Here is a 227934-nt window from a genome sequence, read left to right as displayed (position 1 = left end):
TCCTGGTGCTGCTGCACCCCGCCCCGCCCACCGCCGGGGACCGGCCCGGACTCGCCACCGCCCCGGTCACCGTGCCCCGGCAGGCCGCCACCTTCGACCTCAGCGTGGAGTTCGTCCCCGACGGCGAGGCGCTCACCGGCGTCCTGGAGTACCGCGCCGACCTCTTCGACGCGCCCACCGCGGGCCGGATGGCCGAGCAGCTGCTGCGCCTGCTGGAGGGCGCCGCCGTCGAACCGGACCGCCCGCTCGCCACCCTGCCGCTGCTCTCCGCGCGGGAGACCGAGCAGGTCACCCGGGGCTGGAACGCCACCGAGCTGCCCGTCGAGGCCGTCGGCCTGCCGGAGCTGCTCCGGCGCCGGGCCGAACGGACCCCGCACGCCCTGGCCCTGGTCGCGGGGGAGGAGCGCCTCGACTACGCCGAACTGGACGCCCGCGCCGAACGGCTCGCCCGCCGGCTGGCCACCACCGGCGCCGGCCCCGAACGGCTGGTCGCGCTGCGACTGCCGCGCACCGCCGACCTGGTGGTGGCCGTCCTCGCGGTCTGGAAGGTCGGCGCCGGCTACCTGCCGCTCGACCCGGCGCTGCCCTGGGAGCGGGTCGTCTACGTGCTCGAGGACGCCGGGCCGGCCCTGTTCCTGGACGAGGACACCCTGCGCGACCTGTTGGGCAACGACGACCCGGTCGACGTCGTCCTTCCCACGCCGGACCTCGCGACCCCCGCGTACGTGCTCTACACCTCCGGCTCCACCGGCCGTCCCAAGGGCGTCAGCGTCCCGCACCGTGCCCTGGCCCACCTGCTCGCCGCCCACCGGGCCGGCTTCGTCGCCGACGCGGGCGGCGGCCCGCTGAACGTCGCCCTGACCGCGTCGTTCTCCTTCGACACCTCGCTGGAGGGCCTGCTGCTGCTCGCGGACGGCCACCCGCTGCACCTCGTCGACGAGACCACCCGGATGGACCCGGCCGCCCTGGTCGAGTACGTCGTCCGCCACCGGATCGACTTCCTCGACCTCACCCCCTCCTACCTGCGCCAACTGCTGCCCGCCGGGCTGCTCGACGACCCCCGCCACCGCCCCCGGGTGCTGATGCTCGGCGGCGAGGCGGTCGCCCCCCGGCTCTGGCGCGAGCTCGCCGCCCGCCCGGAGACGGCCGCCTACAACTACTACGGCCCCACCGAGTGCACCGTCGACGCCATCGCCTGCCGGATCGACGGCGGGGACCGGCCGCTGATCGGCCGCCCGCTGCCCAACGTCCGCGCCTACGTCCTGGACGGCCGGCTCCAGCCCGTGCCGCCCGGGGTCAGCGGCGAGCTCCACCTGGCCGGCGAGCAGGTCGCCCGCGGCTACGACGGCCGCCCCGGCCTGACCGCCGCCCGCTTCACCGCCGACCCGTACGGCCCGCCCGGCACCCGGATGTACCGCACCGGCGACCTGGCCCGCTGGACGGCCGACGGGCGCCTGGAGTACCTCGGCCGCGCCGACGACCAGGTCAAGGTGCGCGGTCACCGGATCGAACCCGGCGAGATCGAGGCGGCCCTGCTGGAGCTGCCCGAGGTCCGCGCCGCCGCCGTGGCCGCCGTCCCCGACGCCCACGGCCACCACCGGCTGGCCGCCTACCTGGTCTTCGCCGACGGCGCCGCCCGACCCTCCGCCGACCTGCGCGCCGCCCTGCGCCGGGTGCTGCCCGACCACCTGGTGCCGTCCTCCTTCACCGTGCTCGACGCCCTGCCGCTCGGCACCAGCGGCAAGCTCGACCGCCGCGCCCTGCCCGCCCCCGAAACCGACGTCCGGGAAGGGGAGTTCACCGCCCCGCGCACCCCCGAGGAGGAGACCCTCGCCGCCATCTGGGCCGAGGTGCTGGGCGTGCCCAGGGTCGGCGTCACCGACAACTTCTTCGAACTCGGCGGCGACTCGATCCTCAGCATCCAGGCCGTCTCCCGGGCCCGCGCGGCGGGCCTGCGGATCGGCTCCCAGGACGTCTTCCGCCACCAGACCGTCGCCGACCTGGCCGCCGCGGCCCGCACCGCCGAGCCGTCGGCCGCCCCCGCGCCGCGCCACCACCAGGACGGGCCCGCCCCGCTGACCCCCGTCCAGGAGTGGTTCTTCGCCGCCCACGGCCCGCTGCGGCACTTCACCATGTCGATGCTGCTCGACCTGCCGTACGGGCTGGACGAAGCCGCGCTGGACCGGGCGCTGGGCGCGCTGGTGGCCGCCCACCCGGCGCTGCGCACCCGCTTCACCCGCACCGGGGACGGCTGGTGCCAGGAGCCGGTCGCGGACGCCGGAGCGCTGCTGACCGCCCTTGACCCGGCCACCGACCCCGCCGACGACCGGGAGGCGGAGCGGGAGGCGGCCGCCGAGGCCGCCCGCGCCGAGCTGGACCCGGCCACCGGGGCGCTGCTGCGCGCCGTGCTGTTCCGGCCCGCCGACGGCGCCCGGCCCCAACTCCTCCTGACCGCCCACCACCTGGCCGTCGACAGCGTCTCCTGGCGGGTCCTGCTCGCCGACCTGGCACAGGCCTACCGGCAGGCCGCCGAGGGCCACACCCCCGACCCGGCGCCCGAGCCCACCGCCTTCACCGACTGGGCCCACCGGCTCGCCGAACTCGTCCGGACCGGCGGCCTGGACGCGGACCTGCCGTACTGGACCGCCGAGACCGCCGCCCCCGCCGGGCCGCTGCCCGTCGACCTGCCCGGCACCCCCACCGCCGGCTCGGTGCGCACCCTGCGCCACCGGCTCGACCGGGCGACCACCGAGGCGCTGCTGCGGAAGGTCCCCGAGGCCTACCGGACCCAGGTCAACGACGTGCTGCTCAGCGCGCTGGGCCGGGCCCTCGCCGACTGGACCGGCACCGGGCGGGTCGCCGTCGCCCTGGAGGGCCACGGCCGCGAGGACCTCTTCGACGGCCTCGACCTCTCCCGCACCGTCGGCTGGTTCACCACCCAGTACCCCGTCACCCTGGACCTGCCGGAAGGGACGGACTGGGCCGCCACCCTCAAGCGGGTCAAGGAGCGGCTGCGCGCCGTGCCCCGCCGGGGCCTGGGCTACGAGGCCCTCGCCCGGCTCGGCTCGGCCGCCGCGCTGAGGGACCGTCCGCTGCCGCAGGTCTGCTTCAACTACCACGGCCAGTGGACCGCCCCCGAGGGCGGCGACTTCGCCCCCGCCGGGCAGGCCCCCGGCCGCGACCTCGCCCCCGACGAGCCGCTGGACCACCTGCTCGACGTCTCCGCCGTCGTCGCCGACGGCGAGCTGGAACTCACCTGGCACTACAGCGACCGGGTGCACCGGGAGGAGACCGTCCGGGCCCTGGCCGAGGCCACCGCCGCCGCGCTCACCGGCATCGTCGAGCACTGCGCGAGCCCCGGCGCCGGCGGCCGCACCCCCTCCGACTTCCCGCTGGCCGGCCTCGACCAGGCCGCGCTGGACCGGCTGGTCGGCGACGGCCGGGACGTGACGGACCTTTTGCCGCTCACCCCGCTCCAGGAGGGCATGCTCTTCCACCGCCTGGTCGGCGGCGAGGACGACGTCTACCTGGACCAGGCCGCCCTGCTGCTGGAGGGCGTCGCCGACCCGCGCGCCCTCGCCCTGGCCTGGCAGCGGGTCGCCGACCGTACGCCCGCGCTGCGCACCTCCGTGGTCTGGGAGGGCGTGCCCGCCCCGCTCCAGGTGGTGCGCCGGGGCGTCCGGCTGCCGGTGACCCACCTGGACCTGCGGGCCGTCGACCCGGCCGAGCGCGCCGAACGGCTGGAGCGGCTGAAGGCCGAGGACCTCGCCCTCGGCCTGGACATCGCCACCGCCCCGCTCACCCGGCTCACCCTGGTCCGGCTGCCCGAGGCCCGGGTCCAGCTGCTGTGGACCTCCCACCACCTGGTCCTGGACGGCTGGAGCCTCGCCCAGGTGCTCACCGACGTGTTCGCCGAGTACGCGGCGCTCACCACCGGCGCCGCCCCCGCCCCGGCGGTGCGCCGGCCCTTCGCCGACTACGTGCACTGGCTGGCCGGGCAGGACGCCGGGGCCGCCCGGGCCCACTGGCGGTCCGTCCTGGACGGCTTCGCCACCGCCACCCCGCTGCCCGCCGACCGGGCGCGGCGCGAGGCCCACCGGGCCCGCTCGGCGGGCAGCCTCAGCGCCGCCCTGTCCGAGCAGGTCTCCGAGCAACTCGCCCGCACCGCACGGCAGTCCGGGCTGACCCTCGGCACCGTGGTGCAGGGCGCCTGGGCGCTGCTGCTGTCCCGCTACAGCGGCGAGCCGGACGTGCTGTTCGGCACCACCGTCTCCGGCCGGCCCGAGGAGCTGCCCGGCGTCGAGTCGATGATCGGCATGTTCATCAACACCCTGCCCACCCGGGTCCGGGTGGACGGCGAGCGCACCGCCGCCGACTGGCTGCGGGAGCTCCAGGCGGACCAGGCCGAGGCCCGCCGGCACTCGGCGGTCTCGCTCGCCGAACTCACCGGCTTCAGCGACGTCCCCGCCGGCAGCGCGCTGTTCGACAGCATCGTCGCCTTCGAGAACTACCCCTTCGACGACGCCCGCGCCGCCGGCACCGGGGTGCGCCTGGCCGAGGTCTCCTCCCGGGACGCCACCAGCTTCCCGCTGGTGCTGCGCGCCTACCAGGGCGGGCAGGTCGGCTTCGACCTCGCCTACGACCCGGAGCTGTTCGACGCCGCGACCGTGGACGCCCTCGCCGGGCGGCTGCGGCTGCTGCTCACCGAGCTGGCCGCCGGGCTGGACCGCCCGCTGCGCGCGCTGGCCTGGACCACCGAGGAGGAGCGCCGCCGGCTGCTGGTCGACTGGAACGGCACCGCGCAGGGCCGGCCCGCGCGCACCCTGGTCGACCTGTTCGAGGAGCGGGCCGCCCGCACCCCGCGGGCCGAGGCCGTCACCTGCGGCGGGGAACACCTCGACTACGCCGAGCTGGACGCCCGGGCCGACCGGCTCGCCCACCGGCTGGCCGGCTTCGGCGCCGCCCCCGAGCGGTACGTCGCCCTGGCGCTGCCCCGCACCGCCGAGCTGGTGGTGGCCGTCCTCGCCGTCCTCAAGACCGGCGCGGCCTACCTGCCGCTCGACCCTGGCCTGCCCGCCGAACGCCGCGCCGAACTGCTGCGCGACGCCGCCCCGGTGGCCCTGGTCACCCTGGAGCCCCCGGCCGATCCGACCGGCGTCGAGGTCCCCGTCCTCGCCCTGGCCGACCCCGCGGTGCGCGCCGACCTGGCCCGCCGCCCGGCCGGCCCGCTCGGCGCCGGCCACCGCCCGCTGCCCGACAGCCCCGCCTACGCCATCTTCACCTCCGGCTCCACCGGCCGCCCCAAGGGCGTCGTGGTGCCGCACGCCAACGTGGTCCGGCTGTTCGAGCAGACCCGCGAGCTGTTCGGCTTCGGCGCCGAGGACGTCTGGACGCTCTTCCACTCCTACACCTTCGACTTCTCGGTCTGGGAGCTGTGGGGCCCGCTGCTGCACGGCGGCCGGCTCGTCGTGGTGCCCGAGGACACCGCCCGCTCCCCGGAGGACTTCCTGCGGCTGCTCGCCGAGGAGCGGGTCACCGTCCTCAACCAGACCCCGTCCGCGTTCCACCAGCTGGCCCGCGCCGACGCCGAACTCCCGGACGTCTCCGCCCGGTTGGCGCTGCGCACGGTGGTTTTCGGCGGCGAGGCGCTGGACGTCACCCGGCTCGCCGACTGGTACCGGCGCCACCCCGAGGACGCGCCGCGCCTGGTCAACATGTACGGCATCACCGAGACCACCGTGCACGTCACCCACACCGCGCTCGACCCGGCGACCGCCACCGCCGGCGGCCCCGGCCCGATCGGCACCGGCATCGCCGACCTGCGGCTGTACGTGCTCGACGGCGACCTCGCCCCGGTGCCCCCGGGCGCCGTCGGCGAACTGTACGTGGCGGGCGAGGGGCTGGCCCGCGGCTACCTCAACCGGCCCGGCCTCACCGCCGGCCGCTTCCTCGCCGACCCCTTCGGCGCCCCCGGCACCCGGATGTACCGCACCGGCGACCGGGCCCGCTGGCAGGCCGACGGCACCCTGCGCTACCTGGGCCGCGCCGACCAGCAGGTCAAGATCCGCGGCTACCGGATCGAACCCGGCGAGATCGAGGCCGCCCTCCAGACCCACCCGGGCGTCGCCCTGGCCACCGTCGGCGTCCACGAGGACGCCACCGGCACCCGCCGGCTGGTCGCCCACCTCGTCGGGGAGGACCCGGCCCGGCCGCCCGGCGCCGCCGAACTGCGCGCCCACCTGGAACGCCTGCTCCCCGCCTACCTGGTGCCCGCCGCCTACGTCCCGCTGGCCGCCCTGCCGCTCACCCCCAACGGCAAGCTGGACCGGCGCGCCCTGCCGGTGCCCGGCCCGGACGGCTTCGCCGCCGGCCGCGGGCGCACCGCGCCCCGCACCCCCGCCGAGCGGCTGGTCGCCGAGGCCTGGGCGGAGGTCCTGGACACCGGCGCGGTCGGCGCCGAGGACGACTTCTTCGCCCTCGGCGGGGACTCCATCCTCGCCGTACGGGTCACCGCCCGGCTGCGAGCCGCCTTCGGCGCCGCCGACCTCTCGCCCCGGCTGCTGTTCACCCACCCCGTGCTCGCCGACCTGGCCGAGGCGCTCGGCGCCCCGCGCCCCGGCGCCGCACCGGCCGTCATCCCCGCCGCCGACCCGGCGGCCGAGGCGCCGCTCTCCTACGCCCAGCAGCGGCTCTGGTTCCTCGACCGCTTCGAGCCCGGCAGCACCGAGTACACCTCGCTGTCCGTGCTGCGGCTGCGCGGCGCCCTCGACCGGGCCGCCCTGGGCGCCGCCCTGGACGCCCTGGTCGAGCGGCACGAGGCGCTGCGCACCACGTACGCCGAACGGGACGGCCGGGCCCGGCAGGTGGTGCGCACGCCGCACCCCGTCGAGCTGCCCTGCGCGGACGTCCCGGCGGCGGAGCTGGACGCCCACCTGGAGCGGATCGCCACCGCCCCCTTCGACCTCGCCGAGGGCCCCGTGCTCCGCGCCCACCTGGCCCGGACGGCCGCCGAGGAGCACGTCCTCGCCCTGGCGGTGCACCACATCGCCACCGACGGCTGGTCGATGGGCGTGCTCGGCCGCGACCTCGGCGAGCTGTACGCCGCCGCCCTCGAACGGCGGAGCCCGCGGCTTCCCGCGCTGCCCGTCCGGTACACCGACTACGCGGCCTGGCAGCGCACCCGCACCGCCGCCGCCGAGGCCGACCTCGACCACTGGCGCCGGGCCCTGGACGGCCTGGCCCCGCTGGAACTGCCCACCGACCGGCCGCGCCCCGCGGTGCGCACCCGGGAGGGCGCGCTGACGACCTTCACGCTGCCCGCGGAGCTGACCGCCCGGCTGCGCGAGCGCGGCCGCGAGGCCGACGGCACCCTCTACACCGTCCTGCTGGCCGCCTGCCAGGTGCTGCTGGCCCGCTGGTCCGGGCAGCGCGACGTCGCCGTCGGCACCGTCACCTCCGGCCGCGAGCAGGGCGAACTCCACGACGTGGTCGGCATGTTCGTCAACACCCTGGTGCTGCGCGGCGACATCCGCCCCGAACTGACCTTCCACGAGCTGCTGACCGCCGCCCAGCACACCGTGCTCGACGCCCTGGCCCACCAGGAGGTGCCCTTCGAACGGCTGGTGGACGCCCTCCAGCCGGAGCGCGACACCAGCCGCACCCCGCTGTTCCAGGTGATGGTGGCGCTGCACAACCTCGGCGCCGAGACGCCCCCGCTGCCCGGCCTGACGGTCGAACCCGTCACCCCGCCGGTCCGCAGCGCCGCCTTCGACCTCTCCTTCGACTTCGCCGAGCACGACGGCGGCCTGACCGGCTACCTGGAGTACAGCACCGGGCTGTTCGACGCGCGGACCGCCGAGCAGCTGGCCGACCGGCTGACCACCCTGCTGGCGGCCGTCGCCGAGGCGCCCGGGACGGCCGTCGGCGAGCTGCCGCTGATGAGCGGGGACGAGCGGCGGCAGGTGCTGCGCCAGGGCCGGGGCGAGCCGCTGCCCGGGCCGGACACCACCTTCACCGCCCTGTTCGAGGAGCAGGCCGCCCGCACCCCGGACGCCACCGCGCTGGTCGCCCGGGACGCCACGCTGGACTACGCCGCCCTCAACGCCCGGGCCAACCGGCTCGCCCGCCACCTGACGGCCCTCGGCGCCGGCCCGGAGCAGGTGGTCGCCGTCCGGCTGCCGCGCACCTCCGACCTGGTGGTGGCGCTGTTCGCGGTGCTCAAGGCCGGGGCCGTCCTCCAGTTCGTCGACCCGGACCTGCCCGAGGAGCGGGCCGCCCTGCTGCTGGCGGACACCCGGCCGCGCACGGTGCTGACCGAGCGGGACCTGCGCGAGGTGCCCTGGGACGCCCTGCCCGGCCACGACCTGACCGACGCCGAGCGGACCGCCCCGCTGCGGCCCGGGAACGCCGCCTACCTGATCCACACCTCCGGCTCCACCGGCCGCCCCAAGGGCGTGGTCGTCGAGCACCGCCAGCTGGTCAACCTCTGCCGCGACCACCGGGAGGGGATGCTCGCCCCGCACACCGCCGACGGCGCCCGGCTGAAGGTCGCCCTCAGCGCCTCCCTCTCCTTCGACACCAGCTGGGAGGGCCCGCTGCTGCTGGTCTCCGGCCAGGAGCTCCACCTGATCGACGAGGATGTCCGGCTGGACCCGCAGGCCTTCTGCGCCAGGATCGTCGAGCAGCGGCTCGACGTCGTCAACGTCACCCCCTCCTACCTGCGCGAACTCACCGCCGCCGGACTGTTCGGCCCCGCCCCGCACCACCCCCGGCTGCTCCAGCTCGGCGGCGAGGCGATCCCCGCCGCCACCTGGCGGGAGCTGGCCGAGGTCCGGGCCCGACTCGGCGTCACCGTCTACAACCTGTACGGGCCCACCGAGTGCACCGTCGACGCCGCCTACGCCCGCTGCGCCGACCACCCCGGGCGCCCGGTGATCGGCCGGCCGGGCCGCGGCGTCACCGCCTACGTGCTGGACGGCGCGCTGCGCCCGGTGCCGCCCGGCATGCCGGGGGAGCTGTACCTGGCCGGACGGCAGGTCGCGCGCGGCTACCTCGGCCGGCCCGGGCTCACCGCCGGCCGCTTCCTCGCCGACCCGTACGGCGCCCCCGGCACCCGGATGTACCGCACCGGCGACCTCGCCCGCTGGGACGCCGCCGGGCAGCTGGAGTTCCTCGGCCGGGCCGACGACCAGGTCAAGATCCGCGGCTTCCGGATCGAGCCCGGCGAGGTCGAGGCCGCCCTGCTGACCCACCCCGACCTCGCGGACTGCGCCGTCGCCGCCCGCGAACAGGGCGGCCGCACCCTGCTGGTCGGCTACCCGGTGCCGGCCGGCGACCGGGTGCCGCCCGCCGAGGAGCTGCGCGCCTGGCTGCGGCGCACCCTGCCCGACCACCTGGTGCCCACCGCCTTCGTCCCGCTCGCCCGCGTCCCGCGCACCACCAGCGGCAAGACCGACCGGCGCGCCCTGCCCGCCCCGCCCGCCCAGCCGGACCGCACCACCCCGTACGTCGCCCCGCGCCCCGGCACCGAGGAGCGGCTCGCCGCGATCTGGGCCGAGGTGCTGGGCGTGCGGCGGGTCGGCGCCCGGGACAACTTCTTCGCGCTCGGCGGCGACTCCATCCTCAGCATCCAGATCGTCTCCCGGGCCCGCGCCGCCGGACTCGCCCTCACCACCAAGGACGTCTTCCGCTACCAGAACGTCGCCGAACTCGCCCTCTGCGCCGGGGAGTCGACCGTACGGACGGAAGCGGACGAGGCCGAGCCTGCCGAGGCCCCGCTCACCCCGATCCAGCACTGGTACCTCGACGGGCGCCGCCCCGGCGAGGCGCTGCGCTTCACCATGACCCAGCGGCTGGTGCTGGCCCCGGACACCGACCCGGCCGCGCTGCGGCAGGCCGTGCTCGCGCTGGTGGAGCACCACCCGGCGCTGCGCACCCGCTTCCGCCACGGCGAGGCCGGCTGGCACCAGGAGGTCCGGGAACAGGCACCGGACGGCGTCTTCACCCACCACCGGACCGTCCTGGAGACGGAGGTGCAGCGGGCCGCCGAGGAGGCCCAGCGCTCCCTCGACCCGCTCCAGGGCCGGATGCTGCGCGCCCTGTACTTCGACGGCGGCGCCGGCCGGCCCGGCCAGCTCGTGCTGACGATCCACCACCTGGCCGTGGACGGCGTCTCCTGGCGCATCCTGCTGGCCGACCTCGAAGCCGCCCACCAGGCCGCCCGCGGCGGCGCGCCCGTCCGGCTGCCGGAGCCGGGCACCTCCTACACCCGGTGGGCCGCCCGGCTGGAGCGGCACACCCGCTCCGGCGCCCTGGACGGCGACACCGCGTACTGGACCCGCACCGGCGAGGCCCCGGCCGGACTGCCCACCGGGCGCCCGGGCGCCAACACCCACGGCGCCGCCGCGACCGTCACCGTGACGCTGGACGAGGCGACCACCGGGGCGCTGCTGCGCCGCGTCCCCGAGGTCTACCGCACCCAGGTCAACGACGTCCTGCTCAGCGCCCTCGGCCGCACCCTGGCCCGCTGGTGCGGCCGGGACACGGTGCTGATCGGGGTGGAGGGCCACGGCCGCGAGGACCTCTTCCCCGACCAGGACCTCTCCCGGACGGTCGGCTGGTTCACCGCCGAGTTCCCGCTCGCCCTGCGCGTCGACCCCGAGGCCGGCTGGCACCACACCCTGCGCTCGGTCAAGGAGCAGCTGCGCGCCGTCCCGCTGCGCGGACTCAGCCACGGCGCGCTGCGCCACCTGCTCCCGTCCGGCCTCCCGGAAGGCGCGGCCGCGCCGCAGGTCGGCTTCAACTACCACGGCCAGTGGGACACCCGCACCGGCGCCGACGGGCTGCTGCGTGGCTCGCTGCCCCCGGCCGGGCGCGACACCGACCCCGACGAGCCCCGCCCCTACCTGCTCGACGTCATCGGGGCCGTCCAGGACGGCCGGCTCGAACTGGGCTGGACCTACCCGGCGGAGGTGTACGAGGAGGCCACCGTCCGCGCCCTCGCCGAGCAGACCCTCCAGGCGCTGCGCGAGCTGGCCGAGCACTGCGCGGGCCCCGGCGCCGGCGGCCGCACCCCGTCCGACTTCCCGCTGGCCGGCCTCGACCAGGAACGGCTGGACGGCCTGGTCGGCGACGGCCGCGAGGTCGCGGACGTGCTGCCGCTGACCCCGTTGCAGTCCGGCATGCTCTTCCACGGCCTGGTCGACGAGGACGGCGCCTACGTGGACCGGATCGCCGTCCGGCTGGCCGGCGTCGGCGACCCGGCGGCCTTCGCCGCCGCCTGGCAGCAGGTCGCCGACCGCACCCCGGCGCTGCGCACCGCCGTGCACTGGCGCGGCCTGCCGCACCCCGTCCAGCTGGTCGCGCGCCGCGCCGCGCTGCCCGTCCGCCACCTCGACTGGCGCGCCCTGACGCCCGAACGGCGCGCCGAGGAGACCGAGCGGCTGCTCGCCGAGGAGCGGGCCGCCGGCCTCGACCTGGGCACCGCGCCGCTCACCCGCCTCGTCCTGGCCGCGCTGCCCGACGAGGAGGTGCTGCTGCTCTGGTCCACCCACCACGTGATCCTGGACGGCTGGAGCACCGGCCAGCTGCTCACCGAGGTCTGCGAGGAGTACGCCGCGCTGACCGGCGGCCCGCAGGCGCCCCGCCCCGTACGCCGCCCGTTCGCGGACTTCCTGGCCTGGCTGCGCGAGCAGGACGGGCGGGCCGCCGAGGAGCACTGGGGCGCCGCGCTCGCCGGGTTCACCGAACGGACCGCGCTGCCCTACGACCGCCGCCCCGCCGGCGCCCACCGGGCCCGCTCCACCGCCGCCGTCCACCGCGTCCTGGACGAGGCGGCCTCCGCCCGGCTGCGGGAGAACGCCGCCGCCGCCGGACTGACCGTCAACACCCTGGTCGAGGGCGCCTGGGCGCTGCTGCTGGCCCGCTACGGCGGCACCGCGGACGTCGTCTTCGGCACCACCGTCTCCGGGCGCCCGGCCGAACTGCCCGGCGTCGAGACGATGATCGGGCTGTTCATCAACACCGTGCCCGCCCGGGTCCGCATTCCCTCGGGCGGCGTGCTGCCCTGGCTGCGCGACCTCCAGGACCGGCAGAGCGAGGGCCGCGGCCACGACCACTTGGCGCTGACCCGGATCCAGGGCCTGAGCGAACTGCCCGCCGGGGAGCCGCTGTTCGACAGCATGCTGGTGTTCGAGAACTACCCCGTCGACGAGTCCGCCGCGGACCGCACCGGCGTCCGGGTGGTCGAGGTGCGCGCCGACGACGCCACCACCTTCCCCTGGTGCCTGCGCGCCCACCTGAGCGGACAGCTCGCCTTCGACCTGGCGTACGACCCCGCGCTCTTCGACCAGCGCACCGCCCGGGACGCCGCCGACCGTCTCGCCCTGCTGCTGACCGCCCTCGCCGACGGCCTGGACGGCGACCTCGCCGCACTGGACCCGCTCACCCCGGCCGACCGCGACCTGCTCGCCTCCTGGCACGCCACCGCCCGCCCGCCGGAGCCGCGCAGCCCGCTGCGGGTCTTCGCCGAACAGGTCCGCCGCACCCCCGACGCCCCCGCCGTGCGCGAGGGCGGGCGCGAGCTGGACTACCGCGGGCTGGACGACTGGTCCGACCGGCTGGCCGCCCGGCTGCTCGCCGACGGCCTGGCCCCCGAGGACCGGGTCGCCCTGGCGATGGACCGCGGCACCGAACTCGTCGTCGCCCAGCTGGCCGTCCTCAAGGCCGGCGGCGCCTACCTGCCCGTCGACCGGCGCGCCCCCGAGGAGCGCCGCCGCACCCTGCTGGAGCGGGCCGGCGCGGCCGCGACCCTGACCGCCGGACAGGTCGCCGCCGCCCGCGACGGAGCGGCCGCCCCGGACCTGCCGCCCGCCGACCCCGACCGGCTGGCGTACGTGATGTACACCTCCGGCTCCACCGGCGAGCCCAAGGCCGTCGCCGTCCGCCACCGCGATGTGGCCTCGCTCGCCACCGACAGCCGCTTCACCGGCGGCCGCTGCGCCCGGGTGCTGCTGCACTCGCCGGTCGCCTTCGACGCCGCCACCTTCGAGGTCTGGGCGCCGCTGCTGAACGGCGGCTGCGTCCTTGTCGCCCCCGACGGGCCGGTGGACGCCGCGCTGCTGCGCCGCCTCGCCGGCCCCGACGGGCCCACTGCGCTCTGGCTCACCGCCGGGCTGTTCCGGCTGCTCGCCCAGGACGCGCCGGACTGCTTCGGCGGCCTGCGGACCCTGTGGACCGGCGGCGACGTGGTGCCCGCCGCCGCCGTGCGCCGCGTCCTGGCGGCCTGCCCCGGGCTGACCGTGGTGGACGGCTACGGGCCCACCGAGACCACCACCTTCGCCACCGCCCACGCCCTGTCGGACGCCGCCGCGGTGCCCGACACCGTCCCGATCGGCCGCCCGCTGGACGACCGCCGGGCGCACGTCCTGGACGCCCGGCTGCGGCCCGTCCCGCCGGGCTGCGCGGGCGAGCTCTACCTGGCCGGCGAGGGCCTGGCCCGCGGCTACCTGGGCCGCCCCGGCGCGACCGCCGCCCGCTTCCTCGCCGACCCCTCCGGCCCGCCCGGTGCCCGGATGTACCGCACCGGGGACCTCGCCCGGCGCCGCCCCGACGGCACCGTGGAGTTCCTCGGCCGCGCGGACGACCAGGTGAAGATCCGCGGCTTCCGGGTCGAGCCCGCCGAGGTGGAGGCGGCCCTGGCCGCCCACCCGCTGGTCGCCGATGTCGCCGTGGTCGTCCGCGAGGACCGGCCCGGCGCCCGCCGGCTGGTCGCCTACGCCGTCGGCACCGACGGCGCCCCCGACCCCGGCGAACTGCGGGACTTCGCCGCCCGCGCCCTGCCCGACTACCTCGTCCCGTCCGCCTTCGTCCCGCTCGACGCCCTCCCGCTCAGCCGCAACGGCAAGGTCGACCGCGCCGCCCTCCCCGCCCCCGAGGAGCGGCCCGGCGGGCGCCGCGAGCGGGTCGAACCGCGCACCGCGGCCGAACGCCGCACCACCGAGCTCTTCGCCGAGGTCCTCGGCATCCGCCCGCCCGGCACCGACGAGGGCTTCTTCGACCTCGGCGGCGACTCCATCCTCAGCATCCGGCTCGCCGCCCGCCTCACCGAGGCCTTCGGCACCGAGCTCGGCCCCCGCGCCGTCTTCGACCACCCCACCCCGGCCGGCCTGGCCCGGCTGCTCACCGAGGAGCCCGCCGCCCCGGCCCGCCCGCCCGTCGTCCCGGTGCCCCGCACGGGCGCCGCCCCGATGTCCCACGCCCAGCAGCGCCTCTGGTTCCTGGAGGAGTTCACGCCCGGCGTCTCCGAGAACGTCGCGCTCGCGCTGCGGCTGCGCGGCACCCTCGACACCGGCGCCCTCGGCGCGGCCCTGGACGCCCTGACGGCCCGGCACGAGTCGCTGCGCACCACCTTCGACAGCGTCGACGGCCACGGCGTCCAACTCGTCCACCCGCCGCACGCCGTGCCGCTGCCGCTGCACGACCTCTCCGGGCGGCCCGCCGACGAACGGCCGCGGGCCCTGCGCGACCTGCTCGCCGCCGACCGCGCCCGCCCCTTCGACCTGCGCCGCGGACCACTGCTGCGCGCCACCCTGGCCCGGCTGGCCGACCGCGAGCACGTGCTGGCGCTGACCCTGCACCACATGGTCACCGACGGCTGGTCCACCGGCGTGCTGCTCACCGACCTGGCCCACCTCTACCGCGCCGAACTCGGCTCCACCGAAGCCGAGTTGGCACCCCTGCCGGTGCAGTACGCCGACTACGCCCACTGGCAGCGCACCGCCGGGGCCCCCACCGGGGAGCAACTCGCCTACTGGAAGGGCCAACTGACCGGCGTGGTCCCGCCGCAGCTGCCCACCGACCGGCCCCGGCCCGCGGTGCGCACCGCCAACGCCGCCAACGCCGCCACCGTCCGACTGGAACTGCCCGCCGACACCGCCCGCCGGCTGGCCGAGGTCGGCCGGCGGCGCGGCGCCACCCTGTTCACCACCCTGGTCGCCGCCGCCCAGGCCTACCTGGCCCGGCTCTGCGGGGACACCGACATCACCGTCGGCACCATCACCTCCGGCCGGCACCGGCCCGAGGTCCAGCGGCTCGTCGGGTTCTTCGTCAACACCCTGGTGCTGCGCTCCCGGGTCGAGCCCGGACAGCCCTTCGACGCCCTCCTCGGCGAGGTGCGGCAGACCGTCCTCGACGCCTTCGCCCACCAGGACGTGCCCTTCGAGAAGGTGGTCGACGAAGTCCAGCCGGTGCGCGACACCAGCCGCAGCCCGCTGTTCCAGGTCCACGTGGTGCTCCAGAACGCGCCGTCCGCCGAACCCGACCTCCCGGGCCTCGACGTGACCGGCATCGAGCCCGACGCCGTACGGACGCCCTTCGAGCTGGTGCTGGAGTTCGTCGAGACCGCGAGCGGCGCCCTGCACGGCCTGTTCACCTACGACACCGACCTGTTCGACCCGGCCACCGTCGAGCGGATGGCCGGCCAGCTCGCCACCCTGCTCACCGCCGTCGCCGAGGACCCGTCCCGCGCCGTCGGCGCGCTGCCGCTGGCCGGCCCGGAGGAGTCGCCCGCCGAGCCGTACGGCGGCTTCCGGCCGGTGGCCGAGGCGACCCTGCCCGAGCTGTTCGAGCGCCGGGCCGCCGCCACCCCCGGGGCACCGGCCCTGCTCGACGGCGAACGGGAGCTGAGCTACGCCGACCTCGACCGGGCCGCCAACCGGCTGGCCCACCAGCTCATCCGGCGCGGCGTCGGCCCCGAGCGGCTGGTCGCCCTCGCCCTGCCCCGCTCGGCGGCCATGGTGGTCGCCCAACTCGCCGTCGCCAAGGCCGGCGGCGCCTTCCTCCCCGTCGACCCCGACTACCCGGCGCCCCGGCGGGAGTTCATGGTCCGCGACGCCGCCGCCCACCTGCTGCTCGACGACCCGGCCCAGGTCTGGGCCGCCGAGGGCCCGGACACCGCGCCCACCGACGCCGACCGCACCAGCGCCCTCACCCCCGCCCACCCCGCCTACGCCGTCTACACCTCCGGCTCCACCGGAACGCCCAAGGGCGTCCTGGTCACCCACCGCGGCCTCGCCGTCTTCGCGGCCGCCGCCGCCGAGCAGTACGCCGTCGGCCCCGGCGACCGGGTGCTCCAGTTCGCCTCGCCCAGCTTCGACGCCTCCGTCCTGGAACTGTGCATCTCGCTGCTCTCCGGCGCCGCCCTCGTCACCGGCGAGGAGGGGCCGCTGGTCGGCGAACGGCTCGCCGAGGCGCTGGCCGCCCGCCGGATCAGCCACACCCTGATCCCCCCGGCCGCCCTGGCCACCCTGGAACCCGAGACCGCCGCGGCCCTGACCGGGCTGCGCACCCTGGTCGTCGGCGCCGAGGCCTGCCCGGCCGACCTGGTCGACACCTGGGCCCCCGGCCGGCGGATGGTCAACTCCTACGGCCCCACCGAGGCCACCGTCGTCGCCACCTGGACCGGCCCGCTCGCCCCCGGCAGCGGCAGCCCCGCGATCGGCCGCCCCAGCGGCGCCACCCGCGCGTACGTCCTGGACACCGCCCTGCGGCCGGTGCCGCCCGGCGTCACCGGGGAGCTCTACCTGGCCGGCCCCGGCCTCGCCCGCGGCTACCTCGGCCGCCCCGGCCTCACCGCCCGGAGCTTCCTCCCCGACCCGTACGGCGCCCCCGGCGAGCGGATGTACCGCACCGGCGACCTCGCCCGCCGCGCCGCCGACGGCCAGCTCCGGTTCGCCGGCCGCGCCGACGAGCAGATCAAGCTGCGCGGCTTCCGGATCGAACCCGGCGAGATCGAGAGCGCCCTGCGCCGCAGCCCCCTGGTGCGCGACGCCGTCGTCACCGTCCGCGCCGACGGCCCGGGCGGCGGCCGGCTGGTCGGCTACGTCGTCCCCGCCGACGCCACCGCCGGCGCCCCCGCCCTCGACCTGCGGCTCCACCTCGCCGAGACGCTGCCGCCGCACCTCGTCCCCTCGGCCTTCGTCGCGCTGGAGCGGCTCCCGCTCACCCCCAACGGCAAGCTCGACCGGCGGGCCCTGCCCGACCCCGGTCCCGCCCAGGCCGCGGCCGGCCCCGGCCGGGCGCCGGAGACCGACCTCGAACGCCGGATCGCCCGGATCTGGGCCGACGTCCTCGGCCTCGACGAGGTCGGCGCCGACGACAACTTCTTCCTGCTCGGCGGCGACTCCATCCTCAGCATGCAGGTGGTCTCCCGGCTGCGCCGCGACGGCCTGCACCTGGCCACCCGCGACCTGTTCAGCCACCAGACCGTGGCCGAACTGGCCACCGTCGTGCGTACCGCCACCGAGCGCGCCGACGACGGCCCGGTGACCGGCGGCGTGCCGCTCACCCCCATCCAGGAGTGGTTCCTGACCACCCCGCGCGCCGCCCACCACCACTTCAACCAGTCCACCCTGCTCGAACTCGCCGCCGACTCCGACCCGGCGGCGCTGCGCACCGCGCTCGACGCCCTGCTGGAACACCACGACGCCCTGCGGATGCGCTTCACCCGCGACGAGGCCGGCTGGCACCAGTTCAACCCGCCGCCCGCCCCCGCCGAGGACCTCCTGGTCCACCACGACCTGACCGGGCAGGACGCCGGGGCCGCCGACGCGGCCATGGCCAAGGCCGCCGACGAGCTGCACGCCGGCTTCGACCTGGCCCGCGGCCCGCTGCTGCGCGCCGCCCTGTTCACCGGCCACCCGGAGCACCCGGCCCTGCTGCTCCTGGTCGCCCACCACCTGGTCGTCGACGCCGTCTCCTGGCGGGTGCTGCGCGACGACCTGGAGAGCGCCCACCGCCAGGCCGTCCAGGGCGGGCCGGTCACCCTGGGGGAGCGCGGCACCTCCTTCCGGTACTGGGCGCAGCGGCTCGCCGCCCATGTCGCCGAGGGCGGCCTGGACCACGAACTCCCGTACTGGGAGGAGGCGGTGAGCGCCCGGGCGGCCCTGCCCGGCAGCCCGTCCGGGACCGGCGGTCCGTCCGGTCCCGGCGGTGCCGAGACCGCGGCGGTCACCGTCGAACTCGACGAGGCCGACACCGAGGCGCTGCTGCGCGCCGCCCCCGCCGCCTACCGCACCCGGGTCAACGACGTGCTGCTGGCCGCCCTCGCCCTCGCCCTGGCCCGCTGGAGCGGGCAGCAGCGGATCGGCCTGGACCTGGAGGGGCACGGCCGCGAGGACCTGCTGGACGGCGTCGACCTGTCCCGTACGGTCGGCTGGTTCACCACCGTCCACCCCGTCACCTTCCACGTCCCCGACCCCGCCGAGCCCGGCCCGGACCGCGACTGGCGCGCCCTGGTGAAGTCCGTCCGCCGACAGCTGCGCGCGGTGCCCGGCAACGGCCTGGGCTTCGGCGCCCTGCGCACCTTCGGGACGCCCGGGGTCCGCGAGCGCCTCGCCGCCGGCGGCCACGGCCAGGTGGTCTTCAACTACCTCGGCCAGTGGGACGCCCGGCCCGAGGCCGCCGGCGACGGCCTGGTCCGCGCCGAACTCGGCTCCTTCGGCCAGGACCACGACCCCCGGGACGGCGGCTCCCACCCGCTGGAGGTGGTCGGCGCGGCCCAGCACGGACGCCTCGCCTTCACCTGGCACCACCGGCCCGCCGTCCACGACACCGGGGCCGTCCGCCGGGCCGCCGAGGACTTCGCCGCCGCCCTGCGGCAGATCGCCCGGCACGCCCGGGAAGGACGGTGACGACCCCGCCCACCCGCACCGACCCCGCCCACCCGTACCGACCCCGCCGAGACCGACCGACGATGACGAAGGAGCCCGACATGGACGAGAACACCCGCTACCAGGTGCTGCGCAACGACGAGGAGCAGTACTCCCTCTGGCCCGCCGACCTCGACGTCCCGGCCGGCTGGCAGCCCGTCGGCACCGAGGGCACCGAGGCCGAGTGCACCGCCTACGTCGACGAGGTGTGGACCGACATGCGCCCGAAGAGCCTGCGCGAGCGCATGGAGAACGCCCGAGCCTGACCGGCCGCGGGGACGGGGCCGCCGGCCGCGCCGACCGGCCCCGCCCCACGGCTGCCGCACCACCGAACCACCACGACCCAAGAGGAGAGCGGCATGACCCCTCAGCTGCGCACCGAGCACCTGGAGTTCATCCCCTACCGGCCCGAGGACGAGGACGCCTTCGTCTCCCTGCTCCGCAACGCGGACGTGTGCCGCTGGATGGGCCAGGACCTGGTGCCCGAGCCGGACATCCGCACGCTGTTCCGCGCGATCCTGACCGACGTCTACCCGCAGCACCTCTTCGACATCTGGGGCCTCTGGCTGGACGGCGCGTACGCCGGCCACGCCGAGGTCAAGCGCACCGGGAACGTCGACGGCCACGAGCTGGTCACCGCGCTGGCCCCGGAGTTCTGGGGCCGGGGCCTGGGCGCCGAGGTGGTCCGCGGCCTGATCCGCTACGCCGGCGACGAACTGGGGCTCAAGGAGGTCTACGGCATGGTCGGCGCGGAGAACACCCCGAGCCTGGCGATGTGCCGCCGGCTCGGCTTCCGCCACCTGCGCGACGTCGTCGGGGACGACGGCTCGGTGACCAAGCTGCTCGCCGTCTCCACCACCGACCCGGCCTGAGCCGCCCGGGCCCGCGGCGCGCTCGGCCGTACGGTGAGGGTGCCGGAGCCGCCGGCACCGTCGCCACCAGGAGGCCGCCGTATGCGGGACCGACCGACCGCGGGGCTCGACCTGCCGCCCGAGGACCGGGCGGGCGCGCCGCTGACGGGCTGGACCCGTCGGCACTGGATCGCCGTCGCGGACCACCTGCTGGCGTCCCTGCGGCCCTACCGCAGCCCGCTCGGGGCGCGGATCTCGCCACCGGGGCGCGGCAGCTGGTCGGGCGGCGACACCGACGGCCTGGAGGGCTTCGCGCGGACGGCGGTGCTGGCCGCCGTCCGGCTGGCGGCCGGCGACGAGCCGGCGCGCGGCCGCCTCGGAGAGCTGGCCGACCAGGTCACCGCCGGGCTGCTCGCCGGCACGGACCCCGGCGGGCCGGAGCGCTGGCCGCCCGTCACCGACTACTCCCAGCAGATCGTCGAGGCCGCGTCGCTCGCGGTGGCCCTGCACGAGTCCCGCCCGTGGATCTGGGAGCGGCTGACCCCCGGTCAGCGCGAGCAGGTGGTGGGCTGGCTCGGCGGGACGGTCGGCCGGGGCGTCCGGGAGAACAACCACGTGCTCTTCCAGGCGGTGGTCGGCGAGTTCCTCGCCTCCGTCGGCGCCGGGCACGACCGGTCCGAGATCGAGGACCGGCTGGACCGGATCGAGCCGTGGTACTCCGGCGACGGCTGGTACCTGGACGGGCCGGAGACCCGCCACGACTACCGCTCGGGCGGCCCGCGGGAGTTCGCCGTCGGCCCGGAAGCGGCCTACGACGCCGGCCGCCGCTTCGACCACTACAACGCCTGGGGGTTCCACCTCTACCCGCTGCTCTGGGCGCGGATCGCCGGGGAACGCGCCGGGGCCAGGGCGGCGCTGTACCGCGAACGGCTGCACCGCTTCCTCGCCCAGTACCGCTGGCTGTTCGGGCCGGACGGCGCGGTGCTCCACCAGGGTCGGTCGCTGAGCTACCGCTTCGCCTGCCTGGCCCCGTTCTGGCTCGGGGCGCTGGACGACGCGACCCCGCTCACCCCGGGGCAGACCCGCCGCCTGGCCTCCGGCGTGCTGCGGCACTTCACCGAGCGGGGCGCGCCCGACCCGCGCGGCCTGCTCCCGCTCGGCTGGTACGGGGAGCAGAGCGCGGCCGCCCAGGTCTACAGCTCGCCCGGCTCCCCGTACGCGGCGGCCATGGGGTTCCTGGGGCTGCTGCTCCCGGCCGGCCACCCGGTGTGGACGGCGCCCGAGGAGCCGCTCGCGGGGGAGCGCGCCGACCTGACGGCCGCGCTGCCCGTCCCCGGGTTCCTCGTCCACCGGACCGCCGCCGACGGGCTCGTCCGGGTGCTCAACCACGGCTCCTGCTACCTGACCGCCCCGCCGGCCGTCGAACGCGACGAGCCGCACTACGCCAGGCTCGCCTACTCGACCCGCACCGGGCCGGTGATCGGCCCGGAGGCGCCACGGATCGACAACCACCTGGCGCTGCTCCTGCCCGACGGCACCGCCACCCGCCGCGAGCGCATCCACCCGCTCGCCGTGACCGACCGGTACGCCGCCTCCTGGCACCGGCCGCTGCCCCCCGGCGGGCCCGTCCCCGGCGCGGCGCCGCCGCCCGTGGTGAGCGTCTCGGTGCCGGCCGGGCCCTGGGAGATCAGGGTGCACGGGCTGCGCCGGCCGCCCGGCTGGGGCCTGCGCGAGGGGGGTTACGCACTGGCGGCCGAGGCGGAGCCGGAGAAGGTCCTGCGGGAGCTTCCGGGCGCGGCCGTCCGGACGGCATCCGGCGCGAACGGGCCGGGGCTGGTCAGCGCGGTGCTCGGGCTGCACGGCTGGACGGCGGCGGAGGTGCACCGCCGCGAGCGGGCGAACGCCTTCGGCCACCGCTGCGCCGTTCCCCTCCTCGTGCTCCCGCCCGCTCCGGCACGGGTATGTGACGAGTCGTCAGGACAGATCGAGGTGGTGGTCGGCGCCGTGCTGCTGACCGGCGCGCCGGGGGCGCCCCCGGCACCGGAGGTGGCGGTCCGGGTGGCGGGCACCGAGGTCCGACTGACGTGGCCGGACGGGCGGGAACTGCTGGTCCGCCCGGTCCTGCCGTGGCAGGCCCCGGTCGACCGCGGTCCGGCGACCTGAGTTCAGCGCCGGCGAGGTCGCCTCCGAGGCCTGGGGGTCAGCGGTTCTTGAACTCCTCGATGGCGCTCCGGGTCGCCTGCCCCATCGCCTCGCTGCCGGCGTGCCCGGAGTCCTCGATGATGTGGAGCCGTGCCCCCGGCCACGCCTTCGCGAGCTTCCAGGCCGTCTGCACCGGGCAGCCCATGTCGTGCCGGCCGTGGACGAGCACGCCCGGGATGCCAGCCAACAGGTGGGCGTCGCGCAGCAGTTGGTCCTCCTCCAGCCAGGCGCCGTGGCTGAAGAAGTGGGCGCAGATCCGGACGAAGGCGATCCGTTCGTCCACCTCGCGGTCGCTGTACATGCCGGGAGAACCGTTGGGCTCGTTGGAGACGACCGCGTCCTCCCAGGCGAGCCAGTCGGCGGCGGCCTTCTCCCGGACGGCGCGGTCGGGGTTCTCCATCAGCCGCGCGTACGCCGCCAACAGGTCGCCGTCCCGCTCGTCTTCCGGGACGCCGTCGCGGAACCGGTCCCACGCCTCCGGGTGGAAGCGTCCGGCACCCCGGTAGAGCCAGTCGATCTCGGCCCGCCGGGCCGTCGTCACGGCCGGGATGACGATCTCGGTGACCCGCCCTGGATGCCGCTGCGCGTAGGCCAGGACGAGGGTCGACCCCCAGGAGGCGCCGTTCAGCAACCACCGCTCCACACCGAGGTGTTCGCGCAGCCGCTCCATGTCGTCGATCAGGTGCCGGGTCGTGTTCAGGCTCATGTCCGCCGCCGGGTCGCTGGCGTGCGGGGTGCTGCGGCCGCAGTTGCGCTGGTCGAAGCGGATCACCCGGTAGCGCTCCGGGTCCCAGGCCCGGGTCGGCCGTCGCGGCGCCCCCGCCCCCGGGCCGCCGTGGACGTTCAGGGCGGGCTTGCCGTCCGGGTTGCCGAGCTGCTCGTAGTAGAGGCGGTTGCCGTCTCCGGTATCCAGGAACCCGGTGTCGTACGGCTCGGTCGGAGGATAGAGGTCAACCATGACCGCCGATCGTACGCGGAGGCCGCAATGGGTGGAAGGCGCCGCTGGCGCTCCGCCCCGGGGCCGGTTCGCACTCGATTGGCTTCGGGTCAGGTCCGCTTGCGGCTCGCGATCTCGTCGGAGAGCCGCTGCACGTGGGCGGGGTCCACGTCCCGGGCGAGGGCGACGTAGTGGTCCATGACGGCCGGCCGGTAGCGCACGGGAAACGTCTGCCCCGGGGCGAGTCGGGTGATCTCGGTGATCGTGAGGTTCTCGTCCGCGATACCGCGGAACGAGATGCCGCCGATGGTCTCCACGTCGAGCATCAGGGCCACGCGTGGACTGCCGCCGCTGCTGATCTCCCGCCAGTCGACGAGAACGCCGAGCGCGAGCGCCCCCGTGCGCAGCTCCGCATTGCGCTTCCGTGCGTCCCTGCTCAGGACGGGGTTCGGGGCGATGCCCGGGAAGTCCGGCCCGACGCCGAGCGCTTCCCGACTCAGGTCGGGCCTGAGCCGCGCCGCCATGTCGTTGAGCTTCTTCTCCGAACCGAACATCCTGTCCCCTCCCTCACGCCGGTGCCGGAATCCCGGCCCGGCGCTTCGCGTTGGCCGCGATTGTACGTCGCGGCCGTTCCCGGCCTCCGGCGCATCACCCCGCCCCGACGGGGTCGCCTGATCGATGGTGACCCCGACGGTGCGTCCTGTGGCAAGACCGTGCGGATTCCCGTCGTCAGGCCGCCGCGGGACCGTCCGGGGGCATGGTGGTCCGGCAGCCGGCGAGGAGGCGGGAGACCATGGCCCGCGCATGCTCGCGGTCGTAACCCGGGCCCAGGATGCACAGGTTGCCGACCGCGCGCATCAGCGTGTACGCGGTGACGTCCGGGTCGAGTTCGCCCCGGGCCGCGGCGGCGTCGAGGAGCGAGGCGCAGGCCGGGACCAGCGTGTCGAGCATCAGGGAGTGCAGGCTCTGCAGGCCGGGGTCCTCGGACTGGAGCGCCGCCCCCAGTCCGTGCTTCGTGACCAGGAACTCCACGAACGCGTCCATCCACCGCTCCAGGGCCTCGCCCGGCCTCGGCGACCCCGCGAGGTCGGCGGCGAGTTGCGCGCACTCGTCCACCTGGTGCCGGTAGACCGCGACGACCAGCTCCGCCCGGGAGGGGAAGTGGCGGTACACGGTGCCCAGGCCCACGCCGGCCCGGCCGGCGATGTCGCGGATGGGCGCCTGGACGCCCTGTTCGACGAACACCTGCGCCGCGGCCGCGAGCAGGGACTGGCGGGTGCGCTGTGCGCCTGCCGCTCTGGAGCCGGCCGATGGGGACAAGGTCTCACCTCTGGTTCGCGGAACATTGTTCCGCTAATGTGAGCGGAACATCGTTCCGCCAAGTATGCGGCACGCGTCCTCCCGACAGAGAGTCCGCACATGCTCACTCCCGCGCAATCCCGGACGAAGACCGTCGCGGTCAAGCCCATCACCGTTCCCGCCGGCGAGCGGACGGTGCCCCTGCAGGTCAAGGTGACCGCACCGGCCGAGGGCCGCGGCCTCCCGGTCATCGTGTTCTCCCACGGCAACGCGTGGTCGATGGACGGCTACGAGCCGCTGGTCGACCGCTGGGCCGCCGCTGGCTTCGTCGTCGTGCAGCCGACCCACCTGGACTCGCGCCGCAATGCCATAGGGTTCGACGATCCGAGGTTCGGCACCATCTGGCGCGTGCGCGTCGACGACCTCCACGCCGTGCTGGACCACCTCGACGCCGTCCTGGCCGAGGCGGGCGACCTGATCGACCGCGCCGACCGAAGCCGTGTCGCCCTCGTCGGGCACTCCTGGGGCGCCCAGACCGTCGGCGCCCTGCTGGGCGCCCGGGTGTTCGACGCCGACGGCGTCCCGGGCGGGGACCTCTCCCACGGCGGAGCGACGGCGGGCGTGCTCATCGCGGCGACCGGCACGGGCGACTCGCTCACGCCGTTCGCCGTCGAGCACCTGCCCTTCATGCGGCCGGACTACTCCACCATGACCACGCCGGCGCTCGTCATCGCGGGCGACAGGGATCAATCGAGGATGTCCACGCGCGGACCGGACTGGTTCCTCGACGCCTTCGACCTCAGCCCCGCCCCCAAGCGGCTCCTCGTCGTCCCCGGCGGGGAGCACACCCTGGGCGGCATCGCCGGGGAGGCCGTGAGCGAGACCACCGACCCGGACGCCGACCGGGTCGCCCTCGTCGCCGACGCCGTCGCCGCGTACCTCCTCGACGCCCTCGGACTCGGCCCCGGTGCGTGGTCCCGCTTCCGCGCCGACACCGAAGCCGCCGGGAAGGCGTCCTTCCGGCACAAGGACTGACCCCGGCCCGCATTCGCCGCCCCGCGGGATTCCCCGGGTCGTGATCCCCGTGCGAGGCCGGCGCCAAGGCGTTCACCGGGCGTAGTCGACCTCGGGGAAGTCGGGGGACGGGCCGTCGAGCAGCCGCCCCTGGTCGCGGAGGTGGAGGTCGAAGAAGGCGCGCGGGTAGGCGCGTTGGAACGCCTGTGCCCGGTGCCCGGGAATCGTCCCGACATCCTCCTCCAGGTCGGACGCCGACCTGCCCAGGAGGGGGGCGAGCAGCGGCAGGATCAGCACGTCGTCGCCGAACGACTGGTGCGCGGCTCCCCGTACGGTCAGGTGCAGGCGCCAGCCGCGCAGGTGCGACCAGAACGCGCGCAGGGCGGGGTTGTTCTCCATGCCGCCCTTGCCGGGGGTGTCCACGACCAGGAACGGACGGTCGAGCCCGGCGTCCACCACCGGGCCCGCCGCACCCCCGTCCAGGCTCATGCCCGCCGTGATCCGCCCGTCGGTGAGCATCGTCGCGGCGGTGGTGGCGCCGCCCAGGGAGTGGCCGAGCATCCCGACGCGCCGCGGGTCGAGCGCCCCGCGCAGGCCGGCGGGCAGCGGGGTGCGGCAGACGCCGGGGTGGCCACCCGCGCGGAGGACGGCGAGCCGGTCCAGGACGAGGCGGATGTCGTCGGTACGGACCGCGAGGGCCTTGGCGTAGTCGCTGATCCCGCCCGTCGGGTTCGTCTCGACGCGTCCGCCGGGGAAGGCGACCGCCGCCGCGTCGTAGGTGTGGTCGACGGTGACCACCACGAAGCCGTGACTGGCGAGGTCCTCCACGACGCCGGTGCCGAACGACCGTGACGCGTCGGCGCCGGGGGAGTAGAGCACGACGGGCAGGGGGCCGGGTGGGCCGCCGACGGGAGCGCCCTCGTGGCCGTGGGTGGCTCCCAGCCGTACCCGGCCGGGAGGCAGGCCGAGGATGCTCAGGTACCGGTCGGCCGCCGCCGGAGGCATCCAGGGAACGGTGGGGCGGTCCGCGCGGCCGCGGGCGGGGTACCAGACGCTGATCATCAGCTCACGGCAGGGGCGGGAGGGCACCCAGGGGTCCGGCCGCGTGGTGTCGGCCAGGTGCAGCGCGACCGTGCCCAGCGGGTACGGTCCGTTCGGGGCGGGCAGTTGGAACCGCACGGGTTCCTCCTGCCCCGGTCGCGCGACGGCCGCCGGCGCGAGCGGACCCGGGATCAGGGCGGCGGCCAGTGCGGCGCCCGAGGACAGCAGTGTTCTCCGGTTCATGCGTTCCACTGTTCCGGCCGACGAGCCGGGCGGCTTCGCCCCCGGGGAGGAACCCGGTGTCAGCCCAGGAGGGTACGACGGGCATCGGTCGCGCGGATGACTCAGCCCGTGAGATGACGTCCTCCGGGCTGACGGGCCCTGGGCCCCGCTTGGATAGCGTGGCCGGCATGGGTGACGGTGAGTCACGGCCGCTGGTGGCCGGACGTCTGCGGGACGGACAGTGGCAGGGCGTGGACACGGTCGCGGCCGTGCTCCTCGCCCTGGCGTTCGGCGTGAGCGAGACGCTGAGCGGTGGCTGGGGCGCGGGGGTCGTGGCGGCGGTGGTCTGGCTGCCGGTCGCGGTGCGGCGCAGGTGGCCCGTCCGGGTTCTGTACACGGTCCTGGCCGGAGCGGTCCTCGCCGTGGTGTCCACCGGATGGGAGGCGTCCTGGGTCCCGGTCGGGACCGCCCTGTACACGGTGGCGGCGCGGGAACCGCGGCGCCGGTCCGCGACGGCGCTCGGCTGCTCGCTGGGCGCCGTCGCGGCGGCCATGGCCCTCGGACCGCGACCGGTCCCGGCCTCCGAGGTCGCGGGGGGCTTCGTCTTCGCGTCCCTGATGATGGCCCTGCCCTGGCTGGTGGGCACCGCGCTGAGGGAGCAGCGGTCGTACGCGGAACTCGCCGCCCGGCAGGCCGTGACGGACGAGCGCCTGCGGATCGCCCGCGAGCTCCACGACGTGGTGGCCCACCATCTGACCGTCATCACGGTCCGGGCCGAGGTGGCCCGCGCGGTGGCCGCCACCAACCCGGAGGAGACCGAGCGGACCCTCGCCCTGGTCGGGACGGCGGGCCGGACGGCGCTCACCGAGATGCGCCGCATGCTCGGCGTGCTGCGCTCACCCGGTGACGGAGCCGAGCTCGGGGCCGCCCCCGGTCTGGCGGACCTGCCCGCGCTCGCGGCCGGCGCGGGCCCGCGCGTGGAGCTGTCCGTCGACCCGGACCCACCGCTCCCCCCGGGGGTGGAACTGGCGGTCTACCGGATCGTCCAGGAGGCCCTCACCAACGTCGTCAGGCACGCGGGGTCGGCGGACTGCCGGGTGAGCCTGTCCCGGGTGGATCCCGAGGCGGTCGAGATCGAGGTCGTCAACGACGCGCCGGCCCGGCTGCCGTCTCAGCTCCCGTCCCGGTTCCCGTTCCGGCGTCTCGGCGGCGGGCACGGGCTCGTCGGGATGCGGGAGCGGGCGGCCATGTGCGGCGGGACCTTCTCCGCCGGCCCCCTGGCGACGGGCGGGTTCCGGGTGCACGCGCGGCTGCCCTGCGGATCGGAGGCGGCACGGTGAACCGGCCGGTCCGGGTCCTCATCGCCGACGACCAGGCGCTGTTGCGGACGGGCTTCCGCCTGCTCATCGAGAGCGTGCCGGACCTCGCCGTCGCGGGCGAGGCCGCCGACGGGGAGCAGGCCGTCGAACTCGCCCTGCGGCTGCGGCCCGACGTCGTGCTGATGGACATCCGGATGCCCGGCATGGACGGTCTGGAGGCCACCCGGCGCATCTGCGCGGACCCGGACGCCGTCGGCACCCGTGTGCTGGTCCTCACCACCTTCGACCTGGACGAGTACGTGTACGCGGCACTCCGCGGCGGAGCCAGCGGATTCCTCCTGAAGGACATCCTCCCCGCCGACCTGCTGGCGGCCCTGCGGGTGGTCGCCGCCGGCGACGCCCTGCTCGCGCCCGCCGTCACCCGCCGGCTGATCCACGAGTTCGCCGGACGCCACGAGCCGCGCCCGCGGCTCGCCCGGGAGCTGGCGGGCCTGACCCCACGGGAACGGGAAGTCCTCCGACTGGTGGCCCGGGGACTGCCCAACCGCGGGATCGCCGACCATCTGGGGCTGAGCATCGCGACCGTCAAGACCCACGTCCGGCGGCTGCTGGCCAAGCTCGACGCCCACGACCGGGCCCAGCTGGTCGTCATCGCCTATGAGACGGGCGTGGTCACCGCGGGTGGGAACCCCCCGTCCACGGGCTGACGCCTCACCGGCCGGGACGGTGGACCTGATCTTCATCAAGAGCTCCGCCCCCGTTCCCCGCAGCCGACCACGAGCACCGTCGACGTGAGGACCTTTTCGGCGGCCGGGCCCGGGGGCCTGTCGTCACACGAGTCCGGCGATGCGCACGAGGTCCGCCATGTAGAACGTGCCGGGGTCCTTGCCGAACGTCGGCTTCCACGGGTTCGCCGAGTTCCTGCTGTTGTGGCTGAGGTACGAACCCGGGTCGGCCTTGATCAGTGCGGCGATCACCTCGCCGACGACGGCGCTGCCCAGGGTGCCGAGTTTGAGGCTGCCCACGTCCGACTTCTCTTCGAGCGCGCCCTCGCCCAGGACGTAGTACCAGGGCGGTACGTGGTCGAAGTCCTGCAGCCCGAAGTCCTTCGGCGTGTAAGGATCGTGGCCCGAGCTGTACTTCGCGTACACCTCCTTGGCGAGGTCCTCCCCGGAGGGCAGCCCCTTGCTGCCGTCCTTGCGGACGAAGGAGTTCGCGCGGCGCAGGTTCCGGATGGCGATGGAGAGCAGCGGCGAGTAGAGCTGGCCCTGGTAGGGGTTTCCGTCCGGGAGCCCTTCCTTCTCCGTGGAGTCCTCCAGCCACGTCAGGGGGCTGTCGATGGGCGGCGGCATCTGGAGGAAGGCGTGGATGATCTTCCTGTCGAACCTCTTCGCGTACTGGGGTTGCTGCGTGGCCCCCGGGATCACGAAGAACTGGTGCCAGTCGATGACCTGTTCGGTGCGCAGCGGCGAGAACGGTCTGCGGAAGTTGAAGAGGTGGCCGGTCGTGGTGTTGTTGAGGCGGTACTCCTCGACCGGCAGCGAATGCAGCCGGTAGGCGGCGGCGGTGAATTCGAGGGGCAGCGCGACCGGCTTGTCCTGCGGGGGGTTGAAGAGGAGGAAGGGGGCTTCCTTGTTCTCGGCCGCCGCCTTGACCTTCGCGTACACCGAGTCCTTCACGATCCTGGGAAGCCAGTCGTTGAGGATCATCCACTGGTAGTGCCAGACGACCTGTTGCTTGGCCGTGTCGAAGAGGGCGACGTCCGGGACCGAGCCCTTCAGCATGTCGACCACGGCGTTGTGGAACAGCATGAAGGCGTGGTGGATCTGGATCGAGATGATGGTGTTGTCGTTGCGCGGGTCGGCGATGACCGGGACGCCCTGGGGGTTGCGGGGCACGTCGTAGTCGCGGTTCGGGTCGATCCAGAACTTTCCGACGTCGAGGTTGTCGTAGAACGCGAACGACTGGGTCTTGGGACCGAGTCCGTAGACGTGGGAGAGGTCGACCCTGGCGCTGCGGAAGTTCGTCGTGTCCCCGATGGTGTTGCTGTCGAAGGTCACGTCGGCCTGGAAGGTGATGTTGTGGTCGAGGAACTGGCCGAGGTAGGTGTAGCCCGCCGGGATGCCGGCCTCGGCCGGGGCCGTCGACGGCTTCGACGGCTTCGCCAGGTACTTGTCGTCGATCTTCTCGCCGAGCTCGGCGCACTGCCTCTTGTCGAACGGGAGCGGGGGGTTGAGGTCCATCTGACCGCCGGGCGCGCCGAGTTCCTCGATCAGATCGTCGCCCGGCACGTACCCGTGCAGCGCGGGGAACAGCCACGTGTAGGTGCCGGTCTCCACCACCGTGTCCCGGAACGCGACCGGGGTGTGCGGCTCCGCGGGGCGGGTGCCGTCGCCCAGGTCCAGGCGCAGCGGACAGCCGTGGCCGGTGAAGGTGGGGTCGGCGACCCGGAGGCCGTCCGGATTCAGCGCTGCTTGTCCGTCGTGGCCCAGGAGTTGGTCGAGGAGCCGGGCGCGGGCCTCCTCCCGTCGGGTGGCGACGTCGTTGGCGGGCGCGTCGGCCGTCGTGGTGTCCGTGGTCATCGGAGGACTCTTCCTTCCGTCGTCCGGGTGACGGCGCAGGGGGCGCTCTCACCCGGGGGCTTCACGGCCGACTCGGTCACGGCCGCTCCGCACGCATGCCCGCACTCCGCCGTGCGGGTAACCCCGGCCGCCGAACACCACCGCAAAGGCCCGGTGCCTTGACCCGGGCAGCCCGCCCGGGGTGGTGGGCGGTCACCTGTCGGCCCACGATCGGACCGGATACAGCACTTCGGTCCGGAGTTCCTCGGGGCGTGAGCCCGCGGGCCGGTCGCTCCGGGTAGTCGTACCGCACCGGGTTGCGATCGTGGACGGGATGGTGTGCGCTGGGAAGTGTGCGAACCGTCGGCCGGCCGGGCCGGACCCTCGCTCCGGACCCCGGCGGCGCCGAAAGCGGGACGAGGGCGAAGGAGGCGACGGACACCTCGAACGGGGGCAAGCCGGCCGTGACGGACTGACCGGCCGGCGGTCAGGATCCGCAGGGCGAGTCCGGAGATCAGATCATGGGAATAGAATTCACGGTCGTCGATGCCGTCCCATATGAGCACGGCCGCAGCACGGAGCCATTGATATGGCATGGTACTGCCACCTTCAGTCACCCCGTGAAGAATGCCGAAGCCGCTATCCAGGCGTTCTCCCTTGAATTCCTGAGGGGGCCCTACAATCCCGGTGAAGCCCCCTACGGCAAGGAGCACGTCGATTGCTCCGTGGGGAAACTGGCCGGTAATACCGCCGCGGTCCAGGTGACGTTCCTGCTGCGCCCGCGGGACGCCGGCCCCGACTACAACTTCCAGGCCTCGGCGCGGATCCTGGTCATCGCCGAGACGGGTGGGATGTAGCGGGAAACGGGAAGGGAAGACAGTGACCGGAGTGAGTGTGGCGCCGATCATCCAGGTCGAGCAGTGCCATTTCGACTTTCCGCGGTCCAGCGACGCATCCGTCAGGACCCTGACGCAGCAGTTCTCGTTCGAGCAGTGCGTCAACAGGGCGGTCGCCTTCGTGTCCGGCTACTCCGGGCACTACACCGATGATCCGAACCTGAACATCGGAAGGATCCATGTGAAGGCGGAGGCCAGCCTTGAGGACGCCCAGAAGGGTGAGATCCTGGTGACGTGTGAATGGGCATTCGATCCCCAGGCCAGCAGCTTCCCGTCGGCCGGGGAGGTCTGGGTGACCGTGCTGGGCTGGTGAGCGGTGTGGAGACCGGAGGCAGCGGCGGCCGGCTGGACGTGACGGCCGAGGACGTCCCGGCCGACCCGGGTTCCGTGGTCACCGCCGCGTTCCGGGTGGTCGACGCGCGGGAGGGGGTCGCGGGAGCGGACCTCGTCCTCACCGCCGATCCGGGGCTGACCTTCGAGGAGGACGTCGTGGGGTTCAGCCGGAACGGAGGCCGGCCGGGGACCTTCCGGGGCGAGCGGTCGCCGGGGAATTCCACCCTGAGGTGCGCGGGCGCCCATCTCGACGTCTACGACAGCGGGGACCGGATCGACCTCGATGTCGCCGTCCGCGTCGGCAGCGGGCTCTCCTCCGGCGATCCCAAGGTTCGGCTGGCCGTCACGAGCCCGCCGGACTGCCCACCGGAGACCTACGGGTCCGGAGACGTGACCGTTCACGTCAAGCGACTCGTTCCCCGCATCGACAGGGTCGACCCCCCTGACGTGGAGGAACGGGGGCCGGTCACTTTCGAGGGCAGCAATCTCGGCCTGGTGCGCTGGGCGGTGTTCGCGGACGAAGACGGCAGGACGGTCATCACGGATGCCAAGGGTAGCGATGTCGGCTACCTGGCGACGTCGAAGCGCCCGCCGGGGCTGGCCAACGGGTGCGGAAAGGTCTGGCTCTCCACTGCCGATACGCAGAACGAGATCGCGCCGGGCAACACGAGCAATAGTCTGGACATCGTCTTCGAGAATCCGTAGCGGCATCGCGTGTCCCGCCGGATCGGGTTTCTCCCGGGCCGTGCGCAAAGGGGAGTGCTGCGCCCACGTCCCGACAGGGGCATTTTATCAATGATTCGTCAGCGAATCATCTTGGTGGTGATGTTGTTGATGTATCTCCATGAAACTGTGTTTCCCGACCGAATGGGGTTGCCCAGCCGCCGGTGGGCTTTTAGATTGGATTCAGGTCTTGCTCCACCGGGGCTAATTCCGACCGACGGCACGCGTGAGAGAAGAGGAGGCGAGACAGGATGGGCATGCACATTACCTCCGTTTACCCGCCCCAGGTCGAGGCGGGCGGACCGGTTCATCTGGAGGGCAGTGACCTCGGCCTGGCGCGCTGGGCGGTGTTCACGGACGAAGACAGCAAGCACAGCCTGACCGTGCCCGCGACCGGGGTGGACGTCGGCAGGGCGGCCGACTCGGTATGCCCCGACGGTCTGGATACGAGTGAGGGGACGATCGCCCTCTCGGACGCCAAGACGAAGGATCAGGTCAATTCGTCGAACACCAGCAATTCGGTACCCCTCGGCTTCGTCGCGCGGTGACACCGCGCGCCTGCGTACGAAAAGCGCAGGGGTGATACGGATCCGCCCGCCATCCTGTGATGACGGGCGGATTCGACCTCGGACCCGTGTCCAAGGCATCGGCAAGCCGAGGTGTTCGTAGCACCGCGCGTCCGTCTCGCTAGGACCGCCGGAGTCCGAGGGCCGCGCGGATGCGGCCGGCGACCGCCCGCAGGACGGCGAGGTCGTGGGTGCCGGGCAGGGGCGGGGCCGGTTCGCCGCGCTGGGCGGCCCGGTGGCTGTCGAGGAGGTGCTGCTGCAGTGCGTTCATGTCCTCACCCTGCGCCCGGCGCGCCCCTCCCGTCCCGTCGATTGACGGTACTGGTCAAACGACGGGACGGCGCCGCCGCCCGATCCGGCACCATGGTGGGGTGAGCGTGACCATAGACATCACCGGACTGCCGCACGAGCGGATCATCTTCTGCCCCTCGCCGCTGGCCGAACTCGGCAACGCCCTGCACGCGCTGGCCGAGCCCGCTCACCACCCACGCCTGCACGCGTGGACGACGGCGACCTCCGCCACGCTCGAACCGGAGCTCGCCGACCGGCTCGTCGAGGCCGACTTCATGTGGCGCTCGACCCGCTCCGACTTCCTGATGCCGCCCCGGCCCCGGGAGACGCTCGCCGAGGAACTGGACGACCTCGACCAGCTGGACGACGAGACCTTCGTCGGCTCGGCCCTGGAGATCTCCTGCAACAGCAGCCGCTACTCGCAGGGCATGCCCTCGCCGCTGACCGACGGCCGGTCGCGGCGCCGCGCGCTCGACCTCGCCGCCGCGCGCGGCCCGCGCCAGGCGGCCTTCGTCGAACGGACGCTCGCCGACCCCACCGGCACCCGCGCCTGGATCCGGCGCCTCCTGGAGGACTGCGACCGGGCGTTCTTCGCCGACGCCTGGCGCCGCGTCCAGGTCCAGCTCGCCGCCGACGCCCGGCACAAGACCGACCTGCTGCGCCGCAAGGGCCTGGCGGAGGCGCTCGCGGCGACCTCCTCCGTACTGAGCCTGGAGGAGGACGGGCACGGCACCCGCATCGTCGTCGACAAACTGGTGCACGGCCGTACCGAGGCCGGCAGCACGGGCGTCACCCTGCTGCCGACCGTCTTCGGCTGGCCGCACTTCTTCGCCCTGTACGCGCCGGGCTGGCAGCCCGTGATCCAGTACCCGGCCGCCGCCCACGAGGTCGGCGGCGCCGAGTCGGTGGAGACGGTGAAGCTGCGCCTGGAGGCGCTGACCCACCCGATGCGGATGAACCTGTGCCGCCACCTCGCGCGCGGGGCGTACTCGACGAGCGAGCTGGCCGACTCACAGGACATCACCGCACCGGAAGTCTCCCGCCACCTCGCCGTCCTGCGCAAGGCCGGGCTGCTCACCACCCGCCGCCGGGGCCGCTACGTCCTCCACCAGCTCGACCTGTCGGTCGTGGCCCGGATCGGCAGCGACTTCCTGGAGTCCGTCCTGCGTTAAGTGTGCTGTCCCGGGAGGTCAGGCCTGGGCGGCGCCGACCAGCGGGCGGTGGCAGGCCACCGTGCGGCCGGGTGCCACTTCCCGGTGGCGGGGCTCCTCGGTGGCGCAGCGGGAGTCGGCCAGGGGGCAGCGGGTGCGGAAGCGGCAGCCGCTGGGCGGGGCGAGCGGGGAGGGCGGGTCGGCGGGGAGCAGGCCGGTGTCGCGCAGCGGGCGGCCGGGTTCGGGGACGGCGGCGAGCAGGGCGGCGGTGTAGGGGTGGGCCGGGGCGGCGAGCACGGCCTCGGTGGGGCCGCGCTCGCAGACGCGGCCGAGCTGGAGCACGGCCACCTCGTCGCTCACCGCCCGGACCACGCCGAGGTCGTGGGAGATGAACAGGCCGGCCAGTCCGCGCTCCTCGGTGAGCCCGCGCAGCAGGTTGAGCACGGTGGCCTGGGCCGAGACGTCGAGCGCGGAGACCGCCTCGTCGGCGATCAGGACGCGCGGCCCGGCGGCCAACGCCCGGGCGATGGCGACCCGTTGGGCCTGTCCGCCGGAGAGCTGGTGGGGCCGGCGGTCGCCGAACAGGGCGGGCGGCAGGCCGACGGCCTCCAGCTGCCGGGTGACGGTCTCCTCGCGGTCGCGGGCCGGGTCGGGGTGGGCGTCGAGGGGTTCGGCGACGAGGTCGCGGACCCGGCGGCGCGGGTTGAGGGAGGAGAGCGGGTCCTGGAAGACCATCTGGAGGCGGGGCCGGACGGCCCGCAGGGCGCGCGGGGAGAGCGCGGCGAGGTCGGTGCCGTCGAGGGTGACGGTGCCGGTGGTGGGCGGGGGCAGCCGCAGCAGGGCCTTGGCGATGCTGCTCTTGCCGGAGCCGGACTCGCCGACCAGGGCGAGGGTGCGGCGCGGGTACAGGGCCAGGTCGACGCCGCTGACGGCGTGCAGCGGGCCGGAGCGGGTGCGGTGGACGACGCTCAGGCCGGTGGCCTCCAGGACGGGCCGTCTTGGTGTGGCGGCGTCGGGGCCCACGGCTTCGGGGGAGGTGGTCATGCCGCGGGCTCCAGTTCGTCGGGGGTGGTGATGTCGGCTTCGGTGAGCGGGAAGTGGCAGTCGGCGGTGTGGCCGTCCGCCGAGGTGTGGGCGGGCGGCGCGGTCGTGGTGCAGAGCTCCGTCGCCCGTTCGCAGCGCGGGGCGAAGGGGCAGCCGGGGGTGGGCCGGGTGAGGTCGGGCGGCGAGCCGGGGATGGCGGGCAGGGTGCGGCGCAGCGGCCCGGTGACCCGGGGGACGGAGCGCAGCAGGGCCGCGGTGTAGGGGTGCCGGGGGTCGCGGGTGACGGCCTCGGTGGGGCCGGTCTCGACGATCCGGCCGCCGTACATGACGGCGATGCGCCGGGCCCGCCCGTACAGCAGGCCGATGTCGTGGGTGATCAGCAGGGTGGCCAGGCCCCGTTCGACCCGGTGCTGGTCGAGCAGGTCGAGGACGGTGCGCTGGACGGTGACGTCGAGGGCGGTGGTGGGTTCGTCGGCGAGCAGCAGGGCGGGTTCGCCGGCCAGCGCGGCGGCGATGCCGACGCGCTGGCGCAGGCCGCCGGAGAGCTCGTGCGGGTGGGCGCGGGCCCGCCGGGCGGGGTCGGGGACGTCGACGGCGGCGAGCAGTTCGGCGGCGGTGCGCAGCCGTTCGCGCCGGGAGAGGCGGCGCCGGTTGGTGATCGACTCGGTGACCTGGTCGGCGATCCGGACCACCGGGTTGAGCGAGGTCATCGGGTCCTGGTGGACCATGGCGATGCCGGTGCCGAGCAGTTCGGCGCGGCGGGCGGGGGTGGCGGCGAGCAGGTCCTCGCCGTTCAGCCGGATCTCGCCGGTGGCGACGGCCCTGGTGGTGCGGGACTCGACGCCGAGGACGGTGCGGGCGAGCACGGACTTGCCGGAGCCGGACTCGCCGACCACGCCGAGGCACTCGCCGGCCGCGATGCTCAGGCCGACGCCGTGCAGGACGTGCAGGGCGCGGCCGTCGGGGGTGTGCAGGACGGTGTCCAGCGAGCGGACGTCGAGGACGGGGGCGGAGGTCATCCGCGCACTCCCTTCGTGGTGGGGGGCTTCGGGGCGGTGGGCTTCGGGGCAGTGGGCTTCGCGGCGGCGGGCTTCGCGGCGGCGGGAGTGCCCGAACGCAGCTGCTCCCCGAGGTAGTTGAGGGCGAGGACGGTCAGGCAGAGCACCGCCGCGGGCGCCAGCGAGATCCACGGCGCGCTGCCGAGCGCGGTGCGGCCCTCGGCGATGATGCCGCCCCAGGAGGGCTCCGGCGGGCGCAGCCCGAAGCCGAGGAAGCTGAGCGAGCCCTCGGCGACGATGGCGACGGTGGTGGCGGTGAAGGCGAAGGTGAGGGCGACCGGTACGACGTGCGGGACGATCTCGCGGCGCAGGATCCGCAGCGGGGCGGTGCCGATCATGCGGGCTGCCTGGACGAAGCCGCGCTCGCCGAGCGAGAGCACGACGGCGCGCACCACCCGGGTGAAGTGCGGGACGGTGAACAGCCCGATCAGGGTGCCGATCACGGTGAGGCTCGGGCCGCGCAGCGAGACCGTGATCATCACCAGGATCAGGCTGGGCACGGACATCAGCAGGTCGGTCGCGAAGCCGATCGCCTTGTCGACCGGGCCGCGGAACCAGCCGGCGGCGAGGCCGAGCGCGCCGCCGCCGAGCAGGCCGACCAGGATGGTCAGGGCGGCGACGGTGAACGAGGCGCGGGCGCCGGCGACGGTGCGTTGCAGGACGTCCCGTCCGGCGGCGTCGGTGCCCAGCCAGTGGCCGGGGCCGGGGGCGGCGGAGGGGTGGGCGAAGTCGCCGTGCAGCGGGTCGAAGCCGGGCAGCAGGGGAAGCAGCAGGGCTGCGAGGGCGACCAGGGCCAGCCAGGCCGCGGCGGCGAGCACACCGGCCGGGGGCCGGCGCCGGACGGTGCGGGCCTGAAGAACGGTGACGACGGTGGTCTCAACGGTGCTCATGGGCGATCCTCGGGTCGATCGTGCGGTACAGCAGGTCGACCGCGAAGGTGGCCGCGACCACGCCGAGGGCGCTGACCACCACGACGGCCTGGACGACCGGGAAGTCCCGGCCGGCGATGGCGGCGGAGGCCAGGCTGCCGACGCCGGGCACCGCGAACAGCGACTCGACCAGCACCGACCCGCCGAGCGAGGTCCCGATGCCGATCCCGATCAGCGTCACCAGCGGCAGGCTGGACGGCCGCAGGGCGCGGCGCAGCAGCAGCCGGGTGGTGCCCATGCCGCGGCTGCGGGCGGCGGCGATGTACGGCTGGTCGAGGGTGTCGAGCAGTTGTCCGCGCAGGGTGCGGGTGAACACGGCGGCCTCGGTGAGGCCGAGGGTGAGCGCGGGCAGCACCAGGTGGCGGAGGTTCTCGGCCGGGTCCTCGGTGAACGGGGTCCAGCCGGTGGCGGGCAGGACGCGCAGCTGGACGGCGGCGATCCAGATCAGCAGCAGGCCGAGGGCGAAGCCGGGGACGGCGAGCCAGCCGAAGGTGCCGGCGGTGGCGATCCTGTCGAAGGTGCCGCCGGGCCGCCAGGCGGAGAGCAGGGCGACGGGCACGGCCAGGCAGAGTGCCACCAGCTGGGCGGCGAGGAAGAGTTCGAGGGTGACGGGGATGCGGTCGGCGAGTTCGGTGGTGACGGCGGCTCCGGTGGACAGCGAGTGGCCGAGGTCGCCGCGCAGGGCGTCGCCGATCCACTGCCAGGTGGCGGCGAACAGGTTGCGGTCCAGGCCGAGCCCGGCCTCGTAGGCGGAGATCTGCTCGGGGGTGGCGGTGGGGCCGAGGGCGGCGACGGCGGGCGAGCCGGGCATCAGGTGGGGCAGGGCGAGGGCGGCGACGGTGACCAGCAGCAGGACGGCCGCGGCGCGGCCGACCCGTCCGCCGTACCGCAGGGCGGTCCGGGTGCCGGGGGTCATCGCTTCACCCACAGGGTGGCGGGGGAGAGGTTGAGGACGGTGCGCTTGGAGAGGTCGGGCAGGCCGCCGACCTTGGCGGTGGAGAGGAAGCCGACGGTGTTCTCGGTGAGGAAGGCCATCGGCGCCTCGTCGACGACCCGCCGGGCGGCCTGGCCGTAGGCGGCCGAGCGCTTGGCGGGGTCGGTCGAGGCGCGGCCCTCGGTGATCGCCTTGGCGGCCTCCGGGTCGGTCCAACCCATGAAGTTGTACGGCGAGTTCGGCAGGTAGAGGCTGCCGAGCGCGGTGTCGGTGTCGCCGAACATGCTGGTGATGAAGTCCAGCACCTGGAACTTGCGCTGGAGCATCGCGGTGCCCAGGCTCGCGTTGTCCATCGGCTTGATGGTCATCCTGATCCCGGCCTCGCCGAGCATCTGCTGGAGCACGGTGGCGCGCTGCTGGGCCTCGGGGCGGCTGTCGACGAGGTAGTCGAAGGCGAGGTCGGGGTGGCCGGCCTCGGCGAGCAGGGCGCGGGCCTTGGCCGTGTCGTGGGCCGGGTACGCGCCGGCGGTGCGGTACGGGGAGCGGGAGCCGATCGGGCCGTCGGAGACGGCGCCCTGGCCGAGGAAGACGACCTTCTCCAGGGCCTCGCGGTCGATGGCGTACTGCACGGCCCGGCGGACCCGGACGTCGTCGAAGGGCGCGGCCTTGGTGTTGAAGACGACGGTGCTGGTGGAGCCGGGCCCGGTGGCGGTGCGCAGCCCGTCGGCGGCGGCCTGCTTGAGCTGGCCGGGCGTCTCGGTCCAGATCAGGTCGGTGTCGCCGGAGCGCAGCGACTGGTAGCGGCTGTCGGCGTCGGACAGCACCCGGTAGACGAGCTTGTCGGCGTGGCCCTTGGTGCCCCAGTAGGCGGGGTTGCGGGCGAGGGTGACGGAGACTCCGGGCTGGACGCTCTCCACGGTGTACGGGCCGGAGCCGACGGCGGGGGAGTCGCCGGAGGGCGCCTCAGAGACGTACCCGAGGGAGCGGGTGAACAGGTTGGGGAAGGCGGCGTCGGGGGCCTTGAGGGTGAAGGCGAGGGTGGTGGGGCCGGTGACGGCGGTGGTGGCGATGGCGGCCGCGTCGAGGGCGCAGGCGCACTTGCTCTCCGGCTTGGCGAGCCGGGCGACGTGGTCGGCGACGGCCTGGGCGTCCAGCGGCTTGCCGTCACTGAAGGTCACGCCCTCGCGCAGGTCGAGGGTCCAGACCGTGGCGTCGGTGTTGGGCGTGAAGGACTTGGCGAGGTACGGCTGGACGGTGCCGTTGTCGCCGTTGACCATCAGCGGGTCGTACAGGGCGTTGGCGAGGACCATCATCGGCATCTGGATCAGGGTTCCGTCGGCCGGGTCGAGCTTGGCGAACGGCCGGTCCAGGCCGATCTTGAGCGTGCCGCCGTCCACGGCCGGCCCGTCGGCCGCCGCGCCGGTGTTCCCGGCGGCGCCGCCGGTGCCGGACAGCGCGTCGTCGGAGGCGGAGCAGGCGGTGAGGGTGAGGGCGGCGGCGAGGGCCGCCGATGCCAGGAGGTAGTGCCGCTTCATGGTTCCTCGGTTCGGGGGAGTGGGGGCGGCCAGGGGGAGTGCGGCCGCCGACGCGACACACCATTCCGGAAGTGGCAGGACTGTCAAAAGGCAGTTGTGCAAATTCCGGATGACGAAACCCGGAAGAGTCGGCGCTCGCCTTGAGCGGGCCCGGCCGGACGTGGTTCCGTACTCATGGCGGCCCCCTCGGCGGCCCCACCCACCGACACGACCGACACTCAACTCACCGAACGGGAGCGGAAGAACGATGCAGGGGACGGACACCGCGGCGGAGCAGGGCATGCGCGACCGGAAGAAGGCGCGCACCCGCGACAGCATCCGCAGCGCGGCGCTCGACCTCTTCGAGGAGCAGGGCTACGAGCGCACCACCGTGGACCGGATCTGCCGCCGCGCCGACGTCGCCCACCGCACCTTCTTCCGCTACTACCCGGCCAAGGAGGCGCTGCTGTTCGGCTGGGACTTCGGCCAGGTCGTCCTCGACGCCTTCGCCGCCGCCCCCGCCGAACTCCCGCTCTGGGCCGCGCTCGACCACGCGCTGACCGTCACCGGCGGACGGCTGGAGGAGCCCGTCGAGCACACCGAGCGGCGCCGCCGGCTGCGCCGGGGCCTGCTCGACGTGCACTCCGTGCACAACTACGCCCTGGTCGTCATCGACGCCTTCACCGAACGCACCGTCACCATCGCCGCCGAGCGGCTCGACGTCGACCCGGCCACCGACCTGCGTCCGACCGCGCTCGGTGCGATGTTCGGCGGCATGGTGCGGCGCCACGTCCTGATCGGCTCGGAGAGCGGCACCCTGACCGACTGGGTCAGGGCCTACCGGGACGTGCTCGCCACCGCGGGCTGACCCGACCCCGTACCCCGTCACTCCCGGGCGCGCCGCCGGCCGCCCGGACGGCACCGCACGCCCTCTTCCCCTTTTGCACACCCCCCGCACGACTTTTGCACACCCCCCGCACGACCCGAAAGGCCTCCGCATGTCCCTGGTCAACTTCCGCGACCCCGCAGCGCTCGCCGACCCCGCGAGCCGCTGGATCCGTCCCGGCGCCCTGTTCCGCTCCGCCCAGCCCTTCCCCGCCGCCGACGCGGCCGTCGTCGCCCGGCTGCGCGAGCACGGCATCACCACCGTCGTCGACCTCCGGGGCGAGGCCGAGACCGGCCCCGAGGACTGGGCCGCCGCCGAGGCCGCCGGCATCGCCGTCGTCGCCGCCCGGATCGAGCCGACCAACGACGAACTCGCGCGGGCCATGCGGACCATGACCACCGCCGAGGACCTCGGCGCCTTCTACCTGCTGATGGCCGAGTCCGCGCCGCGGGCCCTCGCCGCCGCCGTGGAGGCCACCGTCCGCCCCGGCGGGGTGCTGGTGCACTGCGCCGCCGGCAAGGACCGCACCGGGCTGCTCACCGCGCTGCTGCTGGAGCTGCTCGGGGTGCCGGCCGAGGAGATCGTCGCCGACTACGCCCGCACCAACGAGGCGATCCAGCAGATCTGGGCCGGGCTCGCCGACCGCAACCGTGCCGCCCTCAACGAGGTCGAGGCCGGCCGGATGGTCGTCCCCGCGCCGCTGCTGGAGGCCCCCGCCGGGGCGATGAGCGCCTTCCTCGACCTGGTCCGGGCCAGGCACGGCGGCGCCGCCGGCTTCCTGGCCGTCTGCGGGGTCACCGCCGAGACGATCGAGGCCTTCCGCGCCAAGGCCGCCGCGTCGAACACCGCCGAGGTGACGGCATGCTGACCGTCCTGCACCACACCGACGGCACGCCCTTCCGCGACCTCAACCACAACGGCACCATGGAGCCCTACGAGGACCCGCGGCTGCCCGTCGAGAAGCGGGTCGAGGACCTGCTGGCCCGGATGACCCCGGAGGAGAAGGCCGCGCAGATGCTGCACGGCCGGATGCTCCCCGGCGACCAGGGCCCGTTCCCCTCCGGCGCCGATCTGATCACCAGGCGGGGCCTCACCCACTTCGCCATGATGGCCGTCCCCGACCCGCGCGCGATGGCCGCCTGGAACAACCACGTCCAGGACCTCGCCGCGGCCGCCCGGCTGGGCATCCCCGTCACCCTCTCCTCCGACCCCCGGCACGGCTTCACCGCCAACCCGGCCACCGCCCACACCGGCGGCGGCTTCAGCACCGGCCCCGAGCCGATCGGCCTCGCCGCCACCGACGACCCCGACCTGGTGCGCCGCTACGCCGACCTGATCCGCCGCGAGCTGTGCGCCGTCGGCATCAAGGTCGCCATCCACCCGATGGCCGACCTCGCCACCGAGCCCCGCTGGGCCCGGATCAGCGGCACCTTCGGGGAGGACCCGGAGCGCGCCTCGCGGATGATCACCGCCTACATCGAGGGCCTCCAGGGCGGGCCGATCGGCCCGGACAGCGTCGCCTGCATGACCAAGCACTTCCCCGGCGGCGGCCCGCAGGCCGGCGGCGAGGACTCGCACTTCGCCGCCGGACGCCGACTGGTCTACCCCGGCGGCGAGTTCGAGACCCACCTGCGGCCCTTCGAGGCGGCCTTCGCCGCGGGCACCGCGCAGATCATGCCCGCCTACGCGATCCCGTCCGGCAGCGGCCTCGCCGAGGTCGGCGCCAACTTCAACCGGGACGTCATCACCGGCCTGCTGCGCGGTCGTTACGGCTTCGACGGCGTGGTCTGCACCGACTTCAACGCCATCACCGGCATGGACGTCCCCGGCGTGGTCACCCTGCCGCCGCGGCACTGGGGCGTCGAGGAGCTGTCCGTCGCCGAGCAGGTCGCGCTCACCCTGGACGCGGGCGCCGACCAGCTCGGCGGCGAGACGGACCCGGAGCTGATCCTGGCCGCCCTCCGCTCCGGTGCGGTCACCGAGGCCCGGCTGGACGAGTCCGTCCGCCGCATCCTGCGCGACAAGTTCCGCCTCGGCCTCTTCGACGACCCGTACGTCGACCCGGACGCCGCCGCCGAACTGGTCGGCGCCCCGGAGGGCCGGGCGCTCGGCCTGGAGGTCCAGCGCCGCTCCGTGGTCCACCTGGCCGGCGAGCCGCGCACCGCCACCCGGCTGTACGTCGAGGGCGTCGACCCGGCCGTCGCCGCCCGGTACGGCACTGTCGTCGATGACCCGGCGCTGGCCGACCTGGCCGTCGTCCGCCTCGCCACCCCGTACGAGCGGCGCGAGGGCCTGCTGGAGCGGCACTTCCACAGCGGCTCGCTGGAGTTCGAGCCGGCCGAGGCGGACCGGCTCGCCGCGCTGGCCGCCGTCGTCCCCACGGTCTTCGCGGCCCAGCTGGAGCGGCCCGCGGTGCTGACCCCGCTCGCCCCGCACGCGGCCCTGCTGATCGGGGAGTTCGGCGCCGCCGACGAGGTCGTCCTGGACGCCGCGCTCGGCCGCGCCCCGATGACCGCGACTCTGCCGTTCGACCTGCCCGCCTCGGACGCCGCGGTGGCCGCGGCCCGCGAGGACGTCCCCTTCGACACCCGCGCCCCGCTCTTCCGCCACGGCCACCGCGCCGGCGCCGGGAGCTGAGCCGGGCCCGCCGCGGGGCCGATGGGGCCCCGCGGCGGCCACGGGGGTGGTGTCAGACCAGGCGGTGCGCCCGGAGGTCGGCCACGTACTTGGTGATCAGGTCCGGTGACAGCCGGGGGATGTCGTTCCCGTCGCCGAGGGCCGCGGCCCGGACCGCCGCCCGGAAACGGTCCGCCGGCAGGGCGGATCCGGCGACCGGCTGGGCCGGCTCGGCGAAGGCGTGCAGCAGCGGGAGCAGCGAGTGCTGCCGCCGGCGGTCGGGCAGGCCGTGCAGGGCGGTCTCGAAGCGCTCGATCCACTCGGCGTGGTCCTGGACGCGGGTCAGCGGGTGCCCGGCCGCCGCCAGCCAGTCGACGACGGTGTCGAGCGAGATGCCGTCGTCGTGCGGGTTGACCACGTTGTACGTCCGGTAGCCCTCCCGTGCGTCGTCGCCGAGCGCGGTGACGGCCCGCGCGGTGAAGTCCACCGGGAGCGCGTCGTAGTGCGCGCGGCCGTCGCCGGTGCCCCGGGCGTAGAAGCTGCCGGGTGCGACGCCCGTCGCCAGCAGGCTCAGCACGAGGCGGGTGAAGACGTCCGGGACGTTGAGCTGACCGCGGTAGCGCGGGTGCGCGAGGATCATGTTCGAGCGGAAGACGGCGACCGGCAGGCCGAACCTCTCGTGCGCCTCGCGCAGCAGCACCTCGCCGGCCCACTTGCTGGCCGCGTAGCCGTCGGCGTAGTCACCGTCGAGGTCGCGAACCCCGCCGGCGGTGCGGATGTCCGCCCACTCGTCGGCGGCCGCCGCGTTCCCGAAGACGACGGCGACCGTCGACAGGTAGGTGAACCGCTTGGTCCGGGAGGTGACCGCGAGCCTGATCAGTTCGGCCGTTCCCAGCACGTTGGGGCCGAACAGCTGGCCGTAGGGCAGGACGTGGTTGACCTGTGCCGCCGGGTGGACGATCAGGTCCACGGTGTCGGCCAGCCGCTGCCAGGTCTCCTCGTCGAGCCCGAGACGCGGCTCCCCGATGTCGCCGGCGACCACCCGGAGGTGCCGGGCGGCGGCCGCGCGGTAGCGCTCCACGAGATCCGGGTCGCCGCTGTCGAAGGCCGCGTCGAGCCGGGCCCGGGCCTCCTCGGCGCAGGAGCCGCGGACCACGCACACCAGCGTGCCGCCGCGCTCCGCCACGCGCTCCAGCCATTCGAGGCACAGGAAGCGGCCCAGGTAGCCGTTGGCGCCGGTCAGCAGGACGGTCCGGGCCTCGGGCAGCGGACCGGTCGGCCTCCGCTCTTCGGCCTGCTCGACGGTCCGCGGGTCGAGGAACGCCTCCAGCCGCAGCTGGGCCGCGTCGAGCCGCGTCGCGTCCAGGCCGTGGACGCTGTCGGCGGTGGGACGGCGGTGGCCCGCCGCGAGCGCCCGCTCGACGTGATCGGCCACCTGCCGCAGCGAGTTGACCGGGTTGACGATCACGTCGACCGGGACGTCGACGTGGAAGATCTCCTTCATCAGCTGGGAGAAGGACAGCGCCGTGAGGCTGTCGCCGCCGAGTTCGAGGAAGCGTGTGTCAGGCTCCACGACACCCTCGTCCAGCCCCAGGAGCGCCTGCGCGGCCCGGAGCACGGTCGCCGGCAGCGGCTGGTCGGTGCCGGCCTGACGCAGCGTCCGGAGCTCCTCGGCCTCGCGGTCGGACAGCTCGGTGTACAGCGCTTCGAGACGCTCGCCGTACCGCTTCGTCAGGGCCGGCCGCAACGGCTTGCGCACCCCGGAGAGCAGCCCGTTCTCCTGGGTGAACGGCTCGGTCTCGACGAGCAGGTCCCGGGGGATCTCGTAGGAGTTCAGCCCCGCCCCGGCGGCGATCTCCCGCAGGGACTCCCGCAGGACCGCCCTGAGGCGCCGGGCGTCCCCGTCGACGCGGTCGAGGGCGTCCCGGGTCGGCACGACGACCGCGAGCAGGTAGGCGCGGGCGCCGCTGCCGTACAGGAAGACCTGCCGGACGACCGGGCTGCCGGTGAAGAGCGCCTCCAGGCGGGAGACGGCGACGAACTCGCCCTGGGACAGCTTGATGACGTTGGAGCGGCGGTCGACGTACCGCAGTTCCTCGGGGCCGAGCCGGGCCATGATGTCGCCCGTGTGGTAGAAGCCGTCCTCGTCGAAGACCTCGGAGGTGGCGTCCGGGCGCCGGAAGTACCCGGGGACGAGCCGCTCGGACCTGATCAGCAGTTCGCCCCTGGGGTACGGCGTGTCGGTGCCGAAGTATCCCAGCTCGGGCACGTCGACCAGCTTGTGGTCGGTCACCGGCGGGCGCTGCACCCGGCCGTCGAGGAAGACGACCCCGCCCTCCGTCGACCCGTAGCCGTCGATCAGCCTGACCTGGAAGCAGTCCTCGACGAAGGCCGTGGTCTCGGCGCTCGGCGGGGCCGAGGCGCTGACGGCCGACAGGAGGCGGCCGCCCATCACCTCCTCCCGCAGCTCCTCCATCACCTGCCCGGCGCTCACCTGCTCGGCCGCGTCGCCGCCGGTCCCGGCCCGGCGGGACAGCTCCGCCCGGTAGTGCCGGAGGAGCAGGTCGGAGATGCGGGGCACCATGAGCAGCTCGGTGGGACGGACCAGGGAGAGGTCCTCGAGGAGCGTCGACAGGTCACTGGACGCCGTGAAACAGGCGAGGCCCCCCTTGGCGAGCGTCCCGAACAGCGCGCCCCTGCCCATCACGTGGCTCAACGGCAGGAAGTTGAGCACGATGGCGGGCCGCACCGGCCGGCCGGGCACGTAGTCGAGCCAGAAGCTCCGGACCAGACGCTCGGTGTACACGGCCCCCTTGGGGGTGCCGGTGCTTCCCGAGGTGTAGATCAGCGAGCTCAGCGTGTCGGGCGCCGACCCGTCGGGGACCCGGGGGAGCGGCGGCAGCGCCCTTCCCCGCTCGACGGTCGACGCCAGCGTGTCCAGGGCCACCCCGCGGCCCAGCGCCGCGAGCCGGGCGCGCGCGGACTCCAGCTCCTCCTGGTGGGCGGTGGCCTCGGGCCGGTGGCCGATGACCACGATCCTGCCCAACGAGGCGGCGTTCGCCGCGAGTTCGAGCGCGACGTCCAGCTGGTCGACGTCCACCACGAGCAGGCGCGGTCCGGCCTGCTCGACGACGGGGGCCAGGTGCGCCGCCGAAGCCCCCGACTGGAGCGGGACGGACACCGCGCCGGAGCGGACACAGGCCAGGTCCGCCACGGCGTACTCGGCGCTCGTGGGCCCGAGGAGGGCGACGAAGTCGCCGGGGCCCAGCGGATGTTCGGGGTGGTGGCGCCACTCGGAGGCCACCGCGCCCACCCGCTCCCGGAGTTCGCCGTAGGTGAGCGTGTCGAACCGCGGCAGGAGGCGCAGCGTGGTGCGGCCCGTCTCCGGGTCGGTGACCGGCTCGGTGGCGCGCTCGCCCAGGGCGGGACGGTCGGCGTACGCCTCCAGCACGGTGGCCACCAGCTCGGCGAGCGGCAGGTCGGGGCGGCGGATCGCCTCGGTGACGGCGTCCAGGGGCGCGGTGTCGCGGAACTGAGGGTCGGTCGCGTACAGGTGGGCGCTTCGTCGGTCGGTACGCGCGTCGAGTTCGTCGGCGGGGAGGTGCGAGAGGGACACGAATGATCTCCTATGCAGCCGAGAAAATCCTGTTCAGGTGGACGGTGGTGCCGTTCGTATGGGGTGATCGGATCAGTCGGGAGGGCTGCGGGCTCAACGCTCCTCGGCCGCACGCGCGTCGGCGATCTCGTGGTCGCGGGTGAGCCGGACGATCGCGGCGGCGGCCTCGCGGGCGCCGCCCTCGTCCCGGGTCTCGATCGCGTCGACGAGCCGCCGGTGCAGGCCCCCGTGCTCCTCGGCGTGGGCGGCGTTCCAGGTCGGGCCCCCCAGGTGCGAGGTGAGCGCCGTGCCGAGGTGGTCGTACACCTCGATCAGCAGGGCGTTCCCGCTCGCCCGGACGACGGACCGGTGGAAGAGCGCGTCGACGTCCGTGGCCGCGGAGGCGTCCTCGCCGGCGGCGGCCGCCTCGGCGTCGGCCAGCAGCTCCCGCAGCTGCCGTACCTGCCCCTCGCTGCGGCGCAGGGCCGCGGCGCCCGAGGCGTACTCCTCCAGAACGGTCCGCAGCTCCAGCACGTCGTCCCGCTTCGCGGAGCCCGCCCGCCGCACCATCACCGACTGGAGCTCGCTGGAGGAGCGCACATAGGTGCCGTCACCGGCTCTGGGCTCCAGCAGGCCGAGGTGCACCAGCGCACCGATCGCCTCCCGCAGCGTGCTGCGTCCGACCCCGAGCTCCTCGACGAGGGCCTGCTCCGGCGGGATCCGCGTCCCGACCGGCCAGCCCCCCGTCTCGATGTGCGAGCGGAGGCTCTCCACGAGCTGGGCGGACAGGCTGGCCGTGCGCCGCGGCGCGCTGATGCGTGTCATGGGAGGACCATATACAAACATCAGACATTTGAACATCGTCTCGTCGGCCCGGGGCCCCGGGTACGGAGCGTCACTCCTGGTAGCAGCACCCGCCGTACTCGTCGCAGTCGTACTCGATCCCGCCGTCGGAGCTGTGGGTGCGGCTCAGCCTCCGGTCGTCCACGGGGCAGATCGGGACGAAGGACGGATTGACCTGGAGGAAAGTCGAGTCCTTCAGGGAGAATACGGAATTGACGACGTCGAGGCCGTGTTCGCGGATCCCCTGCTGAATGAAGTCGAATGCGTCGTAGACATGGCCGCAGCCGCACGTGATCGGGGTGCACCTGAAATTCTTCACCCTGACGCCCAGCTCCACCCTGATCCTTTCGGTTTCCTCGGGGGATATCGGGCGGAGTCCTGTGCGGCGGATCCGCTCCGGAGTCCAGAACCGCTCCTTGACGAGCGCGGCCTGGGCGCGGGTCAGGTAGAACGAGGCCGTGACGCCACTCGTGATCGTGGCGAGGACGATGTCCGCGACGGCTTCGTCGTTCGCTGAGGTCACCACCTTTCCGGTGGCGACCATTCTGTCGATTTCCGCTAGCAGCTTCATGGTGTCCACTTCCTTATTGTCAGTATGCGACCTCCCGCAAGTGCTCACAACCACCAGGAGAATTACCGGCCGGCCGGTAAACGGGTTGCGGAAATCCTGGGCGGGGTGTCAGATTCCGGCCATGACGATTGTGCTGGGAACGCCGACCGCGGGCGGGGTGCGCGAAGCCATGGGCGCGCTGCGGGAGTGGCAGGACGACGGAGCGCCGATGCAGCTGCACGCGGGGGACATCGGCTGGAACTGTCGGTTCGGCACGGCTGAGACGGCCGCGGTGGTGCGGACCTGGAGCCGGGGCGGGCGGATCCTCGCCGTCGGGATGCTGGACTCGCCGACGGTGCTGCGGATGACGGTCGCTCCCGAGGCCTTCCGGGACGAGGACTTGGCGCGGCGGCTCGTCGAGGACGTCTCGCTGCCGGATCGCGGCGTGCTGCCGGAAGGGGCGGTGTCCGTCGAGGCGCCGCTGGGCCTGCTGCTCCACGACCTGCTGACCGAGGAGGGCTGGGGCGTCGACGAGCCGTGGACGCCGCTGTTCCGCGACCTCGCGCGGGCGGTGGAGGACCCGGGCGTACGGATCAGGGCGATCGGCCCGGAGCAGGCGTAGGACTTCGCCGACGTTCTGCGGTCGGCGTTCGGCACCTCGCGGCCGACGCGCGCGTACTGGCACGCGATGTCGGCGGGGCCGTACGCCGCCGACGCCCGCTGCCTGGGCGCCTACGACGACCGGGGCCGCCCGGCGGCGGTGGTGACGGTCTGGTCGGCCGGCCCAGGGAGGCCGGGGCTGGTCGAGCCGATGGGCGTCCACGAGGACCACCGCGGTCGCGGCTACGGCCGGGCGATCACCCTCGCCGGGGCGGCCGCGCTGCGGGAGCTGGGCTCGTCGAGCGTTCGCGTGTGCACACCGAGCTCCAACGTCGGCGGCGTCGCCACGTACCGGGCGGCCGGGTTCGAGGCGCGGCCGGAGATCGGCGACCGGATCCGCAAGGCCTGACACCGCTACGGCCCGGGCCCTCCGGCCCAGGCCGTCGGCCGTCGGCCCGCCCGACGAGCCGGCCGGGCGCGCCCTCGTCCTGCCGACACCAACTGGTTCCGGGCGTGGGCCGGTTCAGCGGTCCGCCGCGGCCTGCCGCAGGGCGCGGTGGCTGGGGGAGCCCTCGGCCGCGGTCAGGACGACGAGTTCGAGATTGTGGGTGCCGGGCACGACGTAGGCGGTGTAGTCCAGGTCGAGCCGGCCGGCCCGGGGGTGGTGGAAGCCGTGGCTGCCGGTGGCCGGGCCGCGGACGTCGTGTTCCTCCCAGAAGGCGGCGAACCGGCTGCTGCGCGCCGTCAGTTCGGCCACGAGGCGGTTGCCGCGTTCGTTGTGGGGGTCGGCGGCCAGGGCGTGGCGCAGGCGGTGGACGTTGCCGCGTGCCGTCTTCTCCCAGTCGGTGAGGAGCCGGGGCGCCCGGGGGTCGCAGAAGACGAACCAGGCGAAGTTGCGCTGCTCGGGCCGGAGTTCGGCGTAGTCGAGGAGCAGCCAGGCCTCGGCGTCGTTCCAGGCGAGGATGTCGCGCATGGGGGTGACCACATGGGCGGGCCACGGGGTGATCGAGGCGAGGAGCCGCAGGGTCGCCTCCGGCACGTCCGGGGCCACGGCGGCCGGGCCTGCCTGATGGACGGGGTTTCCGGTGGCGAGGCGGTGGAGGTGGCGGCGGGCGTCGGCGTCGAGCTGCAGGGCGGTGGCGAGGGCGTCCAGGACCTCGGGGGAGGGGCGGCGCTGACGGCCCTGTTCGAGCCGGGTGTAGTACTCGGGGCTGATGCCGGACAGGGTGGCGACCTCGGCTCTGCGCAGTCCGTTCAGCCGGCGGGTGCTGGTGCGGGGCAGACCGGCGGCCTCCGGGGTCAGTCGGGCCCGGCGGGTGCGCAGGAAGTGGGCCAGTTCGGGGAGTGCCGCTGATGGTGCCATGCGGCGAGTATCGGTCGCCTGGCGGCGCGGGGGGTAGCCCTGTCAGGGCCACCCCCGGCGGGGCCTGCCCGCGGCGGTGTCTCGTCGCGGTGCGCGCGGCGGCGCAGAGTGGCTGCCGGGGGCGCCGCGCGACGCGGGCGGCCCTGGTCGCCGACGGGCCGGTTCCGGTGTGTCGGCGCGTTCGCGCGTCCGTCGTTCCCGGTGCGCGTCCTTCGTCCTTGGAGTCCGTCCATGCCCGCACGTCCCGGCGAACCGTTCTCGCCTGCCCCGCCCATGCCCGTACGGCCCGGGGGACCGGAGTCCGCCGGCCCGGGGCCCGATGCCCCGCCGTCCGTCCGGTACGCGCCCCTGGCGGTGCTGAGCGCGGCGGCGGGCCTGGACGCCGGTGGTGTCGCCGTCCTCAACAGCGCCCTGCCCTCGGTGGGCGCGCGGTTCGGCACTTCGGCGCAGAACCTGTCCTGGGCGGTGACCGGCTACGCCCTCGCGTTCGCGGGGCTGCTGCTGTGCGGCGGGGCGATGGCGGACCGGCTGCGGCGTCGGCGGGTGTTGGTCGGGGGCCTGGTGACGGTGGCGGCGGGCGCCGCGCTGGCGTTCGCGGCGCCCGCGGCGCCCGCGTTCTGGGCGGTCGTGGTGGGGCGCGTGCTGCAGGGCGCGGGGGCGGCGATCACCATGCCGGCGGCCACCGCCCTGCTGACCTCGGTCTATGCCGACGGGCCGATGCGTTCGCGCGCGCTGGGTGTGTTCTCCGCCGCGCAGGCGGGCTGCTACGGGGCCGGTCTGGTCCTCGGGGGCGTGGTCACCGGCGCCTTGGGCTGGCGCTGGGTGTTCGCGCTGCAGGCCCTGGCGGCGGCGGTCACCGCCGTCGCCGCCGTGCGGTGGCTGCCACCGGGTGAGCGGCACCGCCGGGGCTCCCTGGACGTGACGGGGGCCGGGGCGCTGGTGGCGGCGATCGCCCTGACCGTCTTCAGCGCGGACCTGGCCTCCCGCCCCGGCGGCGGCCCGCTCGCGGCCGCGCTGCTGGCGGCCGCCGTGGCCGGGGGTTGGCTGTGGTGGCGCCGCGGGCGCACCCGGGGCGGGGCCGCGGTCCTGCTGGACCGGGACCTTCTGCGCACGCCCGGCGTGCGGACCGCGGCGGTGGTGGCCGGCGCGTTCTACTTCTGCGTCACCGGGTCGCTGTTCCTGCTGCCGCTCTACCTCCAGCAGGTGCGCGGCATGCCGCCGGCCGTCTCGGGCCTCGCGGTCCTCCCCGTCAGCCTGGCCGTGGCCGCGGCCGCCCTGGTCTCCGGGCGGCTGATGAGGACCCGCGGACCGCGCCCGCTGCTGGCCACGGGCCTGCTGCTCACCGCCGGCGGCGTGCTGCTGTGGTGCGCGGCGGGGGAGCACAGCCCGTACCTCGGGCCGGTGCTGGCCGGCCTGGTCGTCACCGGCATCGGGCAGGGCCTGGCCTTCCCCGCCATCACCGTCACCGGCCTGCGCGAGGTGCCGGACCAGGCCCACGGCACCGCCTCGGCGGTCACGGCCACCGCCCTGCAGATCGGCAGCGGCATCGGCCCCACCGTCCTCGCCGGCATCGCCCAGAGCGTCGGCGCGGCGGGCCACGGCGAGCTGTCCCTGAGCGGCCACCACCTCGCCTACGCGGCGGCGGCCGCACTCCTGCTGCTCGTCGGCCTCCCGGCCACGGCCCGTCTCGGCAGGCGGGGCGGCTGACGGCGCCACGGTGCCGGGCGCCGAGTGCCGGGTGAACCCGAGGGGAAGGCCCCGCCCCAGCGCGGTGAAGTCTCGGTGGTCGTGACCCGGGATTTGCATGAACCAGTCAACAGGGCTGTCCGTCAGTGCTATGTTACCCGGCGGTTCGAGAGTCTGTGCGACGACTCCGAGCTGTGCGTCCCGCCACAAGTCACCACTGCCTCAGCACCGTTGACCCCGAAGGGACCCTCCACGTGACCGTGCGCAAGCTGACGCTGTCAGCCGCGGCGACAACCACCGTGCTCCTCCTCTGCGGCGCCGCCCTCACCGGGGCGGCGGCCTCACCGGCCGCCGCGAGCACCACTGCGACCACCTCGACGACCGCGTCCTCGACCACCGCGCCTGCCGCGCCGACCGACCCGTCCGCCTCGTCCGCCGACCCGAGCACGTCGGCGACGCTGGCGCCCCCGACGTCCGGCACGGCCGCGGCCACGGTGGCGGCCCCGGCGCAGGGCAGCGCGCCGGCGACCGCCACCACCGCTCCCGTCCTCGCGCTCTCCTCCTTCGACCCGGGCACCGGCACCGCCGTGCTCGCACCGGCCACCGCCGGTCCGCAGTCGCTGTCCGCCCAGGCCACGGCCGCTGACGCCGCGTCCGCCGTCCAGCCCGGACAGCTGATCGACAGCCCGCCCACCCCGGCGGCCCCGCACGGCGCGCTGGTCGCCGTCACCGGCGTGCAGTCGACCGCCGACGGGAAGGTGGCCGTCACCACCCGCCCGGCCACCCTCCCCGAACTGCTCGGCGGCACCAGCACCAACCTGCGCAGCGCCGTCAGCCCGAGCAGCTTCGAGGTCCACCCGCAGATCGGCGGCGTCAAGGTCGTCACCGACTTCGGAGCGACCTCCGGCCAGGGCTCGGTCTCCGGCAGCCTGGGGCTGAGCGCCGACGCCACCGTCCCGCTGCCCGACGGCAGTTCGGCGAAGCTGTCCGGCTCGGTCTCGCTCCACCCGGCGATCGACTTCTCCTACCAGGGCGGCCTCGGCCTCATCGACCCCCAGCAGGCCCGGGTCGGCTTCACCCTGGGCGCGCACGCGGACTGGCGGGTCAGCGCGAACCTCTCCGCGAGCACCGGGCCGGTCCGGATCCCGCTCGCCACGTACAGCGCCAGCCCCGTGGTGATGGTGGGCCCGCTGCCCGTCGTGATCAACCTGGCCTTCACCCTCTCCGCCGACGTCAGCGCCGACGGCACCGTCACCCTCGACGCCGAGCAGGCGTACGACGGCCAGTGGGGCGTCCACTCCGACTACGTCAAGGGCCCGGGCTGGACCACCACCACCGACCCCGGGAACTCCACCGTCTCCCCGCTGCGCCTCGACCTGAGGGGCTCCGCCTCGGCGAAGGCCGGCCTGCTCGCCGAAGGCTCGATCGCCCTGTACGACACGGTCGGCGTGAAGGCCTCCATCGAGCCGTACCTGCGGGCCGCCGTCAACGGATCCGTCGTCCTCGACGGCACCAGCACCACGCCGACCGTCAACGGCACGGCCGCCCTCTACGGCGGACTCGACATCAACGGGGCGCTGATGGCCCGGCTCGCCATCCTCGGCACCCCGATCCTCGAGGCCGACCTGCCCTTCCTCGCCTTCCACCGCGAATGGCCGCTCGTCTCGGTGGGCGCCGGACAGTCCCCGGTGCCCCTGGTGAACTGGACCGCGCTCAGCGCCGGCCTGTTCGACGACAACCGCTCCGCCTACCTCAAGACCCGGCCGGACTGGGACCCGCGCGCACTCAAGGCCTCCTGCCCGGACGGCACCCGGCTGATCGGCCTCAGCCACGGCGGCGACAACGGCCTGTGCACGGACGTCACGAAGCCGGACCTCTGGGACGCCGGCCACGCGTACGTCGTCGACCACGGCGGCACCTACGTGACCACCGACTGGGCACCGGGCTACGCCAAGGCCCAGTGCCCGGCCGGCTCCGTCCTCACCGGCTACAGCCGCAACGGCCGCACCATGGGCGCGCTCTGCGCCAAGTCCGCGGCCCCGCTGGGGACATCGACCCGCACGCTCTGGTTCGACAAGGGCGACAACCGCCCCACCGCGGCCGCCGGCGGCGACTTCTCCTACGGCTTCGCCAAGGGCCAGTGCGCCAACGACGAGGTCGCCGCGGGCCTGGCCTACACCCAGCCCTGGTGGCAGCTCTGGGCGGCCCGGCCCTACGCGCTGCTCTGCCAGAAGCTCGCCTGACGGTGAGGACGTGACGTGGTGATGCCCGCCGGGGCGTCACCACGTCACACCGCCGTTCCGTGGACAACCGCCCCGTGGTGACGCGGGGCGGTTGTCCTGTGTTCGGGGCGGGCGCGACCATCACGGTGATCGACATGTGCGGCAAGGTGGTCTCCCTCAGCCCGTAGAAGGAGGGAGGGACGGAGATGGCGATCTCCTACAGCCTCGACCTGGTGACCACGTGGACCACGGCCGAGGTCGCCCGGAGCCTCGCCGAGGCCGCCCGGCCGATGCGGCTCTTCGACGCCTCCGCAAGCGTCGACACCCTGCTCGGAGACGGCGCGCTCACCGAGCACCGCACCTGGATCCGGGTGACCCCTTGCAGGCCCACTCCCTGGGGGGACCCGCGGATCGGCGGCCGTGTCTTCACCCCGACCGTCTCGGTCGCGTTCCGGCTGGCCAAGCACACCGACATCCCCGGCCAGCAGGACGACATGACCCGCCTGACCGACGTCCTCCTCGCGCAGGTACCCGGCGACGCGGTCCTGCACCTCGACTACGAGGACGTCTGGCTGGTGCGCCAGGACGGCGAGTTGGTCCTCAACGAGCGCTCCGACCTCTGGCCGCCGAACCGCCTCGCCGCCGTCCCGGGGCCCTACCGCCGCCGGACGCACGAGTTCACCGACTGGGACTGAACCCCGTGGAACTGACGGAGTGCTTCCGGCCTCGGTTGTCCGGTCTCCATACGGCCCGGCCGCTGCCTGATGAACTCGGCGGGTCGGGGCCCGCCTGAACTTCGCTGTCGCTACTTGGGGGCGGTGAAGGAGTAGGTGGCGGTGCCCTTGAACGCCTTCCCGTTGTCGAGCTTGCCGAGTTCGAACTCGAACGTACCTCCCCGCAGTCCGTCGAACGTGGCCCTGTAGCCCTCGTGGCACAGGATGGTCTCGTGGCCGAGGTCCGTGTTGATTCCATCGGTTCGGCGCAGTGTGACGGTCATGTCCGACTTGGGGTGGTCGCAGCTCTTCACAGTGAAGTGGATGTTGCCGTCGCCGGCCTCGAACTCCGGGGTGATCCACAGGTGCTCGTACTCGAAGCTGACCGTTCGGCTTGCCGCGTAGGCCTGTGAGGCCTGGGTGACGGCGAGGACCGCGGCACAGCCCGCGGCCGCCGCGATGCGTGCCAGGTGTCGCATCCCGAAACGAGAGCGGTTCATATGGCCTCCCTGTCAGCGTGTACGGCTTCTGGGCTCATCGTCTCGGAGAGGGGCCGCACCGGATATCGCACGTGCGGGTGAAGGTGGCAGTCCGGCGTTGACCGGAGCCCGGTCGGCGGGAGCGATGGCGGATCGAGGGAGGGGCCCTGAACGAGCGAAGACCGTCTCCACCCCAGCGGGCCGCCATCGCGGTGCCGTGGGGCGGATATCACGCCCGGCCCGGTTCTCCGGGCCGGGCTTCGGCGCGCGCGGCAGGGGCGGCCGGGGCCGGGCGGCCGTCAGGCGGGCGGGTTGGGGCGGGTGAGGCCGCGGTCGTAGGCGAAGATCACGGCCTGGACGCGGTCGCGGGCGCCGATCTTGGCCATGACGCGGCTGACGTGGGTCTTGACGGTCGACTCGGCGAGCACGAGGCGGCTCGCGATCTCGTTGTTGCTCCAGCCCTGGGCGACGGCGACGAGGATCTCGCGCTCGCGGTCGGTGAGGGCGTTCAGCCGGCTGTCCTCGACGGGGGCGGCGCCCGGCGGTCGGGTCGGCAGGTGGTGGGCGTACGCGTCGAGGAGGCGCCGGGTGATGGCGGGGGCGACGACGGCGTCGCCGACCGCGACGGCGCGGATCCCGGAGAGCAGCTCCTCGGGGCGGGCGTCCTTGAGGAGGAAGCCGCTGGCGCCGGCCCGCAGGGCGGAGTGGGCGTACTCGTCGAGGTCGAAGGTGGTCAGCACGAGGACGCGGGAGCGGCCGCCGGTGGCGACGATCCGGCGGGTGGCCTCGATGCCGTCCATGCCGGGCATGCGGATGTCCATGAGGACGACGTCGGGCCGCAGGTCGGCGGTGAGCCGGACGGCCTCGGCGCCGTGGGCGGCCTCGCCGACGACCTCGGTGTCGGGTTGGCTCTCCAGCAGCATGCGGAAGCCGTACCGCTGCAAGGGCTGGTCGTCCACGATGAGGAGGGTGGTCACGCGGGGCCGCCTGTCGGGTCGGGGGTGAGGTCGAGTACGGCCTCCACGGTCCATCCTGCCCCGGGCCCGGGGCCCGCCGTGACGGTGCCGCCGTACAGGGCCGCGCGTTCCCGTATGCCGGCGAGGCCGTGGCCTTCGCGGGGCGGCCGGCCGGGGGCGGACGGCGGGGGGCCGTCGGGCGGGCCGCTGTCCCGTACGCGCACCCGCAGCCGGTCGTCCCCGGAGGTGAGGGTGACGTGGGCCCGGGTGCCGGGGCCGGCGTGCTTCAGGGTGTTGGTGAGCGACTCCTGGACGATGCGGTAGGCCATCAGCTGGACCCCGCGGTCGAGGGCGTCGAGGTCTCCGGCGGCCGTGTACACCACCTGGGGGCCGGCCGCGCGGATGCGGGCGCACAGCCCGTCGACGTCGGCGATGCCCGGCTGCGGGGTGAGTTCGGCGTCCTCGCCCTGGTCGCGCAGGACGCCGAGCATCCGCCGCAGCTCGCCGAGCGCCTGGCGGCTGGTGTCGCCGATCAGCAGCAGCGCCTCGCGTCCGCGTTCGGGGGAGGCCTCGGCCGCGTAGGCGCCGCCGTCGGCGAGGGTGACGATGACGGACAGGTTGTGGCCGATGATGTCGTGCATCTCCCGGGCGACCCTGGTGCGCTCGGTGACGGCGGCCAGCCGGCTGCGCTGGTCGCGCTCGATCTCCAGCCGGGCCGCGCGTTCCCGCAGCCCGGCGAGCTGGGCGCGGCGGATCCGCACCGCGATGCCGAGGGCGACGGCCGCCGTCGCGGCGCTGAACAGGAAGAACAGCGCGTCGCCGACGGGCAGCCCGGAGGACACCTCCGCGGCGACCAGGGTGCTCGCCGCGGCCATGGCCGCGCACGCCCAGGCCAGGTGCCGCAGGCTCCCGTGCAGGGCCAGGCTGTAGAGGGCGACGAGCAGGGCGGCGTCGGCCCGCAGTGCCGCGCCCGTGGACCACTGGACGACGAAGACGGTCATGATGGCCGCGAACGCCGCCGTCGGGCGCCGCCGGCGCCAGAGCAGGGGCAGGACGAGGCCCGCCTGGAGGGCGAGGGTCGCGGCCAGGGGCAGCCGGACGAAGTGGATCCGGTGCTCGCGCGCGTGGTCGGCGTCGCCGTGGAGGAGGTCCGGGAGGCCGAACGCCAGGAGGACCACGACGACCACGGCGGTGTCCAGGACCCACGGGTGGGCGCGGCCGGCCTGCCGGACCCGCTGGCCCAGGCGGGCCAGGCGCGCGAAGGCCGGGTGGGAGGGGAGCGGGTCGGGCACGGGCGGCGGCGCGGACGGGACCGGTCCCCGGGTGTCGAGGTGGCTCACGGTCGTCACCTGTCGTACGAGGGAGGGGCGGGGCTGCGGCACCCGGAGGACCGGGTGCCGCACCGGAGTCTCTCAGACGTCGCTGCGCACGAGTCGCACCGCTGCGCCGGCCAGGGCGAGCACCGTCCACAGGAGGAAGACCGCCAGCCCGGCGGCGGGCGACAGGGTGGTCGAGTCGTGGTGCAGGGCGAACATCGCCTCGCCCGCGTGGCTGGGCAGGTACGGGCTGATGTGGCTCTGCCAGGATGTGGGGAGCAGCGAGACGAGGCCGGGGACCAGCATCAGGGTGGCCACCAGGACGGAGATGCCGCCGGCCACGGAGCGCAGCAGCGCGCCCAGGGCGACGCCGATCACGCCGACGAGGGCGAGGTAGAGGCCCGCGCCGAGCAGTCCGCGGACGGCGCCGGCGCTGGAGAGGTCCATCGCCACGCGGGTGCCGGACAGGATGCCGCTGTCGGTGAGGAAGGCGACGAACACGCCGACGGTGCCGAGCAGCAGGGCGATCACGCCGTACACGGCCGCCTTGGACCAGAGGACTGGCAGGCGGCGCGGCACGGCGGCCAGGGTGGAGCGGATCATGCCGGTCGAGTACTCGCCGGCGGCGATCAGCACGCCGAGGACGCCGAGCGCGAGCTGGGCGAAGTTGGTGCCGAACAGGGACAGGCTCAGGGCGGTGGCGTCGGAGAAGTCCCGGTCCAGGTGCCGACCGGAGTCGAGCCTGGACTTGAACTGGACGGCGGCGATCAGGCCGAACGCGACCAGGAACAGCAGGGCCAGGCCGAGGGTGATCCAGGTGGAGCGCAGGGACCACAGCTTGGCCCACTCCGAGCGCAGCACGCGGGCGGCGGTGACCTTGTAGACGGGGCGTTCGGGCCCGGGGCCGGCGGGCGTGGCGGTCTGGCTCGGTGCGAGGGTGCTCATGCCGCGCTCCTCGGGGTCTCGACAGTGGCAGTGGTGGTGGTGCCGTGGTACTCGACGGCGTCCCGGGTCAGGTCCATGAACGCCTGCTCCAGGGAGACCGTGCGGGTGGCGAGTTCGAACAGGGCGATGCCGTGCGAGGCGGCGGTCAGGCCGATCTCGCGGGCCGTGCGGCCGGTGACGAGGAGTTCCTCGGAGCCGGAGCGGCCGGTGATCTCCACGCCGGGGCCGGCGAGCAGGGTGCGCAGCCGGGCCGGGTCGGCGCTGGCCACCGTGACGGCGTCGCCGCCGGCCTCGCGGACCAGGTCCTGGACGGTGGTGTCGGCCAGCAGCCGGCCCCGTCCGACGATGATCAGGTGGTCGGCGACGAGGGCGACCTCGCTCATCAGGTGGGAGGAGACGAAGACGGTGCGGCCCTCGGCGGCGAGCGAGGTGAGGAGGTTGCGGATCCACAGGACGCCCTCGGGGTCGAGCCCGTTGACCGGCTCGTCGAGCATCACCGTCGCCGGGTCGCCCAGCAGGGCGGCGGCGATCCCCAGCCGCTGGCCCATGCCGAGCGAGAACGCCCCGGCCCGCTTCCGCGCCACCGACCGCAGGCCGGTCAGCTCGATCACCTCGTCGACGCGGCGGCGCGGGATGCCGTGGGTGTGGGCCTGCGCCATCAGGTGGTTGAACGCCGAGCGGCCGGGGTGGATCGACCTGGCCTCCAGCAGCGCGCCGACCTCCTGGAGCGGAGCGGCGTGCTCGGCGTAGCGGCGGCCGTTGACGCGCACCGAACCGCCGGTCGGCGCGTCCAGTCCGACGATCATCCGCATGGTGGTGGACTTGCCCGCCCCGTTGGGCCCGAGGAAGCCGGTGACCGTACCCGGCCGGACCGTGAAGTCCAGCCGATCGACGGCGGTCTTCTCCCCGTACCGCTTCGTCAGCTGGTGCGCCTCGATCATCGCTCACCCTCAACGTTCGTGGGCCGGGTCGTCCCGGCCGCCGGTACCTTCCACGCTAGGTTCGACGGCGCGGCGATCCGTGGTACCCGGGGCCGATCATCGCCGGGGCCGTAGTACCGGGGTACCGCCCGTCCGTCCGCCTCCTGGCTCAGCCCAGGCCCTCGCGCTCGGTCCGGGCTATGAAACTCAGTCCAGGCCCCGCCCCCGGCGGAACCGCTCGGTGAGGGCGTCCGGGGCGATGAGCGGCGCCGGGTAGTCGGCGCCGTGCAGCCAGGGGCGGTGGACGGCCGGGCCGGGCAGGTGGGCGAGCTCGGGGACCCAGCGGCGGACGTACGCGCCGTCCGGGTCGTAGCGGTCGGCCTGGCGCAGCGGGTTGAGCACCCGGTTGGGGCGGGTGTCGGTGCCGGTGCCGGCGACCCACTGCCAGTTGAGCTGGTTGTCGGCCACGTCCCCGTCGACCAGCAGCGACAGGAAGTGGGCGGCCCCGATCCGCCAGTCCAGGTACAGGGACTTGGCGAGGAAGCCCGCGGTCAGCAGGCGGGCCCGGTTGTGCATCCAGCCCTCCTCGGCGAGCTGGCGCATCCCGGCGTCGACGATCGGGTACCCGGTACGGCCCTGCCGCCAGGCCTCGGCCTCGCGCTCGTCCCGGTGCCAGTGGTCGTCCCTGTCCCGGTAGTCGCGGTGGGCGGCGTCCGGGCGGGCGGCGAGCACCTGGTGGTGGAAGTCGCGCCAGGCGAGCTGCCGGACGAAGGCCTGCGCGCCCTCGCCGTCGTGCCGCAGGGCGCGCTCGACGAGTTCGGTGGCGGACAGGCAGCCGAAGTGCAGGTACGGGGAGAGCCGGGAGGTGGCGTCGGCGGCGAGGTCGTCGTGCACCCGCGCGTACGCGTCGACGTCCCAGCGCCGCCACCGCCGCCGGGCCGCGCTCTCGCCGCTGGGCGGCAGCGCGGGCGAGAGCGGCCCGGTGGGTGGGAGGCTGTCGCCGCCGATGCCGTCCGGGGTGTCGAGCGTCCGGGGCGCGCCCAGCACCGTGCGGCGGGGCGTCTGCTGCCAGGCACGGTGGTACGGGGTGAAGACCGCGTAGTGGTCCCGGCCGGCCGGGGTGATCCGGCCCGCCGGGACGACCGTCAGCGAGGCGTCGTGGACGTGCAGGCGGTCGCCGAACACCTCGCGCAGCCGTTCCTCCCGTCGGTGCGCGAAGGCGCTGACGCCCGCGGCGACGTGCACGGTGGCGGCACCGGCCTCGGCGGCGACCCTGGCCGTCTGCTCGGCGGGCTCGCCGCGCCGCACGACCAGCCGGGAGCCGATCCGGCGCAGCGAGGCGTCCAGGTCGGCGAGGCAGTCGGCCAGGAAGGCCAGCCGGTTGGGCGCGGCGAAGCCGGCGCCCTCGACGGCGGGGTCCAGGACGAACAGCGGGACGACCCGGTCGGCCGCGGCGCGGGCGGCGTGCAGCACGGGGTTGTCGTGCAGCCGGAGGTCCTGGGTGAACAGGGCGATCGATACGGTCACGGGTGGGCCTCGCAGGTGGTGCCGACGTCGGTGTCCCCAGCTTTCCACCCGGACGTCCGGAGCCGTCGGCGGTGCGACGCGGTGTGCCTGCGGTGCCGCGTAGTGCGCCGGAGTGCGGCGTGGTGCGGTGGGGGCGCCGCGTGAGAGGCTCGCCCCCATGGAACAGCGCGTACTCGGCCGGACCGGCCGTCCCGTCTCGATCGTCGGACTCGGCACCTGGCAGCTCGGTGCGGACTGGGGGGATGTCCGGGAGGAGGACGCCCTCGCCGTGCTGGAGGCCTCGGTGGAGGCCGGCGTCACCCTCTTCGACACCGCCGACGTCTACGGCGACGGCCGCAGCGAGCGGCTGATCGGCCGCTTCCTGAAGGACCGCCCGGACGCCGGGGTGTTCGTCGCGACCAAGTTCGGCCGCCGGGTCGAGCAGCGGCCCGAGCACTACAACCTCGCCAACTTCCGTGCCTGGGCCGACCGTTCGCGGGACAACCTGGGGGTGGACCGGCTCGACCTGGTGCAGCTGCACTGCCCGCCGACGCCGGTCTACTCCTCGGACGAGGTGTTCGACGCCCTGGACACCCTGGTGGCGGAGGAGCGGATCGCCTCGTACGGGGTGAGCGTGGAGACCTGTGCCGAGGCGCTGACCGCGATCGCGCGCCCGAACGTCGCGAGCGTGCAGATCATCCTGAACGCGTTCCGGCTCAAGCCGTTGGAGCGGGTGCTGCCCGCCGCCGAGGCGGCCGGGGTGGGCATCCTCGCCCGGGTGCCGCTGGCCTCGGGGCTGCTGTCCGGCCGGTACGACGAGCACACCGTCTTCGCGGCGGACGACCACCGCACGTACAACCGCCACGGCGAGTCCTTCGACCAGGGGGAGACCTTCTCCGGGGTGGACTTCGCGACGGGCGTCGAGGCGGCGGCGGAGTTCGCCGGGTTCGCGCCCGAGGGGGTGAGCTCGGCGCAGACGGCGCTGCGCTGGGTCACCCAGCAGCCGGGGGTGACGACGGTGATCCCCGGGGCGCGCAACGTGGCGCAGGCCCGGGCCAACGCGGCGGCCGCCGACTCGGCGCCGCTCCCGCCGGCCACCCTGGCCGCCGTGCGCGAGCTGTACGACCGGCGGATCCGGGCGCAGGTGCACGGCCGCTGGTGACCGGAAGCGGCGGCGGGCGCCGGTGAGGGGGCGGCGGCGTCAGGGCCGTCCGCCCCGCTGCCCGCTGTCCCGTCGCTCCTGCTCCCGCCGCTCCCCGTCCCGCTGCTCTCCGTCCCGTTGGGCCCGGGCCGGGGTGCGGTCGCCCTCCCCGGACCCGCGTCGGCGCAGGAACCACCAGATGGCGAGGGAGACGACGACGAGCGCGCCGATCACCAGGGCGAGGACCCGGCCGACGGTGCCCTCGACCCGGGCGTAGGCGGCTCCGGCGAAGTAGCCGAGCAGGGTGAACCCGACGCCCCAGAGGAGCCCGCCGAGGGCGTTGAACAGGACGAAGCGGCGGTAGGGCATCCGGGACATGCCGGCCAGGGTGGGCACCATGGCGCGGAAGAAGGCGACGAACCGGCCGAAGAAGACGGCGGCCGGCCCGCGCCGACGGATCAGCTCCTGCGCCTGGTCGACCCGGTTCGCGTGGCGCCGCATCGGGCGGGTGTCGAGGATCCTCGGGCCGAGGTGGCGGCCGATCTCGTAGCCGGCGGTGTCGCCGAGGACGGCCGCGCAGACCACGGCCAGGACGAGCCAGCCGACCGGGGCCCTGCCCTGGTGGGCGAGGAACCCGCCGAGGACGGCGGCGGTCTCGCCGGGGAGGAAGAAGCTGAAGAAGAGGGCGTCCTCGGCGAACACGAGGGCCGCGACGACCACGCACACGACCGGGCCGGACAGGCCGCTCAGCCAGTCGGTGATCGAGTGCATCGGCCACCCCGTTCGGGATCGGCGCCCCTCTCCGCTCCAATGTAGTGCCTGCCGCCCGTCGGGGGCGCGGGGCGAGGTCGGCCGTCATGGCCGCCCCGATCCGGACCGGGGCGGCCGCGGGTGCGGTGGACGAGTCTCACGGGGCCGGGGTCACGTCGATGACCACGCCGTCGCGGGGGCCGTCGTCGCCGGGAAGGTCGGGCACGTGGCGTGCCAGGTCGAGGAAGAAGCGGTCGGCGTCGATGGCCGTCTCCGGCGGGTGGACGCCGGGGCGGCCACCGGTGCCGTCCAGCAGTTGCGCGAGCCCCAGCGCCAGGGGCAGGCCGGTCGCCTCCGCCATGTCGTCGATCAGCGCCGAGGCTCCGGGCGTGTCGGCGAGCCGGGCCAGGACGGTGACGCGGCGGCCGTCGCGGGTGCCCGTGGCGGCGGCGAAGAACGGTGGCAGTGAGCCGGGTCCCTTGCGGGTCATGGCACCCGCGGTGGCCCGCAGCGCGCGGCCCACCGTGGGTTTGGCGAGTGCGGCCGCCGCGGTCTCGTTGGTGAGTCTTCCGGCGTCGATGTCGCGGCGCAGGACGTCGAGGTAGGCGAGCGTGCCCGGGGTGACGACCATGAGGTTGGCGGCCTCGCCGGCCGGTCGGAAGCTGCGGTGCAGGGTGACCGGCTCGGGGTGGCCGACGGTGTAGGCCGTGCCGGTGCGTCCGGCGGACACGGAGAGCGCGACCAGCTGGAGCGGCCGCCGGTGGACGAGCCGTCCGCCGCTGACCATCGCGACCTTCCCGCTGATCTGCTCCATCCAGTGCACGGCGGCCGCGCTGGGGCGCCCGTCGGGGTCGCTGAGCTGCTCGTCGTCCCCACCGCCGCCGGAGACGTCGACGGGCCAGGCGGTGTACAGGTCCTGGACCTGGTCCAGGTGCCGGACGGCACGTGTGGCCAGCAGGTTGCTGACACCGGGGCTGGCGCCCATGCCCACCACGGCACGGATCCCGGCGGCCCGGGCCTCCTCGTCCAGGCCGAGCATCCGCAGGGTCGGCTCCCAGTCGTCGCAGATGTCCAGGTAGTGGGTGCCGGTCGCGATCGCGGCCCGCAGCACGGTCAGGCCGAAACGGTAGTACGGGCCGACGGTGTTGAGGACGGCGTCCGCGCCCTCCAGGGCGGCGTGCAGGGCGCGGCCGTCGGTGACGTCCACCGTCAGCGCCCGCATCGGAGCGCCACCCGTGCCGCCCTCGTCGAGCCGGCGCACCAGCGTCCGGGCCGCCTCCGGGTTCCGGTCGGCCACGACGATCTCGGTGACGCCGGTGAGTCCGGCGGCCACGCGTACCGCCACGGCGCCCATCGCTCCGGGGCCTCCGAGAGCCAGAATCCTCATTCGCCACTCCATCTATCATGAGAGTTACGATCGTTATGTCTACGATAGCATTCAGTTCGAACAGTCTTCGGCCGGAGGGGAACCATGACCGACCCGCACACCACGAGCCCGGCCCCGCGCGAAGCGGCCGGCGCCTCACCCGGACACGTGTCCGTCGTCATCGTCGGCGCGGGATTCGCGGGCCTCGGCACGGCCATCCGGCTGCTGCGGGAGGGCCACCGCGACCTGCTGGTCCTGGAGCGGGCCGACGAGGTCGGCGGCACCTGGCGGGACAACGCCTACCCCGGCTGCGCCTGTGACGTGCCCTCGCGCCTGTACTCGTTCTCGTTCGCACCCAACCCCGCCTGGAGCAGGCGCTTCGCGCCCCAGGAGGAGATCGACCGGTACCTGAAGCACTGCGTCGGCCGGTACGGCCTGGCGCCCCACCTGCGGCTCGGCTGCGAACTGCGCCGCGCCACCTGGGACCCCGAGCGGCTGCGCTGGGAGCTGGACACCAGCGCCGGACCGCTCAGCGCCGGGCTGCTGGTGATGGCCCAAGGGCCCCTCTCGGAGCCGGCCGTCCCCGCGCTGCCCGGTCTGGCCGGCTTCACCGGAGAGGCGTTCCACTCCGCCGGGTGGCGGCACGACCTGGACCTGTCGGCCAAGCGGGTGGGCGTGATCGGCACCGGCGCGAGCGCCGTCCAGTTCGTCCCCCACCTGCAGCGCACGGCCCGGCAGGTGACCGTCTTCCAGCGCACTCCGTCATGGATCGCCCCGCGCCGGGACCGGCCGGTGCCGGCGTGGCAGCACCGCCTGTTCCAGCTGTCCCCGACGGCGCAGCGACTGGCGCGGGGCTGGGAGTACCTGGCACGGGAGGCGACGCTGCCGGCCCTGCTCGGCAACCGCGCCATGTCCGAGCTGGGGCGCCGGGAGGCCCTGGCCCACCTGCACCGCCAGGTCGAGGACCCCGAGCTTAGGTCCAAGCTGACCCCGGACTACGCGCTGGGCTGCAAGCGGGTCCTGCTCTCCGACGACTACTACCCGGCACTGGTGCAACCCAACGTCCACGTCGTCACCGACCCGATCGCGAGCATCGGACCGGACACGGTCCTCACCACCCCGCGCGGAGGCACCCCGGCCGCGTCCGCCGGCACCGCGCATCCGGTGGACGTCCTGGTCTTCGGAACCGGATTCCGGGTCACCGACGCCTCCTACGCGAAGCACGTCATCGGCAGTGACGGACGGTCCCTGGACGAGGTCTGGCAGGGCAGCCCGCAGGCACACCTCGGCACGACCGTCGCGGGATTCCCCAACCTGTTCCTGATGGCGGGACCCAACACGGGCGTGGGACACACCAGCCTCATCCACATGATCGAGTCGCAGATCAACTACCTCCTCAGCACCCTGCGGCTGATGCGGAGCCGCGGTCTGGGCTCCGTGGACGTGCGCGCGGAGGCGCAGCACGCGTACAACGCCGAACTGGAGGAGCGGATGGCCCCCACGGTCTGGGCCGCGGGCGGCTGTTCCGGCTGGTACCAGGACCGCACGGGCCGTGTCACCACCATCTGGCCCGCGTCGACCTGGCGGTTCCGCCGCCGGACCCGGGCCATCGACCCGGACGAGTACGTCCTGACGGCGCCGCGCGTCGCCCCGGACCGGTCCGGCTCCGACGGGCCCGTCCGCGCGGGCGCCGGTGAAGCGCAGCCGGGGTCATGACGGGTTCACACCGCCGCCGGGCGAACGGCTGTGCCCGCGGCCACCGGAGACTCCTGTCCTGGGAGACGTCGGTGGCCGCGCCCCGTACCCCCGCCGCCCGGCTCGTCGCCTTCGAGGCGTCGAGCACCCTGCTCTTCGCGGTGCCGATGCTGGTGGTCACCACGTCAGGCCGGCCCAGCGTGCCCGAATGGGCCCAGTTGCTGGGGCTCGCCCTGCTCCTCACGATGATCGCGGCGCTGGTGCACACGTGTCGGCTGACCACTGCCGAGGGGCTGCGGCTGGTCACCGGTGGGGCCGCCGGGCAGGGCGAGCGGGCGGCCGGGCGGCTGCGCCAACAGGCCGGAGCCGAGCGGCGGTTGGCGTGGCTGCTGGTCCTGTATCCGGCGGTGCTGGCGGTCCTGCTGCCCGTCCCCGACACCTGGGTGCGTTTCTGGTTCTGGTCCACGGTGCTGCTCGGCCTGTCCGCGATGCTCTCGCTCGGCTCGCTGCTGCGCGGCGCGGGCCACCCGGACCGCCGGCACGGAGGGACTTCCGACGCCCCCTGATCCGACGCCCCCTAATTCGGTTGACCCGGTCGCGCGGCCGCGCTGAACTTCGGGGGGCGCCAAACGAAGTGGCGCCGGCAACACGGGGAGGCAGCAGCACCACATGGAGATCCGTTCCACGACCGACCAGGACCTCGACGCGTTCGTCGCCACCTTCCACACCGCGCTGGGGCGCTTCTCGGACGCCCCCGGCGCGGACGGCGGCGGGGTCTGGTGGGCCGCGACCGAGATGGACCGCAACCTGCTCGCCGTGACGGCGGACGGGCGGCCCGTCGGCACCGCCGGTGCGTACACCTTCGAACTCACCCTGCCCGGGCAGGTCGTCGTCCCGACCTCCGGAGTGACGGCCGTCGGCGTCCTGCCCACCCACCGGCGCCAGGGCGTGCTCACCGCGATGATGCGGCACCAGCTCGCCGAGCTGCGGGGCCGGGGGGAGTTCCTGTCGGTGCTGCTGGCCTCCGAGGCCGGGATCTACGGCCGGTTCGGCTACGGCCCGGCGACGTACACCCAGCGGCTGACGGTGCAGCGCCACCAGGCCGCCTTCGCCGCGCCCCGGGCGGTGCGCCTGGCGGCCGGGGCTCAGGCGGGCGGCTCGGTCGAACTGTTCAAGCGGGCCGACTGCGGGCGGATCATCGAGGAGGTCTACGACCGCTACCGCCGCGCCCAGCCCGGCGCGCTGTCCCGGCCGCGCCGCTGGTGGGAGCTGGGCGCGGGCCAGGTGCCGACCGCCCCGACGGCGCGCCACGTCGCCGTCCACCGCGGCGCCGACGGAACGCCGGACGGGTACGCCAGCTACTCGATGGACGGGGACACCCTGACGGTCGACGAGACCATCGCCGTCGACGACGCCGGCTACACCGACCTCGCCCGGTTCGTGCTCGGCCACGACCTGGCCGCCCAGGTCGTGCTCAAGCACGTCCCGGCGGAGCACCCGCTGCGCTGGCAGCTGGAGGACTTCCGCGCCGTCCAGCCGGGCGGCGAGACCGACTGGCTCTGGGTACGGCTGCTGGACGTCCCGCGCGCGCTGACCTCGCGCGGCTGGTTCACGGACGGCGAGCTCGTCCTGGACGTCGACGACCCGTTCCTCGGCGAGCACCACCGCCACCTGCTGACCGTCCGGGACGGGAAGGCCGAGTGCGTCCCGACCGACCGGGAGCCGGACCTCTCCCTGGACATCCGGGACTTGGGCGCGGTCTACCTCGGCGGCACCGCCCCGAGCGCGCTCGTCCGGGCCGGGCACGTCCTGGCCCACCGCCCCGGCGCGGCCGCCCTCGCCGACGCCCTGTTCCGCGCCGAGCGCACGCCGCACTGCCTGCACTGGTTCTGATCCGGCGGCCGCCACCCGCGACAGACACCGAACGCCGGTCCCCGCCCTGGTTGGGCGGGGACCGGCGTTCGGCTTTTCCGGGTCGGGCATCCCGAACCGCCCGTGGGGGCGCACCGGTTGCCCTCAGGGACCAGGCGGGTTGCCCTCAGGGGCAGATCACAGCAGGTTACGGGCGGGTCGGTTTGGTTCGGACGGGTGCACGATGCAACAGTGTCCGTCGGGTATTGACATGGTCACGAGACGTGAGGGGGACGTGGGGGAGGAGCGGGAATTCGGAGACGAACGGCCTGGAAACGCTCAGTTTCCTTGCCGGATGTCGCTCAGGGTCCCGCTGACGTTGAGGAGTTCGTGGCACGTGGGCGCCTGCTTGCCCGAGGCCGGGGTGCCCGGCACCTCGCAGGTCACGTTCGCGGTCACGGCCTGGTCCTCGGGGACCTGGAGGGGAGTCACCCAGTGGTAGTCCTGGTTGCGGAAGGTCTCCAAGGCGATCGTGGTGATGGTCGTGTTGCCGGCCATGATGGTCACCAGCCCCTGGTCGCCCTGGAAGTTGGCGACCACGAGGTCGGTGATGTCGAAGACCTTGCCGTGCGGCACCTGGTAACTGCCGGTCTTGGCGGTTCCGGTCTCGGTCACGACGTCGATCGCGGCGGAGCTCTGCCGGCCGGTCCCCGGCACCGCCAGGCCGCCCGGACCGCCCTGGCTGCCCGGGCCGGTGGTCGGCTTCCCGGCGCCCGGCTTGGTCTGGCCGCCCGGGGTGCTCCCGGTACCGGGGCTGCCCGGTGTGTCACCGGCCGGAACACCGGCGGGCGGGGCCGGGGTGGCGATCTGCTGGGCGACGGCCTTCTCGGCCGCCTGCTTGGCGGAGCTGCGCACCGCCGGGCGGACCAGGGCGAACCAGGCCAGCAGCAGCGCGATCAGCGCCGCCAGCAGCGCGAGCAGCCACTTCGGGAAGATCGGCAGCTGGAGGAACTCGCCGTCCAGCAGCGGCTTCTGGACGGGCGGCTGCGCGGTGCCCGGTGCGGCCTCCGGCGCCTTCTCCTCCTTCGCGTCCTTCCCGTCCCTGCCGGGCTTGCCGTCCTTCGCGTCCTTGCCGTCCGCCCGCTCCTCCGGGCCCACCGTCACCTCGAACGGCCAGGTCGCCTGCTTGCCGAACCAGATCAGCTTGCGGGTGCGCGCCTGCACCCGCACCTCCCCGGACTCGCCGGGCTCCAGCCGCAGCTTCTCCGGCGTGACCCGGAACCGCAGGTCCTCACCGGCCTGTCCCGGAGTGAACGTCACACCGGTCGGAGCGTTGCCGAGGTTGCGCACCGAGGCCCGGTAGCGCCCGCGCAGCCAGCCGCGGCGCCGGCGCGGGGCCAGCGCGGCCTGAAGTTCCTGGAACGGCGTCACGGTGACCGTGGCCTCCGGCACCGTCACCAGGTCGGGGCGCTCGACCGGCAGCACCCGGATGCCGAGCGGGAACTCGCCGGCCCGGGTGGCGGGGGAGCGAGGCGGGGCCAGCCGGACCGTCACGGTCTCGGACGTCCCCGGGTACAGCGAGACCCGGGCCGGCTCCACCTTCGTCCAGCCGGCACAGTCGCCGACCACCTCGAACGTGTAAGCCTCGACGATGTCGAGGTCGTTGCGGACCGTCAGGGTCGTGGTGGCCACGCCACCGGGGGCCACCGTGAGTGCTGGCAGGCCGAGTTCGGCGGATGTGGTCATAGCGTGACGGTAGGGCCGTACCGCGCCGGAGAAGAGGGCCGTACGGGCAAGCTGGGGGCCACACCCCTTGCCCGTACGGACCGACCGGAGACCCCGCCCGGTCCCGTCGCGGGCCCGGCCCGGCTCCACGTGACCCGCCCCCAAGCCCCCGGCCGGCACCGCCCCGCGGCGCCCGGCCGTCACCCTCGCAGGCACTTGCAGAATGGAGCAGTTCGATGACGTCGACCGATACAACCCGTGAGGAAGCCGTCACAGCCCGCCGCACCACGGTGGCACCGAAGCCCGCCGGCGCCGCCGTCCCGCGCGTACCCGCCCAACTCCGCGGCAGGCCCAGCCAGGTGCGGGTCGCGGTCTACGCGGAGGACCTCATCCTGCAGACCGGCGTGGTCCAACAGCTGCGCCAGCGGCCCGAGGTCGTCCTGCTGAACGAGAGCGAGGCCGGGCAGGCCGAGGTCTCCCTGCTGGTGGTCGACGCGCTGACGGAGACGGTGACCGAACACCTGCGGCGGCTGCGCCTCGCCACCACCGGCCGGATAGGCCTGGTGGTGGGGCACTTCGAGGCCGGCGGGCTGCAGACCATCGTGGAGAACGGGGTCGCCGCCGTGCTGCGCCGCTCGGAGGCCGACCAGGACCGGCTGGTGAACCTCATCACCGCCCTGGCCAACGGGGAGGGCGTGATGCCCGGCGACCTGCTCGGCGAACTGCTCGACCGGATCGGCATCCTCCAGCGCACCATGCTCGACGGGCGCGGCCTGACCCTCTCGACGTTAACTGCACGGGAGGCGGAGATGCTGAAGCTGGTGGCGGAGGGCTTCGACACCAGCGAGATCGCCGCCAAGACGTCGTACTCGGAGCGCACGGTGAAGAACGTGCTGCACGAGATCATCACCCGCCTCGGCCTCCGCAACCGGGCCCACGCCGTGGGGTACGCCATGCGGCGCGGCCTCATCTAGCGGCATGACGGTGCCCCGCCCGGGTGGGCGGGGCACCGCGTGGAGCGGAGGAGTTCACGCGGGGGACATGACCTCGTAGAGGTTCCCGGCGTCGTCGGTGAAGTACAGCCCGCGAGGGCACAACGGGTGGTCGGTCCGGCCGTTGCCGGGCTCGCGGGGATCGTCGCCGTAGGGCACCTCGGCCTCGCGGAGCCGGGAGAGGATCCCGTCGAAGGAGGCCGGGTCCACGTCGAAGGCCAGATGATGGCCGACCGGGTCCTCGACGGTCATGAAGTCCAGGGTGAGGGAGTCGTTGACCCGCACCGGCGCGAAGTGCCGGTCGGCGCCCTGGTAGTCGAGGCCCATGACGGAGGCGAAGAAGAGGGCTGCCGCCTCGTTGTCGACGGCCGGAACGATGGTGTGGTTCAGGGATATGGGCATGTGAGCCTGCTTCTCTATTCGGTGATCAGAGCAGCCCGAAGTCGAACTCTCCGGTGGCGACGGCGGCGAGGAAGGAGGAGTGGGCCGCGCGGTCGAAGGCCAGGGCGGGGCCGGAGGGGTTCTTCGAGTCACGGATGTAGGAGACCGGCTCACCCAGGGCGAACTCGACGCAGTTCGTGGACTCGTTGCTGTGTGATGACTTGCGCCAGACTGCGGCGATGGTGGCTGCGTTCGGGATGAACGTCATGTGAGCTTGTCTCTCTGTTCGATGATCAGGGCGAGGGAGTCGTCGAGGCCCAGAGCATCCGCTCGGATGGCGTCGAACTTCGCCGAGTACAGCGCCACATCGGCGGCGTCCTCGACCCAGAGGTCGTTCAACGCGCCCTCCACGAGGACGACGTCGAGATCCTGCCGTTGCGGAAATCCGAGGATGGAGAAGGCACCGCCCATGCCATGGTGCGCAGGTGCACCAATGGGCATCACCTGGATCTTGACGTTGGGCTGGCTTGCTCTGTCGGCGATCCTGGCGAGTTGCTCAGCCATGACCTTCGGTCCGCCGACTCCGGACCGGATTGCGGCTTCGTTTATCACTGCCCACAGCGCGAGCGGTTCGGCTCGGGTCAGCGCGCTCTGGCGTGCCATGCGGACATCGACGAGTGCCTCGACGTTGACTCCAGGGCGGAGAGTGAGCTTCCTGATGATCTCGCGCGCGTAGGCGGGAGTCTGAAGAAGACCTGGGATGAAGAAGCCTTCGTAGGAGCGCATCGATGAGGCGCTTGCCTCCAACGAGATGAGGTTGCCAAGCGGCTCCCCGATGTCAGCGCTGTAGCTTTGCCACCACATTCCGCGCTGTGCGCCACGCTTGGCCAGATCCACGAGCGCGTTGATCAACTCGTGGTCCTCGCACCGGTAGAGGGCGAGGAGTCGCTTGACGTCATCGACCTTGGTGGCACCCCGGCCGTTCTCAAGGCGGGACAGCTTCGGCTGGCTCATCCCGCTCAGCGCTTCGGTGACTTCCTCATGCGAGAGGCCGGCTTCCTCTCTCCGGCGGCGGAGCTCGGCCCCGAGTTGCCTCCGCCGAACCGTCGGACCTGTTGCTCCGCCCATCCCCGCCCTCTCTGAGCTTCAGTGGACCAGTCTGCCTTCCCGGCGGGCACGTTCGCCACCGGCTATGGCCACTGTAGGGGCCCTGCTGGGCGTTCGATTTGAATATATCCAAAACATCATGACGAGTTGCCAAACACAGACGCCTGGCCCCATGCTGTGTGTGACGGGCTGCACACTGACAGCAATTGCTGGATGATTCGTTGTGTGCACACGTCGCGATCATGCTCCGGGTCGACTCTCCTGACTGATCATCGGTCGCTCGGAGTCATCTCTCGACTCCCATGGAGGTTTCTTCGTGTCTCCCCTTGGACTCCCCCCTGACTGGTCGGCCGCGCGCGAAGAGTTGCGCGAGCTCACGGCGCGCGCCGGGTGGGACGCCGACCTGGTCGCCGATGCCGAGGTCGCGCTCCTCGAACTGTTCGTCAACGCCTGGCGCCACGGCGGCAGTGCGGCGCCGCTCGTCGTCATCGCGCTGCTCGACCACGTGCTCCGGGTCTCGGTCAGCGACGGCAACCCCATCGTCCCGATCCGGCGGGACGGCTCCGACCTCCTCGCCGTCTCCGGCCGGGGTCTGCGTCTCGTCCGCTCGCTCACTGACCGCTTCGGCACGGAGTCCCGCAAATCGGGCAAATCCGTCTGGTTCGAGCTGGACGCCGCCGCGTGACCGCCGACCACCGCCGCCCGACCGGGCCGGCCGACGCGATCATGCGCACCTACACCGAGCCGGAGGTCGCCTCCCTGCTCGATGAACTCCACGAGCGGGGCCGCAAGTTCGGCCTCCTCTGGCCCGGCGCGGCCACGGACCACGTCGGGGTCGACGGCCGCGTCTCGGTCCGCTTCGGCACGGCTCCCGCCAGTACCGTGCTCAACCTCCTCGCGATCCTCCGGCACTACGAGAGGACCGAGGCCCCGTGCGACTCCTGATCGACCTCGTCCTCCCGCTCCTCCTGCTCCTCGCCATCGCCGTCGTCGGCCTCGGCGCGGTCGCCGTCCTGCGGATGCCCCACCGCCCGGATGAACGCGCCGCAACTCCCAGCCCTGGCCGAGACCGCCAACCGGTGGCCTGAAGCCCGACCCGCCCACGCCGCCCGGCCGGACCCGCCGGGCGGCGTGGGCGTGCGCGCAGGAAGTCGGCCCGGCCGACTTCCTGCGCATGGTGCTGCTCGGGTTGAACTCGGAATGCCGGTCGTCCAGTTGTCGTGAGGCCCAGCCGGTAGGTTCTCGGATCCTGTGCCAGTTCTCAGGCGCGATGTCATCCGACCGGTCGAACTGACACGGGATTGAGAATCACTGTCCACAGCAGGTAGTTTGCGGAGGACAGAGAGAAGAGTTCACATGGACTCCCGGATCGCCCGTATCCGACGCAAGCTCGCCAAGGTGCCCTATGCCGCGCTGCGAAGCTACTCCTTCGGTGAAGAGAAGCACGGGTTCCGCCTCAAACCCCCGTTGCCGGACGCGAAGGTCGCCGAGTTCGAGGCCGACCGCCACATCGAACTGCCCGACCCCTACCGCAGCTTCCTGACCATGCTGGGCGGGGGCGGGGCATCGCCTTTCTATGGCCTGCTGCCTTTGCAGTCATGTCGGCTCTTCACGATGGACCCCCACGGGGAGCCCGGCCGCCCCCGGGGGTTCACGTTCGCCGGTGGCCCATCTCACCGAAGTGACCTGTTCCTGCACATCATCGAGGCGGGGTGCTCCGACCTGGTGCTTCTCGGCATCACGGGTCCCCTGGCGGGCCGCGTCGTCACCGGAAACGCTGACGGCTTCTGGGGCCCCAATGTCTCGTCGGCCACGGACTTCCTGGCCTGGTACGAACGCTGGCTCGACCACATGCTCGCCGGGCGCGACAACCGCAACCTGGAACTGACCTCACCCGCCCTGAGGGCGCCGGTCGACCGCATCGAGAGGCGGCACCGCGATCGCGAGGATCTGTCACAACTGTGAGAATCCGAAGCTGCGCCATCCGGCTGAGACCGGGGACGGAGTCACAGGTCGCATGGTTGCCCGTATGACACGGAGGCCGAGAACCTTCACAACCATGACGGCCGGGCCGGGCCGGGTCGCGACCGTACGGACCGGAGGGCTCCGAGCTCTACCGGGCCGACTCGGCCGCAGCGTCGGGGCCGTGAACGTGCTGTGCAAGGAAGAGGGCCGCGCGGTCCAGTGCCCGGTCGGCCTCGTCGAGCACGCCGGCGAAGGACTGGAACACGTGGGGTACGTCGGCGGTGATGTCGAGGACCACGTCCACTCCGGCCGCGCGGGCGCGGGCGGCGATGCGGGTGGAGTCGTCCAGGAGCAGTTCGTTGGTGCCCGCCTGGAGGAGCATCGGCGGGAAGCCCGTCAGGTCGGCGAGGACGGCGGGGCTGAGTAGGGGCTGGTGCGGGTCGGCTCCCGCCAGGTACATGGCCCCGGTGTGTTCCAGGTTCTCGCGGGTGAAGATCGGGTCGACGTCCGCCTTGGTGTCCATGCTCTCGCCCGTCCGGGTGGCGTCGAGGCCGGGGGAGAAGGCCACGATCGCGGCGGGCAGCGGGAGGCCGGCGTCGCGGGCGGCGAGGCAGGTGGTGACGCTGAGGCCGCCGCCGGCGGAGTCCCCGGCGAACGCGATGCTTGCCGGGTCCTCGCCGCTGTCGAGGAGGGCGCGGTAGGCGCCCAGCGCGTCCTCGATCGCGGCCGGGAACGGGTGCTCGGGGGCGAGTCGGTAGTCCAGCGAGTACGCCCTGAACCCGGTCCTGGCCACGAGGTTCCCCGTCAGCGACATCGCCGTCTCGGGGGAGCCGAACACCCAGCCGCCGCCGTGGAAGTACAGGATCGTCCCGGTGCGTGTCCCCTCGCCCAGCTCGTCGCCCGGCTCGACGTACAGGGCCGACCGGTCGCCGAGCGTCGTCCGCGTGGTGCGAAGGCCGTCCGGGACGATCATCCGGGCCATCAGCGCTTCGAATCCGACCCGGATCTCCTCGACCGACCGGGGGCCGTCGGGCCGGGGCTGCCGCAGCATCGCGTCGACCTGTGCGCGCTGTTCCTTGCTCATGATGGCTGCTCCTGTCGCAAGTGGCTTCTTCGGCACTATATGCCGAGGCATCTAACGTAGACTATATGCCATGGCATCTAAAGTGACCGGCGAGACGGTCGACCTCCCGAGCTTCTTCGCCGACCTCGTCCGATGCGAGACGCGCCTGTACAACGCCCTCAACGACCGTCTCCGCGAGCGGCACGGGATCGTCACGTCCCAGTTCGAGTTCCTGCGCCACCTCCGCGACCATCCCCGGGCGCGGGTGGCGGACCTGGCGGCCGAGTTCGCCGTCGGCATCGGGTCCACCAGCAAGGGCGTCGACCGCCTGGAGCGGCAGGGCTGGGTCGCCCGCGTGCCGAACCCCTCGGACCGCCGGTCGTCACTGCTGGAACTGACCGACGACGGCCGGGAGTTGGTCGACGCGGCGGAAGGGACCTTCACCGAGCGCCTGGCCGAGCTGACCGCGGACGCGCTCAAGACGTCCCCCGTGGCGGCCGCCGCACAGGCCCTCGCGGAGCTGCGTTCCGCCCTGGAGCGCGACCAGATCGGCATGCCCACGGGCTGACGCGCTCCATGGCCGGTCCGGATACTCACTGGCCGCCGCTTGCCGACAGTGGTCATACTGCCGCGATGGATCCAGTGACGCTTGAGACCGACCGTCTGCTGCTCCGGGCCTTCACGCCCGCCGACGTGGACGCGGTGTACGAGGCCTGCCAGGACAAGGACATCCAGTTCTTCACCCCGGTGCCGGTGCCCTACCGGCGTGCGGACGCGGAGCACCTGGTCGGCGAGCGGCTGCCCGCCCAGTGGGCGGAGGACAAGGACTACACCCTCGGCGCGTTCCGCAAGGACACCGGAGCCCTGGTCGGCCTGTACGGCCTGAGCCTCAGGCGGCGCGGCGTTTGGGAGCTCGGCTACTGGGCGGTCAAGGAGCAGCGCGGGCGCGGGTACTCGGTGGAGGCCGCCCGGGCCCTGTGCGACTGGGGCTGGGCCACGATCGACGTGCACCGCATCGAGTGGTGGGCCATGGTCGGGAACACCGGCTCGCGTGCCGTCGCCGAGAAGCTCGGCTTCACCGTCGAGGGGACCCTGCGCAACCGTGACTACGCCAACGACGGCCAGCCGCACGACTGGTGGGTGGGCGGACTGCTGAGGCCCTGACACCCGGGCGGCGGTGTGCTCTGACGGTGCGCCAGGATGGCCGCATGGCAGATGAAAAGATCACCCCGCGCACCATCGCCGACCACCACCTCGACCAGGTGGCCGCACACGACCCGCTGGAGGCCGCCTGGTTGGGCCTGCACCCCGGCGACGAACGGCAGCCGGACCTCTCCCCGGAAGGGTTCGAGGCACTCGCCGACATCGCCCGGCGCACCCTCCGTACGCTCGACACCGCACCCGCCACCGAGGACCCCGCCGACCGGGCCTGCGCCCGGCTGCTGCGGGAGCGCCTCACCGCCGAACTCGCCCTGCACGACGCGGGCGAGAACTTCCGCCAGCTGCGCAACATCGGCGCGCACGTGCACCACGTGCGGGAGATCTTCACCTACATGCCGACCGTCACCGACGACGACTGGGCGGCTGTGGCCGGGCGGCTGCGCAACGTGCCCGCCGCGCTCGACGGCTACCGGGCGACGCTCACCGAGGGGATGGCCCGGGGCCTGTTCGCCGCGCCCCGCCAGGCGGCGGTGGTGATCGACCAGCTCACCGCCTGGACCGGTGAGGCCACCGACCAGCGGGCGGGCACCGGCGCCGGGTGGTTCGCCGACTTCGTCGCCCCCGGCCCCGACCGGCTGCGCGGCGACCTGGACGCGGCCGCCGGCCAGGCCACCGCCGCCGTCGCCGAGTTCCGCAGCTGGCTGCGCGACAGCTACGCCCCCGCCACCGCCGACACCCCGGACGCCGTCGGCCGGGACCGCTACCGGCTCGCCGTGCGCCACCACACCGGCGCCGACGTCGACCTGGACGAGGCCTACGCCTGGGCCTGGAGCGAGTTCCACCGGACGGCCGCCGAGATGCGGGCCGAGGCGGGGCGCGTGCTGCCCGGGGCGGGCGCCCTCGACGCGATGGACCACCTGGAGCGGCACGGCCACCGGGTCGCGGGCGAGGAGGGGATCCGCGACTGGCTTCAGCAGATCATGGACGGGGCGATCGAGGCCCTCGACGGCACCCACTTCGACATCTCCGGACCGGTGCGGAAGGTGGAGTCCCGGATCGCCCCCGCCGGGAGCGCCGCGGCACCGTACTACTCCGGCCCCAGCCTGGACTTCAGCCGGCCCGGCCGCACCTACCTGCCCACGCTCGGCCGGGACGCGTTCCCGACCTGGCAGCTCGTCAGCATCTGGTACCACGAGGGCGTCCCCGGCCACCACCTGCAGCTCGCCCAGTGGGTCGCCGTCGCCGACCGGCTGAGCCGCTACCAGAGCACGCTGGGCATGGTCAGCGCCAACGTCGAGGGCTGGGCCCTGTACGCCGAGCGCCTCATGGACGACCTGGGCTTCCTCACCGACCCCGCCCACCGCCTCGGCTTCCTCGACGAGCAGATGCTGCGCACCATCCGGGTGATCATCGACATCGGCATGCACCTGGGCCTGCCGATCCCCGCCGACTCGGGCTTCCACCCCGGCGAGCGCTGGACCCCGGAGCTCGCCACCGAGTTCATGGCCACCTACAACGGCAGCCCCGCCGACATGCGCGGCAGCGAGATCGCCCGCTACCTCGGCTGGCCCGGGCAGGCCATCGGCTACAAGCTCGGCGAGCGCGCCTGGCTGGAGGGGCGGGAAGCCGCCCGCCGCCGGCAGGGCGCGGCCTTCGACCTCAAGGCCTGGCACATGAAGGCGCTGTCGCTGGGCTCGCTCGGCCTCGACGACCTGGTCGACCACCTCGCCGCACTGTAGGCCGGCGGCGGAGGCCCGCACGGGAAGTCGGCCCGGCGACTCTGCTGGCGAAGTCGGTTGGGTTGGGCGTGGGACAGTAAGTGTCTGTCGGTCGGGGCGGGTTGGCTGTCTGTGGGGGTGGGTCGTGTTGCGTCCTGGTGGGGTGTCGGGGATTCCGGTGGAGACGGTGGCGCTGGCTCGCCGGGTTCATCCGCGGGGGACGGACGAGATGCGCGTTCGGGACGCGCTGGGTCCGTTGTTCACGGACGAGGACTTCACCACGGGTGAGTTCGAGGAGATGTACGCGGACCTGGGGCGGCCCGGGATCTCGCCGGCCCTGCTGGCGATGGTCACGGTCCTGCAGTTCCTGCACAACCTCTCCGACCGGGACGCCGCGGTGGCGGTGGCGGACCGGATCTCCTGGAAGTACGCGCTGGGGCTGGAGCTGGAGTACACGGGCTTCGACGCGAGTGTGCTGTGCGAGTTCCGGGCCCGCCTGGTGGCGGGCGACCGGGCGGACGCGCTGCTGACCGTGATGCTGGAGCGCCTCAAGAGCGCCGGCCTGGTGCGCTCGGGCGGGCGTCAGCGCACCGATTCCACCCACGTCCTGGCCTGCGTGCGGACCCTGAACCGGATCGAGTGCCTGGGCGAGGCCCTGCGGATGGCCCTGGAGGAGATCGCCCGCACCAGCCCCGGCTTCATCGTGCCGCTGCTCAAAGAGGGCTGGGACGAGCGCTACGGCCGCAAGGTCGAGACCGGCAGGCTCCTGCGCCGCAAGAACTCCTCCGCGACCAGGCTCGCCGAGCAGATCGGCGCCGACGGCCGGAGCCTGATCGCGGCCATCGACACCGACCCCGACGCCGCGTGGATGAACGGCCTCCCGCAGGTCAAAATCCTGCGCGAGCTGTGGGGCCAGCACTTCGAGGCCACCGCCACCGGCCGACTGCGCTACCGGGACACCAAGGAACTGCCGCCCTCCGCACAGCGCGTGCGCTCGCCCCACGATCCCGATGCCCGCTACAGCACCAAAGGCCGGCCCGGAGCGGACAGTGTGGAGTGGACCGGTTCCAAGTCCCACCTGACCGAGTCCTGCGACGAGGACTTACCAAGCCTGGTCACCGACGTCCACACCACCCCCGCCACCGAACCCGACGTCACGGCCGTCACCCCCGTCCAGGACAGACTCACCGCCCGGGACCTGAAACCCGGCGAGCACCTGACCGACTCCGGCTACCCCAGCGGCCCGAACATCGGCGCCTCACTCGAGCGCGGCATCACCCTCATCGCCCCCGTCACCGTCCGGACCGGCCGAGGCGCCCACGACGGCACCTTCACCCCCAAGGACTTCCACGTCGACTGGCACAGCGGCGTAACCCACTGCCCCGCCGGAGCCACCAGCATCTCCATGCGGCCCAAGAAGAACGGCCTGATCCGCGTCGCCTTCTCCCGCGCCGACTGCCGCCCCTGCCCCATCCGCGCCCAGTGCACCACCGCCGCTCCGCACCTCGGCCGCAGCCTGGAGATCCACCCCGAACCCATCCACACCGCCAGGATGCGGATGCAGGCCGAACAGGACACGCCCCGATGGCGCGAGGCCTACCGGGCCCGCGCCGGCATCGAAGCGACGATCTCACAAGCGGTCCGAGGCCCCGGCCTGCGACGATCCCGCTACCGAGGCCTCGCCAAAACCCACCTCCAGAACGTCCTCACCGGCATGGCGATCAACATCCGCCGACTCGGCACCCACTTCGACACCACCACCAAGCCAGACCGCCGCCCCACCCGCATCCACACACTCTGCACCCAACACGACATCCCAACGGCGGCCTGACCTAGATCAAATACTTCGCCAGCAGAGTCGCCCGGCCGACTTCCCGTGCACGGCGCCGGCGGTCTGCCCTTTGGGGACAGGAGGTGCTTCCCCCGCCGAGGGTGCCCGGGCTCTGTCCCCGGGCGCCCGGGCCCGGGAGACTGCGGGGGAGACCGCCCCTGCAACCTGTGAGGTCGAGCCGTGATCGGCGCCACCGCCACTCCCCGCTCCGCCCGGCGGCCGGCCCGGGCCGCCCTCGCGGCGCTGCTCGCGCTCGCGACGGCCCTGGTGACCCTGGCCGGCGCCGCCCCCGGCGGGCAGGGCGCCGCCGCGGCCCCGGCGGCCGCGGTCGACCCGGCGGCCGGGCGGATCGTCTTCGCCGGCACCGACCACCGCGGCCTCGGCCGGGTGACCGGCATGACGGACAGCACCCCGCTGTTCGGGCCCGGCCCGATCCACTTCGACCGGGACCCGTCCGCCCGCGGCGGCGAACTCGTCTTCACCAGCCTGCGGGACGGCCCGCTGCCCCAGGTGTACCTGCGCGACGCGGCCGGCGCGGTGCACAGGCTCACCACCGGCATGGACACCGCCCACCCCGCCCTCGCCCCCGACGGCAAGGGCGTCGTCTTCGAGGCCCTGGAGCCCCGGCCCGGCGACGGCGGCACCCGGCACGTCCTGTGGGCCGTCAACCGGGACGGCAGCGGCCTGCGCCGGATCACCGAGGGCGCGGCCGACGAGACCCACCCGACGGTCTCGCCCGACGGCAAGTGGATCGCGTACTCCTGCGACGGCGAACCGTCGCACCGTCAGATCTACCTGCGGCCGTTCGAGGGCGGCGCGCCCGTCAAGGTCACCAGCGTGACCAGCGGGGACGCGGTCGACCCGGCCTGGAACCCGGTGAACGACGACGCCCACCGCAACGAGATCGTCTACACCCGGGACGAGGGCGCCCAGGGCCGCACCCTGGTCCTCACCTCGCCCACCGGCGGCGAGAAGGCCTTCTTCCCCGGCACCGGCTCCACCTGGAAGACCGGCTCGGCCGGCTGGCTGGCCGACGGCAGCGGGGTGCTCTTCCTCAGCGCCGACCTGCTCGACCCCAACGACCCGACCCCGCAGCCCGACCCGTCCCGGCCGCCGGTGGTGAACCTCTACCGGGCGCTGACCTGCAACTGCGAAGCGCCGAAGGTGCTCTACCGCGCCAACCGGCTGATCGCCACACCGACCTGGCTGGGCACCCAGACCGAGGGCGGCCCCGTCGTCGAGCAGACCAGCGCCTCCGGCGCCAACGTCGCCGACGTCGAGGACGTCCTCCCCGACGGCTCCGACCCGCGCGACCTCGGCATCAGCGTGCTCCGCGAGGACCCGGCCGCCGCCGACAACACCAGCACCGACCCGGGCGCCGACCCGCTGTTCCACCCCCGCCCCGGCTTCGACCCCTGGTACGAGCGCCAGACCTACACGCCCGACGGCCGCCGGATCGTGGTCACCCGCTACGAGGACGGCCCGGCCGGACGGATCCAGCGGATCTGGACCGCCGACGGCGACGGCGCCGACCCGCAGCCGATGAACCTCGCCGGACGCGGCCCGAACGACCGCGACACCGACCCGTCGATCTCCCCGGACGGCCGGCTGATCGTGTTCAGCCGCAGCGCCCCGGCCACCGGCCAGGACCCGGCCCGGCCCGGGCGGGTGCTGATCGCCGAGGTCGCCACCGGGAAGATCATCGGCACCGTCCAGCCGCCGGCCGGCCAGCAGGGCGCCTCCGACGGCCAGCCGTTCTGGTCCCCCGACGGCAAGCTGATCGCCTTCTCCCGGACGGCGGTGGTCAACGGGAACGCCGGCAACCTGCACGTCTGGACCGTCACCGCCGACGACCTCACCCGGCAGACCGACCTCAGCCGGACGGCCTGCCCGGGCAACTGCGACGTCATCGACGACAGCCCCGCCTTCGCCCCCGACGGCCGCCGCATCGCCTTCAACCGCAAGGCCGGTGACGGCGGGAACAACCAGCAGGACGGCGTCGTCGTCACCTCGCCGACCGGCGAGGGCTGCACGGTGGTCGTGCCCACCGGGCTCGGCCAGGGCGCCTGCACCCGGCCGCTGCCCGACCGCCCCACCACCGGGCCCTTCCAGCCCCGCGACGTCGCCTGGACGGCGAACAGCGCGCAGCTGGTCCTGACCTCCCGCCGCGCCGCGCCGCCGAGCTCACCGGAGGGGCTCAAGGTCTACGACTTCGCCACCGCCAAGCTCACCGAGCTCGACTGGCGGCTGCCGGGCCGCCAGAAGGAGCCGGCCGTCCAGCAGTCCGTCGACCTGGCGGTCAGCGTGCCCGAGCGGACCCCGGCCGTCCCCGTCGACGGCAGTACCGAGGTGACCGTCACCGTCACCAACAAGGGCCCCGCGCCCTCACCCGGCACCGCCCTCACCGTCTCGGTGCCGACCGGCGCCCGGCTCGACAAGCTGACCACCCCGACCGGGACGTGCGACGCGGCCGCCCTGCGCTGCGAACTCGGCACCCTGACCCCGCGCCAGGTGGTCCGGATCAAGGCCACCCTGGTCGGCACCCGGCCCGGCGTCCCGGACTTCGGCTGGACCGTCACCGGGACGGTCGTCGACCCGTACCCCGACGACGACTCCGCCCGGACCTTCCTGCCGGTGCTGGAACCGTCGACCCCCTCGCCGAGCCCGAGCCCGACCCCCTCGCCGACCGCGACGCCCACCCCGACACCCACACCGACCCCGACGCCCACGCCCACCCCGACCGTGACGCCCAGCCCCGCACCGCCGCCGCCCCCGGCGCCCGCTCCGGCACCGCCGCCGCAGGCCGGTCCCGACATCACCGTCGGCGCCCAGCCCAACCCCGGCTACGTCGGCGGCCGCGTGACCGTCAGCTACACCGTGCGCAACACCGGCCAGGCCCGCGCCACCGGACTGCGCCTCACCCTCGGCCTGCCCGCCGGCGTGCCCACCGGGGCCCTGCCCCCCGGCTGCCGCAACGGCACCTGCACGGTGAGCGACCTGGCCCCGGGCCGCAGCGCGGTCGTCCGGGTGGTGCTCTCACCCGTTGCGGCGCTGGACACCACCATCACCGCCGAGCTCACCACCACCGGCACCGACGCCACCCCCGGACCGCACCGGGCCGGCACCCCGCTGCGCATCCTCCAGCCCCGCATCGTCGCGGTACCGCCGATCGGCAAGCCCGGCTTCGTCACCTCGGTGCGCGGCGTGGACTTCCCGCCCGGCGCACCCGTCCGGTTCACCTGGCAGCCCGGCATCACCGCCGCGGCCGCCCCCACCCGCCCGAAGGGCGACGGGACCTTCGCCGGCCAGCTGCTCATCCTCCCCAAGGACGAGACCGGGCCGCGCACCATCACCGCCGAAGGCCCCGGATTCTCCCCGGTGACCTGCCCCTTCCTCGTCGTCGAGGGCAGCATCGGCCCGCCCGGGGAGGTGGAGCGCCGGTGATCCACGAGGTCGACGAGGCACTGCGGCAGCTGCTCGCCGAGACCGGGCTGCCCGAACGCGGCATCGAAGTCGTCTTCGACGCCCCCACCCGGGACTTCGCCGCCCGGCGCAACGCCCCCACCGTCAGCGTCTTCCTGTACGGGCTCCGCGAGGACACCGGCCGCCGACAGGCCGGCACCGTCGCGGAGCACGACGCGGACGGCCTGGTGACCGGCCACCGCCCCGCGCCCCGCTGGTTCGAACTGGCCTACCTGGTCACCGCCTGGACCAACCGGCCGCAGGACGAGCACCGGCTGCTCGCCGAGGTGTTGCAGTGCCTGACCGCCACCGACACGCTGCCCGCCCGGCTGCTCACCGGCACGCTCGCCGAGCTCGGACTGACCGTCGGACTGGACATCGCAGGGCGCGACACCGGCCTGCCGTCGGTGTCCGACGTCTGGTCCTCGCTCGGCGGGGAGCTGCGGCCCTCCGTCGACCTGCGGGTGCTCGCCCCGCTGCCCGGCGGACGCACCCCGGCCGGACCGCCCGTCACCGAGGGGCTGGTGCTGCGCGCCGGCGACACCACCCCGGCGGGCCCGCCGCCCGCCGACGGCCCGGGCCGCCGACTGCGCTACCAGGACGCCACCGACCCCGGTCCTGACGGCTTCGCCGCGCCCCGGGACCGCGAGCTGCCGCCCGGCCGCCGGCCGAGGGGCAGGGCGCGATGAGCGTGGACCTGGACGAGGGGCAGGACGCTGTGAGTGTCGACCTGGACGAGGCGGTCGACGGTGCGCCGCCCGGCCACGACCCCCTCTGGGAGCGGCTGCACCGGGTCGAGCAGCGGGTCCGCGCCGCGGTGCGCGAACGCCGCGCCGACGACCCGGACCCGGACGACCCGTACCGCGGCCAGTACCTCGGCCCGGAGGCGGTGGAGCGCATCCTGGCGGCCTCCGCCACCGTGCACCGCGCCGCCGCGGACCCCGGCGACGGGCCCGCGCCGCCGCCCGGCTCCCGGCTCGGGCGGCTCACCGCCGCCTTCGGGCTGCTCCCGGTGGACCTCGACCTGCTGCTGGTGGCGCTCGCCCCCGACCTCGACTCCCGTTTCGAACAGCTCTACGGCTACCTCAACGACGACCTGACCCGCCGCCGGGCGACCATCGGCCTGGCCCTCGACCTGTGCGGACTGCCCGGCGCCGGCGCCGGCCGCTTCCGGTTCTCCGCCCGGGCCCCGCTGGTCGCCGGCGGCCTGCTGGAGATCACCGAGCCGGACCACCCGCTGCTCTCCCGCACCCTGCGCGTCCCCGATCGGGTGACGGCCCACCTGCTCGGCGACGACGAGCCGGACGGCGCGCTCGCCGGGCTCGCCCACCGCGCCGGTCCCGGGCCCCGCCTCCAACGGCCGGACGAGCGGCTGCGCGCGCTGGCCGCCGACGGCGGACTGGTGCACCTGCTGGACCGGGGCGGGCACGCCGGCCCGCTCGCGGTGGCCGCCCTCGCGGCCGACGGCCCGCCGCCGCTGGTGGTCGACGCCGCCGCGCTCGCCGCCCGCCGGCCGGAGGGCACCGTCCGGGTGCTCGCCCGCGAGGCGCGGCTGGGCGGGGGCGGCGTGGTGCTCGGACCGCTGGACCACCTCGAACCCGAACGGCCCGAGCGGGCCGCGCTGTTGCGCGAGCTCTGCGCGGAACTCGACGGCGTCCCGCTGGTCGTGCACGGCCCCCAGGTCTGGGACCCGGCCTGGGCGGCGCGGAGCCCGGTGGTGGTCACCGTCCCGCCGCCGGAGGAGCGCGACCGCGCCGGGCAGTGGGCCCACGCCCTGGGCGGGGAGCCGGGCGGCGAGCTGAGCGGGGAACTGGCCGAGGCCGTCGCCGCGTACCGGCTGGACCAGGAGCAGGTGGCGCGCGCGGCCTCGGTGGCGGCCCGGACGGCGGCCGCCGAACACCGCCCGGTGCGGGCCGAGGACCTGCGGACGGCGGTGCGGGCGCAGAACGGCGCGGGCCTGGCCCGGCTCGCCCGCCGGATCGAACCCGCGGTCGGCTGGTCCGACCTGGTGCTGCCCGCCCCCACCGCGGGCCGGCTGCGCGAACTCGTGCTGCGGGCCCGGCACCGCGACCAGGTGCTCGGGAGCTGGCGGATGCGCCCGGGCGGCGGCCGGGGCAACGGGGTGGTCGCCCTGTTCGCCGGGGAGTCCGGCACCGGCAAGACGATGTCCGCCGAGGTGGTCGCCGCCGAACTCGGCATGGAGCTGTACGTGGTGGACCTCGCCACCGTGGTGGACAAGTACATCGGCGAGACCGAGAAGAACCTGGAACGCATCTTCACCGAGGCCGCGCAGGTCAACGGCGTCCTGCTGTTCGACGAGGCGGACGCGCTGTTCGGCAAGCGCTCGGAGGTCAAGGACGCCCGCGACCGGCACGCCAACGTGGAGACGGCCTACCTGCTCCAGCGGATGGAGTCCTTCGACGGGATCGCGGTGCTGACGTCCAACCTGCGGGCCAACCTCGACGAGGCGTTCACCCGCCGGCTGGACGTCATCGCGGAGTTCCCGCTCCCGGACGAGGCGCAGCGGCGCCGGCTCTGGGACCGCTGCCTGGGACCGCTGGTGCCCCGCGGCGACGACCTCGACCTGGACTACTGCGCCCGGAACTTCGAGCTCACCGGCGGCTCCATCCGGGCCTGCGCCGTCTCCGCGGCCTACCTGGCCGCCGGGACGGGCGCCCCGCTGGGCATGGCGCAGCTGGTCTCCGCGGTGGTCGGCGAGTACCGCAAGCTCGGCCGGCTGGTGCTGGCCAGCGAGTTCGGGCCGTGGCTGGGCGTCCTCGGCGACGCCGGGCACGGCTGAGCACCTCCCGCGTGGCCGGCCGCCACGGCCGAGCACTCCCGGGGCGGCGGAGGCCGGTGGGTACGTACGGCGGTGTCCGCCGGGGGCAGCGGCATTGCCCCCGGTCCGGCACCTGGGGACATGTCCCCGGGTGCCGCCCGGGCAGCAGACTCGGGGGCGAATGACCGGCGAAAATGCAGGGCCAGCCGAAGGAGCGCGTATGCCGTCGTACCTCACCCCGGGCGTGTACGTGGAGGAGGTCCAGTCCGGTGCCCGGCCGATCGAGGGCGTCGGCACGGCCGTCGCCGCGTTCGTCGGCTTCGCCGAGACCGGCCCCTTCCACGAGCCTACACTGGTGACCAACTGGGACCAGTACGTCCAGCGGTTCGGCGGCTTCACCGAGGGCACCTACCTGGCCCACTCGGTGTACGGCTTCTTCGCCAACGGCGGCGGCTCCGCCTACGTCGTGCGGGTCGGCGACCCGGCCCGGCGGACGCCCGGCGCCGCCCCCGCCGTCACCGCGGCCCCGCCCGTCGAGATCGCCGGCTTCCTCTTCTCCGCCCTGCCCGGCGCGGGCGGCGAGGTGTCCGTCGAGGTCGTCGACGCGGAGGGCGAGAACGTCCCCGACGACCGGTTCCGGCTGCTGGTGCGCCGGGGCGCCGAGGTCGTCGAGACGTACGACGTCTCGACCCGCAAGAGCACCAAGGGCTACGTCGTCACCCAGCTGCGCGAGTCGAAGCTGGTCGCCGTCGCCGAACAGCCCGGCACCGCGCCGAGCCGCCCCGAGCGCCGCGGCCACGCCCTGGCCGCCGCGCCCGCGCCGGCCGCGGCCCCGACCGGCCGGCTCGACCCCGCCGAGTACGTCGGCGACGCCGCCGCCCGGACCGGCTTCGGCGGCCTGGAGGCGATCGACGAGATCACCATGGTCGCGGTCCCCGACCTGATGAGCGCCTACCAGCGCGGCGACCTCGACGACGAGGGCCTGCGCACCGTCCAGCTGGCGGTGATGTCGCACTGCGAGCAGATGGGCGACCGGATCGCCGTCCTGGACCCGCCGCCCGGCCTCAACGCCCAGCGGATGCGCACCTGGCGCAACGACGAGGCGGGCTTCGACTCCCGCTACGCCGCGCTCTACTACCCGTGGATCAAGGTGTTCGACCCGGCGAGCGGTCGCAACGTGCTGGTCCCGCCGAGCGGGCACGTCGCCGGGGTGTGGGCCCGCAGCGACGCCGAGCGCGGCGTGCACAAGGCGCCCGCCAACGAGGTCATCCGCGGCGCGGTGGACCTGGAGCTGCGCCTCAGCAAGGGTGAGCAGGACCTGCTGAACCCGATCGGCGTCAACTGCGTCCGGGCGTTCCCCGGACGCGGCATCCGGATCTGGGGCGCGCGCACCCTCTCCTCCGACCCGGCGTGGCGCTACCTGAACGTCCGCCGGCTGTTCAACTACCTGGAGGAGTCCATCCTCCTGGGGACCCAGTGGGTGGTCTTCGAGCCCAACGACGACCGGCTGTGGTCCAGCATCCGCCGGAACATCACCGCGTTCCTCACCGAGGAGTGGCGGCGCGGGGCCCTGTTCGGCCAGACCGCGGCCGAGGCCTTCTACGTCAAGTGCGACCGCGACAACAACCCGCCGGAGTCCATCGACCTCGGCCAGGTGATCTGCGAGATCGGCGTCTCCCCGGTGAAGCCCGCGGAGTTCGTGGTGTTCCGGCTGTCCCAGTTCTCCGACAGCACGAGCCTCGTCAACGAATGACCGGCCGGCTCGGTCGGCACCACCCCTCCGTGCCGCTCCCCGGCACCCTCGGCACCCCTCGCATCGGAAGGTGACACAGACCCATGGCTGAAGGCGATCCGCTCTCCACACACATATTCGGCGTCCAACTCGGCGGCTACAACGTCGAGTCCGTCAAGGAGATCAGCAACCTGACGGTCGAACAGGACGTCGTCGAGTACAAGCAGGTGACCCAAGAGGGCAAACTGATCGTCCGCAAGCAGCCCGGCGCCCGGCTCCCCGGCGAGGTGACCATCACCCGCGGCCTGGACAAGAGCGGCGCGTTCACGGACTGGATCAAGGAGACCCTCAACAACGGGGCGATCAACACCGCGCGGCAGAACCTCACCATCGAGGTCAAGGACACCACCGGTGCCACCCTGCGGCGCATCCAGCTCCTCAACGCCTGGGCCAGCCGCTGGGAGGGCCCGACCCTCAGCGCCGGCGAATCCAGCGCCGCCACCGAGACCGTGACCATCGTGTTCGAGGAGATTTCGGTCGAGTGAGGCGCAAGATCGGCCTGGAGGAGCTGCTGGAACGGGCTCCGGCCCCCCAGAACACCGCGCCGCAGCAGCAGGCCCCGGCGCCAGCGGCGGCGGCGCAGCCCCGGGGGCGGGTGCCGCACACCGAGTTCGAGTTCGAGCTGCCGATCGGCTACGTGGATGACGACGGCACCGTGCACCGGCACGGTGCCATGCGTCTGGCCACCGCCCGTGACGAGCTGATGCCGCAGATCGACCTGCGGGTCAAGGAGAACCCGGCCTACCTCAGCGTGGTGCTGCTCAGCCACGTGATCACCCGGCTCGGCGACCTCACCGACGTGCACGCCGGGATCGTCGAGCGGATGTACGCCACCGACGTGGCCTTCCTCCAGGACCTCTACCAGCGGATCAACAGCGAAGGCCACACGCGCGCCGCGGTGACCTGCCCGCACTGCGACGGCGCCTTCGAGGTCGACCTCGCCGGTGGGCGCCTGGGGGAATCGTGACGTACGCGCCTGCTCGGCTGTACGAGGAGATCGCGTACATCGCCTACCACTTCCACTGGCAGCGGGAGGACATCCTCGACCTGACCCACCGCGAACGCGGGCAGTGGGTCAGGGAGATCGCCCGGCTCAACACCCGCATCAGCGAAGGCGGGTGAGCCGGGTGGGGCTTCGGGACTGGATCGGCCGGCGTCGGGGCGGCACCGACGCCGCTGTCGGCGACGGCGGTGCTGACGGCGCGTCCGGCGGTACGGGCGAGGTCGTTCAGCGGCGCCGGGCGGCCGGGGACGGGGGCTGGCGCGCGGTCGCGCCGCTGGTCCCGACCCTGGCCGGGCCGGGCCACGGCGTCAGCGACGGCCTGAGGTTCCGGTCCCGGCTCAGCGCGTGGCAGGACCCCTCGCTCTGCGGGCCGCTCGGCCACGCGGTCCTCCCGACCGCGCCGGCCGGCATCCTGCGGGCGGTGGCCGGGCCGGGCTCTCCGGCGCCCGTCCGCACGGGCGGGGACGAACTCGTCGTGCCGGTCCTCCCGAGGGAGTCCGGGGCGGAAGAGCCCGTGGAGAGCGGGGAGCCGGCGGCGGCCCGGCCGGCCCGGCCGGTCCAGCGGTCCGTCCGGCTGCGGCGGCTTCCGGTGCGCTCGGGGCCGCGTCCGGCACGTACGGGCGGGGCCTCCGGCGGTGCGCCGGGGCCTGCGGCGACGGCAGCCGGGGCGGCGGAGCACGGTGAGCCGAAGTCCGGTGGAGTGCGGGGGAGTTCACCTCGTCCTGCGGTGTCGGCGAATGATGCCGGGACGCCCGGTGGGTCGGCTCCTGCCGGGGTGACGCCCGCTGCGGGCGCCGCCTCCTCGCGTCCCTACGGGGCCGAGCGTCCGGTCCGTCCGCGTTCCGTCAGCGCACCGTTGACCGTCGCGCGGCGCCCCCGGGCCCTGCCCGTGCGCCCGGTGACGGCCGTCCCGGGGGCGGTCGGCAGGCGGGATGCCGTCGCCGAGCCGTCGAGCCGGGCGACGGACGCGCCGCCGCCACTCGCGGCGGCGACGGCCGAACCCACCGACGGCTCGCGGCCGTCCGCGAACCCCGAGGCTGTCGTACGGACGCCGCCGGGTGCGGGAGCCGCCGCTGTGCCCGAACGGGGCGCGGGGGTGGTCCAGCGCGCCGCCGTGTCGGGTGGTGGCGCGGCCGCCCGCCCGGTCCTCGGCGCACCCCTGACCGCGCTGCCCGCCAGCGCCTCGCCCCTGGCCACCGGCGGCCCCCGGGCCGTTGACGCCCCTTCGGGTGCGCCGGCCATGCCCGTCGTCGCCGCCGACCCGGGGCCCACCGGCTCCGAGGCGGGCGGGACCGACGGCGCCCGGCCGTCCGGCGGCGGGGGCCGTGACGCCGCCACCACTCCTGCCCGCCGTGCCCGTACGGCCTCCGGGTCGGGGAACCCGGCGCCGGTGCGGCCCGACCGTGGGTCCGCCGGGAGCGCATCCGTCCAGCGCGCGCCGTCCGGGACCGGCACGCCCGCACCCTCGTCGTCGCCGACCCCGGGTCGTACCGCGTCGGATCGGTCCGGTCCGGCCTCCGCCCGTAGCGGCCGGACTGTCGAGGGTGCGCCGGTCCAGCGCGCTACGTCCTCGCCGACTCCCGAACGTGCCGCGCCTGCCCAGTCCGGTCCGGTTCCCGCCCACAGGAGCGAGGCCGTCGAGGGCGCGTCCGTCCAGCGTGCGACGTCCTCGCCTGCGCCGTCAGCACCGGCTCCCGGTCGTGCCGCGTCGGCTCAGCCTGACCCGACCTCCACCCGTCGGGGCGGGACCGTCGAGGGCACCACGTCCGCGCCCGCGCCGTCAGCGTCGACCCAATTCGACCCGGCCCCTGCCCGTAGGGGGGGGACCGTCGAGGGCGCGTCCGTCCAGCGTGCGACGTCCGCGCCCGCGCCGTCAGCACCGACCCAGCCCGACCCGGCCCCTGCCCGGACGCGCGGGGGCCTGGGCGCGCCGCTCGACGCGCTGCCGCCGACGGCGGCCGTGGCGGGGGGCGCCGCTCCCTTGCTCGGCGGGCGCCGACCGGTCCAGCGGATCACGCCTCCGGCGGCAGGCCAGGCCGTCCCTGCCGTCACCTCGCCGGTGGCCGGCGAGGGGCTGCCCGTGCAGCGCGCCGTCAGGCAGCCCGGCGACAGCCCGGCGGATCCCAACTCCCCCTCCCAGAGCGGTGATGGCGGACGATCGACGGGCTCGACCAGCCCGGCCGCCGGCTCCCATGGTGCGCACCCGCAGGGGGAACGCAGCCATCGCGGACCGGCCGCCGGACGCCCGGCAGCCTCCGAGGCCCCGCAGGCAACGACGGGCACCCCCGCCGCCTCGCCGTCCGGCGGCGGCCCGGAGCGGCGGCCGGGTACCTCCGCGCAGCCGATCGTCCCCGGCGCCCGGCCCCGCCCTGCGGGCGCCGCGCCCGCAGGTGGCAGCGGCCAGGTGGTTCCCGTGACGGTTCCCGCACGTCCGGCTGCGGGCGGTCTGGGCGTGCAACGCGCCGTCCGACTCATCGGCCAGCGGCGCGGGTTGCTCGGCGATCGTCGGATGACGGTCGCCCTCGCCGCTCCGCCGGCGCCGCCCGCGACCGGCACCTCCGCGCCCACCGGCGCGGGCACGGCGCCCGCCAAGCCCGTGGTCCCGGCCGTCTGGCCCAACGCGCTCGCCTCCCGTACGGACGGCGAAGCGGCGGCCGCGCCGGTTACAGGTGCTCCGCAGCACGCGCGTGCGCAGGCGCGGCGCCCGTCGGGCACCGGGGATGGCAGCGGCGCCACCGCCAGGACGTCGGCCCCACAGGCGGGCCCGGCGCGGTTCAGCACCCCGGCGGCGGCCGGCTCCGATGCGGGGGCGTCGCGCGGGGTCGTGGCTGCCGTGCAACGCGCGTTCTCCCGGCGGTCGTCGGATCGGGCCGCGGAGCACTCGTCAGCGCAGGCAGGCACCGGCCCGACCGCAGCCGGACCCGCGAACCCCTCGTACGCCTTGCCCGACCGACCCCGTGAGGTGGTCCCGAACCCGAGCGCCCCGGCGTTGCAGCGTTCCGCCATGCCGACCTCCGCAGGCCGCCCGAGCCCCGGCGCCCCCGGTACGGCGTCCACGACGGCGGCGGCCGCCGCCCCACGCCCGCCGGTCGTCCGGCTCAGGCCCGTGACGGCCGCGCCGGTCCAGCGCCTTCCGGCGACGTCCCGGCCCCCGCAGCCGTCCCCGGCGCAGCAGCCCGCCGTCCCGGCCGCCACCGGGCCCTCCGGCGCGCCCGCGCTCGTCGTGTCACGGGCCCTGCCCACCGGGCACGCCACCACCGCCACCAGGGCCGCCAACGCCGCAGTCACCCCGCCCGCCCCGCCTTCGCCCGCCACGGCGCGGCTGTTGCAGCGGGTGGCCGAACAGAACGGCCTGACCGGGGTGCCGCTGACCGCCGTACCGGCGCGTACGCCCACCACGGTGCAGCGCGCAGCGCCGTCCCCGGCCGCCTCGACCGCCGCGACCACCCCGGGGAGCGCCCCCGGCGGACCACCCGCCGCGTCGTCCGCCGACCCCGCCGACCTCGACGAACTGGCCCGGCGGCTGGTCGAACCGGTCGGCCGGCTGCTGCGCACCGAGTTGCGCAGGGGCCGGGAGCGCGGCGGCAAGCCGTACGACCTGCGCCGCTGAGCGCGGAGCGGGAAACGCACACCAGAACGACGCACACCAGCCGGACGGCCGCCAGCGGGCCGCGGCGACGTGACCGGAAGCAAGGGAGCAGGGAGCCGAACCGATGACCGACACCATCTTCGCGACCAGTGTGTTCTTCAGCCTGACCATCGGCGGCAACGACCTGGGTGAGTTCACCACCTGCTCGGGACTCGGCGCCCAGGTCGAGATCGAGCAGTACGCGGAGGGCGGCAACAACGGCTTCGCCTGGCAGCTGCCGGGCCGCATCACCTGGACGAACATCACGCTGACCCGGGCGGTCACCGCCGACACGACGAAGATCGCCCGCTGGCTGTCCGAGATCGTCCGCAAGGTCGAGCCGAAGGACGGCGAGATCGTGGCGCTGCGGCCGGACCTGAGCCGGATCGTCGGCTGGCAGGTGCTCGGGATCGTCCCGGTGCGCTGGGAGGGCCCGTCCTTCGACCCGGCCAACTCCCAGGCCGCGATGGAGACCCTGGAGATCGCCCACGCGGGCCTGCGCCCCTTCTGACCCCACCACCCGCCTACCCAACCCCCGCCCGACAGCCCGACCCACGGAAGGAGCACCAGGATGTCCCCAGCGGTCCCCGCGAGCGTCACCCGGGCCCAACTGACCATCATGGAGCCACCGTCCACGGTCGGCGCCCAGCCCGGCGGCACGCTCGCGCAGCTCCGGCTCCAGTTCAACCCGGCGACCCTGGTGCTGCGCAAGACCACCGAGTGGCGGCGCACCCCGTCCCGGATGGCGGGCGAGTCCGCGCTGCCCGAGTTCGTCGGCAGCGGTCCGCGCTCGCTCTCCCTCGACGTGTTCCTGGACTCCACCGCGACCCACGACAACTCGGTGGAGCGGGCGGTGGAGCAGCTGATGACGGCCTGCGTGCCCACCCCGGCCAGCCTGGCGCGCAAGACCCCGGCCAGCCCGTGGATCAGGCTGGACTGGGGCACCCTGAAGACCACGTCGTTCAACGGGGTGCTGACCGGCCTCTCGGTCACCTACTCGCTCTTCGACGTGGACGGGAAGCCGCTGCGGGCGGTCTGCTCGCTCACCATCGACGAGGCCAGCGTCGACCCGGCCGGCCAGAACCCGACCTCGGGCTCGCCGGAGGCCCGCAGCACCCACCGGGTGATCGCCGGCGACAGCCTGCCGCTGCTCGCCTGGCGCGCCTACGGGGACGCCACCGCCTGGCGCACCATCGCGGAGGCCAACGACATCGACGATCCGCTGGCGTTGATCCCGGGCGCCGAGCTGATCGTGCCGGGGATCGAGGAGCTCACCCAGAGCGGACGGACCCCGAGCGGCTCCGCGCAGGGGGTACGGCCATGACCACGCCCGAGGCCCGCGGCGGCCGCTCCTTCGCCGCCGACCCCGTCGTCGAGGCGCCCGGCCCGCTGCCGCCGATCTGGGCGACCCAGCTGGTCTCCTGCGACATCGAGGAGAGCGTCGGCCTGCCCGACACCGCCGTGCTGTCCTTCCGGGACGCCGACCACACCTTCCTGTCCGCCACCGGCATCACCATCGGCACCCCGCTGAAGGTGTCCGTGGTGACCGTCCAGGGGAACACCCGGGCGCGGCTGTTCACCGGCGAGGTGACGGCGCTGGAGCTGGAGGTGGACACCACGGGCTCGTACACCGTGGTGCGGGCCTCGGCCGTCACCCACCGGCTGATGCGCGGGCGCCGGGTGAAGGCCTTCCGGAACATGACGACCGCCGACATCGTCCGCGAGGTCGCCTCCGGAGCGGGCCTGACCTGCGGGCGGGTGGACGCCTTCCCGGTCGTCCACCAGCAGCTCTCCCAGGCCAATGTCCCGGACTGGGAGTTCCTCCAGTTCCTGGCGCAGGAGAGCGGCGCCCAGGTGCGGGTGGACGACGACGGGAAGCTGGAGTTCGTCAAGCCCGACCCCGCCTCCGGCGCGCCGGCCCCCTCCACCCCCGCGCCGCAGAACCCGCTGGTGCTGGAGTACGGCCGCAACCTGCTGGAGCTGCGCGGCGTGCTGACCGGCGCCGGAGGGGCGGACACCGTCGAGGCGCGCGGCTGGAACGTCACCACCAAGAGCGCCCTGGTCGCCACCGAGCCCGCGGTGACGTCGCAGACCGTGCAGCCGGGGATGAGCCCCTCGGCGGTGACCTCCGCCTTCCCCGGCCGGGCCCGGCTGACCGTCGCCGACACCCCGTACCGCACCCAGGCGGAGACCGCCTCGGTGGCCCGGTCGCTGGCCGCCTCGGTGGCGGCCGGCTTCGGCGAGCTGGAGGTCGTCGCCGAGGGCAACCCGCGGCTGCGGGCGGGCACCGCGGTCGCCCTGGGCAACGTCGGCGCCGCCTTCTCCGGCCGCTACACCGCCACGGGGGTGCGCCACCTGCTCGAACCGTTCCGCGGCTACCGGACCACCGTGGTGGTCAGCGCGGCCCCCGACCGCTCGCTGGCCGGGCTGACCAGCGGCGGCAACGCGCCGCCGCGCGGGCCGCGGATACCCGGCCTGGCCGTCGCCGTGGTCACCGACGTCCGGGAGCCGGGCGGCGGGCAGCGCGGCTGGGTGAAGCTCAAGTTCCCCTGGCTGGACGACACCTACGTCTCCGACTGGGTGCGCACCGTGCAGTGGGGCGGCGCCGGGGGCGGCGGGGTGGTCAGCCCCGAGGTCAACGACGAGGTGCTGGTCGGCTTCGAGCAGGGCGACCTGGACAGTCCGTACGTGCTGGGCGGGCTCTACAACGGCGTGGACCGGCCCTCCCCGCACGACGTGCCGCTGGTCGACGCCGGCTCCGGCAAGGTCAACCGCCGTTCCGTGGTGTCCCGTTCGGGCCACCGGATGGAGCTGCTGGACGTGCCGGGCGGCAAGTCCGGCGTCCGGCTGGCGAGCGGCGACGGCAAGCTGGAGGTCAAGCTGGACCAGCAGCGCGGCGAGATCGTGCTGACCGTCCACGGCCTCGGCGGCGCGGCCGGCAGCACCGTGCGGCTCTCCCCCTCCGGCATCACCCTGGACGCGGGCACCGGCACGGTGGACGTGCGCGGCGGATCGGTCACCGTCCGGGGCACGACGGCGGTCACCGTGGAAGGCGGCGCCGAGGCGGTGCTCAAGGGGGCCATCGTCCGGATCAACTGACGTATCGTCACAGACACTTGGCAGTAGACGCGTGCCCCACGACCAGCGGGCACCATCCGAAACGGAGACCGCACATGCCCCCCGCAGCCCGGACCGGCGACCTGACCGATCACGGCGGCGCCCTCACCACCCCGCCGCCGGGCGCCCTCAAGGTGGCGACCGTGCTGATCGGCGGCCGCCCCGCCGCCGTCGTCGGCACCGTCCACGCCTGCGTCGTCCCCCCGCACCTGGCCCTGGGCCCCGGCGACGTGGTGCTGCCCTCCCCGGGCGCGCTCGCCGGGGGAGTGGTGCTGATCGGCGGCCTGCCCGCGGCCCGGGTGGGGGACAAGACCACCTGCGGCGCCACCGTCACCGTCGGCGCGTTCAACGTGCTGATCGGCGGCGCCATATGACGGGCAGCTTCATCGGCCGCGGCTGGGCCTTCCCGCTGCGCGTCAACGCCACCGGCGGCATCGCCCTGGTGGAGCGCGACCGCGAACTCGCGGAGGCGATCCGGCTGATCCTCGGCACCGCCCCCGGCGAACGGCCGATGCGCCCCGAGTTCGGCTGCGGCATCCACGAGTACGTCTTCGCCACCGGCGACAGCACCACCGCCGGGCGGATCGCCCGCGAGGTGCGCATCGCGCTGGAGCGCTGGGAACCGAGGATCGAGGTGGACGACGTGGTGATCGCCTTCGACAGCGTCGAGGAGGGCACCCTCTACATCGACGTCCACTACACCGTGCGGGCCACCAACGACCGCCGCAACCTGGTCTTCCCCTTCTACACCATCCCGGAACACCCGAACTCGGCCGAGGGGTCTGCGAACTGATGGCCCTGCCCTCCCCGAACCTGGACGACCGCCGCTTCCAGCAGCTCGTCGACGAGGCCAAGCGGTACGTCCAGCAGCGCGCCCCCGAGTGGACCGACCACAACGTCTCCGACCCGGGCGTCACCCTGATCGAGACCTTCGCCTACCTGGTGGACCAGCTGCTCTACCGGCTGAACCGGGTGCCGGAGAAGAACTACGCCGCCTTCCTCGACCTGCTCGGCATCCGGCTCTTCCCGCCGGCCGCGGCCCGGGCCGAGGTCGACTTCTGGCTCTCCGCCCCGCAGACCGAGACCGTCCTGCTGCGGGCCGGCACCGAGGTCTCCACGCTGCGCACCGAGACCGACGAGGCGGTGGTCCTCTCCACCGCCGAGGACCTGCCGATCGTCCCCAGCTCGCTGGAGCGGCTGGTCACCGTCTCCGCCTCCGGCGAGCAGTCCGACGGCACGGCCCGACTGGCCGACGGCGCGGACGTCCGGTGCTTCCAGCAGCGCCCGGTGGCCGGGGACGCCATGCTCTTCGCCCTGCCGGCCGTGGTGCCGCGCTGCATCCTGGTCGTCCGGCTGGACAGCCGGGTCGAGGGCGTCGGCGTCGACCCGCGCCAGCCGCCGCTGGCCTGGGAGGTCTGGGACGGCGCGCGCTGGATCGCCTGCGAGACCGGCAGCGACACCACCGGCGGCCTCAACCGGCCCGGCGAGGTGGTCGTCTTCGTGCCCGCCGGGCACACCGCCTCGGTGGTCGCCGGACGGCGGGCCGGTTGGCTGCGCTGCCGGGTCACCGAGCCGCAGCCGGGCCAGCCGTTCTACTCCGAGTCGCCCACCATCCGCCGGGCCGAGGTGTTCACCGTCGGCGGCACCGCCACCGCCGTCCACGCGCAGACCGTCACCGACGCGCCGCTCGGCACCTCGGAGGGCGTCGCGGGCCAGCGCTTCCGGCTCGCCCGGCCCCCGGTGCTGCTCGACGGCGAGCCCCCGGTGGTCGAGGTCGCGGCCGGCGAGGGCTGGGAACGGTGGACGGTCGTCGAGCACTTCGGCGAGTCCTCGCCCACCGACCGGCACGTGGTGCTGGACGCCACCACCGGCGAGTTCCTCTTCCCGCCCGCGGTCCGCGAACCGGACGGCAGCCTGCGCGCCTTCGGCGCCGTCCCGCCCAAGGGCGCCCACCTGCGCGTCCCGCGCTACCGCACCGGCGGCGGGATCGCGGGCAACGTCGCCCGCGGCACCATCACGGTGCTGCGCAGCTCCGTCCCGTACATCGCCCGGGTCGACAACCGGGAGGCGGCCCGCGGCGGGGTCGACGGCGAGACCGTCGAGAACGCCAAGGCCCGCGCCCCGCACCAGCTGCGCCTGCAGGAACGTGCCGTCACCGCCGGGGACTTCGAGCTGATCGCCCGGCAGGCCGCGCCGTCCGCCGCCCGGATCAGCTGCGTGCCCGCCACCGGCGGGGAGGCGGGCGCGGTGCGGGTGCTGGTCGTCCCCGACGCCGTCGCGGACGAGGGCGACCGGCTGCGCTTCGAGCAGCTGATCCCCGACGACCAGGTGCTGGCCGCCGTCGCGACCGCCCTCGACGAGCGGCGGCTGATCGGCACCCGGCTGGTCGTCCAGCCGCCCGCCTACCAGGGCGTGACGGTGGTCGCCCGGCTCACCACCCGCGCCGCCGACCCCGACCGGGTCCGCGAGGAGGTGCTCGCCGCGCTCTACCGGTACCTCAACCCGCTGCGCGGCGGCGCCGACGGCACGGGCTGGCCGTTCGGCCGGGCGGTGCAGTACGGGGAGGTGTTCGCGGTGCTCCAGCGGGTGGCCGCCGTCGCGGGCGTCGACGAGCTGCGGCTGTTCCCGGCCGACCCGATCACCGGACGCCGGGGCGCGCCGACCGAGCGGGTCGAGGTCCCGCCGGACGCCCTGGTCTTCTCCCACCAGCACCAGGTCGTGGTCACCGCGCAGGCCGAGGACGGGCGGTCATGACCAGAGCCGCCGTCCCCGGGCTGCCCAGCCCGCACCCGATCGGCGAACTGCTGCCCGCGCTGTTCGCCGAGGACGACTTCGCCCAGCGGTTCACGGCCGGCCTGGACACCGTCCTAGCCCCGGTCTTCGCCACCCTGGACAACCTGCCCGCCTACTTCCAACCCGGCCTCGCGCCCGCCGACTTCCTCGACTGGCTGGCCTCCTGGGTCGCGGTCGAGGTCGACCCGGCCTGGCCGCTGGAGGTGCGCCGCGCCGTGGTCGGGCGCGCGGTGGAACTGCACCGCTGGCGCGGCACCCGGCGCGGCCTCACCGAACGGCTGCGGCTGGTGCTCGGCGTCGGCGTCGAGATCGTGGACGGCGGCGGCGCCTCCTGGTCCGCCGACCCGGACGCCCCGCTGCCGCCCGCGCCGAGCGGCGAGCTGCTGGTCCGGGTCTGGCCGCTGCGCGGAGCGGAACCGGACGAGGACCAGGTGCGGTCCGTCGTCAGGGCCGGCTGTCCGGTCCATCTGACCTGCCGGGTGGAGATCCTGCCCGGCCCACCCGGGCGAGTGGAGGGCTGACGAATGCCGGTGTGCCCCGAATGCGGAACGGCCAACGGGGAGGGGGACGACTTCTGCGGCAACTGCGGCGCGTACCTCGGCTGGTCGCGCACCGCCGGCGCCGCGCCGGCCGCACCCGCGCCCGCGCAGGCCGAGTCGGTGCCTGCTCCCGCGCCGAAGCCGACGCCCGCGCCGACGCCCGAGCCGACGTCCGCGCCCAAGCCGACGCCCGCCTCCGCGCCTGCTCCTACGCCCACGCCCACCCCCGCTCCCGCCGAACCCGTACGGCGAAGCGCCTCGCGCCGGACGGCGCGCGCCGAACCGGAAGCCAAGGACGGCGAGGCGGAGCAGGAGGCGAAGGACCGGGTCGAAGCATCGCGACCGCCCGTCCCGGCCGCCGAACCCCCGGCCGCCGCCGACCCCCCGCGCCCCGCGACCGCCCCCGTACGGCCGACCCCCGTACGCCCGGCCCCCGCGCGGACCCCGGCCCCCGACCCCGCAGCGCAGGTCCCCGGTGCGCAGGCCCCCGCAGCCCCGGCCGACCCGGTGGCCGTCCAGCCCGCCAAACCCGTCGCGCCCCGCCCCGTCAGCCGGGCGACCGAGGCCGTCGAGACCCAGGACGGCCCGCCCTGCCCCAGCTGCGGCACGCCCAACCTGCCCGGGCGGAAGTTCTGCCGCCGCTGCGCCGCACCGCTGACCCCCACCGAAGCCGTCGCCGAACTGCCCTGGTGGCGCACCCGCTGGCCGTTCCGGCGCCGCGTGCGGATCGGTGGCTCGGGCAACGCGCTGCGCCGCACCATCGCCCTGCTCGCGCTCGTCGCGGTGGTCGTGGCCGGGGTCCTGCTCTTCCCGGCCGGTCAGCGGGTCTTCCAGGACGTCCTGGACAAGGTCCGCGGCACCGCGCCGATCGCCCCCGCCGCCACCTCGGCGAGCGCCGCCGTCGAGGGCCACCCGGCCACCCTGGCCGACGACGGCCTCAGCAACACCTACTGGGGCGCGCCCGCGATCGGGGACTCCGTCACCTTCTCCTTCCGCAGCCCGTTCCGGCTGGTGGACCTGATCGTCCACACCGGGGCCTCCCCGGATCCCCAGCAGTTCCAGCAGCAGGCCCGCCCCGTCGTCCTCACCCTGGAGGTCACCGGGAAGGACGGCGAGGTCCACACCCAGCAGGTCCCGCTCAACGACCAGCCGGGCCCGCAGACCGTCCAGACCGGGATCAGCGACGTCACCCAGGTGAAGCTCACCGTCCGGGAGGCCGCCGGGACCGGCCCCGGCCGCGCCATCGCGCTCGCGGAGGTGGAGTTCTTCAAACGCACCTGACCGCGTCGCCCGCCACCGGAGGGAACCCATGGTCTACCGGATCCACTTCACCTCCCAGGACCTGGCCAGGACCCGGCCGGCGGGTCCGATGCCGTTCGCCGAACTCCTGGCCGCGGCGCGGGCCCTACAGGACCGGAGCCGTGCGGCGCGGCTGGACCCGTGGCGGCGGAGCGTCCTGGGGCGGCTGCCCGAGCGGGCCCGGATGGCGCTCTCCCTGGCGCCGGCGGACGGCTGGGGGCCGACCTTCCTGATGCCCGCGGTGGCAGGCCGGCCGGAGGAGCTGCTGGAGCGGGTACGGGCGACCCCGGGCCGGCTCGTCGCGGCGGAGCTGGCCGCGATCGCCGAGCACCAGCCCGTCCCCGGGTGGGCCCGCCGCCTGGCCGAGGACGGCGCGCTGCGCGAGGAACTCGCCCAGAGCCTCGGCCTCCTCTACGAGCACCTGGTCGGCCGCTACTGGTCGCGGATCACCGACTGCTACGCCGCGGACCGGGCGGTGCGGATGCGCCAGTTCCTCGGCGGGGGCGTCGAGCTCCTGCTCGCCGGCGCCAGCCCCCGGTGGATGCGCTGGAAGCCGCCGGTGCTGGAGGTCCGCAGCAGGGTCGACCACGACCTGCGGCTCCAGGGGCAGGGCGTCCTGCTGGCCCCCTCGGTGTTCGCCAAGCGGGCCATGGTCAGCGACGACTCCCACGGCCTGCCCCAGCCCGCGGTCACCTTCCCGATCGACGACAGCCGCCCCGCGGGCTGGCCGGACCTGCTCGGCCCCGAGCCGGCCCCGGCGGGGTCGGGGCCCACCGTGACCGCTCTGCTCGGGCGCACCCGGGCCGCCGTGCTGCGGGTGATCGCCGACCACCCGGGCTGCTCGACGAAGGAGCTCGCCGCCCTCGCCGGGATCACCCCCTCCAGCGCCAGCGAGCACGCCACCGTGCTGCGCGAGGCCAGGCTGATCGGCACCTCCCGGTACCGCAACACCGCGCTGCACAGCCCGACCGCCCTCGGCCTCGGGCTGCTCGGCGACGCGCCCGACGTTCCCGATGTGCCCGGTTCGTAGGGGAGTTGAGCGGTGCGTCCGTGATTCGGGCCAGGCCGAAACACGTCGAGCGGCGGTGCCCCGGACTCCGAGACTGAGGTGCGGGCGCCGGACCCGGCGGCCCGCACCACGACGTCACTGCTCCCAGGAGGTCCCCCATGCGCTTCGTCCACAAGGCCGGCATCGTCCTCGCGGCCGGATTCGCCGCCGCGTCCACGCTCCTCGCCCCCGTGGCGAACGCCCAGCCGGCCGTCTCGGCGGCCCCGGCCGACTGCCCCAAGGGCTACATCTGCGGCTACAAGTACAGCAACTACCAGCACCTCATGTTCCGCTTCAGCGACTGCGGCATCCTCCAGGAGATCCCCGACGGCCTGAACAGCGGCGGGTCCTGGTACAACAACCAGTCCACCGGCCTCAAGGCGAAGATGTACGGCAAGTCCAAGAACCTCGTCTACACCACGCCCGGCGCCCCCTACGGCGACCCCAACGCCAACTGGGCCCCGGTCTGGTACGTCAAGGCCTGCTGACCCCGCCCCACGGGCCTGCCGCCGGGTGCGCCGTCCGCGCCCGGCGGCGGGCCGGGCTTCCAAGGAGTTCCTCATCTGCGCCGCGTACGGTCACGCGTCATGGCGGAACTGCGGGTGGTGGCGGGCATACGGAAGCTGGGACACGGGACGCGGCTGGTCGCGGTCAGCGTGGTCGCCGGGGTGGTGGCGGCGGGGATGGTGCTGCCCGCGGTGGCGGCGGTCGGGCTCGGCGCGCAGTCGGCGGCGGACGACTTCCAGAGCCTGCCCGACGACTTCAAGACCCCTCCGCTGTCCCAGGCCACGACGATCCTCGACGCCCAGGGCGGCACGATCGCCACCGTGTACGACCGGGACCGCACGGTCGTCCCGGCGGACCGGATCTCCCCGCTGGTGAAGACCGCGCTGGTGGACACCGAGGACAACCGCTTCTACGAGCACGGCGCGATCGACCTCAAGGGCGTGCTGCGCGCCCTGGACAAGAACGCCTCCTCGGGCACCACCGCCCAGGGCGCCTCCACCCTCACCCAGCAGTACGTGAAGAACGTCTTCGTCGAGGAGGCGGGCGACGACCCGCAGAAGGTCGCCGAGGCGCAGCGGCAGACCGTCGGCCGCAAGATCCAGGAGCTGAAGTACGCGATCAAGGTCGAGGAGACCCTGAGCAAGGACCAGATCCTCACCAACTACCTGAACATCACCTTCTTCGGCGAGCAGGCCTACGGCATCGAGGCGGCCTCCCAGCGCTACTTCGGCGTGCACGCCGCGGACCTCACCCTGCCGCAGGCCGCGCTGCTGGCGGGCCTGGTGCAGTCGCCGACCGGCTACGACCCGACGGTCAACCCGACGGCGGCGAAGGAGCGGCGCGACACCGTGCTGCGCAAGATGGCCGGGTACGGGCACATCACCCAGGAGGAGGCCCGGCAGGCGATCGCCGCCCCGCTCGGGCTGAACGTCCAGGCGCCGCAGCAGGGGTGCATCCTGGCCAAGCAGGGCGCGGGCTTCTTCTGCGACTACGTGCGCGAGACGGTGCTCACCGACCCGGCCTTCGGCGCGTCGGCCGCCGAGCGGCAGGCGGTCTGGAAGCGCGGCGGCCTGCAGATCCGCACCACGCTCGACCCGAAGGCCCAGGCGGCGCTCCAGGCCTCGGTCACCGGCCACGTCGACGCGGGCGACCAGGCGGCGACCGCGATGAGCATCGTCCAGCCGGGCACCGGGAAGATCCTGGCGATGGGCCAGAGCCGCCCGTACGGCGTCGACGGCAAGCAGCACCAGACCCAGATCAACTACAACGCCGGCAAGGCCATGGGCGGCGGGCTCGGGTTCCCGACCGGCTCGACCTTCAAGCCGGTCGTCGCGGCGGCGGCCCTGGAGAGCGGCATCCCGGCCGACCAGGCCTACACCACGGACTACAGCATCCCGTGGCCGGCCATGACGGACTGCTCGGGCGGGAGGTTCCCGTCCTCCGGGCAGGTGCACAACGACAGCCAGAGCCTCACCGGCCGGTTCGACATGAAGTCGGCCATGGCGCAGTCCGTCAACACCTACTTCGCGAAGCTGGAGGCCGACACCGGCCTGTGTAACGTCGCGCGGATGACGAACAAGCTGGGCATCACCCAGCAGGCGGGCGGCGAGAAGCTCCAGGTGGTCCCGTCGATGACGCTCGGCAGCAACGACCTGACCCCGCTGACGATGGCGGCCGTCTACGCGGCCTTCGCCGCCCACGGCACCTACTGCGCGCCGACCGCCATCGCCTCGGTGACCGGCCCCGACGGCAAGCCGCTCGCGGTGCCGCAGGCGAACTGCTCGGCGGTGATGTCGGCCGGCACCGCCGACACGGTCAGCGCGATGCTCAAGGGCGTGGTCGAGGACGGCACCGGGCAGACGGCCGGCCTCACCGGCCGGGACAGCGCGGGCAAGACCGGCACCACCAACGACAGCCGCCAGGTGTGGTTCGTCGGCTACACCCCGGAGATGGCGGGCGCGACCGTGGTCAGCGACACCGACAACCCCAAGCCGCTGGACGGCCAGCGGATCGGCGGCCAGGTGGTCGGCCAGGCCTTCGGCGGCACCCTGGCCGGCCCGATCTGGCGCGACGCGATGGACGGCGCGCTGGCGGGCACCCCGGCCGGCACCTTCACGCCGGTGCAGCTGCCCTGAGCCACCGGTGACCCAGGGCGGCCGGTGACTCAGCGGTAGAGCGCCACCCGGGGCTCGACCGTGCCCTGGAGCGGCGCCTTCCCGACCACGGTGACCCGGTAGTGCGCGGTGAGGGTCTGGTGGCCGTGCAGGACGGTCTTGGCCGGGACGAGCCGGGTGTACAGCGTGCCGGTCTGGCTGCCGAGCGGAATGGCGCGCCAGTGGCCGTCGGGGGAGAGCACCTCGATCCGGATGCCCGCCGGGTTGAGGAAGGGCCCGTTGTCCGGCGACTCGACGAGGATCTGCGGGGCCACCGTCCGGTCGGCCGAGGAGTCGTTGCGGTACGTGACGGTGATCGGCCGGGTCGCGTGGTCGCGCGGCAGCGCGGTCTCGGGGAGCTCCACGAAGGACACCGGCGGGGCGGCGGTCGCGGTCCGGGCACCGGTCGCGGCCTGGGCCGGGGCGACGAGCGCGGCGGTCGGCAGGGCGGCGAGGGCCGCGGCCAGGGCCAGGCTCCGACGGGGGATCTTCAGGGTGCGCATGGCGCCTCCTTCGGCCGGCCGCCGGGTCACCGGTGGCGCCGCGTGGTTCGGGCAGGTCCGTACGGCACCACCCTGCCCCCTCACTCGGAAAGCCGCACGCGGTGGAGCGGTGGCGGGCCGGGCGGGGTGTCGCGAGCGGTGCTCCGACTGGGCCGAACGTGCGACCGCCGGAGCCACCACGCCGCCGCACCGCCGCTGCCGTGACCGGGCCCCGTACCTTGGGCGCAACCTCCGCCGGGCGGCTGCGCGCCGGGGCGGGGCGCCCGAACAGCGGGGGACGTCGCGAGAACGGGAGGGACGGCTTGCGGGCGCGTTCCGTCGAGGAGCCGGGGCCGCGGCTGCCGGTGCTGATCAGGTACGGCCACTGGTCCTGGCTGGTGCCGCTGGCGGTGCTGGCGGCGGTGGTGGGCGTGGACGCGGCCACCCCCGTCACGTTCGCGTCCGTCAGCTGGCTGGCCATGGTCCCGGTGGTGACCGCAGGGCTCTGCGGCCCGGCGGCCACCACGCTGTTCGCCCTCCTCGCCGTCGTCGCCTACCCGGCCCTGGACAGCATCTGGAGCAAGTCCCAGGGGATCGAGGACTTCCTGCTGGTGATCGCGGGGGCCGCCGTCTCGGTGCCGATCAGCATCTTCCGCGCCCGGGCCGCCGCTTACGTCCACCACCTCCAGGGCACGGCCGAGACCACCCGGCAGGTGGTGCTGCGCCCGGTGCCGCCGGGCTGGGGCGGGGTGGACTCGGCGGCGCGCTACCTGGCCGCGGACGTCGAGGCCCGGGTGGGCGGCGACTTCTACGACGTGCTGGCCACCCCGTTCGGGGCGCGGGTCATCCTCGGCGACGTCCAGGGCAAGGGCCTGCCGGCCGTCTCCGCGGCGGCGGCCCTGGTGGGCTGCTTCCGGGAGGCCGCCTTCCACGAGGCGGACCTGGCCACCGTCGCGTCCTGGCTGGAGGAGCGGCTGCACCGGCAGAACCTGCTGGCGGAGCGGCTGGGGGAGCAGGAGGAGCGGTTCGCCACGGCGGTGGTCGTCTGGTTCCCGGCCGACGCGCCGGGGGAGGTGGAGGTGGTCAACTTCGGCCACGACAGCCCCCACGTCCTCGGCCCCGCGGGGGTGCGCCAGCTGCCGCCGGGCAACGGCGCACCGCTCGGGCTGGCCCAGCTGGCCGGCGGGCTGCCGGAGGTCCGGCGGCTGAGCCTGGGCCCGGAGGAGACGGTCCTGATCGTCTCGGACGGGGTGACCGAGGCCCGCGACCGGACGGGCGCCTTCTTCGCCCTGCGCGACCACCTGGAGCGCCTGGCCGCCCTCCCCGGGGTGGTCGACCCCGGGCGCCTGGTCGACGAGGTGGCGGCCGAGGTCCTCCGGCACACCGGCGGCCGGTTGACGGACGACACCGCCCTGCTCGCCGTCCGGACGCCCCCGGTGGCGCCGGCGGCGTCGGCCGGGTCGGCGGACTGAGCCGGCCTCAGTCCTCGGCGTGGCTGACCGCGCAGGTCAGGACGCCCGGGAGGCGGGCCAGTTCGGCGGTGAGGGCGGACAGGTCCCCGCGGCCGTGCACGGTGATGTGCACCTCCGCGATCCGCTCGTCGACCCCGCCGCCGCCCTCGCCGGGCGGCCCGGCCCGGTCCACGGTCGCCAGTTCGGCCACGGCGAACCCCGCGGCGGTGATCCGGGCGAGCAGCAGCCGCAGCAGGCCGTTGCCCTCGGTGTAGGTGACGTGGCAGCTGACCGGGCGGGTGCGCAGCCTCGGCAGCCGGTGGGTGAGCGGCCGCAGCACGTAGCCGACGAAGAAGTAGGCGGCGGTGGCCGCGGTGGCGAGCAGCGGCAGTCCGGCGGCCGCCGCCGTGCCGATCGCGGCGGTCAGCCAGACGGTGGCGGCCGTGGTCAGCCCCCGGATCGAGCCGCGCTGGACGAAGATCACCCCGGCGCCGATGAAGCCGAGTCCGGAGACGATCTGGGCGGCCATCCTGGACGGGTCCAGGGTGACCACGCCGGACTGGACCACGTCGCTGAAGCCGTACTTGCTCACCAGGGTGAAGAGCGCAGCCCCGAGACCGACGACGGTGTACGTGCGCAGTCCGGCGGCCTTCTGTCTGATCTCCCGTTCCAGGCCGATCGCGCTGGCCAGGACCAGGGCGATGGCGAAGTCGGTGAAGTGGACCCATCCTTGCCCGAAGGGCTCGACGAACGCTTCCAGCGTCCTCAACTCCTCCTGCCGTCTCAATCGTCCCGCCCGCCCCCGGGAGGGCGGGCACCGATCCCGGTTCGGCGAAGCGGGTGCCGTCGAGCCTACGGTTCATCAGACGATCGGACCGGCGCTCGGACGGGCCGACTTGACGGTCAGGGGGTCGAGCGGAGGCGAACCGACGGCGCGCCGGCTCGGCGGCCCCGCCCGGTGTGCCCTCACCGCGCTCCGTCGGCGCCGACGGGCGGGCCGCTCTCCCCGACTGTCGGGGGCACGGGCCGCAGCCGGTAGGCCTCCCCGTCGGCGAGGACATGGCCGGCGGTGGGCGGGGCGAAGTGGGTGCCGAGCAGCAGGGTGTCCGTACCGGCGAGGGAGGCGAGCAGCGCCCGGCGGGTGGCGGCGGACCGCCGGGGGTCGATGTCGACGCAGGCGCCGATGGCCGGGTGGGCGAGCTGCACCGGGTGGTGGAGGCAGTCGCCGGTGATCAGCGCCGTCCGGCCCCGGCTGGTCAGTTCGACGGCGACGTGTCCCGGGGTGTGGCCGGGGGTGGGGAGCAGGCGCAGGCCGGGAACGATCCGCAGGCCCTCGGCCGGGACGTCGACCAGGTCCAGCAGGCCGGCCCGCTCGACCGGGAGCACCGAGTCGCGGAACATCTGCGCGCGCGCCTCGTCCATGGGGTACCCGGCCCAGAACTCCCGCTCGGCGCGGGTGGTGAGGTAGCGCGCGCCGGGGAAGGTGGGCTCCCACGCGCCGTCCACCTGCCGGGTGTTCCAGCCGACGTGGTCGGCGTGCAGGTGGGTGAGGACCACCAGGTCGACGGAGTCCGGCGGGAAGCCGGCGGCGGCCAGGCGCTCGGGGTAGTCGGTGCGCAGGTCGTGCCAGGCCGGGTTGGCCCGCTGCTTGCCGTTGCCGATGCCGGTGTCGACGAGGACGCGCAGCCCGTCCACGACGACGGCGAAGCTGTGGCTGTCCAGGCGCAGCACGCCGTCGGCGTCGGCGAAGTCGGGGCGCAGCCAGTCCTGGCCGGCCACCACCTCGGGGGTGGCGTCGGGCAGCAGCCACGGCCCGGTGGCGGGCGGCAGCGGGACTTCGTCGATGCGGTGGACGGTGAGGTCGCCGACCGTCCAGGAGGGGGTAGGGGTGTTGGGCATGGGGCGCTTCCTCCGCTGCAAAAGCCATTCGTTTGCGTTAACGCGACCATAGAACCTACAGTCTCGCTAACGCAAACCCTTAGCTTTTGGCGGGGATGCCTCGTGGTGCCTCGCACCACCCCCGCCTCGCCCACGATCAGGAGCGCATCCATGTCCAATGCGGAGCTCACCCCGCCCGAGGCGGCCCGCCGGGCCGCCCAGGCCGGGCTCGACCTGCCGGCCGACCGGCACGCCGCGGTGGCGGCCACCGCCGAGCACATCCGGTCCGTCGTCGCCGTCCTGCGGGAGCTGGACCTTGGGGACACCCCGCCCGCCGCCGCCTTCCGCGCGGAAGGGGGGCGCCCTGATGCAGCCGTATGAGCTGACCATCGCCGCCGCCTCGGCGCGGATCCGGGAGCGGCGGCTGTCCCCCGTCGAGCTGGTCGACTCCGTCCTCGGCCGCATCGACCGGGTCGAGCCGCACCTCGGCGCGTACGTCGCCGTCGCCGCCGAACAGGCCCGGGACGCGGCACGCGAGGCCGAGCGGGAGATCGCCCGGGGCCGGTACCGGGGGCCGCTGCACGGCGTCCCGGTCGGGCTCAAGGACCTGATCGACGTCGCCGGATCGCCCACCACCGCGAGCTCCCGGGTCCGGGACGGCCACCGCGCGGCCGCCGACAGCACCGTCGCCGCCCGGCTGCGGGCCGCCGGCGCGGTCCTGGCCGGCAAGACCCACACCCACGAGTTCGCCTACGGCCTGACCACCCCGCAGACCGCCAACGCCTGGGACCGCGAGCGGGTCGCCGGAGGCTCCAGCGGCGGGTCCGCCGTCGCGGTGGCCGCCGGGGCGGCGACCTTCGCCCTCGGCACCGACACCGGCGGCTCCATCCGGGTGCCCGCCGCGCTGAACGGGGTGGTCGGCCTCAAGCCGACCTACGGGCTGGTGCCCCGCCACGGCGTCACCCCGCTGTCCTGGTCGCTCGACCACGTCGGCCCGATCACCCGCACCGTGGAGGACGCGGCGCTGGTCCTGGCCGCCCTCGCCGGGCACGACCCGCGCGACCCCGCCTCGGTGGCCGCCCCCGCCGTCGACTACCGGCCGGAGCGGGAGCCGGACCTGACGGGCGTGCGGATCGGCGTGCCGGTCAACCACTACGTCGACCACGTCGACCCGGAGGTGGCGGCCGCCGTCGACCGCGCCGTCGCGCGGCTGGAGGCGCTCGGCGCCCGGCCCGTCGAGGTGGAGGTCCCGCTGGCCCGCTACCTCCTGCCCACCCTGTGGGGCCTGGTGGCGCCGGAGGCCTCCGCCTACCACGCCCGCACCCTGCGCACCGCCCCCGAGCTGTACCAGGCGGACGTCCGGGTCCTGCTGGAGGCCGGCGAGCTGATCGACGCGGGCGACCACCTGCGCGCCCAGCGCGCCCGGACGCTGATCCGCGACGCGTGGGCACGGGTCCTGGAGGAGGTCGACGTGATCGCCGCCCCGACGGTGCCGACCACGGCGGTCCGGGCCGGCCAGGAGACGGTCACCTGGCCGGACGGCACCTCCGAGGGTGTCGCGGACGCCTACGTCCGGCTCTGCGCCCCGGCCAACGTCACCGGCCTGCCCGCCCTGACCGTCCCGGCTGGCCACGACGCGGCGGGCCTGCCGATCGGCCTGCAACTGCTCGGGCGTCCCTTCGACGAGCGCACGCTGCTGCGGGTGGGCCACGCCTACGAGCGGACGCAGCCCGCGCGGGCGCTCGCACCGGTGGTCTGACCGGGCCCGGCCCGCCTTAACGCAAAGGCGACGCTTTAAGATGACGGTATGAGTCCTCGCCAGATGGCCCGCCCGGGCGGGCGCAGCGCCCGCGTCCAGGAAGCGGTGCACACCGCGGTCCGCGAGCTGCTCGCGGAGGTGGGCCGCGAGGCGCTCACCGTACCGATGGTCGCCCAGCGGGCCGGCGTCACCCCGTCCACGGTCTACCGCCGCTGGGGCGACCTCGCCGAGCTGCTGTCGGACGTCGCGGTGGAGCGGCTGCGCCCGGACACCGAACCGGAGGACCGCGGCGGCCTGCGCGCCGACCTCACCGCCTGGGCCGAGCAGTTCCTCGACGAGATGGCCTCCGCCTCCGGCCGCGCCTACGTCCGCGACGCCCTCCTCGGCGACCCGGACGGCGGCAACGCCGGCCAGTGCTCGGCCTACGCCGCCGACCAGCTCGGCTTCGTCCTCGCCCGGGCCCGCGCCCGCGGCGAGGACGCCCCCGAGGTCGAGACCGCCATGGACCGCCTCGTCGCCCCCCTGATGTACCGCATCCTCTTCCGCCCCTCCGGCCTCACCCCCGCCTACGCCCGCCACCTGGTCACCGACCTCCTCGGCACCCCGGACGGGGAGCGGCGTCAGTCGACCTGACCCTGAGCGGGGTGCGTCGTCGGTGGCGCGTCCGACATTCTGAAATGACATCAAGTCGCCGATGCCATCGACAGGTTGGCCTCGGCAGGGCTGCCCTGCTCCACCGAGGGCGATGGCCCGGTGACGGTTGGTCATGGCAGGATCGGCGCGGGTCGACACCGTGTCGACCGAAAGGAGGAGCCATGGCCGAGGATAGCGAGGCGAAGCCGTCCGGCTCGTACGCGGGCACCGAGATCAAGATCGACGGCGAGGACCACATCATCATCCGTGAGGACGAGGTCCCGGTGGCCGCCGACTCCGAGTGACACGCCCACGCTTCGGTGCGGGGGAAGGGCCCCGCCGGTCACCACCGGAAGGGCCCTTTCTGCTGCGCCGCCGCAGGACGTAGGCGCGCCCTCCGCCGTCTCCGGGCCGGATGAAACCGGCCGGGCGGGTGGCCGAAGCGGCCGCCTACGGCTGCGGGGGCCCCGCGAGGATGATCGGCCAGTCGCCGTCGGGGCCGAGGAGGTCGTCGAGCGGGGCGTCCGGCGGGCCGAGGAGGACGGCGGCGCCTTCGGCGAGCCGCTCGGCCACGTCCGGGGCGACGGCGGTCTCGGCGCGCAGCACGAGGACGGCCGCCGGGTCGGCGGTCGAGCGGAGCGGGAAGCCGGCCGGGTCGATCTCCGCCCGTTCCAGGACGGCCGGGTGGACGGCGACGGCGACGGTCAGCAGGCCCCCGTCGTAGCTGTGTTCGGCCCAGCCGTCGGTCTGCACCAGGTAGAGGGCCTCGTCGCCCTCGTAGCAGTGCCCGCCGAGGCGTTCCAGGGCCTGTTCCCCCGGGGTGCCGTCGGGGTCGACGACCAGGGCGGCCGCCGGGGTGTCCGGCTCGTCGGGGTCGAGGCCGGAACGGACGTGGAGTCGGGCCATCGGGGTGCCTCCGGGGTCGTGCGGGCGGGCGGCGGGTCGGGCACCAGTACACACCGCGCCACCGACAGTCCGAACCGGCGGGCCGTCAGCGCCCGCCCATCAGGCGGTACATGCCGATCGAGTCGTGGGCGGCCGTGTCCGCGAAGCCGAACTTCTCGTAGAGGAAGCGCGCGGGCCCGTCCGCGATCAGCGAGACGTACGCGGTGGCGGGTGCCCGGCGCTCCAGTTCCCCGGTGAGCGCGGCCATGATGCGCTTGCCGAGGCCGTGGCCCTGGTGCGCGGGGTGGACGCAGATGTCGGTGACCTGGAACGCGGTGCCGCCGTCGCCGATGATCCGCCCCATGCCGACGGGCTCGCCCTGGTGGTGGAGGACCACGCCGTACCAGGTGTTGGGGAGGGCGAGCGCGACCGCCTCGGGGGCCTTGTCGGAGAGGCCGGCGTCGGTGCGCAGACGGCGGAAGACCTCGACGGTGGGCACGCCGGGACGGATCTCGTAAGGGCCACTATTCGGATTCATACCTTACATGCTACCCGCTCGGCCCCGCCGCCCGGCTCCGGCCGCTCGGGTGAACGCGCGGCGCGACATACCGGACGGGACGGGGCGTCACGGGGGCGGAAGCGATGATCGCCGGGTTCCCGGAACCCCACCCCGTCGGAGTCGTACATGCGGATTCTTCTCCTCGCCAGCGCGTTCAACAGCCTCAGCCAGCGGCTGCACGCCGAACTGCGCGACCGGCTCCACACCGTGGACGTCCAACTGGCCGGTGACGAGGAGGAGTTGCTCGACGCGGTGCACCGCCTGAAACCCGATCTGGTGCTCGCGCCGATGCTGCGCACGGCGATCCCGCGCGAGCTCTGGTCACAGCTCACGTGTCTGGTCGTCCACCCCGGCCCGCCGGGCGACCGCGGCCCGTCCTCCCTCGACCGGGCCGTCCAGGAGGGCCGCACCGACTGGGGCGTCACGGTGCTGCAGGCCGAGGCGGAGCTGGACGCCGGGCCGGTCTGGGCCTGGGTGCCCTGCCGGCTGCCCGGGTACGGCAAGAGCGACCTGTACCGCAACGAGGTCGCCGACGCGGCGGTGGCGGCCGCGGTGCTCGCCGTCGAACGCTTCGCCTCCGGCGGGTACGCGCCGGAGCCGCAGTCCGGCCCCGGCTGGAGCGGCACCGTACGGACCCGGCCCGCGCTGCGCCAGGAGGAGCGCCGGATCGACTGGGCGGCCGACCCCACCGAGGCGGTGCTGCGCAGGCTCCGCGCGGCGGACTCGCGCCCCGGCGTGCTCGACGAGCTGTGCGGCGGCGCCTGGTACCTGCACGGCGGGCACCGCGAGCCGGTGCTGCGCGGCCGCCCGGGCGAGCTGATCGCCACCCGGGCCGGCGCCGTCTGCCGGGCCACCTCGGACGGCGCGGTCTGGATCCCCGAGCTCCGCCGCCGCACCCCCGGCGGCCCGGCGGGCGTCAAGCTCCCGGCGGCCACGGCCCTCGGCGGGCTGCTGCCGGCGCTGCCGGAGGTGGCGGCGCCGCTGATGCCGGGGGAGGGGGACGGCCCGGTCTGGTCGGACCTGCGCTACCGCGAGGACGGCCCGGTGGGCTTCCTGCGCTTCTCCTTCCCGGGCGGCGCGATGTCCACCGGCCACTGCCGCCGGCTGCTGGCCGCGTACCGCTTCGCCGCGGCCCGTCCGACCTCGGTGCTGGTGCTCGGCGGCGGCCGGGACTTCTTCTCCAACGGCATCCACCTCAACGTGATCGAGGCCGCGCCGGACCCGGCCGTCGAGTCCTGGGACAACATCACCGCGATGGACGAGCTGGTCGACGCGGTGCTCACCACCACCGACCGGCTGGTGGTCGCCGCCGTCGGCGGCAACGCGGCGGCCGGCGGGGTGATGCTGGCCCTGGCAGCGGACGAGGTGTGGTGCCGCGCCGGCTCCGTCCTCAACCCCCACTACCGGCTGATGGGGCTGCACGGCTCGGAGTACTGGACGTACACCCTGCCGCGCAGGGTCGGCGCGGCGGCGGCCGAGCGGCTGACCCGCCAGGCGCTCCCGGTCTCCGCGGCCACGGCCGAGCGGATCGGCCTGGTCGACCGGGTGCTGGCCTGCGGGCCGGAGGAGTTCGGGCCGTCCGCGGCCCACCTGGCCGGGCTGCTCGCCGCCTCGCCCACCGCCCAGCAGCGGATCGCGGCGAAGAAGGCCGCGCGCGAGGCCGACGAGCGGACGAAGCCGCTCGACGCGTACCGGGAGGAGGAGCTCGCGGTGATGCACCGGCAGTTCTTCACACCCGAATCGCCGTATCACGCGCTGCGTTCCGCGTTCGTCCACAAGCGCCCGGTGCCGACGGGGCCCGCCGCGCGAGCGTGACCCGAACGGCCCCGCCGGGCTTGCCTCCCCGGGCGCCGGCTCCCGCCGCGCGGACCGGCGCCCGGCCCGGACCGTTGCTAAGACTGGCTTCGAGCCATTCCCTCCGGCTCCCATCCCCGAGGAGGCATCCTCATGGGTGCTGCAACAGCTCCAACCGCTTCGACGGCCGGGACGGCCGAGGCCGCCGCGAAGCCCGACGCCGACGCGGTGCACATCCTCTGGATCAACGCGGGCCTCAGCTGCGACGGCGACTCCGTCTCGCTGACCGCCGCGATGCAGCCGAGCATCGAGGAGATCGTCACCGGCGCGCTGCCCGGCCTGCCCAAGGTCGCCGTGCACTGGCCGCTGATCGACTTCGAGTGCGGCCCGGTCCAGGGCGCGGACAACTTCGTCGAGTGGTTCTTCAAGGCCGAGCGCGGCGAGATCGAGCCGTTCGTGCTGGTCGTCGAGGGGTCCATCCCCAACGAGAAGATCAAGAAGGAGGGCTACTGGTGCGGCTTCGGCGACGACCCCGCCACCGGCCAGCCCATCACCACCAGCGAGTGGCTGGACCGGCTCGCCCCGAAGGCGACCGCCGTGGTGGCGATCGGCACCTGTGCCACGTACGGCGGCATCCACGCGATGGCCGGCAACCCGACCGGCGCGATGGGCGTGCCGGACTACCTGGGCTGGGACTGGAAGTCCAAGGCCGGACTGCCGATCGTCTGCGTGCCCGGCTGCCCGATCCAGCCCGACAACTTCGCCGAGACGCTCACCTACCTGCTGTACCAGCTGGCCGGCTCCGCGCCGATGATCCCGCTCGACGACAAGCTGCGGCCCGCCTGGCTGTTCGGCGCCACCGTGCACGAGGGCTGCGACCGCGGCGGCTACTACGAGCAGGGGCAGTTCGCCACCGACTACGGCACGCCCGAGTGCCTCGTCCGGCTCGGCTGCTGGGGCCCGGTCGTCAAGTGCAACGTCACCAAGCGCGGCTGGACCAACGGCATCGGCGGCTGCCCGAACGTGGGCGGCATCTGCATCGCCTGCACCATGCCGGGCTTCCCGGACAAGTTCATGCCCTTCATGGACCCGCCGCCCGGCTCGCACGTCTCCACCGCCGCCAGCAGCGCGTACGGCTCGGTGATCCGCAGGCTGCGCGCGATCACCCAGAGCACCCTCGACAAGGAACCCAAGTGGCGCCGCACCGGCAGCCGCCTGACCACGGGCTACCGACCGCCCTGGTGACGCCGCGGGGCCGCACACCGCCCGGTGTGCGGCCGCCGCCTTCCCCCGCCCCGTCCGCCGGGATCCCCTCCGAGGGGACCCCGCTCCCACGGCCCCCGTCCGCACGGCCCCCGCTCGCCGAGGCCCCGCTCCCAGAGACAAGGACACGACAGACACGATGGCAACACCGACCACCAGGGCGGCCGGCGACGGCAGCGGCCTGACCGAGATGTCCTGGGACCCGATCACCCGGATCGTGGGCAGCCTGGGCATCCACACGAAGATCGACTTCAAGCAGAAGCGGGTCGCGGAGTGCTACAGCACCTCCTCGGTCTTCCGCGGCTACAGCGTCTTCATGCGCGGCAAGGACCCGCGCGACGCCCACTTCATCACCAGCCGGATCTGCGGGATCTGCGGCGACAACCACGCCACCTGCTCCGTCTACACGCAGAACATGGCGTACGGGGTGAAGCCCCCGCACCTGGGGGAGTGGATCATCAACCTCGGTGAGGCCGCCGAGTACATGTTCGACCACAACATCTTCCAGGAGAACCTGGTCGGGGTCGACTACTGCGAGCGGATGGTCCGCGAGACCAACCCCGGCGTGCTGGAGCTCGCCGAGCGCACCGAGGCCCCGCACGCCGGCGACCACGGCTACAAGACGATCGCCGACATCATGCGCTCGCTCAACCCGATCGAGGGCGAGTTCTACCGCGAGGCGCTCCAGGTCAGCCGGTACACCCGGGAGATGTTCTGCCTGATGGAGGGCCGCCACGTGCACCCCTCCACGCTCTACCCGGGCGGCGTCGGCACCGTCGCGACGGTGCAGCTGTTCACCGACTACCTGACCCGGCTGATGCGCTACGTCGAGTTCATGAAGAAGGTCGTGCCGCTGCACGACGACCTCTTCGACTTCTTCTACCAGGCCCTGCCCGGCTACGAGGAGGTCGGCCGGCGCCGGGTCCTGCTCGGCTGCTGGGGCAGCCTCAACGACCCGGACCACTGCGACTTCACGTACCGCAACATGACGGACTGGGGCCGGCGGATGTTCGTCACCCCCGGTGTCGTGGTGGACGGCAAGCTCGTCACCAACGACCTCACCGAGATCAACCTCGGCATCCGCATCCTGCTCGGCAGCTCCTACTACGAGGACTGGCAGGGCAAGGAGCTGTTCGTCACCCACGACCCGCTCGGCAACCCCGTCGACCCCCGGCACCCGTGGAACCAGCACACCATCCCGCAGCCGCAGAAGCGCAACTTCGACGACAAGTACAGCTGGGTGATGTCCCCGCGCTGGTTCGACGGCAAGGACCACCTCGCCCTCGACACCGGCGGCGGCCCGATCGCCCGGCTGTGGTCCACCGCGCTGTCCGGGCTGGTCGACATCGGCTACGTCAAGGCGACCGGCCACAGCGTGCAGATCAACCTGCCCCGCTCGATGACCAAGCCCGAGGTCACCTTCGAGTGGAAGATCCCGCAGTGGAGCAACGCCATCGAGCGCAACCGCGCCCGCACCTACTTCCAGGCGTACGCGGCGGCCGCCGCCCTGCACTTCGCCGAGAAGGCGCTCGACGAGGTCCGCGCCGGGCGCAGCCAGACCTGGGAACGCTTCGAGGTGCCGGACGAGTCGATCGGCTGCGGCTTCACCGAGGCCGTGCGCGGCGTGCTCTCGCACCACATGGTGATCCGCGACGGCAAGATCGCCAACTACCACCCGTACCCGCCCACCCCGTGGAACGCCAGCGTCCGGGACAGCTACGGCACGCCCGGCCCGTACGAGGACGCGGTGCAGAACACCCCGATCTTCGAGGAGAACCCGCCGGACACCTTCAAGGGCATCGACATCATGCGCGCGGTCCGCAGCTTCGACCCCTGTCTGCCCTGCGGCGTGCACATGTACGTCGGCGGCGGGCGCACCGTGCAGACCATGCACGTGCCCACCGGCCTGAGCGGGCTCACCGCATGACGGCCGAGCAGACCGGGCTGCGGATCCAGCAGGCCCTGGACGCGCTGGCCGACAGCGGCGCCGACGCCGAGCGGGCCGGCGAGCAACTGGTCCGCGACCTCATGGAGTTCTACGGCCAGGGCCTGGCCCGGCTGGTGCCGGCACTGCCCCCGCCCGCCCTGGACCGGATGCTGGACGACCCGGTCGTGGCCGGGCTGCTGCTCCTGCACGACCTGCACCCCGAGGACCTCCCCGCCCGGATCGAGCGGGCGCTCGCGGCCCTGCCCGAGCGGGTCGAGGCGGCCGGCTTCGACCCGGCCACCGGCGTCCTGCGGCTGCGCCGCACGGCCACCGGCTGCGGCTGCGGCGAACAGGAGGCGCAGGCCGTCCTGGCCTGCCACGCGCCCGAGGTGACGGCCGTGGAACTGGAACGCGCCCCGCAGCTGCTCCAGATCGGCACCCGCCCGCCGCAGCCCGCGGAGGCGCGATGAACACCCGCCGGATCTCCCGCGACGGGACCGCCCTGCTGCACCGGCTGCGCGAACCGGCGCCGCCGCGTCCCGAGCAGTGCGCGTTCTGCGGCCGGGACCTGCCCGGCGGCCACCGCCACCTGGTGGACGTCGAGGACCGCGCCCTGGCCTGCGCCTGCACCGCCTGCGGCCTGCTGTTCCAGCAGCCGGGCGCGGCCGGCGGCCGCTACCGCACCGTGCCGGACCGCTACCTCGCCGACCCGGAAAGGGAGTTGGACCAGCAGGCCTGGACGGTGCTGGGCATCCCGGTGGGCACCGCCTTCCTGTTCCGCAGCACCGTGATGGACCAGCTGCTGGCCTTCTACCCCGGCCCGGCCGGCGCCACCGAGAGCGAACTGGACGAGCAGGCTTGGCAGCGCGCCCTCGGCGGCAGCCGACTGGCCGCCGCCCTGGAACCCGACGTGGAGGCGCTGCTGGTGCGCCGCACCGAGGAGCGCGTGGCGTGCTTCCTGGTGCCGATCGACATCTGCTACGAGCTGGTCGGCCGGCTGCGGCGGTGCTGGCACGGCTTCGACGGCGGCGCCGAGGCGCGGGCCGAACTCGACGCGTTCTTCGCGCGCCTGGCCGACCGGGCCCGCCCGCTGCCCGCGGAGGTGACGGCGTGACGGCGCTCGGCTTCGCCTGCACCGGCGTGCGGTCCGACCCGTACGCGGCCGGGCCGACCCTGGTCTTCCGGCTGCGGATCACGGCCCCGGCCGACACCCGGGTGCACGCCCTCGCCCTCCAGGTCCAGCTGCGGATCGAACCGGTCCGCCGGCCGTACGGCGAGGCCGAGGGCGGGCGGCTGGCCGACCTGTTCGGCGGACGGGAGCGCTGGGCGACCACGCTCAACCCGATCCAGTTCGCCACCGTGCCGCTGCTCGTCCCCGGCTTCACCGGCGAGACCGAGATCGACCTCGCGGTGCCCTGCACCTACGACCAGGACGTCGCCTCGGCCCGCTACTTCCGGGCACTGGACGGCGGCGAGGTGCCGCTGCTGCTGCTCTTCTCCGGCACCGCCTTCGCCGGCCCCGGCGGCTTCCAGGTCAGCCCGGTGCCGTGGGACCGGGAGGCCCGGGTGCGGATGCCGGTGCGGGTCTGGCGGGAGGCGATCGACCGGCACTTCCCCGGCAGCGGCTGGCTGCGGCTGCCGGAGGACGCCATGGCCGAGCTGCTGGCCTACCGCTCGCGGCGGGCCCTGCCCTCCTGGGAGGCGACGGTGCGCGAGCTGCTCACGGCCGCGGCGATCGGGGAGGGAGCCCGGTGAGCGGCCTCCCGGAGCGGATCGAACGCGGCTTCGCGGCCGCCCGGCAGATCGCCGACGCGGTGCTGCTGGAGGGCTACGTCCTCTACCCGTACCGCGCCTCGGCGGCCAAGAACCGGCTGCGCTGGCAGTTCGGCGTCCTGGTGCCGCCCGAGTACACCGCGCAGGGCGGCGAGCACTCCCACCAGCGCACCGAGTGCCTGATGGAGGCGCGCGACGGGGACCGGCTGGCGGTCGAGCTTCGCTTCCTGCGGGTCCAGCGGCGCACCGTCGAACAGGCCACCGCCGCCGGCTTCGAGTCCGTGGAGCGGCTGGAGCTGGCCGACCGGGACCTCGTCGAATGGGACGAGGGCGTCGAGGAGCGGATCGAACTCCTGGTACCGGTCGAGGAGTTGGCCGGTGAGGGGGTGCAGCGGCCGTTCCGGCTGCCGGGCGTCGGCGAGACCGGGCTGGTGCACGAGCGGGACGCCGTCGTCGGCCGGGTGATACGGCGCCGTGAGCAGGTCGACGGGCTGCTCTGGCTGCGGGCCGAGGAGCTGCCCGGCCCGTACCGGGCGCAGCGGCTGACCGTGGAGGTGGAGAACAGCTCCGCCTGGCGGCCGTCCCGGCACGACACCCGCGACCAGGCGCTGCCGCGCTCGCTGGTCTCCGCGCACCTGCTGCTCGGGCTGGAGCACGGCCGCTTCCTGTCCGTCACCGACCCGCCCGAGTGGGCCCACCCGGCCGTCGAGCGGTGCCGCAACGAGCGCACCTGGCCGGTGCTGGCCGGACCGGAGGGCGAGCGCGGGGTGGTGCTGTCCTCGCCGATCATCCTGGAGGACCACCCGCGGATCGCCCCGGAGAGCCTCGGCACCCTGTACGACGCCACCGAGATCGACGAGATCCTGGCGCTGCGGACGGCGGCCCTGACCGAGGAGGAGAAACGCGAGGCCCGGGGCACCGACGACCGGGCCGGCGCGGTGATCGACCTGGCCGAGTCCATGCCGCCCGAGGTGCTGGACCGGCTGCACGGCGCGATCCGCGGGCTGCGCGAGGCCACCGGCAGCACCGCCCTCGGCCGTCCCGAGCAGCCCTGGTGGGACCCGGGCGACGACCCCGGGGTCGACCCCGAGCGGGACCGGGTGCTGGTCGACGGCCACCAGGTGGGCGCCGGCAGCCGGGTGCTGCTGCGGCCCGGACGGCGGCGCACCGACGCCCAGGACCTGTTCCTGGACGGGCGGACCGGCATCGTGGAGGCGGTGCTGCACGACCTCGACGGCTCGGTGCACCTGGCCGTCACGGTGGAGGACGACCCGGGCGCCGACCTGTGGCGGGCCCAGGGGCGCTTCCGCTACTTCCAGCCCGACGAGGTCACGCCGCTGGACGGGAGCGCCCCGGTGGACGGGACCGCTGCGCTGGACGGAGCCGCTCCGGTGGAGGGGCCATGACGGACCGCACGGTGCTGGTCGCCGGGGTGGGCAACATCTTCCTCGGCGACGACGGCTTCGGGGTCGAGACCGTACGGCGGCTGTCCGCCCACCCGCTGCCGGCGGGCGTCGAGGTGGTCGACGCCGGCGTGCGCGGCGTCGACCTGGCCTACCGGCTGCTCGACGGCCACCGCACCGCCGTCCTGGTGGACGCCGTCCACCGGGGCGGGGCGCCCGGCACCCTCTACCTGATCGAGGCGGACGCCGAACAGCCGCCGGAACCGCCCGCCCTCGACGGGCACCGGATGGGGCCCGACGCCGTACTGGCCCTGCTCGCCACGCTCGCCGCCGGCACCGGCGGCGAGCCGCCCGAACGCGTCCTGGTGGTCGGCTGCGAGCCGGCCTCGCTGGAGGAGGGCATCGGGCTCAGCGAGCCCGTCGCCGCCGCCGTGGCGGAGGCGGTGCGAATGGTCCTGCGGGTCGTGGACGAGGCCACGCAGCCGGAGAAGCAGCCGGAGAAGGAGACAACACCATGCTGAGGAAACTGTTCTGCGCGGCCCTGCTGGCCGGGATCGGCGCACTGGTCTGGCAGAACCTGCCGGACCTCAGGCGGTACGTGCGCATCTCCCGGATGTGAGGCGCGCACTGCTGCGAACGGCGCAGCCCCGCGGACGGTGGCGGCGCGGCTGCGGGCCGCCGCCGCCACCGAGCCCTGTAATGGGGCGCGTTGCCGCCCGCTCCGGGAAGGGACCCATGCACGAGATGTCGATCGCCGAAGCCGTCGTCGAGCAGGTGGACACGGCCGCGCGCGAACACGGGGCCCCCGGGGTGGCACGGGTGCGGCTGCGGGTGGGCGAGCTGGCCGGCGTGGTGCCCGAGGCCCTCGACTTCTGCTTCGAACTCGCCTGCGCCGGAACGCTGGTGGCGGGCGCGGCGCTGGACACCGAGTCCGTCGCGGCCCGGGCCCGCTGCGCCCCCTGCGCGGTCGAGTGGGCGGTCGGCATGCCGCCGGACCTCGGCTGCCCGAGCTGCTCCGGCGGTGGCGGCGTGGAACTGCTGTCCGGCCGCGAGCTGCAGATCCTCGACGTCGAGTGGGCCCAGGAGCTTTGACGTCCGGGCCGAACCAGAAAGGCTGATGCCGATGTGCCGCACGGTCGACCTCCGTCAGGCGGTCCTCGCCCGCAACGACGACAGCGCCCGCGGACTGCGGGCGGCGCTGGCCGCACGGGGGACGGTCGCGGTGAACCTGCTGTCCAGCCCCGGCAGCGGCAAGACCGCGCTGCTGGAAGCCGAGTTGGGGCTCGCCCGGCGACGCGGGGTGCCCGTCGCCGCGCTGACCGCCGACCTCGCCACCGAGAACGACGCGCGCCGGCTGGCCCGCTCGGGCGCCCCGGTGAAGCAGGTGCTCACCGACGGGCTCTGCCACCTGGAGGCGCGGATGCTCGCCGGGCACCTGGACGGCTGGCTGCCGGACGACTGCCGGCTGCTGTTCGTGGAGAACGTCGGCAACCTGGTCTGCCCGGCCTCCTACGACCTCGGCGAGACGCTGCGGGTGGTGCTGGCCTCGGTGACCGAGGGCGAGGACAAGCCGCTCAAGTACCCGACGGCCTTCGGGCTGGCCAACCTGGTGCTGGTGACGAAGACGGACCTCGCGGCGGCGGCCGAGTTCGACGAGGCGGCGTTCCTGGCCAACGTCCAGCGGGTCAACCCCGGGGTGGAGGTGCTGAACACCTCGGCCCGGACGGGCGAGGGCGTCGGGGCGCTGCTGGACCGGGCGCTCGGCGTCCTGGCCGGGGCGCGGCCGCACCGGCCGGTGATGGCCGCGGCGGCGCCGCACGACCACGGGCACTCTCACGACCACGACCATGGGCACTCTCAGGATCACGACCACGGCCACGACCACGGCCGCTCCGCCGTGGGGGAGCACGCGTGACGGCCGCCCACCCCGGGCTCGACCGCGAGCGGCGGCGGGTCGCCGTCCGCGGCCTGGTGCAGGGGGTCGGCTTCCGGCCGTTCGTCCACACCCTGGCCGATGAACTCGGACTGGCCGGCACCGTCACCAACACCGGCGAGGGCGTCCTGGTCGAGGTCGAGGGCAGCCCGGACGCGCTGGACGCCTTCTGCCGGCGGGTGGCCGGCGACGCGCCGCCGCTCGCCCAGGTGCACGCGGTGGAGCACGCGCCGCTCGCCGCCACCGGCGCCACCGGCTTCCGCATCGTCTCCTCCCGCCCCGACGGCGCCCGCGCCACCCTGATCCCGCCCGACACCGCCGTCTGCGCCGACTGCCTGGCCGAACTCGCCGACCCGGCCGACCGCCGCCACCGGCACCCGTTCATCAGCTGCACCAACTGCGGCCCCCGGCACACCATCGTCACCGGCCTGCCGTACGACCGGGCCAACACCACCATGGCCGGCTTCCCGCTGTGCCCGGACTGCGCCCGCGAGTACGCGGACCCCGCCGACCGCCGCTTCCACGCCCAGCCCGTCGCCTGCCACGCCTGCGGGCCCCGGCTCGCGCTGACCGTGCCCGGACGCCCCGACCTCGGCGGGGAGCAGGCCCTGGCGGAGGCCCGGCGGCTGCTGGCCGACGGCGCGGTCCTCGCCGTCAAGGGCATCGGCGGCTACCACCTCGCCTGCGACGCGCGCGACGCCGCGGCCGTCGCCCTGCTGCGCCGGCGCAAGCGGCGCGGCCGCAAGCCCTTCGCCGTGATGGCCCGCGACCTCGCCACCGTCGAGGGCCTGCTGCCCGTCGACCCGGTCGAACGGGAACTGCTCACCGGTCCGGTCCGGCCGATCGTCCTGCTGCGCCGCACCGGCCTGCCGGTGCCCGAGGGCGTGGCCCCGGGCAGCCCCGACCTCGGGGTGATGCTCCCGTACACGCCGCTGCACCACCTGCTGCTCGCCGCCCCCGGGCCGGACCTGCTGGTGATGACCAGCGCCAACCTCTCCGGCGAGCCGATCGTCACCGAGGACCGGGAGGCGCTGGAGCGGCTCGCCCCGCTGGTCGACGGCTGGCTCGGCCACGACCGGCCGATCCACGTGCCCTGCGAGGACTCGGTGGTGCGGGTGGTGGACGGCGAGCAGCTGCCGCTGCGCCGCTCGCGCGGGTACGCGCCGCTGCCGATCCCGCTGCCGGTGCCCGTGCGCCCGGCGCTGGCGGTCGGCGGCGACCTGAAGAACACCTTCGCGCTGGCCCGGGACGGCTACGCCTGGCTGTCCGGCCACATCGGCGACATGGACGACCTGGCCACCCTGCGGGCCTTCGACCGGGCGGTCGAGCAGCTCGGCACGGTCAGCGGCGTCCGGCCCGAACTGCTGGTCGCCGACCGGCACCCCGGCTACCGCTCGCTCCGGCACGCCGAGCGGACCGCCGCCGGCCGGCCGGTGCACCGGGTGCAGCACCACCACGCCCACATCGCCGCGGTGATGGCCGAGCACGGACTGGACGGCAGCCGCCCGGTGCTCGGGGTGGCCTTCGACGGCACCGGCTACGGCGCGGACGGCGCGGTCTGGGGCGGCGAGGTGCTGCTGGCCGACTACGACGGGTTCCGCCGCCTCGCCCACCTCGGGTACGTGCCGCTGCCGGGCGGGGACGCGGCCGTCGAGCGCCCGTACCGGACGGCGCTCGCCCACCTGCGCGCGGCCGGGCTGCCCTGGCAGCCGGAGCTGCCGTCGGTCCGGGCCTGCGGAGCGGCGGAACTCGGCCTGCTGGAACAGCAGTTGGAGCGGCGACTGAACTGCCTGCCGAGCTCCAGCATGGGGCGGCTGTTCGACGCGGTCTCCTCGCTCGCCGGGGTCTGCCACCGGGCCGGGTACGAGGCCCAGGCGGCGATCGAACTGGAGGCGACGGCCTGCGGGTTCGGCCGCGTTGACGGCCCCGGGGCCGGGTCGACGGTGCGGGTGGACGACGGCTACGCGTTCGGGCTGTCGGCGCGGGCCGGCGGCTGGACCGCCGACCCCGGGCCGGTGCTGGCCGCCGTGGTCGCCGACGTGACCGCGGGCGCCCCCGCGGGCCTGGTCGCCGCCCGCTTCCACCGTGCGGTGGCCGACCTGGTCCGGCGGAGCTGCGCGGCCGTCCGGGACCGGTACGGCACCACCACGGTGGCGCTCAGCGGCGGGGTCTTCGCCAACGCACTGCTCTCCTCGGCCTGCGCGAGCGGCCTCGGGGAGGACGGATTCACGGTACTGCGGCACCGCCGGGTGCCGCCCAACGACGGTGGTCTGGCGCTCGGCCAGCTGATGGTGGCCGCCCGGTCGACGGCCACCCGGGAGGAGTGAGAGCGGATGTGTCTGGCTGTGCCCGGCAGGGTGACGGAGATCGGGGAGCGGGACGGGGCGAGGATGGCGGTGATGGACTTCGGCGGCGTGGTCAAGGACGTGTGCCTGGAGTACCTGCCGGACCTGGTGGTGGGGGACTACGCGATCGTCCACGTGGGCTTCGCGCTGCAGCGCCTGGACGAGGAGTCGGCCCGGCGCACCCTCGCCCTCTTCGAGGAACTCGGGCTGTTGCAGGAGGAGTTCGGCGATCCCTGGGAGGCCGCCGGGGCGGCGGCGGGCTCTGGGACCGAGGCTGAGGAGGCCGGACGGTGAAGTACCTGGAGGAGTTCCGCAACCCCGAGCTGGCCGCCGGGCTGATCGCCGACATCAGGGTGACGGTCACCCGGCCGTGGGCGTTGATGGAGGTCTGCGGCGGCCAGACGCACAGCATCATCCGGCACGCCATCGACCAACTCCTGCCGGAGGAGGTCGAGTTGATCCACGGGCCGGGCTGCCCGGTGTGCGTCACCCCGCTGGAGATGATCGACCGGGCCCTGGCGATCGCGGCCCGGCCGGGTGTGGTCTTCTGCTCCTTCGGCGACATGCTGCGGGTGCCCGGCACCGACCGGGACCTGTTCCGGGTCCGCGGCGAGGGCGGCGACGTCCGGGTGGTGTACTCGCCGCTGGACGCCCTGCGGATCGCCCGGGAGAACCCGGACCGGGAGGTGGTCTTCTTCGGCATCGGCTTCGAGACCACCGCCCCGCCGAACGCCATGGCCGTCCACCTGGCCAGGAAGCAGGGGCTGCGCAACTTCAGCATGCTGGTCTCGCACGTCCGGGTGCCGCCCGCGATCGAGGCGATCATGGACTCGCCGGACTGCCGGGTCCAGGGCTTCCTCGCCGCCGGGCACGTGTGCAGCGTGATGGGCACCGCCGAGTACCCGGCGCTGGCCGAACGCCACCGGGTGCCGATCGTCGTCACCGGCTTCGAGCCGCTGGACATTCTGGAGGGAATCCGGCGCACCGTACGGCAGTTGGAGCGCGGCGAGCACACCGTCGACAACGCCTACCCACGGGCCGTCCGCCCCGAGGGCAACCCGGCGGCCCGCGCCATGCTGGAGGACGTCTTCGAGGTCGCCGACCGTCCCTGGCGGGGCATCGGCGTGATCCCGCGCAGCGGGTGGCGGCTCTCCCCGCGCTACCGCGACCACGACGCCGAGCACCGCTTCGACGTCGGCGGGATCACCACCCGCGAACCCGCCGCCTGCCGCAGCGGCGAGGTGCTGCAGGGGCTGCTGAAGCCCCACCAGTGCGAGGCCTTCGGCACCGTCTGCACACCGCGCACGCCGCTCGGCGCCACGATGGTGTCCAGCGAGGGGGCGTGCGCCGCGTACTACCTGTACCGGCGGCTGGGCGTACCGGGGACGTCCGTCCGGGCCCAGGAGCCGCAGGAACGTCGGGAGCTTCAGGAGCCTCAGGAGGCGGGTCGCGTTGGCTGACACCGAACTGCTCAGCGGGCCCGGCGCCGACCCGGGCACGGACCCGGGTACCGAGCGGCCCGACTTCTCCGGCTGGAGCTGCCCGCTGCCGCTGCGCGACCACCCCCGGGTGGTGATGGGCCACGGGGGCGGCGGGGCGATGTCCGCCGAGCTGGTGGAGAACCTGTTCGCGCCGGCTTTCGGCGGCCCCGTGCTCGCCGGGCTCGGCGACTCCGCGGTGCTGGAGCTGGGCGGCGCCCGGCTCGCCTTCTCCACCGACTCCTACGTGGTGCGGCCGCTGTTCTTCCCCGGCGGCTGCATCGGCGACCTCGCCGTCAACGGCACGGTCAACGACCTCGCCATGAGCGGGGCCCGGGCGGCCTACCTGTCCTGTGGCTTCATCCTGGAGGAGGGGGTGGAGATGGCCGTGGTGGACCGGGTCGCCCGGGCGCTCGGCGCCGCCGCCCGTACCGCCGGGGTCGAGATCGCCACCGGGGACACCAAGGTGGTCGAGGCCGGGCACGGGGACGGCGTCTACCTGAACACCGCCGGCATCGGGCTCGTCCCGGCCGGGGTCGACATCAGGCCGCAGCGCGCCCGCCCCGGCGACGTGGTGATCGTCAGCGGGCCGATCGGGCTGCACGGGGTGGCGATCATGAGCGTCCGGGAGGGCCTGGAGTTCGGGGTCGAGGTGCGCAGCGACAGCGCGGCGCTCGGCGGCCTGGTCGAGGCGATGCTCGCGGCCACCGCCGACCTGCACGTGCTGCGCGACCCCACCCGGGGCGGCCTGGCCGCGGCGCTCAACGAGATCGCCGTCGCCGCCGGGGTGGGCGTGGTGCTCAGCGAACGGGCCGTCCCCGTCCCGGAGCCGGTGGCCAACGCCTGCGCCGTGCTGGGCCTGGACCCGATGTACATCGCCAACGAGGGCCGGCTGGTCGCCTTCGTCCCGCGTCTCTCGGTGGACGCGGTGCTCGCCGCCATGCGCGCCCACCCGCTCGGCGCGGAGGCGGTGGTGATCGGCGAGTGCGTCGCGGAGCACCCGGGGATGGTCGTCGCCCGGACCGGCTTCGGCGGCACCCGGGTGGTCGACCTGCCGATGGGCGAGCAGCTGCCGCGGATCTGCTGAGGGCCCGACCGGTTACGCCGCCGCCCCGGGAGGCGATTCCCGGGGCGGCGGCGTACGCGGTCGGGGTCAGTCCAGGAAGCGGCGCAGCGAGTCCGCCATGGCCCGGACGAAGCCCTCCCGGACCTCGTCGGCGACCAGGTCGAGGGAGAGGTAGGGGTTGAGGTCCTCCAGCTCGACCAGGAGCAGGCGCCCGTCCGGCGCGCGGCAGGCGTCCACCCGCTGGATCCCGTGGGCGAGCGTGTTCCAGTCGACGAAGCCGCGGGCGAACGCGAGGTCGGCGGCGCTCGGCTCGTACGGCTCCAGGACCCAGCGCCGGGCCGGGTCGGGCGTGTGGAGGGCGTACTGGAAGGCGTCGTCCACGAAGTAGAACGAGACCTCGTACCGGAAGTCGATCCGCGGCTGGACCAGCACCTCGCCCCACTCGACGCCGTCCAGCTCCTCACGGGTGAGGAAGCGCAGGCCTATGCTGTCGGCGCCCTCCTCGGGCTTGACCGCGTAGCGCTCGGCGGCGGGCAGCCGGTCGAGGTCCTGCGGCCGGTCGACGGTGGGGATGACCGGGTGGCCCGACGCGGTCAGGTCCAGCAGGTACCGCTTCCCGGCCATGTCGCCCCGCCCGGTCAGCGGGTTGTAGACGCGTACGCCGTCGGCCAGCGCCTGGGAGCGGAACCGGGCGTACTCCTCCCGGTAGTGCAGCACCGGGCCGCTGTTGCGCACCACGACCCCGTCGAAGCGCCCCATCAGGGCCCGGGCGTCGAGCGGGTGGCACAGGGCCAGGTCGAAGTGCTCCCGCAGCCGGGAGGTGAGGAGGACGTCCTCGTCGCCGTAGCGCCGGCCGCGGGCGGGGTAGGCCAGGTCGGTCACGTACAGCAGGCTGGGCCGGTCGGGCACGGGGGCTCCCTCGGTCGGTGGTGAGGGAGCGAATCTACCGGCCGACCGGAATCCCGCCGTCCCCGCCGCCTGTCCGTACGGCGTCCGTGCGTCGGCTCAGGCCTGGAAGGTCCATTCGTTCACCAGGTCGAGGTTGCGGAACACCGGCGGCCCGTCGCACAGGGCGGCGGCCCGAGCGGCGAACTCCGAGGTCTCAGGGCGGTCGGAGTTCCGCATCGCCGCCTCGTGCGAGGGGAACTCCACGATGTTCAGGTACACGTTCTCGCCGTCGCGGTCACGGGTCTGCAGCGAGCGGGTCGCCAGCCGGTGGCCCGCGTTCTTCTCGACCCAGCTGTCGATCAGGGCGTTGAACTCGTCGATCCGACTCGTCCGGTACTCGATGATCTGGATGAACCTCACGGGTCAACCTCCTCGGCTCCGCGCGGGGCAGCCGGCCGCCCCCTCCAGGGTCCCCCCGGCGCGCGCGCCCTGCCACCTCCTGGGAGGGACGGGCACCGGGGGAGCCGCCGGGACGAAGCCGCCGCTACAGGAGGGCCAGGTCGGGCTCGACGCCGGCCGCTTCGCAGCTGGCGTCCCACAGGCGTGCGGCGAGGGCCGGATCGGTCATGTGGGCGCGGACCGGCTCCAGCTCCGGTGCGCCGCGCAGGCCGAAGGCCCTGGGCCCCCACAGCTGTCCGCCGCGCACTCGCGGGTCCAGGACGGCCCGGACGATCGGCCAGGCCCCGCGGTCCTTGCCCTGGAGCAGCAGCCCGGCGGGCGCGCCCCGCAGCCGGCTGCCGCGGGTCGCCGCGTGCACCCCCGGGCGGGCCGGGGTCAGCGAGTCCAGGGCGCCGCCGGGATGCGCCACCAGGCTGAGCACGGTGCTGCCGCGGGCGCGCAGGCGGCGGTCGAGCTCGAAGGCGAAGGACATCTGCGCCAGCTTCGACCGGCCGTAGGCGCGCTTCGGGCGGTAGTCCCGGGCCGACTGGAGGTCGTCCGGGTCCAGCCGCTCGGAGCGCGCCGCGAAGCTGCCCACCGTCACGACCCGGGCGGCGGGCGCCGCGGACAGCAGGGGCGCCAGGGCCCGGGTCAGCGCGACGTGCCCCAGGTGGTTGACCCCGAACATCAGCTCGTGGCCGTCCTTCGTCGTGCACCGCGGCGGATCGTCGAGCGCGACACCGGCGTTGTGGACCACCGCGTCGAGGCGGTCGAGTCCGAGACCGTCCGCGGCGGTCCGCACGGACGCCAGGTCGGCGAGGTCCAGTCGGAGGTGGCGCAGCCGCGCGCCGGGGACGCGGGAGCGGATCGAGGCCATGGCGGCCGAGGCCTTCGCCCCGTCCCTGCTTCCCAGCACCACGACGGCCCCGGTCCCGGCGAGCTGCTCCGCGACGAAGTAGCCGATCCCGGCGTTGCCCCCGGTGACCAGGAAGGACCTGCCGGCGGCGGAGGGCAGCCGGTGGACGTCCCACGGCCGGCTGGGGTGGGTGGAGGACATGACGGGGGCTCCTTCGGCTCGGGCGGTGCGTCGTCGGCGACGCACCGCCCGGCCAATGAACAACGCGCCACCCACAGACCGCTGATGGATCACCGTCACCACCGGCAGACCGCCGACACCGTGCCTAGTACAGGTCGGAGCTGCGGATCGTCGCCCAGCTGATGCTCCGGCCGCCGCTGGGGTTGACGAAGACGACCTTGAGGCCGCCGAGGGCGGAGACCGCGAGGCTGGCCTTCGCCAGGGAACTTGGCTTGAAGGTGTCGGCGCTCCAGCAGGGGTGGCTGTTGACGTCGTAGACGACGAAGTTCCCGTCGCCCTGCATGATCGCCTTGTAGCCGCAGCCCCAGGTCTTGGGCGCCTGCCACACGGCGTGGACGAGACTCGGGTCCTGGTAGGCCCGGTAGAGGACGAGGTTGCCGTCGTTCTGCAGGACCAGCTGGGTGTCGCCCGCCTCGATGTGGCCGCCGCGGTAGAGGATGCCGGGCTCGTCCAGGTACGCGGCGGGCGGGCCGTCGGCGTGCGCGGTCCCCGCCGACGCCACCGTCCCGACCAGGGCCAGCATGCCGGCCGCGATCCCGAGCACGGTGTGCCGCAGCTTCTTCGTCGTCTTCATGTCCCCGTGTGCCTCTCTCGTCCGTTCGCGCCCGTGAACGTGTGGGGCGCGCTCTGCGGGATCGATCGTGCGTGACGGCGGTAGACAGACGATCAACGCCCAGGTGGACCGGCGTCAGCCGAGGGCCCTGGGCGAGCGGACCTTGGCCATAGGCCTAAGCGGGTTCCACGTGGTTGTCCGCGGCGGCCGCGGTGGGGGCGGGGACCGTTCGGAGGGTGGGATCGCCGGGGCGGGACTGGGCGAGCAGCCAGTCGTAGACCTCGGGGTCGTCGTACGTCCGGGTCCAGGAGTCGTGGCCGACGCCCGGGTAGCGGGTGAACCGCACCGGGCCGCCCAGTGCGCGCAGCTCGTCGACCAGGCGCTCGGTGTGCGAGACCGGGATGACCTCGTCCTCCTCGCCGTGGAAGGTCCAGACGGGGACGGCGGTCAGGCGCGGTGCGGACTCCCGAAGCCAGGAGCCGCAGACCGGTACGGCGGCGGCGAACCGGCGCGGGTACCGGGCGGCGAGCGCCCACGAGCCGGTGCCGCCCATGCTGAGGCCGGTCACGTACCGGCGGTCCGGATCGATCCGGACCTCCCGCTCCACCTCCGCCAGGAGGGCGGCGAGGCTGCTCAGCTCCGCCACCCAGGAACTGTGGGCCGGGCACTGGGGGGCCAGCACCACGAACGGCAGCCTCGCCCCCTCGGCGATCTGCCGGACCGGGCCGTGCGCGGCCAGGACCGCCGGGTCCTCGCCGCGCTCCAGGGCGCCGTGCAGGAAGAGCAGCAGCGGCCACGGCCCGGGCCCGTCCTGGTAACCGTCCGGCAGCGACAGCAGGTACCCCAGGTCGTTGCCGTCGTCGTCGACGGCGAACCGGCGGTGCTGGAACGGTGCGGACATGGGGTTTCCTCCCGGACGCCGGGTCAGGGGCGGGGCCGCCCCCGTCACCTGTACCCGGTCGGCGCCCCGGTATCGCCCGGTGGCGGCCGCGTCAGGAGGTGGTCCGGGCGGTGCAGGTGCCGAGCTGGTCGCCGGGCCGGAGGGTGCCGTCGCCGAAGGTCTGGTTCATGACGGTGGCGAACTCGGGCAGGACGCTCATCCAGATGTCGGAGAGCGCGAGGTTGACGCGCGGCGGCAGCACGGACTGCACGTCCGGGCTGATCCGGGGCCGGGTGGGGATGTTGTACACCGGGAGGCGGGTGCCGGCGGGGTCGCTGCTGGTCTGCACGACGAAGGTGCTGTCGCCGGAGAGGCTGCCTTCGAGGTTCGAGACCTGCACGTAGTGGCCGGAGGCGTCGGTCAGGGTGAAGCCGCCCTTGGCCGCCGTCCGGATGTAGACGGAGTTCGCCAGGGTGACGGGGTTGCCGACGGAGGTGAGGTCGATGGTGACCGTCCCGGTGGCGTCGACGTCCCGGAAGGACGCGGCGTTGCCGCCGGGTGTGAGGGCCTTGAAGGTGATGCCGGGCTTCGCCCAGGTGAGCGTGCACTCGGCGCTGCCGGTGGCCATGTTCAGGGTGACGGGGGCGCCCGCGAAGGCGACGTGGGCGAGGGCTATGGTGCCGACGAGGCCCGCGGCGAGGGCGGCGACGGTTTTCGGGGACATCTGCGGGGACTCCTGGTGTGGCGGGTGGCTCCCCCCGGGCTCCCAGCGTTCCGGGCCCGCTGACGGGCGGCAAACCCGCTGCGCCGAGTAGCGTCATCACCCGCTGTCACGGGTGGCGGGGTCCAGGAGCCCGGGGCGGGTGTCAGGCGACCAGGGCCGCCCGGTAGGCGGTGATCACCAGGTGGACGCGGTCGCGGGCGGCGAGCTTCGCCAGCAGGTGGCCGACGTGGGTCTTGACCGTGCCTGTGCTGACGCACAGCCGCTCGGCGATCTCGGTGTTGGTGAGCCCGCGGCCGATCAGCGTGAGCACCTCCAACTCCCGTCCGGTGACGGCCTGGAGGACCCGCTGCCGCTCGCCGTCGCGGTCCGCCGGCGGTTCGGCGGGGCCGGTGGAGGCGGCGGCGAACGCGCGGATCAGCCGGCGGGTGACGCTCGGGGCGAGCAGCGCCTCCCCGGCGGCGACCACCCGGATCGCGGTCAGCAGGTCCTCGGGCGGGGTGGACTTGAGCAGGAAGCCGGAGGCTCCGGCGCGCAGCGCGCCGTAGATGTACTCGTCCAGGTCGAAGGTGGTGAGGACGAGGATCCGTACGCCGCTCTCGGCGGTGATCCGCCGGGTGGCCGCGAGGCCGTCGGTGCCCGGCATCCGGATGTCCATCAGGACCACGTCCGGGTGCTCGGCGCGGGCCAGCCGGACGGCCTGCGCGCCGTCGGCGGCCTCGCCCACCACGGTGAACCCGTCGGCGGCGGCCACGATCCCGGCCAGGCCGGCCCGGACCAGCGCCTGGTCGTCGGCGACCACGACCCGGATCGGCGGGGCGGGGCGCTCCCCGGCCGCCGTCATGACGCGGCCTCGACGGCGGCCTCGGCCAGCGGCAGGACGGCCCGGACCCGGAAGCCGCCGTCCGGGCCCGGCCCGGCCTCCAGGCGGCCCCGGTACAGGCCGACCCGTTCGGCGATCCCGGCCAGGCCGTGCCCCTCGCCTGTCCCGGCACCGGTTAGGGTGCCGCACCCGGGGTCGGTCACCTCCAGTACCAACCGGTCCTCCTCGTACGCCACGTCCACCCGGGCCGAGTCGGTGCGCGCGTGCCTGGCCACGTTGGTCAGTGCCTCCTGGACGATCCGGAACGCCGACAGCTCGACGCCGTCCGACAGCGGCCGTACCCGGCCGCCGACCCTCAGCTCGACCCGCACCCCGGCCTCCGCGCTGGTGGCCACCAGCCGTTCCAGGTCGGCGAGTCGGGGCGCGGGGGCGAACTCGGCGCCCGCTCCACGGTCGGCGCCTTCGGCCGGGGCCCCGCGCAGGACGGTGAGCAGGCCGCGCATCTCCACCATCGCGTCCCGGCTCACCGCCTGGATGGCGTCCAGTGCCTGCTCGGCCTTCGCCGGATCCCGGCCGATCACGAAACGGCCGTACCCCGCCTGGACGTTGACCACGCTCATGCTGTGCGCGATCACGTCGTGCAGCTCCCGGGCCAGTCGGATGCGCTCCTCGGCGAGCTCCTCCGCGAGCTCGGCCCTGGCGAGGTCCAGCTGGTGACGGCGCAGTTCCGCCCCGTACGCGCGGTAGCGGGCCGCCGCGCTGCCGAGCGCCCAGGCGGTGACGACCGCCAGCGCGGCGAACACCAGGTTGTTCCACAGCTCCCGCGAGCCGAACCCGCTCAGCCCGGCGCCCACCAGCCCGAACGCCAGCGCGGCCGCGCCGATCCGCGGCGCGCCGACCGCCGCGACCAGGTAGACCGTCATCGTGGCGGCGAACACCACCTGGAACCCGGCCAGGTTGGCGATGGTCAGCCGTCCGGCCACCGCCACGACCACCACCCAGGCGGCGAACACCACCCCGGCGGCGGCCACCGGCGCGAGCCGCCGCAGGCCGGCCGCCGCGCCGACGACGACCACGCACCCCAGCACCGTCACCAGCTCGGTCGCGGTCGGCTCGGCGTAGCCCCGGTGGTGCGGGTCGAACACCCGGTAGGCGTCCAGCACCCGCAGCCAGGTGAGCACGGTCAGGGCCAGGGAGACCGCCAGGTCGACCAGAACCCAGTGGCCGGGGCGGAGCCTTCCGGTCACCGGCGGGCGCGGGATGTCGGACATCGCCCCAGGCTAGCGGCGGCCCGCCGCCGGGGCATCGCCCCCCAGGCCTACGACCACGGGCAGAGACCGGCCCCCGTCCGATGCCGGGATTCCGCCCACGGTGGGAGGCCGGGCCCCCGGCGCGGACGGGAGCGTGGAGGCACGCCACAAGGAAAGGCAGCACGATGATCGAGGTACGCGACCTCAGCAAGCGCTACGGCGGCACCCTCGCCGTGGACGGACTCACCTTCACCGTCCACCCCGGCCAGGTCACCGGCTTCCTCGGACCGAACGGCTCCGGCAAGTCCACCACCCTGCGGATGATCCTCGGCCTGGACGCCCCGACCGCGGGACGGGCCACCGTCAACGGCCGCCCGTACGCCTCGCTGCGCCAGCCGCTGCGCGAGGTCGGCGCGCTGCTGGACGCCGGTGCCGTCCACCCCGCCCGCTCCGCCCGCCACCACCTGCTCGGCCTCGCCGTCACCAACGGCATCGGCCCCCGCCGGGTCCGCGAGGTGCTGGAACTCACCGGTCTGGCGACGGCGGCCCGGCGCAGGGCCGGGCGCTTCTCGCTCGGCATGAAGCAGCGCCTGGGCATCGCCGCCGCCCTGCTCGGCGACCCGCCCGTCCTGCTGCTCGACGAACCCGTCAACGGACTGGACCCGGAAGGCGTCCAGTGGATCCGCACCCTCCTGCGCGACCTCGCCGCCGAAGGACGGACCGTCCTGCTCTCCTCGCACCTGATGAGCGAAACGGCCCTCACCGCCGACCACCTGGTGGTCATCGGGCGCGGACGGCTCGTCGCGGACGGCTCGACGGCCGACTTCCTCGCCGAGTACGCCCGCACCGACGTCCTGGTGCGCTGCGCCCGTCCGGCGGAGCTGGCCCGGCTGCTGCGCGCGGCCGGGGCGGCCTCCGTCGGCGAGGAGCCCGCCGGAGCGCTGGCCGTCGTCGGCCTGGAGCCGTCCGCCATCGGCGAGCTGGCCGCCGGGCACGGTATCGGTGTCCACGAACTCGCCGTCCGGCAGGCCTCGTTGGAGCAGGCCTTCATGGATGCCGTCGGCGGCGCGGTTGACTACCGGGCCACCTCCACGCCTTCCGTCACGACTCCCGCCACGGATTCCGTCACGTCTCCCGGAAAGAGGACCGCATGAGCACCGCACCGACCACCCGGGGTGCCCTGGCCGGGGAGTGGGTCAAGCTGCGCAGCGTCCGCGCGACCCCGCTCGCGGCGGCCGTGGCCCTGGCCGCCGCGCTGTTCATCGGCCTGATCGACTACGCGAGCGCGGCCGACAACTGGGCCTCCTGGAGCGCCGAGCAACGCGAGCGCTTCGATCCGGTCCGCTACGGCTTCTCCGGCGGCTTCTACGTCGCCGTGCTGGCCGTCGGCACCCTGGGCACGCTGGCCGCCTCCAGCGAGTACACCACCGGCCAGATCCGCACCACCCTCGCGGCCGTGCCCCGGCGCGGCCAGGTGCTCGTCGCCAAAGCCCTGGTGGTCGGCGGGGTTTCGGCGCTGCTCGGGCAGCTGCTCGCCTTCCTGACCTTCCTGCTCGGCCGGCGCGCCCTGAGCGGCCGGCACCTCGCCGTCCCGCTCGGCGCCCCGGGCGTGGCGCGCGCCGTGGTCGGCTGCGGCCTGTTCCTGTCCGCCTTCGCCCTGCTCGGCCTCGCGCTCGGCTTCGTCCTGCGTCACACGGCGGGCGCGGTCGCCGCCCTGTTCGGCCTGTTCTTCCTCTCCCCGGTGCTGCTGGCACCGCTCGGCGACGGGGTGTCACGGTTCGGCCTGCAGAGCGTCTTCGAGGGCCTCGGCACCACGGTCGCGTCGGCGGGCGCCGACCGCCTCGGCCCGGTCGGCTGCTTCGCCGCCCTGGCCGGCTACCTCGCCGTCGCCTTCACCCTGGCCGCCCTCGGCCTGTCCCGCCGGGACGCCTGACGCCGGGGCCGGTACGGAGCGGGGGATCCGCCCGTACGCTGAACCCCGTCGTACGGTCGACAGCCTCACCCCGGACGGGCCGCCGCCCCGCCGGGCCGCCACCGAACCGGATCAGCAGGAGGCGACGTGAAAGCGTTCCACCCGACCTTCGGACAGCGGCCCTGGCCGGGTGGCCTGCGTGCCCTCCAGGTGTACGCCCTGCCCGACCTGCCGGCGGGCTCGGCCCTGCACACGCTCCTCGCCGGCCTGCGCGAGGCCCTGGCCGGCTTCCCCGTCCTGCCGGTGCCGGACGAGCGGACGCACATCACCCTCGACATGCTCACCTCCGCCCCGGCGGACGCCGTCACCGACGCCGAACGCCGCGACCTCGCCGACCGGCTGCGGGCCGCGGTGGCCGGGAGCGGGCCGATCGCCCTCCAGGCCGGCTCGCCGCTCGCCTACCGCACCGGCGTCCGCCTCGACCTGCACCCCGACGGCGACCTCGCCGCCCTCCAGCACCGCGTCCGCGGCGCCGTCCACCGGGTCTTCGGCCCCGACTCCACCGCGTACCCGCTCGGTGTGCTCCACACCACCGCCGCCTACGCGGCCGCCGACACCGACAGCGACGAGCTGGCGCAGGCCATCCACCGGGTCCGGCCCGGCCACGCCCCGTTCACCGTGAACCGGATCATCGTCAACGAGGTGTTCTGGCGGCGCGTCCCGGTGCCCGGTGCGGACCTGCCGGGGTGGCGGATCTGCTGGGACACCGTCGCCACCGTCCGGCTCGACCAGTAGGCCCTGGTGGTGCCGGCTCCCCTGTGCGGGGACGGGTGTCCTCGCACAGGGGAGCCGGTGGGGGCGGGCACCGTCAGGCGGCGGAGGGCGGGAGGAGGCCGGTGAGCAGCTCCCGCAGCTGCGCCGTCTCCTCCGGGGGCAGTGGCAGCAGCGGCGGCCGGGGCGGCCCGGCGGGGCGGTTCCGGATCTCCAGGCCCGCCTTGACGGTCCGGGGGAGGCCGTGCCGGACGATGAACCGCAGGAAGGGCAGCAGCTCCCGCAACAGCGCGTCCGCGCGCTCCTGCTGTCCGCCGACGGCCGCGGCGTGGAGCTCAAGCACCGGCTGCGGGACGAGGCAGGGGGCGGCCGTGCACCAGCCGGCGGCTCCGGCGCGGAAGGCGTCCAGGGCGAGCGGGTTGCTGCCGTTGTAGACGGACAGCTCTCCGTCGGACAGCTCCCGGATGGCGCGGAAGCGGGACACCTCGCCCGAACTCTCCTTGACCATCGTGAGGTTGGGGATCTTCCGGGCGAGCGCGACCACCGTCTCCGGGCGCAGGTCCACGCCGCTGGTGCCGGGGTTGTTGTAGAGCATCATCGGCAGGTCGGTGGCGCGGGCCACCTCGTCGTAGTGCCGGGCGAGTTCGTCCGCGGTCAGCTTCCAGTACACCTGGGGCAGCACCATGATCGCGGTGGCGCCGTGGCGGGCGGCCACCCGGGCGCGGCGGACGGCGCCCTCGGTGCTCCAGTGGGAGACGCCGACGAGGGTGGGCACCCGCCCGGCCACCGCGTCCAGGGTGGTCTCGCAGACCGCGTCCCACTCCTTCCCGGTCAGGTAGGCGCTCTCGCCGGTGCTGCCCAGCGGGGCGACGGCGTGGCTGCCGGCGGCGACCAGGTCGCCGGTGAGCCCGCGCAGTGCGGCCAGGTCGACCTCGCCGGTGGCGGCGTCGAAGGGGGTGACCGGGTAGGAGATGATGCCCTGCAGGGGCGGATTGGTCATCAGAGGTCCACCTGTCCGTTGACGCAGTCGGGGTGAGTGCGCAGTGCCTTGCGCGCGTAGTACGCGAAGTTCGCCCGGCTGCGCCGGTCGGTGGAGGTCCAGTCGTGGGCCTCGCGGGCGAGCGCCGGGTCCAGGGGCTGGATGGTCCCCGCCGACATCGCCAGCAGTTGCAGGCGGGCGGCCCGCTCGATGAGCAGCGCCAGGGTGCACGCCTCCTCGATCGTGGAGCCGGTCACCAGCTGGCCGTGGTGGGCCAGCAGGACGGCCCGCTTGTCGCCGAGGGCGGCGGTGATGATCTCGCCCTCCTCGTTGCCGACCGGCACGCCCGGCCAGTCCTTGAGGAAGGCGCAGTCGTCGTACAGCGGTGTGGTGTCCATGTGGGAGACCACCAGCGGGACTTCGAGCATGGCCAGTGCGGCGGTGTGCAGCGGGTGGGTGTGGATGACGCAGTTGACGTCCGGGCGCGCCCGGTAGATCCAGGAGTGGAAGCGGTTGGCGGGGTTGGGCATGCCCGTGCCCTCCAGGACCTCCAGGTCCTCGTTCACCAGGAGCAGGTTGTCCTCGGTGATCTCGTCGAAGCCCAGGCCCAGGCGCTGGGTGTAGTAGGTGCCCGGCTCGCGCCCGCGGGAGCTGATCTGCCCGGCGAGCCCCGAGTCGTGGCCGCCGTCGTACGCGATCCGGCAGGTGAGCGCCAGCTTCTGGCGCGTGGTCAGTGTCGAGTCCCCGAAGTGCCGGTCCATCTGCCGCGCGGCGCGGTCGACGAGGACGTCCTTCGAGTCCTGCAGGGTGTTCGCCATGTGTGCTCCGGTTCTCCGGCCTCGCCCCGGCGGCCAGGCCTGTGTCCGGAGCCGCGGCTCCGGAGGAAACGTTGTTCACCATAGGACACAAGGTTTCCTGGGACAAGAGCGGCGAGTGCGATACGGGTCGCGAGGGTGGGCGGGGCGACGGCCGGCGGGGCCTCCCGGGTGGGCCGGCGGCGCCGCGGCGTAGCATGGCCCGCCAGAGGACACGGTGTGTCATCGGAGGTGGATGGCACGGGAGAGGAAGAACCAGTGATCAACCGGGTGCGGCAGCTGCGCAAGGAACGGCTGATGACCCTGGAGGCGCTGGCCGAGCGGTCCGGCGTCACCAAGAGCTACCTGTCGAAGGTCGAACGCGGCCAGAGCGTTCCCTCGATCGCCGTGTGCGCCTCCCTCGCCAAGGCCCTCGAAGTCCCCCTGGACAGTCTCTTCGCCGAGGCCGAGGAGCTGAGCGAGGTCACCGTCACCCGGGCCGCGGAGCGTCAGGCCCTGACCGCCCCGGACGAGCCCGGCACCCGCTACGAGGGGATGGCGCTCGACGCCGGCGCCAAGGGCATGACCCCGTTCATGCTCTACCCGCCGCTCGACGACGGCCCCGCCCCGTTCCGGGACCACCCCGGCGAGGAGTTCGTCTTCGTCCACGAGGGACGGGTCGAACTGGTCCTCCCGTCGCGCGCGATCACGCTCGACCCGGGCGACTGCGTCTACCTCAAGGCCACCACGCCCCACCGGCTGCGCTCGCTGGGGGCCCGGCGCGCCACGGTGCTCCTGCTGGTCTCCAGCGACCACGGGGCTCCGGACGACGCCCGGCCCCCGTACTCCCGGCTGCCCTGAGCCGCGGCGGGCGCGCCTGTCCGGGCTCGCGCTCCGCCGCGGGCGGTGACGCCGAGGTCGCCGCCGGCGCCACCGCCCCGGGGGCTCGTCGTCCCGGGTGGGCCGACTACCCGGCGCTCATCCGACGCTCACCTGGCGGTCTTCGACAGCGGCACCGCCAGCTGCATGAGGTTCGGCAGCCGGCCGAGGATGTTGTCGCCGCTGAGGAACAGCAGCCGGTCGCCGAGCCGCGTCACCACGATCTCCTCGCTGTGGTAGGGGCCTTGGGGCACCTTCTTGACGTCGACGGCCTCGTCGCCGAGCCCCGGCACCGGCTGCAGCGTCACGGTCAGCGGAATCGCCTTCCCGTCGATCCCCTTGCCGGTGAAGGACGTGCAGCGGTCCGCGTACGCCCGGATCTCGCCGAGCAGCTTGGCCGCGTCGCCGGCGTGGTAGGCGCCCAGGTAGACCTCGACCCTGTTCTCGCCGTCGTAGACCTCGTTCGTCGCGCCCGAGGCCCTGTAGTCCAGGGAGAGGACGCTTCCGGCGAGGCGCATCTGGGTGCACGGCTCCTGGGGCAGGACCGGCTTGGCCGGCTCCTCCAGGACGTAGGTGCCGGAGTCGTTCTCGCTGCCGTTGCCCTCGATCCGCCACCCGGCGGGCAGCGTGGCGGCGGTCGGCAGCAGCTCGCGCAGGGCGGCTCCGGTGGGGATCGGCGGGCCGGTCGGCGCACTGCTGGGCGAGCCGAACGCCGGGGCGCCGGACGCCTGGAGCGTCGGCGTGGACGTCGGGGCGGCACCCGGGGAGCCGGCGCCGCCCGAGGTCGCGGACGGTTTGTCGGGGACGGCTCCCGGGCCGGTTCCCGACCCCGCTCCGGGGTCGGAGGAGCACCCGGCGACGACGGCCGCGGCCATCGCCGCCGCGCCGACCACGAGGGGAATCCTGACGTTGTTTCGGACCATGGACACAAGAACCCTTCCGCACAAGCTCACTGACGGTGAGCATCGTGCCCGATCCAGTTGGCCCGGGACATGAGTATCCGTACTCAACTCCTGCCGCCCCACCCGCCTCAGGAGCCTGGCAGCGCGGCAGCCCCTCGGGCAGCAGACCAGCCGAACGGGTGAATCCGGCGACGGCCGTGCGCCGCCCGTCCGCTTGGCATATGCGCTGAACCATGCCCGGAACGTGCTCGAAAAGTCCCCGTTCGACCCGGGCTCGCCCGGAGGCGAATCCACTTGAACGCCGCGCTCGAACAGCACCATCATCGGACGCCCAGCCGCCCGTAACGACTCCGTCGAACCGGTCAACTCAGCCTGAGGAAAGGCTACTTGAGCTTTCCTGTCGGCCGGGGCCGGTGAGTCCGCACGTTCGCGCACCGCTCCGCTCCTGGAGGATCTGTGGCCTGTTCCCCCGCCCCGTCGATCCACGTCCCACCCGTCCCCGGGGCCCTGGTGGCCCGCCTGCCGCTGGCCCCCGCTCCGCGCGAGGAGGCGAACGCTTGAGCACCACGACGGCGGCGGCCGAGGCCGCCGACGAGGAACTGCAGTGGCTCGCCGACGGACGCCGCATCGCGGCGATCGAGGCGATCAGCGTCAGCGCGATGGCCCGCCGCCTGCCCGCGCTCGTCGTCCGCGCCTTCCGCCTCGGCTGGCGCATCGACCGCACCTCCGTCGCGCTGCTCCTGACCTGCCAGGCCGTCTCCGCGGTGCTCGGCGCGGCCGGCCTGTTCGCGACCACCGGCACCATCTCGGCCCTGTTCGGCCCGGGGCAGGTCGGCGACAAGCTCACCCGCGCGGCGCCGTCGATCCTGGTCATCGCGGCGGCGGCCGGCGCCCGCTCCCTGCTGGGCATCACGATCCGGACCATCACCATCCACCTGTCGCCCCGCATCTCCCGGGAGGCGGAGGCCGCGGTGCTGCGCGCCACCGTGGCGGCCGAACTGACCGCCTACGACCACGCCGGCTACAACGACGAACTGGAGGCCGCCGACCGCGGCGCCGAGGTCTGCGTGGACATCGTCGGAGAGGCGCAGAACCTGCTCGCCTCCCTCGCCTCGCTCCTCGGCGCGGCCGGCGTGCTGACCGTGCTCCACCCCGCCCTCCTGCCGCTGCTGGTGCTGGCGGCGCTGCCCCAGGGCATCGCGTCGGTGCACGCCGCCCGGGTGCAGTTCCTGGCGAACCGGGCGGCCGTCGGCGACCGCCGGATCATGGCGAACCTGCGCTGGTACATCCACCTCAAACGCAACGCCGACCAGGTCCGCTCCGACACCATGGGCGAGTTCCTGCTCGTCAAGTACGACCAGGTCGGCCGGCGGCTGGACGCCACCTCGCGCCGCGCGGCGATGCAGAGCGCCCGGGTGTCGGTGATCGGGGCCGCCGCCTCCGGCCTCGGCACCGCGGTGGTGTGGGCGGCGATGCTGTGGCTGGTCAGCACCGGCCGGATGAGCCTGCCGCGCGGCGGAGCGGCGGTGTTCGCCCTGACCGCTGTCAGCACCAGCCTGCGCGGCATCGTCGGCTACGGCGCGGACCTCTTCCGCACCGGCATGTACCTGGACGACTGGTCGAGCTTCCTCGACACCGCCGGCGGCCACCGGCCCAAGCGCGGCACCGGGACGCCCGAGGCCCCGCGCCGGATCGCGGTGGAGAACCTCGACTACGCCTACCCCGCCTCCGACCGCAAGGCGCTGGACGGGGTGAACCTGCACGTCGAACGCGGCGAGATCCTGGCCCTGGTGGGGGAGAACGGCTCCGGCAAGACCACCCTCTCCAAGCTCCTGGCAGGGCTCTACCTGCCCGACGCCGGAGCGGTGCGGTGGGACGCGGCCGACACCCGCGACCTCGACCCGCACGCCCTGTGGCGCCAGGTCGCCGTCGTCCCCCAGGACTACGCCCGCTGGCCGCTGACCTGCCGCGAGAACATCACCCTGGGCCAGCCCACCGCCGAGGGCGACGCGGCGGTGCTGCGCGCCGCCGACGCCTCCGGGGCCGCCGACGTCGTCGCCCGGCTCCGCCGGGGCCTGTCCACCCTGCTCGCGGTGGAGTGGATGGGCGGCGAGGAACTGTCCGGCGGACAGTGGCAGCGCCTGGCCATCGCCCGGGCGTTCCACCGCGAGGCCGGGCTGCTCGTCCTGGACGAGCCGACCGCCGCCCTCGACCCGCGCGCCGAGCACAGGATCTTCCAGAACCTGCGGGCGGTCGCGCGGGAGCGGGCGGTCGTCCTGGTCACCCACCGGCTCACCAACGTGGCCGTCGCCGACCGGATCGTCGTCCTGGAGGACGGGAAGGTGCTCCAGGAGGGCACGTTCGCGGAGTTGGTGGCCGAGGAGGGCGGCCGGTTCAGGGAACTGTGGGACCTGCAGAACGAGCGCACCGGCCTTCCCACCCAGCGTGGAGGTGCCGCGGTCCGGTGCGCTGTGCCGGAGGAGGACGCGTCGTGAACTCCCGCATCCGGTGCCGGTAGTGGACCGACAGGCCCTGGACGCTCCGGCGGTGCCGACCGGGTTCAGCGGAACGCGGCGGCGTGCCGGGCGGCCCAGTCGGCGAAGGTGCGCGGGGCGGTGCCGAGGACCCGCCGCACGTCCGGGCTGACGCGCAGCTCGGCGGGGTTCGGGGAGCCGAGGATGTCCAGGGTGTCCTCGGCGAGCTCCACCGGCATGCTCCGGGCCATGGCGGCCCCGGCCTCGTCGCGGGTGAGGTCGTGGAACCGCACCGGCGTGCCCAGCGCGGCGGCGACGGCCTCCGCCTGCCGGCGCGGGGTGATCACCTCCGGACCGGTCAGCTCGTATACGGCGCCGGTGTGCCGGTCGTCCACCAGGCAGGCCGCCGCGACCTCGGCGATGTCCGCCGGGTCGACGATCGGCACACCGACGTCGCCGAAGGGGGCGGCGACGACCCGGTGCGCGCGGACGGACTCGGCCCACCACAGGGCGTTGGAGGCGAAGCCGCCCGGCCGCAGGATGGTCCAGTCCAGGCCGGAGTCCCGCAGCGCGTCCTCCACCGCGCGCATCGCGATCCGCGTCGGGCCGAAGGGCCTGGTCGCCACGCCCTGCGAGGAGAGCAGGACGATCCGGCGGACCCCGCCGGCCTCGGCCCGGCCGATGATGTCGGCCGGGCCGGCTCCGGCGGCGTGCAGGTCGCCGGACAGCAGCAGGAACAGCGCCTCCGCCCCGGCCAGCGCCGGTGCGAGGCCGGCCGGATCGGCCAGGTCGGCCGCCACGTGGCGGACACCGTCCGGCACGGGCGCCGCGTGTCGCGACACCGCCGTCACCGGCAGGCCCGTCTTCGCCAGCGCCCGCGTCAGCGGTCGGCCCACATTCCCGGTAGCCCCGGTCACCACGATCATGGTCAGCTCCTTTTGCCCGACGGACTCTGTGGCCCTCACGCTAGGAGCGGCGGCTAACCCTTGGTAAGGACGTACCTTGACGTAAGCTCAGGACATGGAGGTAGGTGCGCAGGACAAGCAGGCCGAAACCGGGCGGCGGTATGAGGTGTTTCACACCGACTGCCCCGCGCGCGACATGGTCGACCACGTGACCAGCAGGTGGGGCATCTGGGTGCTGATCTCCCTGCGGGCCAACGACCTCAGGTTCTACGAGCTGCGCGAGAGCATCCAGGGCATCAGCGAGAAGATGCTCGCCCAGACCCTGCGCGCGCTGGTCCAGGACGGCCTGGTCTGGCGGAAGGTCGAGCCGACGACGCCGCCCCAGGTCACCTACGGGCTGACCGAGTTCGGCCGGGACCTCGGCGAGCCGCTGGAGGACCTGTTCGGCCGGATCACCCGACGGCTGCCGCCGCGCGGCTGACGGTTCGCCCGGGTCGGGCTCGGCCGTCGGTGCTCGTCGGGACGGACGTGTTGCCCGTACGGGCAGTGCATCGTGCCCTCGCGCCCCTTACCCGCGACCGCCGCACCGGGTATGTAGGGGGAACACCACGAAACTGCCGTCCCGACGAGCGGAGTTCCATGCACGCGCACGAGCCGACGAAGGACGAGAAGCAGCCGCAGCGCACCCCCAGGAGCGCGGCCACACGGTCCGGGGAGGCCCCGGGCAGCCAGGCGCCCGACGAGCTCCTCGGACTGCAGCGCACCGTCGGCAACGCGGCCGTCGTCCGGATGCTCCAGCGGAGCGGGCACGGGCACCGGCACGGCGCGGGCTGCGGCCACCAGCCGCCCGTGGAGGAGCCGGTGCAGCGCTCCGCCGTGCACGACGTGCTGCGCACGCCGGGCAGGCCGCTGGACGAACCGCTGCGCCGGGACATGGAATCCCGCTTCGGCGCCGACTTCTCCGACGTCCGTCTGCACACCGGCTCCGCGGCCCGCGACTCCGCCGCCGAGGTGGGCGCCCGTGCCTACACCTCCGGCAGCCATGTCGTCATCGGTGACGGCGGCGCTGACAAGCACACCCTCGCCCATGAGTTGACGCACGTCATCCAGCAGCGCCAGGGTCCGGTGGCCGGTACGGACAACGGGTCCGGGCTGAGCGTCTCCGACCCCGGGGACCGCTTCGAGCGCGAGGCCGAGGCCAACGCGGTCCGGGTGATGAGCCGGATGCCCGAGCAGAGCGACCACGGCCTCGAAGAAGCCCCCGTCCAGCGGAGGGCGGACACCACGGCCCGGGGTACGGCGCGCGCCGCCGGCGCGACGGCCGTCCAGCGCTACGCCCAGGTCACCACCGAGGAGTTGGGGCCCGCACGGGTCTCGCAGAACGGCCTCTACCTCCTGACCGCCGATCCCGGGGCGGACACCACCGTCATCTGGGTCGCGGAGGGCGCCCCGGCGCCCCGGTACTGCAAGGCCACCGGGCAGAGCGGGCAGATCGCGGGACGCACGTACGCGGAGTACGAGCCGAAGACGTCCTTCCTCGCGGACTGTGCCCACACCGCCGAGGAGATCATGCACCGGCAGCGGCTGGCCCTCGGGCAGGACGCCAGCGAATTCGCCCTGGGCGGCCACCAGTTCGGACTGGGCGACGCGGAGAACGCGCAGGGCGCCGCGGCCTACGCGAACGCCCGGCCCGGCGGCCCGAACGCGAACGGCGAGGAACGGCCGGGCCCCGGCCAGGCGTTCGCCATCGTGGAGACCGCCTGGGACGAGGACTTCGAGCACCCGGACAACACCAGCGGGTGGCCCTACCACGTGGCGGCGGTCGTCGCCGAGGACGGCGACGACCGGATCACCGTGGAGCAGGCCGCGGACGGCAACGACGCCAAGGCCCGGCAGGGGTACGAGGGCATCGTCGACATGTATACGGCGGGCACGGACCCGACCAACGGGCAGGCGCTGCCGCACAGTTTCCACGGGCGGAACACCGGCGGCCCGGTGCAGCACTTCTCGGCCGGCGCGATCACCGTCATCCTCCAGCCGATCAACGTGGGTGCTCTGAACAAGGAGACAGGCAGCCGGAAGCTCATGTGATCCGGCCCGGCCTGTCCGCCCTGACCCTGATGGCGAACTCGCCTGCTGTTACAAGGAAGTGACGTTCCGTCCACAACCGAAGTGCCCAGCGGGGCGTCCCTATAGGTGACAGAGCCCGAGTCACGTCGATCGCATCGATCGGGCCTCGGGCCGAACCCTCCTGTGAAAGGAGTGCACCCGTGATCGTCTCCAAGCGGAACTCCCTGCGCCTGGCCGCCGTGGCCACCCTCAGCGCGCTCACCGTCGGGCTGGCGGGCACCGCCATGGCGGCCACCCCGGCCGTCCAGCCCGTGTCCGCCGCCCAGTCGGCCGCCGCGCAGGCCGGCATCACCGCCAAGCCGTCGGTCTCCTCCGTCCAGGCGTGGCAGCTCTTCCGGGTCACCGGCACGACCACCGGCCTCAAGACCGGAAGCACGGTGACCCTGCAGCAGAAGCAGCACGGCGCGTGGGTCACCCTGCCCGCCTCCGTCCACACCAACAGCAAGGGTTCCTACTCGCTCGGCGTGAAGCTCGGCATCAAGGGCCTGAACGAGCTGCGCATCGTCAGCGGCAGCACCGCCTCGCCCGTGTTCACCGTCACGGTGCGCTGACCCGCACTCCCCGACGCGGACCCGCACGGCGTGCCGAGGTGGCCCGGCCCTGAGGCCGGGTAGCCGGATCGGTGCCGTGCGGGTCCTGGCGTGCTCGTACGGCCCGGCACCGGGGGATGCCCGGGCCGTACGGGGTGGGGCGCCCCTCGACCGACAGGCGTCGATGCCGCGCTGTCGCAGGTCCTCTGGATGGGTGTACCGAGTGCGTCGAACAGGCCGAGGGCCAGGCGCAGTTCGTGTTCGGCCCGGGGCGGGTGGCTCCTGGTGTGCCGCCCGCCCCGGGCCGCGAGTCGCGGAGAAGAGGGCCGTGACCGGTGTCAGCGCACGGTGACGGTGAACACCGGGGAGGCGGCGTCCCCGCTGACGATGCGCAGCTCGTTCAGGCCCGTGATGCCGAGCTTCACACCGAGCGAGTAGGCGCCGCTGCTGGTCGTCGGCACCGAGGCGGGCAGGGTGACCCACGCGCCGTTCTGCTTCTGCTGCAGGGTCACCGTGGTTCCCGCCTTGAGCCCGGTGGTCGTGCCGGTGACCCGGAACAGTTCCCACGCCTGGACCGTGGTGACCGACGGCTTGGCGGTGATGGTGGCCTGCGTGGCCGCCTGCGGGGTGGCGGGCTGGGGCGTGACGGACGGCGCGGTGACGGACGGCCCGGTGGGCGCGGGGTCGGTGGCGGTGGGGCCGGCCGCCAGGGCGGTGCCCGCCAGGCCGAGGGCGAGGGTGCTGAGGGTGGCCACGGCGGTCAGGCGCAGGCGGTTCCGCTTGGAGACGATCACGGGTACCCCTTTCCGGGGGAGGTGGTTGCTCGCCCGAAGGCGTGGATGCCGCGATTCGGGCTCTGCCATCTGTGGGGACGTCCTGGGCCGCCCATCGATCATGGGCGAATTGTCACCGGATAGTAACAGTCAGCGATCAAACCGGGTCGGAAGGCGACCGGGGCGCGCTCACTTCACAACAGTACGGAGCGCGGTCGGCGGCCATGACCGAAAGGTCGGAACTGCCCCGTAGTGAACCACTGTTGACCAGTTCTGATTGATGATGGCCATGAATGCGCCGATCCGCCCGGAATCCCCGAAGTCGCCCCCGGCGGCCCGGTCCACAGCCGGTCTGGTTCCCGTCCGGGTGAGCGGAGCCGCCCCTCCGAGGTTGCGCGGCCCGGGTGAACATCGCGCACGGGAGGCGCGGGCCGCCGTCCGGCAGGGCACGGGTGGGGGACCGAGACTCCCGTGAGAAAGGCCTGTGCCGTGGGGCGTGCACTGATCGTCGTCGATGTGCAGAAGGACTTCTGCGAGGGCGGAGCCGTTCCGGTCGGAGGCGGTGCCGGGCGGGCCCGCGCCATCGCCGAGCTCGTCGAACGCACCGCCGGCCGTGAGTACACGCACGTCGTCGCCACCCGCGACCACCACCTCGACCCGGGCGGCCACTTCTCCGACCACCCGGACTTCAAGGACTCCTTCCCCGTGCACTGCGTCGTCGGCACCGAAGGAGGCGAGTTCCACCCCGACTTCGCGCCCACGGCCGAGACGATCGTGGACGAGGTCTTCTACAAGGGCGCGCACTCCGCCTCCAAGAGCGGTTTCGAGGGCTTCACCTCGGACGGGACCGCCCTCGCGGACTGGCTGCGCGCACGGAACGTCACCGAGGTGGACGTGGTCGGCATCGCCACCGACCACTGCGTGAAGGCCACCGCGCTCGACGGTGTACGGGCCGACTTCGCCGTCCGGGTCCTGCTCGACTACACCGCGGGCGTCGCCGCCGACACCACCGCCCGGGCCGTCGCCGAACTCGGCCGGTCCGGTGTCGAGTTGACCGGTGAGCCGGTCGTCGTCGGCTGACGGTGGGGAGGCGGGTCCGCCGTGGAGCGCGCCCGCCCGATCCACGCGGACCGGGACGCCTGAAGGCGTCCACCAAAGCCGCTGACACGCCCTCGATCGGGTGAGTTGCGGTACCCCCGGGGCAGCGGGCGGCCAGGGTAACGGCCGTGATCAACATTCGAATCCGCACGGCCGCCGGCGCGGTCGCCCTCGCCTGCGCCGTCGTGCTCACCCCCGAGAGCCTGGCCGCCGCCGCCCCCGCGGCCCAGGCCGACGCCGCCCCGTTCAGCTGTCTCGACCCCAGCGGGGAGGCGCTCTGGAGCGGCCCCCAGTGCGACGGCGTCATCGTCCGTGAACTCGGCACCGAGGCCGTCGCCATCGTCCTGGACGGCCGGCGCATCGACTTCGCCGACGAGGCCGAACTGCGTGCCGACGACTGCGCCGACCGGCCCGCCGTCACCCTCCCCGCCAGCACCTTCGAGAGCATCCCGGAGGGCCCGGACCCGCTGTACGCCGCCGTGGACCGCCGGGTGGACGTACCCCGCATCACCCCCACGCCGCACTGGCGCAAGGACTGCCACCCGCTCTTCCGCTCGGACGGCCGCGACCCGTCGGTCATCTTCGAGCAGGGCTTCGCGCCGAAGGACACCGTCAACGGCCAGTACGACATCACCAGTTACGTCCTGCAGAACCAGCCCTCGCCGTTCGTCAGCACCACCTACGACCCCGAGCTGTACAAGAAGTGGAAGAAGGTGCCCTGGGACTACTTCATCGACGCCCCCGGCGGCATCGACGTCAACGCGACCATCGGCGACCAGCACCAGTACGCCGACCAGGTGGAGGTCGCGTTCCCCGGCGGCGTGGACCGGCACTTCATCAGCCGGGCCTGCCCGGTCGACCGGGCCACCGCCTCCCTGGTCGAGTCCGGCTGCGTGGACAACCCGAACTACCAGCCCTGGCTGCACTGACCCGCCGGCAGTCCGCCGCCGACCGGTCGCCCGAGGGGTGTGGCGCGCCGCCGCGGTACCCCCGGAAGAGGGCGGCCCGGGCGGCGGCGGCCCGCCGCCGTCACGCGCCGATCAGGGCCCGTGGGTCGAAGCCTTCGTCGTCCCAGCCGTAGGTGGAGAAGCCCCTCCCGCCGGAGAGGTGGTGGGTGAGGGCGGCGTGGGCGGTCGGGAACATCGGCAGCGGGAGCCCGTCGGCCGGGGACCAGACCGCGTCGAGGTGCTTGTCCGGCTCGGTGTTCGTCAGCTCGCCGCGCCACGCGGTGGCGAGGAACACCGACAGCAGGAACGGGTGCTCGCCGTCCCAGCCCGTGCGGACCTGGACGGTGTGCACGAGCCGCAGGTCCTCCGGCTCTACGAGCAGCCCGGTCTCCTCCCGCAGCTCGCGCGCGGCGGCCTCGTCGAGGCGCTCACCGACCTCGACCTTGCCGCCGGGGATCGTCCACGCCGACGCCGTGATCCAGCTGTTCGCGGCGTAGTGCAGGGTCGCGACCAGGTTCCGGTCGCGGTCGTGGGCGATCACGGCCACGGCCTGGAGAAGGCTCTCCACGGTGCTGCCTCCGGGGTGGGTGAGCGGACGGTGGTCGGGGCTCGAGGAACATCCATGCCAGTGCCGGCCCTGTCCGAGCCACCGACACGGCGTCAAGCATCATCGCGCCGCCACGGCGCCACCTTCAACGGTTGGACTGTCCGTCATCCGCTTCGCGCTCGGTCGCCGGCGCCTGGTGGGTGGCCGCCCACGAGGCCAGGAGCGCCAGATTGTCAGCGGTCGGTGTGCCCGCGGGTGCCGTGTAGACGTTGAGAAGCAGGCCGGGTTCGGCGGGCAGTTCCAGGGACTCGACGTCCAGGTCGAGCCGGCCCACGATCGGATGGCGAACCCGCTTGCGGCCGGACCGGTGCAGTCGCACGTCCTGGGATGCCCACCGCTGCCGAAACAGCTCACTGCGCGTCGACAGTTCGCCGACCAGGGCGATCAGCTCCTCGTCGTGCGGATCGCGGCCGGCTTCCATGCGTAGCTTCGCGGCCACGTCACCGGCGATCTGGTCGTAGTCGACGAAGAAGTCCCTGGCCGCCTCGGGGTTCAGATAGACGAACCTCGCCGTGTTCGCGGGCCGTCGCGGGTCGGCCAGCACCGGTGAGAACAGCGCGCGAGCGAGGTTGTTCGTGGCGAGCACGTCATAACGGCCGGTACTGACCCAGGCCGGTGCGTCGGAGATCGCGTCGAGCACCTGCTGCAGCGTCGAGCGCACCGTCACGGCGGGCCTACGCCGGGGTGGGGCGCCGGGCGCCCTGGACTGGCGTGCGAGGTGGAACAGGTGGTGGCGCTCGGCCTCGTCGAGTCGCAGGGCGGAGGCCAGCGCGTCCAGCACGCCATCGGAGGCACCGGCGAGGCTGCCGCGCTCCATGCGCACGTAGTAGTCGACCGACACCCCCGCCAGTAGCGCCACCTCTTCGCGGCGCAGACCTTTGACCCGACGGTTGCCGCCGTAAGCGGGCAGGCCCGCCTGCGCGGGTGCGATGCGGGCGCGACGCGAGCTGAGGAACTCCCGGATCTCGGTGCGTGGATCCATCGTGGCCATCTCCTCACCGTAAGTCCGTTCCGCAGTCTAGGGGGTACCCGATGCGGTCGTCGCGATGCCGCCGTCCACCGGGATCACGGCGCCCGTGAGGTAGGAGCCGGCCCGGCCGGCGAGGAACACGGCGATACCCGCCATGTCGTCGTCGCGGCCGATTCGGCGCAGAGGGGCCGCCGCCGCGATCGTGTCGCCGATGGCATCGAGTGCGGACGCCGTCATCCGCGACGGGAACACTCCCGGTGCTACCGCGTTCACCGTGACGTGCTGGGGGCCCAGCTCCCTGGCAAGCACTCTGGTGAGTTGATGGAGTGCCGCCTTGCTGCTGGCGTACGAGTAGTTGGGCGACTCGGCGACGTGGATGGCGGCGATACTGCCGATGTTGATGATCCGCGCGGGATCATCGGCGGTGCCCGCCCTGCGAAGTGCGGGGAGCAGCGCCTGCACCAGCCAGAACGGCGACTTGAGGTTGAGGTCGATCACCGCGTCCCAGGCCTCGTCCGGGAACGTCGCCAGCGGCTCGCGCCACATCGCTCCCGCGTTGTTGACGAGGATGTCCAGGCGTTCCGGGTCGCCCTTGACAAGATCGGCGAGGCGCTGACACTCGTCGTGCCTGGACAGGTCGGCGGGGATTGCCTGAACGTCGCCGAATTCGGACAGTAGACGCTGTGCCTCCGCGCACCTGTCCGCGTCGCGCGAGCTGATGACGACGCGGGCGCCCGCCTGGAGAAGGCCGCGCGCCATCATCATCCCGATGCCACTGGTGCCGCCAGTGACGAGGGCGTACTTCCCACTCAGATCGAAAAGCCCTGTGTGGGTGGTGAATTGCTTGTCCGCCATTGGTCTCCGTCCCCTTCTGTCGTGGACGAACGCGCCGACATGGTCGCGGATACGGGGCAGCTGAATCGACCTGATGGAGGTAGAGCCGCGGTGCGTGTCCATGGAGTGTTGTCGGCGCGTTCGACTCAACCAGGTTGGCAGGCGTTTCGGACGTCTGGGAGACCCTGGTGATACAGGTACTGCGAGAACCCCCGATGCTCGGCGACGGCCGGGCCCGCCGGTCAGTCGATGCCTTCGATGATGCGGAAGTCGCGCTCGACGCTGCCGGAGAGGGCCACCAGCGCCTCCTGGTACGCCTCGCTCTCGTAGGCCGCGACGGCCAGTTCGAAGCTGTCGAACTCGATCAGAACGACGCGTTGCGTGATTCCGGCCTCGTGGGCGACGACCCGGCCGTCAAGGGACAGGAGGCGCCCGCCCCCGGCCCGGACAGCCGGACCGGCCAGCTCCGCGTAGGCGGCCAGCGTCGCGGGGTCGGAAATGGCGGGGTAGGCACTAACCCAGTAGCCCTTGGCCATGGAAACCTCCTGTGTTCGGCCGGGCACGTCCGACGTCGGACCGACAATCGGATCGATCGATCCCGGTATGCGCAGGCTAGGGCTTGACGGGCGGTCGAGGGAAAGACCGGTACGGACTAGGCTCAGAACGGATCGTTATCAATCGGCGGGGAGGGCGCATGGCGCCGGACACGGTGAGCCTGCGGTACTTCCTGGTGCTGGCACAGGAGTTGAACTTCACCCGCGCGGCCGCACGGATCGGTATCGCACAGCCCGCACTCAGCGCCCGGATGCGCCGGTTGGAGGCGGAACTCGGGACGGCCCTGCTGGTCCGCACCACGCGCAGCGTCGAACTGACCACGGCCGGTGCGGCTTTGGCGGAGTCCGCTCCGCCCGCGCTGGCGGCGCTGGACCGGGCGTGGGACACCGCCCGGAGCGCGGCGGCCGGTGCACTGGGCACGCTGCGCATCGGATACAGCCTCAGCGCCGGGGCCGAGACGGCACCGGCCCTGGTGGACAGGCTGATTCGCGGCAACAGCGGACTCGAGGTCGGCGCGGTCCCGATGGCGACACCGGAGATCTCCCCGGCGGTCGCCGACGGCCGCATCGATGCCGGGATCACCCGCGGTGAACAACCGGGCGATGGCGTGCGCCGGTTCCTGCTACGGCGTTCGCGCATCGGGGTCCAGCTGGCGCAGCACCATCCGCTGGCCGAACGCGAGGAGATCGAGATCGCCGACGCGGCCGCGTACCCGCTGCGACTCCCGGACCGCGCGGCCAACCCCGTGGTCCACGATCAGCTGTCCGCGCTGTTCCGGGACACCCGACCGCATCCCCGGTTCCACACGCCCGCTGTCGCTTTCGACCTGTCCCAGCGGGACCTGCGGGACGGGGTCACCCTCGCCCCGGCCGGAGAAGCCGCGGCCACGGTGCAACCGGCCGGTCTCACCTGGCGACCGCTGCGGGGTGCGCCCGGCCTGACGCTCCACCTGGTCCTCCCACGCGAGCAGTCGCCACTGCACCGTCGCATCCGCGCCGCCGCCAAGGCCCTGGCACACGAACTGCACTGGCTGCCAGACTGACGCGCGGGAGGTCAAGCGAGACGGACCTCCGCGGCTGGTCGGTGCGAGGGGGGTCGGTGGTGCCGGCGTCACACCGGCCAGCCGTGGGCGGAGAGCCGGTTGCCGTGGGCGATCTGGCGGAGGGCGTGCGCGGTGTAGGGCACGGTGTCGGCAGGCAGTCCGTCGAGCGGCCACCAGCGCAGTTCCGCGCACTTGTGCGGCTCCGCGTTGCGCACCTGACCGGTGTGGCGGGCCGGGCGGAAGAACAGCTGGAGGCGGCTGTGGTCGGTGTCGAGGTGGTGCAGGGTGTGGACGAGTTCGAGGTCCTCCTCGGCGATGGTGATGCCGAGTTCCTCCTCGGCCTCGCGCGTCATGGCGCGGGTGACCGGCTCGCCCCGCTCCATGTGCCCGGCCGGGAGGTGCCACAGCCCGTTGGCGTAGCTGGTGTTGCGGCGCCGTCCGAGCAGCACCGTGCCGCCGTCGAACAGGACGAGGTGGACCCCGACGACCAGCGCGAGCGGGTCCGTACCCGGTGCTCCGGCGGCCGTGTCCGCGAGGTGGCCGGTGTGGCCGGTGGGGTCGGTGCGGTTCATGCGGTGCTCCCGGTGGACTGGTCGGCTGCGGCGGCGAGCAGGGGCAGGTAGTGGTGCAGGTAGGGCGGGACCTTGAGGCCGAGCACCTCGTCGAGGGGGACCATGCGGACGGCCAGGCCCTCGTCCCCGAGCCGCAGGTCGCTTTCGGGGCCCTCCCAGACGGCGTGCAGGACGCGGGTGAGCGGGAGGCCGTGGTCGTGGTGCGGGTCGGGGAGGGGCCGCAGGCCGGTGATCTCGAGGCCGGCCTCCTCGCGGACCTCGCGCACCGCGGTCTCCCGGGCGCTCTCGTCGGCCTCCCGCCAGCCGCCGATCGGAGTCCAGTAGCCGGGCCAGGCCATGCCCGGCTTGTCTTCGCGCAGGTTCATCAGCAGTCGACCGGCGCGGTCGGTGACGAAGACCAGGACGCCCTCGAAGTCGTCGTCGGTCGGCGTGGGGCGCTCCAGGTAGAGCGGGACACCGGAGCGGTGGGCGCGCAGCACCTGCCGGAGCCGCTGGTACCGGGCGGGGGTCATACGGGCGTGCCAGTCGTGGGCCGTCTCGAACCGCCACTCGGTGTGCTCGGCCGGATCGAGGCGGATCCGGGCCTGCTGCTCGCGGGTCAGGACGCCGCCGTCGAAGACGAAGCCGCAGGCGGGGACGGGCTGCTCGGCGCCGGCCTGTTCGTGGATGACGGCGACCAGGCGCCTGCGGGCGACGGCTTCGGGATTCTCCGCGGCGAGGTCGAGGCCCAGCTCCTCCCGGGCCTCGCGCAGGGCGGTGGTGAAGGGGGTCTCGCCGTGCTCGACGTTGCCGCCGGGGAAGTTCCACACGCCGGGGTCGACGGCGGAGCGCATCCCGAGGACGCGGCCCCGCGGGTCGGTGACCAGGAAGCAGCCGTAGGCGCTGGGTCGGGCGACGGTGGTGAGGTAGCCGCCGGTCGGCCGCCAACCGGGTACGGCCAGACGGCCGGTGAGCCACTCGATCACCGTACGCTGCCCTTCGCCGGTCGGCGGCAGCCGCTCGGCGTCGGCCCACTGGTGGCCGTCATGGTCGGGCGAGAGGACGACCGCGGTGCCGTCCGGCACGACGGCGGTGAAGACGAACTGGCGCACGCGCAGGCCCCGTTGGCTGCTGAAGTCCAGGTGCCGCGCGTACTCCAGCGGCAGGCCGGTGAGCCCGGTCTCCTCGGCCAGTTCCCGCGCCGCCCCGGCCGGCACGGGTTCGCCGTCCTCCCGCCCGCCGCCCGGGTACTCCCACAGGCCGGGCAGGACGTCGTGCGCGGCCCGGCGGATCATCAGGATCCGGCCGGAGGCGTCGCGGACCACCACACCGACGCCGATCCGCTCGACGCCCTCGCGGAAGGCCAGCTCGGTCAGCACCCGGAAGTCAATCACCTGGCGGACTCCTCGGACTCGCGGGCGGGCGCGGGGGACTGCTGCTGCGGCACCGCTCTCGTCAAGACGCATACCCGGAAGTCGAGTTCGGGTATGTGCCGGGGACGTCGCAGGCAACCGATGATGGAGCTGTTCGAATCCGGCGTTCAAGTGGATCGGCTCTGGGCGAGCCCAGGTCGAACGGGGACTTTTCGAGCATCCACGGCACAGGGCAGGGCAGCCTCCGACCGGCCTTGTCCCTCATGACCGGTCTCAGAACCGGTGGCATTCCCCCGTGAGGGTGAGGTCGGATCAGGCGGTTTGCCAGTGTCGGCCGAGTACACCAGGCTGAGCTCGAAGCACGAGGACTGCCGGCGAGCCCGGATCGCGCACCGATGAGATTCCCGAGCCGCGCTGGTCCGTACGCCGGACACCCACGGACGGAAGGCTGGGCCATGCGGAAACTGGTCTACGGCATGAACCTGACCCTGGACGGCTACATCGCCGCGGCCGGCGACGACATCGCCTGGAGCGGACCGCCGAGCCCCGAGCTGTTCCAGTGGTGGCTCGACCAGGGGCGGGCAAGTGGCCTGTCGCTGTACGGGCGCAAGCTGTGGGAGACGATGAGCTCCTACTGGCCGACCGGCGACCAGCAGCCCGACGCCACCCCGGCGGAGGTCGAGTTCGCCCGGAACTGGCGGGACACGCCGAAGGTGGTGTTCTCCTCGACGATCAGCGAGGTCGACTGGAACACCCGCCTGGTCACCGGCGACGCGATCGCCGAGATCGCCCGGCTCAAGGCCGAGGACGGCGGCCCGATGGACATCGGCGGTGCGACGCTCGCCGGGGCGGCCATGCGCGCCGGGCTGATCGACGAGTACGTGATCGTCACCTATCCCGTCCTGGTGGGCGGCGGCACGCCGTTCTTCACCGCGCTGGACAGCTGGGTGAACCTGAACCTGGTGGAGACACGGACGTTTCCCGGCGGCGTGGTCCTGACCAGGTACGAGACGAGGCGCTGAGCAGCGCCACCCACGCGCTGGTCTCGTATACGACACGGTCTATGGATGACGACATCAGCCGCGCGCCGCCGCCTGCGCGGCCGCCGCCCATCAGCGGCCGGGGTGGGCGGTCACGGTCACGGTGAGGGGTGCGGGGCCGAGGGTGGCCGCCGCGACCGGCCGGGGGCGGCTGCCCGGGACCGGGTCCAGCTGCCAGGTGGCCGAGACCGCCGCCGTCAGCAGGGCGAGTTCCGCGAGCGCGAAGTCGCCACCGGGGCAGCCGTGCACGCCGGCGGCGAAGGGGAGGTAGGCGCCGCGCGGGGGAGCGGGCTGCCGTTGCGGGTCCCAGCGGTCGGGGTCGAAGGTGCCCGGGGCGCGGTACCAGCGGGGGTCGCGGTGCAGGGCGTACGGGCTGTAGAAGATCTGGGCCCCGGGGGCGAACCGGTGGCCGCCCAGTTCCACGGTGCCGGTAGCGCGGCGGGGGAACAGCCAGATCGGCGGGTAGAGCCGGAGGGTCTCCCGGACGACGCGGTGGGTGAGGACGAGCGCAGGGAGGTCGGCCGGGTCGACGGGGCGGTCGCCGACGACCCGGCCGACCTCCTCGCGGACCCGGCGGCGCAGTTCCGGGTGGCGCGAGAGCAGGATGAACAGCCAGGCGGCGGCCGCGCCGCTGGTGTGGGAGCCGCCGATCAGCAGGGAGGTCACGTCGTCGTGGAGCTGCCGCCGGTCGGCGCCGGCCGACAGCCGGGTCAGGCCGGCGTTGTGCGGATCCGCGTCGATGAGGGCGTCCACGACGCCGTGGATGTCGTCCAGGGCGGTGCGGTAGCGCTCCCGCTCGCGGCCGGGCAGCCGGTCGAGGAGCGCGGCGGCGGGCCCGTAGGCCCTGCGGCCCACCCCGGCGACGACGACCGGCAGGGCCCGGTGGACGACGGCGGCGAAGCCGGCGGGCAGCGGACGGCCGAAGAGGGTTGCGGCCACCACGTCGATGGTCAGTCCCGCCATCTCGGCGTTGAGGTCGAGCCGTTGGCCGTGGTGCCAGGAGGCGGCGCGGGCGGTGGCCAACTCGGCCATGGTGTCCAGGTATCCGGGCAGACGGGCGGCGCTCAGGAGGGGCTGGACGACGCGGCGACGGTCCCGGTGGTGGGCGCCGTCGGCCACGGCGACGCCGGCGCCGAACAGGGGGCGGGCCTTGGTGAAGATCTCGCCGCGGTCGAACCGCCCTCCGGGCCCGGTCAGCAGGGCCATCACCAGGTCGGGGTGGTTGAGGAGGTAGGCGGGCCGCGGGCCGATGCGGAACTCGACCACGTCCCCGTACCGGCGCTGGGCGTCCAGGAAGGCCAGCGGCGCCCTGGCCAGGCGGAGCGCGTGCCCGAGGAGCGGGAGGGCGCCCGGGGCCCGGGGCGGACGACTGCCGGTGGGGTCACCGGAGGCGTCGTCCGTGGAGGTGTCAGTGGGTGTCGGCATGGGGATCCTCTCCCGTCGTGATCGTTCCGGACCGGTACCGGGGCGTGCCCAGGCCCCACTCCAGGTGGCCCCGGGCCCAGCCGAGGAGCGCCTCGGCGCAGTGGTCGGCCTGCCGCCGCGGGCCGGGCGGCACGGCCAGCGCGCGGGTGAGGTCGGACAGTTCCCGGCGGGCCCGCGCGTGGGCGTGCAGGCGTTCCTCGAAGGCGTCCGTCACGAGGAGGGCGGCGGCGTGCCGGTCCGTGCCGCCGTGGTGGGCGGTGACGAGTACCAGGTTGTGGGGGTCGCCCTGGGCGGCCTCCTTGTCCACGGTCATCAGGTCGTTGGTCCAGCACACCAGGTCCGCCGCCGCGACGAGGAGATCCTGGAACGGACGGGAGTAGTACAGGGACGGGGGCAGGACACAGCCGTCCGTCCGCTCGACCAGGTCGAACGAGGGCATGATCGCCCCGAAGGCCCGGCGCCAGGCGGGGAACCCGTCCAGGCGCGGGACCTGGGCGGCCTGCCGGTGGGCGGCCTGCCAGACACAGGCGGACAGGTAGTCGGCCACGTGGCGGCGGAACCGCAGGATCCAGGGGGCGGGCATGCCGTCCGAGACCCGCTCGACGATCTCCGCCAGAGCCCGTCCCACGGGCGAGGTGGGCTCGGAACCGCACGAGACGATGCCGAGCGGCTCCCGCAGGTACCCCTCCAGGAGGTCGGCGTCACGCCCCAGTTCGCCCTCGTCGATCCGGTCGTCGAGGAGGAACAGCCAGGCCATCCACATCGCCACCAGCACGCTGTCCGGCCGGTCGGCCCGTGGATGGCACCACGCCGCCAGCAGCCCGGGGCGGATGCGTGCGAGGTTGCGCAGCTCCGCCGGGGTGTCGCAGAGGCCGGCGGCCTCGGCCCAGCGCAGAGCCTCGGCGTCGGCCGCGTCGGCGTGGGCGCCGCGGTGGGCCGTGACGTCCCGGATCGCGGATTCCCTGAGCGCGTCGGTCCTCACGCGGGCTCCTGGTCCGGCTGTTGTGCCGTCTGCTTCGGTCGGTGTGTCGTCCGGTCCGGCCGTTGTGCCGGCGGGCGTACGCCCCACATCGCGACCATGGCGTGCGCCGTGTCGACGAACCCGGGGCGGCGCAGGTGGGTCAGGGCCTCGGCCCCGTCCGCCTCCGCGAGGACCCCGGTGCGCGCCATCGCCGGCAGGAGATCGGCGATCGACAGCGCCCACGCCCGTCCCGCCGCGTTCGTCGCGGTCAGCGTCGGACAGTGCACCCGCATCCCCACCTCCACGAGCCCCAGGCCCCGCAGTGGGGCGGGGAACGACCGGGCCCAGGCCGACACGTCGCTGCCGAGGGTCGTGGCCAGGGTGGTGGTGACGGCGGTCCCGAGACGCCGTACGACCGGGTCGGGGGAGGAGGCGGCGGGGAAGAACGAGGGGTCCTCGATGTACAGGCGGCCGCCCGGCTTCAGCCAGGACGCCATGCGCCCCGGCAGCGCGGCACGCTCGGGCAGGTGGCACAGGACGCTGCGGGCGACGACGAGGTCGAAGGTGCCGGGCGGGAACCCGTCGGTGCGCACGTCGTGCCGCAGCACGCGCAGCGCCGGGTGGCGCAGGCCCGTCAGGAAACGGAGGTCGGTGTCGGTGGCCGTCACCTCGCCCTCGGGGTGGCGGCGGGCGAGCCACAGGGCCAAGGTCCCGGCCCCCGCCCCGATTTCCAGGCAACGGGCGTCGGCCGGCAGGTCCCAGCGCGCCAGATCACCCGTGGTCGCGGGGTCGCAGGAACCGGCCAGGGCGTCGAGACGGTCCGTCTGCGCGGGGTGGGCGAAGGCGAACACCTCCTCGCCGTACGCCGGGAGTTCACGTTCTTCCGGCGCTTCCTTCCGCATGCGATACCTCCTTTTCCCTTTTGATATGACCAACGCCTTTCGATTTGGGCCAGCAGGTTTTGACCAGACCGGCGCCCTGCGATCGGGCCGGCGGTTTTCCGATTGGACCAGCGTTCTCGCGTCTCCCTCTTGACGACACGCCAGGGCGCTCAGTGCGGCGCACCGGATTTCATGCTTCGCTGTGCGCGCGGGAGACAGTGGCGGGCGGCGCTGGGCCGTGGATACGGCGAGGCGGGCAGCAGATCGAACGGCCAACTCCACGCATTTCCACCGCATTCCAGCCCGAGCAAAAGAAACCCGGGTGACCGGGATGTCCGAGGAGGCGTCACATGGCCGAAACCGCCACCGAGAACCGGGTGATCGTGGTCGGATCCGGAATCGCCGGAACGGCCGCCGCCTTCCGGCTGCGCCAGGCCGGCCGCGACGTCACCCTGCTTGAAAAGGAGGACCACGTCGGAGGCCGGATGTCCTCCCGCGAGGTTCCGGTCGGAGACGTCCGGTACCGCCTCGATCGCGGCGCGAGCTGGCTGTCCCGGAACTACGCCCCCATGATCCGGCTCCTGGAGGACGCGGGGCTGGCGACCCGCATGCTCCCGTGCTCGGACGAACTCGGCGTCCTGCGCGACGGCCGCGTGCACCGCCTCTCCCTCGTCAAGACCTCGGGACTCCTGAGCACCGGACTGCTCGGGTGGCGCGCCAAGCTCAAGGCCGTCAACCTGCTGCGCGACCTCGGGGCCGCCCGCCGCCGACTGCGCTGGGAGGACCTGTCCGGCGCCGCCGGGATCGACGGGGAGAACGCCCGGGAGCACGCCCTGCGCCGACTCGACCGGGAACTCCTGGACTACCTGATCGAGCCCCTGTGCAGCACCCAGTTCCTCGTACCCGCCGAGGAGGTCGCCGCCGTCGGCGCCTTCTGCATCATGTGGGGCACCTTCGGAGCCGCGAGCTTCACCTTCGACGGTGGTGTCGGACTCCTCCCCGAACTCCTCCTCGCCACCCCCGTGATGCGCTCCCCGGGCACCCGCCTCGAACTGGGCGCCCACGTGACGGAAGTGCGGGCGGAAGGGACCGGGGTCGAGGTGGTGTGGGAGCGGGACGGCGAGGTCCGGACCGAACGGGCCCGCGCCTGCGTGGTGGCCGTACCCGCCCCGGCCGCGGCCCGGATCGTCACCACCCTCGACGCGGACCAGCGCCGGTACCTCGACGGCGTCCGGTACACCAGCGACGTCCACGTCACCTTCGGGCTGCGCCGGGCACCCGCCGAGACGGCACTGGGCGTCGCCGTACCGTGCCGGGAGCACCCGGACCTCTGCGTCGCGCTGTACGAGCACAACCTCGGCCCCGGCCGGGCGCCCGTCGGCCGGGGCCTGGTCACCCTGGTCTTCCGGCACCACTGGAACACCGCCCGGATGCACCTCGACGACGAGACGGTGATCGCCGACGCCCGCAAGGCCGTGGGTGAGGCGCTGCCGGACCTGGCCGCCCACATCGACGAACACCGCGAGATGGCGGTCGTCCAGCGGTGGGAGAACGCGGTCCTGGCCCGCCCGGCCGGCGGATACCGGGACCTCGCCGCCTTCACCGCGGGCCTGGACCCGGCCTCGCCCGTCCAACTCGCCGGGGACCACTTCGCCTACAGCACCACCAACTCCTCGCTGGCCACCGGCGAACGTGCCGCCCGCCGCATCCTGGACCTGCTCTCGGCGCGGTGAGCGGGCGCGGCGGGAATGTGAGAAAACGCGGGGGAACGCGAAGGAACGCGCGGGAACGCGAGAGGACCCGGGAGCGTAGCCTGCTCCCGGGCCCCTGTTTGCCGCCCAATTGCGCACACCGGCACGTTTAAGGGTCGCGGATCAGGTTGAAATCGACGCGTTCTACCTTTGAACTACCGTGCCACGGAGCGGCACAGACAGGACTTGAACCTGCATTCGTCGATATTCGTCCGCACCCGGTCGATCCGGTGTTCGGCGGCGAATGCTGAGACTGGAGCGAGAGTCTGAGATTGACAGGGCCTGCCTCTGCCTGATTGGGCTACCCCGGCCGGTGGTGCCGGGGGGAGGGCTCGAACCTCCACTGTGACCCCTGGTCAGCTTCAACGTCAGTGTCAGCTTTTCGCACCGCGCACGGGCCCACCCATCCGGCTTCCCAGGCAGGGGACTTGTCGCGCTCGGCGCACCCGACCGGCTCCCCGGGCGGGCGATCATGAGGCTACCGGAACAGGTAGCCGAAGACGGCGTCACCCACCCGCTGGTCGGTGACCTCGACGGCGTTGGCTTCCTCGCGGGCGAACTTGACGGCCTGCTGGAGCTTCTCCACCCGCTCGGCGAGCTCGTTCACCCGGCGGGCCGGCAGCGCGCCGGAGAACTTGACCGTGGTCCAGTAGCCGACCGCGACGTCCTCGTAGTAGACCTCGACCTGGGCCGGGTGCTTCTCGGTGGCCTCGGCCTTGACGTGGTTGCGCGGCACCTTCTTCGTCCGGATGGTGCGCACCGGCTCGGTCTTCCAGGCGTCGGTGGACGGGTCGAGGTTCCAGGACTCGGAGGCGTCCAGCACCGGGAGCTTCTTCACGAAGGTGAACAGGTCGGTGAGCTGCTTCTCCAGGAAGAGCAGGTACGGCACCGGCACCCGGGAGAGGAGCACCTGGCCGTCCACCACGACATCGGCGCGGGCGTCGATGTTGGCCCAGTCCTTGGTGGCCGTCACGTCGAAGAGCCGGGTGAGGGTGTTCGCGGTGGACCGCAGGATGTCCTCGGCCTTCAGCTGCACCCGGGTCGACTCCGGCGGCAGCTGCTCGCCCTCCTCGTCCTTGGGCTGGTAGGCGCGGGAGATCCCGGCCAGCAGCGCGGGCTTCTGCAGGTCCTGGTGGGCCTGCGTCAGCTCCTGGAAGGACTTGGACTTGACGCCCTTTTCAACGGCGATGATCTGGTCCAGCTTTGCCACGTCCGGGACGCTACCAGTCCCGGACTGATCGGCGACACCCAATTATCGACCGGGTGTTCGGCGCTCCCGCGGGCTGCCTGACCTGGCGCCATGGTGCCGGATCCGCACGAAGGTTGAGCCGATCGCCGGCCCTCATGGCCTGACGGTCGGCCCGGAGCCCATGCATCAAGTGGACTTGAGTCCAGATTAGTATTGCAGTACACATTGATGCTCTGGCGTACCGATCGGGGGATCGGCCGATGAGCGTCCTCCTCCCGGCCGGGATCGCCTCAACCGGCAGTCCTGCCACGGCGGGGCCACTCCACACCTGAAACGGACCCATGGATCCACAACGTCCATCGATCAGACAGAACACCCGCGCCCGGAAGGTTGCCGGACAGCGCGACCGACGGCCCGATGACGCGGCGACCGCGGGTGTGACGCTCCCTCACGCCCGGGCGCTCCTGCGGACCGGTTCCTTCCTGCTGTCCCTCGTGCTGCTTCTGGCCGCCCTCATCCGCCCCGCCCACGGTGCGGCAGCCGAGCCGGAAGCCGGCTACAGGGATCGACTCGCGACGGTCATATCGAATCTGCGTCAGGGGCTGCACGGAACGCCCCACGACTACACGGTCACGGTCGGCGGGACGACCACGGAGGTCAGGAACGTCGAGCTGACGGGCACCGGCATCGCACTGCTCGACATCACTCCTCTCGGGCCCGAGGGCGTGGGAGGCGTCCAGCTGATCGTGAGGGAAGCCAACTCCTACGTCATCGGATTCCACATCGACAGCCGGTACTTCTATCTCCGCAAGGACGGCGGCGCCATCGAGACGGACGGCCCTGGAACCGGTTCCCAACGGGTCGACCTCGGCTATGAGGGCAGGTACCAGGACCTGAGGAAGCTCGAAGATCCGGACTACACCGTCGCGGAGTCCGACATCGAGAGAGCCGTGCAGGCGCTTGCCTTCGCGAAACCGGCGGGTGGCAAGGAACCATACGGCACTCTGCGGGGACCGCTGGGCGTCCTCGTCGTGGCAGTGGCTGAGTCGGCCAGGAACAGGGTGGTCGAGAAAGGCGTGCTGGACGCCCTCGCCGATCCATCCGGGAAGGGGCCCTTCCCCGTACGCGACTACAAGGACCTGATCCTCGAGTGGGGCAAGATGGGGAAGGCGATCGATGCCGGCGCCACCTACAGAGTGATGGGTCCGAACGGGAAGCAATTGGTGATGAACACCGACTTCCTGCGACGGATGCTGGCCATGAAGCGCCCATGCAAGGTCGCATCCCAGCTGTCCGTCCGCGCGGGCTCGGTGTGCTCGGACGATTCCGCCGCCATCGTGTCCATGGGCGACAGCTACATCTCCGGTGAGGGCGGACGCTGGGCCGGAAACGGGGACGCCACGGGCTCCGGATCCAGCCTCGGTACCGACCGCGCCGCGACGGACTGCAGCGAGGACGTCGCCGGGGCGGAGGCCTGCCGCTACGACCTGACGAAGGTCTACGGTGACACCTCCTACCAGGGCGGCAACGGGTGCGACCGCTCGGACACGGCCGAGATCAAGGGCGCCGACCTCTACGGCGTCCCGCCGGGGAACCGCTTCAACATCGCCTGCTCCGGTGCCGAGACGAAGCACGTCCGCGGCGAGGGATTCAAGGGCGAGGCGCCGCAGGTCCAGCAGCTGCGTGAGCTGGCGAAGCAGCAGGACGTCAAGGTGATCGCGCTGTCCGTCGGCGGGAACGACCTCGACTTCTCCGGGATCCTGACGCGTTGCGCCCGGCGGTTCATGCTCGGCCAGGGCGCCTGCCACGACGGTGAGGACGGTCCGCTGAAGAGCAAGTTGGCGGGTCTTCAGGGCAGTGTCGAGGGCATGGTCGACGACATCCGCGCCGCCATGCGGGACGCGGGGTACGAGGACGGCGACTACACCCTGGTCGTCCAGTCCTATCCGAGCCCGTTCCCGCAGCCCCTGGGCATGCGCGAGACCGGCGACACCTACGACCGGTACACCAAGGCGGGCTTCCCCTTCTATGACGAGGACGCCGCCTGGACCAACCGCACCGTCACCCCGGCGATCTCCGACGCCCTCAAGAAGGCCGCGGTCGCGAAGAAGGCCGTCTTTCTCGACCCGCGGTCCGCCTTCGCGGGGCACGAGCTGAACTCCAAGGACGCCAGGACGGCCGGGGTGGAGAACTCCCCGCGGTCCCCGCTGGCCGCCGACGCCGCCGAGTGGGTGCGCTGGGTCGACCACCTGCCCGGCGTCCCGAGCACCCGCAAGCAGGGCGAGGCGCAGGAGTTCGTCCACCCGAACGCCTTCGGGCAGCAGGCCCTCTCGGAGTGCCTGAGCCAGACGGTGCGGCAGCACGACGCGCACCCGCAGTACGGCGCGTTCGCCTGTGACGGACGGGCCGGGGCGGCACCGGGTGCGGTGACCGTCCGGCACACCGGTCTGGAGAGCAGGGACCCGTGGGACGTGCCGAAGCTGACGGTGATGCCGCTGGGCGACTCGATCACCCAGGGCGTGGGCAGCGCCAACGACAGCCTGGGCTACCGCAAGGAGCTGTGGCAGGCGCTGAAGGACCACACCGGCAGCCTGGACTTCGTCGGCTCCCTCAAGCACGGTGACGGAGGCTTCGACGGCGATCACGAGGGCCACTCGGGCTGGCGGATCGACGAGTTGACGGACAACGCGGGCTACCGCGAGGGGGACCTCGACACCTGGCTGCCGGCGGCGAAGCCGAACGTGATCACGTTGATGGCGGGCACCAACGACCTCAACCGCGGCGCCCCGACCACACCCCAGGACGCGCGCGACCGGATGGACACCCTGCTGGGGAAGATCCACGCCATGGCGCCGGACGCGACGGTGGTGCTCGGCTCGGTTCCCCCGACCGACCCCGCCACGCCGTGGGTGCGCTTCCAGCCCCTGTTCGACGCCTACAACAAGCTCCTGCCGCCGCTGGTGGACACCTGGCGGGGCAAGGGCATGAAGGTGCGCTTCGCGGACATGGGCGCCGTCACCGCGGGCGACATGAGGGGCGGCGACGGCCTGCACCCGACCCCGAGCGGCTACACGAAGATCGCCGACGCCTTCTACGAGGGTGTCGCCGCCGCGGCCGCCGACGGCTGGATCACCGAGAACGTCGCGGTCAAGCCCGCCCCGTACAGCGGGGGCGTCCTGGGCGACGGCCCGGTGGACATCGACGGTGACGGCAAGGCCGACTACCTGGTGGTCGGCGACGACGGCTCGGTCGAGGCATGGCTGAACCGGGGCACCGACGCCAAGGGCGGCGGAGGCTGGCAGAGCGTCGGAAGGATCGCCGCCGGGGTCGCGCCGGGCGGCAAGGTCCGCTTCGCCGACCTCGACGGCGACGGCAAGGCCGACTACCTCGTCCTGAACGACGACGGCTCGGTGCAGGCCTGGCTCAACCGGGGGACCGACATGCCCGGAGGCACCGGTGCCCCTGGCGGCGGCGGAGGGATGGACCCGTCGACCGGCTCCGGCGGGACCACGGGTACGGGCACGCCCGGTGGAGGCGGGGGCATGGACCCGTCCGGCGGATCGGGCGGGACCACCGGCACGCCCGCCGGAGGCGGCTGGCAGGCCATCGGCACGGTGGCGGCCGGCGTCGCCCCCGGCGGCAAGGTCCGCTTCGCGGACGTCAACGGCGACGGGAAGGCCGACTACCTCGTGGTCGAGGACGACGGTTCCGTCTCCGCCTGGCTCAACACCGACGGCCGGGGCGGCTGGAACGGCGTCGGGCGGATCGCGGCCGGAGTGGCCACCGGGGACAAGGTCCGCTTCGCCGACTTCGACGGCGACGGCAAGGCCGACTACCTGGTGGTCGGCGACGACGGCTCGGTGAACGTCTGGCTGAACAAGGGCACCGACATGCCCGGCGGAGGCGGCTGGAGCGCTCTCGGAAAGGTCGCCGCGGGCGTCGCGCCGGGCGGCAAGGTCCGCTTCGCGGACGTCGACGGCGACAAGCGGGCCGACTACGTCGTGGTCGGCGACAACGGTTCGCTGGACGCGTGGCTCAACAACGGAGGCGACACCGGCGAGCGCGGCTGGACCGAACTCGGCCAGGTCGCCACCGGTGTCGGTCTGCCGAGCAAGTACGTGTGGCTGGGCGACATCGACGGGGACAAGAAGGTCGACTACCTCGCCAGCAAGGGCGGTGGGGTTCTCGACCAGTGCATGCTGTTCAACCGGGGCGGTGACGGGCGCGGCGGCTGGGAGGAGCCGGTCCCGAAGGAGTCCTCCTGCGACCGAGGCCCCGATGAACTCCCGGACTCCACCTCGTACTTCACGGACTTCGACGGCGACGGCAAGGCCGACCACCTGGAGGTGATGCCGGACGGCCGGGTCATGTGCTGGGCGGGTACCGGGAAGGGAGGCTTCCGCAGCGGCGGCACGGTGGCCGCAGGTGTCGCCCCGGCCGCGAAGGTACGACTCGCCGACTTCGACGGTGACGGGAAGGCCGACTACCTCGTCCTGGAGGACGACGGCTCGGTGAGCGTCTGGCTGAACAAGGGTGGTGACGGGTACGGAGGCTGGGAGGCCATCGGCCGGGTCGCCGCCGGCGTCGCCCCGAGTGGGAAGGTGCGCTTCGCCGATGTCAACGGCGACCGACGCGCCGACTACCTGGTCGTGGAGGACGATGGCTCGGTCAAGGCGTGGATCAACAACGGCGGTGACGGGCACGGTGGTTGGCGGGAACTCGGGCAGATCGCCGCGGGCGTCGCCCCCCGCGACAACGTGCGGTTCGCCGACTTCGACGGCGACGGCAGGGACGACTACCTCGTCCTGGCGGACGACGGCGCGATGAGGGTCTGGCTCAACCATGGCGGCGACGCCCCGGGCTGGATCGAAGCCGGCCGGATCGCCGCCGGTGTGGCTCCGGCCAACCGGGTCCGGATCTGACCCCTCCGCCACGACGACCACGACGACCATGACGGCCCCGGCACGGTACCGCCCGTGCCGGGGCCGTTGTCGTGCCGCCGCCCGCCGGGTGGCATCAGCGCTCCGGCGCCGGGCATGTATCAGGGGTTGTCCGGCATCGGGCCGTGACGATCCGGAACCGGCCCCGGACTCGGCCGGGGCGGTACGAAGGAGCGGCGGCCATGGGCGAACCGGACGGCAGGACGGCACTGGTGACGGGCGGGTCGCGCGGGATCGGGCGGGCGGTCGCGCTGCGGCTCGCCGCCGACGGGGCGCTGGTCGCGGTGCACTACGGCGGCAACGAGGAGGCCGCCGCGGAGACCGTGGAGCTGATCGCCAAGTCCGGCGGCCGGGCGTTCGCGGTGCGGGCCCGGTTCGGTACCAGTGGTGCGCTGGACGAACTGTTCGAGGGCCTCACGGCCGGGCTGGCGGAGCACGGCGAGGACGGCCTGGACGTCCTGGTGAACAACGCGGGCATCCACCTGGCCGGTTCGATCGGACAGATCACCGAGGAGGAGTTCGACCGGGTGATGGCGATCAACGTCCGCACGCCGGTCTTCGTGATCCAGCGGGCCCTGCCGCTGCTCCGGGACGGCGGGCGGATCGTGAACGTGGCCTCGGCCGCTGCCCGGATCGGCTCGCCCCTCCAGATCGGCTACAGCGTCAGCAAGACGGCGCTGGTGGCCCTCGCCGCGCCCCTCGCCAACGAGCTCGGCCGGCGCGGGATCACCGTGAACACCGTCAACCCCGGCGTGATCCTCACCGACATGACCTCCGCGTGGACGAGCGCCCCGGAGGCGATGGCCGGACTGGAGTCCATCACCGCCCTGGGCCGGATCGGCCTGCCGGAGGACGTCGCGGACGTCGTGGGCTTCCTCGCCGGCCCGCAGGGCCGCTGGGTGACCGGCCAGGCCATCGACGCCTCCGGCGGCACCTACCTCGGCCCGATCCCACCGGCGTGACCGGGACCGGGCCCCCTTCGGGGACGTAAGGGCTGTCCCGTCACCTGGGCGGGTGAGGGGCGGTCCGTTCGTAGACGGCCCCTCCGGGGATGAACCATCCTGCCTTCTTCCGGACGGCCGGGCTCGGGTCCTGCGCGGAGGCCGTGCGCAAGGCGGCGACGGCTCGGGCATCGGTGTGGGCGAACTTGCCGACGAGCTCGGCGGCCATCGCCCTGGCCCGCGGGTCGGGGTCGGAGGCCAGGTGCCGCAGCGCTGGTTCGAGGACCCGGTCCGCGCCCGGTGCGCACGTGTCCCCCTTGCACCGGTCGCACGCCAGGGCGTGGAACGCGGCGATCCTGACCCGGGCGTCGGGATCGTCGGCCATGGTGATGAGCTCGCCCATGGACTCGGTATCGACCAGGTGGTCCAGAAGCCGGCAGCAGCCTTCCCGTACGGCTGCGCTCTCGTGGGACAGGCCGGCGCGGATGGCACCGAGCGCGTCCTCCGTGCGCCGCAGCAGCTCCCGGTAGGCCGCTACGGCACGTTGCGGGTCGCCCAGGCACGAGACGAGGGCTTCGTTGTCGGTCCTGACGAATCCGAGCATGGGCTCAGTGTCGAACCACGCGAGGCGGCCGGGCAAAGGGATTTCGCATCGGCGGAGGGGCCGCCGGGCTCAGTGGAGGGGCTGCTGGAAGAGGACCTCCGGGTACGCCGCCGACGGGCGGTCGAGCAGCCGCTGGGGGATGCCCTTCAGTTGCAGGTCGAAGAAGGCGCCGACGTAGGACCGGGTGATCTTCACGGCGCGCAGTGGGGCGAGCGTGGCCTCGGGGTCGGGCAGGCCCGCGCGGGCGCCGATGAGTGGTGCGTCGGTGAAGCTGCCGTGGTCGGAGCCGGTCACGGACAGCCAGCGCTTCCAGCCGTCCGTGCGGGCCCAGGCCTCGTTCCAGGTGGTGTCCCAGCCCGAGGGGTTGTGGACGGACTGGGTGCCGAGAAGCAGGAAGGGCCGTCCGCCCAGGCCGCCGGTGGGGAACGGGTCGAAGAACTTGCCGTCCATGTTGACGCCGGCGCGGATCCGCTGGTCGGCGGCCATCGTGCTGGCCGCGGAGTTGCCGCCGATGGAGTGCCCGGCCATGCCGATCCGGTCCCGGTCGATCATGCGGGCGTGCGGCCAGGCGGGGCGGGGGCCGGTCAGCTGGTCGAGGACGAAGGAGATGTCCTTGGCCCGGCTCGGGGGGACGGCCGCGATCTTGTCGTCGTTCAGGTCCTGGCAGACGGCGCAGGTCAGGGTGCGCCCGTCCGGGAAGGTGGTGCCGGAGGTCTCGTAGGTGTGGTCGACGGCGGCGACGACGTACCCCCGGCTGGCCAGGTCCTCGGCGAGGCCGGTGAGGGTGCCGCGGGGGAGCGTGAACCCGGGGGAGAGGACGACGAGCGGGTACCTGCCCGGCGCCGGGCGCGCGTCGGTGCGGGCCCACGGGTGGAGGCCGGTGGCCGCCTCGGGCGGTATGGTGCCGCCCGGCACCTGGAAGTCCAGCAGCAGCCGGGCCTCCTCGGCGGTCAGGTACGGGGTCGCCGGACCGCCCGTCCCGGGACGGGCCGGGTAGTACATCGACACCATCAACTGCCGCGCCCCCGCGGCCGGCACCCACGGGTCCGGGCGGTCCCGGTCGACGAGGTGCAGCGTGCTGCGGCCGACGGCCTGCGACCCCGTCGGCCGGGGCAGGTCGAGCTCTGCGGCGGACACCTCCGCCGAGGCGGCGGCGGGAGCGGTGGCGGTGGCCGCGAGCGCCGAACTCGCCCCGGCGATCGGCAACGGCAGGACGAGGGCGAGCACGGCGGCCACGGCGGTGCGACGGAGTCTGGTCATGTGAGAAACGGTAGGTCGCGAACTCCGATCCGACCTCGCCGTGAAGACTGAGACACCGTCATCTCCGCGGCGTAGCAACGCATCACCTCCGCGGGTGACACGAGCCCGCGATTCCCGGCCGTACGGCGGGCAACCGGGCAGCGGGCGTACTGCGCATGCCGTACCACGGCAGCCGTTCAAGGTGTTGCGGGCGAAGGCGTTCGCCCGCGCCCGAGCGAGGGCGGTGGCACCGGTCGTACCGGTTGCCGGTGCTCAGCGGCGGTACGCGGCCGTCGCGATCTCGACGAAGGACCGGATCAACGGGTTGGCGTCGCCCTCGTTCCACGCCGCCACCACGCGGCTCGGCGCCATGTCGGTCAGCGGTACCACGGCCAACTCCGCGGGCAGGTCGTGTCCGAGCGGGGCCAAGCCGACGCTGCCGTTCCACAGGACGGCCTGCTGGCATTCCTGGACGGTGCGCACCACGGCGCCCTCGCGCGGCCTGCCGCCGTTCCAGTACGACTGCCAGACGGGGTCGGTGCCCTGGGGGAACTGGAACCAGCGGCGGTCGTCCAGCTCGGCGAGCCGGAGTCGGCCGCGGCCGGCCAGCGGATCGTCGGCGCGCAGGACCACGCCGACCGGGTCGCTGCGCAGTGTGCGCACCGTCAGGGCGGTCTCGTCGAACGGTGCCCGGGTGAGGGCGACGTCGACGAGTGCGGCGCGCAGCCCGCAGGTGGGGTCGGTCAGATCGGTGTCGCGGATGCGGATGTCGATGCCGGGGTGGCGTCGTCGGTAGGCGGCCGCCAGCCTGGTCACGCCGGGGTCGGTGAGGTTGCCGAGGATGCCGACGGTGATGGTCGCGGCGCCGGCTGCCGAGCTCACGCGGGCACGGACGCGGTCGGCGTGGTCGAGCAGGGCCCGTGCCTCGTCGAGCAGCACCGTGCCCACCGGGGTGAGCGAGACGCCGGCGGGCGAGCGGTCGAACAGCAGAGCCCCCACCTCGGCCTCCAGCTGCTGGATCGCCCGGCTGAGCGGCGGCTGGGTCATGTGCAGTCGGGTGGCGGCCCGGCCGAAGTGGAGTTCCTCGGCGACCGCCACGAAATACCGCAAGGTACGAAGCTCCACGCTGGAACGATACCCGCCGGGTATCGATACCGCAGGACGGGTCTTGGACACCCGTGAGGCCCCGGCGGTGCACTGGTGGACATGAGCGAAGAGACCACGCCCGAAGAGACCACGCCCGAAGAAGCCAGGACCGAAGAAGCCATGGCCGAAGGAACCAGGACCGAGGAAACACGGAGCAACGGACCGCAGGTCGGCCCCGCCCTCTCGGTGGTGGGCCCCGGCGGCGGCGAGACGATCGTCCTGGGCACCACGCGCATGCGCGTCCTGGAGGACGGCAGCCACACCGGGCACCGCCTCGCGATCGCCGAGTCCGTCCTCGCCCCGCACACCCAGGGGCCGCCGCAGCACCGCCACGCCCGGCACGACGAGGGCTTCTACATCCTCTCCGGCACCGTGCGGTTCACCGTCGGGGACGAGGACCACGACGCCACCGCGGGGACGCTCGTGATGGTCCCGCCCGGTACCCCGCACACCTTCGCCAACCCGACCGACCAACCCGCCACCATGCTCAGCACGTTCACCCCCGACCTGTACGTGCAGTACTTCCGGGACCTCCAGCAGGTGCTCGCCGACGGGCGGCCGCTGACGCCGCAGGCCAATGCCGACGCGATGAGCCGCTACGCGACCGAGCCCGCCACCGACCTCGCCTGAAGCAGTCGACCGGTCCCCGTAGACCGGTGACACGTGAACAGGAACACCGAACGGAAACCATGAACATCGCCTACTGGATCCTCGCGGCACCGCTCGCTCTCTTCTACGCCTACGCGGGCACGCTGAAGGCGACCCGCAGCCCCGGTCAGATCCGGCCGATGATGGCCTGGGCGGACCGCGTACCCCTGCCCGCCCTCAGGGCATTGGGGACGGTCGAAGTGCTCGGCGCGATCGGCCTGGTCCTGCCGCCGCTGACGGGCGTCGCGCCCCCGCTGGCATTGGCGGCGGCCGTCGGCCTCGTGCTGCTCCAGGCCGGTGCGGTCGCCGTCCACCTGACCGGCGGCGACCGCCGGATCGCACTCAACCTCGGGCTCGTCACCACCGCGGCCGTGACCGTCTGGCTGGCCGCCGGACTCTGGTAGGGCACTGCCCTCCACCAGTGCAACCGCTCAGATCGGCAGGTTCCAGCCCGGGCCGTCCTCCGTACCGATCCACACCCGTTGTCCGGCTGCCGAGACGGTGATCCCGAAGCCTTCCTGGTGCGGCTCGCCGGCCCGCTGCCAGAGCTGGACGGCCTCTTCGACGCGGTCCCACAGCCGCAGCGGGCCCCGTTGGGTGACGGTCCATCCCCCGTCGGGGCGGGGTGCGGTGCGGGCCTGGGAGCCGGTGGCGACGTCGGAGAGGATCTGGGTCGCGCCGTTGCCCATGCGTTCGGCGGAGGGGGCGGCGAGCTGGGCGACCCAGCTGCCGGTCCAGGTGTCGACGACGGCCGGGTCGATCAGGCTGGGCCGTTCGTCGCCGGGCAGCATGGCGAGGGTCGAGCGGGGCGGGCGGTCGTGCGGGCGGGCGATCATGAAGCTGGTGTAGCCGGGCAGGAACCGGCCGGTGGCTTCGCCGGGGCCGGTCACGGTGAGCTCGGCCAGGCCGGAGGCGTAGCTCCAGCCGGACAGGGTGACCAGGATGCGGCCGCCCGGCTTCACCTGGTGCAGCCAGGGCATCGGCAGGTAGCGGACCGAGCAGGTGGCGATCAGCCGGTCGTAGGCGCCGCCGCCGGGGTCTCCGCGCAGTCCGTCGCCGACGAGGAGGCGGGGCCGGTAGCCGGAGGCCCGGAGTGCGGCGGCGGCGCGTTCGGCGACCCGTGGGTCGTACTCGATGCTGGTGAGGTTCCCGTCCCCGAGCCGGTGGGCGCCGAGGGCGGTCGAGTAGCCGGTGCCGGTGCCGATTTCGAGGACGCGGTGTCCGGTGTCCGTGCCGAGTTGCTGCCACATCCCGAGGACGAGGGACGGCAGGGTGGAGGAGGACGACGGGGCGCCGACCACGGGTTGTCCGTCCGCCTCGTCCGCGCCGGTGTGGCCGTCGAGTTGGGTGATGAGCGTCCGATCGGTGTAGATCCCCTCCAGCCAGCCGGGGTCGCCCTGCCGGACCGGCCGGTAGGCGGTCGGGTCGCTGCCCTCGACCGGGAGGAAGTACGCCCCGGCGAAGGCTTCGCGGGGGACCGCTTCGGCCGCCTTGATCCATGCCGGGTCGGACAGCGCGCCGTTCTCGGCGAGGTCGGCCGTCAGGGCGGCGCGCAGCTCTTCGGACGTGCTCATGCGTCGGGGCCTCTCTGCAGCTCGTCAGCGAGTGCGTGTGCGATGCGGTCGGTGGTCTCGGGCGGTTGCCAGGCCCACTGGCCGTTGGGGTTGCATTCGAGGAACGACCAGGTGCCGTCCGGCGTGACGGCGAAGTCGAACGCGCCGAACACCAGCCGGAAGCGGCCGAGGTAGTCGGCCACGGACCGCGCGACCGGTTCGGGTACGGCGATCGGCGTGCAGGTCATCAGGTCCTGCCGGTGGCGCCAGTCGAGGTCCGGGCTGTCGATCCGCACGCCGAACAGCCGGTCGCCGACGGCGGTCACCCGGGCGTCGTACGCCTTGGGGACCCGGGCCTGGAACAGGTGCGGGCAGGCCCGGACCGCGTCCGTGATCTCCTGCGCCCGGACGTCCCGCACCCACACGGCCCGCGGTTCGCCGTCGACGGAGTACGGGGTGTTCCACACGGGCTTGTAGACCGCTCCGGCCCGCTGGAGGGCCACGAAGTCCCGTGCCTCCTGCGGGTCGTTGGTGATGAGGGTGTCCGGGACGGCGAATCCGGAGCGCTGCGCGGCGGCGAGTTGTGCGGGTTTGTGTTCGGCGGCGCGGTTCGCCCACGGGTGGTTGACGTAGTGCGCTCCGGGGAGGGAGGCGAGGATGCCGCCCGCGCCCCACACGGACTGCGAGGCCGCGAAGCGGCGTTCCTGGCCGTCGAGGTCGGCCGGCCCCTCGTAGGGCGAGGCCCGGCGCACCCACACGGCCCCCACATCGGTGAGGTCGAGCTCCCGGCTCGGGGTGCGCAGGGTGCCCCGCCGGCCGTCCGTACGGAACGAGGCGGTCAGCGAGGCGCCCGTGTGCAGGTCGGTGCCGGGGTCGAGACGGACCACGGGGGAGCGGCGGTGCGCGAGGACGCGCAGGACCACGTCCGCGGTGACGTCGTAGGGGTTGGTCAGCACCAGCACCGGCCGACGGTGTCTCGGCGTCAACTGCCGCTCTGGTCCTGGTCGTAGGACTCGGTGCTGTCGGCGTCGGTCGCACCGCCCGGCGCGGCCCCGTCGCCGGGACGGGTGCTGGTCGGGGTGAGTCCACTGGTGCTGGTGCCGTGGGAACCCAGTTCCACCGTGCGGCCGTCCTCGTCCACGACGACCGCGATCTGCGTCTCGGGGTCGATCACGGGCGTGAGCGCCGGGAGCGTGGCAGTGGTGGCCGCGTACGGCGTCATCCTGCCGATGCCCCACGGTACGGGCGTCTGCGTCATGCATCCTCCTCGTATCGATGGTGCCGGTTCACTGGCGACCACTTTGCTGGTGCACGAAGGTGCTTTCAAGCCCGTTCCGGTGGACGGAATATGCCAGGTTGCGGAGGCGATCTCCCGGGCCCCGCCCCGACGGCCACGGGGCGTGGGCCCGTCGGCGTCGCCGCCCCGGGGCCCGTCGGCGAGGGCTGCACCGGGGACCGGTCACGGCCGCCGTCGGGCGGGTGACCGTCAGGGCGGCGCCCCCGGCGGGCGGTGGCTGTGCGGTTCCGTCCGGGGCAACGGTTGGGGCGGCTTGGCGGGTTCACCGTTTCGAGTAGAGAATTCCGGAAAGAGAAGTTGCCTGGTCAAGGGCGTGCGGAGAAGCCGGAGTTGTGAAGTGCGCATGGCATTTCGACGACTTGCCGCCGACCCGGATCCCGCCAATGCAAGGAATTCGCTCAGTGCTTAGTTGATTCGTGCGAATCCCTTCCGTTCCTCGATCGAATCTGACAGCATCGTCCGCTATCCGGCGACCGATTGCCGGTGATCAGTGCGCCGCACGCGACCGCGATCGCGGCCGCCCCTGCTGCTGTCGGCCTTCCTCATCGGACGCCGCCGTCGAGACGTGGCCGCCCGCCCGCGCCACGTGGAGGAGATGTGACCACCCAGGCCGGCACCCGCGTGCCCACCCCCGACACCGCCCGGCGCCCCGCGCGCTGGGTCCGTACCAGGCTGCGGGCGAACCCGCTGGCCGCGCTGCTCATGGCGGCCCTCGCGTTCGTCACCGTCTTCCTGGCGGCGGCCTTCCCCCTCGTCATGGACCGGGGCGCGGACACGGCGCTCCAGTCCTTCGTCAGCGAGAAGGGCGTCAACCCGACCAGCCTGCGGACCACCTCCAAGACGCGGGAGGACGACAGCATCGCCGAACTCGACCGGGTGCAGCGCCAGCTCGTCGAGCAGGTCGACGGGCGGCTGACGCTGTCCCCGTCGGGTCAGGCCTACGGCGCCCGCGCCCTGGCCGACCGCTACATGACCAACCCGGGGTACGCCCACCTCTCGGACAAGGAGCCGTACCCGGCCCTCAGCCTGCTCTACCTGCACGACCTGGCCGCCCGGGCCACCCTCACCGAGGGCACCTGGCCGACCCCCGGCGCCGTCGGTGATCCGCTGCCGATCGTGGTCAGCAAGAAGGCCGCCGAGACCATCCGCATCAAGCTCGGTGACGTCATCGACAACGGCGACGAGGGCGCGGGCGTCCGGCGGACCACCGTGGTGGTCGGCCTCTACGAGGTCAACGACCCCCAGGACCCCTTCTGGGACGACCTCGGCTGCCCGGCCCGCGCCTGCCTGAACACCGACGCCGAGCACGAGCACTGGACGACCAGCGGGTTCGTCGACGGCGGCAGCCTGTCCGCGTTGGTCCACTGGGGTTCGAACGCCGAGAACTTCTGGCGGCTGCCCGTCGACCCCGCCTCGCTGCACGCCGACCAGCTCGACCGTACCCGCGGCGTCATCACCTCCTTCCTGACCGGGCACGACGCCACCGTTCTCCACGACGCGATCGGGCGCCCCGACCTGCACACCGTCTCCGGCCTGCGCGACGTCCTCACCAGGGCGGACGAGCGCTACCGGGCCTCGCTGCCGCTCAGCGTGATCGGACCGGTCGGCGTCGCGGGCGTCGCCACCGTGGTGCTGTTCCTGGCCGCCGCGCTCACCACCGACCGGCGCGCCGCCGAGATCCGGCTGCTCCGGGCCCGCGGCGGATCCGTCGCCGGGGTGCTGCGGCGGTTGATCGGCGAGGGGGCGGTCACCGTCCTGCCCGCCGCCGTGCTCGCCACGACGCTCGCCCTGGTGCTGCTGCCCACCCCCCGGTGGGACCGCGCGGTGCTGGCGGCCCTGGTCGCGACCCTGATCGCCCTGCTGGGCTTCCCGGTCCGCGCGGCCCTGCTCTGGGTGCGCCGGCGGCCGGTCAGCGGCCGACGCCGACTGGTCGGCGAACTCGCCGTCCTGGCGGTCACCGCCGCGGCCGTCGCGGAGGTCCGGCGCCGGGGCGTCGGCCACCCCGGGGCCGGAGTGGACCCGCTGCTGGTCGCCGCGCCGCTGCTGCTCGCCGTCACCGGCGGACTGCTGCTGGCCAGGATCGAGCCGGTGGTGGTCGGCCGGCTGGCCGCCCTCGTCGGCCGGGGCCGCGGCCTGATCGGCTTCCTCGGCCTCTCCCGGGCCGCCCGCGACGCCTCGGGTCGCCGCAGGCCCTCCGTGCTGCCGCTGCTCGCCCTGCTGATCGCCGTCACCACGACCGGCTTCGGCGCCACCGTGCTCGACACCGTCGACGACGTGCGGACCCGCGCCGCGCGCATCACCACGGGCGGGGACATCGGCGTCTCCCTCCCGGACTACGCCACCCTGACCGAGCCGTTCACCAAGGCCGCGGCCGCCCTGCCGGGCGTCCGGACCTCGACCGGGGTCTGGATGGAGACCAAGGCCCGCGTCTTCGGCGGCGACCAGGACTACACCGAGGCCAACCTGGTGGTGGTGACCGATCCGACGGCGTACGCCGAGATCGCCCGGGCCCTCGGGGTCGGCGAGTTCGACCCGGCGAAGCTGGCCGGGACGCCAGGCGGCCGTGACACCCCGGTGCCCGCCCTGGTCAGCCGCGACCTGGCCCAGCACCTGGCCGCAGGGCCGTCCCGGGTGCGCACCCTCAACGGCAACGACCTGCGCCTCACCGTCGCCGACACCGTCGGCGCCACCCCCGCGCTGCCGGACCCGGGCAAGCCGTTCGTCGTCGTCCCCGCCGGCCCCACCTGGGAACGACTGCCGGACGCCAAGCGGGTGAACCAGTGGTTCGCCGTCGGCGACATCGACCCCGACCAGGTCAGGACGGCCCTGCGGGACAACGGCGGAGCCAGGCCCGTCGGTCTGGCCAAGCTGATCGCGGACGGCTCCACGGCCACCGGCAAGGACACCCACGGCCTGCCCGCCGGGTACACGGTGCACAGCAGCCGGGAGACCGCCGCCGCGCTCGGCGCCGACCCGCTGCAGCACGCCGCCGAGCGGCTGTTCTGGTACGCGGCCGCCGCCGGAGCCGGATTCGCCCTGCTCGCCGTCCTGCTGACGCTCTTCCGGGCCGCCCTCGACCGCACGGCCGTGCTCGCCCGGCTGCGCACCATGGGCCTGCGGCCCCGGGACGGGCTGGCGCTGATCATGACCGAGGCGCTGCCGCAGACCCTGGCGGCAGCCGTCGGCGGCGGCCTGGTCGCGCTGGCGGCGGTCGCCCTGCTCGGCGGCGCCTTCGACATCTCGACGCTGGTCGGCGCCAAGGTCGGGGACGTCATCACTCCCGTGCTGCTGCCGGTGCTGCTGCCCACCGCGGGCCTGGCCCTGCTGGTCGGCCTCGGGGTGGTGCTGGAGACGCTGGTCGCCGGCCGGCGCCAGATCGCCACCGAGCTGCGGGCGGGGGAGCAGGCCTGACGGCGGGACCGGCGCCGGGTAGCCCCGTCGTCGGCCCGTCACCAGGATCGGTCGGCCCGTCAGCCGGGTCACTCGGCCCGTCACCCGGATCACTCGAAGAGGCGATTTCGGCGCGGTGACGCCACGGGGGCGCGGACCGGCGGCCGGGCCGGGCGGCGCCTTACCGGAGCGGCCCGAACGCCGGAGGACTTCCGTGGACCGGTCGGTGACGATTCACCCGATGGGCTGACAGGGCACCGGCCCGGGGTGGCTCCGACCGGTATACGTGACGTCATCCATCGTTCGGAGAACCACCTGCGAGGGGCCCATGACCGATACGGCCGACACGTCGTCAAGGACGGCCGCCGAGAGGCTGCCGGCCGCCTACGCGCCCCGGGTGGCCCTGATCCGGGGCGCGATGGAGGCCGGGAACACGGCCCTCGCGACCCGCCTGGCCGAGGAGCTCCACCGGTACGTCGCCCTGGAGCGCGGCACCCTGCACCCCGAGACGCTGCGGGCGCAGGAGGTGCGGGCGTACGTCGCGGCGGTCGGCGGCGACCCCCTGCGGGCGGCCGACCTGTTCGCCGTGGCCGCCACCGCGTGGGCCGGGCTGGGCGCGTCGGAGCAGTGGGCGGCGTCGCGCAACGCGGAGGTCTGCCGGCGCCGGGCGGAGTCGGCGGCGGCCGCCCCCTCGGCGGTCCCTCTGGTGGTCCCCGGTGCCCGGCGGCCGCCCGGCTGCCCGTCCCCGGTCCGGGCGTTCGGGCGCGGCACCGTCGTCGCGGTCGTCCTCGCGACGGCACTGCTCTCGGGAGCGGCGGACGCCGGCCCGCGGGCCTACCTCGGGATGGGCCCGCGACCGGTCCCCGACGACCAGCCGGCCGCCCCCGCCGTCGTGGGGGTCCTGGAGCGCTCCGCGCCCTCGGCCTCGCCGGTGCCGGTCCCCGTGCCGTCCCCGTCGGAACTCGCGACCGCGCAGCCCGTCCCCGCGCCGGACGCCGGGCCCGCCGGCGACCAGGAGGACCAGGCCGCCGACCAGGGCGACGGCGGGCCAGGGCGCACACCGGCGCCGAGCCCGGGGCGGCGACCGGGCTTCCCGGCCGCCGGCTCCCGACCGCGGCCCGCTCCCGAGGCCGGGCGGCCGTCCGGCGGCCAGGCCGCCGACGCGGACCCCTGCGCCGCCGCCGGCGCGTACGGCGGCCAGTTCCTCGGCTCCCTCGTCGAGCTGTGCCACCGCGCCGCCGGGGTGTCGGGCAAGCGGTCACCGGCCCCCTGACCCCGTCCTCCGGGAGGGAGACGAGCCGCGGAAGCCCGGCAGCGGGCAGAGCGGCTCGTCCACGGCAGCGCGGCCACGGCTCCGGCGAGGTCAGCGGTCGAGGGCCCACAGGTCGTCATCGCACAGGCCGGTCCGGCAGCACACGGGCAGCCAGTCGGCCGCGAGCTCCCGGACACGGTGCAGGCGAGCCCTGTCGGGCTCCACCACCGTGAGGATCTCGAAGGCGGTGCCCGCCCCGACGAGGGACCGATTCGCCATCACCTCCCCGTAGAGCAGCCAGAGACCTTGCGCGGCAACGTTTCTGCACAGCCCCGGAAGATCGAGTCCTCGTCGGGCGGACTCCGCGTCCGTGCCCTCGCCCGCCACCAGGCACTGAAGGAGCTGGAGGAAGCGCGCGCGGGCCGCCGGTGCGACGTCATCGGCCAGTGCCGCCAGCGCAACGGACGCCACCGCGGGAGCCGGCTCCCACAGGACGACCGGGGACCAGACATGCCATTCGAGGTCGACCTGGCCCGGCTCCGCCCCGGATCCCCCGCCCGCGAGCCGCAGCAGATCCCGGGCCAGGTGCTCCGCCGAACCGCCGCAGCCGCACAGCATGCCCTTCCAGTCCTGCCGGGCTGTCTCCGTCTCGACCAGTCGCATGGCTCCCACACCCTAGATGCGCTCGCGAGGCCCGACGACACGCGGGGCGCCTCGGCCCCGTGCCCTCCGGCAGCCGCCCCGTCCGTCCCCTCGGCGTCCCCTCGTCCGTCCCCTCCGCGTCCCATTCCGGCGTTCCAGGCCGGCCTCGGTCCCGCTGGTCAGAGCCCCCTTCGCCGTCCCACCCTCCCTGGTGCGGCGCCAGACGTGGCGGCTGGGACGGACCGTCGCGCAGGCTTCGGCCGTCCGACCGACGCAGCACCCGAGCCCATGCCGAAAGGGGCGCGACCACATGTCCGTCCGTACCTCCCGCACCCGTCTGGTCAGCGCCGCCGCGAGCGTCGTGGTCGCCGCCTTCTCGCTCACCGCGTGCAACGACAGCGGGGTCATCGATACGGCGACCGGCCCCTCGCTCAGGGCTGCGGCGCCCGCCGCTGCGGAGGGTTCCTCGACCTCCACGGCCCCGTCCGCCGACGCCGGTGGAACCACCGGTTCCGCCAGTCAGGAGCCGGTCGCCGCACCCCGGCCCACCGCCCCGAAGCCCGCCACCGGCACCCCGACGCCGAAGACCCCCGCCGCCCCCGCGGCCGCCGAGCCGGCCACCTGCGAAGGCTCCAACACCGCGACCACGGCCGCCCCGCTGAACCGCCCCGTGAACCACCTGCTGCTCACGGTCACCAACACCGGCTCCGGCACCTGCTACCTCTACGGCTACCCGGCCGTCCGCTTCGGTGAGGCCCAGTCCGTACCCCCCGTCATCACCGACTCGAAGCCGCAGGCCGTGGTCACCCTCCAGCCCGGCGAGTCCGGCTACGCCTCCGTGAACCTGTCCTCCACCGACGGCGCCGACGGCTCGAACGGCCACACCGTGAACTCCCTGACCGTCTACTTCCACGGCCCCTCCGGCAACGAGAGCGTCGGCACCGGGGCCCACCCGTCGCTGCCCGCGGAGGGCGCCTACGTGGACGACTCCCTCAAGGTCGGCTACTGGCAGCAGTCGCTGGACGACGCCGTCTCCTGGTGACCCGGGCACCCTCCGACAAGCCGACAGCACCCTACGAGAGCAGGCACACCAGCATGCGCAGCACGCCCCGCAGGATCGCCCGGCTCCTGGTCGCCTACGGCGGCGCGGCCTTCCAGGTCCTCGTCCTGGGCCGTCAGGACGGTCCGGGCGCGGCCCCGTCGCGGAAGCCGCCGTCACCCGGTGCCGATTCCTGACGCCCCGTCGCAACCCGCCGACCTCGGCAAGCGGGCCCGGATTCCGCGCGCCCGCAGAACGCTGCTTGGAGTCCCCATGGCCCTACGGATAGCCGTCACCGCCGAGCCGATACCTTCGCACGTGTCCGCACTCGACTTCGTCATCGGCCCGCGCGGTCCGGCGCACCGTCGCGGCGTTCCGGACCACCGTCTCCGAGCGGCCGGACCGTCCCGCCTCCTCCCGCCCGCTCGTCTACGTGAGCCTCGGCACCCTGACCACCGCGATGTCCGGTCTGCGCGGCGTCGTGAGGAGCGTGTACCGGGAGGTCATGGCCGCCCTCTCCGCGACCGGCTGCGAGGCGATCGTGTCCGCCGGACACCTCGCGCGGGACCTGCCGAGCGCGGACCCCCGCATCACGGTCGTCGAGCACGTCCCGCAGCCCGCGCTCCTGCGTCAGGTGGACCTGTTCGTGACGCACGGCGGGCGGGCCTCCCTGCTCGACGCGGTGCAGGCGACGACACCCGTCCTGGGCCTGGGCGTCGTCGCCGACCAGCCCGGCAACACCACCGCGTTCGCCGGGCACGGCCTCGGCCGCGCGCTGGAACTCACAGCGACGCGCGACGAGATCGCCGACACCGTCACGGCCCTCCTCGCCGCCTCCCGCTACGCCGCCGCCATGGCCGCCGCCGACGCCGAACTGTCACGGCTGCCACCGCTGGACCTCACGGAACTGCGGGCCTGTGTGTGACCCGTGGGCCTCAGCACGCCGCGCGCTGCGGGGACGACGCCTGGACCTCGTATCCCCGGATCGCGAGGAGGGAAGACGCCGGATCCGTTCGTCCTTGATGGGCGGTCACCGTCGGCTTCCATCCGAGCGGCTCGCCGACCCGGCTGCGCCCGCTCTCCCGCGTCATCCCGTGGGGGCTTCCCGGGGTGCGGCGCAGACGGTGCCCCGGTTGTCGACGACGGCGCAGGCGCGGGCGTCGGCGGGGCGGGCGGCGCGGACCATCTTGCTGTGGGCGTCGTGGCCGGACTGCTGGCGGTACTCCTCCTGCTCGGGCGGGGTGCCGAAGACCTGGACGCGGTCGCCGGGGGAGCCGCCGCTCATCTTGGCCCAGGCGGCGTGGCAGGAGGGGCTGTAGCGCAGTTCGATCAGGACGCCGAAGTCGCGGTCGGCCGCGGCGGTGGCGGCGTCGCGGTCGCAGACGGTGCCGACCGGGTCGACGTGCAGGCAGGACGCCCCGTCGCAGGAGGCGGCCGCCGTGGGTGCGGGCATCGCCTGCGGGGCGGGCGCGACGGTGGCGCCGGTGTCCGGGCCCGCCAGGGCGTAGAGGAGTGCGCCGGCGGCGGCCGCCGCCACGGCCGCGCCCCCGGCGGCCCACGCCGCCCGGCGCCGTCGCCTGCCGCCGGGCTCCTGACCGGAGGTCGGCTCGGCACTGGGCGCCGGTGCCTCCGGTGCGGTCGCCGCCGCAGGCTCCGGTACCGGCTCCGGTGGCGGCGCGTCGCCCGTGCCGCCGTCGATCGCCGCCCTGAGCCCGAGCGCGCGGACGAGCTCGCCGTCGGCGACCGCGTAGTACGCGGCCAGGGAGTGGAGCGCCGCTTCCGGTACCGGGTACCTGCCGTCGGGGTTCTCGTAGCGGGAGAGGGTCGTCTGGGCGATCGCGGTGCGCCGGGACACGGTCACCTGGGTGGGGTTCCCGGCCTCCTGACGCCACCTCCGCAGCGTCCGGGCCAGTTCGGCGCGGGCGGCGGCGGCCGTCGGCTGGCCCGGTTCATCGGCTGCCTGCGGCGGCCGGTTGCGCGTCATCGGCTCGGTTCCTCTTCCCTCGGCTGTGCGTAGGCCCAGGTCAGGGCCGTACGGAGGCGCTCCGCATATGCATGGGTAACCAGGCGTTCACACAGCGTAGGAGTCCGGCGGTCGGGCGTGCAATCGTGGTGGTCGGCCGGAGGACGCATCCCCGGCGGAAACCCCACCTCCTCCCGTGTCCCGGGCAGGCCGCGGCCTGCCCGGGGTGGTGGAGGGTGCATCCAAGGAGAGATCATGAACATGACACGCTCGCGTCTGCTCGCCGCCCTCGTGGGCCGCGCCGGAAGGACCGCCGCCGTCGCCCTGGTGGCCGCCGGTACGCTCGGCGGCCTCGGTACCGCCGCCGCGGCCACCACCGGCGCCCTCCCGGCCGGTGCGCACGCCGTCCGGACCGCCACCGACACCGACTCCGCGACCGACACCGCCACCGTGTCCGATGGCGCCACCGCCCGTTCCGCGCTGCGCGAGCGGATCGTCTCCATCGCCCGCGGCCAGATCACCCCGGCCGGCCAGGACCCCGAGAAGACCGGCACGTGCGACAAGTACTTCGCCTACGCCGACGGGACGGAGAAGCAGAGCAAGTGCGCCAAGACCGCCTGGTGCGCCGCGTTCGCCGACTGGACCTGGCACCAGGCCGGCGTGAAGCCCGCGCCGACCACCCTGTCCGGACGCGGCGTCGGCAAGTGGGGCCAGGAGCACCACCTCTTCCACAACCGGCAGCCCGCGCGCGGCGAGCGCCCCTACACCCCCGTCCCCGGCGACCTCGTCGTCTACGGTCCGCCCGCCTACGCCAAGGGTGGCCACGTCGGGGTCGTCGTCGCCGTCAACCACGACGGCACCATCGACACCGTCGAGGGCAACGTCGGGGACAAGGTGACGCACCGCCACGTCAAGCCCGCGGACGCCCGCGGCGGTGGGCAGAATTTCCACATCTCCGGCTACGTCAGCGTGCCCGGCGCCTGACCGGCCCGCCTCCACCAGCGCCGGCGCCCGGGCGGATCATCCGTCCGGGCCCCGGCCGTCGCCGCCCGCCCGTCGCTGCCCGGCCTCGACCGGTAGGTTCACCGTGGCGCGTTCGAGCACCTTCGACGCACTTCACGAGGGGGAGATCACCGGTGGACGTACTGGCGATCATGGAAGCACTGGCCGAACAGGGCATCACCGTGCTGCTCAAGGCCGACGCCGAACGGATGGCGGAGCAGCGCAAGCCGTGGACGTTCGTGGCCAGCGGCGCCCCGCTGCGTGACGACATCCTCGTGCGCACCGATGCCGCCTCGGTGGAGCAGTGCCTCGAAGCCTGCCTGCCCCGCCTGCGGGAACTGGGCATCTCGCTGCCGGAGTGACGAGAGAGCGGCCACAGAGACCGACGGCGGGTCCGCCGGTGCGGGCGGACGTGGACGAACAGGTGGCGCGGGTGTGTCGGAGGGGCTCTTCCGGGGCAGCCGCTCGGGTGTGGGGCTCCTCGCGCGGCCCCGGGCTCCCCGGGCCGGGGCGGGGCGGCGTGTGGGGCGGTGCGGTTCGTTCGAGGGGGAGGAGGAGCACATGGGCGGGACGATCGGCTCCGTGTGGGGCGGCGACCGGCTGGACCTCGACGCCTATCTGGCCCGGATCGGGTACCGGGGGGAGCGTGAGCCGACGCTGGAGGTGCTGCGCGCGCTGCACGCCGCCCACATCGCCGCGCTCACCTTCGAGAACCTGGAGGTCGTCCTGGGTCGGCCCGTCCGACTCGACCTGGAGTCCCTGCAGGCGAAGATGGTCCGGCGGCGACGCGGGGGCACCTGCTGCGAACAGACCCTGCTCTACGCCGCGGCTCTGGACGCGATCGGCTTCGCCTTCACCGCGACGGCGTCACGCGTACGCCTGGGAGAGGAGCGGATCCGCCCGGCCACGCACATGTCGCTGCGGGTGGAACTCGACGGCGAGGACTGGTTCACCGACGTCGGCTTCGGCGCCGAGGGCCTCCTGGAGCCGCTGCGGCTGCGCGACGGCGAGGTCGTCCGGCAGTCCGGCTGGACGTACGGGCTGCGCCGTGAGCAGGGCCCGACCCCGGGTGCCGCCGGACCGCTGGTGCTCCGGCGGCTGAGGCGCGACGGCTGGTTTGACCTCTACGCGATCGGGACGGAGCCGCGCTTCCCGGTCGACTTCACCGTGACCAGCCACTTCACCTCCACGCATCCCCGCTCGCCCTTCCGCGGCAAGCTGCTGGTGCAGAAGCCGGCGGCCGCTCAGCGGCTCGTCCTGCGTGACACGGAACTCACCCGGCTGCTACCGGACTTCACGGAGGAGCGCCGCCGGGTGTCGGCGGGGGAGCTGCCCGGGCTGTTGAGCGGGGAGTTCGGGCTCGCGTTGGACGCCGAGGACACCGCCGCGCTCGTCGCACGCCACGAGGCGGAGCCGGCGTCGTAGGGGGAGGAACCGGGGTCGACGGCCGGGCACCGTACCGGGGCGGTCCGGCCGGTGATCCCGGCCGGTGATCTACGCCGGGGTCTTCGCCGCCCTGGTGAGGAAGCCGTCGATGAGGGTGTCGACGGCGAGGCGGAACCGCTCCTCGGCGTCGCCGGCGACGAGTTGGGCGGCGTGGGCGGTGATGAGGGGGAACGCCTCGGGCGACTGGGCGGTGAAGTGCCGGTACAGCTCCTCGGCCTGCTCGTGGTGGCCGACGGGCCGTGCCTCGGCTTCGACGGCGGCGTGGTGCACCAGGGTGGAGAGGAAGTCGGCGGCCCACGCCGCGTCCTGGGGAGTGAGGCCCCCGGCGAGGAGGACGGCGAGCATGTTCTCCAGCGGGCGCAGGACCGCTTCGCTCCGGGGCGGCACGGTGGTGAGCGTCATGGCGATCCCGGGGTGGGCGGCCAGCGCGTCGCGCAGGCGTCCCAGAAGCGTGTGCAGCTGGTCGCGCCAGTGCGCCGGGTCGGCGGTCTCGAGTTCGACCGTCGCGAAGATGCGGTCCTGCATGGCGTGGATCAGGGCCTCGCGGTTGGCCACGTAGACGTACAGCGAGGCGGGCCCGGTGTCCAGGGCGGTGGCGACCCGTCGCATCGACACGGCCGGCAGCCCCTCCGAGCGCAGGACCTCCAGGGCCGCGTCGACGACGGCCTCCTCGCTGAGCGGCGGCTTGGCCGGGCGGTCGCGGGTCGAACGACGGCGGGTGGGGGGCATCGGGGATCGGCCTTCTGCGAGGGGAAGCGGGAGAAGCACTCTAGGCGACCGCCCGCTTTCGTCCGAACGAACGGCGCCGAACGAACAGCGTTCGTGACGTACGATGTTTGTGACGTACGCTGTTCGTGAAGCGTCGTCCACGCCTTCCGGGGAGGCCACCATGACCGACATGACCGCACTGATCACCGGCGCAGGCCGGGCCGCCGGGCTCGGCATCGCCGTGGCCCGGGCTCTTGCCGCGCAGGGCCACCACGTCATCGTCACGGCCCGCGACGGCGGCCAGGCCGAGGAGCAGGCAGCCGTCCTCCGCTCCGAGGGCCTCAGCGCGGAGGGCCTCCGCCTCGACCTCGCCGACACCGACGACCTCGCGCGCATCGCCGCCCACGTCGGGGACGGGCACGGCCGCCTCGACGTCCTCGTCAACAACGCCAGCTGCATGCCCGACTTCGACACGCCGTCCATGCTGGACGCCGACATCGACTACGTCCGCACGGCGCTCGACGTCAACGTGGTCGGGGTGTGGGCCCTCGTCCAGGCCCTGTCCCCGCTGCTCCGGGCGGCGCCCGCGGCCCGGGTGGTGAACGTTTCGAGCGGGGCGTACCAGCAGATCGCGGCCGGGGCCGACTACCCCCGGCAGGTGGGCGCCCCGGCGTACTCGTTCTCCAAGTACGCGCTCAACGCCCTCACCGCGAGCCTCGCGGCGACGTTCCGCGGCACCGACGTCCTCGTCAACGCCGTCGACCCGGGGCGGGTCGACACCCACCCCGAGCTCGGCGCCGACGAGGAGGACCGGCCCGCCGCGGAGAGCGCCGTGTGGGTCGCCTGGGCCGCGACCCTGCCCGCCGACGGGCCCACCGGCGGCGTCTTCTACGACGGCGAGCGCCTCGCCTGACAGCGGGGGGCGGCCTGCCGCCGTGTCCAACCCGGTGTCCCACCGCTGCCGTTCGGAACGGAGTCCACGATGAGGTCAGTACGGTTCAGCCGTTTCGGCGGCCCCGAGGTCCTGGAGGTCGTGGACCTTCCCGACCCGCACCCGGGCCCCGGCCGGATCCGCGTCGCGGTACGCGCCGCCGGCGTCAACGCCAGCGACTGGAAGAAGCGCGCGGGCCTGATGGACGAGGAACTGCCGCAGACGCTGGGACACGAGGCGGCCGGTGTCGTGGACGAGGTCGGCGAGGGCGTCACCGACGTGTCCGTCGGCGACCGCGTCGTCGGCCTGTCCGAACACGGGGGCGCCCAAGCCGAGTTGGCCGTGCTGTCGTACTGGGCGCCGCTGCCCGCGTCCGTCCGCTTCGCCGACGCCGCCGCCCTGCCCGCCGCCCTCGAGACCGCGGCGCGCGGACTCGACCGGCTGGGCGTGGGCGGCGGCACCGTGCTCCTCGTCAACGGCGCCTCGGGCAACGTCGGCAGCGCCGCGGTCCAGCTCGCCGTGGCCCGCGGTGCGCGGGTGATCGGCACCGCCGGCCCGGCCAGGCACGCGTACGTCCGGGCGCTGGGAGCCGAGCCGGTCGCCTACGGTCCGACCCTCGTGCCGGCGGTCCGCGCGCTGGCGCCCGGCGGCGTCGACCGGGCACTCGACGTCGCCGGCAGCGGAGCACTGCCCGACCTCGTCGACCTCACCGGCGGCCCCGAGCGCGTCGTCACCCTCTCCGACTTCGCCGGCGCCCGTGAGCACCGGGTGGCGTTCAGCCGCGGCGACGACGGCCGGGCCCTCTACGTCCTCGCCGACCTCGGCGAGCTCATCGCCACCGGACGCCTCGCGCTCCCTCAGGTGCACACCTTCCCGCTCGACCAGGTCGCACGGGCGCACCACTTCGGCGAGAGCGGCCACGCGACCGGCAAGATCGTCCTGGTCAACGCCTGACAGGGGCGCTCACCAGATCTCGGCAGACGACGACCTGATCCTGCGGGGCCCCGGCCCGCGCCCTCGGCGGTCCGAATCATCCGAACTGTCCGGGACGTCCGGTCCCGCCTCATGGGATACGACGCCGCAGGTGGGGGCGGTGATCAAGTCCGTCGGAGCCCTCGTCATAATTGCTCTACCTGCGATCCACGCGGCCTGACCCACCCGACCGGGCCCGTGCCCACCAGGTCAGACTCCTGTCCCTTCTCGGAGGACCGCACCGTGCGCCCCAACCGAACCAAGGGCCTGCTCGCCGCAGGCCTCGTCACCGTGCTCGGTGGCATTCCCACCGCCGCCACCACGGCTTCCGCCGCCACCACCGGCTCCGCCGACGACGCGCCCGGGGTGCTGCGGGTCGACGCCTGGGACCCGGCGTGCTCGGACTCCGGGACGGGGACGGCGGCGAAGCCGTTCTGCTCCGTCAACGCGGCCGCCGCGGCGGCGCTGCCGGGGCAGACCGTCGAGGTGGCCCGGGGCACGTTCGGCTCCGGCACCGCGGTCACGAAGTCGGGTGAGCCCGGCCGGCCCATCACCATCCGGGGCGCGGCCGGCGGCACCGCGGTGGGCGGCGACGTGCGGCTGTCCGGTGTGCACGACGTCGTGGTGGAGTCGATGCACGCCCGGGAGGTCCTGGTCACCGGTTCCAGCCGGGTCACGGTGGTCCGCACCGAGGCCTCCGGGATCAAGGCCGTCGACAGCCCCGGGACGACCCTCACCAACAACACGGTGGCCGACGGCTGCACGGCCGGCATCGAGCTGGCCGGCGACTCCTCCGGGTCGAACCTCTTCAACAACGTGGTGCGCAACCACTTCTCGCCCTCCGCGCCGTACTCCTGCCCGAACCCCGAGGGTGCGGAGATCGTGGTCTCCGCCGCTTCGGCGAAGGACACCCGGGCCGGCTCGAACACCGTCGCGCCGTACTGGACGAACTCCGGCAACGGCACGCCGTACGTCTGGGCCGGCACCCGGCACCAGACGCCCGAGTCGCTCGCCGCCGCGACCGACGGCCGGGCCGGCAAGCACGACTACGTGGTGCCGCGCTGGCAGTCCGGCAGCGCGCTGAACAGCGAGGTCGTCGACTCCGCCGACGAGACCGCGCCGGGCTTCGTGCCGGCCGCGCACCCGGCCGACGACCCGTCGCGGCCGAACCTCGGCACCGGCCTGGGCTACCACGACCGCGGCGCGACCGAGCGCCAGGAGCCCATAACCTCGGCCCAGTTGACGGCCGACCAGCAGCGGGCCCCGTACGGCACCGAGATCACGCTGACGGCGACCACGGGCCCGGAGAAGGCCCACTGGCCGACCTCCGTGATGACCTACCGCTACGACTTCGGCGACGGCACCCCGGCGGTCACCTCGAACTCCCCGGTGGTCAAGCACACTTACACCAAGCCGGGCACCTTCTCCGCGAACGTCACCGTGGACACCGGCGGCGGCCAGCCGTTCACCGGCGGGTACGGCGTACAGGTGCAGGTCACGGCCCCCGGGCCGCTGACCGCCGGCGCCACCGTCCAGCAGGTCGTCCCGGACCGGTTCGACACGGCCGACGCCCCGCCGCTGGGCGTGCGGGTCGACCCGTCCGGAACCGTCTCGCCGTGGCAGGTCTCCAAGGTCGTGGTGGACTACGGCGACGGGACCCCCGCCGTCACCCGGAACACCCTGGACGCGGTCGTCCACGGGTACGCCTCGCCGGGCGACTACACGGTCACGGTGACGGTCACCGACACCGTCGGCCGCACCAGCACCGCCGCGTACCCCTTCCGGGCCGCGTACGCCCCGACCGGGTTCCTGCGCACGGAGGCGTACCGGCTCGTCGACACCCGCCAGGACCCGAACCTGGACCTCCGGGGCGGCGCCGAGGTGCCCTTCACGGTCCCGACCGGCAGCGCGCCGGGGGCGAATGGCGTGCCGGGGAACGTCACCACGGTCGTCCTGAACGTGACCGTCACCGACGCCACCGAGGACACCCACCTCACCGTCTGGCCGACCGGTCAGGCCCGCCCGATCACCTCGAACGTCAACGTGGCGGCCGGCCGCACCTCGTCCAACCTGGTCACCGTGCCGATCGGCGACGCCAAGCGGATCAGCACCCTGCTCAACTCCGGCCGCGCCGAGGTGATCGTCGACGTCGTCGGCTTCTACCGCCCCAACGGCGGCGACCTGTTCACCCCGCTGGCGCCGAGCCGGCTGGTGGACACCCGGGAGAGCAGCAAGCTCGGGTCAGGCGAGACGCGTGCGGTGAAGGTCGCGGGCGTCGGCGGCGTCCCGGCGGACGCCACGTCCGTGGTGCTCAACCTGACCAGCACCGACACCGCCACCGACACCCACCTCAAGGTGTACGCGGGCGGCGGGACCAAGCCGGTCAGCTCCAACCTGAACCCGGAGCCCGGCAAGGACAAGGCCAACCAGGTCATCGTCCCGGTCGGCCCGGACGGCACCGTCAACGTGTACAACCACAACGGTTCCACCCACGTGATCCTCGACGTCTTCGGGTACTACTCCCCGAACGGCAAGGCCACGTACACGCCGACCGTGCCCGTCCGCCTGACCGACACCCGTACCGGCCCGTTCGCCAAGCCGGGCCCGGACAGCACCACCGTCGTCGGCGGCATCCCGGCCGGTGCCCGGGCGGCCGTCCTCAACGTGACGTCCACCAACACCACCGAGGACAGCTACCTCACCGTGCACGCCCACGGCGCCCCGCGCCCCGGCACCAGCAACCTCAACCTGCTGGCCGGCCAGACCGTGCCCAACCACGTCACCACGCCGGTCGGCGCGGACGGCAAGGTCGACATCTACAACCACGTCGGCAGCACCGACATCATCGCCGACCTGTTCGGCTACTTCACGGACGCCTGGCCGCAGTCCTGACGCCGTAGCCCTCTGAGCGCTGGTGGGTCCGCACCCGAGCCCGGGTGCGGACCCACCAGCGGTCCGCCGTCAGACGGGTGACGGTCAGGGCGAGCAGCGGCGACGAGCGTGGTGCCCTGCCCTGTGGACTGCCGGAAAAGGTGTTGCTCGCGCCCCCGGGCCCCGTGGCACCCTGACCCGGTGCTCAACACGCTCCACCCCACAGACCTGACCTGGGACGACGTCGACCCCGCCGACCACCCCTTCGACCCCGCCTCGGTGGCGGGGGTGATCCGCTCCCTCGGGCCGGCGCGGCGGGTGCCCTCCCGGCTTGACCCGGCCATCGATCTGACCAGGGTCAACTGGGCCTGGGAGGTGGCCAAACCCTGGTCCGACGCCATGACGCAGGTGCTGATGGAGCACTACGGCCGCTGGGCGGCCGGGTGGCGCTGGTCGCTCGGCGAGGGGGACGTCGACGGCGGGCCGGTCGGGAACTGGTGCTGCGGATCGCACTCGATCACCACCCCGGAGCAGACCCTCGACCGGGTCGTGGCGGCGCTGTGCGAGTGGCGTGACTGGCTGGAGCGGCTCGCGGAGTGGTTCGAGGCCTACCCCTTGGACCCGGAGACCCTGGACGCGGACCGGATCCTGTGGGAGCGCGCCGCCCGCAACCTGATCCTGCAGGTGGCCGACCGGACGGGCGCCGAGAGCGGCTGGTACGGGCACTGCCGGCAGGTCCTGGAGTGGTTCCTCGGCTACTGGGGCGTCGCCCCCGAGCCGGCCGAGCGACTGGTTCGACAGGCGGTCGGCGGCCGGTTCAAGAGCTGGACCGCACCCGACACCGTCCTGGCCGATGAGGTCGCGGAGCGACTCGTCGGCCCACTGCGTTCGCAGGACATTTACTGGTCGCCGGACCCGGGCGAGCTCCCGGACCACCTGGAACGCTGGCTCGCCGTGCGCGAGAGCGTGCCGTGGTCGGACGGCGCCGACGGCGAGGACGGCACGGACAGCGGGCCGGTGACTCCCGCCCGCGACGGAGCGGCGGAGGACTTCCGCTTCTTCGACGCCGCCGTGGACCCCGCCCGCGCCGCCGGCCTGCTCACCGCACTGGAGCTGGTGCGGGCCGACGCGGCGCGTGGTGCCGTGCTCGACTTCGAGCTGCTGCGCGGCTGGCAGCAGCACGTGCTGGGCACCCCCGAGCCGCCGCCGCTGCGCACCCGCCCCGCCTTCGCCAAAGGCGGCGAGGAGCGCTACGGGATCGGCCCGGACACCCGCGCCCGCCTCGACGCCTGCCTGGCGCAGGCCGCCGACGGCCGGATCCCGCTGGCCGCGAGGGCGGCCCGGGTCTACCTGGATGTCTGCTTCTTCCACACGTTCGACGACGGCAACGCCCGCGCCGCCCTGCTCACCCTGCTGTTCGTGCTGGCCCGCGCAGGCGTCACCCTCGACTCGGTGCTGCTCATCCGCCGGTTCGGCTACCGGGCTGACGACCCGCACGACGCGCTGAGCCTGTGCCGCTCCGTCGAGATCCACCTCAGGCAGAGCCGCGCCGCCGCTCAGTGACCGGCGGCCGTTGACACGGGGCCCAGTGGGGGCTGCTACAGGTCCGCGAGCCAGCGGTGCCCCGGGTGTACGCGGGCGAGCAGGCCGGTCAGGGTCTCGCACTGAGCCGGGGTCAGGTGCGGGACGGTCGCGTCGAAGTCCGACTGGTCCTTGTCCCGGACGTGCTTGGCCTTGAACAGCAGGACCAGTTCGGGGGCCAGATACGGGATGCCGTCCCGGGTGTGGTGGATGATCTCGCGGTAGGGGAGCCGGATCGTCTCGTCGCGTCGGCAGATCCAGGTGTCGCCGTCGTGCGGTTCGCGGAACACGTCGAGCAGGTAGTCGCCGGTGGCCGGATCGCGGAGCCAGGTCTGGTGGACGGCGGCCAGTACCTCCGGCGCGGCGTCCGCCCAGATCCGGCCGCTGCCCGCCGCGTCGAAGGCGTACCCGGGGAAGCGGTCGCGGACCTCGGGGAAGCCCGCGGCCGGAATCCCGATCTCGATGTCGCCGTGAGCGCGCGTCCGCCTGCCGCGGAACAGGTCCAGCGCCCACCCCGCGGCCACGTACCAGGGCGTGCCGATCCCGGCCAACCGCTGCGCGACCTCACCCGGAGTCCAGCAGGACGACCACCTGGTGGGGAGGGCTTCGATGTCGTCGGGGGACAGTTCGACGCCGCCGTCGGGTAGTTGCTCGTTCATCGCTGGAACCTATCAGCGGAGGGCCCGCCGTGGCCGTGGGCGGCATACGTCTCGCGACCGCTCCGCTCTGCCACGGCCCCGCACGGCCCGTCAGCTCACGGGCCGCCGCGCCCAGAACAGGACGTGGCCGCTGTCGCCCTCGGGGACGAACTCCTCGTGCGCCACCTCCAGGCCGGCGTGCAGCAGCCAGGACCGGTTGGTCGCCGCGTCCGCGTGACTCCACCACATCGCGGCCCCGCCGCCGAGTCAGTTCTCGTCGGTGCCGGTCCAGGCCTGGTGCCCGGTGGTGACGAGGAGCCAGCCTCCCGGCCGTAGCCACGAGGCGATCCGCCCCAGCAGGGCCGGCTGCTCCCCGACCGGAATGTGGATCAGCGCGTACAGGCAGACGACAGCGTCGAAGGTCCCCGGCGGGAACGCCAGGGTCGTGGCGTCCGCCCGGATGAACTCGGCCTCCGGCACCAGCTCCCGTGCCCGCCGGATCTGGACGTCGCTGATGTCGACGCCCGTGACACGGTGCCCTGTTGCGGCGAGGGAGCGGGCCACGGGGACTCCGGTCCCGCACCCCACGTCCAGGACCGTGCCCGCTTCCGGGAGCCGCCCGAGCAACTCCTCGATCCACGATCCGTACTTCGTCTCGCTGTTGAACGCGCGTTCGTAATGCGCGGACAGCAGGTCGTATCCACGCCGGACCAGGTCCTTCGGGTCTTCGTCATCCACAATGGCGCACCGTAGCCGTCCCTGACCGGCGGAGCGACAGCATTTCGGCTGCCGCCGGCCTCGACAGGTGCCCTCCTCCCGGCAGCGTTCTGGAGGCTGACTGTGCGTGCCGGTGGTGTTACGCTCCCAGTAAGAGAGAGTCGACTCTCACTTGTTGGCCGGAAGGGCACTCGTCCGCCCTGGTCTGGACGGGCAAGGAGAGCACGGCTCCGTCAAGCGTTCACTGCTCTTGTGGCCCTTCGGCCGGCGAGGAGAGACCATGACCGCCCCCGCACCGCAGTTACCCTTCGAGCGCCCCAACGCCCTGGACCTGGCGCCGCTGCTCGCGCGCCTGCGCGAGGAAGGCCCGATCGCCAGGGTGACGACACCCGCCGGCGACCCGGCCTGGCTGGTGACCCGCTACGAGGAAGCCCGGGAGATCCTGAGCGACACCCGGTTCTCCCGGCTGCGCCCCGACACCGACGGCGCCCCGAGGATCTCGTCCTCGGCGCTGCACACGCGCCCCGCCCCCTCGCCCGAGGAGGAGGACCGGGAGCACACGCGGATGCGCCGGATGCTGGCGCCCGCGTTCAGCGCGCCGCGGATGCGCCGGCTGGGCGAGCGGATCGGGGAACTCGCCGCGTCCTGCCTGGACGCGATGGACGAGGAGCGTTCGGGAGATCCGCGACGCGCCGTCAACCTGCACGACCACCTGTCGTTCCCGCTGCCGGTGATGGTGATCTGCGAGCTGCTGGGCGTGCCGGTCGAGGACCGTGGCCTGCTGCGCGGCTGGTCCGAGCGGATCGCCGCGCTGTACGGCGGGGCCGACGGGGCCGCCGCCATGGCCGAGTTCGAGGCGTACGTGTCCGCCATCGCCGAGGAGAAGCGCAAGCGGCCGGGCCAGGACGTGATCAGCGACATCCTGGCCGTACAGGCGCAGGACCCCTCGTTCACCGAGGAGGAGATGGCCCGCCTGGCGGTGGGGCTGCTGTTCGCGGGCCACGAGACGACCTCGGCCCGGATCGACCTGGGGGTCCTGTTCCTGCTGAGCGACACCGGCCGGCGGGACCGCTTCGCCGCCGACCCCGAGGGGTCGGCCCGCGCCACCGTGGAGGAGGTCCTGCGGATGGCCGCGCCCGGCGCCCTGGGCCTGACCCGCTACGCCCGCGAGGACGTCACCCTCGCGGGGACGGCGATCGCGACGGGCGAGGCGGTGCTGGTGGCGATCAACGCCGCGAACCGGGACGGGCGGGCGTTCGAGGAACCGGACGCCTTCGACCCGTCGCGTTCCCCCAACGCGCACCTCGCCTTCGGGCACGGCGGCCACTACTGCATCGGCAACGCGCTGGCCCGCACCGAGATGCAGATCGCGCTGACCGCGCTGTTCCGGCGCTTCCCCGGCCTGCGGCTGGCGGTGGACGCGCACAGCCTGCGCGACCACTCCGAACGGCTGGCGGGCGGCCTCGGCGAGGTCCCGGTCCTGTGGTGAACGGGGAGCGGCAGCGCGAGCGGCCCGCCGCGCGGGTGGTGGCGGACACCTCGCGGTGCGTGTCGTCGGGGCAGTGCGCGGTGACCGCGCCGTCGGTGTTCGACCAGGACGAGGCCGGGCAGGTCGTCGTGCTCGCCGCCGAGCCCGTCGGACGGGCGGCGGAAGAGGCCCGGGAGGCGGCCGCCAGGTGCCCGGCCTCGGCGCTCCGGCTGGATCCGGCGCGCTGACGGCCGGTGGTGTCGGCGGCCCGGCGGGGCCGCCGACACCAGGCAGGGCGTCAGGGCGTCAGGGCGTGCGGGAGTGCAGTGCGGGGGCGGGGCAGGGCAGCGGGCGGGCCCCGGCGGGGGAGAGGCCGTCGAGGACCAGGGCCAGGTACCGGCGCCAGCCGTCCTCGCGGGGGTCCATCGTCCACAGCACCGAGACCAGCATGACGACGATGCGGTGCAGGTCGTCGGGCACGAGGTCGGCGCGGATCACGCCCGCGCTCTGACCGCGCGCCAGGAGGGCGTCGAGAGCGGCGAAGAACTCCTCGCCGGTCGCCGGGGTCAGGACGCCGGCGGCGCGGGCGGCGGCCAGGACGTTGTAGTCGCCGGCCACCGACTCCAGGGCCGCCGCCAGCACGCGGGCCAGCCCGGACGCGGGGTCGGGGTCGTCGGCGGCGGCCTGGATGACGGGCCGGACGCGCTCGCCGAAGCCCTGGTCCAGCACGGCCCGCAGGAGCGCGGCCTTGTCGGGGAAGCGGCGGAACAGCGTGGCGGCCCCGACGCCGGCCCGGCGCGCCACGTCGTCGAGGTGGGCGTCGGGGCCCTGTTCGGTGAAGACCTCCCGGGCGGCCCGGATGATCTTTTCCGCGTTGCGGGCGGCGTCGGCGCGCAGCAGCCGGGGGGCGTCGGGGATCATCCCGGCAGCCTATCCAAGAGCGGGTGGACCGCCGCCGGCCGTCCGGGGCGCGTGCCCTGGCCGGGTGTCAGACCGTCCAGGCTCAGCGGCCGGGGTCAGCGTCCGGGGGCCTCGGCGATCCGGGCGACGTGGGCCAGGACGGCACCGGCGCCGTCCTCGCCCGCCATGAGCCCGGCGACGGCGGCCGCACGGCGGCGGACCGGCTCGGCCAGAGCGGCCGTGATCGCGGCGGCGAGGCGCTCGGCGGTGAGGTCGGCGAACGGTACGGGCTGCGGGGCCACTCCCAGCCGGTGCAGCCGTGCCGCCCAGAACGGCTGGTCGGCCATCACGGGCACCGGTACGGCGGGGACCCCGGCGCGCAGCGCGGCGCCCGTGGTGCCCGCCCCGGCGTGGTGGACGACGGCGGCCGTGCGGGGGAACAGCCAGTCGTGGGGCACGTCGCCGACGCAGAACACGCCGTCACCCGCCGCCTCCAGCCCGGCCCAGCCCGCCTGGACCACCGCGCGCACCCCCGCCTGCCGTACCGCGGCCGTCACCAGTTCGCCGAGCCGCTCGCCCTCCCCGGGGGCCATGCTGCCGAAGCCGATGAACACCGGGGCCGGACCGGCCTGGAGGAAGTCGACCAGGTCGCCCGGAGGCTGCCAGCCCAGCGGCCGGGCGGGCCACCAGAAGCCCGCCACGTCGACCGGGGCCGGCCAGTCCGCCGGGCGCGGCAGCAGCACGGGGCTGTAACCGTGGACGACCGGACGGGTGTGCCCGAGCGGTTCCGGCGACGTCGTGCCGGGAAGGCCGAGGCGCTCGCGCATCCGGTCCACGGCGCTCGAGAACATGCGGTCCGCGCCCCGGAGCCGCTCCTGGCCGGCGGCGAGGTTGCCCTCCGGTCCCAGGTCCGCGCCGCCGGCGGGGCCGGGCAGCGGGAACTCCGTGGTGGCGAAGGCGGGCGTGAGGTACGTGCCGAGGACGGGCACACCGTACGCGTCCCCCGCCGTCAGGCTGAGCGGCGACGGGGCGAAGGCGGTGAGCAGCAGGTCGGCCCCGCCCGCGACGGCGTCCGCCACGCCGTCGGCGAGCCCGTCCACGAACGCGGTCATCAGCGCGCGGATCTCCTCCGGGGAGGTCGCGCGGGCCCTGGCCCGGATGAGCTCCTCCGGATCCCCCGGCAGCGGCCGGTGCTCCAGGCCGCAGGACTCGAGCAGCGCCGCGAAGGTCGGATGGGCGACCACGGCCACCCGGTGCCCGGCGTCCACCAGACGCCGGCCCAGGCCCGTGAACGGCGCGACGTCCCCGCGGGAGCCGGTGGTGACGATCAGAATACGCATGGGGCAATTCTCCACGCCGGGGCCGGTGTTGATCCAGGCTTGGCCCCGGAGGGGGAGCCTCCGTCCACGTGGGGCCGGTTCGTCCGAGCCCGGCCCAAGAGGGCGTATCAGGAGAGAGCCATGCCCACCGCACCGATCACCCCCGGCGACTTCCCCACCAGCCCGCTCGCGCTGCGCTTCGCCGACCCGGCCCGGCAGGCCAAGGCCCGCGCCTTCGCCTCCGAGCAGGCGGCCGCCGCCACCGAAGCGGCCGACCTGCTGGCCCAGTTGTGGGACACCGCCCCGGGTCGGCCGGCCCGGGCGGCCGCGCTGGCCGCCGTCCACGAGCGGCTGGTCGACTGGCGCTACCGTCTCGCCGTCGCGATGGGCCCGCCTCCCGGTCCTGCCGGCGCCTTCTTCAACCCGGAGCGCTTCCGTACCCCGATCCGGGAGGGCGACACCAACTTCGACCGGCTCGGCGAGGTCGGCCGTCTGCGCGAGGGCGCGGAGTGGGACCAGGCCACGCGCGCCTACACCGGGGGCCTGGCGACCCCGGCCTCGGAAGCGATGCTTCGCTACGGCCGTCTCGCCGAGCGGCGCTTCGCCGCCGAGGGCGTCGAGGGCGACATCCTCCAGAACTGGGTGCTCCTGCCGGACGGGCGGAGGGTCGCCGGCAACCGCCTCCTGCGGGGTGAGGCCGCGCACCGCGCCGACGCCGAACTCGTCGCCCGCTACGCGGCCCGGGGCTTGGATGCCTCCCGGATCGAGACCGGCGGCAGGCCGGTCTACTCGGCCACTCCCACACCGCGGGACAGCGCCGTCCTGCACTCCGCCGCCCTCGACCTCCTCGCCCGCCCCCACCTCACCGTCGCTGACTACCTGTCGGCCCGCTACCTGCTCTTCCAGGACCCACAGAACAAGAAGGGGAGCGACGCCGTGACCAGGACGTTCATCGTCACGGTCGGCGCCGTCGCCCTTCCCGGTGCCGCGCCCGTCCTGCCCGAGGACGTCGACCTGCGCTGCTACGTGCTCGGCCAGAGCCCCTGCCATCCGTAGCCGGGCAGAGCCCTCTCCGGCCCTTGGCCCGCGTCACGGCCGCCAGCGCCCGCCGGAGAGCTCGGCGAGCGCCTCGGTGAGGTCGGGAGGCAGGGTCCGGACGACGTTCATCGGCTGCACCAGGTACCACCCGTCCCGCCCCCGCCAGCGGGCCGGGGGCAGGGGCGCTCCCGTCCGCGGCCGAACGTGGATGCCGTGGACGGGGGTGTCACGGCCGCGGAGGTGCACCCGGCGGACGGCGACCTCGTCCACGTCGCGCCACTCGTAGCGGCAGCGGTGCCGGCCCGTCCGGGCGGCGATGAAGGTGTCGGTGATGTGCAGTTCGATGTGCCGTCGGCGCAGGAGGCTGATCAGCATCACCAGCAGGCCGAGGGCGGGCACGCCGACGATCGGCTTCCAGGAGTCGAGTCGGTCCCAGGTGCCGCTCACCGTGATCCGGACCAGGTGCAGGCCCAGCAGGGCGCCGAGCGGGCCCCAGTGCGCGAGCATGACGGCGCGGACGCGGCCGGTGAGCAGGTACGAGCTCGGGTCGCGCCGTACGGTGAGGCCGCGCCAGGTGGAGGCCGGGGGCCGGGTCAGGTCGGCGAGGGGACCCGTCGCGACCGTCGTCGCTCCGTCCGGCGTCGCCCGGGGCGCGGGGACCCCTGCGGCCCGCTGACCTCCCGAACCTCCCGAGCGGGGCCCGGCCTTGGCGGTCAGGTGCTGCTGGAGCCGCAGGTTGCGGAAGCGGTACGTCCCGGCGGTGCGCTGGAGCAGGCCGGCCCGGTGGGCGTCCCGCAGGAAGGTCATCAGCGGCCAGGGCAGCCGGCCGACGAGGGCCAGCGAGCACCGGGCCAGCAGCCACCGGCTCCACGGGCTGAGCAGCAGGAACGTCGCGCCCGCCCCGCACCAGGTCGCCAGCGGGTAGGACCAGTCCACCTGGTGGTACCGGTAGAGGTGGGTCCGCGACCAGTCCATCAGCCCGATCCCGGCGGCGAGCAGCGGTGCGAGGACCAGCAGCGTCACCAGGACCGAGGTCCGCTCCGAGCGCAGCAGCGCGTCGGGGGTCGCGGCGTCCACGGTGTCCGAGGGGGCCGCCAACGCGACCATCAGATAGGCGGACAACAGCACCGCCGCCACCAGTGCGAGACCCTCCGCCGCCGGTGCCAGGAGCTGGAGCACGACCAGGGTGAGGATCACCGGCGGTCCGCCGATCACCACCGTGAGCCGCCAGGCCCGGCCCAGCCTCCCGTTGCGGCCGGCCGAGCGCAGGGCCCCGGCGAAGCGCAGCGGGTTGACCCGCCGTCGGGGCGTCGAGGTCTCGTCCCCGAACCAGCCCTGTCCGGCCGTGCGGACCAAGCCCGCGAGGGCGACACCGAGGCCCACGGCGGTGCCGAAGCCGAAGGGGTGGCCGGAGCCCCCGACGGCCCCGAGCCCCAGGTCGATCAGCACCGACAGGGCGATCCCCACCACGATCAGCGCGGGCGCCGCCAACGCCCGCGGCAGTGGTGCGCCGAACAGCCGCCACCAGGCCAGCTCGGCGGTCTCCTGGCGGTTCATCAGCCGGGCCAGGAAGGACAGCCAGGCCCGGGCCCGGTCCGGTTCCCACCGCCGGGGCGGGTGCAGGCGGTCGGGCGCCGGCGGCAGCGGCGGGAACGAGGCGGGCACGATCCGGTCGAGCAGGTGCTGCTCCACCTGCCAGGCGGTCGCGAAGCGCCCGCGGTCCAGCAGCTCGCCCGGGTCCGCCGGGGCCCGCTCGTACCCGCGCCGCAGCAGCCAGACCATCAGCGGCGTCGACAGCGCCCGGCTCACCGGGCTGCCGGGCGCCGTGCGGAGTTCGGCGAGCAGCGGCGCCCACTGCGCGGCGCGCGAGGGCTGCCGGGCCCGGTGCAGGTAGGAGGCGACGTCGCCGGGGGCCAGCGGCAGCGCCTCGATCGCCGAGTCCACCCGGAGCACGTCCCGCTGGGTGGCCACCAGTTCGCGGTAGGGCTCGGTCCGGCAGATCAGCACCACCCCGCCCTCCTGGCCCAGTTGGCGCCCGAGGGCGCCGAGCACGGCGGTCCTCCGGTGCTCGGGCAGCTCGTCGAGGCTGTCCAGGACGGGCAGCAGGCGGCGCTCGCTCACCAGTCGGCGGGCGGGGTGGAGCCCGTCCACCCGGGGCAGACCGGGGTGCTCCTCGGTGATCCGGCCGGCCAGCCAGTCGTGGAAGTTGACCCGCTCGGCGTCCCAGGACTCCAGCGAGAGCATGACGGGCACCGGGACGTCCTCGCCGCGGGTGAGCCGGCGGGCGAGCAGCTCCAGGGTGAGCAGCACGGCGAGGGTCGTCTTGCCCGCGCCGGCCCCGCCGAGGATCAGCAGGCGGCGGTGGTCGAGTCCCAGCAGAGCCTCCGCCATCGTGCCGACCCGGTCGCCGCGCCCGCCGAGTTCGGCCCCCGGCGCGAGCGCGGTGCGGCTGTGCACCCAGCGGACGGCCAACGGTTCGGGGTCGGCCATGTCCCAGGCGTCGGCCTCGGCCCGCCACTGGTACAGCAGGCTGCGGGCGAGCCGCTCCTCGGCGAGGCCGAGCGGTGTCTCCGCCGCCACGGCCCGGGGCGGCACGGTGAGGTGCAGCTCCCCGTTGAGCACACCGATCTGCACCAGGTAGTGGACCGTACTGTCGGTGACGACGTTCCGGATGTTCGTGGGCCCGTGGCCGTCTTCGAATTCCACCACTCCCCGGCTCCGCCCCTGTGTCGACCGCTGCCGCGCGAACTTCCTTTCTACCAGGGCCCGTCCGACCTGTTCGACGGACCGTCGGTTCTCTGGCGGTTCCGGTCCGGGCCGGGCGGACGGGCCCGGCCCGAACCGGTACTCGGCCGGAAGAGCACCAGGCCGACTGGTCTCACCCAGCCCGTGCGCCCGGCACCTCGGCCCACGGGGCTGTCACAGCCCCCTGCGATGATCGCCGGCAGTGTCGACAGAACCGGAGCAGAGCATGGCCGAGCAGGTGGAGCAGGGCGTCGCGCGGGTGGCCGAGAGCATCGCGGCGAACGCACCCGAGGGATGGACGGAGGCGGTGCTGGCCAGCCGCCAAGGCCTGTTCGGCCTGGGCGTCTCCGGTCGGTACACGATCGCCGGTGAGAAGCCGCGGCCGGTCCACGGGGCCGCGATCTTCCAGGGCCTGGACGACGTGACGGCGGCGGTGGGAGCGGCCCGCGGTTGGGAGCGCACGAATCTGGAGATACGGTGCCGGCCGTCCGGCGAGTTCGCCCAGACCGCGTCCCGGCAGGTCGTCTCCCGCCTGCACGATGCCCGTCCCGGGTTCCTGGCCGTCCTGGACCACGACTGTCGGCTGTCCCAGCCGGGTTTCGCCCAGGAGGAGAGCGGCGCCGCCCCGGCGGGCGATCCGGACCTCGCGGTCACCCGGCTGCGGGCCTACCTGGAGCGGCGTGCCGACATCCTGGGACACGCCGAGAGGCTGCCACCGCCGGTGACCACCACGGCACTCGACGACGCCGAGCGCCGGCTCGGCCGGCCGCTGCCCGCCGACCTGCGAGCGCTCTACCTGATCGCCGACGGCAGCGGGGACGAGGCGATCGGCCTCTTCGGCAGCCTCGCCTGGATGCCCCTGGCACGCCTGGTCGCCGTCAACGCGAACCTGTGGGAGCCGGTGTGGTCCGGCTGGGAGACCTCCTGGGACTCGGTCGTGCTCGACGCCGAGCCGCTCGACACCGTCCGGCGCTGCCACGAGCACCCGGGCTGGCTGCCGTTCGCGACCGCCGACGACGGCAACTACCTGGCGGTCGACATGTCCCCGGCCCGGGCCGGACGTCCCGGCCAGGTGATCCAGATCGGCCGCGACTACTACGACGGGCCGCTCTACGTCTGTGACTCCGTCACCTCACTCCTCGCCCGCTATGTGGACCTGCTGGAGCGGGACGCCTACGAGGTGGAGGAGGGCGAGGTCGACCACATCTACTTCGTGGAAGGCCCGGGTGAACCCGGCCCCGACTCCGAGCTGTTGGCGGACGGACTTCCTCATGACATCCCGCCCGGCGTTCAGACCGTCCTGATCCACTCCGACGCGCCCGCCGGGCCCGTGGACCTCACCCCGCTCACCGCCGCTCCCCACTTGCGGCGCCTCGAACTCCAACGCCGCCCTGTCGACGACCTGTCCCCGCTTCGGGAGCTGCCCGTCGAGTTCCTGGGCGTCACCCTGCACGGCGGCGACCTCGCGCCGCTCGCGGGCCACCGGTACCTGACCGCCCTCGACCTCGCCACATCCGGGCCCGTCGACATCGCCCCACTGCGCACCGTCCCGAACCTCCGCGGCCTGGACCTCTCCCGGGCGGAGGTCCGGAACCTCACCGCGCTCGCCGAGTGCCCCGACCTGCGCTACCTGGCCCTCACCGCCGGCCAGTGGGCCGTCCTGCTGGACCAGGGCGCACTCCCGGCCACCCTGGCCGCCGCCCGCCTGGCCGGAGCGGAGGTGCCCGATGACGTGGCGCTGGCCTGGGCCGAACGACTCGGCCGGTTCGTCGGGGAGCCGTTCACCGTCGCCGGGACCCTCGCTCCTGACGGCGGGTGAGAACGGCCGCGACCGACGGCCGCCGCAGGCTGCTCCGTCGACGTCCCGCGCCGTCCCACGGTTTACCGTCCCGTACGAGGAGGTACCGTTCGCCTGGCAACGGTCCGCGCGCGGGGCGGGAAAGGGTGCGCCGGCCGGAGGAACCTGAGCGGGACTCTCGTTGATGGGGCAGCGATGCCGACGACCGCCGGGACGGGCCGGCCGCTCAGCGCCGAACTCGGGCAGCGGGAGCGCGAAGTGCTCCACGCGGTCGGCTGCGGGCTGAGGGACGACGAGATCGCCGCTGCCCTGGCCTCCTCCGAGGATGCCGTGGCCGCGCAGCTCGCGGGGATCCTGGGGAAGCTCGGGCTGCGCGACCGGGCCGCCGCCATCGTCCACGCCTTCGACTGCGGACTCGTCGCCCCGGGCCGCGGCCCCCGCGTGCGGCCGGTGCGCGCGGCGCCGCGGGGCACCGCCAGCCGTACGGTCGGGCCCGCGGTGCGGATCGCCGTGCTCGGGCCGCTGCGGGCCTGGCAGGGCGGGCGGCCGTTGGAGCTGGGGCATCCGCGCCGGCAGGCCGTGCTGGCGGCGCTGGCGCTGCGCGGGGGACGGGCCCTCAGTCGACAGGAACTGCTGGACGGCGTCTGGGGGTTGGAGCAGCCGGTCGCCAACGTGGTGCCGGTGCACATCTACCGACTGCGCAAGATCCTGCGCATCGGGGACAGCCCGGACGCGGTGATCGAGTACGACCGGGGCGGCTACCGGCTGGTCTCCGGCGCGGCGGAGGTGGATCTGGCGCGGATGGAGGACCTGGTCACCGCCGCCGGGGCGGCCCACCGGGCGGGCGACCCGGTCGAAGCGGTCCGGTTCTGCTCCCAGGCGTTGGAGCTGTTCCGCGGGGAGCTGCTGGCCGGACTGCCGGGCCCGCTCGCCGAGTTGGAGCGGCTGCGGCTCACCGAGCGCAGGATCGCCGTCGCGCAGCGGAAGCTGGAGTGGCAGCTGCGACTGGGCCGGAACTCGGAGGCGGTCGCCGAGCTGTTCCCGCTGTCCGCGGAGCACCCGCTGAACGAGCTGGTGGCCGCGATGTTGATGCGGGCGCTGTACTGCGGCGGCCGGCGGGCCGACGCCCTGGCCGTGTTCGACCGTACCCGCCGGCGGCTGGCCGACGAGCTGGGGGTGCCGCCGGGTCGGGTGCTGCGGCAGACGTACCGGATGGTCCTGCGCGGGGACGAGGCCGGACTCGGCCCCACCGGAGGCAACCGGTGAGGCCGAGGACGGCCCTGAGGGTCGGGACAGGAGACCGGACCGTTGTCGGGTCAAGCGACCGGATCCTGTCGGCTCAGGAGGCGAAGGCCGCCTCCAGCCGGGGGATCAGGTCCCGGAGGTCCTGTTCCCAACAGCCGCCGTTGTGGCGGCCGTTGCACTGGGTGCCCCAGGCGGAGCCGTCGCCGTAGTCGACGTAGTGGTAGGGCATGCCGAGGGCGTCCAGGTGCTCCTTGACGTGCCGGGCGGCGCCTTCGAGCCAGAACTCCGGTTCGGTGACCACACCGCCGCCGTTGCCCACGTAGATGGAGACCCCGACACCGGTGAGCCTGTCCATGTGCCGTGACGGGTCGGCGTCGTTCCACCGCCAGTCCGCGTTGAACACCGGGTAGGGCGAGCCGAACAGGGCGTCGCTGTCCACGGCGGGCTTGTAGGGGGAGTTCGCGGGGTCGCAGGCACCGGACGACAGGGCGCAGATCACGCCCGGCCCGTCGATGAGGGAGGCGACCATGGCCAGCCGCAGGTCCATGGAGTCGACGGAGAGGTCGATGTCGCCCGACAGGGAGGCGGTCTGGCTGAACAGCTCGGGGTGGTCCTGGGCGTAGTGGAAGGCCCCGAACCCGCCCATGGAGACGCCGGCGACGGCCCTGGCCTTCTTGGTGGCGATGGTCCGCAGGTTCGCGTCGATGAACGGGATCACCTGGTGGAGGTGGAAGTTCTCCCAGTTCTGGGCCCCGGCCGGGGTGTGCTGGTCGAGCCAGTTGGCGTACCAGCCGCGGGCGCCGCCGTCCGGGATGACGGTGATCATCGCGTTCGAGGTGGTCAGCGCCGGGTAGGTCTGGTTGACGGGATCGTCGGGTGAACCGTGCAGGAAGTACAGCACCGGGTAGCGCCTGGTCGGGTCGTCGTAGTAGCCGCTCGGCAGGATGATCTTGATGTGGTGCCTGCCCGCGACCTCCGGCGTGGCCACGGTCAGGAGGAAGTTCGTGGGGCCGCCCACGGCCGGTTCGACCTGGGTCAGGCCGAACCCGTCCGCCATCGGCGGCGGCGCCCCGGTGCCGCCGGCGGCCCTTGTCGTCCCCGCTGTCGTGGCCATGGCCAGGGCGGCGGCCACCAGGGCCACCACCAGTCGCCATCGGGTCACTGTCCTCGTCACGGCGTTCCCCTCCATGAGTTGGTCGTCCGACGTCACCGGACGACCGTGGCAGCGGTCGATGACATCCCGATGACGCCTCCCGTCGCGTTCCGGCATCCCCGTCGCTCATCTGACGAACAGTCATACACACGTTGGAATAAGGGAGTTCGCCAAGGTTGCGACCGTGGCGAGGGTCGGGAATCGTGCCACGCGGCCGAGCCGGTGCAGCTAGGGTCGGTACACCGACGAGACGTGTCCTGCAAAGGGAGCGAACATGGTGGGCGTGGAGCTGGCGGTCGGTTTCCTCTTCGCGTGGGCGGTGCGCAAGGCGAGGCGGGTGTCGGGCCGGATGGACGCGGAGGTCGACCACGCGCTGGACGCCGGGATGGACCGCCTGCACGAGGTGGTGGCGGTCCGCCTGGGCGCCGATCCGGCCCTGGAACGGATGATCCAGGAGGCCGATTCCGGTCTGACGGAGCCGACCGACCGTACCCGGCAGCGGCTGCGACTGGCCCTGGAGGAAGCGGTCGAGGACGACACCGGGTTCGCCGGGACACTGCGGGAGGCCGTGGCGGAAGTCCAGGCGGCCGAGGCCGCCGCCGATCCGGGCCGCGGCGGAAACACGATGACCGGGAACACCTTCCACGGGTCCACGGCGATCGTGGTCGGTGACCACGGCCACCAGGAGAACCGCTTCGGGGCCTCATGACCGCTACGGAGCCGGGCACGACCGGTGCGGAGCCGGGCGGCGAGCCGACCATCGTCTTCTACGGCCCGACCGCGATCCTGTCGGGCCCCAACGGCGTCCAGAACAACTACTTCACCCTGCGCTTCCCCGACCCGGTGGAGACGGCGGCGCAGCAGCTGGGCAATGTGGTGCTCGCGCAGTGGCGGCAGGAGGCCGCGCTGCGCGGCCTCCACGGGCCGGAGCCGATCCCGGTCCGGTGGTGCGCTCGATCCGGTGGCGCGTTCGGCGACCACCCCGACCTGACGGCGGACCCCGTCGAGGGGAGCGCCGCGGACCTGGCCTCCTTCGCCGGCGCGTTCCTGCGCCTGCCGCAGCGCCGGCTGGTCGTGCTGGGCGGGCCCGGCAGCGGAAAGACGACCCTGGCCGTGCTGCTGGTGATCGAACTGCTGCGGCGGATGCGCGAGGGAGAGCCGGTCCCCGTCCTGCTGTCGATCGCCTCCTGGCGGCCGCGCGTGGACCACCTGACCGAGTGGCTGGACCGGCAACTGCTGCGCGAGTACCCCTACCTGGGCCTCGAGACGGTCCGGCTGCTGCGCCGCGACCGGCGCATCATGCCGGTGCTCGACGGTCTGGACGAACTGCCCGCCGACGAACGGCCGGTGGCCCTGGAGAAGCTCAACGCCCTCGAGGACGGAACCCCCCTGGTCCTGACCTGCCGGACCGAGGACTACGTCGAGGCGATCGACGCCGCCCAGGTGCTCCGCTCGGCCGCCGTCGTCGAGGCCGAACCGCTGACCGCCGAGGAGGCCTCGCGGTACCTGCTCAGGAGTGCCACACCCCAGCACCAGGACCGCTGGCGCCCGCTCACGGACGCGCTGACGGAGGATCCGTCCTGCCCGGCGGCCGAGGTCCTGACGGTTCCGCTGATGCTGTGGCTGTGCCGGACCGCCTACCAGCGCCCGACCTCGGGCGGGGGTCCCGGAGACCTCGCCAAGCGGCGCTGCTTTCCCACCCCGGAGGCGATCGAGAGCCACCTGCTGGACTCCCTGGTCCCGTCGGTCTATCCCGCCGGTCCGCTGCCGTCGGCCCAACCCGGCCGGAAGGCGTCGGGCCGGTGGTCGCGGGAGGAGCGGAACCGGGATCCGGAGCGGGTGTCCCGCTGGCTGGGCTTCCTCGCCCGGCACCTCGAACGGCAGGAGCACCCTGACCTCGCCTGGTGGAAACTGGGCACCGCCATGCGGCTGGTGCCGCGCATGCTCCTCACCGGGTTCGTAACCGGGGCCTGTGTCGCCCTCGTCATCGGCGCCATGGACGGGGCCTTCGCCGTCTTCGACGACGCCGGGCCCCCGCGCGGCCTCACGGCGAGGCTCCACCACGGGTTCACCATGGCGGTGCTGGACGGACTGATCAACGGCCTCCCGGCCTTCCTGGCCTTCGCGCTCGTGCACGGGATCGGCTTCGTGTTCCGGGGCGCGGCCCTGGAACCGTCGCAGGTGCGGATACGCCTCGGCGGAAGGGCCGGAGGGGGTGCCAGATCCGGTTCCGAGATCCTCGCGCGCGCCGGGGTCGGGCTCGCGGCAGGGTTGGTGGGCGGGGCCGGGATCGGCCTCCTGCAGGGGGTCGGCAGCACCCTGCGCTCGGGGGACCCGGACTGGTACACGTACGGACTGGTGTCCGGGGTGGTCTACGGGGTCGTGTTCGGCCTCTCGGCCGGGCTCACCGGGGCGCTGATGGCCTGGTTCGAAGCCCGCGTCGCCATCGCGTCCGCCCCCGACCCCCGCGACCTGCTGGTCATGAACCGCAGGACCGTACTCCTGCAGTGGTTCATGTTCGCGCCGGTGTTCGGATGCCTGGTCGCGATCGGGAGCAAACCCGTCATCGCCCTCTTCGACCACCGGCTCTGGGGTCTCACGCTGGCCTGGAACGCCGAGATCGCGCTCAGGTTCGGACTCCTCACGACGTTCGGAGCCGGGCTCGGAACCATGCTCAGCCTGACCGCGTGGGGTCAGTGGACCCTCCTCGCGCGGATCTGGCTGCCGCTGACCGGACAACTGCCCCAGGCGGCGATGACCTTCCTGGAGGACGCCCATCAGCGGGGCGTGCTGCGCAAGGTCGGCGCGGTCTACGAGTTCCGCCACGTCCGGCTCCTGGAGCACTTCGCCCGGACACCTGGCCGCCGCCACCGGTAGGCCGAAGCGCCCGGGTGTCAACCGGCTGGAGGGCGTCTGGCGGACGGACGGGTACGGCACGGTCGTCGCGGTCCACGGGACCGCCCTCACCACCTACGACGTCACCAGGAACAGCTGCATACTCCGTCCTGACCGGGGCCCGGCGGATCGCGGTCGCGTCCTACTGCTTCGCCGCCGGCCTGCTGTTCCGTGTGACAGTCGAGGCCTCGACCGCGGCCGGCGTGGTTGGCGTCTCCCAACAACTCGGCAACGCACCGGAGTTGGTCGAACTCGCCCTGGAACGCTTCCACCAGGCACGCGACGCGAAGGTCTGACCGGCGGAACCTCGACCCCGCCGGTCCGGCCTGGTGGTGCTACAGGTCGTCGGTGAACAGCAGGAGGTTGGGGGTGCCCTCGCGCACGTCGGTCAGGACGTCCGGGGTGGCGGTGTACTGGAGGAAGTCGGAGACGTCGATCGGCTCGGCGTCCGGGAACGCGGACTACTCGTCCGTGAGTCGGGCGCCGGAGCGGACGCGGGGTGCGATGTGCCCCTCCCGGCCCGTGCCGCCCGCGAGTCGGAGGAGGAGGCCGGGCAGGTCGGTGGCGGCGTAGCGCGGCTGGACACGGGGGAGGCGGGTGGTGTCGGAGAGGAGGAGGACGGGGCCGTCGTCCGGGTCGTCGGGGAGGCGGCCGTGGCTGCCGCGGATGTGGGTGGCGTCGAGCGGGACGACGGACAGGGTGGAGCGAAGGCCGAGCCGGCGGCGGGCGAGGGCGGCAGCGGCCCGGAGTCGGACGAGGCGGTCGGCGGGGTCGAGGAGGAGTTCGGCGGGGTCGTAGCCGGGTTTGCGGTGGATCTCGACACAGCGGGCGAAGTCCGGGGCGCGGGTGTCGTCCAGCCAGTAGTAGTACGTGAACCAGGCGTTGGTGTTGGCGACGGCGACGAGTTCGCCCGCGCGGGCGTGGTCGATTCCGTACGCGGCCTTGCCCGCGCTGTCGAGGACGCGTTCCACTCCGGGTAGCGCTCGGACGAGCTCCGCGACGCGCGGCAGGTCGGCGGGGTCGGGCACGTAGAGGTGGGCCACCTGGTGGTCGGCGACGGCGAACGCCCGGGACGTGTACGGGTCGAGGTACTCCATCCCGGCCTGGGTGTACACCGTGAGGAGGCCGGCCGCGCGCAGCGCGCGGTTGATGTGGACGGGGTGGTCGACCGCGGTGATGCCGTACTCGGACAGCGCCACGACGGTGGTCCCGTGCTCCCGGGCCAGGTGGAGCAGGGGCGCGAGGACGGTGTCGAGGGCCCTGGCCGCGGCGGCGGCCTGGGGTGCGGCGGGGCCGAAGCGCTGGAGGTCGTAGTCGAGGTGCGGCAGGTAGGCGAGGGTCAGGTCGGGTGCGGCGGTGCGGATGACGTGCTCGGTGGCCCGGGCGATCCACCTGCTGGAGGCGATGGAGGCGCGGGGCCCCCAGTAGTCGAAGAGCGGGAACGGTCCGAGGGCGTCGGTCAGTTCGTCGCGCAGGCCCGGTGGGACGGTGTAGCAGTCGGGGGACTTGTGGCCGTCCGCGTGGTAGACGGGGCGCGGGGTGACGGTGATGTCGGTGCCGGCGCCCATGGCGTACCACCAGCAGATGTTGGCGACGCGGTAGCCCGGGTGGCGCCGCCTGGCGGTGTCCCACACCTTCTCGCCCTCCACCAGCAGGTTGTGCTGGCGCCACAGGAGCACCTCGCCGAGGTCGCGGAAGTACCAGCCGTTCCCGACGATCCCGTGTCGGCTCGGGGGGAGCCCGGTCAGCAGGCTGGCCTGGACGGAGCAGGTGACCGCGGGGAAGACCGGTTCCAGCTGGGCGCCGTGCCCCTGGGTGTCGCCGTTGGGTTCGGCGACGGCCCGCAGGTGCGGCATGTGGCGCAGGAGGCGGGGGGTGAGCGCGGCGACGTTCAGCACCAGCAGGGGCGTGGGGCGGCCGGTGGTCACGAGGTGTGCTCCCGCAGTCCGGCGGCGAGCAACTGCTGGCGGGTCCAGGCGAGTTCGGCGGCGATGCCCGCGACCAGTGCCTCGTCGTCGGACGGCCGGTCCCGGCCCGGGAGCACCGACCAGGTGTACGTCTCGACCTCCAGGTGGTCGGTGACGGGGTGCGGGCCGTGGACGAGGGCGCGGATGGCGTCGGTCAGCACCGGCCCGGTCGCGGTGAGCGGCGGCTCCGGGTCGGCGTGCACGGGGACGTGGAAGTGCACCCGCCACGGGCGCGGATCGGCGTCGTCGGCCGGGGAGCGGAGGGCGAGGTCGAGGTCGTCCCACCGCTCCGGGCGGGGGCCGGCGGGCTCGGCGCGGGTCTGGTGCAGGAACCGCGGCTCGGCGAAGCGCGCGAGCGCCCGCCGTACGGCGGGGTCGGAGGGATCGTCGGCCTGGAGGGCGCTGGAGAGCTGGGCCTTGACGACGGGCAGGCCGGCGTCGGCCAGGCCGCGGAGGGCGGACGGCGGGTCCTCGAAGTCGACGGCGAGGTGGCAGACGTCCAGGCAGACGCCGATGCGCTCGGTGTCGAGCCCGGTGAGCCGTGCGCAGGCGTCGCTCACGGTGGAGACCACGCAGCCCGGTTCGGGTTCCAGGCCGACCCGGACGCGGCGGCCGGAGTCGGACTCCGACTTGGCGAGCCCTTCGGCCAGTTCGTCCAGGCCGCGGCGGGCGCGGTCCTGGTGTCCGGTCGTCCAGCCGACCCGCCAGCCCAGGGGGAGCGTGGAGATGCTCCCGCGGGCCGCGTCCTCGGGCAGCAGTGCGGACAGCACCCGGGCCAGGTCGAGGGTGTACGCCAGGCGGGCCGGGTCGCTCCAGTCCGGCCGGTAGACGGCCCGTTTGACGACCGGCTCGTGGAAGCCGCGGTAGGGGAAGCCGTTGAGGGTGACGACTTCGAGCCCCCGGGTGGACAGTTCACGGCGCAGCCGGTCCAGGGCCGTCGCGTCCGTCGCCAGGGTGCGCGCCACGTCGTGGGCGAGCCACAGGCCCAGGCCCAGGGACGGCGCCGCGAGCCGTTCGCGGACGGGCTCGGCGTGGACCGCGAGTTGAGCCAGGACGCCGTCGAGGTCCTCCGCGGGGTGGACGTTGGTGCAGTAGGCGAGGTGGACGGTGCTGCCGTCGGGGTGGCGCAGGCGCATCGGGGGCGGTCTCCTTGCTCCGGGAAGGGCTACTCGCCGCGGGCGATGGAGTTCCCCAGGTACACGGCGTCGCCGGCCCGCTCGTGGGGCTCCTCGCGGTGGTCCGGCGTGTCGGGACCGTCCACCGGCAGGGTCAGGCGTCCGCTCTGGCCGTAGAAGGCGACCGGGTTGCGCCACATCACCTCGTCGACCTGGTCGGCGGTGAAGCCGGCTTCGAGCATCGCCTCCGCCGTGCGCCGGGTCGCCAGCGGGTCGCTGCGGCCCCAGTCGGCCGCGGAGTTGACCAGCACCCGGTGGGTTCCGTGGCGCTTGAGGAGCTGCACCAGGCGGTGGGGGTCCATCTTGGTGTGCGGGTAGACGGAGAACCCCGTCCAGCAGCCGGTGTCGGCGACCTCCGTCACGGTCAGCTCGGTCAGGTGGTCGACCAGGACCAGGTCGGGAGCGATCCCGCACTCGCGGAGCACGGCGAGCGTGCGCCTGGTCCCGACGGCCTTGTCCCGGTGCGGGGTGTGCACCAGGACGGGCAGTTCGTGGTCCATGGCGAGCCGGACCTGGGTGGCGAGCGCGTGGTCCTCCTCCGGGGTGACGGAGTCGTAGCCGACCTCGCCCACCGCCACCACCGCGTCCTTGTCCAGGTAGCGGGGCAGCACGTCGAGGACGGCGGTGCAGCGGGGGTCGTTGGCCTCCTTCGGGTTGAGGGCCAGGGCGCAGTGGTGGCGGATACCGAACTGGGCCGCCCGGAAGGGTTCCCAGCCGATCAGGGAGTCGAAGTAGTCGACGAAGCTGGCGACGTCCGTGCGGGGCTGGCCCAGCCAGAACGCCGGTTCCACGACGGCCCGGATGCCGGCGTCCCGCATCGTCTGGTAGTCGTCGGTCGTCCGCGAGGTCATGTGGATGTGGGGGTCGAAGATGCGCATCAGGTCCCGGCAGGGTGAGGGGGCGGAAGGGGCTCGGTCGCGGCCGGTCGGGGGCCGGCCAGCGCGCGCACGTCGCCCGGTACGGGGCGTCCGGCGCTGGTGAGTTCACGGGCGTGCGTCGCGGCCATCCGGGCCAGTTCGGCGTCGGTCCGGTGGGGCAGCCCGGCCACGGCCCGCAGGGGGACGGAGCAGTGCAGGCACTTCAGGACGGCCTCCCGGTAGGCGGGCGCCGGCAGGTGCCGCGCCCCGTAGGGGCCCAGTGCGGCGGCCAGCAGCCGGGGGTCGTTGGCGCGCAGCGCGTCGGACACCAGGGGGACGGCGTCGTCCCGCAGGCCGTACGGGGCCAGCAGGTCCAGCGGGCCGAGGGCGCGGAGCACGCCGCGCCGTTCCGCGGCGTCCCCGTGGCGGTAGACGGCGGACGCCCGGACGGCGGGGCCGTCGGCGGGGGCCGGGGCGGCGGCCAGTAGCAGGGCCCGTACGGCGTCGTCCACGGTCCAGGCCAGCGCTTCCGCGGGGACCGCGGGCGCCGGGTCCTGATGCGGTGCGGGGGCCGCCGCCAGCAGTGCCCGGCCGCCCCGGCGGCCCGCCTCGGCGAAGCGCCGGGGCAGGGCCTGGTCGGGTTCGGCGGCCACCTCGGTCAGGGCCGTGGCCAGCCAGTGGGCGGCGTCCGGTGTGAGCTGCCGGTCGAGGGCGGCGCGCAGGTCGCGGACGGTCACCCGGGCGGCGTTGCCGAAGCTCATCGCGGTGTCCGGGTGCCGTGCGCCGCGTCGGCGGCGGCTCGCAGGAAGGCCAGCGAGCGCGCGGCGAGCTGCGGCGCGGCGTGGCTGTGCCGCGGCAGTTCGACGCTGACCAGTCCCGGGAAGCCGGTGCGGCGCAGCGCGTCCAGCACGGGCGGGAAGTCGATCTCGCCCTGCCCGAACTCCAGGTGCTCGTGCACGCCCCTGCGCATGTCCTCGATCTGGACGTTGACCAGGTGCGGCCCGGCCCGTACGACGCAGTCGGGCACCGGGGCGGACTCCAGGCAGCGGCAGTGGCCGATGTCGAGGGTCAGCCCGAGAGCGGGCGGATCGCCGAGGCGGCGGCGCAGCAGCTCGTAGGCGTCCAGGGTGTCGACGAGCATGCCCGGTTCCGGCTCGAAGCCCAGGACGACGCCGTGGCGGTCCGCCTCCGCCACCGCCCACCCGCAGCCGTGGACCAGTCGTTCCCACGCCACCCGGGACGGCACGCCCGGGGCGGGCACGCCGCTCCACAGCGACACGGCCCCCGCGTTCAGATCGGCGGCCACCCGCATCGCCAGACCCAGGTACTCCAGCCGACGGCTCGGATCCTCGTCGACGAGCGTGGGGGCGTGCTTGGTCCACGGGTCGAGCAGGTAGCGGGCGCCGGTCTCCACCACGGTCTCCAGGCCCGTCTCGGCGAGTCGCCGGGCGACCCGCGCGACCCGCCGGGACAGCCCGGGGGCGAACGGGTCGAGGTGGCAGTGGTCCAGGGTGAGGGCGATCCCGTCGTAGCCGAGGTCCGCCAGCACGGCGATGGCCTCGGTCAGGCGGTGCCCGGCGAACCCGTTGGTGCCGTAGCCGAACCGCAGCCCCGTGTCCGCGCGTACGGCGTCCGTCCGTACGGCGTCCGTTCGTACGGGGCCGGGCTGCGTGTGGCCCTGGTCGGTGACCGTGCCGGTCATGTGGGGGACAGCTTTCGGAACAGGCGGCGGGCCACCGGCGCCGCGGCGAGCAGGGACAGGGCCACGGGCAGGGCGTCGGCGCGGCAGGCGCACGCGGCCTGGAGGGGGAGGACGGCGGCGATGCCGGCGGTGACGGCCTGTTGGAGGCGTCGCGGGTCGAGCCGGCCCGCCGCGGCTTGGGCGCCGCCGAAGCCGGCGACGTACACGGCGAGGGCGGCGAGGCGGACCGCCCGGCGACCCGGGGCGCCGCCTGCACCCGGGGCGGCGGCCACGGCGGCGACGGCGCAGGTGGCGGCCGCGGTGGCGGGGAGGAGCAGGCCGTCCGCGCCCCGGACTTCGTGGCGGCTGAGCGCGCAGACCACGAGGGTGTGCGCGCCGACCAGCGCGGCGGCGGGCGCGGCCGCGCGCAGCCCGCGGCCCCCGGCGCCCAGGAGGACGTCGAGGCCGCGGGCGGCGGCCATGCTGACGGGCCCGGCGACGGGACGGCCCTTGAGGCCCAGGTCGTAGCTCCAGACCACGGCCGCCAACGGCACCGCGACGGACAGGGCCCCGCGCCCACCGCCCGCCGCGGCGAGGGCGAGCCCCGTCCCGGTGAGGCCGGCGGCCAGGGAGAGGGCGACCGAAGGCTCCACCCGGCCGGAGGGGATCGGACGGTGCGGACGCTCGACCGCGTCGGTGTGCCGGTCGGCGTAGTCGTTGAGGGCCATGCCCGCCCAGTAGAAGCAGACCGAGGACAGGGCCAGCAGTCCGGTGGCCGGTCCGAGCGGGCGGCCGGCCAGCGTCGCCCCGACCAGGGGGTCGCCGGGCACGGTGATCGCGGCCGGTGCCCGGACGAGTTCGGCGACGGTGCCGAGGGCCGGGAGCCTCATGTGCGCGGCCCGCCGCCCGCGGTCGCCGCCGCGGTCTCCGCCGCGAACGCCCGCAAGGCCTGGTACTGGTCGGTCAGGGCGTAACCACCCGAGCCGACCGGGTCCTTGAAGAAGAAGCCCAGGGCCCCGAGCGGGCCCGAGACGCCCGCCGCGTGCGCGGTGGCGGTGAGCCGGACGAGATCCAGCACGAGCGGTGCGGCCAGTGCCGAGTCGCAGCCCTGCCAGGTGAACTGGAAGCTCATCCGCGCCCCGAGGAACCCTTCGAAGGCCACGTGGTCCCAGGCGGTCTTCCATTCGCCGAGCGCCGGTACGCAGTCGATGTGCACCGAGCCCTCCACCGGGTGCCCCAGCATGCGGCCCAGGCCCCGCCGCTTGGACGCCGTCTTGCTGGCGGCGGCGCCCGGATCGGCCAGGGTGGCGCCGTCCCCGCCGCCCAGCAGGTTCGTGCCGGACCAGGCCCGCACCTTCAACGCGCGGACGGCGAACATCGGTGCCAGGACCGACTGCACCAGCGTCTCGCCGGTCTTGGCGTCGCTGCCCGCGTACGGCAGGCCGCGCGCGCGGGCCAGGGCGTCCAGCGCGGGCAGCCGGGCACCGGTGGAGGGGGTGAAGTCCACGTAGGGGCAGTCGGCGGTGAAGGCCGCGTAGGCGTAGAGCGAGCTGGCCGGCAGGACGTCGGCCGGGCCGCGCAGGGCCGCCTCCAGGAGGTCGAGGTCGTGGTGCTCGGGGCGGTCCGGCACCGGTGCCTCGGTGGAGGCCACGTTGACGACCACGACGCGGTCCAGGCCCAGACGCCGCCGGAAGCCCTCGATGTCGACGGCGAGCGCCCGGGCCGCCACCGCCTGGGGCAGTCCGCTCCGACCGGTGGCGTAGCCCGGGCGGATCTCCTGGTCGGCGGCGACGACGGCCTTCTCCAGCGGTTCGAGCAGCCGCTGCGGCACCACCCCGGACTCGGCCAGCTCGGCGGCCCGGACGGGCAGGGGGACGGAGCCGGTGTCGTGCCCGCCGAAGACCAGGGCGCCGAGTGGCGGCAGCCGGGCCCCGGGGAAGTCCTCGCTCGCGGTGACGCACCCCGTCGGCTCGGCCAGCCCCGCACCGACCGCCGCCGCGCCCACCACGGTGGTGGTGGCCACCGAGCCGCGCGCCCCCACCAGCCAGACCCCCGTCCGGGGCCCCGCTCCCGGTTCCGGCATGTGCCAGGCTCCTTCCGCTCGCCGGTCCGCGGTCACTCTCCGTCGATTCGGCGGAAATGCCGCAGGACCCTATCCGTTGTCACGTCGTCAACGATCCATCTATGCCGACGGCGGACGTTCCACTCACATCGGTGCGGCAGGAATCACCCGAATCGGCCTGGGCCGGAATCATGCGATCGCGGGGTGACTGACGCCGAGTGAACACCCTCGGCTGTCCGGGTCGAGGCGGGCTAGGGATCAAGGTGCGGTGGTACATCGCTGGCGGCTTCCCGCCAACCCCCTAGGAGGTGCTGTGAGCGTCCTTTCCGTTCCCCGGGTTTTCTTCCGGGGTCAGATGACCTTCAATCCGGCGACCATGAACAACAACGGCCTGTTCCCGACGTACGACTTCCGGACGGCGGAGCTGAACTGGAATTATCTCAAGGACAAGAAAATCACCCCGGACAATTTCCGGGAGGCCTTTCCGAAGTGGGCGTTCAGCATGCAGACGGGCCAAGGCCCGGACGGGAAGGAGACGGAGGAGCCCCCTTCGGGGTGGAGTGCCTACGGCGGCAACGACTGGTGGCTCCACGTGCAGCCCCGTGACGCGCCGGACGGCAAGGGCGTCCTCACGACCGTGACCGGGGGGCAGACCGCGTACGGAGCGGATCCGTCGATCCCGGGCGACCCGCTGCTCGGCGCCGTCGTCAACCTGGCCGGGGACTCGTTCCCGATCGCCGACCTCACCCCGGAGGAGCAGACCGGCGACGGCCACTTCCCCAGGGCCGCATTCCACACCAGCGCGAGCATGGCGGACAACAACCCGGATTCGGTCTGGAGCCCCTGCTTCTTCGCCAGGCGCATCCAGATCGGCAGCAGAACCAGCCCGGAGGGATTCTTCTACGGCGACATCGAGGACGGCCTCCAGCTGCCGGCGCGCTGGCAGAATTTCAGCCGCAACCTGAATCTGAAAGGGGACGTCTACCGCGACGGGGTCGGCGCCACCGTCGTCCAGGCGTGCGTGGGCCGGGAAAATCTCCACTTCACCTCCGACAAATCGCCACTGCTGAACGCGCTCAAGAAGGAGATGGATTCCCAGAAGGCCCGCGGAATCATGATGCGGTACTCCGTCTATCTGACCCACTACTTCAACGCACTCGAGTTCGCCGGCTGCAAGACCCAGAAGGAGCGGTTCGAGAAACTGCTGGACCTGTGGGAGCAGGACCGAAAAGCGGGGAATCCGCCACGTCGGAACACCTGCCTTTCCCGGGTGGTCGGCACGATCGGCCTGTGGCACGAGAGCGAGCCGGCTTCGGTACCCGGCGGGCGGTTCCTGGCGCCGGCGAACTCGGTGAAGGTCCTCGATTCGGAGAAGAATCCGGTGGACGCCTGGTTCGGGCCGGCGGTGGCGGAGGTCAACCGGAATGCCGGGGGCACCCGCTACGTCAGCCTCGACCTGGGGGCCACGATCCCGGAGAAGGACGCCAGCGGTGACAAGGAGACGTCCTTCGGAACTCTGGAGCTCGTCGTCGCCGGCGCCGCCACCATCGAGACCGTGGCGGAGATCAAGCCCGATGTCTACGACAGGAGCGGCTACGAGCTGACCTCCGGCATCATCGACGTGCCGGTCGACGGCAAGGTGACCGACGCGGACCTGGCCGACGGGGTCCTGGGCATCCGGTGCAAGCCGAATGCCGAGCAGGTCACGATGCTGACGGAGAAGGTGCTCACGGCCCAGACCGAATTGCGATCGATCTACGTCGACCAGAGCGACAAGGACCGGGTGGTGGTGGTCGAGGTCCGGGACCGGGGTGCGATCCCCACCCGCAAGGTCGGGCTGGTCGTCCAGCAGTACCTGCCGGACCCGCCGCCACCCATGCAGAACGGCTCCTTCTGGAAGAAACCGGAGAAGAAGGAGGAGGAAGTCCTCACCATCACCAAGGTCGGGCCGGTGGTGAACGGCCGCGCGGAGATCGGGTTCACCGTGGTGAGCGGTCTCGAAGCCCCCAACCTCCCGGTCATCGCCTTCTTTCCCTACTACCTCGACGGGAGTCCGGACGTTCCGCCGGAAAGGGTGGGGTTCGTGGGAGCGCCGTGGTCCTTCGTCTCGGCGTTCTACTGCTGTGTGCGGATGCTGCCCTTCGACGACCAGCTCCCCGAGGACTTCCGGAAGTACTGCGAGGAGCACCACAACGACCCGGCCGCCGCCTGGGACTACGTCTACAAGCGGGTGCTCTACGTGTACGACATGATCTTCCCGGTCATGAAGTACTACGCCGCGCTCGACCTGGGGGACAGGACGGCCGTCGAACGGAACATCGACCAGATCCTGGAACTGTCCTCGGTCTCCATGGCGAACTCCTCGCTCTACATGCCCGTCACCAGGGACCTGTCCAGCGGCAAGCGCAAGGTTCTGGAGATGTACCGCACCCTGCTCAGGACCGGAAAGCCGAAGGAGGTCACCTCATGACCTTCGAGGACGACATCAAGAAACTGCGGGAGATGCTGCAGAGCGCCTGCCTGGTCGAGTTCTCCACCATCCCCGCCTACCTGACGGGCTGGTGGTCGATCAAGGACCGTCGGAGCACCGCGGCCAAACTCATCCGGGAGCTGGTGACCGTCGAGATGCGGCACCTGTCGATCGCCGCGAACGTCCTGATCGCCACCGGTGCCGACCCCGACATCAAGGCCGTCGCCTCCCTCCCCTATCCGCGCTTCTTCAGTGCCCCCGGCCCCATGGAGATCCAACTCCAGCCCTTCGGGGACTCCTTCCTGGCCATGGGCATGTGCATCGAGTCCCCGGGGCCCGTCGACGAAGGGACCCTGCCGGAGGGGCTCAGGGCTGCACTGCCGGTCACCGCCGAGTTCGACCCGCGGTTGCACACCCCGATCCTCCCCGACCCGGGTGAGACGATCGGGCAGTTCTACCGGGACCTCATGCAGCACCTAAAGGACTGCGTCCACCTGTACGGGGAGAAGGCCGTGTTCCCGGCCGGGCGCCTCGACCGCCAGTACGCCTACTTCGGGCAGGACTGCATCACCGTGGAAGGCCTGGACGACGCGCTGACGCTCATGCAGGACATCATTTGGGAGGGTGAAGGGGACGGCGGAGGAATCCTGGACTCCAACCGCGACCTGTCGCACTACTTCACGTTCCACGAGCTGAGCGTCGGAAGGTTCTACCGGCAGGACGACAAACCGCTCGACCCCACCGGCGACGGCTTCCACGTCCCGAAAGGGGACGAGGTCGTGAACACACTCGTGAACCCCAAGCTGGCGAATTACGAGGAGAGCCCGGACGCCCTCAAGGCCGCCCTCGGCTTCACGGAGCTCTACCAGAAGATGATCACAGACCTGGATGCCGGGTTCCGAGGACGCCCGGCCCTGATCGACGTGGCGATCGGACGGATGCGCCAGCTCCTGGCCCGCGCCGACGAGGTGCTGGTCTGCAAGCTGAAGGGCATGGACTACTACGCGGCCCCGACCTTCGAGCTGCCCGACCAGTGAGCCGGCGGTGCGGCGGACCCCCGGCTCCTCCAGGCTCCCTCCCGCCGTTGCCCGGCGGGCCGTCACCCGCCGGTGGGTGGCTCGTTGAGCCGGGTGCGCCGCCCCGCGTGCGCAGTGGTAGTCGGAAGCGGCCTGAGGGAGTCTGCGGTGTCCACCGTCACCAACCCGTTCACCGGTGGCTACGCCCCGGTGGAGGAGGAAGTCACGGCCTTCGACCTGCCGGTCACGGGGACGATCCCGGCCGAGCTCAACGGCCGGTACCTGCGCAACGGGCCCAACGGGATGCGGCCGGAGGACCCGCGGCCGCGGCACCTGTTCGCCGGGTACGCCATGGTGCACGGGGTGCGGCTGCTCGACGGGCGGGCCCGGTGGTACCGCAACCGGCTGGTCCGCAGCGCCGCCGTGGCCGAGGCGCTGGGGGAGCGGCTGCGCCCCGGCGCCGTGCCGCGGATCGCCGACGTCGCGCCCAACACCCACGTGATCGGGCACGCCGACCGCACCCTCGCGCTGGTCGAGGGCGGCTTCCGCCCGTACGAACTCTCCTACGAGATCGAGACGGTGGGGGCCGGCGACTTCTGCGGCACGCTGCCCGACGGGTTCGCCGCCCACCCCAAGCTCGATCCGGTCACCGGCGAGCTGCACGCGATCACCTGGCAGCGGGACGACAGCGAGCGGCTGCGCCACCTGGTGGTCTCCCCGGAGGGCGTCGTCGTGCGCGCCGTGGACATCCCGGTCCCGCACCGGCCGGTGGTGCACGACATGGCGCTGACCCGGAACTTCGCCGTCGTCCTCGACCTCGCGGGGCGCGTCAGCATGCCCGACAACCTGGCACGCAAGACGTATCCGGCGGTCTGGGACGAGACCCGCGGCGCGCGGGTCGGGCTGCTGCCCCGCGACGGCACCGAGGTCCGCTGGTTCGAGGTCGAGCCCTGCTTCGTCTTCCACACCCTCAACGCCCACGAGGACGGCGACCGGGTCGTCGTCGACGTGGTCCGCTACCCGAGGATGTTCGCCGGCGGCGCGGTGGACGGGCAGAGCAGCCCCACCCTGGACCGCTGGACGGTCGACACCGTCTCCGGCACGGTCACCGAGACCCGGCTGGACGACCGGCCGCAGGAGTTCCCGGCGGTCAACCCGGCGGTGCTCGGCGGCGCCCACCGCTACGGCTACTCCACCGTGGCCACCCAGCTGCTGCGCCACCTCGCAGCGACGGCCGACGACCTGGACGCGCTGCCCCCGGAGGCCGCCGGGGACGCGCTGATCAAGCACGACCTGCGACAGCAGTCCAGCACCGTACGGCAGTTCGGCGCGGGCCGGTACACCGGTGAGGTCTCCTTCGTGCCGAGGGAGGGCGCCCGCGGCGAGGACGACGGCTACCTGCTGACCTACGTCCACGACCCCGAGCGGGGCGCGAGCGACCTGGTCGTCCTCTCCGCCGAGGACTTCACCGGCGCCCCGCTCGCCACCGTCCACCTGCCGGTGCGGGTGCCGGCCGGCTTCCACGGCAGCTGGATCCCCGACCCCGTCCGAGAGGACTCTCAGTGAACACGCCGGCTGTGACCGCGCCCTCCGTATCCGCCCCGGCCGAGACCGTCGCCCGGCTGCGCGCGGCCTTCCACACCGGCCGCACCCGGCCGCTCGCCTGGCGCACCGAGCAGCTGGCCGGGCTGCGCGCCCTGCTGACCGGCCACCGCGAGGAGATCGCCGAGGCCCTCCACGCCGACCTGCGCAAGCCGCGCGCCGAGACCGACATCGCCGAAGTCGACTTCACCGTACGGGAGGTCGACCACACCCTGCAGAACCTGGAGCAGTGGCTGCGCCCCGAGCCGGTGCCCGCCGCCGCGCTCACCCGGCTGCCGCCGGGGACCAGCGCCCACACCGGCCACGCCCCGCTCGGGACCGTCCTGGTGATCGCGCCCTGGAACTACCCGGTGCAGCTGCTGCTGGTGCCGGTGGCGGGCGCGATCGCCGCCGGCAACACGGTGCTCGCCAAGCCGAGCGAACTGGCCCCGGCCTGCTCGGCCCTGCTGGCACGGCTGCTGCCCCGGTACGTCGACCCGGCGGCGATCGCCGTGGTGGAGGGCGGCGGGGAGACGACCACCGCCCTGCTCGCCGAGCGCTTCGACCACATCCTCTACACCGGCAACGCCCGCTTCGGCCGGACGGTGCTGCGGGCCGCCGCCGAGCACCTGACCCCGGTCACCCTCGAACTGGGCGGCAAGTCACCGGTGTTCGTGGACCGCGGCGTCGACCCCGGGCCGGTCGCCGCCCGGCTGGCCCGCGCCAAGTTCGCCAACGCGGGGCAGACCTGCGTGGCCCCCGACTACCTGCTGACCGACCCGGCCACGGCCCGCGCGCTGGAAGGCGCCCTGGCGCGCGCCGTCACCGAGCTGTACGGCCCCGACCCGGCGCGGTCACCGGCGTACGGGCGCATCGTCGACGAGCGGCACTTCGACCGGGTCGTCGCCCTCCTCGACTCGGGCCGTACGGTCTTCGGCGGGCAGCACGACCGCGCGGACCGCTACATCGCGCCCACCCTGCTGGCCGAGGTGGAGCCGGACGCCCCGGTCATGCGGGAGGAGGTCTTCGGCCCCGTCCTGCCCGTCGTCGAGGTCGCCGGCCTCGACGAGGCCATCGCCTTCATCAACGACCGGGACCACCCCCTCGCCCTCTACGCCTTCACCGAGGACGGGCACGCACGCCGCCGCCTGGCCGAGGAGACCGCCTCCGGCGCCCTCAACTTCGGCCTCCCGGTGGCCCACCTGGGCATCCCGGAACTCCCCTTCGGCGGCGTGGGGGAGAGCGGCTCCGGCCGCTACCACGGCCGCTGGTCCCTCGACACCTTCAGCCACCGCCGGGCCTGCCTGGACGCGCCCCTGGTGTGACCGGCCGGGTCCGGATCTCCCCGGCTAGTAGTCCCAGGACATCGTGGCGGTGATGGCGGTCAGGACCAGCCAGCCGATGAGGGGGAGGGCGATGGTGAGGGCGAAGGGCCACTGGGCGGTGATGAGGATGATGCTGCCGAGGACGGTGAAGAGGACCAGGAAGGGGAGGACGGCGAGCGGGAGCGCCCAGCTGACGAGGCGGCGCAGGAGGAGGCCGTAGACGGCGAGGACGGTTCCCGTGCCGACCAGGAGGGCGAGCTTGAGGGCGGTGAGCCAGGGGGTGCTCTGGACGGTGGAGCGGTGGCCCTGGTGGGAGAGCTCGACCACGCGGCCCCGCCAGAGGGTCAGGTCCACGTTGACGCCGTTCTCCAGGCTGTCGTAGAGGCCCTCGGTGACGCTGTAGGTGGCGGTGGGCACCGTCTCGCGGGAGACGGTCAGGCCGTAGGTGGTGGAGTCTCCGTTCGAGTCGGTCTTCTTGGCCGTCACCCGGCCGGTCTCCTGCTTGGTGCAGTCCGCGCCGGGTGCGGTGGCGGGGGCGCCGCAGACCGGGGCGCCGCGGTAGGCGAGCGCCTCGTCGAAGGTGTCGACGAACCAGGAGAAGCCGAGGGCGACGGTGGACAGGCCGATGACGACCAGCAGGGCCTGGGCCACGATCCGGGCGGCCGGGGTGACGGACCGCCGGCTGTGGTGCCGGGGGCGGCGGGGTGGCGGGGAGGCCGCCTGGTCGGTCGGCGGAGTCGGAACGCGGTCGGTCGGCGGCTCACTCATCGTCGTCGCTCAGCGCCGGCCCCGCCAGCTCGCGCTCCCGGTGCAGCCGGTCCCGGAGCTCCGCCGTCTCCCGCAGCCCGTCGCCGCCGGCGACCCTGATCCGCGCGTCCATCGCACTCCCTCGGCCTCGCCCGGGCGCCTCCCGGGTTCAGTCGGGATGATGGCAGGGGCCGGCGGTGGCGGGGGAGTGGCCTGGCGAGCTTGTGACCGACTTGTGGAACTCGGCCGGGGCGTGGGGCTGGTGGTGTGCCCGGCGACGGGTCAGGGCAGCAGCAGGCCGGCGAGTTCGTCCAGCAGTTCGGTGACCCTGCGGGCCTTCTCCGGGTCGGGGACGGCCTTGGTGATGACGGGCTCGGCGGGCTGGGCGACGTGGGCGCGGATGGCGTGCCGGGCCGACTCGGAGACGGTCAGCAGGGTGCGGCGCCCGTCGGCGGGGTCGGCGGCGGCGTCGAGCAGGCCGCGTTCGCGCAGCCGGGCGACGGAGACCGAGACGTGGCTCTGGGCGAAGCCGGTGCGGACCCGGATCTCCTGGACGGAGGTGGCGGGGTGGCGGTACACGTCGGAGACCACGGCGATCTCCCCGGCGCTGAGGTGCTCGGCGGCCGGGTCGGTGATCATCGCGCGGCCGAGTTCCGTCAGCCGCTTGCCGAGTCTGAGGAGTTGCACGCCGTCCATGCCCGCAAGAATACATCTTCACCGATATATCTCCACCAATACATCTTCACTGATGCATCGGCGCCGATGTAGATTGCCGAGCATGACGACCTCCGAACCGCTCAGCCCGGTCTCCCGCACCGCCCTGTCCGTGGCCCGGGTGCGGGCCTACGAGAGCTCCCGACCCGACCCGCTCTTCGTCGACCCGTACGCCCTCGCCTTCGTGGACGCCGCCGGCCTCGAACCCGCCCTCTCCGGCCCGGTCAGCAGCCTCGCCAAGGCCCTCGTCGCCCACGGCATCCTGCGCACCCGCTTCTACGACGACCGGCTGCCGGCCGCCGGCGCCGACCAGGTGGTGGTGCTGGCGGCGGGCCTGGACACCCGCGCCTACCGGCTGGACTGGCCGTCCGGCACCCGGGTGTTCGAGCTCGACCTCGGCCCGGTGCTGGACTTCAAGCAGCAGGTCCTGGACGGCCTCGGCGCCGTGCCGAAGGCCCGGCGCACCGCCCTGCCCGTCGACCTGGTCGACCCGCGGTGGCCCGAGCGGCTGGTCGCCGCCGGCTTCGACCCGGCCCGGCGCTCGGTCTGGCTCGCCGAAGGCCTGCTGGTCTACCTCGCCCCGGACGAGGCGGCCGGGCTGCTCACGGCGGTGGCCGGGCTGGCCGCCCCGGGCAGCCGCCTCCTGCTGGAGCAGGGCGGGGACGTGAGCCGCACACCGCAGGACCCGGCGCTCACCCACCTCACCGGCCTGTGGCGCGGCGGGCTCGGCCCGGGCACCGGCGACTGGCTGGCCGGGCACGGCTGGACGGTGGAGACCACCGCCCTGACCCGGCTCGCGGAGACGTACGGGCGCCCGCTCCCGGACCCGTCGACCACGAGGGCGTTCATCGAGGCGGAGCGGCGTACCGCGGACTGACGCCGAGGCATCACTCCGGGCCGGCGGGCTGGGGCGGCCAGGTGTCCGGGGCCAGGACGCCGGTGGTGTAGGCGCGGGCGACCAGGGCGGTGCGGTTGGGGACGCGCCAGCGGCGGGAGAGCCGGGCCAGGTGGTAGTTGACGCCGTCCGGAGTGATGCCGAGGGCCCGGGCGATCTGCGCGGTGGTGTCGCCCCGGGCCGCGGCGGCGAGGATGCGGGCCTCGACCGGGCTGGCCTCGGCTCGGGGGCCGGACGGCGGGGCCTCGGCCGCGGGCTCCGCCGCCTGCAGCGACAGCAGGAGGTTCGGGGTCTGCTCCGGGGTGTCGCTGACCAGGTCGACGGTCATCTCGCCGTGCCGCTCGGTGCCGCCGGCGGGCGTCCAGGAGACCCGGGCCGGGTACTGCGAGCGGCGGTGCAGCCGGACGGCCTCGGTGAGCGCCTCCAGCGTGCCGGTGTCCCGCAGGGTGAAGAACTCCAGAATCCTACGGTGGCGCAACTGGCCCGGCAAGCAGCCGAATTCGGCTGCCATCGCGCGGTTGACGATCAGGATCTGCCCGCCGAACTCGCACACCGCGATGGGCATCGGCACGTGGTCCATCAGCCGCAGCGCCCGGTTGCGCCAGATCACCGCCGGGTCCAGGCGGCCGCCCGGCAGGGGGGCGCAGTCCTCGGTCGATCGCATCGGTGGTTCTCCTCTCCGGGGCCAGGGCTGACGGTTCGTGGGCAAGCCCGTCGGAGCCCCTGGTACTACACAATCATGTAGTGATCGGGGTCTGACCTTCCGCCTGGTGGGCGCACAGTGGTGGAAGACCGAAGTTTTCCTGCCGTGGGAGGGGCCACAGCGATGACCGAGACCGTGGAGAGCACGACCGAGGGCCAGTGGACGGCCGAGGACGGGTGGACGGACGGCGGCGAGCGGGCGGACGGGGCCGGGAGCGGTCGGGCCGTCCCCCTGGTGGACATCTCGTCGGCGCCGCCGATCGCCGCCCCGATGCTGCGCACCATGGAACTGGCCAGAGAGCACGGCCCGGCCTTCGTCCAGCGGCTGCACGGCCGGGACAGCCTGATCGTCAGCGGGCTGGAGCTGGTCGAGGAGCTCGCCGACGAGACCCGGTTCACCAAGTCGATCGGCCCGGGCCTGGAGAACGTCCGCCAGTTCACCGGCGACGGTCTGTTCACCGCCTACAACGACGAGCCCAACTGGGCCCGGGCGCACGACATCCTGATGCCCGCCTTCGCGCTCGGCTCGATGCGTACCTACCACCCGGTGATGCTGCGGGTGGCCCGCCGGCTGGTCGACTCCTGGGACCGCCGGGAGGCCGCCGGACTGCCCGTGGACGTGCCCGGCGACATGACCCGGATGACCCTGGACACCATCGGACTGGCCGGCTTCGGCTTCGACTTCGGCTCCTTCGAGCGGGACGAGCCGCACCCCTTCGTCGAGGCGATGGTGCGCTGCCTGGGCTGGGCGATGAACAGGCTCACCCGTGACCCGGAGGCCGACCACCGCGAGCGGGACACCGCCTTCCGGGCCGACGCCGACTACCTGGCCGCCGTGGTGGACGAGGTGATCGCCGCCCGCTCCGCGGAGGGAACCGCCGGGGAGGGAGCTGTTGGGGAGGGCGAGCAGGCCCTGGCCGAGGACCTGCTGGGCCTGATGCTCGGCGCGGTCCGCCCCTCGGACGGGACCCGGCTGGACGCCGAGAACATCCGCAACCAGGTGATCACCTTCCTGATCGCCGGCCACGAGACCACCTCGGGCGCGCTCTCCTTCGCGATGTACTACCTGGTCAAGCACCCGACGGTGCTGCGCCAGGTGCAGCGGGAGGTGGACGAGCTCTGGGGCGACCAGGCCGACCCGGAGCCCTCCTACGAGGACGTCGGACGGCTGCGCCACACCCGCCAGGTGCTCAACGAGGCGCTGCGGCTGTGGCCGACGGCGCCCGCGTTCAGCCGGGAGGCCCGCGAGGACACCCTGCTCGGCGGCCGCATCCCGCTGCGCGCCGGGGAGACCGTCTTCGTCTCCACGCCGATGCTGCACCGGGACCCGTCGTGGGGCGACAACCCGGAGCTGTTCGACCCGTCCCGGTTCGACCCCGAGTGCGAGGAGGCCCGCTCCCCGCACGCCTTCAAGCCCTTCGGAACCGGCGAACGCGCCTGCATCGGACGGCAGTTCGCGCTGCACGAGGCCGTCATGCTGCTCGGCATGCTGGTCCACCGCTACCGGCTGATCGACCACACCGACTACCGGCTGACCATCAAGCAGACGCTCACCATCAAGCCCGACGACTTCACCCTCGGCCTCGCCCGGCGCACGCCCGGCCGGGCCGCGACCGCCTCCGGCTCCGGCTCCACCGCTGCTGCCACCGGCAGTGCCGAGCGGCCCGGGACGGCCGGGCGGGTCCGCCAGGGGACCGGGCTGCTGCTCCTGCACGGCTCCAACTACGGCGCCTGCCGGGAGTTCAGCCGGCAGCTCGCGGAGGCCGCCGCCGACCTCGGCTGCGAGACGGAGACCGCCCCGCTGGACGCGTACGCGGACGGGCTGCCCACCGACCGGCCGGTGGTGATCACCGCCGCCTCGTACAACGGGCAGCCGACCGACGACGCGGCCCGGTTCGTCCGCCGGCTCCAGGAGGCCCAGGAGGCTCAGGACGCCGGGGAGGGGCAGGAGGGCGGGACGGCCGAGGGCGTCGAGTACGCGGTGCTCGGCATCGGCGACCGCACCTACGCCGCGACCTACCAGCGCGTCCCGGGGCTGATCGACGACCGGCTCGCCGCGCTCGGCGGCACCCGGCTGCTGGCCCGCGCCGAGGCCGACGCCTCCGGCGACCTGGCCGGCACCGTACGGCAGTTCACCGCCGAGCTGCGCGAGACCCTGCTGGCGCGCTACGGGGACGCCGACGCCCCCGCCGAGGCGCGGCCGGCGGCCGCCTACTCGGTGACCGAGGTGACCGGCGGCCCGCTGGCCGCGCTGGCCGCCCGGCACGGCATGGCGGAGCTGACCGTCACCGCCGTCGGCAGCCTGACCGACCCCGCCTACCACCGGGTCAAGCGGCTGGTCCGGCTGGCCCTGCCGGAGGGCACCGGCTACCGGACCGCCGACCACCTCACCGTGCTCCCGGCCAACGACCCGGCGCTGGTCGAGCGCGCCGCCAAGCTGTTCGGCGCCGACCTCGACACGGTGCTGGGCATCGTGGCGCACCGGCGCACCGGACTGGCCGTCGACCGCCCGCTGACGGTGCGCGAACTGCTCACCCGCCACGTCGAGTTGCAGGACCGGCCGAGCGCCGAGCAGCGCGCCGCCCTGGCCTCGCTCAACCCCTGCCCGCCCGAGCAGGCCGCGCTGCGGGCGCTGCCCGAGGACGACCCGCGCACCCTGCTGGACCTGGTCGAGGACCACCCGGCCCTCCAGGGGCGGCTCGGCTGGCCGGTGCTGCTGGAGCTGCTGCCGCCGATCCGGCCGCGGCACTACTCGATCTCCTCCTCGCCGGCCGGCGACCCGGGCCGGGCGGAGCTGATGGTCTCGGTGCTCAGCGGGCCGGCCCGTTCGGGCCGGGGCACCTTCCGGGGCACCGGCTCCGGCTACCTCGACCGGGTGGCCGTCGGCGACACCGTGCTGGCCCGGGTCCAGCCCTGCCGGGAGGCGTTCCGGATCGGCCACCGGACCCCGGTGGTCATGATCGCGGCCGGCACCGGCCTGGCGCCCTTCCGGGGCGCCGTCGCCGACCGCCGGGCGCTGCTCGCCGAGGGGGCCGGGCTCGCCCCGGCGCTGCTGTACTTCGGCTGCGACGACCCGGACGCGGACTACCTGCACCGCGGTGAGCTGGAGGCGGCCGAGCAGGCCGGCGCGGTCTCGCTGCGGCCCGCCTTCAGCGAGCGGCCGCGGGACGGGCGGCGCTACGTGCAGGACCGGATCGCCGCCGAGGCGGCCGAGGTCTGGGAGCTGCTCGACGCCGGTGCCGAGGTGTACGTGTGCGGCGACGGCGCCCGGATGGCGCCGGGCGTCCGGGAGGCCTTCCGGACGCTGTACCGCGAGCGCGTCCCGGGCGCGGACGAGCAGCGGGCGCAGGCCTGGCTGCAGGGGCTGATCGAGGCCGGGCGGTACGTCGAGGACGTGTACGCCGGCTGACGGTTCACCCCTCCCGAGACGGCCGTGGGCCTGCCGCACCGGTGCGG

Annotated in this window: 195 protein-coding genes and 1 pseudogene (1 of these 196 only partly in view); 114 read left to right on the top strand and 82 right to left on the bottom strand. The window is 74.0% G+C overall.

Annotated elements, in window-relative coordinates; translation table 11 throughout:
* The 4 genes from ACWDD9_RS07010 to ACWDD9_RS06995 all read left to right on the top strand — a co-directional run.
* Positions 1–18689 carry the 3' portion of a non-ribosomal peptide synthase/polyketide synthase gene (locus ACWDD9_RS07010; RefSeq protein WP_449811010.1) on the top strand. It extends 1180 nt beyond the left edge of the window, so the window shows 18689 of its 19869 coding nt (coding positions 1181–19869); the start codon falls outside the window, past its left edge; it ends in the stop codon at positions 18687–18689.
* Between the two features lie 80 nt (positions 18690–18769).
* On the top strand, positions 18770–18973 hold the full coding sequence (locus ACWDD9_RS07005) for an MbtH family protein (RefSeq protein ID WP_049649584.1): 204 nt from the start codon (positions 18770–18772) through the stop codon (positions 18971–18973).
* A gap of 93 nt (positions 18974–19066) precedes the next feature.
* Entirely contained in the window at positions 19067–19579 is a 513-nt protein-coding gene (locus tag ACWDD9_RS07000) for a GNAT family N-acetyltransferase (protein WP_049649583.1), read from the top strand.
* 81 nt (positions 19580–19660) lie between these two features.
* Positions 19661–21721, top strand: coding sequence for a DUF2264 domain-containing protein (locus ACWDD9_RS06995; protein ID WP_449811009.1), 2061 nt, complete (start codon positions 19661–19663; stop codon positions 21719–21721).
* Positions 21722–21758: 37 nt separating this feature from the next.
* On the opposite strand, the gene pip is transcribed toward ACWDD9_RS06995, so the two are convergent.
* From pip to ACWDD9_RS06980, 3 genes are all read right to left on the bottom strand, one after another.
* A complete protein-coding gene (gene pip / locus ACWDD9_RS06990) occupies positions 21759–22718 on the bottom strand; it encodes a prolyl aminopeptidase (protein ID WP_449811008.1) in 960 nt (319 codons plus the stop codon).
* Between the two features lie 89 nt (positions 22719–22807).
* Positions 22808–23251, bottom strand: a complete 444-nt coding sequence (locus tag ACWDD9_RS06985) for a hypothetical protein (RefSeq protein WP_449811007.1) — start codon at positions 23249–23251, stop codon at positions 22808–22810.
* Between the two features lie 175 nt (positions 23252–23426).
* Positions 23427–24017, bottom strand: coding sequence for a TetR/AcrR family transcriptional regulator (locus ACWDD9_RS06980; RefSeq protein ID WP_117485971.1), 591 nt, complete (start codon positions 24015–24017; stop codon positions 23427–23429).
* Between the two features lie 99 nt (positions 24018–24116).
* Between ACWDD9_RS06980 and ACWDD9_RS06975 the strand changes: the two genes are divergently transcribed.
* Positions 24117–25031, top strand: a complete 915-nt coding sequence (locus ACWDD9_RS06975) for an alpha/beta hydrolase family protein (protein ID WP_449811006.1) — start codon at positions 24117–24119, stop codon at positions 25029–25031.
* 72 nt (positions 25032–25103) lie between these two features.
* Here the strand turns inward: ACWDD9_RS06975 and ACWDD9_RS06970 are convergent, their stop codons facing one another.
* Positions 25104–26294, bottom strand: coding sequence for an alpha/beta hydrolase family protein (locus ACWDD9_RS06970; protein WP_449811005.1), 1191 nt, complete (start codon positions 26292–26294; stop codon positions 25104–25106).
* A gap of 167 nt (positions 26295–26461) precedes the next feature.
* Between ACWDD9_RS06970 and ACWDD9_RS06965 the strand changes: the two genes are divergently transcribed.
* Together ACWDD9_RS06965 and ACWDD9_RS06960 are read left to right on the top strand one after the other, a co-directional pair.
* Positions 26462–27613: a histidine kinase gene (locus ACWDD9_RS06965; protein ID WP_449811004.1), complete on the top strand. Its 1152-nt coding sequence runs from the start codon at positions 26462–26464 to the stop codon at positions 27611–27613.
* Entirely contained in the window at positions 27610–28299 is a 690-nt protein-coding gene (locus tag ACWDD9_RS06960; protein WP_449811003.1) for a response regulator, read from the top strand. The genes ACWDD9_RS06965 and ACWDD9_RS06960 overlap by 4 nt, the downstream gene beginning before the upstream one ends.
* 123 nt (positions 28300–28422) lie before the next feature.
* Here the strand turns inward: ACWDD9_RS06960 and ACWDD9_RS06955 are convergent, their stop codons facing one another.
* Positions 28423–30174 carry a peroxidase family protein gene (locus ACWDD9_RS06955; RefSeq protein ID WP_449811002.1) on the bottom strand — a complete coding sequence of 584 codons (1752 nt, stop codon included), beginning with the start codon at positions 30172–30174 and terminating at the stop codon, positions 28423–28425.
* A gap of 599 nt (positions 30175–30773) precedes the next feature.
* Between ACWDD9_RS06955 and ACWDD9_RS06950 the strand changes: the two genes are divergently transcribed.
* The 4 genes from ACWDD9_RS06950 to ACWDD9_RS06935 all read left to right on the top strand — a co-directional run bounded on the left by ACWDD9_RS06950 (position 30774) and on the right by ACWDD9_RS06935 (position 32653).
* The gene (locus ACWDD9_RS06950) at positions 30774–31010 is read left to right on the top strand and encodes a hypothetical protein (RefSeq protein ID WP_375873075.1); all 237 of its coding nucleotides are present in this window, start codon (positions 30774–30776) and stop codon (positions 31008–31010) included.
* A gap of 37 nt (positions 31011–31047) precedes the next feature.
* A complete protein-coding gene (locus ACWDD9_RS06945; RefSeq protein WP_049649572.1) occupies positions 31048–31362 on the top strand; it encodes a hypothetical protein in 315 nt (104 codons plus the stop codon).
* A complete protein-coding gene (locus tag ACWDD9_RS06940) occupies positions 31359–32087 on the top strand; it encodes a hypothetical protein (protein WP_159028338.1) in 729 nt (242 codons plus the stop codon). The genes ACWDD9_RS06945 and ACWDD9_RS06940 overlap by 4 nt, the downstream gene beginning before the upstream one ends.
* 269 nt (positions 32088–32356) lie before the next feature.
* On the top strand, positions 32357–32653 hold the full coding sequence (locus ACWDD9_RS06935) for a hypothetical protein (protein ID WP_049649570.1): 297 nt from the start codon (positions 32357–32359) through the stop codon (positions 32651–32653).
* Positions 32654–32792: 139 nt separating this feature from the next.
* Here the strand turns inward: ACWDD9_RS06935 and ACWDD9_RS06930 are convergent, their stop codons facing one another.
* The gene (locus ACWDD9_RS06930; protein WP_199823037.1) at positions 32793–32942 is read right to left on the bottom strand and encodes a hypothetical protein; all 150 of its coding nucleotides are present in this window, start codon (positions 32940–32942) and stop codon (positions 32793–32795) included.
* A gap of 106 nt (positions 32943–33048) precedes the next feature.
* On the opposite strand from ACWDD9_RS06930, the gene ACWDD9_RS06925 reads away from it, so the two are divergent.
* Positions 33049–34134 carry a DUF5937 family protein gene (locus ACWDD9_RS06925; RefSeq protein WP_049649569.1) on the top strand — a complete coding sequence of 362 codons (1086 nt, stop codon included), beginning with the start codon at positions 33049–33051 and terminating at the stop codon, positions 34132–34134.
* A gap of 18 nt (positions 34135–34152) precedes the next feature.
* Here ACWDD9_RS06925 and ACWDD9_RS06920 read toward each other — a convergent pair whose 3' ends face one another.
* The 5 genes from ACWDD9_RS06920 to ACWDD9_RS06900 are packed head-to-tail and all read right to left on the bottom strand — an operon-like array spanning position 34153 to position 39613.
* Positions 34153–35157 (bottom strand): ABC transporter ATP-binding protein, encoded by a 1005-nt coding sequence (locus ACWDD9_RS06920; protein ID WP_449811001.1) that lies wholly within the window; start codon positions 35155–35157, stop codon positions 34153–34155.
* Positions 35154–36176: an ABC transporter ATP-binding protein gene (locus ACWDD9_RS06915; RefSeq protein ID WP_053111945.1), complete on the bottom strand. Its 1023-nt coding sequence runs from the start codon at positions 36174–36176 to the stop codon at positions 35154–35156. The genes ACWDD9_RS06920 and ACWDD9_RS06915 overlap by 4 nt, the downstream gene beginning before the upstream one ends.
* Positions 36173–37105, bottom strand: coding sequence for an ABC transporter permease (locus ACWDD9_RS06910; RefSeq protein ID WP_449811000.1), 933 nt, complete (start codon positions 37103–37105; stop codon positions 36173–36175). The genes ACWDD9_RS06915 and ACWDD9_RS06910 overlap by 4 nt, the downstream gene beginning before the upstream one ends.
* Positions 37092–38060, bottom strand: coding sequence for an ABC transporter permease (locus ACWDD9_RS06905; protein ID WP_449810999.1), 969 nt, complete (start codon positions 38058–38060; stop codon positions 37092–37094). The genes ACWDD9_RS06910 and ACWDD9_RS06905 overlap by 14 nt, the downstream gene beginning before the upstream one ends.
* Positions 38057–39613 carry an ABC transporter substrate-binding protein gene (locus ACWDD9_RS06900; RefSeq protein ID WP_449810998.1) on the bottom strand — a complete coding sequence of 519 codons (1557 nt, stop codon included), beginning with the start codon at positions 39611–39613 and terminating at the stop codon, positions 38057–38059. The genes ACWDD9_RS06905 and ACWDD9_RS06900 overlap by 4 nt, the downstream gene beginning before the upstream one ends.
* A 247-nt stretch (positions 39614–39860) precedes the next feature.
* On the opposite strand from ACWDD9_RS06900, the gene ACWDD9_RS06895 reads away from it, so the two are divergent.
* The 3 genes from ACWDD9_RS06895 (at position 39861) to ACWDD9_RS06885 (ending at position 43115) form a co-directional block, all read left to right on the top strand.
* Positions 39861–40460 (top strand): TetR family transcriptional regulator, encoded by a 600-nt coding sequence (locus tag ACWDD9_RS06895; RefSeq protein WP_380738320.1) that lies wholly within the window; start codon positions 39861–39863, stop codon positions 40458–40460.
* Between the two features lie 130 nt (positions 40461–40590).
* Positions 40591–41346, top strand: a complete 756-nt coding sequence (locus tag ACWDD9_RS06890) for a tyrosine-protein phosphatase (protein WP_449810997.1) — start codon at positions 40591–40593, stop codon at positions 41344–41346.
* A complete protein-coding gene (locus tag ACWDD9_RS06885; protein WP_449810996.1) occupies positions 41340–43115 on the top strand; it encodes a glycoside hydrolase family 3 protein in 1776 nt (591 codons plus the stop codon). The genes ACWDD9_RS06890 and ACWDD9_RS06885 overlap by 7 nt, the downstream gene beginning before the upstream one ends.
* A gap of 52 nt (positions 43116–43167) precedes the next feature.
* On the opposite strand, the gene car is transcribed toward ACWDD9_RS06885, so the two are convergent.
* The 3 genes from car to ACWDD9_RS06870 form a co-directional block, all read right to left on the bottom strand.
* A complete protein-coding gene (gene car / locus ACWDD9_RS06880) occupies positions 43168–46710 on the bottom strand; it encodes a carboxylic acid reductase (protein ID WP_449810995.1) in 3543 nt (1180 codons plus the stop codon).
* Positions 46711–46803: 93 nt separating this feature from the next.
* Positions 46804–47514, bottom strand: a complete 711-nt coding sequence (locus ACWDD9_RS06875; protein WP_375873086.1) for a FadR/GntR family transcriptional regulator — start codon at positions 47512–47514, stop codon at positions 46804–46806.
* A gap of 70 nt (positions 47515–47584) precedes the next feature.
* Positions 47585–48112, bottom strand: coding sequence for a hypothetical protein (locus ACWDD9_RS06870; protein ID WP_375873087.1), 528 nt, complete (start codon positions 48110–48112; stop codon positions 47585–47587).
* A gap of 112 nt (positions 48113–48224) precedes the next feature.
* Between ACWDD9_RS06870 and ACWDD9_RS06865 the strand changes: the two are divergent.
* Positions 48225–49091 (top strand): annotated as a pseudogene (locus tag ACWDD9_RS06865) (GNAT family N-acetyltransferase).
* A 114-nt stretch (positions 49092–49205) separates the two neighbouring features.
* Here the strand turns inward: ACWDD9_RS06865 and ACWDD9_RS06860 are convergent.
* Positions 49206–50045 carry a helix-turn-helix domain-containing protein gene (locus tag ACWDD9_RS06860; RefSeq protein WP_117485943.1) on the bottom strand — a complete coding sequence of 280 codons (840 nt, stop codon included), beginning with the start codon at positions 50043–50045 and terminating at the stop codon, positions 49206–49208.
* A 231-nt stretch (positions 50046–50276) separates the two neighbouring features.
* Between ACWDD9_RS06860 and ACWDD9_RS06855 the strand changes: the two genes are divergently transcribed.
* The 3 genes from ACWDD9_RS06855 (at position 50277) to ACWDD9_RS06845 (ending at position 54648) form a co-directional block, all read left to right on the top strand.
* Positions 50277–51752, top strand: a complete 1476-nt coding sequence (locus tag ACWDD9_RS06855; protein ID WP_449810994.1) for an MFS transporter — start codon at positions 50277–50279, stop codon at positions 51750–51752.
* A 233-nt stretch (positions 51753–51985) separates the two neighbouring features.
* Positions 51986–53974 carry a hypothetical protein gene (locus ACWDD9_RS06850; RefSeq protein ID WP_449810993.1) on the top strand — a complete coding sequence of 663 codons (1989 nt, stop codon included), beginning with the start codon at positions 51986–51988 and terminating at the stop codon, positions 53972–53974.
* A gap of 185 nt (positions 53975–54159) precedes the next feature.
* On the top strand, positions 54160–54648 hold the full coding sequence (locus ACWDD9_RS06845; RefSeq protein ID WP_449810992.1) for a SitI3 family protein: 489 nt from the start codon (positions 54160–54162) through the stop codon (positions 54646–54648).
* A 110-nt stretch (positions 54649–54758) separates the two neighbouring features.
* Here ACWDD9_RS06845 and ACWDD9_RS06840 read toward each other — a convergent pair whose 3' ends face one another.
* The 6 genes from ACWDD9_RS06840 to ACWDD9_RS06815 all read right to left on the bottom strand — a co-directional run bounded on the left by ACWDD9_RS06840 (position 54759) and on the right by ACWDD9_RS06815 (position 60809).
* Positions 54759–55166, bottom strand: a complete 408-nt coding sequence (locus tag ACWDD9_RS06840; RefSeq protein ID WP_375873093.1) for a hypothetical protein — start codon at positions 55164–55166, stop codon at positions 54759–54761.
* Between the two features lie 278 nt (positions 55167–55444).
* A complete protein-coding gene (locus ACWDD9_RS06835; protein ID WP_387970354.1) occupies positions 55445–56122 on the bottom strand; it encodes a response regulator in 678 nt (225 codons plus the stop codon).
* Entirely contained in the window at positions 56119–57393 is a 1275-nt protein-coding gene (locus tag ACWDD9_RS06830; RefSeq protein ID WP_449811066.1) for a sensor histidine kinase, read from the bottom strand. Before ACWDD9_RS06830 ends, ACWDD9_RS06835 begins: the two co-directional genes overlap by 4 nt.
* A 120-nt stretch (positions 57394–57513) precedes the next feature.
* Positions 57514–58362 (bottom strand): ABC-2 transporter permease, encoded by an 849-nt coding sequence (locus ACWDD9_RS06825; protein WP_117485935.1) that lies wholly within the window; start codon positions 58360–58362, stop codon positions 57514–57516.
* Positions 58359–59303, bottom strand: a complete 945-nt coding sequence (locus ACWDD9_RS06820) for an ABC transporter ATP-binding protein (RefSeq protein ID WP_375873094.1) — start codon at positions 59301–59303, stop codon at positions 58359–58361. The genes ACWDD9_RS06825 and ACWDD9_RS06820 overlap by 4 nt, the downstream gene beginning before the upstream one ends.
* Before the next feature lie 186 nt (positions 59304–59489).
* On the bottom strand, positions 59490–60809 hold the full coding sequence (locus tag ACWDD9_RS06815; RefSeq protein ID WP_449810991.1) for a cryptochrome/photolyase family protein: 1320 nt from the start codon (positions 60807–60809) through the stop codon (positions 59490–59492).
* A gap of 157 nt (positions 60810–60966) precedes the next feature.
* Here ACWDD9_RS06815 and ACWDD9_RS06810 point away from each other — a divergent pair, with 157 nt between their 5' ends.
* Positions 60967–61950, top strand: a complete 984-nt coding sequence (locus tag ACWDD9_RS06810) for an aldo/keto reductase (protein WP_449810990.1) — start codon at positions 60967–60969, stop codon at positions 61948–61950.
* Between the two features lie 39 nt (positions 61951–61989).
* Here ACWDD9_RS06810 and ACWDD9_RS06805 read toward each other — a convergent pair whose 3' ends face one another.
* Together ACWDD9_RS06805 and ACWDD9_RS06800 are read right to left on the bottom strand one after the other, a co-directional pair.
* A complete protein-coding gene (locus ACWDD9_RS06805; RefSeq protein WP_449810989.1) occupies positions 61990–62700 on the bottom strand; it encodes a DedA family protein in 711 nt (236 codons plus the stop codon).
* Positions 62701–62836: 136 nt separating this feature from the next.
* Complete coding sequence (locus tag ACWDD9_RS06800; RefSeq protein ID WP_449810988.1) at positions 62837–64066, bottom strand: saccharopine dehydrogenase family protein; 1230 nt, start codon at positions 64064–64066, stop codon at positions 62837–62839.
* An 84-nt stretch (positions 64067–64150) separates the two neighbouring features.
* On the opposite strand from ACWDD9_RS06800, the gene ACWDD9_RS06795 reads away from it, so the two are divergent.
* The 3 genes from ACWDD9_RS06795 to ACWDD9_RS06785 all read left to right on the top strand — a co-directional run bounded on the left by ACWDD9_RS06795 (position 64151) and on the right by ACWDD9_RS06785 (position 67633).
* Positions 64151–65761 (top strand): flavin-containing monooxygenase, encoded by a 1611-nt coding sequence (locus ACWDD9_RS06795; protein WP_449810987.1) that lies wholly within the window; start codon positions 64151–64153, stop codon positions 65759–65761.
* Between the two features lie 71 nt (positions 65762–65832).
* Positions 65833–66306, top strand: a complete 474-nt coding sequence (locus ACWDD9_RS06790) for a hypothetical protein (RefSeq protein ID WP_380779070.1) — start codon at positions 65833–65835, stop codon at positions 66304–66306.
* A gap of 103 nt (positions 66307–66409) precedes the next feature.
* On the top strand, positions 66410–67633 hold the full coding sequence (locus ACWDD9_RS06785) for a GNAT family N-acetyltransferase (protein ID WP_449810986.1): 1224 nt from the start codon (positions 66410–66412) through the stop codon (positions 67631–67633).
* A gap of 297 nt (positions 67634–67930) precedes the next feature.
* Here the strand turns inward: ACWDD9_RS06785 and ACWDD9_RS06780 are convergent, their stop codons facing one another.
* Positions 67931–69337 carry a COG1470 family protein gene (locus tag ACWDD9_RS06780; protein ID WP_375873100.1) on the bottom strand — a complete coding sequence of 469 codons (1407 nt, stop codon included), beginning with the start codon at positions 69335–69337 and terminating at the stop codon, positions 67931–67933.
* Between the two features lie 215 nt (positions 69338–69552).
* Here ACWDD9_RS06780 and ACWDD9_RS06775 point away from each other — a divergent pair, with 215 nt between their 5' ends.
* Positions 69553–70290, top strand: a complete 738-nt coding sequence (locus ACWDD9_RS06775; protein WP_079272162.1) for a response regulator transcription factor — start codon at positions 69553–69555, stop codon at positions 70288–70290.
* A 54-nt stretch (positions 70291–70344) separates the two neighbouring features.
* Here the strand turns inward: ACWDD9_RS06775 and ACWDD9_RS06770 are convergent, their stop codons facing one another.
* The 3 genes from ACWDD9_RS06770 to ACWDD9_RS06760 are packed head-to-tail and all read right to left on the bottom strand — an operon-like array spanning position 70345 to position 71817.
* A complete protein-coding gene (locus ACWDD9_RS06770) occupies positions 70345–70710 on the bottom strand; it encodes a VOC family protein (RefSeq protein WP_449810985.1) in 366 nt (121 codons plus the stop codon).
* 25 nt (positions 70711–70735) lie between these two features.
* A complete protein-coding gene (locus ACWDD9_RS06765) occupies positions 70736–70957 on the bottom strand; it encodes a DUF397 domain-containing protein (RefSeq protein WP_387825292.1) in 222 nt (73 codons plus the stop codon).
* Positions 70954–71817: a helix-turn-helix domain-containing protein gene (locus tag ACWDD9_RS06760; RefSeq protein WP_074002712.1), complete on the bottom strand. Its 864-nt coding sequence runs from the start codon at positions 71815–71817 to the stop codon at positions 70954–70956. The genes ACWDD9_RS06765 and ACWDD9_RS06760 overlap by 4 nt, the downstream gene beginning before the upstream one ends.
* A gap of 295 nt (positions 71818–72112) precedes the next feature.
* On the opposite strand from ACWDD9_RS06760, the gene ACWDD9_RS06755 reads away from it, so the two are divergent.
* The 4 genes from ACWDD9_RS06755 (at position 72113) to ACWDD9_RS06740 (ending at position 73761) form a co-directional block, all read left to right on the top strand.
* Positions 72113–72481, top strand: coding sequence for an ATP-binding protein (locus ACWDD9_RS06755; protein WP_449810984.1), 369 nt, complete (start codon positions 72113–72115; stop codon positions 72479–72481).
* Positions 72478–72741, top strand: a complete 264-nt coding sequence (locus ACWDD9_RS06750) for a hypothetical protein (RefSeq protein ID WP_449810983.1) — start codon at positions 72478–72480, stop codon at positions 72739–72741. Before ACWDD9_RS06755 ends, ACWDD9_RS06750 begins: the two co-directional genes overlap by 4 nt.
* Entirely contained in the window at positions 72729–72884 is a 156-nt protein-coding gene (locus ACWDD9_RS06745) for a hypothetical protein (protein ID WP_375873106.1), read from the top strand. Before ACWDD9_RS06750 ends, ACWDD9_RS06745 begins: the two co-directional genes overlap by 13 nt.
* A 268-nt stretch (positions 72885–73152) precedes the next feature.
* A complete protein-coding gene (locus ACWDD9_RS06740) occupies positions 73153–73761 on the top strand; it encodes an SMI1/KNR4 family protein (RefSeq protein ID WP_375873107.1) in 609 nt (202 codons plus the stop codon).
* A gap of 148 nt (positions 73762–73909) precedes the next feature.
* On the opposite strand, the gene ACWDD9_RS06735 is transcribed toward ACWDD9_RS06740, so the two are convergent.
* Positions 73910–74845, bottom strand: coding sequence for an alpha/beta hydrolase (locus tag ACWDD9_RS06735; protein WP_449810982.1), 936 nt, complete (start codon positions 74843–74845; stop codon positions 73910–73912).
* Positions 74846–74915: 70 nt separating this feature from the next.
* On the opposite strand from ACWDD9_RS06735, the gene ACWDD9_RS06730 reads away from it, so the two are divergent.
* The 23 genes from ACWDD9_RS06730 (at position 74916) to ACWDD9_RS06620 (ending at position 103636) form a co-directional block, all read left to right on the top strand.
* Positions 74916–75392 carry a MarR family winged helix-turn-helix transcriptional regulator gene (locus ACWDD9_RS06730; protein ID WP_049649797.1) on the top strand — a complete coding sequence of 159 codons (477 nt, stop codon included), beginning with the start codon at positions 74916–74918 and terminating at the stop codon, positions 75390–75392.
* A gap of 65 nt (positions 75393–75457) precedes the next feature.
* Complete coding sequence (locus ACWDD9_RS06725) at positions 75458–75988, top strand: GNAT family N-acetyltransferase (RefSeq protein ID WP_375873109.1); 531 nt, start codon at positions 75458–75460, stop codon at positions 75986–75988.
* Positions 75989–76032: 44 nt separating this feature from the next.
* Positions 76033–77724: a DUF885 domain-containing protein gene (locus tag ACWDD9_RS06720; protein ID WP_449810981.1), complete on the top strand. Its 1692-nt coding sequence runs from the start codon at positions 76033–76035 to the stop codon at positions 77722–77724.
* Between the two features lie 208 nt (positions 77725–77932).
* On the top strand, positions 77933–79534 hold the full coding sequence (locus ACWDD9_RS06715; RefSeq protein WP_449810980.1) for an IS1182 family transposase: 1602 nt from the start codon (positions 77933–77935) through the stop codon (positions 79532–79534).
* A 183-nt stretch (positions 79535–79717) separates the two neighbouring features.
* Positions 79718–82978, top strand: a complete 3261-nt coding sequence (locus tag ACWDD9_RS06710) for a hypothetical protein (protein WP_449811065.1) — start codon at positions 79718–79720, stop codon at positions 82976–82978.
* Positions 82975–83685 (top strand): DUF4255 domain-containing protein, encoded by a 711-nt coding sequence (locus ACWDD9_RS06705; RefSeq protein ID WP_117485899.1) that lies wholly within the window; start codon positions 82975–82977, stop codon positions 83683–83685. Before ACWDD9_RS06710 ends, ACWDD9_RS06705 begins: the two co-directional genes overlap by 4 nt.
* Entirely contained in the window at positions 83682–85796 is a 2115-nt protein-coding gene (locus ACWDD9_RS06700; protein WP_449810979.1) for an ATP-binding protein, read from the top strand. The genes ACWDD9_RS06705 and ACWDD9_RS06700 overlap by 4 nt, the downstream gene beginning before the upstream one ends.
* Before the next feature lie 199 nt (positions 85797–85995).
* On the top strand, positions 85996–87528 hold the full coding sequence (locus ACWDD9_RS06695; RefSeq protein WP_380739038.1) for a phage tail sheath family protein: 1533 nt from the start codon (positions 85996–85998) through the stop codon (positions 87526–87528).
* Positions 87529–87611: 83 nt separating this feature from the next.
* On the top strand, positions 87612–88052 hold the full coding sequence (locus tag ACWDD9_RS06690; protein WP_049660364.1) for a phage tail protein: 441 nt from the start codon (positions 87612–87614) through the stop codon (positions 88050–88052).
* Positions 88049–88534 (top strand): hypothetical protein, encoded by a 486-nt coding sequence (locus ACWDD9_RS06685; RefSeq protein ID WP_449810978.1) that lies wholly within the window; start codon positions 88049–88051, stop codon positions 88532–88534. Before ACWDD9_RS06690 ends, ACWDD9_RS06685 begins: the two co-directional genes overlap by 4 nt.
* Positions 88531–88689: a DUF6760 family protein gene (locus ACWDD9_RS06680; protein ID WP_181970396.1), complete on the top strand. Its 159-nt coding sequence runs from the start codon at positions 88531–88533 to the stop codon at positions 88687–88689. Before ACWDD9_RS06685 ends, ACWDD9_RS06680 begins: the two co-directional genes overlap by 4 nt.
* A 2885-nt stretch (positions 88690–91574) precedes the next feature.
* Positions 91575–92180: a hypothetical protein gene (locus ACWDD9_RS06675; protein WP_449810977.1), complete on the top strand. Its 606-nt coding sequence runs from the start codon at positions 91575–91577 to the stop codon at positions 92178–92180.
* A gap of 103 nt (positions 92181–92283) precedes the next feature.
* Complete coding sequence (locus ACWDD9_RS06670; protein ID WP_049657629.1) at positions 92284–92709, top strand: phage tail protein; 426 nt, start codon at positions 92284–92286, stop codon at positions 92707–92709.
* Positions 92710–92769: 60 nt separating this feature from the next.
* The gene (locus ACWDD9_RS06665; RefSeq protein ID WP_117485891.1) at positions 92770–93522 is read left to right on the top strand and encodes a CIS tube protein; all 753 of its coding nucleotides are present in this window, start codon (positions 92770–92772) and stop codon (positions 93520–93522) included.
* Positions 93519–95297, top strand: a complete 1779-nt coding sequence (locus ACWDD9_RS06660; protein ID WP_387825314.1) for a VgrG-related protein — start codon at positions 93519–93521, stop codon at positions 95295–95297. Before ACWDD9_RS06665 ends, ACWDD9_RS06660 begins: the two co-directional genes overlap by 4 nt.
* Before the next feature lie 74 nt (positions 95298–95371).
* On the top strand, positions 95372–95689 hold the full coding sequence (locus tag ACWDD9_RS06655) for a PAAR domain-containing protein (protein WP_074002699.1): 318 nt from the start codon (positions 95372–95374) through the stop codon (positions 95687–95689).
* Positions 95686–96108, top strand: a complete 423-nt coding sequence (locus tag ACWDD9_RS06650; RefSeq protein WP_049657621.1) for a GPW/gp25 family protein — start codon at positions 95686–95688, stop codon at positions 96106–96108. Before ACWDD9_RS06655 ends, ACWDD9_RS06650 begins: the two co-directional genes overlap by 4 nt.
* Complete coding sequence (locus ACWDD9_RS06645) at positions 96108–98069, top strand: putative baseplate assembly protein (protein WP_049657620.1); 1962 nt, start codon at positions 96108–96110, stop codon at positions 98067–98069. Before ACWDD9_RS06650 ends, ACWDD9_RS06645 begins: the two co-directional genes overlap by 1 nt.
* Positions 98066–98629, top strand: a complete 564-nt coding sequence (locus tag ACWDD9_RS06640; RefSeq protein ID WP_449810976.1) for a phage tail protein — start codon at positions 98066–98068, stop codon at positions 98627–98629. The genes ACWDD9_RS06645 and ACWDD9_RS06640 overlap by 4 nt, the downstream gene beginning before the upstream one ends.
* A gap of 3 nt (positions 98630–98632) precedes the next feature.
* The gene (locus ACWDD9_RS06635; protein WP_449810975.1) at positions 98633–99928 is read left to right on the top strand and encodes an NADase-type glycan-binding domain-containing protein; all 1296 of its coding nucleotides are present in this window, start codon (positions 98633–98635) and stop codon (positions 99926–99928) included.
* Between the two features lie 28 nt (positions 99929–99956).
* Positions 99957–100976 carry a winged helix-turn-helix domain-containing protein gene (locus ACWDD9_RS06630; protein WP_387825324.1) on the top strand — a complete coding sequence of 340 codons (1020 nt, stop codon included), beginning with the start codon at positions 99957–99959 and terminating at the stop codon, positions 100974–100976.
* Between the two features lie 137 nt (positions 100977–101113).
* A complete protein-coding gene (locus tag ACWDD9_RS06625; protein ID WP_449810974.1) occupies positions 101114–101482 on the top strand; it encodes a hypothetical protein in 369 nt (122 codons plus the stop codon).
* A gap of 99 nt (positions 101483–101581) precedes the next feature.
* Positions 101582–103636 carry a transglycosylase domain-containing protein gene (locus ACWDD9_RS06620; RefSeq protein WP_449810973.1) on the top strand — a complete coding sequence of 685 codons (2055 nt, stop codon included), beginning with the start codon at positions 101582–101584 and terminating at the stop codon, positions 103634–103636.
* Positions 103637–103665: 29 nt separating this feature from the next.
* Here ACWDD9_RS06620 and ACWDD9_RS06615 read toward each other — a convergent pair whose 3' ends face one another.
* On the bottom strand, positions 103666–104157 hold the full coding sequence (locus ACWDD9_RS06615) for a hypothetical protein (protein ID WP_107086501.1): 492 nt from the start codon (positions 104155–104157) through the stop codon (positions 103666–103668).
* 302 nt (positions 104158–104459) lie between these two features.
* On the opposite strand from ACWDD9_RS06615, the gene ACWDD9_RS06610 reads away from it, so the two are divergent.
* Positions 104460–105608: a PP2C family protein-serine/threonine phosphatase gene (locus tag ACWDD9_RS06610; RefSeq protein ID WP_074002691.1), complete on the top strand. Its 1149-nt coding sequence runs from the start codon at positions 104460–104462 to the stop codon at positions 105606–105608.
* A gap of 7 nt (positions 105609–105615) precedes the next feature.
* Here ACWDD9_RS06610 and ACWDD9_RS06605 read toward each other — a convergent pair whose 3' ends face one another.
* Entirely contained in the window at positions 105616–106356 is a 741-nt protein-coding gene (locus tag ACWDD9_RS06605) for an MgtC/SapB family protein (RefSeq protein WP_449810972.1), read from the bottom strand.
* Positions 106357–106553: 197 nt separating this feature from the next.
* Positions 106554–107486 carry an MBL fold metallo-hydrolase gene (locus tag ACWDD9_RS06600; RefSeq protein WP_449810971.1) on the bottom strand — a complete coding sequence of 311 codons (933 nt, stop codon included), beginning with the start codon at positions 107484–107486 and terminating at the stop codon, positions 106554–106556.
* A 150-nt stretch (positions 107487–107636) separates the two neighbouring features.
* On the opposite strand from ACWDD9_RS06600, the gene ACWDD9_RS06595 reads away from it, so the two are divergent.
* The 4 genes from ACWDD9_RS06595 to ACWDD9_RS06580 all read left to right on the top strand — a co-directional run bounded on the left by ACWDD9_RS06595 (position 107637) and on the right by ACWDD9_RS06580 (position 110162).
* Positions 107637–107846, top strand: a complete 210-nt coding sequence (locus ACWDD9_RS06595; RefSeq protein WP_117485871.1) for a hypothetical protein — start codon at positions 107637–107639, stop codon at positions 107844–107846.
* A complete protein-coding gene (locus tag ACWDD9_RS06590) occupies positions 107833–109224 on the top strand; it encodes an amidase (protein ID WP_449810970.1) in 1392 nt (463 codons plus the stop codon). The genes ACWDD9_RS06595 and ACWDD9_RS06590 overlap by 14 nt, the downstream gene beginning before the upstream one ends.
* A gap of 48 nt (positions 109225–109272) precedes the next feature.
* Positions 109273–109857 carry a TetR/AcrR family transcriptional regulator gene (locus tag ACWDD9_RS06585; protein WP_449810969.1) on the top strand — a complete coding sequence of 195 codons (585 nt, stop codon included), beginning with the start codon at positions 109273–109275 and terminating at the stop codon, positions 109855–109857.
* Positions 109858–110039: 182 nt separating this feature from the next.
* On the top strand, positions 110040–110162 hold the full coding sequence (locus tag ACWDD9_RS06580; protein ID WP_449810968.1) for a hypothetical protein: 123 nt from the start codon (positions 110040–110042) through the stop codon (positions 110160–110162).
* A gap of 145 nt (positions 110163–110307) precedes the next feature.
* Here the strand turns inward: ACWDD9_RS06580 and ACWDD9_RS06575 are convergent, their stop codons facing one another.
* Both ACWDD9_RS06575 and ACWDD9_RS06570 read right to left on the bottom strand, forming a co-directional pair.
* The gene (locus tag ACWDD9_RS06575; RefSeq protein WP_449810967.1) at positions 110308–110763 is read right to left on the bottom strand and encodes a hypothetical protein; all 456 of its coding nucleotides are present in this window, start codon (positions 110761–110763) and stop codon (positions 110308–110310) included.
* Positions 110764–110848: 85 nt separating this feature from the next.
* Positions 110849–111280: a GNAT family N-acetyltransferase gene (locus ACWDD9_RS06570; RefSeq protein ID WP_449810966.1), complete on the bottom strand. Its 432-nt coding sequence runs from the start codon at positions 111278–111280 to the stop codon at positions 110849–110851.
* Between the two features lie 147 nt (positions 111281–111427).
* Here ACWDD9_RS06570 and ACWDD9_RS06565 point away from each other — a divergent pair, with 147 nt between their 5' ends.
* The 15 genes from ACWDD9_RS06565 to hypE all read left to right on the top strand — a co-directional run bounded on the left by ACWDD9_RS06565 (position 111428) and on the right by hypE (position 126304).
* Positions 111428–113116, top strand: coding sequence for an enoyl-CoA hydratase-related protein (locus ACWDD9_RS06565; protein WP_449810965.1), 1689 nt, complete (start codon positions 111428–111430; stop codon positions 113114–113116).
* Between the two features lie 132 nt (positions 113117–113248).
* Complete coding sequence (locus tag ACWDD9_RS06560) at positions 113249–114340, top strand: NADH-quinone oxidoreductase subunit B family protein (RefSeq protein WP_049652595.1); 1092 nt, start codon at positions 113249–113251, stop codon at positions 114338–114340.
* Positions 114341–114497: 157 nt separating this feature from the next.
* Complete coding sequence (locus ACWDD9_RS06555) at positions 114498–116285, top strand: nickel-dependent hydrogenase large subunit (protein ID WP_049652594.1); 1788 nt, start codon at positions 114498–114500, stop codon at positions 116283–116285.
* A complete protein-coding gene (locus tag ACWDD9_RS06550) occupies positions 116282–116755 on the top strand; it encodes a hypothetical protein (protein WP_049652591.1) in 474 nt (157 codons plus the stop codon). The genes ACWDD9_RS06555 and ACWDD9_RS06550 overlap by 4 nt, the downstream gene beginning before the upstream one ends.
* Positions 116752–117399 carry a DUF5947 family protein gene (locus ACWDD9_RS06545; protein ID WP_449810964.1) on the top strand — a complete coding sequence of 216 codons (648 nt, stop codon included), beginning with the start codon at positions 116752–116754 and terminating at the stop codon, positions 117397–117399. Before ACWDD9_RS06550 ends, ACWDD9_RS06545 begins: the two co-directional genes overlap by 4 nt.
* Positions 117396–118040 (top strand): DUF6084 family protein, encoded by a 645-nt coding sequence (locus tag ACWDD9_RS06540; protein ID WP_449810963.1) that lies wholly within the window; start codon positions 117396–117398, stop codon positions 118038–118040. Before ACWDD9_RS06545 ends, ACWDD9_RS06540 begins: the two co-directional genes overlap by 4 nt.
* Positions 118037–119464, top strand: coding sequence for a hypothetical protein (locus tag ACWDD9_RS06535; protein WP_449810962.1), 1428 nt, complete (start codon positions 118037–118039; stop codon positions 119462–119464). The genes ACWDD9_RS06540 and ACWDD9_RS06535 overlap by 4 nt, the downstream gene beginning before the upstream one ends.
* Positions 119461–119982, top strand: coding sequence for a hydrogenase maturation protease (locus ACWDD9_RS06530; protein ID WP_449810961.1), 522 nt, complete (start codon positions 119461–119463; stop codon positions 119980–119982). The genes ACWDD9_RS06535 and ACWDD9_RS06530 overlap by 4 nt, the downstream gene beginning before the upstream one ends.
* Positions 119976–120080: a DUF6893 family small protein gene (locus ACWDD9_RS06525; RefSeq protein ID WP_388045344.1), complete on the top strand. Its 105-nt coding sequence runs from the start codon at positions 119976–119978 to the stop codon at positions 120078–120080. Before ACWDD9_RS06530 ends, ACWDD9_RS06525 begins: the two co-directional genes overlap by 7 nt.
* Positions 120081–120196: 116 nt before the next feature.
* On the top strand, positions 120197–120553 hold the full coding sequence (hypA, locus tag ACWDD9_RS06520; protein WP_375873133.1) for a hydrogenase maturation nickel metallochaperone HypA: 357 nt from the start codon (positions 120197–120199) through the stop codon (positions 120551–120553).
* A gap of 31 nt (positions 120554–120584) precedes the next feature.
* The gene (gene hypB / locus ACWDD9_RS06515; RefSeq protein ID WP_449810960.1) at positions 120585–121376 is read left to right on the top strand and encodes a hydrogenase nickel incorporation protein HypB; all 792 of its coding nucleotides are present in this window, start codon (positions 120585–120587) and stop codon (positions 121374–121376) included.
* Complete coding sequence (gene hypF / locus ACWDD9_RS06510; protein ID WP_449810959.1) at positions 121373–123721, top strand: carbamoyltransferase HypF; 2349 nt, start codon at positions 121373–121375, stop codon at positions 123719–123721. Before hypB ends, hypF begins: the two co-directional genes overlap by 4 nt.
* A 6-nt stretch (positions 123722–123727) precedes the next feature.
* Positions 123728–124033, top strand: coding sequence for a HypC/HybG/HupF family hydrogenase formation chaperone (locus ACWDD9_RS06505; protein ID WP_449810958.1), 306 nt, complete (start codon positions 123728–123730; stop codon positions 124031–124033).
* Positions 124030–125199 carry a hydrogenase formation protein HypD gene (gene hypD, locus ACWDD9_RS06500; RefSeq protein WP_449810957.1) on the top strand — a complete coding sequence of 390 codons (1170 nt, stop codon included), beginning with the start codon at positions 124030–124032 and terminating at the stop codon, positions 125197–125199. Before ACWDD9_RS06505 ends, hypD begins: the two co-directional genes overlap by 4 nt.
* Before the next feature lie 7 nt (positions 125200–125206).
* On the top strand, positions 125207–126304 hold the full coding sequence (gene hypE, locus ACWDD9_RS06495; protein WP_449811064.1) for a hydrogenase expression/formation protein HypE: 1098 nt from the start codon (positions 125207–125209) through the stop codon (positions 126302–126304).
* Positions 126305–126370: 66 nt separating this feature from the next.
* Here hypE and ACWDD9_RS06490 read toward each other — a convergent pair whose 3' ends face one another.
* From ACWDD9_RS06490 to ACWDD9_RS06455, 8 genes are all read right to left on the bottom strand, one after another.
* Positions 126371–127192, bottom strand: a complete 822-nt coding sequence (locus tag ACWDD9_RS06490) for a hypothetical protein (protein WP_449810956.1) — start codon at positions 127190–127192, stop codon at positions 126371–126373.
* 96 nt (positions 127193–127288) lie between these two features.
* Positions 127289–127591, bottom strand: coding sequence for a hypothetical protein (locus ACWDD9_RS06485; RefSeq protein WP_117485848.1), 303 nt, complete (start codon positions 127589–127591; stop codon positions 127289–127291).
* Positions 127592–127715: 124 nt separating this feature from the next.
* The gene (locus tag ACWDD9_RS06480; protein ID WP_449810955.1) at positions 127716–128666 is read right to left on the bottom strand and encodes an SDR family NAD(P)-dependent oxidoreductase; all 951 of its coding nucleotides are present in this window, start codon (positions 128664–128666) and stop codon (positions 127716–127718) included.
* Between the two features lie 124 nt (positions 128667–128790).
* Positions 128791–129279: a hypothetical protein gene (locus ACWDD9_RS06475; RefSeq protein ID WP_387825383.1), complete on the bottom strand. Its 489-nt coding sequence runs from the start codon at positions 129277–129279 to the stop codon at positions 128791–128793.
* A gap of 154 nt (positions 129280–129433) precedes the next feature.
* Positions 129434–130159 carry a carboxylesterase family protein gene (locus ACWDD9_RS06470; protein ID WP_449810954.1) on the bottom strand — a complete coding sequence of 242 codons (726 nt, stop codon included), beginning with the start codon at positions 130157–130159 and terminating at the stop codon, positions 129434–129436.
* Between the two features lie 91 nt (positions 130160–130250).
* Entirely contained in the window at positions 130251–130862 is a 612-nt protein-coding gene (locus ACWDD9_RS06465) for a hypothetical protein (RefSeq protein WP_049649109.1), read from the bottom strand.
* Between the two features lie 142 nt (positions 130863–131004).
* Entirely contained in the window at positions 131005–131703 is a 699-nt protein-coding gene (locus ACWDD9_RS06460; RefSeq protein WP_449810953.1) for a response regulator, read from the bottom strand.
* Entirely contained in the window at positions 131700–132953 is a 1254-nt protein-coding gene (locus ACWDD9_RS06455) for a sensor histidine kinase (RefSeq protein WP_449810952.1), read from the bottom strand. Before ACWDD9_RS06455 ends, ACWDD9_RS06460 begins: the two co-directional genes overlap by 4 nt.
* Positions 132954–133117: 164 nt before the next feature.
* Here ACWDD9_RS06455 and ACWDD9_RS06450 point away from each other — a divergent pair, with 164 nt between their 5' ends.
* The 3 genes from ACWDD9_RS06450 to ACWDD9_RS06440 all read left to right on the top strand — a co-directional run bounded on the left by ACWDD9_RS06450 (position 133118) and on the right by ACWDD9_RS06440 (position 135639).
* Positions 133118–134086 (top strand): ABC transporter ATP-binding protein, encoded by a 969-nt coding sequence (locus ACWDD9_RS06450; RefSeq protein ID WP_449810951.1) that lies wholly within the window; start codon positions 133118–133120, stop codon positions 134084–134086.
* Positions 134083–134865, top strand: coding sequence for a hypothetical protein (locus ACWDD9_RS06445; protein ID WP_449810950.1), 783 nt, complete (start codon positions 134083–134085; stop codon positions 134863–134865). Before ACWDD9_RS06450 ends, ACWDD9_RS06445 begins: the two co-directional genes overlap by 4 nt.
* A gap of 126 nt (positions 134866–134991) precedes the next feature.
* The gene (locus tag ACWDD9_RS06440; protein WP_375877740.1) at positions 134992–135639 is read left to right on the top strand and encodes a 2'-5' RNA ligase family protein; all 648 of its coding nucleotides are present in this window, start codon (positions 134992–134994) and stop codon (positions 135637–135639) included.
* A 73-nt stretch (positions 135640–135712) separates the two neighbouring features.
* Here ACWDD9_RS06440 and ACWDD9_RS06435 read toward each other — a convergent pair whose 3' ends face one another.
* Both ACWDD9_RS06435 and ACWDD9_RS06430 read right to left on the bottom strand, forming a co-directional pair.
* Complete coding sequence (locus tag ACWDD9_RS06435) at positions 135713–136615, bottom strand: dihydrodipicolinate synthase family protein (protein ID WP_375877741.1); 903 nt, start codon at positions 136613–136615, stop codon at positions 135713–135715.
* Positions 136615–137412 (bottom strand): aldolase, encoded by a 798-nt coding sequence (locus tag ACWDD9_RS06430; protein WP_049649115.1) that lies wholly within the window; start codon positions 137410–137412, stop codon positions 136615–136617. The genes ACWDD9_RS06435 and ACWDD9_RS06430 overlap by 1 nt, the downstream gene beginning before the upstream one ends.
* 255 nt (positions 137413–137667) lie before the next feature.
* Between ACWDD9_RS06430 and ACWDD9_RS06425 the strand changes: the two genes are divergently transcribed.
* A complete protein-coding gene (locus ACWDD9_RS06425) occupies positions 137668–138249 on the top strand; it encodes a helix-turn-helix domain-containing protein (protein WP_074002663.1) in 582 nt (193 codons plus the stop codon).
* Positions 138250–138377: 128 nt separating this feature from the next.
* On the opposite strand, the gene ACWDD9_RS06420 is transcribed toward ACWDD9_RS06425, so the two are convergent.
* Positions 138378–139190, bottom strand: coding sequence for a hypothetical protein (locus tag ACWDD9_RS06420; RefSeq protein WP_449810949.1), 813 nt, complete (start codon positions 139188–139190; stop codon positions 138378–138380).
* Positions 139191–139726: 536 nt separating this feature from the next.
* Between ACWDD9_RS06420 and ACWDD9_RS06415 the strand changes: the two genes are divergently transcribed.
* On the top strand, positions 139727–141664 hold the full coding sequence (locus ACWDD9_RS06415) for an ABC transporter ATP-binding protein (protein ID WP_449810948.1): 1938 nt from the start codon (positions 139727–139729) through the stop codon (positions 141662–141664).
* Positions 141665–141729: 65 nt separating this feature from the next.
* Here the strand turns inward: ACWDD9_RS06415 and ACWDD9_RS06410 are convergent, their stop codons facing one another.
* Entirely contained in the window at positions 141730–142569 is an 840-nt protein-coding gene (locus ACWDD9_RS06410; RefSeq protein ID WP_387970506.1) for an SDR family oxidoreductase, read from the bottom strand.
* A 94-nt stretch (positions 142570–142663) separates the two neighbouring features.
* Here ACWDD9_RS06410 and ACWDD9_RS06405 point away from each other — a divergent pair, with 94 nt between their 5' ends.
* From ACWDD9_RS06405 to ACWDD9_RS06395, 3 genes are all read left to right on the top strand, one after another.
* On the top strand, positions 142664–143029 hold the full coding sequence (locus ACWDD9_RS06405; protein ID WP_049649118.1) for a winged helix-turn-helix transcriptional regulator: 366 nt from the start codon (positions 142664–142666) through the stop codon (positions 143027–143029).
* A 158-nt stretch (positions 143030–143187) separates the two neighbouring features.
* Positions 143188–144639, top strand: coding sequence for an eCIS core domain-containing protein (locus ACWDD9_RS06400; protein ID WP_449810947.1), 1452 nt, complete (start codon positions 143188–143190; stop codon positions 144637–144639).
* 179 nt (positions 144640–144818) lie between these two features.
* Positions 144819–145229 (top strand): hypothetical protein, encoded by a 411-nt coding sequence (locus ACWDD9_RS06395; RefSeq protein ID WP_387970514.1) that lies wholly within the window; start codon positions 144819–144821, stop codon positions 145227–145229.
* Between the two features lie 317 nt (positions 145230–145546).
* On the opposite strand, the gene ACWDD9_RS06390 is transcribed toward ACWDD9_RS06395, so the two are convergent.
* The gene (locus ACWDD9_RS06390; RefSeq protein WP_449810946.1) at positions 145547–146002 is read right to left on the bottom strand and encodes a hypothetical protein; all 456 of its coding nucleotides are present in this window, start codon (positions 146000–146002) and stop codon (positions 145547–145549) included.
* 468 nt (positions 146003–146470) lie between these two features.
* Between ACWDD9_RS06390 and ACWDD9_RS06385 the strand changes: the two genes are divergently transcribed.
* Both ACWDD9_RS06385 and ACWDD9_RS06380 read left to right on the top strand, forming a co-directional pair.
* Complete coding sequence (locus ACWDD9_RS06385) at positions 146471–147061, top strand: isochorismatase family protein (protein ID WP_049649126.1); 591 nt, start codon at positions 146471–146473, stop codon at positions 147059–147061.
* 377 nt (positions 147062–147438) lie between these two features.
* Positions 147439–148008 carry an ADP-ribosyltransferase gene (locus tag ACWDD9_RS06380; protein WP_449811063.1) on the top strand — a complete coding sequence of 190 codons (570 nt, stop codon included), beginning with the start codon at positions 147439–147441 and terminating at the stop codon, positions 148006–148008.
* A 100-nt stretch (positions 148009–148108) separates the two neighbouring features.
* On the opposite strand, the gene ACWDD9_RS06375 is transcribed toward ACWDD9_RS06380, so the two are convergent.
* The 4 genes from ACWDD9_RS06375 to ACWDD9_RS06360 all read right to left on the bottom strand — a co-directional run bounded on the left by ACWDD9_RS06375 (position 148109) and on the right by ACWDD9_RS06360 (position 150973).
* Positions 148109–148594: an NUDIX domain-containing protein gene (locus tag ACWDD9_RS06375; RefSeq protein ID WP_449810945.1), complete on the bottom strand. Its 486-nt coding sequence runs from the start codon at positions 148592–148594 to the stop codon at positions 148109–148111.
* Between the two features lie 124 nt (positions 148595–148718).
* Positions 148719–149615, bottom strand: a complete 897-nt coding sequence (locus ACWDD9_RS06370; RefSeq protein WP_387970789.1) for a helix-turn-helix transcriptional regulator — start codon at positions 149613–149615, stop codon at positions 148719–148721.
* Between the two features lie 36 nt (positions 149616–149651).
* Positions 149652–150458 (bottom strand): SDR family oxidoreductase, encoded by an 807-nt coding sequence (locus ACWDD9_RS06365; protein WP_449810944.1) that lies wholly within the window; start codon positions 150456–150458, stop codon positions 149652–149654.
* A gap of 221 nt (positions 150459–150679) precedes the next feature.
* The gene (locus ACWDD9_RS06360; RefSeq protein WP_449810943.1) at positions 150680–150973 is read right to left on the bottom strand and encodes a DUF1330 domain-containing protein; all 294 of its coding nucleotides are present in this window, start codon (positions 150971–150973) and stop codon (positions 150680–150682) included.
* Between the two features lie 158 nt (positions 150974–151131).
* On the opposite strand from ACWDD9_RS06360, the gene ACWDD9_RS06355 reads away from it, so the two are divergent.
* Positions 151132–152034: a LysR substrate-binding domain-containing protein gene (locus ACWDD9_RS06355; protein ID WP_449810942.1), complete on the top strand. Its 903-nt coding sequence runs from the start codon at positions 151132–151134 to the stop codon at positions 152032–152034.
* A 68-nt stretch (positions 152035–152102) separates the two neighbouring features.
* On the opposite strand, the gene ACWDD9_RS06350 is transcribed toward ACWDD9_RS06355, so the two are convergent.
* Entirely contained in the window at positions 152103–152606 is a 504-nt protein-coding gene (locus tag ACWDD9_RS06350; RefSeq protein WP_449810941.1) for an NUDIX hydrolase, read from the bottom strand.
* Positions 152603–153979, bottom strand: coding sequence for an NUDIX domain-containing protein (locus ACWDD9_RS06345; RefSeq protein ID WP_449810940.1), 1377 nt, complete (start codon positions 153977–153979; stop codon positions 152603–152605). Before ACWDD9_RS06345 ends, ACWDD9_RS06350 begins: the two co-directional genes overlap by 4 nt.
* A 434-nt stretch (positions 153980–154413) precedes the next feature.
* On the opposite strand from ACWDD9_RS06345, the gene ACWDD9_RS06340 reads away from it, so the two are divergent.
* The gene (locus tag ACWDD9_RS06340; RefSeq protein ID WP_117485808.1) at positions 154414–154980 is read left to right on the top strand and encodes a dihydrofolate reductase family protein; all 567 of its coding nucleotides are present in this window, start codon (positions 154414–154416) and stop codon (positions 154978–154980) included.
* A 90-nt stretch (positions 154981–155070) separates the two neighbouring features.
* On the opposite strand, the gene ACWDD9_RS06335 is transcribed toward ACWDD9_RS06340, so the two are convergent.
* The 3 genes from ACWDD9_RS06335 to ACWDD9_RS06325 are packed head-to-tail and all read right to left on the bottom strand — an operon-like array spanning position 155071 to position 158286.
* Positions 155071–156423: a cytochrome P450 gene (locus ACWDD9_RS06335; protein WP_049649134.1), complete on the bottom strand. Its 1353-nt coding sequence runs from the start codon at positions 156421–156423 to the stop codon at positions 155071–155073.
* Positions 156407–157405 carry a (-)-delta-cadinene synthase gene (locus tag ACWDD9_RS06330; RefSeq protein WP_387970555.1) on the bottom strand — a complete coding sequence of 333 codons (999 nt, stop codon included), beginning with the start codon at positions 157403–157405 and terminating at the stop codon, positions 156407–156409. The genes ACWDD9_RS06335 and ACWDD9_RS06330 overlap by 17 nt, the downstream gene beginning before the upstream one ends.
* A complete protein-coding gene (locus ACWDD9_RS06325; protein WP_387970557.1) occupies positions 157402–158286 on the bottom strand; it encodes a class I SAM-dependent methyltransferase in 885 nt (294 codons plus the stop codon). The genes ACWDD9_RS06330 and ACWDD9_RS06325 overlap by 4 nt, the downstream gene beginning before the upstream one ends.
* Before the next feature lie 329 nt (positions 158287–158615).
* Between ACWDD9_RS06325 and ACWDD9_RS06320 the strand changes: the two genes are divergently transcribed.
* Positions 158616–159998, top strand: a complete 1383-nt coding sequence (locus tag ACWDD9_RS06320; RefSeq protein ID WP_449810939.1) for a protoporphyrinogen/coproporphyrinogen oxidase — start codon at positions 158616–158618, stop codon at positions 159996–159998.
* Positions 159999–160494: 496 nt separating this feature from the next.
* Here the strand turns inward: ACWDD9_RS06320 and ACWDD9_RS06315 are convergent, their stop codons facing one another.
* Entirely contained in the window at positions 160495–161226 is a 732-nt protein-coding gene (locus ACWDD9_RS06315; protein WP_449810938.1) for a DUF7873 family protein, read from the bottom strand.
* Positions 161227–161642: 416 nt separating this feature from the next.
* Here ACWDD9_RS06315 and ACWDD9_RS06310 point away from each other — a divergent pair, with 416 nt between their 5' ends.
* Positions 161643–166127, top strand: a complete 4485-nt coding sequence (locus tag ACWDD9_RS06310; RefSeq protein ID WP_449810937.1) for an FG-GAP-like repeat-containing protein — start codon at positions 161643–161645, stop codon at positions 166125–166127.
* A gap of 200 nt (positions 166128–166327) precedes the next feature.
* Positions 166328–167107 (top strand): SDR family NAD(P)-dependent oxidoreductase, encoded by a 780-nt coding sequence (locus tag ACWDD9_RS06305; protein ID WP_117485803.1) that lies wholly within the window; start codon positions 166328–166330, stop codon positions 167105–167107.
* 40 nt (positions 167108–167147) lie between these two features.
* Here ACWDD9_RS06305 and ACWDD9_RS06300 read toward each other — a convergent pair whose 3' ends face one another.
* The 3 genes from ACWDD9_RS06300 to ACWDD9_RS06290 form a co-directional block, all read right to left on the bottom strand.
* Entirely contained in the window at positions 167148–167690 is a 543-nt protein-coding gene (locus ACWDD9_RS06300) for a HEAT repeat domain-containing protein (protein ID WP_117491220.1), read from the bottom strand.
* A gap of 69 nt (positions 167691–167759) precedes the next feature.
* A complete protein-coding gene (locus ACWDD9_RS06295; RefSeq protein ID WP_449810935.1) occupies positions 167760–168950 on the bottom strand; it encodes an alpha/beta hydrolase family protein in 1191 nt (396 codons plus the stop codon).
* 252 nt (positions 168951–169202) lie between these two features.
* Positions 169203–170054, bottom strand: coding sequence for a LysR family transcriptional regulator (locus ACWDD9_RS06290; RefSeq protein ID WP_449810934.1), 852 nt, complete (start codon positions 170052–170054; stop codon positions 169203–169205).
* A 141-nt stretch (positions 170055–170195) separates the two neighbouring features.
* Here ACWDD9_RS06290 and ACWDD9_RS06285 point away from each other — a divergent pair, with 141 nt between their 5' ends.
* The gene (locus tag ACWDD9_RS06285) at positions 170196–170705 is read left to right on the top strand and encodes a cupin domain-containing protein (RefSeq protein ID WP_388045292.1); all 510 of its coding nucleotides are present in this window, start codon (positions 170196–170198) and stop codon (positions 170703–170705) included.
* Between the two features lie 59 nt (positions 170706–170764).
* Positions 170765–171127, top strand: coding sequence for a DoxX family protein (locus tag ACWDD9_RS06280; protein ID WP_449810933.1), 363 nt, complete (start codon positions 170765–170767; stop codon positions 171125–171127).
* A gap of 27 nt (positions 171128–171154) precedes the next feature.
* On the opposite strand, the gene tgmC is transcribed toward ACWDD9_RS06280, so the two are convergent.
* From tgmC to tgmA, 3 genes are read right to left on the bottom strand one after another with little or no spacing between them, the layout of a single operon-like run.
* The gene (gene tgmC / locus ACWDD9_RS06275) at positions 171155–172297 is read right to left on the bottom strand and encodes an ATP-grasp peptide maturase system methyltransferase (RefSeq protein ID WP_449810932.1); all 1143 of its coding nucleotides are present in this window, start codon (positions 172295–172297) and stop codon (positions 171155–171157) included.
* Positions 172294–173238, bottom strand: coding sequence for an ATP-grasp ribosomal peptide maturase (gene tgmB, locus ACWDD9_RS06270; protein WP_449810931.1), 945 nt, complete (start codon positions 173236–173238; stop codon positions 172294–172296). Before tgmB ends, tgmC begins: the two co-directional genes overlap by 4 nt.
* A 20-nt stretch (positions 173239–173258) precedes the next feature.
* Positions 173259–173534 carry a putative ATP-grasp-modified RiPP gene (tgmA, locus tag ACWDD9_RS06265; RefSeq protein WP_049649147.1) on the bottom strand — a complete coding sequence of 92 codons (276 nt, stop codon included), beginning with the start codon at positions 173532–173534 and terminating at the stop codon, positions 173259–173261.
* A 636-nt stretch (positions 173535–174170) separates the two neighbouring features.
* Between tgmA and ACWDD9_RS06260 the strand changes: the two genes are divergently transcribed.
* Positions 174171–176984: a hypothetical protein gene (locus ACWDD9_RS06260; RefSeq protein ID WP_449810930.1), complete on the top strand. Its 2814-nt coding sequence runs from the start codon at positions 174171–174173 to the stop codon at positions 176982–176984.
* A 307-nt stretch (positions 176985–177291) separates the two neighbouring features.
* Positions 177292–178236 carry a hypothetical protein gene (locus ACWDD9_RS06255; RefSeq protein ID WP_449810929.1) on the top strand — a complete coding sequence of 315 codons (945 nt, stop codon included), beginning with the start codon at positions 177292–177294 and terminating at the stop codon, positions 178234–178236.
* A gap of 90 nt (positions 178237–178326) precedes the next feature.
* Here the strand turns inward: ACWDD9_RS06255 and ACWDD9_RS06250 are convergent, their stop codons facing one another.
* Positions 178327–178878 (bottom strand): hypothetical protein, encoded by a 552-nt coding sequence (locus ACWDD9_RS06250; RefSeq protein ID WP_449810928.1) that lies wholly within the window; start codon positions 178876–178878, stop codon positions 178327–178329.
* A 289-nt stretch (positions 178879–179167) separates the two neighbouring features.
* Between ACWDD9_RS06250 and ACWDD9_RS06245 the strand changes: the two genes are divergently transcribed.
* The 3 genes from ACWDD9_RS06245 (at position 179168) to ACWDD9_RS06235 (ending at position 180821) form a co-directional block, all read left to right on the top strand.
* Positions 179168–179899, top strand: coding sequence for a DUF4232 domain-containing protein (locus ACWDD9_RS06245; protein WP_449810927.1), 732 nt, complete (start codon positions 179168–179170; stop codon positions 179897–179899).
* Positions 179900–179952: 53 nt separating this feature from the next.
* The gene (locus ACWDD9_RS06240; protein WP_449810926.1) at positions 179953–180093 is read left to right on the top strand and encodes a hypothetical protein; all 141 of its coding nucleotides are present in this window, start codon (positions 179953–179955) and stop codon (positions 180091–180093) included.
* A gap of 236 nt (positions 180094–180329) precedes the next feature.
* On the top strand, positions 180330–180821 hold the full coding sequence (locus ACWDD9_RS06235; protein ID WP_449810925.1) for a glycosyltransferase: 492 nt from the start codon (positions 180330–180332) through the stop codon (positions 180819–180821).
* A 162-nt stretch (positions 180822–180983) separates the two neighbouring features.
* On the opposite strand, the gene ACWDD9_RS06230 is transcribed toward ACWDD9_RS06235, so the two are convergent.
* Positions 180984–181880 (bottom strand): DUF2690 domain-containing protein, encoded by an 897-nt coding sequence (locus ACWDD9_RS06230; RefSeq protein ID WP_449810924.1) that lies wholly within the window; start codon positions 181878–181880, stop codon positions 180984–180986.
* A 240-nt stretch (positions 181881–182120) separates the two neighbouring features.
* On the opposite strand from ACWDD9_RS06230, the gene ACWDD9_RS06225 reads away from it, so the two are divergent.
* From ACWDD9_RS06225 to ACWDD9_RS06215, 3 genes are all read left to right on the top strand, one after another.
* Positions 182121–182843, top strand: coding sequence for a CHAP domain-containing protein (locus ACWDD9_RS06225; protein ID WP_449810923.1), 723 nt, complete (start codon positions 182121–182123; stop codon positions 182841–182843).
* A gap of 152 nt (positions 182844–182995) precedes the next feature.
* Positions 182996–183223 carry a hypothetical protein gene (locus ACWDD9_RS06220; RefSeq protein WP_049659115.1) on the top strand — a complete coding sequence of 76 codons (228 nt, stop codon included), beginning with the start codon at positions 182996–182998 and terminating at the stop codon, positions 183221–183223.
* Positions 183224–183422: 199 nt separating this feature from the next.
* Entirely contained in the window at positions 183423–184286 is an 864-nt protein-coding gene (locus ACWDD9_RS06215; protein WP_449810922.1) for an arylamine N-acetyltransferase family protein, read from the top strand.
* Positions 184287–184355: 69 nt separating this feature from the next.
* Here the strand turns inward: ACWDD9_RS06215 and ACWDD9_RS06210 are convergent, their stop codons facing one another.
* On the bottom strand, positions 184356–185036 hold the full coding sequence (locus ACWDD9_RS06210; protein ID WP_449810921.1) for a TetR/AcrR family transcriptional regulator: 681 nt from the start codon (positions 185034–185036) through the stop codon (positions 184356–184358).
* A 160-nt stretch (positions 185037–185196) separates the two neighbouring features.
* Here ACWDD9_RS06210 and ACWDD9_RS06205 point away from each other — a divergent pair, with 160 nt between their 5' ends.
* From ACWDD9_RS06205 to ACWDD9_RS06190, 4 genes are all read left to right on the top strand, one after another.
* Positions 185197–185928 (top strand): SDR family NAD(P)-dependent oxidoreductase, encoded by a 732-nt coding sequence (locus tag ACWDD9_RS06205; RefSeq protein WP_449810920.1) that lies wholly within the window; start codon positions 185197–185199, stop codon positions 185926–185928.
* Between the two features lie 69 nt (positions 185929–185997).
* A complete protein-coding gene (locus tag ACWDD9_RS06200; protein WP_449810919.1) occupies positions 185998–186900 on the top strand; it encodes an NADP-dependent oxidoreductase in 903 nt (300 codons plus the stop codon).
* 261 nt (positions 186901–187161) lie between these two features.
* Positions 187162–189810: a PKD domain-containing protein gene (locus tag ACWDD9_RS06195; protein ID WP_449810918.1), complete on the top strand. Its 2649-nt coding sequence runs from the start codon at positions 187162–187164 to the stop codon at positions 189808–189810.
* A gap of 180 nt (positions 189811–189990) precedes the next feature.
* Positions 189991–191352, top strand: coding sequence for a Fic family protein (locus ACWDD9_RS06190; RefSeq protein WP_449810917.1), 1362 nt, complete (start codon positions 189991–189993; stop codon positions 191350–191352).
* A gap of 35 nt (positions 191353–191387) precedes the next feature.
* On the opposite strand, the gene ACWDD9_RS06185 is transcribed toward ACWDD9_RS06190, so the two are convergent.
* The 3 genes from ACWDD9_RS06185 to ACWDD9_RS06175 all read right to left on the bottom strand — a co-directional run bounded on the left by ACWDD9_RS06185 (position 191388) and on the right by ACWDD9_RS06175 (position 192746).
* The gene (locus ACWDD9_RS06185) at positions 191388–192029 is read right to left on the bottom strand and encodes a nucleotidyltransferase domain-containing protein (RefSeq protein ID WP_449810916.1); all 642 of its coding nucleotides are present in this window, start codon (positions 192027–192029) and stop codon (positions 191388–191390) included.
* Between the two features lie 90 nt (positions 192030–192119).
* Positions 192120–192257: a hypothetical protein gene (locus ACWDD9_RS06180; RefSeq protein WP_449810915.1), complete on the bottom strand. Its 138-nt coding sequence runs from the start codon at positions 192255–192257 to the stop codon at positions 192120–192122.
* 18 nt (positions 192258–192275) lie between these two features.
* Positions 192276–192746 (bottom strand): class I SAM-dependent methyltransferase, encoded by a 471-nt coding sequence (locus ACWDD9_RS06175; protein WP_449810914.1) that lies wholly within the window; start codon positions 192744–192746, stop codon positions 192276–192278.
* Between the two features lie 259 nt (positions 192747–193005).
* Between ACWDD9_RS06175 and ACWDD9_RS06170 the strand changes: the two genes are divergently transcribed.
* Positions 193006–194214 (top strand): cytochrome P450, encoded by a 1209-nt coding sequence (locus tag ACWDD9_RS06170; RefSeq protein ID WP_449810913.1) that lies wholly within the window; start codon positions 193006–193008, stop codon positions 194212–194214.
* Entirely contained in the window at positions 194208–194441 is a 234-nt protein-coding gene (locus tag ACWDD9_RS06165; protein WP_259316337.1) for a ferredoxin, read from the top strand. Before ACWDD9_RS06170 ends, ACWDD9_RS06165 begins: the two co-directional genes overlap by 7 nt.
* 58 nt (positions 194442–194499) lie before the next feature.
* Here the strand turns inward: ACWDD9_RS06165 and ACWDD9_RS06160 are convergent, their stop codons facing one another.
* Positions 194500–195114, bottom strand: coding sequence for a TetR/AcrR family transcriptional regulator (locus ACWDD9_RS06160; RefSeq protein WP_375875903.1), 615 nt, complete (start codon positions 195112–195114; stop codon positions 194500–194502).
* Positions 195115–195209: 95 nt separating this feature from the next.
* On the bottom strand, positions 195210–196433 hold the full coding sequence (locus ACWDD9_RS06155) for a glycosyltransferase (RefSeq protein WP_449810912.1): 1224 nt from the start codon (positions 196431–196433) through the stop codon (positions 195210–195212).
* Between the two features lie 120 nt (positions 196434–196553).
* Here ACWDD9_RS06155 and ACWDD9_RS06150 point away from each other — a divergent pair, with 120 nt between their 5' ends.
* Complete coding sequence (locus tag ACWDD9_RS06150; protein ID WP_449810911.1) at positions 196554–197468, top strand: hypothetical protein; 915 nt, start codon at positions 196554–196556, stop codon at positions 197466–197468.
* Between the two features lie 33 nt (positions 197469–197501).
* Here the strand turns inward: ACWDD9_RS06150 and ACWDD9_RS06145 are convergent, their stop codons facing one another.
* Complete coding sequence (locus tag ACWDD9_RS06145) at positions 197502–200159, bottom strand: NACHT domain-containing protein (protein WP_449810910.1); 2658 nt, start codon at positions 200157–200159, stop codon at positions 197502–197504.
* A gap of 238 nt (positions 200160–200397) precedes the next feature.
* On the opposite strand from ACWDD9_RS06145, the gene ACWDD9_RS06140 reads away from it, so the two are divergent.
* Positions 200398–202014 carry an SMI1/KNR4 family protein gene (locus ACWDD9_RS06140; RefSeq protein WP_449810909.1) on the top strand — a complete coding sequence of 539 codons (1617 nt, stop codon included), beginning with the start codon at positions 200398–200400 and terminating at the stop codon, positions 202012–202014.
* Positions 202015–202188: 174 nt separating this feature from the next.
* Positions 202189–203259, top strand: coding sequence for a BTAD domain-containing putative transcriptional regulator (locus ACWDD9_RS06135; protein WP_449810908.1), 1071 nt, complete (start codon positions 202189–202191; stop codon positions 203257–203259).
* A gap of 73 nt (positions 203260–203332) precedes the next feature.
* Here the strand turns inward: ACWDD9_RS06135 and ACWDD9_RS06130 are convergent, their stop codons facing one another.
* Complete coding sequence (locus ACWDD9_RS06130; RefSeq protein ID WP_049656166.1) at positions 203333–204412, bottom strand: alpha/beta hydrolase; 1080 nt, start codon at positions 204410–204412, stop codon at positions 203333–203335.
* A 253-nt stretch (positions 204413–204665) separates the two neighbouring features.
* Between ACWDD9_RS06130 and ACWDD9_RS06125 the strand changes: the two genes are divergently transcribed.
* From ACWDD9_RS06125 to ACWDD9_RS06115, 3 genes are all read left to right on the top strand, one after another.
* Entirely contained in the window at positions 204666–205100 is a 435-nt protein-coding gene (locus ACWDD9_RS06125) for a chromosome partitioning protein (protein ID WP_082346003.1), read from the top strand.
* A complete protein-coding gene (locus ACWDD9_RS06120) occupies positions 205097–207268 on the top strand; it encodes an NACHT domain-containing protein (RefSeq protein WP_449810907.1) in 2172 nt (723 codons plus the stop codon). The genes ACWDD9_RS06125 and ACWDD9_RS06120 overlap by 4 nt, the downstream gene beginning before the upstream one ends.
* A gap of 191 nt (positions 207269–207459) precedes the next feature.
* On the top strand, positions 207460–207582 hold the full coding sequence (locus tag ACWDD9_RS06115) for a hypothetical protein (RefSeq protein WP_449810906.1): 123 nt from the start codon (positions 207460–207462) through the stop codon (positions 207580–207582).
* A 165-nt stretch (positions 207583–207747) separates the two neighbouring features.
* Here the strand turns inward: ACWDD9_RS06115 and ACWDD9_RS06110 are convergent, their stop codons facing one another.
* From ACWDD9_RS06110 to ACWDD9_RS06080, 7 genes are read right to left on the bottom strand one after another with little or no spacing between them, the layout of a single operon-like run.
* Entirely contained in the window at positions 207748–209214 is a 1467-nt protein-coding gene (locus tag ACWDD9_RS06110; RefSeq protein ID WP_449810905.1) for an alkaline phosphatase family protein, read from the bottom strand.
* A complete protein-coding gene (gene eboE / locus ACWDD9_RS06105; protein WP_449810904.1) occupies positions 209211–210389 on the bottom strand; it encodes a metabolite traffic protein EboE in 1179 nt (392 codons plus the stop codon). The genes ACWDD9_RS06110 and eboE overlap by 4 nt, the downstream gene beginning before the upstream one ends.
* A 29-nt stretch (positions 210390–210418) precedes the next feature.
* Positions 210419–211306 carry a TatD family hydrolase gene (locus tag ACWDD9_RS06100; RefSeq protein WP_375875912.1) on the bottom strand — a complete coding sequence of 296 codons (888 nt, stop codon included), beginning with the start codon at positions 211304–211306 and terminating at the stop codon, positions 210419–210421.
* On the bottom strand, positions 211306–212046 hold the full coding sequence (locus ACWDD9_RS06095; protein ID WP_449810903.1) for an EboA domain-containing protein: 741 nt from the start codon (positions 212044–212046) through the stop codon (positions 211306–211308). The genes ACWDD9_RS06100 and ACWDD9_RS06095 overlap by 1 nt, the downstream gene beginning before the upstream one ends.
* Entirely contained in the window at positions 212043–212987 is a 945-nt protein-coding gene (locus tag ACWDD9_RS06090) for a sugar phosphate isomerase/epimerase family protein (protein ID WP_449810902.1), read from the bottom strand. The genes ACWDD9_RS06095 and ACWDD9_RS06090 overlap by 4 nt, the downstream gene beginning before the upstream one ends.
* Positions 212984–213856: an SCO3242 family prenyltransferase gene (locus tag ACWDD9_RS06085; RefSeq protein ID WP_449810901.1), complete on the bottom strand. Its 873-nt coding sequence runs from the start codon at positions 213854–213856 to the stop codon at positions 212984–212986. Before ACWDD9_RS06085 ends, ACWDD9_RS06090 begins: the two co-directional genes overlap by 4 nt.
* Positions 213853–215049, bottom strand: a complete 1197-nt coding sequence (locus ACWDD9_RS06080) for an inositol-3-phosphate synthase (RefSeq protein WP_449810900.1) — start codon at positions 215047–215049, stop codon at positions 213853–213855. The genes ACWDD9_RS06085 and ACWDD9_RS06080 overlap by 4 nt, the downstream gene beginning before the upstream one ends.
* A gap of 334 nt (positions 215050–215383) precedes the next feature.
* Here ACWDD9_RS06080 and ACWDD9_RS06075 point away from each other — a divergent pair, with 334 nt between their 5' ends.
* From ACWDD9_RS06075 to ACWDD9_RS06060, 4 genes are all read left to right on the top strand, one after another.
* On the top strand, positions 215384–217498 hold the full coding sequence (locus ACWDD9_RS06075) for a hypothetical protein (protein ID WP_449810899.1): 2115 nt from the start codon (positions 215384–215386) through the stop codon (positions 217496–217498).
* Positions 217495–218535, top strand: coding sequence for a ferritin-like domain-containing protein (locus ACWDD9_RS06070; protein ID WP_449810898.1), 1041 nt, complete (start codon positions 217495–217497; stop codon positions 218533–218535). The genes ACWDD9_RS06075 and ACWDD9_RS06070 overlap by 4 nt, the downstream gene beginning before the upstream one ends.
* A gap of 147 nt (positions 218536–218682) precedes the next feature.
* Complete coding sequence (locus tag ACWDD9_RS06065) at positions 218683–220080, top strand: carotenoid oxygenase family protein (protein WP_449810897.1); 1398 nt, start codon at positions 218683–218685, stop codon at positions 220078–220080.
* On the top strand, positions 220077–221420 hold the full coding sequence (locus ACWDD9_RS06060) for an aldehyde dehydrogenase family protein (protein WP_449810896.1): 1344 nt from the start codon (positions 220077–220079) through the stop codon (positions 221418–221420). Before ACWDD9_RS06065 ends, ACWDD9_RS06060 begins: the two co-directional genes overlap by 4 nt.
* A gap of 24 nt (positions 221421–221444) precedes the next feature.
* Here ACWDD9_RS06060 and ACWDD9_RS06055 read toward each other — a convergent pair whose 3' ends face one another.
* Positions 221445–222188 carry a hypothetical protein gene (locus ACWDD9_RS06055; RefSeq protein WP_117485744.1) on the bottom strand — a complete coding sequence of 248 codons (744 nt, stop codon included), beginning with the start codon at positions 222186–222188 and terminating at the stop codon, positions 221445–221447.
* A gap of 261 nt (positions 222189–222449) precedes the next feature.
* Positions 222450–222863 carry a MarR family winged helix-turn-helix transcriptional regulator gene (locus ACWDD9_RS06050; RefSeq protein ID WP_449810895.1) on the bottom strand — a complete coding sequence of 138 codons (414 nt, stop codon included), beginning with the start codon at positions 222861–222863 and terminating at the stop codon, positions 222450–222452.
* An 82-nt stretch (positions 222864–222945) separates the two neighbouring features.
* Here ACWDD9_RS06050 and ACWDD9_RS06045 point away from each other — a divergent pair, with 82 nt between their 5' ends.
* Positions 222946–223758, top strand: coding sequence for an SAM-dependent methyltransferase (locus ACWDD9_RS06045; RefSeq protein ID WP_049651750.1), 813 nt, complete (start codon positions 222946–222948; stop codon positions 223756–223758).
* A gap of 10 nt (positions 223759–223768) precedes the next feature.
* On the opposite strand, the gene ACWDD9_RS06040 is transcribed toward ACWDD9_RS06045, so the two are convergent.
* Entirely contained in the window at positions 223769–224440 is a 672-nt protein-coding gene (locus ACWDD9_RS06040) for a helix-turn-helix transcriptional regulator (RefSeq protein ID WP_074003211.1), read from the bottom strand.
* A 162-nt stretch (positions 224441–224602) separates the two neighbouring features.
* Between ACWDD9_RS06040 and ACWDD9_RS06035 the strand changes: the two genes are divergently transcribed.
* The gene (locus ACWDD9_RS06035; protein WP_449810894.1) at positions 224603–227887 is read left to right on the top strand and encodes a cytochrome P450; all 3285 of its coding nucleotides are present in this window, start codon (positions 224603–224605) and stop codon (positions 227885–227887) included.
* Positions 227888–227934: the final 47 nt, after the last annotated feature.

The organism is Kitasatospora sp. NPDC001119 (assembly GCF_053598475.1).
The sequence above is the reverse complement of the archived record's forward strand: the minus strand, read 5'-3'. Positions and strand labels throughout refer to the sequence as shown.

Bases quoted from the DNA above. Each gene is read 5' to 3' on its own strand.
- ACWDD9_RS07005 (WP_049649584.1), top strand. From the start codon at position 18,770: ATGGACGAGAACACCCGCTACCAGGTGCTGCGCAACGACGAGGAGCAG.
- ACWDD9_RS07000 (WP_049649583.1), top strand. From the start codon at position 19,067: ATGACCCCTCAGCTGCGCACCGAGCACCTGGAGTTCATCCCCTACCGG.
- ACWDD9_RS06995 (WP_449811009.1), top strand. From the start codon at position 19,661: ATGCGGGACCGACCGACCGCGGGGCTCGACCTGCCGCCCGAGGACCGG.
- pip (WP_449811008.1), bottom strand. From the start codon at position 22,718: ATGGTTGACCTCTATCCTCCGACCGAGCCGTACGACACCGGGTTCCTG.
- ACWDD9_RS06985 (WP_449811007.1), bottom strand. From the start codon at position 23,251: ATGTTCGGTTCGGAGAAGAAGCTCAACGACATGGCGGCGCGGCTCAGG.
- ACWDD9_RS06975 (WP_449811006.1), top strand. From the start codon at position 24,117: ATGCTCACTCCCGCGCAATCCCGGACGAAGACCGTCGCGGTCAAGCCC.
- ACWDD9_RS06970 (WP_449811005.1), bottom strand. From the start codon at position 26,294: ATGAACCGGAGAACACTGCTGTCCTCGGGCGCCGCACTGGCCGCCGCC.
- ACWDD9_RS06965 (WP_449811004.1), top strand. From the start codon at position 26,462: ATGGGTGACGGTGAGTCACGGCCGCTGGTGGCCGGACGTCTGCGGGAC.
- ACWDD9_RS06955 (WP_449811002.1), bottom strand. From the start codon at position 30,174: ATGACCACGGACACCACGACGGCCGACGCGCCCGCCAACGACGTCGCC.
- ACWDD9_RS06935 (WP_049649570.1), top strand. From the start codon at position 32,357: ATGGGCATGCACATTACCTCCGTTTACCCGCCCCAGGTCGAGGCGGGC.
- ACWDD9_RS06930 (WP_199823037.1), bottom strand. From the start codon at position 32,942: ATGAACGCACTGCAGCAGCACCTCCTCGACAGCCACCGGGCCGCCCAG.
- ACWDD9_RS06920 (WP_449811001.1), bottom strand. From the start codon at position 35,157: ATGACCACCTCCCCCGAAGCCGTGGGCCCCGACGCCGCCACACCAAGA.
- ACWDD9_RS06915 (WP_053111945.1), bottom strand. From the start codon at position 36,176: ATGACCTCCGCCCCCGTCCTCGACGTCCGCTCGCTGGACACCGTCCTG.
- ACWDD9_RS06910 (WP_449811000.1), bottom strand. From the start codon at position 37,105: ATGAGCACCGTTGAGACCACCGTCGTCACCGTTCTTCAGGCCCGCACC.
- ACWDD9_RS06905 (WP_449810999.1), bottom strand. From the start codon at position 38,060: ATGACCCCCGGCACCCGGACCGCCCTGCGGTACGGCGGACGGGTCGGC.
- ACWDD9_RS06900 (WP_449810998.1), bottom strand. From the start codon at position 39,613: ATGAAGCGGCACTACCTCCTGGCATCGGCGGCCCTCGCCGCCGCCCTC.
- ACWDD9_RS06895 (WP_380738320.1), top strand. From the start codon at position 39,861: ATGCAGGGGACGGACACCGCGGCGGAGCAGGGCATGCGCGACCGGAAG.
- ACWDD9_RS06890 (WP_449810997.1), top strand. From the start codon at position 40,591: ATGTCCCTGGTCAACTTCCGCGACCCCGCAGCGCTCGCCGACCCCGCG.
- ACWDD9_RS06885 (WP_449810996.1), top strand. From the start codon at position 41,340: ATGCTGACCGTCCTGCACCACACCGACGGCACGCCCTTCCGCGACCTC.
- ACWDD9_RS06875 (WP_375873086.1), bottom strand. From the start codon at position 47,514: ATGACACGCATCAGCGCGCCGCGGCGCACGGCCAGCCTGTCCGCCCAG.
- ACWDD9_RS06860 (WP_117485943.1), bottom strand. From the start codon at position 50,045: ATGGCACCATCAGCGGCACTCCCCGAACTGGCCCACTTCCTGCGCACC.
- ACWDD9_RS06855 (WP_449810994.1), top strand. From the start codon at position 50,277: ATGCCCGCACGTCCCGGCGAACCGTTCTCGCCTGCCCCGCCCATGCCC.
- ACWDD9_RS06845 (WP_449810992.1), top strand. From the start codon at position 54,160: ATGGCGATCTCCTACAGCCTCGACCTGGTGACCACGTGGACCACGGCC.
- ACWDD9_RS06840 (WP_375873093.1), bottom strand. From the start codon at position 55,166: ATGAACCGCTCTCGTTTCGGGATGCGACACCTGGCACGCATCGCGGCG.
- ACWDD9_RS06825 (WP_117485935.1), bottom strand. From the start codon at position 58,362: ATGAGCACCCTCGCACCGAGCCAGACCGCCACGCCCGCCGGCCCCGGG.
- ACWDD9_RS06820 (WP_375873094.1), bottom strand. From the start codon at position 59,303: ATGATCGAGGCGCACCAGCTGACGAAGCGGTACGGGGAGAAGACCGCC.
- ACWDD9_RS06810 (WP_449810990.1), top strand. From the start codon at position 60,967: ATGGAACAGCGCGTACTCGGCCGGACCGGCCGTCCCGTCTCGATCGTC.
- ACWDD9_RS06805 (WP_449810989.1), bottom strand. From the start codon at position 62,700: ATGCACTCGATCACCGACTGGCTGAGCGGCCTGTCCGGCCCGGTCGTG.
- ACWDD9_RS06800 (WP_449810988.1), bottom strand. From the start codon at position 64,066: ATGAGGATTCTGGCTCTCGGAGGCCCCGGAGCGATGGGCGCCGTGGCG.
- ACWDD9_RS06795 (WP_449810987.1), top strand. From the start codon at position 64,151: ATGACCGACCCGCACACCACGAGCCCGGCCCCGCGCGAAGCGGCCGGC.
- ACWDD9_RS06785 (WP_449810986.1), top strand. From the start codon at position 66,410: ATGGAGATCCGTTCCACGACCGACCAGGACCTCGACGCGTTCGTCGCC.
- ACWDD9_RS06780 (WP_375873100.1), bottom strand. From the start codon at position 69,337: ATGACCACATCCGCCGAACTCGGCCTGCCAGCACTCACGGTGGCCCCC.
- ACWDD9_RS06775 (WP_079272162.1), top strand. From the start codon at position 69,553: ATGACGTCGACCGATACAACCCGTGAGGAAGCCGTCACAGCCCGCCGC.
- ACWDD9_RS06770 (WP_449810985.1), bottom strand. From the start codon at position 70,710: ATGCCCATATCCCTGAACCACACCATCGTTCCGGCCGTCGACAACGAG.
- ACWDD9_RS06765 (WP_387825292.1), bottom strand. From the start codon at position 70,957: ATGACGTTCATCCCGAACGCAGCCACCATCGCCGCAGTCTGGCGCAAG.
- ACWDD9_RS06760 (WP_074002712.1), bottom strand. From the start codon at position 71,817: ATGGGCGGAGCAACAGGTCCGACGGTTCGGCGGAGGCAACTCGGGGCC.
- ACWDD9_RS06740 (WP_375873107.1), top strand. From the start codon at position 73,153: ATGGACTCCCGGATCGCCCGTATCCGACGCAAGCTCGCCAAGGTGCCC.
- ACWDD9_RS06735 (WP_449810982.1), bottom strand. From the start codon at position 74,845: ATGAGCAAGGAACAGCGCGCACAGGTCGACGCGATGCTGCGGCAGCCC.
- ACWDD9_RS06730 (WP_049649797.1), top strand. From the start codon at position 74,916: ATGGCATCTAAAGTGACCGGCGAGACGGTCGACCTCCCGAGCTTCTTC.
- ACWDD9_RS06725 (WP_375873109.1), top strand. From the start codon at position 75,458: ATGGATCCAGTGACGCTTGAGACCGACCGTCTGCTGCTCCGGGCCTTC.
- ACWDD9_RS06720 (WP_449810981.1), top strand. From the start codon at position 76,033: ATGGCAGATGAAAAGATCACCCCGCGCACCATCGCCGACCACCACCTC.
- ACWDD9_RS06715 (WP_449810980.1), top strand. From the start codon at position 77,933: ATGCGCGTTCGGGACGCGCTGGGTCCGTTGTTCACGGACGAGGACTTC.
- ACWDD9_RS06700 (WP_449810979.1), top strand. From the start codon at position 83,682: ATGAGCGTGGACCTGGACGAGGGGCAGGACGCTGTGAGTGTCGACCTG.
- ACWDD9_RS06695 (WP_380739038.1), top strand. From the start codon at position 85,996: ATGCCGTCGTACCTCACCCCGGGCGTGTACGTGGAGGAGGTCCAGTCC.
- ACWDD9_RS06690 (WP_049660364.1), top strand. From the start codon at position 87,612: ATGGCTGAAGGCGATCCGCTCTCCACACACATATTCGGCGTCCAACTC.
- ACWDD9_RS06675 (WP_449810977.1), top strand. From the start codon at position 91,575: ATGCCGACCTCCGCAGGCCGCCCGAGCCCCGGCGCCCCCGGTACGGCG.
- ACWDD9_RS06670 (WP_049657629.1), top strand. From the start codon at position 92,284: ATGACCGACACCATCTTCGCGACCAGTGTGTTCTTCAGCCTGACCATC.
- ACWDD9_RS06665 (WP_117485891.1), top strand. From the start codon at position 92,770: ATGTCCCCAGCGGTCCCCGCGAGCGTCACCCGGGCCCAACTGACCATC.
- ACWDD9_RS06660 (WP_387825314.1), top strand. From the start codon at position 93,519: ATGACCACGCCCGAGGCCCGCGGCGGCCGCTCCTTCGCCGCCGACCCC.
- ACWDD9_RS06655 (WP_074002699.1), top strand. From the start codon at position 95,372: ATGCCCCCCGCAGCCCGGACCGGCGACCTGACCGATCACGGCGGCGCC.
- ACWDD9_RS06650 (WP_049657621.1), top strand. From the start codon at position 95,686: ATGACGGGCAGCTTCATCGGCCGCGGCTGGGCCTTCCCGCTGCGCGTC.
- ACWDD9_RS06645 (WP_049657620.1), top strand. From the start codon at position 96,108: ATGGCCCTGCCCTCCCCGAACCTGGACGACCGCCGCTTCCAGCAGCTC.
- ACWDD9_RS06640 (WP_449810976.1), top strand. From the start codon at position 98,066: ATGACCAGAGCCGCCGTCCCCGGGCTGCCCAGCCCGCACCCGATCGGC.
- ACWDD9_RS06635 (WP_449810975.1), top strand. From the start codon at position 98,633: ATGCCGGTGTGCCCCGAATGCGGAACGGCCAACGGGGAGGGGGACGAC.
- ACWDD9_RS06630 (WP_387825324.1), top strand. From the start codon at position 99,957: ATGGTCTACCGGATCCACTTCACCTCCCAGGACCTGGCCAGGACCCGG.
- ACWDD9_RS06625 (WP_449810974.1), top strand. From the start codon at position 101,114: ATGCGCTTCGTCCACAAGGCCGGCATCGTCCTCGCGGCCGGATTCGCC.
- ACWDD9_RS06620 (WP_449810973.1), top strand. From the start codon at position 101,582: ATGGCGGAACTGCGGGTGGTGGCGGGCATACGGAAGCTGGGACACGGG.
- ACWDD9_RS06615 (WP_107086501.1), bottom strand. From the start codon at position 104,157: ATGCGCACCCTGAAGATCCCCCGTCGGAGCCTGGCCCTGGCCGCGGCC.
- ACWDD9_RS06600 (WP_449810971.1), bottom strand. From the start codon at position 107,486: ATGCCCAACACCCCTACCCCCTCCTGGACGGTCGGCGACCTCACCGTC.
- ACWDD9_RS06595 (WP_117485871.1), top strand. From the start codon at position 107,637: ATGTCCAATGCGGAGCTCACCCCGCCCGAGGCGGCCCGCCGGGCCGCC.
- ACWDD9_RS06590 (WP_449810970.1), top strand. From the start codon at position 107,833: ATGCAGCCGTATGAGCTGACCATCGCCGCCGCCTCGGCGCGGATCCGG.
- ACWDD9_RS06585 (WP_449810969.1), top strand. From the start codon at position 109,273: ATGAGTCCTCGCCAGATGGCCCGCCCGGGCGGGCGCAGCGCCCGCGTC.
- ACWDD9_RS06580 (WP_449810968.1), top strand. From the start codon at position 110,040: ATGGCCGAGGATAGCGAGGCGAAGCCGTCCGGCTCGTACGCGGGCACC.
- ACWDD9_RS06575 (WP_449810967.1), bottom strand. From the start codon at position 110,763: ATGGCCCGACTCCACGTCCGTTCCGGCCTCGACCCCGACGAGCCGGAC.
- ACWDD9_RS06570 (WP_449810966.1), bottom strand. From the start codon at position 111,280: ATGAATCCGAATAGTGGCCCTTACGAGATCCGTCCCGGCGTGCCCACC.
- ACWDD9_RS06565 (WP_449810965.1), top strand. From the start codon at position 111,428: ATGCGGATTCTTCTCCTCGCCAGCGCGTTCAACAGCCTCAGCCAGCGG.
- ACWDD9_RS06560 (WP_049652595.1), top strand. From the start codon at position 113,249: ATGGGTGCTGCAACAGCTCCAACCGCTTCGACGGCCGGGACGGCCGAG.
- ACWDD9_RS06555 (WP_049652594.1), top strand. From the start codon at position 114,498: ATGGCAACACCGACCACCAGGGCGGCCGGCGACGGCAGCGGCCTGACC.
- ACWDD9_RS06550 (WP_049652591.1), top strand. From the start codon at position 116,282: ATGACGGCCGAGCAGACCGGGCTGCGGATCCAGCAGGCCCTGGACGCG.
- ACWDD9_RS06545 (WP_449810964.1), top strand. From the start codon at position 116,752: ATGAACACCCGCCGGATCTCCCGCGACGGGACCGCCCTGCTGCACCGG.
- ACWDD9_RS06530 (WP_449810961.1), top strand. From the start codon at position 119,461: ATGACGGACCGCACGGTGCTGGTCGCCGGGGTGGGCAACATCTTCCTC.
- ACWDD9_RS06525 (WP_388045344.1), top strand. From the start codon at position 119,976: ATGCTGAGGAAACTGTTCTGCGCGGCCCTGCTGGCCGGGATCGGCGCA.
- hypA (WP_375873133.1), top strand. From the start codon at position 120,197: ATGCACGAGATGTCGATCGCCGAAGCCGTCGTCGAGCAGGTGGACACG.
- hypB (WP_449810960.1), top strand. From the start codon at position 120,585: ATGTGCCGCACGGTCGACCTCCGTCAGGCGGTCCTCGCCCGCAACGAC.
- ACWDD9_RS06505 (WP_449810958.1), top strand. From the start codon at position 123,728: ATGTGTCTGGCTGTGCCCGGCAGGGTGACGGAGATCGGGGAGCGGGAC.
- ACWDD9_RS06480 (WP_449810955.1), bottom strand. From the start codon at position 128,666: ATGTCCTCCACCCACCCCAGCCGGCCGTGGGACGTCCACCGGCTGCCC.
- ACWDD9_RS06475 (WP_387825383.1), bottom strand. From the start codon at position 129,279: ATGAAGACGACGAAGAAGCTGCGGCACACCGTGCTCGGGATCGCGGCC.
- ACWDD9_RS06470 (WP_449810954.1), bottom strand. From the start codon at position 130,159: ATGTCCGCACCGTTCCAGCACCGCCGGTTCGCCGTCGACGACGACGGC.
- ACWDD9_RS06465 (WP_049649109.1), bottom strand. From the start codon at position 130,862: ATGTCCCCGAAAACCGTCGCCGCCCTCGCCGCGGGCCTCGTCGGCACC.
- ACWDD9_RS06460 (WP_449810953.1), bottom strand. From the start codon at position 131,703: ATGACGGCGGCCGGGGAGCGCCCCGCCCCGCCGATCCGGGTCGTGGTC.
- ACWDD9_RS06455 (WP_449810952.1), bottom strand. From the start codon at position 132,953: ATGTCCGACATCCCGCGCCCGCCGGTGACCGGAAGGCTCCGCCCCGGC.
- ACWDD9_RS06450 (WP_449810951.1), top strand. From the start codon at position 133,118: ATGATCGAGGTACGCGACCTCAGCAAGCGCTACGGCGGCACCCTCGCC.
- ACWDD9_RS06445 (WP_449810950.1), top strand. From the start codon at position 134,083: ATGAGCACCGCACCGACCACCCGGGGTGCCCTGGCCGGGGAGTGGGTC.
- ACWDD9_RS06435 (WP_375877741.1), bottom strand. From the start codon at position 136,615: ATGACCAATCCGCCCCTGCAGGGCATCATCTCCTACCCGGTCACCCCC.
- ACWDD9_RS06430 (WP_049649115.1), bottom strand. From the start codon at position 137,412: ATGGCGAACACCCTGCAGGACTCGAAGGACGTCCTCGTCGACCGCGCC.
- ACWDD9_RS06420 (WP_449810949.1), bottom strand. From the start codon at position 139,190: ATGGTCCGAAACAACGTCAGGATTCCCCTCGTGGTCGGCGCGGCGGCG.
- ACWDD9_RS06410 (WP_387970506.1), bottom strand. From the start codon at position 142,569: ATGATCGTGGTGACCGGGGCTACCGGGAATGTGGGCCGACCGCTGACG.
- ACWDD9_RS06405 (WP_049649118.1), top strand. From the start codon at position 142,664: ATGGAGGTAGGTGCGCAGGACAAGCAGGCCGAAACCGGGCGGCGGTAT.
- ACWDD9_RS06400 (WP_449810947.1), top strand. From the start codon at position 143,188: ATGCACGCGCACGAGCCGACGAAGGACGAGAAGCAGCCGCAGCGCACC.
- ACWDD9_RS06370 (WP_387970789.1), bottom strand. From the start codon at position 149,615: ATGGATCCACGCACCGAGATCCGGGAGTTCCTCAGCTCGCGTCGCGCC.
- ACWDD9_RS06365 (WP_449810944.1), bottom strand. From the start codon at position 150,458: ATGGCGGACAAGCAATTCACCACCCACACAGGGCTTTTCGATCTGAGT.
- ACWDD9_RS06360 (WP_449810943.1), bottom strand. From the start codon at position 150,973: ATGGCCAAGGGCTACTGGGTTAGTGCCTACCCCGCCATTTCCGACCCC.
- ACWDD9_RS06355 (WP_449810942.1), top strand. From the start codon at position 151,132: ATGGCGCCGGACACGGTGAGCCTGCGGTACTTCCTGGTGCTGGCACAG.
- ACWDD9_RS06350 (WP_449810941.1), bottom strand. From the start codon at position 152,606: ATGAACCGCACCGACCCCACCGGCCACACCGGCCACCTCGCGGACACG.
- ACWDD9_RS06340 (WP_117485808.1), top strand. From the start codon at position 154,414: ATGCGGAAACTGGTCTACGGCATGAACCTGACCCTGGACGGCTACATC.
- ACWDD9_RS06335 (WP_049649134.1), bottom strand. From the start codon at position 156,423: ATGCCGACACCCACTGACACCTCCACGGACGACGCCTCCGGTGACCCC.
- ACWDD9_RS06325 (WP_387970557.1), bottom strand. From the start codon at position 158,286: ATGCGGAAGGAAGCGCCGGAAGAACGTGAACTCCCGGCGTACGGCGAG.
- ACWDD9_RS06320 (WP_449810939.1), top strand. From the start codon at position 158,616: ATGGCCGAAACCGCCACCGAGAACCGGGTGATCGTGGTCGGATCCGGA.
- ACWDD9_RS06305 (WP_117485803.1), top strand. From the start codon at position 166,328: ATGGGCGAACCGGACGGCAGGACGGCACTGGTGACGGGCGGGTCGCGC.
- ACWDD9_RS06300 (WP_117491220.1), bottom strand. From the start codon at position 167,690: ATGCTCGGATTCGTCAGGACCGACAACGAAGCCCTCGTCTCGTGCCTG.
- ACWDD9_RS06295 (WP_449810935.1), bottom strand. From the start codon at position 168,950: ATGACCAGACTCCGTCGCACCGCCGTGGCCGCCGTGCTCGCCCTCGTC.
- ACWDD9_RS06285 (WP_388045292.1), top strand. From the start codon at position 170,196: ATGGCCGAAGGAACCAGGACCGAGGAAACACGGAGCAACGGACCGCAG.
- ACWDD9_RS06280 (WP_449810933.1), top strand. From the start codon at position 170,765: ATGAACATCGCCTACTGGATCCTCGCGGCACCGCTCGCTCTCTTCTAC.
- tgmC (WP_449810932.1), bottom strand. From the start codon at position 172,297: ATGAGCACGTCCGAAGAGCTGCGCGCCGCCCTGACGGCCGACCTCGCC.
- tgmA (WP_049649147.1), bottom strand. From the start codon at position 173,534: ATGACGCAGACGCCCGTACCGTGGGGCATCGGCAGGATGACGCCGTAC.
- ACWDD9_RS06255 (WP_449810929.1), top strand. From the start codon at position 177,292: ATGACCGATACGGCCGACACGTCGTCAAGGACGGCCGCCGAGAGGCTG.
- ACWDD9_RS06250 (WP_449810928.1), bottom strand. From the start codon at position 178,878: ATGCGACTGGTCGAGACGGAGACAGCCCGGCAGGACTGGAAGGGCATG.
- ACWDD9_RS06245 (WP_449810927.1), top strand. From the start codon at position 179,168: ATGTCCGTCCGTACCTCCCGCACCCGTCTGGTCAGCGCCGCCGCGAGC.
- ACWDD9_RS06240 (WP_449810926.1), top strand. From the start codon at position 179,953: ATGCGCAGCACGCCCCGCAGGATCGCCCGGCTCCTGGTCGCCTACGGC.
- ACWDD9_RS06230 (WP_449810924.1), bottom strand. From the start codon at position 181,880: ATGACGCGCAACCGGCCGCCGCAGGCAGCCGATGAACCGGGCCAGCCG.
- ACWDD9_RS06225 (WP_449810923.1), top strand. From the start codon at position 182,121: ATGACACGCTCGCGTCTGCTCGCCGCCCTCGTGGGCCGCGCCGGAAGG.
- ACWDD9_RS06215 (WP_449810922.1), top strand. From the start codon at position 183,423: ATGGGCGGGACGATCGGCTCCGTGTGGGGCGGCGACCGGCTGGACCTC.
- ACWDD9_RS06210 (WP_449810921.1), bottom strand. From the start codon at position 185,036: ATGCCCCCCACCCGCCGTCGTTCGACCCGCGACCGCCCGGCCAAGCCG.
- ACWDD9_RS06205 (WP_449810920.1), top strand. From the start codon at position 185,197: ATGACCGACATGACCGCACTGATCACCGGCGCAGGCCGGGCCGCCGGG.
- ACWDD9_RS06200 (WP_449810919.1), top strand. From the start codon at position 185,998: ATGAGGTCAGTACGGTTCAGCCGTTTCGGCGGCCCCGAGGTCCTGGAG.
- ACWDD9_RS06185 (WP_449810916.1), bottom strand. From the start codon at position 192,029: ATGAACGAGCAACTACCCGACGGCGGCGTCGAACTGTCCCCCGACGAC.
- ACWDD9_RS06180 (WP_449810915.1), bottom strand. From the start codon at position 192,257: ATGTGGTGGAGTCACGCGGACGCGGCGACCAACCGGTCCTGGCTGCTG.
- ACWDD9_RS06170 (WP_449810913.1), top strand. From the start codon at position 193,006: ATGACCGCCCCCGCACCGCAGTTACCCTTCGAGCGCCCCAACGCCCTG.
- ACWDD9_RS06160 (WP_375875903.1), bottom strand. From the start codon at position 195,114: ATGATCCCCGACGCCCCCCGGCTGCTGCGCGCCGACGCCGCCCGCAAC.
- ACWDD9_RS06155 (WP_449810912.1), bottom strand. From the start codon at position 196,433: ATGCGTATTCTGATCGTCACCACCGGCTCCCGCGGGGACGTCGCGCCG.
- ACWDD9_RS06150 (WP_449810911.1), top strand. From the start codon at position 196,554: ATGCCCACCGCACCGATCACCCCCGGCGACTTCCCCACCAGCCCGCTC.
- ACWDD9_RS06135 (WP_449810908.1), top strand. From the start codon at position 202,189: ATGCCGACGACCGCCGGGACGGGCCGGCCGCTCAGCGCCGAACTCGGG.
- ACWDD9_RS06125 (WP_082346003.1), top strand. From the start codon at position 204,666: ATGGTGGGCGTGGAGCTGGCGGTCGGTTTCCTCTTCGCGTGGGCGGTG.
- ACWDD9_RS06120 (WP_449810907.1), top strand. From the start codon at position 205,097: ATGACCGCTACGGAGCCGGGCACGACCGGTGCGGAGCCGGGCGGCGAG.
- eboE (WP_449810904.1), bottom strand. From the start codon at position 210,389: ATGCGCCTGCGCCACCCCGACGGCAGCACCGTCCACCTCGCCTACTGC.
- ACWDD9_RS06100 (WP_375875912.1), bottom strand. From the start codon at position 211,306: ATGCGCATCTTCGACCCCCACATCCACATGACCTCGCGGACGACCGAC.
- ACWDD9_RS06095 (WP_449810903.1), bottom strand. From the start codon at position 212,046: ATGAGCTTCGGCAACGCCGCCCGGGTGACCGTCCGCGACCTGCGCGCC.
- ACWDD9_RS06090 (WP_449810902.1), bottom strand. From the start codon at position 212,987: ATGACCGGCACGGTCACCGACCAGGGCCACACGCAGCCCGGCCCCGTA.
- ACWDD9_RS06085 (WP_449810901.1), bottom strand. From the start codon at position 213,856: ATGAGGCTCCCGGCCCTCGGCACCGTCGCCGAACTCGTCCGGGCACCG.
- ACWDD9_RS06080 (WP_449810900.1), bottom strand. From the start codon at position 215,049: ATGCCGGAACCGGGAGCGGGGCCCCGGACGGGGGTCTGGCTGGTGGGG.
- ACWDD9_RS06075 (WP_449810899.1), top strand. From the start codon at position 215,384: ATGACCTTCAATCCGGCGACCATGAACAACAACGGCCTGTTCCCGACG.
- ACWDD9_RS06070 (WP_449810898.1), top strand. From the start codon at position 217,495: ATGACCTTCGAGGACGACATCAAGAAACTGCGGGAGATGCTGCAGAGC.
- ACWDD9_RS06055 (WP_117485744.1), bottom strand. From the start codon at position 222,188: ATGAGTGAGCCGCCGACCGACCGCGTTCCGACTCCGCCGACCGACCAG.
- ACWDD9_RS06050 (WP_449810895.1), bottom strand. From the start codon at position 222,863: ATGGACGGCGTGCAACTCCTCAGACTCGGCAAGCGGCTGACGGAACTC.
- ACWDD9_RS06045 (WP_049651750.1), top strand. From the start codon at position 222,946: ATGACGACCTCCGAACCGCTCAGCCCGGTCTCCCGCACCGCCCTGTCC.
- ACWDD9_RS06040 (WP_074003211.1), bottom strand. From the start codon at position 224,440: ATGCGATCGACCGAGGACTGCGCCCCCCTGCCGGGCGGCCGCCTGGAC.
- ACWDD9_RS06035 (WP_449810894.1), top strand. From the start codon at position 224,603: ATGACCGAGACCGTGGAGAGCACGACCGAGGGCCAGTGGACGGCCGAG.